Annotated in this window: 217 protein-coding genes, 1 tRNA gene, 1 pseudogene and 2 riboswitches (1 of these 221 cut by a window edge); of the genes and pseudogenes, 108 read left to right on the forward strand and 111 right to left on the reverse strand. The window is 68.5% G+C overall.

Translation table 11 applies throughout. The features are described from left to right. Together F3H57_RS03095 and F3H57_RS03100 are read right to left on the reverse strand one after the other, a co-directional pair. The coding region (locus F3H57_RS03095) for a PQQ-dependent catabolism-associated beta-propeller protein (protein WP_149754429.1) at positions 1–666 on the reverse strand (666 nt) is incomplete at its 3' end. 17 nt (positions 667–683) lie between these two features. After that, positions 684–1,871, reverse strand: coding sequence for an ABC transporter substrate-binding protein (locus F3H57_RS03100; protein WP_223162930.1), 1,188 nt, complete (start codon positions 1,869–1,871; stop codon positions 684–686). 119 nt (positions 1,872–1,990) lie between these two features. On the opposite strand from F3H57_RS03100, the gene F3H57_RS03105 reads away from it, so the two are divergent. From F3H57_RS03105 to F3H57_RS03120, 4 genes are read left to right on the forward strand one after another with little or no spacing between them, the layout of a single operon-like run. Continuing rightward, positions 1,991–2,515 carry a DUF3280 domain-containing protein gene (locus F3H57_RS03105; protein ID WP_149754431.1) on the forward strand — a complete coding sequence of 175 codons (525 nt, stop codon included), beginning with the start codon at positions 1,991–1,993 and terminating at the stop codon, positions 2,513–2,515. Next, entirely contained in the window at positions 2,512–3,027 is a 516-nt protein-coding gene (locus F3H57_RS03110; protein WP_149754432.1) for an SRPBCC family protein, read from the forward strand. Before F3H57_RS03105 ends, F3H57_RS03110 begins: the two co-directional genes overlap by 4 nt. Further along, positions 3,011–3,952 (forward strand): YVTN family beta-propeller repeat protein, encoded by a 942-nt coding sequence (locus tag F3H57_RS03115; protein ID WP_223162931.1) that lies wholly within the window; start codon positions 3,011–3,013, stop codon positions 3,950–3,952. The genes F3H57_RS03110 and F3H57_RS03115 overlap by 17 nt, the downstream gene beginning before the upstream one ends. After that, complete coding sequence (locus F3H57_RS03120; RefSeq protein WP_149754433.1) at positions 3,949–4,758, forward strand: quinoprotein dehydrogenase-associated SoxYZ-like carrier; 810 nt, start codon at positions 3,949–3,951, stop codon at positions 4,756–4,758. Before F3H57_RS03115 ends, F3H57_RS03120 begins: the two co-directional genes overlap by 4 nt. A 3-nt stretch (positions 4,759–4,761) precedes the next feature. Here the strand turns inward: F3H57_RS03120 and F3H57_RS03125 are convergent, their stop codons facing one another. The 6 genes from F3H57_RS03125 to F3H57_RS03150 form a co-directional block, all read right to left on the reverse strand. After that, a complete protein-coding gene (locus F3H57_RS03125; RefSeq protein ID WP_149754434.1) occupies positions 4,762–5,307 on the reverse strand; it encodes a PQQ-dependent catabolism-associated CXXCW motif protein in 546 nt (181 codons plus the stop codon). Beyond that, positions 5,304–6,146, reverse strand: a complete 843-nt coding sequence (locus tag F3H57_RS03130; RefSeq protein WP_149754435.1) for a substrate-binding domain-containing protein — start codon at positions 6,144–6,146, stop codon at positions 5,304–5,306. The genes F3H57_RS03125 and F3H57_RS03130 overlap by 4 nt, the downstream gene beginning before the upstream one ends. Then, positions 6,127–6,663: a c-type cytochrome, methanol metabolism-related gene (locus tag F3H57_RS03135; protein WP_149754877.1), complete on the reverse strand. Its 537-nt coding sequence runs from the start codon at positions 6,661–6,663 to the stop codon at positions 6,127–6,129. Before F3H57_RS03135 ends, F3H57_RS03130 begins: the two co-directional genes overlap by 20 nt. 489 nt (positions 6,664–7,152) lie before the next feature. Next, the gene (locus tag F3H57_RS03140) at positions 7,153–8,955 is read right to left on the reverse strand and encodes a methanol/ethanol family PQQ-dependent dehydrogenase (protein ID WP_149754436.1); all 1,803 of its coding nucleotides are present in this window, start codon (positions 8,953–8,955) and stop codon (positions 7,153–7,155) included. 307 nt (positions 8,956–9,262) lie between these two features. Then, a complete protein-coding gene (gene fghA / locus F3H57_RS03145) occupies positions 9,263–10,087 on the reverse strand; it encodes an S-formylglutathione hydrolase (protein WP_149754437.1) in 825 nt (274 codons plus the stop codon). A gap of 12 nt (positions 10,088–10,099) precedes the next feature. Beyond that, a complete protein-coding gene (locus F3H57_RS03150; protein ID WP_149754438.1) occupies positions 10,100–11,212 on the reverse strand; it encodes an S-(hydroxymethyl)glutathione dehydrogenase/class III alcohol dehydrogenase in 1,113 nt (370 codons plus the stop codon). A gap of 160 nt (positions 11,213–11,372) precedes the next feature. Between F3H57_RS03150 and F3H57_RS03155 the strand changes: the two genes are divergently transcribed. Then, entirely contained in the window at positions 11,373–11,987 is a 615-nt protein-coding gene (locus F3H57_RS03155; RefSeq protein ID WP_149754439.1) for a hypothetical protein, read from the forward strand. Positions 11,988–11,993: 6 nt separating this feature from the next. Here F3H57_RS03155 and F3H57_RS03160 read toward each other — a convergent pair whose 3' ends face one another. Then, positions 11,994–13,037, reverse strand: coding sequence for a quinoprotein relay system zinc metallohydrolase 2 (locus F3H57_RS03160; RefSeq protein ID WP_149754440.1), 1,044 nt, complete (start codon positions 13,035–13,037; stop codon positions 11,994–11,996). Between the two features lie 129 nt (positions 13,038–13,166). Here F3H57_RS03160 and F3H57_RS03165 point away from each other — a divergent pair, with 129 nt between their 5' ends. Beyond that, complete coding sequence (locus tag F3H57_RS03165) at positions 13,167–13,973, forward strand: quinoprotein dehydrogenase-associated SoxYZ-like carrier (RefSeq protein ID WP_223162932.1); 807 nt, start codon at positions 13,167–13,169, stop codon at positions 13,971–13,973. 191 nt (positions 13,974–14,164) lie between these two features. Here F3H57_RS03165 and F3H57_RS03170 read toward each other — a convergent pair whose 3' ends face one another. From F3H57_RS03170 to F3H57_RS03230, 13 genes are all read right to left on the reverse strand, one after another. After that, complete coding sequence (locus F3H57_RS03170; RefSeq protein ID WP_149754442.1) at positions 14,165–14,512, reverse strand: hypothetical protein; 348 nt, start codon at positions 14,510–14,512, stop codon at positions 14,165–14,167. Further along, positions 14,509–15,180, reverse strand: a complete 672-nt coding sequence (locus F3H57_RS03175; protein WP_149754443.1) for a hypothetical protein — start codon at positions 15,178–15,180, stop codon at positions 14,509–14,511. The genes F3H57_RS03170 and F3H57_RS03175 overlap by 4 nt, the downstream gene beginning before the upstream one ends. Before the next feature lie 50 nt (positions 15,181–15,230). Continuing rightward, complete coding sequence (locus F3H57_RS03180; RefSeq protein WP_149754444.1) at positions 15,231–17,477, reverse strand: hybrid sensor histidine kinase/response regulator; 2,247 nt, start codon at positions 17,475–17,477, stop codon at positions 15,231–15,233. Then, entirely contained in the window at positions 17,474–18,631 is a 1,158-nt protein-coding gene (locus F3H57_RS03185) for an FIST N-terminal domain-containing protein (protein ID WP_149754445.1), read from the reverse strand. Before F3H57_RS03185 ends, F3H57_RS03180 begins: the two co-directional genes overlap by 4 nt. Before the next feature lie 3 nt (positions 18,632–18,634). Beyond that, positions 18,635–19,357, reverse strand: coding sequence for a response regulator (locus tag F3H57_RS03190; protein WP_149754446.1), 723 nt, complete (start codon positions 19,355–19,357; stop codon positions 18,635–18,637). An 88-nt stretch (positions 19,358–19,445) separates the two neighbouring features. Further along, a complete protein-coding gene (locus tag F3H57_RS03195) occupies positions 19,446–20,627 on the reverse strand; it encodes a BatD family protein (RefSeq protein WP_149754447.1) in 1,182 nt (393 codons plus the stop codon). Next, complete coding sequence (locus F3H57_RS03200) at positions 20,624–21,310, reverse strand: hypothetical protein (RefSeq protein WP_149754448.1); 687 nt, start codon at positions 21,308–21,310, stop codon at positions 20,624–20,626. Before F3H57_RS03200 ends, F3H57_RS03195 begins: the two co-directional genes overlap by 4 nt. Continuing rightward, on the reverse strand, positions 21,307–22,206 hold the full coding sequence (locus F3H57_RS03205) for a vWA domain-containing protein (protein WP_149754449.1): 900 nt from the start codon (positions 22,204–22,206) through the stop codon (positions 21,307–21,309). Before F3H57_RS03205 ends, F3H57_RS03200 begins: the two co-directional genes overlap by 4 nt. Beyond that, on the reverse strand, positions 22,203–23,156 hold the full coding sequence (locus tag F3H57_RS03210; RefSeq protein WP_149754450.1) for a VWA domain-containing protein: 954 nt from the start codon (positions 23,154–23,156) through the stop codon (positions 22,203–22,205). The genes F3H57_RS03205 and F3H57_RS03210 overlap by 4 nt, the downstream gene beginning before the upstream one ends. Continuing rightward, positions 23,149–23,505, reverse strand: a complete 357-nt coding sequence (locus F3H57_RS03215) for a hypothetical protein (protein WP_149754451.1) — start codon at positions 23,503–23,505, stop codon at positions 23,149–23,151. Before F3H57_RS03215 ends, F3H57_RS03210 begins: the two co-directional genes overlap by 8 nt. A gap of 3 nt (positions 23,506–23,508) precedes the next feature. After that, positions 23,509–24,408, reverse strand: a complete 900-nt coding sequence (locus F3H57_RS03220; RefSeq protein ID WP_149754452.1) for a DUF58 domain-containing protein — start codon at positions 24,406–24,408, stop codon at positions 23,509–23,511. After that, the gene (locus tag F3H57_RS03225) at positions 24,405–25,355 is read right to left on the reverse strand and encodes an AAA family ATPase (RefSeq protein WP_149754453.1); all 951 of its coding nucleotides are present in this window, start codon (positions 25,353–25,355) and stop codon (positions 24,405–24,407) included. The genes F3H57_RS03220 and F3H57_RS03225 overlap by 4 nt, the downstream gene beginning before the upstream one ends. Before the next feature lie 82 nt (positions 25,356–25,437). Continuing rightward, positions 25,438–26,355, reverse strand: coding sequence for a hypothetical protein (locus F3H57_RS03230; protein ID WP_149754454.1), 918 nt, complete (start codon positions 26,353–26,355; stop codon positions 25,438–25,440). Positions 26,356–26,592: 237 nt separating this feature from the next. On the opposite strand from F3H57_RS03230, the gene F3H57_RS03235 reads away from it, so the two are divergent. After that, the gene (locus tag F3H57_RS03235) at positions 26,593–26,796 is read left to right on the forward strand and encodes a hypothetical protein (protein ID WP_149754455.1); all 204 of its coding nucleotides are present in this window, start codon (positions 26,593–26,595) and stop codon (positions 26,794–26,796) included. A 79-nt stretch (positions 26,797–26,875) separates the two neighbouring features. Here the strand turns inward: F3H57_RS03235 and tspO are convergent, their stop codons facing one another. Then, positions 26,876–27,343 carry a tryptophan-rich sensory protein TspO gene (tspO, locus tag F3H57_RS03240; RefSeq protein ID WP_149754456.1) on the reverse strand — a complete coding sequence of 156 codons (468 nt, stop codon included), beginning with the start codon at positions 27,341–27,343 and terminating at the stop codon, positions 26,876–26,878. 191 nt (positions 27,344–27,534) lie between these two features. Here tspO and F3H57_RS03245 point away from each other — a divergent pair, with 191 nt between their 5' ends. Then, positions 27,535–28,776 (forward strand): MFS transporter, encoded by a 1,242-nt coding sequence (locus F3H57_RS03245; protein WP_149754457.1) that lies wholly within the window; start codon positions 27,535–27,537, stop codon positions 28,774–28,776. A 6-nt stretch (positions 28,777–28,782) separates the two neighbouring features. Here the strand turns inward: F3H57_RS03245 and F3H57_RS03250 are convergent, their stop codons facing one another. The 3 genes from F3H57_RS03250 to F3H57_RS03260 are packed head-to-tail and all read right to left on the reverse strand — an operon-like array spanning position 28,783 to position 31,105. Then, entirely contained in the window at positions 28,783–29,391 is a 609-nt protein-coding gene (locus F3H57_RS03250; protein ID WP_149754458.1) for a Smr/MutS family protein, read from the reverse strand. Next, on the reverse strand, positions 29,388–30,449 hold the full coding sequence (mltA, locus tag F3H57_RS03255; protein ID WP_149754459.1) for a murein transglycosylase A: 1,062 nt from the start codon (positions 30,447–30,449) through the stop codon (positions 29,388–29,390). The genes F3H57_RS03250 and mltA overlap by 4 nt, the downstream gene beginning before the upstream one ends. Further along, on the reverse strand, positions 30,446–31,105 hold the full coding sequence (locus F3H57_RS03260; RefSeq protein ID WP_149754460.1) for a Tim44/TimA family putative adaptor protein: 660 nt from the start codon (positions 31,103–31,105) through the stop codon (positions 30,446–30,448). The genes mltA and F3H57_RS03260 overlap by 4 nt, the downstream gene beginning before the upstream one ends. A 105-nt stretch (positions 31,106–31,210) precedes the next feature. Here F3H57_RS03260 and F3H57_RS03265 point away from each other — a divergent pair, with 105 nt between their 5' ends. Both F3H57_RS03265 and secB read left to right on the forward strand, forming a co-directional pair. After that, entirely contained in the window at positions 31,211–31,738 is a 528-nt protein-coding gene (locus F3H57_RS03265) for an FxsA family protein (protein WP_149754461.1), read from the forward strand. An 89-nt stretch (positions 31,739–31,827) separates the two neighbouring features. Continuing rightward, a complete protein-coding gene (gene secB / locus F3H57_RS03270; RefSeq protein ID WP_149754462.1) occupies positions 31,828–32,358 on the forward strand; it encodes a protein-export chaperone SecB in 531 nt (176 codons plus the stop codon). Between the two features lies 1 nt (position 32,359). On the opposite strand, the gene dnaQ is transcribed toward secB, so the two are convergent. The 4 genes from dnaQ to F3H57_RS03290 are packed head-to-tail and all read right to left on the reverse strand — an operon-like array spanning position 32,360 to position 35,064. Then, positions 32,360–33,046 carry a DNA polymerase III subunit epsilon gene (gene dnaQ, locus F3H57_RS03275; RefSeq protein ID WP_149754463.1) on the reverse strand — a complete coding sequence of 229 codons (687 nt, stop codon included), beginning with the start codon at positions 33,044–33,046 and terminating at the stop codon, positions 32,360–32,362. A gap of 1 nt (position 33,047) precedes the next feature. Further along, the gene (gene coaE, locus F3H57_RS03280; protein WP_149754464.1) at positions 33,048–33,629 is read right to left on the reverse strand and encodes a dephospho-CoA kinase; all 582 of its coding nucleotides are present in this window, start codon (positions 33,627–33,629) and stop codon (positions 33,048–33,050) included. Then, positions 33,626–34,468: a shikimate dehydrogenase gene (locus tag F3H57_RS03285; RefSeq protein WP_149754465.1), complete on the reverse strand. Its 843-nt coding sequence runs from the start codon at positions 34,466–34,468 to the stop codon at positions 33,626–33,628. The genes coaE and F3H57_RS03285 overlap by 4 nt, the downstream gene beginning before the upstream one ends. Further along, positions 34,465–35,064: a Maf family protein gene (locus F3H57_RS03290; RefSeq protein ID WP_149754466.1), complete on the reverse strand. Its 600-nt coding sequence runs from the start codon at positions 35,062–35,064 to the stop codon at positions 34,465–34,467. Before F3H57_RS03290 ends, F3H57_RS03285 begins: the two co-directional genes overlap by 4 nt. Positions 35,065–35,382: 318 nt before the next feature. Here F3H57_RS03290 and F3H57_RS22740 point away from each other — a divergent pair, with 318 nt between their 5' ends. The 7 genes from F3H57_RS22740 (at position 35,383) to F3H57_RS03320 (ending at position 42,421) form a co-directional block, all read left to right on the forward strand. Further along, positions 35,383–35,508, forward strand: coding sequence for a hypothetical protein (locus F3H57_RS22740; RefSeq protein WP_262504485.1), 126 nt, complete (start codon positions 35,383–35,385; stop codon positions 35,506–35,508). A gap of 115 nt (positions 35,509–35,623) precedes the next feature. Then, positions 35,624–36,895, forward strand: a complete 1,272-nt coding sequence (gene rho, locus F3H57_RS03295; protein ID WP_149754467.1) for a transcription termination factor Rho — start codon at positions 35,624–35,626, stop codon at positions 36,893–36,895. 10 nt (positions 36,896–36,905) lie between these two features. Then, positions 36,906–38,192 (forward strand): tRNA uridine-5-carboxymethylaminomethyl(34) synthesis GTPase MnmE, encoded by a 1,287-nt coding sequence (gene mnmE, locus F3H57_RS03300; RefSeq protein ID WP_149754468.1) that lies wholly within the window; start codon positions 36,906–36,908, stop codon positions 38,190–38,192. Between the two features lie 13 nt (positions 38,193–38,205). Then, complete coding sequence (mnmG, locus tag F3H57_RS03305; RefSeq protein ID WP_149754469.1) at positions 38,206–40,074, forward strand: tRNA uridine-5-carboxymethylaminomethyl(34) synthesis enzyme MnmG; 1,869 nt, start codon at positions 38,206–38,208, stop codon at positions 40,072–40,074. After that, the gene (rsmG, locus tag F3H57_RS03310; RefSeq protein ID WP_149754470.1) at positions 40,071–40,691 is read left to right on the forward strand and encodes a 16S rRNA (guanine(527)-N(7))-methyltransferase RsmG; all 621 of its coding nucleotides are present in this window, start codon (positions 40,071–40,073) and stop codon (positions 40,689–40,691) included. The genes mnmG and rsmG overlap by 4 nt, the downstream gene beginning before the upstream one ends. Beyond that, positions 40,684–41,493, forward strand: a complete 810-nt coding sequence (locus F3H57_RS03315; protein WP_149754471.1) for a ParA family protein — start codon at positions 40,684–40,686, stop codon at positions 41,491–41,493. Before rsmG ends, F3H57_RS03315 begins: the two co-directional genes overlap by 8 nt. 16 nt (positions 41,494–41,509) lie before the next feature. Beyond that, the gene (locus F3H57_RS03320) at positions 41,510–42,421 is read left to right on the forward strand and encodes a ParB/RepB/Spo0J family partition protein (RefSeq protein ID WP_149754472.1); all 912 of its coding nucleotides are present in this window, start codon (positions 41,510–41,512) and stop codon (positions 42,419–42,421) included. A gap of 3 nt (positions 42,422–42,424) precedes the next feature. On the opposite strand, the gene hemW is transcribed toward F3H57_RS03320, so the two are convergent. Genes hemW through rph form a run of 3 tightly spaced genes read right to left on the reverse strand, consistent with a single transcriptional unit; the run spans position 42,425 to position 44,893 of the window. Then, complete coding sequence (gene hemW, locus F3H57_RS03325; RefSeq protein ID WP_149754473.1) at positions 42,425–43,579, reverse strand: radical SAM family heme chaperone HemW; 1,155 nt, start codon at positions 43,577–43,579, stop codon at positions 42,425–42,427. Continuing rightward, positions 43,572–44,183, reverse strand: coding sequence for an RdgB/HAM1 family non-canonical purine NTP pyrophosphatase (gene rdgB / locus F3H57_RS03330; protein WP_149754474.1), 612 nt, complete (start codon positions 44,181–44,183; stop codon positions 43,572–43,574). Before rdgB ends, hemW begins: the two co-directional genes overlap by 8 nt. Next, positions 44,180–44,893, reverse strand: a complete 714-nt coding sequence (gene rph / locus F3H57_RS03335) for a ribonuclease PH (RefSeq protein ID WP_149754475.1) — start codon at positions 44,891–44,893, stop codon at positions 44,180–44,182. The genes rdgB and rph overlap by 4 nt, the downstream gene beginning before the upstream one ends. A 111-nt stretch (positions 44,894–45,004) precedes the next feature. On the opposite strand from rph, the gene hrcA reads away from it, so the two are divergent. Together hrcA and F3H57_RS03345 are read left to right on the forward strand one after the other, a co-directional pair. Then, positions 45,005–46,069, forward strand: coding sequence for a heat-inducible transcriptional repressor HrcA (gene hrcA, locus F3H57_RS03340; RefSeq protein WP_149754476.1), 1,065 nt, complete (start codon positions 45,005–45,007; stop codon positions 46,067–46,069). Positions 46,070–46,078: 9 nt separating this feature from the next. Next, on the forward strand, positions 46,079–46,651 hold the full coding sequence (locus F3H57_RS03345; protein WP_149754477.1) for a nucleotide exchange factor GrpE: 573 nt from the start codon (positions 46,079–46,081) through the stop codon (positions 46,649–46,651). Between the two features lie 120 nt (positions 46,652–46,771). Here the strand turns inward: F3H57_RS03345 and mutS are convergent, their stop codons facing one another. Beyond that, positions 46,772–49,405, reverse strand: a complete 2,634-nt coding sequence (gene mutS / locus F3H57_RS03350) for a DNA mismatch repair protein MutS (RefSeq protein WP_223162933.1) — start codon at positions 49,403–49,405, stop codon at positions 46,772–46,774. Between the two features lie 91 nt (positions 49,406–49,496). Next, on the reverse strand, positions 49,497–50,030 hold the full coding sequence (locus F3H57_RS03355; RefSeq protein WP_149754478.1) for an inorganic diphosphatase: 534 nt from the start codon (positions 50,028–50,030) through the stop codon (positions 49,497–49,499). Positions 50,031–50,158: 128 nt separating this feature from the next. Between F3H57_RS03355 and F3H57_RS03360 the strand changes: the two genes are divergently transcribed. Then, positions 50,159–51,034 (forward strand): ribokinase, encoded by an 876-nt coding sequence (locus tag F3H57_RS03360; protein ID WP_149754479.1) that lies wholly within the window; start codon positions 50,159–50,161, stop codon positions 51,032–51,034. Positions 51,035–51,037: 3 nt separating this feature from the next. Here the strand turns inward: F3H57_RS03360 and msrA are convergent, their stop codons facing one another. From msrA to cobU, 7 genes are all read right to left on the reverse strand, one after another. Continuing rightward, positions 51,038–51,676 (reverse strand): peptide-methionine (S)-S-oxide reductase MsrA, encoded by a 639-nt coding sequence (msrA, locus tag F3H57_RS03365; protein ID WP_149754480.1) that lies wholly within the window; start codon positions 51,674–51,676, stop codon positions 51,038–51,040. A gap of 98 nt (positions 51,677–51,774) precedes the next feature. Then, positions 51,775–52,065: a hypothetical protein gene (locus tag F3H57_RS03370; RefSeq protein WP_149754481.1), complete on the reverse strand. Its 291-nt coding sequence runs from the start codon at positions 52,063–52,065 to the stop codon at positions 51,775–51,777. Between the two features lie 354 nt (positions 52,066–52,419). Continuing rightward, positions 52,420–52,704 carry a hypothetical protein gene (locus tag F3H57_RS03375; RefSeq protein ID WP_149754482.1) on the reverse strand — a complete coding sequence of 95 codons (285 nt, stop codon included), beginning with the start codon at positions 52,702–52,704 and terminating at the stop codon, positions 52,420–52,422. A 192-nt stretch (positions 52,705–52,896) separates the two neighbouring features. Then, positions 52,897–53,775: a zinc metalloprotease HtpX gene (gene htpX, locus F3H57_RS03380; RefSeq protein ID WP_149754483.1), complete on the reverse strand. Its 879-nt coding sequence runs from the start codon at positions 53,773–53,775 to the stop codon at positions 52,897–52,899. A 60-nt stretch (positions 53,776–53,835) separates the two neighbouring features. After that, positions 53,836–54,576, reverse strand: a complete 741-nt coding sequence (locus F3H57_RS03385) for an adenosylcobinamide-GDP ribazoletransferase (RefSeq protein WP_149754484.1) — start codon at positions 54,574–54,576, stop codon at positions 53,836–53,838. Beyond that, positions 54,573–55,580: a nicotinate-nucleotide--dimethylbenzimidazole phosphoribosyltransferase gene (cobT, locus tag F3H57_RS03390; protein WP_149754485.1), complete on the reverse strand. Its 1,008-nt coding sequence runs from the start codon at positions 55,578–55,580 to the stop codon at positions 54,573–54,575. Before cobT ends, F3H57_RS03385 begins: the two co-directional genes overlap by 4 nt. Beyond that, positions 55,577–56,086: a bifunctional adenosylcobinamide kinase/adenosylcobinamide-phosphate guanylyltransferase gene (gene cobU / locus F3H57_RS03395; protein ID WP_149754879.1), complete on the reverse strand. Its 510-nt coding sequence runs from the start codon at positions 56,084–56,086 to the stop codon at positions 55,577–55,579. The genes cobT and cobU overlap by 4 nt, the downstream gene beginning before the upstream one ends. A 48-nt stretch (positions 56,087–56,134) precedes the next feature. On the opposite strand from cobU, the gene F3H57_RS03400 reads away from it, so the two are divergent. Genes F3H57_RS03400 through cobD form a run of 4 tightly spaced genes read left to right on the forward strand, consistent with a single transcriptional unit; the run spans position 56,135 to position 59,395 of the window. After that, on the forward strand, positions 56,135–56,692 hold the full coding sequence (locus tag F3H57_RS03400; RefSeq protein ID WP_149754486.1) for a histidine phosphatase family protein: 558 nt from the start codon (positions 56,135–56,137) through the stop codon (positions 56,690–56,692). Further along, entirely contained in the window at positions 56,692–57,471 is a 780-nt protein-coding gene (locus F3H57_RS03405; protein ID WP_188129583.1) for a propanediol utilization protein, read from the forward strand. The genes F3H57_RS03400 and F3H57_RS03405 overlap by 1 nt, the downstream gene beginning before the upstream one ends. Continuing rightward, positions 57,468–58,409 (forward strand): adenosylcobinamide-phosphate synthase CbiB, encoded by a 942-nt coding sequence (gene cbiB, locus F3H57_RS03410; RefSeq protein ID WP_149754487.1) that lies wholly within the window; start codon positions 57,468–57,470, stop codon positions 58,407–58,409. The genes F3H57_RS03405 and cbiB overlap by 4 nt, the downstream gene beginning before the upstream one ends. Continuing rightward, on the forward strand, positions 58,406–59,395 hold the full coding sequence (gene cobD, locus F3H57_RS03415) for a threonine-phosphate decarboxylase CobD (protein ID WP_223162934.1): 990 nt from the start codon (positions 58,406–58,408) through the stop codon (positions 59,393–59,395). The genes cbiB and cobD overlap by 4 nt, the downstream gene beginning before the upstream one ends. Here the strand turns inward: cobD and F3H57_RS03420 are convergent, their stop codons facing one another. From F3H57_RS03420 to cobO, 4 genes are read right to left on the reverse strand one after another with little or no spacing between them, the layout of a single operon-like run. Next, entirely contained in the window at positions 59,396–60,841 is a 1,446-nt protein-coding gene (locus F3H57_RS03420) for a cobyric acid synthase (protein ID WP_149754488.1), read from the reverse strand. A gap of 3 nt (positions 60,842–60,844) precedes the next feature. Further along, the gene (locus F3H57_RS03425; RefSeq protein ID WP_149754489.1) at positions 60,845–61,189 is read right to left on the reverse strand and encodes a Lin0512 family protein; all 345 of its coding nucleotides are present in this window, start codon (positions 61,187–61,189) and stop codon (positions 60,845–60,847) included. After that, positions 61,186–61,536, reverse strand: coding sequence for a Lin0512 family protein (locus F3H57_RS03430; protein WP_149754490.1), 351 nt, complete (start codon positions 61,534–61,536; stop codon positions 61,186–61,188). Before F3H57_RS03430 ends, F3H57_RS03425 begins: the two co-directional genes overlap by 4 nt. Beyond that, entirely contained in the window at positions 61,536–62,144 is a 609-nt protein-coding gene (gene cobO / locus F3H57_RS03435; protein WP_223162935.1) for a cob(I)yrinic acid a,c-diamide adenosyltransferase, read from the reverse strand. Before cobO ends, F3H57_RS03430 begins: the two co-directional genes overlap by 1 nt. Before the next feature lie 43 nt (positions 62,145–62,187). Next, a riboswitch (cobalamin riboswitch) is annotated at positions 62,188–62,397 on the forward strand. A 108-nt stretch (positions 62,398–62,505) separates the two neighbouring features. On the opposite strand from cobO, the gene F3H57_RS03440 reads away from it, so the two are divergent. From F3H57_RS03440 to cobJ, 7 genes are read left to right on the forward strand one after another with little or no spacing between them, the layout of a single operon-like run. Further along, the gene (locus F3H57_RS03440; RefSeq protein ID WP_149754492.1) at positions 62,506–62,901 is read left to right on the forward strand and encodes a DUF1636 family protein; all 396 of its coding nucleotides are present in this window, start codon (positions 62,506–62,508) and stop codon (positions 62,899–62,901) included. Further along, entirely contained in the window at positions 62,894–63,949 is a 1,056-nt protein-coding gene (gene cobW / locus F3H57_RS03445) for a cobalamin biosynthesis protein CobW (protein ID WP_149754493.1), read from the forward strand. The genes F3H57_RS03440 and cobW overlap by 8 nt, the downstream gene beginning before the upstream one ends. Position 63,950: 1 nt before the next feature. Then, positions 63,951–67,283, forward strand: a complete 3,333-nt coding sequence (cobN, locus tag F3H57_RS03450) for a cobaltochelatase subunit CobN (protein WP_149754494.1) — start codon at positions 63,951–63,953, stop codon at positions 67,281–67,283. Further along, the gene (locus tag F3H57_RS03455) at positions 67,280–68,413 is read left to right on the forward strand and encodes a hypothetical protein (RefSeq protein ID WP_149754495.1); all 1,134 of its coding nucleotides are present in this window, start codon (positions 67,280–67,282) and stop codon (positions 68,411–68,413) included. The genes cobN and F3H57_RS03455 overlap by 4 nt, the downstream gene beginning before the upstream one ends. A 1-nt stretch (position 68,414) precedes the next feature. Beyond that, positions 68,415–69,044, forward strand: coding sequence for a precorrin-8X methylmutase (locus F3H57_RS03460; protein WP_149754496.1), 630 nt, complete (start codon positions 68,415–68,417; stop codon positions 69,042–69,044). Next, the gene (locus F3H57_RS03465; protein WP_149754497.1) at positions 69,041–69,769 is read left to right on the forward strand and encodes a precorrin-2 C(20)-methyltransferase; all 729 of its coding nucleotides are present in this window, start codon (positions 69,041–69,043) and stop codon (positions 69,767–69,769) included. Before F3H57_RS03460 ends, F3H57_RS03465 begins: the two co-directional genes overlap by 4 nt. Next, positions 69,766–70,518 (forward strand): precorrin-3B C(17)-methyltransferase, encoded by a 753-nt coding sequence (gene cobJ / locus F3H57_RS03470; protein ID WP_149754498.1) that lies wholly within the window; start codon positions 69,766–69,768, stop codon positions 70,516–70,518. Before F3H57_RS03465 ends, cobJ begins: the two co-directional genes overlap by 4 nt. On the opposite strand, the gene F3H57_RS03475 is transcribed toward cobJ, so the two are convergent. Then, a complete protein-coding gene (locus F3H57_RS03475; RefSeq protein ID WP_149754499.1) occupies positions 70,491–71,246 on the reverse strand; it encodes a cobalt-precorrin-6A reductase in 756 nt (251 codons plus the stop codon). The two genes, cobJ and F3H57_RS03475, sit on opposite strands and share 28 nt — an antisense overlap. On the opposite strand from F3H57_RS03475, the gene cbiE reads away from it, so the two are divergent. The 7 genes from cbiE to F3H57_RS03510 are packed head-to-tail and all read left to right on the forward strand — an operon-like array spanning position 71,245 to position 76,666. After that, positions 71,245–72,441, forward strand: a complete 1,197-nt coding sequence (gene cbiE, locus F3H57_RS03480; RefSeq protein ID WP_149754500.1) for a precorrin-6y C5,15-methyltransferase (decarboxylating) subunit CbiE — start codon at positions 71,245–71,247, stop codon at positions 72,439–72,441. The genes F3H57_RS03475 and cbiE overlap by 2 nt on opposite strands. Continuing rightward, on the forward strand, positions 72,438–72,803 hold the full coding sequence (locus tag F3H57_RS03485) for a cobalamin biosynthesis protein (RefSeq protein WP_149754882.1): 366 nt from the start codon (positions 72,438–72,440) through the stop codon (positions 72,801–72,803). The genes cbiE and F3H57_RS03485 overlap by 4 nt, the downstream gene beginning before the upstream one ends. Next, positions 72,800–73,606: a precorrin-4 C(11)-methyltransferase gene (gene cobM / locus F3H57_RS03490; RefSeq protein ID WP_149754501.1), complete on the forward strand. Its 807-nt coding sequence runs from the start codon at positions 72,800–72,802 to the stop codon at positions 73,604–73,606. The genes F3H57_RS03485 and cobM overlap by 4 nt, the downstream gene beginning before the upstream one ends. After that, a complete protein-coding gene (locus F3H57_RS03495) occupies positions 73,599–74,915 on the forward strand; it encodes a cobyrinate a,c-diamide synthase (protein WP_149754502.1) in 1,317 nt (438 codons plus the stop codon). The genes cobM and F3H57_RS03495 overlap by 8 nt, the downstream gene beginning before the upstream one ends. Further along, positions 74,912–75,631, forward strand: coding sequence for a uroporphyrinogen-III C-methyltransferase (cobA, locus tag F3H57_RS03500; RefSeq protein WP_149754503.1), 720 nt, complete (start codon positions 74,912–74,914; stop codon positions 75,629–75,631). Before F3H57_RS03495 ends, cobA begins: the two co-directional genes overlap by 4 nt. Further along, a complete protein-coding gene (cobF, locus tag F3H57_RS03505; protein WP_149754504.1) occupies positions 75,624–76,355 on the forward strand; it encodes a precorrin-6A synthase (deacetylating) in 732 nt (243 codons plus the stop codon). The genes cobA and cobF overlap by 8 nt, the downstream gene beginning before the upstream one ends. After that, complete coding sequence (locus F3H57_RS03510) at positions 76,352–76,666, forward strand: DUF1636 family protein (RefSeq protein WP_149754505.1); 315 nt, start codon at positions 76,352–76,354, stop codon at positions 76,664–76,666. Before cobF ends, F3H57_RS03510 begins: the two co-directional genes overlap by 4 nt. Before the next feature lie 3 nt (positions 76,667–76,669). Here F3H57_RS03510 and F3H57_RS03515 read toward each other — a convergent pair whose 3' ends face one another. The 4 genes from F3H57_RS03515 to F3H57_RS03530 form a co-directional block, all read right to left on the reverse strand. Further along, positions 76,670–77,146 (reverse strand): hypothetical protein, encoded by a 477-nt coding sequence (locus tag F3H57_RS03515; RefSeq protein ID WP_149754506.1) that lies wholly within the window; start codon positions 77,144–77,146, stop codon positions 76,670–76,672. Between the two features lie 4 nt (positions 77,147–77,150). Beyond that, entirely contained in the window at positions 77,151–77,852 is a 702-nt protein-coding gene (locus F3H57_RS03520; protein WP_149754507.1) for a CbtA family protein, read from the reverse strand. 4 nt (positions 77,853–77,856) lie between these two features. Further along, positions 77,857–78,030 carry a CbtB domain-containing protein gene (locus F3H57_RS03525; RefSeq protein WP_149754508.1) on the reverse strand — a complete coding sequence of 58 codons (174 nt, stop codon included), beginning with the start codon at positions 78,028–78,030 and terminating at the stop codon, positions 77,857–77,859. Between the two features lie 35 nt (positions 78,031–78,065). Next, positions 78,066–78,270: riboswitch (cobalamin riboswitch) on the reverse strand. A gap of 101 nt (positions 78,271–78,371) precedes the next feature. Continuing rightward, positions 78,372–78,671 (reverse strand): hypothetical protein, encoded by a 300-nt coding sequence (locus tag F3H57_RS03530; protein WP_149754509.1) that lies wholly within the window; start codon positions 78,669–78,671, stop codon positions 78,372–78,374. Between the two features lie 454 nt (positions 78,672–79,125). On the opposite strand from F3H57_RS03530, the gene hisC reads away from it, so the two are divergent. From hisC to F3H57_RS03545, 3 genes are read left to right on the forward strand one after another with little or no spacing between them, the layout of a single operon-like run. After that, positions 79,126–80,211 (forward strand): histidinol-phosphate transaminase, encoded by a 1,086-nt coding sequence (gene hisC, locus F3H57_RS03535; RefSeq protein WP_149754510.1) that lies wholly within the window; start codon positions 79,126–79,128, stop codon positions 80,209–80,211. Continuing rightward, positions 80,208–81,134, forward strand: a complete 927-nt coding sequence (locus F3H57_RS03540) for a prephenate/arogenate dehydrogenase family protein (RefSeq protein ID WP_149754511.1) — start codon at positions 80,208–80,210, stop codon at positions 81,132–81,134. The genes hisC and F3H57_RS03540 overlap by 4 nt, the downstream gene beginning before the upstream one ends. Positions 81,135–81,160: 26 nt before the next feature. Further along, a complete protein-coding gene (locus tag F3H57_RS03545; RefSeq protein WP_394349817.1) occupies positions 81,161–82,126 on the forward strand; it encodes an extensin-like domain-containing protein in 966 nt (321 codons plus the stop codon). A gap of 94 nt (positions 82,127–82,220) precedes the next feature. Here F3H57_RS03545 and F3H57_RS03550 read toward each other — a convergent pair whose 3' ends face one another. Both F3H57_RS03550 and F3H57_RS03555 read right to left on the reverse strand, forming a co-directional pair. Beyond that, positions 82,221–82,937 carry a hypothetical protein gene (locus tag F3H57_RS03550; RefSeq protein ID WP_149754512.1) on the reverse strand — a complete coding sequence of 239 codons (717 nt, stop codon included), beginning with the start codon at positions 82,935–82,937 and terminating at the stop codon, positions 82,221–82,223. Positions 82,938–83,118: 181 nt separating this feature from the next. Beyond that, positions 83,119–83,679, reverse strand: a complete 561-nt coding sequence (locus F3H57_RS03555) for a TlpA disulfide reductase family protein (RefSeq protein WP_149754513.1) — start codon at positions 83,677–83,679, stop codon at positions 83,119–83,121. A gap of 21 nt (positions 83,680–83,700) precedes the next feature. On the opposite strand from F3H57_RS03555, the gene argH reads away from it, so the two are divergent. The 10 genes from argH (at position 83,701) to F3H57_RS03605 (ending at position 93,849) form a co-directional block, all read left to right on the forward strand. After that, positions 83,701–85,092, forward strand: coding sequence for an argininosuccinate lyase (gene argH / locus F3H57_RS03560; protein WP_149754514.1), 1,392 nt, complete (start codon positions 83,701–83,703; stop codon positions 85,090–85,092). Next, on the forward strand, positions 85,089–85,235 hold the full coding sequence (locus F3H57_RS03565) for an argininosuccinate lyase (RefSeq protein ID WP_149754515.1): 147 nt from the start codon (positions 85,089–85,091) through the stop codon (positions 85,233–85,235). The genes argH and F3H57_RS03565 overlap by 4 nt, the downstream gene beginning before the upstream one ends. Further along, on the forward strand, positions 85,232–85,516 hold the full coding sequence (locus F3H57_RS03570; RefSeq protein WP_149754516.1) for a hypothetical protein: 285 nt from the start codon (positions 85,232–85,234) through the stop codon (positions 85,514–85,516). Before F3H57_RS03565 ends, F3H57_RS03570 begins: the two co-directional genes overlap by 4 nt. Beyond that, positions 85,513–85,827, forward strand: coding sequence for a DUF2834 domain-containing protein (locus tag F3H57_RS03575; RefSeq protein ID WP_149754517.1), 315 nt, complete (start codon positions 85,513–85,515; stop codon positions 85,825–85,827). Before F3H57_RS03570 ends, F3H57_RS03575 begins: the two co-directional genes overlap by 4 nt. A 120-nt stretch (positions 85,828–85,947) precedes the next feature. After that, positions 85,948–87,222 carry a diaminopimelate decarboxylase gene (lysA, locus tag F3H57_RS03580; RefSeq protein WP_149754518.1) on the forward strand — a complete coding sequence of 425 codons (1,275 nt, stop codon included), beginning with the start codon at positions 85,948–85,950 and terminating at the stop codon, positions 87,220–87,222. A 55-nt stretch (positions 87,223–87,277) separates the two neighbouring features. Continuing rightward, positions 87,278–89,938 carry a TIGR02302 family protein gene (locus F3H57_RS03585; RefSeq protein ID WP_149754519.1) on the forward strand — a complete coding sequence of 887 codons (2,661 nt, stop codon included), beginning with the start codon at positions 87,278–87,280 and terminating at the stop codon, positions 89,936–89,938. A gap of 183 nt (positions 89,939–90,121) precedes the next feature. Next, complete coding sequence (locus tag F3H57_RS03590; RefSeq protein ID WP_149754520.1) at positions 90,122–91,153, forward strand: TRAP transporter substrate-binding protein; 1,032 nt, start codon at positions 90,122–90,124, stop codon at positions 91,151–91,153. Between the two features lie 49 nt (positions 91,154–91,202). Then, complete coding sequence (locus F3H57_RS03595) at positions 91,203–91,787, forward strand: TRAP transporter small permease (RefSeq protein ID WP_149754521.1); 585 nt, start codon at positions 91,203–91,205, stop codon at positions 91,785–91,787. Then, a complete protein-coding gene (locus F3H57_RS03600) occupies positions 91,784–93,097 on the forward strand; it encodes a TRAP transporter large permease (protein WP_149754522.1) in 1,314 nt (437 codons plus the stop codon). The genes F3H57_RS03595 and F3H57_RS03600 overlap by 4 nt, the downstream gene beginning before the upstream one ends. 260 nt (positions 93,098–93,357) lie before the next feature. Next, positions 93,358–93,849, forward strand: coding sequence for a MarR family winged helix-turn-helix transcriptional regulator (locus F3H57_RS03605; RefSeq protein ID WP_223162937.1), 492 nt, complete (start codon positions 93,358–93,360; stop codon positions 93,847–93,849). A 9-nt stretch (positions 93,850–93,858) separates the two neighbouring features. Here F3H57_RS03605 and arfB read toward each other — a convergent pair whose 3' ends face one another. The 6 genes from arfB to F3H57_RS03635 all read right to left on the reverse strand — a co-directional run bounded on the left by arfB (position 93,859) and on the right by F3H57_RS03635 (position 99,171). Beyond that, complete coding sequence (gene arfB, locus F3H57_RS03610) at positions 93,859–94,278, reverse strand: alternative ribosome rescue aminoacyl-tRNA hydrolase ArfB (protein WP_149754523.1); 420 nt, start codon at positions 94,276–94,278, stop codon at positions 93,859–93,861. A gap of 309 nt (positions 94,279–94,587) precedes the next feature. Further along, positions 94,588–95,217 (reverse strand): queuosine precursor transporter, encoded by a 630-nt coding sequence (locus F3H57_RS03615; protein WP_149754524.1) that lies wholly within the window; start codon positions 95,215–95,217, stop codon positions 94,588–94,590. Positions 95,218–95,311: 94 nt separating this feature from the next. Next, positions 95,312–96,199, reverse strand: a complete 888-nt coding sequence (locus F3H57_RS03620) for an esterase-like activity of phytase family protein (RefSeq protein WP_149754525.1) — start codon at positions 96,197–96,199, stop codon at positions 95,312–95,314. Beyond that, positions 96,172–97,107 (reverse strand): penicillin-insensitive murein endopeptidase, encoded by a 936-nt coding sequence (gene mepA, locus F3H57_RS03625; RefSeq protein ID WP_149754526.1) that lies wholly within the window; start codon positions 97,105–97,107, stop codon positions 96,172–96,174. Before mepA ends, F3H57_RS03620 begins: the two co-directional genes overlap by 28 nt. Beyond that, positions 97,104–98,438, reverse strand: coding sequence for an MFS transporter (locus F3H57_RS03630; RefSeq protein ID WP_149754527.1), 1,335 nt, complete (start codon positions 98,436–98,438; stop codon positions 97,104–97,106). The genes mepA and F3H57_RS03630 overlap by 4 nt, the downstream gene beginning before the upstream one ends. A gap of 196 nt (positions 98,439–98,634) precedes the next feature. After that, the gene (locus F3H57_RS03635) at positions 98,635–99,171 is read right to left on the reverse strand and encodes an acyl-CoA thioesterase (RefSeq protein ID WP_149754528.1); all 537 of its coding nucleotides are present in this window, start codon (positions 99,169–99,171) and stop codon (positions 98,635–98,637) included. Positions 99,172–99,301: 130 nt separating this feature from the next. Between F3H57_RS03635 and F3H57_RS03640 the strand changes: the two genes are divergently transcribed. Next, a complete protein-coding gene (locus F3H57_RS03640) occupies positions 99,302–99,598 on the forward strand; it encodes a YggT family protein (RefSeq protein WP_149754529.1) in 297 nt (98 codons plus the stop codon). On the opposite strand, the gene F3H57_RS03645 is transcribed toward F3H57_RS03640, so the two are convergent. Beyond that, the gene (locus tag F3H57_RS03645; protein ID WP_149754530.1) at positions 99,592–100,464 is read right to left on the reverse strand and encodes an NAD(P)-dependent oxidoreductase; all 873 of its coding nucleotides are present in this window, start codon (positions 100,462–100,464) and stop codon (positions 99,592–99,594) included. The genes F3H57_RS03640 and F3H57_RS03645 overlap by 7 nt on opposite strands. Before the next feature lie 130 nt (positions 100,465–100,594). Here F3H57_RS03645 and recQ point away from each other — a divergent pair, with 130 nt between their 5' ends. The 6 genes from recQ (at position 100,595) to F3H57_RS03675 (ending at position 107,409) form a co-directional block, all read left to right on the forward strand. Then, on the forward strand, positions 100,595–102,682 hold the full coding sequence (recQ, locus tag F3H57_RS03650; protein ID WP_149754531.1) for a DNA helicase RecQ: 2,088 nt from the start codon (positions 100,595–100,597) through the stop codon (positions 102,680–102,682). Positions 102,683–102,758: 76 nt separating this feature from the next. Then, positions 102,759–104,522 carry a dihydroxy-acid dehydratase gene (ilvD, locus tag F3H57_RS03655; RefSeq protein ID WP_149754532.1) on the forward strand — a complete coding sequence of 588 codons (1,764 nt, stop codon included), beginning with the start codon at positions 102,759–102,761 and terminating at the stop codon, positions 104,520–104,522. Continuing rightward, complete coding sequence (locus F3H57_RS03660; protein ID WP_223162938.1) at positions 104,522–105,172, forward strand: dihydroxy-acid dehydratase; 651 nt, start codon at positions 104,522–104,524, stop codon at positions 105,170–105,172. Before ilvD ends, F3H57_RS03660 begins: the two co-directional genes overlap by 1 nt. 82 nt (positions 105,173–105,254) lie before the next feature. Beyond that, positions 105,255–106,028 carry a DUF6478 family protein gene (locus F3H57_RS03665; RefSeq protein WP_149754533.1) on the forward strand — a complete coding sequence of 258 codons (774 nt, stop codon included), beginning with the start codon at positions 105,255–105,257 and terminating at the stop codon, positions 106,026–106,028. Between the two features lie 16 nt (positions 106,029–106,044). Next, complete coding sequence (locus F3H57_RS03670; RefSeq protein ID WP_149754534.1) at positions 106,045–106,422, forward strand: hypothetical protein; 378 nt, start codon at positions 106,045–106,047, stop codon at positions 106,420–106,422. A 75-nt stretch (positions 106,423–106,497) separates the two neighbouring features. Then, positions 106,498–107,409 carry a DMT family transporter gene (locus F3H57_RS03675; protein WP_149754535.1) on the forward strand — a complete coding sequence of 304 codons (912 nt, stop codon included), beginning with the start codon at positions 106,498–106,500 and terminating at the stop codon, positions 107,407–107,409. A 114-nt stretch (positions 107,410–107,523) separates the two neighbouring features. Here F3H57_RS03675 and F3H57_RS03680 read toward each other — a convergent pair whose 3' ends face one another. From F3H57_RS03680 to F3H57_RS03690, 3 genes are all read right to left on the reverse strand, one after another. Then, positions 107,524–109,179, reverse strand: a complete 1,656-nt coding sequence (locus F3H57_RS03680) for a Y-family DNA polymerase (RefSeq protein ID WP_149754536.1) — start codon at positions 109,177–109,179, stop codon at positions 107,524–107,526. A 141-nt stretch (positions 109,180–109,320) separates the two neighbouring features. Beyond that, entirely contained in the window at positions 109,321–111,603 is a 2,283-nt protein-coding gene (locus F3H57_RS03685) for a glycosyl hydrolase family 28-related protein (protein WP_149754537.1), read from the reverse strand. A gap of 332 nt (positions 111,604–111,935) precedes the next feature. Beyond that, positions 111,936–112,343 carry a DUF4864 domain-containing protein gene (locus tag F3H57_RS03690; RefSeq protein ID WP_223162939.1) on the reverse strand — a complete coding sequence of 136 codons (408 nt, stop codon included), beginning with the start codon at positions 112,341–112,343 and terminating at the stop codon, positions 111,936–111,938. A gap of 101 nt (positions 112,344–112,444) precedes the next feature. Between F3H57_RS03690 and F3H57_RS03695 the strand changes: the two genes are divergently transcribed. Beyond that, a complete protein-coding gene (locus F3H57_RS03695) occupies positions 112,445–113,338 on the forward strand; it encodes a CHAD domain-containing protein (RefSeq protein WP_188129584.1) in 894 nt (297 codons plus the stop codon). 16 nt (positions 113,339–113,354) lie between these two features. Here the strand turns inward: F3H57_RS03695 and F3H57_RS03700 are convergent, their stop codons facing one another. Beyond that, positions 113,355–114,932, reverse strand: a complete 1,578-nt coding sequence (locus F3H57_RS03700; RefSeq protein ID WP_149754887.1) for a lysine--tRNA ligase — start codon at positions 114,930–114,932, stop codon at positions 113,355–113,357. Positions 114,933–115,085: 153 nt separating this feature from the next. Here F3H57_RS03700 and F3H57_RS03705 point away from each other — a divergent pair, with 153 nt between their 5' ends. Together F3H57_RS03705 and F3H57_RS03710 are read left to right on the forward strand one after the other, a co-directional pair. After that, on the forward strand, positions 115,086–115,511 hold the full coding sequence (locus F3H57_RS03705; protein ID WP_149754539.1) for a tellurite resistance TerB family protein: 426 nt from the start codon (positions 115,086–115,088) through the stop codon (positions 115,509–115,511). A gap of 106 nt (positions 115,512–115,617) precedes the next feature. Further along, positions 115,618–116,859 carry an MFS transporter gene (locus F3H57_RS03710; protein ID WP_149754540.1) on the forward strand — a complete coding sequence of 414 codons (1,242 nt, stop codon included), beginning with the start codon at positions 115,618–115,620 and terminating at the stop codon, positions 116,857–116,859. A gap of 79 nt (positions 116,860–116,938) precedes the next feature. Here the strand turns inward: F3H57_RS03710 and F3H57_RS03715 are convergent, their stop codons facing one another. The 4 genes from F3H57_RS03715 to F3H57_RS03730 form a co-directional block, all read right to left on the reverse strand. After that, positions 116,939–117,559, reverse strand: a complete 621-nt coding sequence (locus F3H57_RS03715) for an HAD family hydrolase (RefSeq protein WP_149754541.1) — start codon at positions 117,557–117,559, stop codon at positions 116,939–116,941. Further along, positions 117,556–118,020: a YaiI/YqxD family protein gene (locus F3H57_RS03720; protein WP_149754542.1), complete on the reverse strand. Its 465-nt coding sequence runs from the start codon at positions 118,018–118,020 to the stop codon at positions 117,556–117,558. The genes F3H57_RS03715 and F3H57_RS03720 overlap by 4 nt, the downstream gene beginning before the upstream one ends. After that, a complete protein-coding gene (gene fghA, locus F3H57_RS03725; RefSeq protein ID WP_149754543.1) occupies positions 118,017–118,847 on the reverse strand; it encodes an S-formylglutathione hydrolase in 831 nt (276 codons plus the stop codon). Before fghA (F3H57_RS03725) ends, F3H57_RS03720 begins: the two co-directional genes overlap by 4 nt. A gap of 76 nt (positions 118,848–118,923) precedes the next feature. Further along, complete coding sequence (locus F3H57_RS03730) at positions 118,924–119,850, reverse strand: AEC family transporter (protein ID WP_149754544.1); 927 nt, start codon at positions 119,848–119,850, stop codon at positions 118,924–118,926. Between the two features lie 265 nt (positions 119,851–120,115). Here F3H57_RS03730 and F3H57_RS22070 point away from each other — a divergent pair, with 265 nt between their 5' ends. After that, positions 120,116–120,283, forward strand: a complete 168-nt coding sequence (locus F3H57_RS22070) for a hypothetical protein (protein ID WP_188129585.1) — start codon at positions 120,116–120,118, stop codon at positions 120,281–120,283. A gap of 65 nt (positions 120,284–120,348) precedes the next feature. Continuing rightward, positions 120,349–120,966, forward strand: coding sequence for a TetR/AcrR family transcriptional regulator (locus F3H57_RS03735; RefSeq protein ID WP_149754545.1), 618 nt, complete (start codon positions 120,349–120,351; stop codon positions 120,964–120,966). Here the strand turns inward: F3H57_RS03735 and F3H57_RS03740 are convergent. From F3H57_RS03740 to F3H57_RS03760, 5 genes are all read right to left on the reverse strand, one after another. Next, positions 120,963–121,676, reverse strand: a complete 714-nt coding sequence (locus F3H57_RS03740) for an NYN domain-containing protein (RefSeq protein ID WP_149754546.1) — start codon at positions 121,674–121,676, stop codon at positions 120,963–120,965. The genes F3H57_RS03735 and F3H57_RS03740 overlap by 4 nt on opposite strands. Before the next feature lie 18 nt (positions 121,677–121,694). After that, on the reverse strand, positions 121,695–122,186 hold the full coding sequence (locus F3H57_RS03745; protein WP_149754547.1) for a GNAT family N-acetyltransferase: 492 nt from the start codon (positions 122,184–122,186) through the stop codon (positions 121,695–121,697). Continuing rightward, entirely contained in the window at positions 122,179–122,541 is a 363-nt protein-coding gene (locus tag F3H57_RS03750; protein ID WP_149754548.1) for an ACT domain-containing protein, read from the reverse strand. Before F3H57_RS03750 ends, F3H57_RS03745 begins: the two co-directional genes overlap by 8 nt. Before the next feature lie 31 nt (positions 122,542–122,572). Continuing rightward, positions 122,573–123,685 carry an S-(hydroxymethyl)glutathione dehydrogenase/class III alcohol dehydrogenase gene (locus tag F3H57_RS03755; RefSeq protein ID WP_149754549.1) on the reverse strand — a complete coding sequence of 371 codons (1,113 nt, stop codon included), beginning with the start codon at positions 123,683–123,685 and terminating at the stop codon, positions 122,573–122,575. A gap of 81 nt (positions 123,686–123,766) precedes the next feature. After that, positions 123,767–124,435 carry a hypothetical protein gene (locus tag F3H57_RS03760; protein ID WP_149754550.1) on the reverse strand — a complete coding sequence of 223 codons (669 nt, stop codon included), beginning with the start codon at positions 124,433–124,435 and terminating at the stop codon, positions 123,767–123,769. 136 nt (positions 124,436–124,571) lie between these two features. Between F3H57_RS03760 and parA the strand changes: the two genes are divergently transcribed. The 3 genes from parA to zapE are packed head-to-tail and all read left to right on the forward strand — an operon-like array spanning position 124,572 to position 127,135. After that, positions 124,572–125,210, forward strand: coding sequence for a ParA family partition ATPase (parA, locus tag F3H57_RS03765; protein WP_149754551.1), 639 nt, complete (start codon positions 124,572–124,574; stop codon positions 125,208–125,210). Between the two features lie 25 nt (positions 125,211–125,235). Next, the gene (locus tag F3H57_RS03770) at positions 125,236–126,078 is read left to right on the forward strand and encodes a DUF6206 family protein (RefSeq protein ID WP_149754552.1); all 843 of its coding nucleotides are present in this window, start codon (positions 125,236–125,238) and stop codon (positions 126,076–126,078) included. Beyond that, a complete protein-coding gene (gene zapE, locus F3H57_RS03775; RefSeq protein WP_149754553.1) occupies positions 126,071–127,135 on the forward strand; it encodes a cell division protein ZapE in 1,065 nt (354 codons plus the stop codon). The genes F3H57_RS03770 and zapE overlap by 8 nt, the downstream gene beginning before the upstream one ends. A 373-nt stretch (positions 127,136–127,508) precedes the next feature. Here the strand turns inward: zapE and F3H57_RS03780 are convergent, their stop codons facing one another. From F3H57_RS03780 to F3H57_RS03790, 3 genes are all read right to left on the reverse strand, one after another. Then, positions 127,509–128,783 (reverse strand): bifunctional folylpolyglutamate synthase/dihydrofolate synthase, encoded by a 1,275-nt coding sequence (locus F3H57_RS03780; protein WP_149754554.1) that lies wholly within the window; start codon positions 128,781–128,783, stop codon positions 127,509–127,511. Continuing rightward, positions 128,780–129,736 carry an acetyl-CoA carboxylase, carboxyltransferase subunit beta gene (gene accD, locus F3H57_RS03785; RefSeq protein ID WP_149754555.1) on the reverse strand — a complete coding sequence of 319 codons (957 nt, stop codon included), beginning with the start codon at positions 129,734–129,736 and terminating at the stop codon, positions 128,780–128,782. The genes F3H57_RS03780 and accD overlap by 4 nt, the downstream gene beginning before the upstream one ends. 61 nt (positions 129,737–129,797) lie before the next feature. After that, complete coding sequence (locus F3H57_RS03790) at positions 129,798–130,757, reverse strand: fatty acid desaturase family protein (RefSeq protein ID WP_149754556.1); 960 nt, start codon at positions 130,755–130,757, stop codon at positions 129,798–129,800. Positions 130,758–130,919: 162 nt separating this feature from the next. Here F3H57_RS03790 and yaaA point away from each other — a divergent pair, with 162 nt between their 5' ends. Continuing rightward, complete coding sequence (gene yaaA / locus F3H57_RS03795; RefSeq protein WP_149754557.1) at positions 130,920–131,681, forward strand: peroxide stress protein YaaA; 762 nt, start codon at positions 130,920–130,922, stop codon at positions 131,679–131,681. Between the two features lie 3 nt (positions 131,682–131,684). On the opposite strand, the gene F3H57_RS03800 is transcribed toward yaaA, so the two are convergent. Next, positions 131,685–134,174, reverse strand: coding sequence for a PAS-domain containing protein (locus tag F3H57_RS03800; RefSeq protein ID WP_149754558.1), 2,490 nt, complete (start codon positions 134,172–134,174; stop codon positions 131,685–131,687). Between the two features lie 141 nt (positions 134,175–134,315). On the opposite strand from F3H57_RS03800, the gene F3H57_RS03805 reads away from it, so the two are divergent. The 3 genes from F3H57_RS03805 to pbpC are packed head-to-tail and all read left to right on the forward strand — an operon-like array spanning position 134,316 to position 142,289. Further along, positions 134,316–139,739 carry an alpha-2-macroglobulin family protein gene (locus tag F3H57_RS03805; protein ID WP_149754559.1) on the forward strand — a complete coding sequence of 1,808 codons (5,424 nt, stop codon included), beginning with the start codon at positions 134,316–134,318 and terminating at the stop codon, positions 139,737–139,739. Then, positions 139,736–140,287 (forward strand): putative glycolipid-binding domain-containing protein, encoded by a 552-nt coding sequence (locus tag F3H57_RS03810; protein WP_149754560.1) that lies wholly within the window; start codon positions 139,736–139,738, stop codon positions 140,285–140,287. Before F3H57_RS03805 ends, F3H57_RS03810 begins: the two co-directional genes overlap by 4 nt. Before the next feature lie 22 nt (positions 140,288–140,309). Beyond that, the gene (gene pbpC / locus F3H57_RS03815) at positions 140,310–142,289 is read left to right on the forward strand and encodes a penicillin-binding protein 1C (protein ID WP_149754888.1); all 1,980 of its coding nucleotides are present in this window, start codon (positions 140,310–140,312) and stop codon (positions 142,287–142,289) included. A 63-nt stretch (positions 142,290–142,352) separates the two neighbouring features. Here pbpC and F3H57_RS03820 read toward each other — a convergent pair whose 3' ends face one another. The 4 genes from F3H57_RS03820 to F3H57_RS22745 form a co-directional block, all read right to left on the reverse strand. After that, positions 142,353–143,531: an acetyl-CoA C-acyltransferase family protein gene (locus F3H57_RS03820; RefSeq protein ID WP_149754561.1), complete on the reverse strand. Its 1,179-nt coding sequence runs from the start codon at positions 143,529–143,531 to the stop codon at positions 142,353–142,355. An 88-nt stretch (positions 143,532–143,619) separates the two neighbouring features. Further along, positions 143,620–144,150 (reverse strand): cupin domain-containing protein, encoded by a 531-nt coding sequence (locus F3H57_RS03825; protein ID WP_149754562.1) that lies wholly within the window; start codon positions 144,148–144,150, stop codon positions 143,620–143,622. Positions 144,151–144,216: 66 nt separating this feature from the next. Further along, on the reverse strand, positions 144,217–145,548 hold the full coding sequence (locus tag F3H57_RS03830; protein WP_149754563.1) for a mechanosensitive ion channel family protein: 1,332 nt from the start codon (positions 145,546–145,548) through the stop codon (positions 144,217–144,219). 65 nt (positions 145,549–145,613) lie between these two features. Beyond that, complete coding sequence (locus F3H57_RS22745; RefSeq protein ID WP_262504486.1) at positions 145,614–145,748, reverse strand: hypothetical protein; 135 nt, start codon at positions 145,746–145,748, stop codon at positions 145,614–145,616. Positions 145,749–146,056: 308 nt separating this feature from the next. On the opposite strand from F3H57_RS22745, the gene leuC reads away from it, so the two are divergent. The 7 genes from leuC (at position 146,057) to F3H57_RS03865 (ending at position 152,647) form a co-directional block, all read left to right on the forward strand. Further along, a complete protein-coding gene (gene leuC / locus F3H57_RS03835; protein WP_149754564.1) occupies positions 146,057–147,478 on the forward strand; it encodes a 3-isopropylmalate dehydratase large subunit in 1,422 nt (473 codons plus the stop codon). Positions 147,479–147,491: 13 nt separating this feature from the next. Beyond that, the gene (leuD, locus tag F3H57_RS03840; protein WP_149754565.1) at positions 147,492–148,097 is read left to right on the forward strand and encodes a 3-isopropylmalate dehydratase small subunit; all 606 of its coding nucleotides are present in this window, start codon (positions 147,492–147,494) and stop codon (positions 148,095–148,097) included. A gap of 316 nt (positions 148,098–148,413) precedes the next feature. Continuing rightward, the gene (locus tag F3H57_RS22455) at positions 148,414–149,247 is read left to right on the forward strand and encodes a hypothetical protein (RefSeq protein ID WP_149754566.1); all 834 of its coding nucleotides are present in this window, start codon (positions 148,414–148,416) and stop codon (positions 149,245–149,247) included. Between the two features lie 53 nt (positions 149,248–149,300). Beyond that, positions 149,301–150,227, forward strand: a complete 927-nt coding sequence (locus F3H57_RS03850; RefSeq protein ID WP_316632704.1) for an endonuclease/exonuclease/phosphatase family protein — start codon at positions 149,301–149,303, stop codon at positions 150,225–150,227. 103 nt (positions 150,228–150,330) lie between these two features. Then, positions 150,331–151,434 carry a 3-isopropylmalate dehydrogenase gene (leuB, locus tag F3H57_RS03855; RefSeq protein ID WP_149754567.1) on the forward strand — a complete coding sequence of 368 codons (1,104 nt, stop codon included), beginning with the start codon at positions 150,331–150,333 and terminating at the stop codon, positions 151,432–151,434. A gap of 125 nt (positions 151,435–151,559) precedes the next feature. After that, entirely contained in the window at positions 151,560–152,525 is a 966-nt protein-coding gene (locus F3H57_RS03860; protein ID WP_149754568.1) for a DMT family transporter, read from the forward strand. 45 nt (positions 152,526–152,570) lie between these two features. Then, a tRNA-Pro gene (locus tag F3H57_RS03865) sits at positions 152,571–152,647 on the forward strand. A gap of 121 nt (positions 152,648–152,768) precedes the next feature. Here F3H57_RS03865 and F3H57_RS03870 read toward each other — a convergent pair. The 3 genes from F3H57_RS03870 to F3H57_RS03880 form a co-directional block, all read right to left on the reverse strand. Further along, a complete protein-coding gene (locus tag F3H57_RS03870; RefSeq protein ID WP_149754569.1) occupies positions 152,769–153,824 on the reverse strand; it encodes an ABC transporter substrate-binding protein in 1,056 nt (351 codons plus the stop codon). Beyond that, the gene (locus tag F3H57_RS03875) at positions 153,821–155,104 is read right to left on the reverse strand and encodes a sensor histidine kinase (RefSeq protein ID WP_262504487.1); all 1,284 of its coding nucleotides are present in this window, start codon (positions 155,102–155,104) and stop codon (positions 153,821–153,823) included. The genes F3H57_RS03870 and F3H57_RS03875 overlap by 4 nt, the downstream gene beginning before the upstream one ends. 85 nt (positions 155,105–155,189) lie before the next feature. After that, the gene (locus F3H57_RS03880; RefSeq protein ID WP_149754570.1) at positions 155,190–155,867 is read right to left on the reverse strand and encodes a response regulator; all 678 of its coding nucleotides are present in this window, start codon (positions 155,865–155,867) and stop codon (positions 155,190–155,192) included. A gap of 145 nt (positions 155,868–156,012) precedes the next feature. Between F3H57_RS03880 and F3H57_RS03885 the strand changes: the two genes are divergently transcribed. The 3 genes from F3H57_RS03885 (at position 156,013) to F3H57_RS03895 (ending at position 159,092) form a co-directional block, all read left to right on the forward strand. Continuing rightward, positions 156,013–157,005, forward strand: coding sequence for a Bug family tripartite tricarboxylate transporter substrate binding protein (locus F3H57_RS03885; protein ID WP_149754571.1), 993 nt, complete (start codon positions 156,013–156,015; stop codon positions 157,003–157,005). A 99-nt stretch (positions 157,006–157,104) separates the two neighbouring features. After that, on the forward strand, positions 157,105–157,539 hold the full coding sequence (locus F3H57_RS03890; RefSeq protein WP_316632555.1) for a tripartite tricarboxylate transporter TctB family protein: 435 nt from the start codon (positions 157,105–157,107) through the stop codon (positions 157,537–157,539). Between the two features lie 11 nt (positions 157,540–157,550). Beyond that, positions 157,551–159,092, forward strand: coding sequence for a tripartite tricarboxylate transporter permease (locus tag F3H57_RS03895; RefSeq protein WP_149754572.1), 1,542 nt, complete (start codon positions 157,551–157,553; stop codon positions 159,090–159,092). Positions 159,093–159,362: 270 nt separating this feature from the next. Here the strand turns inward: F3H57_RS03895 and ileS are convergent, their stop codons facing one another. Next, positions 159,363–162,380, reverse strand: coding sequence for an isoleucine--tRNA ligase (gene ileS / locus F3H57_RS03900; protein ID WP_149754573.1), 3,018 nt, complete (start codon positions 162,378–162,380; stop codon positions 159,363–159,365). A gap of 490 nt (positions 162,381–162,870) precedes the next feature. Between ileS and F3H57_RS03905 the strand changes: the two genes are divergently transcribed. The 4 genes from F3H57_RS03905 (at position 162,871) to F3H57_RS03920 (ending at position 165,721) form a co-directional block, all read left to right on the forward strand. Beyond that, positions 162,871–163,143: a hypothetical protein gene (locus F3H57_RS03905; protein ID WP_149754574.1), complete on the forward strand. Its 273-nt coding sequence runs from the start codon at positions 162,871–162,873 to the stop codon at positions 163,141–163,143. 109 nt (positions 163,144–163,252) lie between these two features. Then, positions 163,253–164,188 (forward strand): bifunctional riboflavin kinase/FAD synthetase, encoded by a 936-nt coding sequence (locus tag F3H57_RS03910; protein ID WP_149754575.1) that lies wholly within the window; start codon positions 163,253–163,255, stop codon positions 164,186–164,188. Next, the gene (locus F3H57_RS03915) at positions 164,185–164,655 is read left to right on the forward strand and encodes a YcgN family cysteine cluster protein (RefSeq protein WP_149754576.1); all 471 of its coding nucleotides are present in this window, start codon (positions 164,185–164,187) and stop codon (positions 164,653–164,655) included. The genes F3H57_RS03910 and F3H57_RS03915 overlap by 4 nt, the downstream gene beginning before the upstream one ends. Before the next feature lie 31 nt (positions 164,656–164,686). After that, the gene (locus tag F3H57_RS03920; protein WP_149754577.1) at positions 164,687–165,721 is read left to right on the forward strand and encodes a threonine aldolase family protein; all 1,035 of its coding nucleotides are present in this window, start codon (positions 164,687–164,689) and stop codon (positions 165,719–165,721) included. A 124-nt stretch (positions 165,722–165,845) separates the two neighbouring features. On the opposite strand, the gene hspQ is transcribed toward F3H57_RS03920, so the two are convergent. Next, the gene (gene hspQ, locus F3H57_RS03925) at positions 165,846–166,172 is read right to left on the reverse strand and encodes a heat shock protein HspQ (RefSeq protein ID WP_149754578.1); all 327 of its coding nucleotides are present in this window, start codon (positions 166,170–166,172) and stop codon (positions 165,846–165,848) included. 363 nt (positions 166,173–166,535) lie between these two features. On the opposite strand from hspQ, the gene F3H57_RS03930 reads away from it, so the two are divergent. Beyond that, positions 166,536–167,114 carry a transglycosylase SLT domain-containing protein gene (locus tag F3H57_RS03930; protein WP_149754579.1) on the forward strand — a complete coding sequence of 193 codons (579 nt, stop codon included), beginning with the start codon at positions 166,536–166,538 and terminating at the stop codon, positions 167,112–167,114. A gap of 98 nt (positions 167,115–167,212) precedes the next feature. Here the strand turns inward: F3H57_RS03930 and F3H57_RS03935 are convergent, their stop codons facing one another. The 6 genes from F3H57_RS03935 to F3H57_RS03960 all read right to left on the reverse strand — a co-directional run bounded on the left by F3H57_RS03935 (position 167,213) and on the right by F3H57_RS03960 (position 174,818). Beyond that, complete coding sequence (locus F3H57_RS03935; RefSeq protein ID WP_149754580.1) at positions 167,213–167,809, reverse strand: LolA family protein; 597 nt, start codon at positions 167,807–167,809, stop codon at positions 167,213–167,215. Positions 167,810–167,870: 61 nt separating this feature from the next. Then, positions 167,871–168,440, reverse strand: a complete 570-nt coding sequence (locus F3H57_RS03940; protein ID WP_188129587.1) for an exopolysaccharide biosynthesis protein — start codon at positions 168,438–168,440, stop codon at positions 167,871–167,873. Positions 168,441–168,596: 156 nt separating this feature from the next. Further along, positions 168,597–171,929, reverse strand: coding sequence for a DNA translocase FtsK (locus F3H57_RS03945; RefSeq protein ID WP_149754582.1), 3,333 nt, complete (start codon positions 171,927–171,929; stop codon positions 168,597–168,599). Between the two features lie 42 nt (positions 171,930–171,971). Then, a complete protein-coding gene (locus F3H57_RS03950) occupies positions 171,972–173,150 on the reverse strand; it encodes an aminotransferase class I/II-fold pyridoxal phosphate-dependent enzyme (RefSeq protein ID WP_149754583.1) in 1,179 nt (392 codons plus the stop codon). Between the two features lie 433 nt (positions 173,151–173,583). Further along, positions 173,584–174,267: a DsbA family protein gene (locus F3H57_RS03955; RefSeq protein WP_149754584.1), complete on the reverse strand. Its 684-nt coding sequence runs from the start codon at positions 174,265–174,267 to the stop codon at positions 173,584–173,586. A gap of 41 nt (positions 174,268–174,308) precedes the next feature. Then, positions 174,309–174,818, reverse strand: coding sequence for a DUF721 domain-containing protein (locus tag F3H57_RS03960; RefSeq protein WP_149754585.1), 510 nt, complete (start codon positions 174,816–174,818; stop codon positions 174,309–174,311). An 85-nt stretch (positions 174,819–174,903) separates the two neighbouring features. Between F3H57_RS03960 and mutY the strand changes: the two genes are divergently transcribed. Next, positions 174,904–175,971: an A/G-specific adenine glycosylase gene (mutY, locus tag F3H57_RS03965; protein WP_149754586.1), complete on the forward strand. Its 1,068-nt coding sequence runs from the start codon at positions 174,904–174,906 to the stop codon at positions 175,969–175,971. A 125-nt stretch (positions 175,972–176,096) separates the two neighbouring features. Here mutY and F3H57_RS03970 read toward each other — a convergent pair whose 3' ends face one another. From F3H57_RS03970 to secA, 4 genes are all read right to left on the reverse strand, one after another. Then, on the reverse strand, positions 176,097–177,659 hold the full coding sequence (locus F3H57_RS03970; RefSeq protein ID WP_149754587.1) for a substrate-binding domain-containing protein: 1,563 nt from the start codon (positions 177,657–177,659) through the stop codon (positions 176,097–176,099). 24 nt (positions 177,660–177,683) lie between these two features. After that, positions 177,684–178,718, reverse strand: a complete 1,035-nt coding sequence (locus tag F3H57_RS03975; protein ID WP_149754588.1) for a translocase — start codon at positions 178,716–178,718, stop codon at positions 177,684–177,686. A gap of 190 nt (positions 178,719–178,908) precedes the next feature. Next, complete coding sequence (locus F3H57_RS03980; RefSeq protein ID WP_149754589.1) at positions 178,909–180,126, reverse strand: hypothetical protein; 1,218 nt, start codon at positions 180,124–180,126, stop codon at positions 178,909–178,911. A 24-nt stretch (positions 180,127–180,150) separates the two neighbouring features. Further along, the gene (secA, locus tag F3H57_RS03985; RefSeq protein WP_149754590.1) at positions 180,151–182,943 is read right to left on the reverse strand and encodes a preprotein translocase subunit SecA; all 2,793 of its coding nucleotides are present in this window, start codon (positions 182,941–182,943) and stop codon (positions 180,151–180,153) included. Positions 182,944–183,115: 172 nt separating this feature from the next. Here secA and F3H57_RS03990 point away from each other — a divergent pair, with 172 nt between their 5' ends. From F3H57_RS03990 to F3H57_RS22750, 4 genes are all read left to right on the forward strand, one after another. Further along, positions 183,116–184,012 (forward strand): peptidylprolyl isomerase, encoded by an 897-nt coding sequence (locus F3H57_RS03990; protein WP_149754591.1) that lies wholly within the window; start codon positions 183,116–183,118, stop codon positions 184,010–184,012. A gap of 2 nt (positions 184,013–184,014) precedes the next feature. Next, entirely contained in the window at positions 184,015–185,244 is a 1,230-nt protein-coding gene (gene argJ, locus F3H57_RS03995; protein ID WP_149754592.1) for a bifunctional glutamate N-acetyltransferase/amino-acid acetyltransferase ArgJ, read from the forward strand. Positions 185,245–185,350: 106 nt separating this feature from the next. Then, the gene (locus F3H57_RS04000; protein ID WP_149754593.1) at positions 185,351–185,749 is read left to right on the forward strand and encodes a (deoxy)nucleoside triphosphate pyrophosphohydrolase; all 399 of its coding nucleotides are present in this window, start codon (positions 185,351–185,353) and stop codon (positions 185,747–185,749) included. Between the two features lie 115 nt (positions 185,750–185,864). After that, positions 185,865–185,999, forward strand: coding sequence for a hypothetical protein (locus tag F3H57_RS22750; protein ID WP_262504488.1), 135 nt, complete (start codon positions 185,865–185,867; stop codon positions 185,997–185,999). A 79-nt stretch (positions 186,000–186,078) separates the two neighbouring features. Here F3H57_RS22750 and infB read toward each other — a convergent pair whose 3' ends face one another. The 6 genes from infB to F3H57_RS04030 all read right to left on the reverse strand — a co-directional run bounded on the left by infB (position 186,079) and on the right by F3H57_RS04030 (position 193,404). Continuing rightward, positions 186,079–188,604, reverse strand: coding sequence for a translation initiation factor IF-2 (gene infB, locus F3H57_RS04005; protein WP_149754594.1), 2,526 nt, complete (start codon positions 188,602–188,604; stop codon positions 186,079–186,081). Positions 188,605–188,612: 8 nt separating this feature from the next. Then, positions 188,613–189,260: an RNA-binding protein gene (locus F3H57_RS04010; RefSeq protein WP_149754595.1), complete on the reverse strand. Its 648-nt coding sequence runs from the start codon at positions 189,258–189,260 to the stop codon at positions 188,613–188,615. A 10-nt stretch (positions 189,261–189,270) separates the two neighbouring features. Next, positions 189,271–190,884 carry a transcription termination factor NusA gene (gene nusA / locus F3H57_RS04015; RefSeq protein ID WP_149754596.1) on the reverse strand — a complete coding sequence of 538 codons (1,614 nt, stop codon included), beginning with the start codon at positions 190,882–190,884 and terminating at the stop codon, positions 189,271–189,273. Between the two features lie 5 nt (positions 190,885–190,889). Next, positions 190,890–191,474: a ribosome maturation factor RimP gene (rimP, locus tag F3H57_RS04020; protein WP_149754597.1), complete on the reverse strand. Its 585-nt coding sequence runs from the start codon at positions 191,472–191,474 to the stop codon at positions 190,890–190,892. A 551-nt stretch (positions 191,475–192,025) separates the two neighbouring features. After that, entirely contained in the window at positions 192,026–192,655 is a 630-nt protein-coding gene (locus F3H57_RS04025) for an enoyl-CoA hydratase/isomerase family protein (RefSeq protein ID WP_188129588.1), read from the reverse strand. Continuing rightward, on the reverse strand, positions 192,652–193,404 hold the full coding sequence (locus tag F3H57_RS04030; protein WP_149754599.1) for an SDR family oxidoreductase: 753 nt from the start codon (positions 193,402–193,404) through the stop codon (positions 192,652–192,654). The genes F3H57_RS04025 and F3H57_RS04030 overlap by 4 nt, the downstream gene beginning before the upstream one ends. A 137-nt stretch (positions 193,405–193,541) precedes the next feature. On the opposite strand from F3H57_RS04030, the gene F3H57_RS04035 reads away from it, so the two are divergent. Next, a complete protein-coding gene (locus F3H57_RS04035) occupies positions 193,542–195,098 on the forward strand; it encodes a DUF2125 domain-containing protein (RefSeq protein WP_149754600.1) in 1,557 nt (518 codons plus the stop codon). A 376-nt stretch (positions 195,099–195,474) separates the two neighbouring features. Here the strand turns inward: F3H57_RS04035 and F3H57_RS04040 are convergent, their stop codons facing one another. Beyond that, positions 195,475–196,593 carry a polysaccharide biosynthesis/export family protein gene (locus tag F3H57_RS04040; RefSeq protein WP_223162940.1) on the reverse strand — a complete coding sequence of 373 codons (1,119 nt, stop codon included), beginning with the start codon at positions 196,591–196,593 and terminating at the stop codon, positions 195,475–195,477. A gap of 139 nt (positions 196,594–196,732) precedes the next feature. Here F3H57_RS04040 and F3H57_RS04045 point away from each other — a divergent pair, with 139 nt between their 5' ends. Next, positions 196,733–197,557 carry an NAD-dependent epimerase/dehydratase family protein gene (locus tag F3H57_RS04045; protein ID WP_188129589.1) on the forward strand — a complete coding sequence of 275 codons (825 nt, stop codon included), beginning with the start codon at positions 196,733–196,735 and terminating at the stop codon, positions 197,555–197,557. Continuing rightward, positions 197,554–198,165 (forward strand): sugar transferase, encoded by a 612-nt coding sequence (locus tag F3H57_RS04050; protein ID WP_149754602.1) that lies wholly within the window; start codon positions 197,554–197,556, stop codon positions 198,163–198,165. Before F3H57_RS04045 ends, F3H57_RS04050 begins: the two co-directional genes overlap by 4 nt. Positions 198,166–198,268: 103 nt before the next feature. Here F3H57_RS04050 and F3H57_RS04055 read toward each other — a convergent pair whose 3' ends face one another. Then, positions 198,269–198,946 carry a YjbF family lipoprotein gene (locus tag F3H57_RS04055; protein WP_188129590.1) on the reverse strand — a complete coding sequence of 226 codons (678 nt, stop codon included), beginning with the start codon at positions 198,944–198,946 and terminating at the stop codon, positions 198,269–198,271. A 2-nt stretch (positions 198,947–198,948) separates the two neighbouring features. After that, a complete protein-coding gene (locus tag F3H57_RS04060; protein WP_223162941.1) occupies positions 198,949–201,144 on the reverse strand; it encodes a YjbH domain-containing protein in 2,196 nt (731 codons plus the stop codon). 233 nt (positions 201,145–201,377) lie between these two features. Here F3H57_RS04060 and F3H57_RS22460 point away from each other — a divergent pair. Further along, positions 201,378–201,503: pseudogene (locus tag F3H57_RS22460) on the forward strand (chemotaxis protein MotB); the annotation flags it as partial. A gap of 167 nt (positions 201,504–201,670) precedes the next feature. On the opposite strand, the gene F3H57_RS04070 reads toward F3H57_RS22460, so the two are convergent. Beyond that, complete coding sequence (locus F3H57_RS04070; RefSeq protein ID WP_149754604.1) at positions 201,671–202,027, reverse strand: flagellar protein FlgN; 357 nt, start codon at positions 202,025–202,027, stop codon at positions 201,671–201,673. Next, a complete protein-coding gene (locus F3H57_RS04075) occupies positions 202,020–202,328 on the reverse strand; it encodes a rod-binding protein (RefSeq protein ID WP_223162942.1) in 309 nt (102 codons plus the stop codon). The genes F3H57_RS04070 and F3H57_RS04075 overlap by 8 nt, the downstream gene beginning before the upstream one ends. Positions 202,329–204,705: 2,377 nt before the next feature. On the opposite strand from F3H57_RS04075, the gene fliK reads away from it, so the two are divergent. Both fliK and F3H57_RS04085 read left to right on the forward strand, forming a co-directional pair. Continuing rightward, complete coding sequence (gene fliK / locus F3H57_RS22075; RefSeq protein WP_188129591.1) at positions 204,706–205,266, forward strand: flagellar hook-length control protein FliK; 561 nt, start codon at positions 204,706–204,708, stop codon at positions 205,264–205,266. An 11-nt stretch (positions 205,267–205,277) separates the two neighbouring features. Next, positions 205,278–205,946, forward strand: a complete 669-nt coding sequence (locus F3H57_RS04085) for a flagellar hook capping FlgD N-terminal domain-containing protein (RefSeq protein WP_149754607.1) — start codon at positions 205,278–205,280, stop codon at positions 205,944–205,946. 47 nt (positions 205,947–205,993) lie between these two features. On the opposite strand, the gene ubiB is transcribed toward F3H57_RS04085, so the two are convergent. Beyond that, on the reverse strand, positions 205,994–207,526 hold the full coding sequence (gene ubiB / locus F3H57_RS04090; protein WP_149754608.1) for a 2-polyprenylphenol 6-hydroxylase: 1,533 nt from the start codon (positions 207,524–207,526) through the stop codon (positions 205,994–205,996). A 3-nt stretch (positions 207,527–207,529) separates the two neighbouring features. Then, positions 207,530–208,282: a bifunctional demethylmenaquinone methyltransferase/2-methoxy-6-polyprenyl-1,4-benzoquinol methylase UbiE gene (gene ubiE, locus F3H57_RS04095; protein ID WP_149754609.1), complete on the reverse strand. Its 753-nt coding sequence runs from the start codon at positions 208,280–208,282 to the stop codon at positions 207,530–207,532. Positions 208,283–208,358: 76 nt separating this feature from the next. Here ubiE and mutM point away from each other — a divergent pair, with 76 nt between their 5' ends. The 8 genes from mutM (at position 208,359) to gyrB (ending at position 218,163) form a co-directional block, all read left to right on the forward strand. Continuing rightward, positions 208,359–209,210 carry a bifunctional DNA-formamidopyrimidine glycosylase/DNA-(apurinic or apyrimidinic site) lyase gene (gene mutM / locus F3H57_RS04100; protein ID WP_149754610.1) on the forward strand — a complete coding sequence of 284 codons (852 nt, stop codon included), beginning with the start codon at positions 208,359–208,361 and terminating at the stop codon, positions 209,208–209,210. Between the two features lie 61 nt (positions 209,211–209,271). Continuing rightward, complete coding sequence (locus F3H57_RS04105) at positions 209,272–210,048, forward strand: enoyl-CoA hydratase (RefSeq protein WP_149754611.1); 777 nt, start codon at positions 209,272–209,274, stop codon at positions 210,046–210,048. A gap of 159 nt (positions 210,049–210,207) precedes the next feature. Next, entirely contained in the window at positions 210,208–210,474 is a 267-nt protein-coding gene (rpsT, locus tag F3H57_RS04110; protein WP_149754612.1) for a 30S ribosomal protein S20, read from the forward strand. A 489-nt stretch (positions 210,475–210,963) separates the two neighbouring features. After that, positions 210,964–212,343, forward strand: a complete 1,380-nt coding sequence (gene dnaA, locus F3H57_RS04115; RefSeq protein WP_223162943.1) for a chromosomal replication initiator protein DnaA — start codon at positions 210,964–210,966, stop codon at positions 212,341–212,343. A 174-nt stretch (positions 212,344–212,517) separates the two neighbouring features. Next, positions 212,518–213,636 (forward strand): DNA polymerase III subunit beta, encoded by a 1,119-nt coding sequence (gene dnaN, locus F3H57_RS04120; protein ID WP_149754614.1) that lies wholly within the window; start codon positions 212,518–212,520, stop codon positions 213,634–213,636. Between the two features lie 289 nt (positions 213,637–213,925). Next, a complete protein-coding gene (gene recF / locus F3H57_RS04125) occupies positions 213,926–215,026 on the forward strand; it encodes a DNA replication/repair protein RecF (RefSeq protein ID WP_149754615.1) in 1,101 nt (366 codons plus the stop codon). Continuing rightward, positions 215,023–215,643, forward strand: coding sequence for a LysE family translocator (locus F3H57_RS04130; protein ID WP_149754616.1), 621 nt, complete (start codon positions 215,023–215,025; stop codon positions 215,641–215,643). The genes recF and F3H57_RS04130 overlap by 4 nt, the downstream gene beginning before the upstream one ends. A gap of 102 nt (positions 215,644–215,745) precedes the next feature. Beyond that, entirely contained in the window at positions 215,746–218,163 is a 2,418-nt protein-coding gene (gene gyrB / locus F3H57_RS04135) for a DNA topoisomerase (ATP-hydrolyzing) subunit B (protein ID WP_149754617.1), read from the forward strand. A gap of 384 nt (positions 218,164–218,547) precedes the next feature. Here gyrB and F3H57_RS04140 read toward each other — a convergent pair whose 3' ends face one another. Next, positions 218,548–218,943 carry a DUF983 domain-containing protein gene (locus F3H57_RS04140; protein ID WP_149754618.1) on the reverse strand — a complete coding sequence of 132 codons (396 nt, stop codon included), beginning with the start codon at positions 218,941–218,943 and terminating at the stop codon, positions 218,548–218,550. 94 nt (positions 218,944–219,037) lie between these two features. After that, on the reverse strand, positions 219,038–219,217 hold the full coding sequence (locus F3H57_RS04145; RefSeq protein ID WP_149754619.1) for an NAD(P)-dependent oxidoreductase: 180 nt from the start codon (positions 219,215–219,217) through the stop codon (positions 219,038–219,040). Positions 219,218–219,464: 247 nt separating this feature from the next. Here F3H57_RS04145 and F3H57_RS22755 point away from each other — a divergent pair, with 247 nt between their 5' ends. The 4 genes from F3H57_RS22755 to F3H57_RS04160 all read left to right on the forward strand — a co-directional run. Then, positions 219,465–219,590: a hypothetical protein gene (locus tag F3H57_RS22755; RefSeq protein WP_262504489.1), complete on the forward strand. Its 126-nt coding sequence runs from the start codon at positions 219,465–219,467 to the stop codon at positions 219,588–219,590. Positions 219,591–220,207: 617 nt separating this feature from the next. Next, the gene (locus F3H57_RS04150) at positions 220,208–221,416 is read left to right on the forward strand and encodes a tyrosine-type recombinase/integrase (RefSeq protein WP_149754620.1); all 1,209 of its coding nucleotides are present in this window, start codon (positions 220,208–220,210) and stop codon (positions 221,414–221,416) included. A gap of 54 nt (positions 221,417–221,470) precedes the next feature. Continuing rightward, entirely contained in the window at positions 221,471–221,641 is a 171-nt protein-coding gene (locus tag F3H57_RS04155) for a helix-turn-helix transcriptional regulator (RefSeq protein WP_316632705.1), read from the forward strand. Continuing rightward, on the forward strand, positions 221,638–222,004 hold the 5' portion of the coding sequence (locus F3H57_RS04160; RefSeq protein WP_149754622.1) for a hypothetical protein. The gene runs 227 nt beyond the window's last position; 367 of the gene's 594 nt are visible here — the first part of the coding sequence; its start codon is at positions 221,638–221,640; the stop codon falls past the right edge of the window. The genes F3H57_RS04155 and F3H57_RS04160 overlap by 4 nt, the downstream gene beginning before the upstream one ends.

Genomic DNA, 222,004 nt, shown 5'->3' on the forward strand with positions numbered 1-222,004 from the left:
CACCTCGAACTCGATCTTCTGGGTCAGCGTCGGGGTGCCGTCCTCGGCGATGTCCATCACCGACACCGTGCCGCCGATCTCGGACGAGACGTAAAGCCGGGTGCCGTCCGCGGTGTACTGCGCGTAGCGCGGGCGCTGGTCGACGAGGATGTTGTGGTCGATCTCGTAGGTCTCGGTGTTGATGAAATGCGCCATGTTCGTGGTCTCGGACGTGTTGACCACGTATTTCTGGTCGGCGCTGATCCCCATGCCCTCGGGCTCCACGCCCACCGGCACCTCGGCCAGAACCTGCCGCGTCTCGGTGTCGGTCACGGTGACGAGGTTGTCGTCCTCGTTCGCGATGTAGAGCGGGTTGCCCGAGGGGTGGATCACGAACAGCTCCGGGTCCGGGCCCGAGGGGAGGGTGTAGAGTTCCTCGTAGGTCTCGGTGTCGAAGACGCGCACGGTGTCGTCGTCCGAGGCGCAGACATAGAGCTTCGTGCCGTCGGGCGAGATGGTGATCCCGCGCGGGCGGTTGCCGGCGGGAAATTCCTCGATCACCTCCCAGGTGTCGCTGTCGATCACGGTCACGGTGTTGCCGCGCTCGTTCGACACGAAGACCTTGTTGGCGAGCGCAGGGCTCGCGGTCAGCGCGGCGAGCGCGGTGGTCAGGATCAGATGTTTCATATGTCTTTGTCCTTGCCTCACTCGAAGGCGCTGCAGTCGGATTCGGGCGCGTCGAGGCCCATCGAGTCGAGCGGGGAGCGCTGGTGCAGGAACCCGTCCTGCGGGCTCACGCTGACGGTAATGCGCCCGTCGTAAAGCAGGATCGGCTGGCGCATCTGGCCGTTCCAGGTGCGGAAGGTGACGGGCTGGCCCTTGAACGCCGCGAGCTCGAAATCATCCGACAGCGCGTAGTCGCGGATCGCGTCCGGCTCCGCGCTCGAGATCCGCGTGACCGCCTCTCCGACGACACGCAGGGCAAGCCAGGTGTCGTAATCCTCCTCCCTCATATAGCGCTGACCGAGATCGTCGAACCGCGACTGGAGCTGCATCGCGCCCCAGAACTCGTGCGCCCCGTGCATCGTGACCGGTACGAGGCCGCCCGATCCCATCACCGGGCGCGGCGTCCACTGATGATACGGCAGGTACTCGGCGAAGACGTCGGAGCGGTCGGCGGCCATCACCACGTCATGTTCTTCCGTGTCCTGCATGAAGGTGGGCAACTGGCGCTGTACCTGCACGATGCCGGAATCGGTTCGCCGCGCCCCGCCGGTATCCTCGAACTCGCGCTCTTCCACGATCTCGGCCCCGAATTTGGTGGCGGCGTTGCGCAGGGCGTCCGCGAACTGCCGGTCCTCGGGGTTGGAGCCGGAGACGAGCAGCCACTCTTCCCACTGCTTCCAGATCGCGAACTGCGCCACCGCGTCGGCCATCATGTTGTGCGACGGCGCGGTGTGCAGAAGGTTCGCGCGACATTCGCCGCTGCGCAGCGCCGCATCGCGCGCCAGCGCGTTGAACACCAGCGCGCCGTCCTCCGATGCGCGGTCGGTGAGGCGCAGCAGGTCTTCCGCTTCAGCCAGGATCACGAAAAGCCGGACACCGTCCGCGATCAGCCGGTCGAGCGCCGCGTCGGCATCTTCCGGCGTCGTGGCGACGGTCTCGGTCTCGAAGGTGTGGCCGAGGAACTGGCCGGTGGTGCCGTTATCCTCGTCCGCGAGCCGGGCGCCGGCAAAGCCGACATCCTCGGACGGGTGCTCATAGCGCGAGATGGGCAGCAATTCGTCGTAGTCGATGCGCAGCACCGCCGCGCGCACATCGACCGCCGCGGCCGGGCCTGCAAGTGCAAGGCCGCCGAACGCGAAAGCGCAGATCGCGAGAAATCGTTTCAAGATGTCCTCCCATGTCGGTTTTCCCGACCTCTGAAAAAGGTGCCAGATACGGCCTCCGCCCGGTAACCGATACCTTCGGATCATTGCCGATCGCCGCCGCCGCGCCGACGATGCCGGCCATGCGATACTTAATTACAATGCTGGCTGCCCTGCTCGGCCTTGCCGCCCCGGCCCTGGCCCAGCAGGACTGGCCCGAGCTCGACCGCTCCGCAGAGGTGGCTTTCTTCGGGATCACCTATCTTGACGATTCGATCCAGACCGAGATGCAGGGCGCCGACCCCGCCGAGGCCGCACGGATCGGGATGCTCGAGGAGCTGGTGGCCGACCGCTTCGCCGAAGAAGGCTGGACCCTCGCCGACACCGCCCCGGTGCAGGACCAGATCGACCGCGTGGTGAACCCGGCCAAGTGCTACGGCTGCGACACCCGCGCGGCGGCGGATCTGGGCGCCGGCTACAGCCTCGTGGGCGAGGTGCAGAAGGTGTCGAACCTGATCCTGTCGATGAACCTGCAGATGCGCGACGCCGAGACCGGCGACATGGTGCGCGGGCGCGTCGTCGACATCCGCTCCAACACCGACGAGTCGTGGCAGCGGGGCATGAATTACATTCTGGACAACACGTTCTTCGAAGAGGAGGGAGAATGAAACGACGCATCTTCATGGGGCTGGCGCTCGCGGCGACGCTGCCGGGGCTGGCGCTCGCCCATGGACCGACCCGCCAGAAGATCACCGTGACGACGGAAGTCGCGGCGGAGCCGGCCGAGGTCTGGGAGGCCATCGGCGACTTCCAGGACCTGACCTGGCACCCCGCGGTGATCAGCCAGACCGGCGAGGGCGGCAACGAGATCGATGCGACCCGCGTTCTGCACCTGAGCGATCAGGGCGCGGACGGGCCGACGATCTCCGAGATCCTCTACAAGTACGACGCCGACAAGATGACCTATTCCTACCGCATCACCGATGTGGCGGTAGAGGTGCTGCCGGTGACGAACTATTCCTCGCACCTCACGGTCAAGCCGCTCGACGGGGGCGGATCGCTGGTCGAATGGCGCGGCGCGTTCTATCGCGGCTATCCGAACAACGATCCCCCCGAAGAGCTGAACGACGAGGCGGGCATGACCGCGCTGGTCGAGCGGTTCGGTGCGCCGGGCTCGTGATCTTGCGCTGATCCTGACCCTCGCCGCGTGGCCCGCGGCGGGGGACATGGCCTTCGTGACCAACCAGAACGGCGACAGCCTGAGCGTTCTGGACCTCGAGACCCGGCAGGAGGTCTCGCGCATCGACGTGCCGGGCAAACCGGCGGGTGTGGCCGCGCATCCAGGCCTCGGCATCTACACTGTGTCCCCCGACAGCAAGACCGTTCGGCGCTTCGACGCTGCGACCCGGGAAGTCGTGGCCGAGACGGTGCTGGACGGCGGGCCGACGGGCATCGCGGTCGACGCAGGGCGCGGCCGCGTTTTCGTGTCCGACTGGTACAATGCCCGGATCTGGGTGCTGGACGCGGCCGATCTGTCGGTAATCCGGGACCTTGCAACCGGTGCCGCGCCGGCGGGGCTGGATTTCTCGCCGGACGGGCGCTGGCTCGCCTCTGCCGACCGCGACGCTGATGCTGTGTCGATCGTCGACGCCGAGACACTTGAACGGCACGCGGACGTCGCCGTGGGCACCCGCCCCTTCGGGCTGCGCTTCGCTCCGGACGGGCGGCTCTTCGCGGCCAACGTCGGGAGCAACGACGTCAGCGTGGTCGATCCGGTCGCGGGCGAGGTTCTGGCAACCTTCGGCGTGGGCGACCGGCCCTATGGCGTCGCCTTCGCAGCGTGGCACGCCTTCGTCACCAACCAGTATGCCGGCACGGTCAGCGTCGTCGCGCTCGATACCCTCGAGGAGGTCGCGGTGGTGAGTGTCGGGGAATATCCCGAAGGGATCGACGTGACGGAGGACGGCGGCACCCTCATTGTGGCAAACTGGTTCGATAACAGCGTGACGCTGATCGACGCGAAGACGCGCGAGGTGACGGGCGAGATCGCGGTCGGCGACGGGCCGCGCGCCTTCGGGGCGTTCGTGATGGGAGGACCGGAATGAGACATCTTCTGATCGCCGCCGCGCTTGCCGCCGCGCCCGCAGTCGCCGCCGCGACCCCGACGGCCTGGGACAACGTGGCGGTGCAGCTTTACGGCGACCGGGCGCTGCTGGACGGCGCCGACGTCATCGCCATCGACGCGCCCTATCGCTCGGACATGGATGCGCGCACGCGGATCGCGGCCGAGGTGGCGGCGCCCGAGGGCCTGCGGATCGGGAAGGTGACACTGGTGCTCGACGAGAACCCGATGCCGGTCTCGGCGGTGTTCGAGCTCGACGCGCCGCAGGAGCGGTTCTTCTTCGACGTGACAATGCGGGTGAACGGCCCGACGCCGGTGCACGTGGTGGCCGAGACCACCGATGGCCGGCTTTTCGTGGCGGGCACCTACGTCAAGACTTCGGGCCAGGGCGCCTGCGCCGCGCCGCCGGGGACCGATCCGGATAAGGCGCTGGCGACGCTCGGCGACATGGTCCTCACGGTGGAGGCCGGGGCCGGAGGGACGGCAGCGGGGCGGCTTGCCGCGCTCGGCGCGCGGCAGAGCCGGCTCGACGTGGATATCTCTCATCCCTCGCATTCGGGGATGCAGAAGGACCAGATCTCGCTCCTGTTCATCCCGCTGCGCTACGTGCAGGACGTGGCCATCGACCTCGACGGGGCGGGATACGTCGACATCACCGGCTCAATCTCCCTCTCGGAAAACCCGCGCGTCAGCCTGTCGATCCCCGGCGGCGCGCAGAGCGTCGATGTCACCATGACCGACACCGACGGCACGGTGAGCCATGCCTCCACCCGCCTGCCGGGGTTCTGAGCCTCAGGGCTCCCCCGCCATCGGCTCGATCACTTCGAGCGGATAATCCCAGAGCGCCCAGCCGTCGGTGCCCTCGGGCAGCCAGTAAACCTCGCTGTAACCGTATTCGAGCGCGCGTTTGGCGGCGTTCCAGGACATCCAGCAAGCCTCCAGACAGAAGAACAGGACCGGGTGATCCTTGTCGCCCCCCGTCGCCACATCGAGCCCGGCGCGGAAGTAATCGGCCGTCTCTTCCGCGATGGCGCCGTAGCCGACATTCGGAAGCCAGGTCGCGCCGGGGACGGACTGTCGGGGCGTGTCGCGCCAGATCGTGCCCTCGGGCAGGTTCTTCGGCTTCGGGGCGCGGGGCAAGACGTCGATGAACGCCGTCTCTCCCGCCTTCCAGAGCTCGTGCGCGCCTTCCGGTCCGACCACGCGCGCGCCGTCCAGCGTTGCCGGAACCGGGGCGCGGTAGTCATCCATCCGGTAGCCGGCCGGCTCCTCGGCCGCCTGGGCAAGCGCGAAGGCCGGCAGCGCTGCAATTAGCAGCGCCGCCGGCCAGCGCATCATTGCGAGACCTCGACGATCTCCGTCCCCATGTCGTTGACCAGCGGCACGCCCGCTTCGGACAGGATGGCGTTGATCTCGTCCTGGTGGCGGCGGATCAGCGAATTCAGCTCGCGTTTCCACACCTCCTCGCCACGGCGCACACCCATCGTGATCCGGAAGAACAGCCGCGGCGGGCCGTCCTCCGCGATCAACGGCACGACTTTCATGTCGGGATGCTCGTCTTTCACCAGCGGCCCGCCGATCGGCCCCCAGAGCACCGCGGCGTCGAGCTCTCCTGCATCGAGATCGGCCAGCATGTCCTGCGCAGGGCTTTCGTAACGGCGGTCGACGAAGAGCCTGTAGGCCTCCGCGTCACCCATCAGGCCGTTGCGCGCCATGTGATTTCCCGGCGGAGAGCCCGCGATGACGCCGATCCGCTTGCCCTCGAGTGCGGGGTCGGACAGTGCCGTGACCTCCGACAGCTCCCCGTCTTCGGGGACGATAAGGGTGTAGACCGACGTGAAGTAGTGGTTGGTGTTCTGCACCAGCTCGTGGCCCTGGGCGTAACCGATCACCACGTCGCAGCGGTTCGCCGCCAGCGTGTTGCGGATGAAGCCGGTGGCCATCGGGAACCATTCGTAGGTGAGCGGGCGATCCAGCTTCTCCGCCAACAGCGCCGCGATCTTGTTCTCGAAACCCTCCCCGGCTTCGTTCGACATCGGATAGTTGGCCGGATCGGCGCAAACCCTGAACGCGTTCTGGGACACGAGATCAGAGGTTTGCGCCGTGACCGGCCCTGCCTGGGAGGCCAGCAGGGCCAGTACGAGAAGTCCGGAAGGCTTAGCCGCCCATGCAGGCATTTTCCATCTCTCGAATCATGTCGGATTTCGGTTCCTTGTTGGCCGGACGGCCACGCGCGACTTCCCCGGCACCACGTGCCTTGAGGTAGACGTAGATATCGTCAAGGTAGCACATGACGTTGGCGTTGTCGCCGAACGACGGCATGACGGAATTGCCGTTCTTGCGGCCGTTCACCACGACGTCGTAGAAGTCGTAGTAATCCATGTTCACGGCGGAATTCTTGATCGCCGGCGCGTAGGTCGAGCCTTCGCCGTCCGGGCCGTGGCAGACATGGCATTCGGAATGATAGCGGCGGAAGCCGGAATAGGTCAGCCAGTCGATCGTGCCGTCCTCGGCCACGTGAAAGGTCGGAATGTCGTCCTCGGTGTAGTAGCGGCCGCCGTCCTCGTAGGCGACGACGATGTTCGGATCGCCCTGGACGTCGGCCTCGGTGACTTCGGCGTCCGAATTCTCGGCCGAGGCTTCGTCCGCGCCACCCTCGGGGTCTGAGTCCGGATCCGCATCTGGTTCGGACATGCTGTTCTCGCCCTCGCCATCACCCTCGGGCGTCGGCGCGGTTTCCGCACCGCCGGTCACAGCGCCGCCGGTCTCGGCATTCTCGCCGGTCTCTTCGGCCGTGCTGCCGCCTTCCGGCGTCTCTTCGGGGGCGCCGCCGTCACCTTCGGTGTCTGGGCCGGTCATCGTGGTGGTGCCCTCGCCGCCGTCGGCGGGCTCCACCGGCGCGGTGGCCGCGCCCTCCACCGGCTGATCCTCGGAGGTCGAGGTGTCCGGCAGGCTCATGTCGCAGCCGGGCTCGGTGTCGAAATCTTCGGGGCAGTCGGGTTCTTCCGAGCCGTCCTGGGCCCAGGCGCTGGCGCCCAGCGAAACCGTCAGGGCGGCCGCGGCTATCAGGGTGAAACCGTACCGGGTCGTCGCGTGCATCGCGCGTGTCCTTTGGTCTTTCGGGGGAAAGTAGAACGGGCCGACACGGTGTTGGCGTGCCGGCCCGCGGGGATCATGCCGATATCAGTCCGGCAGTGCGAAGACGGTCAGTTGCCCGCCGAGCGCGGTGTAGTCGCTCAGCGCCGAGTAGCCGCCCACGGCGCCGAGGCCGTCGTTGGGGTTGGTCAGACCGGCCGCGAGACCGATGCCGGCCCAGCCGCCGACGCCCGACAGGATGCCCACGTACTGCTTGTCGTCGTGGGTGTAGGTCATCACGTTGCCGATGATGCCCGACGGAGTCTTGAAACGGTAGAGTTCGTCACCCGTCTCGGCGTCCACGGCCTTCAGGTAGCCCTCGAGCGTGCCGTAGAAGACGATATCCCCTGCCGTGGCCAGAGCGCCCGACCAGACCGAGAACTGCTCCGGGATGGACCACTTGATCTCGCCGTTGATGTTGTCCCAGGCGATGAAGTTACCCATGCCGCCGTGGCTGTCCGGCGCGGGATACATCGACAGGGTCGCACCCACGTAGGGCTGACCGGCCGTGTAGCTCACCCGGAACGGCTCGTAGTCCATGCAGACGTGGTTCGTCGGCACGTAGAACGTTTCCGTCTTGGGCGAGTAGGACGCCGGCTGCTGGTCCTTGGTGCCGAGCGCGGCCGGGCAGATGCCGGTCGAGTTCACGTCCTCGCCGTTCTGCTCGGTCGAGTACTGCGCCACCACTTCGGGACGGCCGTAGGTGTCGGATTCGGGGTCCATGTCGACACCCGTGGTCCAGTTCACCACCGGATCGAACTTCTCGGCCAGGAGGAGTTCACCCGAGACGCGGTCCATCGTGTAGGCGAGACCGTTCCGGTCGAAGTGGGTCAGAAGCTTGCGCTCTTCGCCTTCCCACTCCTGCTCGGTCAGGATCATCTCGTTGACGCCGTCGTAGTCCCACTCGTCGTGCGGGGTCATCTGGTAGACCCACTTGGCCTCGCCGGTGTCGATGTCGCGGGCGAAAACGGTCATCGACCACTTGTTGTCACCCGGGCGCTGCGCCGGGTTCCAGGTCGAGGGGTTGCCCGAGCCGTAATAGAAGAGGTTCTCCTCCATGTCGGCCGCGTACCAGCCCCAGGTGGTGCCGCCGCCGATCTTCCACTGGTCGCCTTCCCACGAGTTGAGCGAGCTGTCGGCGCCCACGGGCTCTCCGTGCTCCATGGTGTTCTCGGGGTCGAAGAGGATCTGATCGTCCGGGCCCACCGAATAGGCGCGCCATTCCTGCTCGCCGCTCTCGATGTTGTAGGCGGTGACGTGCCCCTGCACACCGAATTCGCCGCCCGAGATGCCGACGATGATCTTGTCCTTGACCGGCAGCACCGTCGCGGTGTTGGTCTCGCCGACCGACGGATCGCCGTTCACCTGCTCCCACGCAACCTCGCCGGTTTCGGCATCGAGCGCGACGACCTTGGTGTCGGCCTGGTGCAGGAAGACCTTGCCGTCGGCATAGGCGACCCCGCGGTTGACGGTGTCACAGCACATCACCGGAATGACGTCCGGATCCTGCTGCGGCTCGTACTTCCACTTGATCCGGCCCTCGTTCGCGAGGTCGAGCGCGTAGACGATGTTCGGGAACGGCGTGTGCACGAACATCGTGTCGCCGACCACCAGCGGGGAGCCTTCATGCCCGCGCAGAACGCCGGTCGAGAAGGTCCACGCCACCTGCAGATCGCCGACGTTCTCGGCGTTGATCTGGTCGAGCTCGGAATAGCGCTGGTTCTTGTAGTCCCCGGTCTGGATGGCCCACTGGTTCGGGTCATCCATCAGGTTGATGAGATCGTCGTTGGCGACCGCCATCGAGGCGGTGGCGAGCGCGATCCCGGATGTCAAAAGCGTGAGCTTTTTCATTTCCAACTCCCTTGTTGACGTTCTTCGTCCTTGATGCGGAGCGCCGATGCGGGGAGTGCTCCCGCGCCGCCGCGTCCGTTGGTCCGGCGCTTGCCGGAGCGCATCGTGGGTCTCTCCTCCCTTGCGCCCTGGCGGTGCGGACATGCCGCGCTCTTACGTCCCTCCTTGATCTCCGGTCCCGAGGCGCGCACGTTTCGCGGCGAATCTCGCGCGGCCCCTGTCTTGTTCGGCGCTGCGGTGCGCGCCGCGGCGGTGGAATCGGGCGCGACGCGCGCTGTCGCGGTATCTGCCGCCCTCTTCCATCGACTCAGTGCAACCTCTCTGCGTGCCACACCACGTGATCACGGGCGAAGCTGCTCACGAAACGTAGCGAATGGTCGTATCCCTTCTGCACCCGGAACGTGCCGGGCTGCCGGCGCTTGGCCATCATCGTCGCGAAGGCCTCCGGACGCAGGAGGTCGAGGTACTGATCTTCCGCGCCCTGATCGACCAGGATGTCCGTCTTCCAGCCCAGATCGTCCAGAAGCAGCGTCGAATCGTGCTCCGACCAGGCTGTCTCGTCATCGCCGAGATAGGCCGAGAGCTGCTTGCGCCCCCATTCCGAACAGGTCGGGTTGGCGATCGGCGCGAAGGCCGACAGGGACGAGAACATCTCCGAATTGCGCAGCGCCATGGTCAGCGCCCCGTGCCCGCCCATGGCGTGACCGGTGATGCCGTGCCGGTCCTCGACCGGCAGATGATCGAGCACCAGGTCGCGGAGCTCGTTCAGGATGTAGTCGTACATCCGGTAGTGGGTCCGCCACGGATCTCGCGTGGCGTTGAGGTAGAACCCCGCGCCCTGGCCGAGATCCGCATCCGCGTCATCGGCGACCGTATCGCCCCGCGGCGAAGTGTCTGGAAAGACGACGGCCAGTCCGTGTTCGGCCGCGTGCTTCTGGAACCCACCGGCTTCGACCGCCGCCTCGGGCGTGCCGCTCAGGCCGGACAGGTACCACAGGACCGGCACCGGACCGTCCGCAGCCTGGGGCGGCAGGTAGGCCGCGAAGGTCATCTCGCAGCCGCAGGTGTTCGAGGGGTGGCGGTAGACCGTCTGGATCCCCCCGAAGCTGCGGTTCTGCGAGACGATGTCCATTTCCCATGTCCCTCAGAAGGTGACGACGGCGCGGATGGACTTGCCCTCGTGCATGAGGTCGAAGCCGTGGTTGATCTCGTCGAGGGTGAGGGTGTGGGTGATCATCGGGTCGATCTCGATCTTGCCCTGCATGTACCAGTCGACGATCTTCGGCACGTCCGTCCGGCCCTTGGCGCCGCCGAAGGCCGTGCCCTTCCAGACCCGCCCGGTGACGAGCTGGAACGGCCGGGTGGAGATCTCCGCCCCCGCCGGCGCGACGCCGATGATGATCGATTCGCCCCAGCCCTTGTGCGCCGATTCCAGCGCCGTGCGCATCACGCCCACGTTGCCCGTGGCGTCGAACGTGTAGTCGCCGCCGCCGCCGGTCAGTTCGACCAGATGCGCCACGAGATCGCCTTCAACCTCTTTCGGATTGACGAAATCGGTCATCCCGAAGCGCGTCGCCATCTCTTTCTTGTCGGGGTTGAGGTCGACGCCGACGATCTGGTCCGCGCCAGCGAGCCGCAGGCCCTGGATCACGTTCAGACCGATCCCGCCGAGGCCGAAGACGATCGCCCGGCAGCCGATCTCGGCCTTGGCGGTGTTGATCACCGCGCCGATGCCGGTGGTCACGCCGCAGCCGATATAGCAGATTTTATCGAACGGAGCGTCCTTGTTAACCTTTGCCAGCGCAATCTCCGGCAGGACCGTGTGATTGGCGAAGGTGGAACAGCCCATGTAGTGATGCAGCACCGTGCCGTCGTCGAGGCTGAAGCGCGACGTGCCGTCGGGCATCAGGCCCTTGCCCTGCGTGCCCCGGATCGCCTGGCAGAGGTTGGTCTTGCCCGAGAGGCAATATTCGCATTCCCGGCATTCGGGGGTGTAGAGCGGGATGACATGGTCGCCCGGCTCTACGCTGGTGACGCCCTCGCCGCATTCCACCACGACGCCGGCGCCCTCGTGCCCGAGAATGCTCGGGAACAGACCCTCGGGGTCAGCGCCCGAGCGGGTGAATTCATCGGTATGGCACAGCCCCGTCGCCTTGATCTCCACCAGAACCTCGCCCGCCTTCGGGCCCTCCAGGTTCACGTCCATGATCTCCAGCGGCTTGCCCGCTTCCATCGCCACCGCAGCACGCGTTTTCATGTGCTGACTCCTTCCCTCGGCTATGTTCCGTGCGCACTTCGACGCTTGACCGGAGTATGGCGGCCGCCGGCTTGGCCGAACAACGCAGACCTTGGTGGGTATTCGTCCGAGTGGACTCCGGCACGCGCCAAAACCATAATGGATTCAGGGAGTGAGACACATGCTGAGATCCATGAACATCGCCGCCGCACTGGCCCTCGTGCTGGTCGGCGGCACCGCGACCGCCAACACCTACGAAGACCCCACCTGGCCCTGCGTACAGCGCAAGGTTGAGAGCCTTTCACAGGGCCTCATGTGGCCGCCGAGCGAAGAGCCGACGCCGGAATTGGACGAGGCGCTTGAGGCAGCGGTCGACGACCTCGCCGCCGTGCTCTCGCTGCGGCGGGTGTCGCTCGAAGAGGCCGAGACGCGGGTGTCGGAGTTCGTGGCGGAGCATGGCGCCAACCGCGCGGTCCTGAGCGAGGTCTTCACCCGCGTCTTCGAGGAGTTGTCCGGGCGCCGCGGGCAGATCATCGACGGGATCGCGGATTTCTCCCTCGGCCAGATCGAGCTTTCGAAGAAGATCGATGCCGCTCGGTCCGAGATGGACGAGGCGATGCAGGCCGAAGATCCCGATTTCGACCGGGTCGATGCGCTGGAGGAGCAGATCGACTGGGACGAACGGATCTACACCGACCGCCAGCGGTCCCTGCGCTATGTCTGCGAGACGCCGGTGTTGCTGGAACAGCGGCTCTATTCGCTGTCGCAGATCCTGCAACGGGCGGCCCAGGGCTAGGGAGCCTCACTCCCATTCGAGTTCTGTGAAGGCGACCGTCGCGTTGCGCGGGTTGTAGGCGTCGAAAAGCGCCCAGCTGCCGGCCTCTTCCTGCGCGATGTGCGTCACCGCCTCGCCCAGCCGTTCGCCCGCGTCGATGGCCGCGCGCGTGTCGGCGGCGAGCGTGTCGAGGTACCGGCCGAGCGGCGCTGCCCCGTCAGGCCAGTCGAGCACCGGACCGCCATGGCCGGGCACGACCCGTACCGCGTCCTGCCGCGAGAGCTCCGCCAGCACCTCCTGCCAACCGCGCAGCGAGCCGTCGAGCGCCGGAACATGGTCGTCGAAGACGAGGTCCCCGGCGATGAGCGTGCGTGTCATGGGATCGAAGACCGAAAGATCGGTTTCGGTATGGGCCAGCGGCCAGGCTTTCAGTGCCAGTGCCCGCCCGCCGAGGTCGATCTCGCCCCCCTCCGCGATCGTCCGGTCGACCTCGACGATCCGGGAGCCGATGAAGGCGCCGGGGCCGATCAGCTCCGCAAAGCTTTCGCCATAGTTCGCCGCGCGGTCCGACAGAGCGCGGGGCAGCTTGGCATGGCCGACGATCTCGGCCCCGGCCTCCGCGAAGACGGAGGCACCGAAGACGTGGTCGGGGTGCATGTGGGTGAGGATCGCATGGCTCAGCGGCTTGTCCGTGCGCGCCCGGATCGCGCGCCACGTCGCCTCGCCCACGGCGCGGGAGCCGCCGCTGTCGATCACGGCGACGCTGTCCTCCCCGATGACGAATGCGATGTTGGACACGTCCCCAAGGTTCGCCGCGTCCGGCTCTGCCACCGTGCCGCGATGCACGAAGAGGCCGGGCGCCACCTGTGTCACGTCGAGCGCCGGACCGGCCGGGGCACAGGACGGGGCGCCGCGCGCCACGAGCGGGTCGAACAGGCCGGGATCGGGCGGGCGCGCGGCGAGCGCCTCGGCGCAGGCGGCCCGCGTCTCCGCCTCGTAGCCGGGCAGGAGCGTTGGTCTGCAGACCTCGGCCGACAGGGTCAGGCACAGCGTCAGGGCGGCTTCGAACATCGGCGCTCCTTTCACGGTCAGGGTCGCGCGCGCACGGGGCCGTGATCCAGTCCGACGAAGGGCGCAATGGGCGCAGGCGCGGTTTTATGTCATGCTAGTAATCATCCATGCCATTCGAGGAGGAGGAGCGTGACCCGACTGACCGCTTGCGCCGCCGCGCTGACCGCGCTTCTGGCCGCACCCGCCGTCGCAGAGGAGGTTCGCAACCCGCTCACCGACAGCGCCGCCTGGGAGGATCTGCGCTACGACGTGGTGGGCGATGCCGCGCTCGCCGACGGCGCTGACTTGTTTACCGTGGACGCGCCCTACCGGGCTCACGATGCCGCGACGGTCCCGATCGCGATCACCCAGACCGACCCGGACACGCCGATCAATGCGGCGACCGTGGTGATCGACGAGAACCCCGCCCCGGTCGCCGCGAACTTCGAATTCGGCGCCGCGATGGCCCCGCTGGATTTCGAGCTGCGGGTGCGGGTGAACCAGTATTCCAACGTGCGCGTGATCGCCGAGACGCCCGAAGGACTGGCCATGGGGGGGCGCTTCGTGAAGGCGTCGGGCGGATGTTCGGCGCCGGCCTCGCGTGATCCGGAAGTGGCGCTCGCCTCCATGGGGCAGATGAAGCTGCGCCAGTTCGACACGCCGGCGATGTCGACCGCCCGGCGCGAGGCGCAGATCATGATCAGGCACCCGAACTATTCGGGGCTTCAGCGCGACCAGATAACGCAGCTCTTCATCCCGGCGCATTTCATCGACGAAATGGAAGTCTGGCAGGGTGATGAGAAGCTCTTTTCGATGACCGGCGGCATCTCGATCAGCGAGAACCCGGTCTTCCGCTTCTCCTATGCCGACAACGGGTCGACGGATCTGCGGGTGCGGGCGACGGACACCGAGGGCAACGTCTTCGAGCGCAAGTTGCCGAAGGATGCACAAGGATAAGGTGATAACCTGCCGGTGGAGCAGCGTTCTGACCGCCCGAATGGCACCGGACGTGCCGGGCGCGCGGGCGCGCTGTCACCCGCGTGCGACGTTCATGTTGCAGAGGGGCTTGGCTGGCACAAAAGAACGAAACTCGGAGGCTGTAGCGCCAGACCCCGGTCCGGCGCGCGCCCGGTTTCTGCACTGAGCCCTCAGAAACAGATGATCTCCGCCTCCGCCTGCGCGCGCCGAAGTTCGGCCACCAATTCGTTCATCGAGGCCGCGCTCTTGAAGATTGACGTGCGCTCGCCGCCTACCAGCTGCATCGACAGGACCGTCTCCGCCTGAACGTATTCCTCGTAGGGCAGGATCTTGGCGATCTCGTCGATGGAGCAGGAGCATTGCTCCAGCACCCGCCGGTTCTGGCCGTTCGACGCCATGCAACCGAAGATGTAATCCGCCCGCGCCGCGGTTGGATAGTCGTTCAGCCGCTCCGCCGCGCTTTGCGCGTGAAGCGCCCCGGCCGCGAGCATGAAGACGAGCGACAGGACGTGTCTCATTGCTCTGCCTCCGCCGCCCGGTCGATTTCTTGGAGCCGCATCTGCGAGGCATAGAGCGGTGCCTCCCCCTCGCCCGGCGCCTCGGCGCTGAGCGACAGGTACCAGCCCGGCACCTCTTCGGACATCGTGACGGTCAGCGCGAGATCGGCGAAGCCGGCCATCTCGGACCTGTTGGGATCCTCGGTGAACGGGGTCAGCGTGACTGTGGTCGCGGCAACCTCGTCGCCCTGCCACTCGGCGGTGCCCTCGGTCACGTTGCCGGGGCGGGCCATCGCCTCCTTCACGCGGTTGCGGATGTAGAAGGGGCTGCCGCCGGCGGTCTCGGCCATGTCGCGCACGACGGTTTCGTAGAAATACATGATCATCGGGTTGCCGACGCTGGCCGGAAAGCGGCCGAGCGTGCGGTACTTGTCGCCCTGCCGGAATTCCAGCGTGGCGATCTCGACGCCCTGATCCTCTCCGAAGGTCAGGGCGATGCGCCCGGTGTCGCGCAGCGCGGCGTCGGCCTTGGCGCTGTTTTCGACATGGCGGTCGTAGACCAGCGTCGCCTCGCGCGAGATTTCGTCGAGCGTGCCGTTCTTGAACAGAAGATCGTAGCTCGCCGCCGGCTCCGCCCCGGCGGCGGACGCCGCGGCGAGAAACCCGATGAGCGCCAGAATGCGTGGCATGTCGTCCTCCCTTTCGTCTCTGCCCAGCCTGTGCGGTGGCGCGCGCGCTGTCAGGGCAGACTTTTGTCGGGGCCCGGTCCCTCCGGCGCCTGCCAGCGCGTCTTCCAGTCGATCAGCGGCCGCAGCCTGCCAAGCTGCACCGGCTTCGTCAGCACCGCGAATCCGATCTCGGCGCCCTTGCGGATCAGCTCCGGGCTGCGGTCGGCGGTGATCATGATCGCTGGAACCTTCACGCCGGTCTCGGCCCGGATTGCCTTGATCGCCTCGATCCCGGTGTCGCCGCGGTCGAGTTGGTAGTCGGCCAGCACGATGTCCGGCGCCATGCCGATATCGCGCACCATCTGGAGCGCTTCCTCGGTCGAGGCGGCGGCCAGCACGCTCGCCCCCCAGGATTCGAGCTTCTGGGTCGTGGCGAACAGCACATCCGGATCGTTCTCCACGATCAGCACGATCCGGTCCATGGTCTCGGACGGGGGTGGCTGGTCGGGCGCGTCCGCGGCCGGCATCCGCCGCCCCGGCACCACCTGCATCTCGATGGAAAAGACCGACCCGACGCCCGGCTTGGAGCGCACGCGCACCTTGTGGCCCATGTGACGGCAGGTGCGTTCGACGATGGACAGGCCCAGTCCCATGCCCGACCCGAACGGCACGTTCTCGGCCCGCGCGAATTCGTCGAAGATGCGGGTCTGATCGTGCGCACTGATCCCGAGGCCGGTATCCCAGACCTCCAGCACCACCGAGCCCGGCCGCCGCCGGCAGCCGACAAGGACGCGCCCGCCCGCGCCCGTATACTGAATCGCGTTGACCACGAGGTTCTGGATGGACCGCATCAGATAGCGCTGGTCCGACCGGACCACCGCCGAACAGGGCACGGCGTCGAGCCGCACGCCCTTCTTGGCCGCAACCGGCGTCTGATCCTCGATCACGCTCTGCATCAGGGTGCCAAGACAGACATCGGCAGGCGTCAGCGCCCCGTCGGTCGAATCGAGCCGCGAGATGTCGAGCAGGGCGTGCAGGATCTCCTCGATCGACTGGAAGGACCCGTCGAGCCGTTCGAGCGAGGGCGAAAGCGGCGTGCCTTCCGCACTTTCGCGCAAGGTGGAGATCAGCAGCTTCGCCGCGTTGATCGGCTGCAGAAGGTCATGGCTCGCCGCGGCGAGAAAGCGGGTCTTGGACGACACCGCGGCCTCCGCCGCTTCCTTGGCGACACGCAGTTCCTCTTCCACGCGGGCCTGCGCCTCGTATTGGGCCGTCAGGCGGCGGTTGGCGCGGGTCAGTTCCGCCGTGCGCTCGCCGACGCGCTTTTCCAGCATCTCGGTCGCGCGGCTTTCCAGCGTCACATCCTTCACGTCGACGAGGAAGCCACCGTCGGGGAGCGGGTGGACGTGCAGGTCCAGCACCCGGCCGCCCGAATGGCGCAGACGCCGCCGCAGACGGCCGTGCCGCGCGAGCCGGTCGCGCCAGCCGTCGACCTCTGCCAGATCGGCCGTCTGGAACAGCCCGTTGGCGCGGATGAAGCCGAGGATCTGCGTCAGGCTGGTGCCCTTCTGCAAAAGCGTGAAGGGCAGGCCCAGAAGCTCGCGGAAGCCGGTGTTGTGCAGGATCACCTCGCCGTCGCGGCTGAAGGTGCAGATGCCCGATCCCATGTGCTCGAACGCGGCTTGCAGGTACTGGGCCTGCTCGTCGATCAGGTTTTCCTTCTCGGACCGGTTCTTGCGGACGATCCCGGTGATCTCGGTCTGCAGAATCACCAGCGTGTCGGCCGAGGTGCGCTGCAGGTTGATCTGGTACCAGCGATCCTGCGCCAGTTCGATCACGAAGGACAGGACCGACGTGCCCACCGGCCCGTGCCGCGCGCGGGTGAGAGAGCTGTGGATGCGCCGGTCGGTAGACACGAGGTGCCGGCTTTCGGCCATCGCCTCGAAGTAATCCTCAAGGCTCAGGCCCGGCCGCACCCGCGCGCCGATATCAGGCAAGAGATGCTGGAACAGCTCGTTGCAGACCTCGAGCCGCCCTTCGGAGAAGAGCGCAACACCCCCTTCAAGCGCGGCCAGCGCATCTGTCAGGGTGCGGCGCGTGCGTTCGCGGTCGCTGCGCACGACCTCGAGCTCGCTTTCGGTCCGCTCAAGATCGCGGGTCTTGGCCCAGACCTGGCCCTGCAGGGCGACGGCCGACTGGAAGGCGCTGTAGGCCGAGCCCGACAGGTCGTGTTCGCGGTTGGCCCGGCGGATCAGCGCGTCGATGATCTTGGCCTGCCGCGCCACCTGCGTTTCGAGCGGGACGTCGGGGTCGATCAATGCAGGTCCCTCCGCACCGGGTCGAAGAAGGACACGCCCACGAAGGTCTGGTTCACGTGCACGCCCCGGTGCTGTTCGCCGTAGGTGTTAAAGCCGAAGACCCGCGCCGCCGACAGGATCTTCGACACCGGGTCGGTCAGCTGCTTCTGCTCGATCTCCAGCTTGCGCAAGACGCAGTCGAAACCGAGGATGAAGTCGGGCGCCTCGCCCCGCGGGCCGCGCACGTCGAGGCCGGCTTCCAGCGTCTCGATGATCTCCTTGCCGCGGCCGAGCGTCATCAGGAGCCCGTCGTCGATCGCAGACAGGAAGGACAGCGCCTGCCCCCCGCGCGCGCCCTGGATCGCGCGGACGTGGTACGCTTCGTTCTGCCGCACCAGGATCGGGTTCTCCGCGAAGATCTCGGGTGACAGGTGATCAACCGGGCAGCCGACGATGCGCGCGTATTCCGCCGCCGCCGGGGCGCCGTTGATCTCGAGCACCAGCCGTTCCTCGGGCAGCGCATCGGTGACGACCATGCGCGTATCGGTCGGCAGGAAATGGTCGAAGCCGAGCCCCTCGAACACCAGGTCGGTCTCGATCAGCAGCAGCAGCGCGGCATTGGTGTGGAAGCGCCCGCGATGCAGCACGAAGGTCTCGCGGAAGTCGAGCCCGTTGCCGGCCGAGCCGCCGAAGATCGGCAGATCCTCCAGCGCCGTGACCAGCGTCGAGACGAGCAGATCCTCCTGTTTCGACAACCCGTCGGCAAAGACCAGCGCCAGCCGGCTCCAGCCCGCCGTGTGCTGGAACTGGGTGTCCTGGCGCCGCGCCTCGGACGCGATGGCCTTGATCGAGAGCGGGTTCAACGGTTCGATCAGGGCGGATGAGCAGCGGAAATGCTTCTTCGGGAAGGCCACCGCCATCAGCGCGTCGGTCTCGTAGCCCTCGGGCGTGATCTGCCCGGCCGTGGTGCAGCCGAAGACCGGCACGCCTCCCATCTGGCGGTCGAGTTCGGCTGCGAGAACGTCGCGCGGCAGATGCTCGGGCACGAAGATCAGCACGAAACAGGTGGCCGGCAGCGGCAGCGCCGCCGTCACCTCCTCGACCGCCGCCGCGGCATCGCGCTCGTGCGAGACCGCAACGCTGACATAGACGGGGCGTCCGGTTCCGTCCGGCATCGCCTACTGGCTCAGGAACGCGCGGGAATCCGGGTCGAGCCCGCCGGCGCCGTCGACCTCGGCCGCCTCCACCAGCACTGCCGCCTGCGTGCGGTTCTGGACGCCGAGCCGGCGCAGGAGCGCGGTGATGTGCGCCTTCACCGTCGCCTCGGCGAGGTTGAGGTCGTAGGCGATCTGCTTGTTCGGCTTGCCGGCTCGGATCAGCTGCATGATGCGGGCCTGCTGCGGCGTCAGTTCCGCCAGCTTTGGGTGCGCGCTTTCGCACAACGCGTCCGCCGGCGCCCCGTTCGCGCTGCGCTGATACCCGGCGGGGACGAACTTGCGCCCGGTGCTAACATCGGCCAGCGCGCTGCGCAGCACCTGGGCCGAGGCGTCCTTGGGCAGGAAGCCGGCGGCCCCGGCCTGCATCAGCGCATCGACCACCGGAACCGACGTCAGCGAGGAGATCACCAGGATTGGCGTGTCGGGAATGCTCTCGCGCAGCGACTGGAAGCCCGAGATGCCGCTCACGTCCGGCAGCTTGAGATCGAACATGGCCAGGTCCGGTGCGAAACCATCGGCCACAAGGTCGAGCCCGGCGCGCAGGGTCTGCGCGGTCTCGATTCGACAACCTTCGAACACCAGGCTGATGGCCGCAGAGAGCGCGTCTCCGTAAAGTGGATGATCGTCAACGATGAGAACGGATGCGATCCGTCCGGGCGCGCGCGCGCACGTCGCATGTGTCATGACAAAGTCCTCCCGGGTAGAAGGATAAACCCCGAAATCGCTAACGCGCAACAAAATGACTCGATCCGCTCACGCCGATGCGAGAGCATCAGCCGGTCGCCGCGTCGCCCCGCAGGAAGGCGCGAGCCAGGGCCCGCAGATCGCGCGGTCGCTCCGCTCCGCCGAACAGCGTTGAATCGAGCCGGTGCAGGATCGCCCGGCGCGCCGGATCGGGACCGTCCCGCCGGATCAGGGCCGCCCCCGCCCGCCGCAGCGCGGCAAGATCGCCCGCCCGAGCCGCACGCCGCACTTGCCGGCCCAGCGGGTCGAACGGACCGGAGCGCCACACCGCTTCCCCGGACAGCCGCCGCCCCGCCAGCATCGCGACGAGTCCGGCCAGAAGCCCCAGCGCGGCGACCAGCGCCAGGGGACCGCGCCGGAGGTTTCCCGCCGGGACGGTCCCGTCCTCGGCGGTCTCGACCAGCGTCGCATCCTCGTAGGCGATCCGTTGCGCCGAGATCGTCACGCGGTGCGCCTTCTCCTGCTCGGTGTCGAAATAGTCGAAGGAGATCGGCTCCAGGATCGCGGAGGTCGCGTTGGTGGGCCGCACCGTCCAGCGCCAGAAGGCGTAGGTCACCGGCCCCTGCGGCGAAAGCTCCACCAGCCGCTTCTCGGGATGCGCAAAGATCATTGCAGACGGAGAGGTCAGCTCCGGCATCGGCGGGATCATCTCGGGCGTGGCGCCCACCGCCTCGATGCGGATGATGCGCAGCACACCCTCGCCTGGCCGCAACTGGTCGGGCGCATTCGACCAATCGTCCGATATCCGCAAGCTGCGAACGGGGAACCACCAGTCGACATCGGTGGGGGCCGGGCGCACCGTGAACGTCACAGGCTCCGACCGGATATCGTGATCGAACCAGTCGTCGCCCTCGTCCGTCAGGGTCAGGTGGTGGACGAACGGCCCGATCGTCACCTCGCCCGCCTCGTCCGGAAAAAGCGCCATGCGCCGCTCGAAATTCTTCACCTTCTGGCCGTTCTCGTAGCTGTCGTACCAACGGTCCTCGCCCAGCTGACTCCAGTTGAACCCTTCCAGCGCCGGCTGTTCCAGCGTCTCGCGGGTGACGTGGCGCCGGTATACCCCGTGTATCCGGATCATCACCATCTGCTGCGTGTAGGGCTTACCTTCGGATTCTATCGTGACGGTCAATTCCGCATCGCGCGGGGCGACGTGCCGCGTCTGCGCCTGAGCCACCCCGGTCCAGAGCAGCACGATCAACAGCCATCTCATCGCGGGTCCTCCGGCTCCGGCGGGGCAAGGCCCGCCTCGAAGCGCCGCTTTCGTTCGTGCGAAATGCGTGCGGCGAGGTAGTCGCCCGGCACGTCCGAAAGCTGTTCCAGCCAGCGGCGATTGGCGACCATGAACTTGTCGTCGAAGACGCGGCGGACGCCGGCCTGTTCACGGCTCGTCAACTCCGGCAGGCCCAGGAGCATCCCGGCATTCGTCGTCTCCGAACCCGTGCCGGCGGCACGTCCCGAGCCTTCGCCGATCGGAGCCGCCATCTCCGGGCCGGTCTCGTCCCGGCCCGAGAACCACTCGACAACAGATTCGGGATCGAGAGCGAGACCCGCGTAATAGGCAGCGACCAGATCGAAATTCGCCGAGGCGTCCGCGTCTCCGGCTGCCCGCGCGATGTCGTAGGCTTCCAGCGCGGCGGAATACCGGCCGGCCTGCGCCTCGGCGTTGCCGAGATTGTATTGGCTGTCGGCAGCGCGGAACGCGTCCGCAGCCTCGTCCCAGCGTCCGGCCCGGTACTCCGCCACGCCGCGCCAGGCCGGATCGGTCAGGAATGGCGCGGCGGCGCGCGGCATTCCGGCGGCCAGCAGCACGCGGCCGAAACCCGACGCGCCGTCCAGCACGAGGGCGAGAAGCGCCGACAGGACCGTGGCGGTCAGAAGGATCCGCGCGCTCATGCCGCCACCCTGCGGAACAGCAACAGCGCCGGGATCAACGCCAGCGCGAGGACGAGCCGGCCGAGGTCCGCCCAGAACAGCAGCGGGTAGTCCTGGCGTTCGAGCCGCTCGCGGCCGCTCTGACCCATGAAGACGGCGAAAGCGTCGGTCTGATCGAGCGTGAAGACCTGCCCGCCGCCGACCTCGGCCAGTGTTTCCAGCGCCGCGTCGGGGGCCTCCATGCTCACCACCGACAACCGCGCGCCCTGCCCCGCGATCCCCGCCGCTTCTTCGAGCGGCACCGGCCCCTGCCCGCCGCCATCGGTGAACAGCACCACATCGCCGGCGAGCACATCGGCCTCCGACAGCATGCGCGCGGCAAGGGCGAGGCCGCGTTCCGGGCGGCTGCCGGGGTCGGGCACCGTGCCGTCGTCGATCAGCGACAGCGTCTGGCCGAGCTGTCGGATGTCGCCGGTGATGTCGGTCGCGACATAGGCGTCCCCGGCAAAAACCACGAGTCCGCCGGGGCGCGCGCCCAGCGCGGCGATCCCGAAGCGGCCCATCGCCTGCATCTGCGGCCAGCGCGGGCTCTCCATCACCGAGGGCGAGGCGTCGATGACGAAGACCGCGCCATCGAGGTTGCGGAAGGCGGCGGCGTCGCGCCGTTCGACCGCCGGACCCGCCAGCGCGACCACCGTGATCGCCGCGACCAGCAGGGCCGCCCGGCCGAAGATCCGGGCGCTCCCGCCGTCCACGCGGCCAAGCGCGGAGAGCGCCGCCATCAGCTCGGGCTCGATCACACGGCCCCAATCGCCGGGGCTCTGAGCGCGCCGGTGCAGCCACCAGGCGGCAAACGCCAGCAAGGGTAGTGCCAATAGCCACCACGGGCGCAGGAGCGTGACGTCGAACCCCGTCATGCCGCCTCCCGCCATGCGAGGCCGAGGCCGAAGAGCGCGGCGAGCGCGGCGGGCCAGACCCAGAAGGCGCGGTAGACCTCTGCGGCGAGCCCGTCGCTGTCCGTCGCCTCCAGCCGGTCGAGCGCCTCGGTCACGGCGAGCAGATCCTCGGTCGTTCTCACGCGGAAGCTCTCACCCCCCGAAATCTCGGAGATCGCGCGCAGGGTCGCGGCGTCGACGACGCCGCGCTCGCCTTCGTCCGCGCTCTCCAGATCCTTCGGGCCGAGCGCGATCGTGTGCACCCGCACCCCCATGTCGGCGGCCAGCGCGGCGACCCCACGCGGCGCGGTTGCGCCGGCATTGTTCACCCCGTCCGACAGGAGGATCACCACCCGGGAAGCGGCCTCCGATTCCTCCATTCGCTTCAGCGCGAGACCCAGCGCGTCCGAGATATTGGTCGCGCGGCCCGAGATGCCGATGGTCGCCTCCTCGATCCGGCGCGCGACGGCCTCCGTGTCGAAGGAGAACGGCGCGGCGTAATAGGCGTCGGACCCGAAGACGATGAGCGCAACGCGGTCCCCCGCCCGGCGACGGGCGAAATCCGCGCCGACGCGCTGCACCGCCTCCAAGCGGGCAATCTGCGCGCCGTCGAGGAAGAAATCGTCGCGCACCATGCTGCCCGACAGGTCGAGCGCGATGGCCAGATCGCGGCCCGAGACCTTGAGCGCCGGCACCGGCGAGAGCTGGCGAGGTCCGGCGAGCGCAAGCAGGATCAGCACCCAGATAACCCAGGGCACCGCGCGCTGCATCTGCGCGCCCGCCCCCGTGCTACCGCCCGACAAGAGCGCTTCGCCCACTCGCTCCGGCACGGCGAGCGCGGCCCCCGCGTCGCGCCGCGGCGGCAACAGGCGCGCGGCAAGAAGCGGCAGGGGAAGCAGTAGTAGCGCCAGCGGCTGGGCAAGTTCAAGCATGGCGGTCGAGCTCCGCCTGAAGTTCCGCCGCCTCCGGCAAACCGCCTGGGCGATAGAGGCTCGCCGCGATCTCGGCATAGCGCTCCGGCGCGCGCTCCCGCAGCAGGCGCAGGAGCGCGAGGCGCCGCGCCTCGTCCGGCAGCGCGTCGAGGGGTGCTTCGGCAGGCATACCGGCCCGCCGCGCGGTCAGGGTGCGCAGGAGCAGTCCGAGGATCAGCGCCAGCGCAAGGCCGAGCGCGAGCGCGGCGAACAGTTCTGCAACGAGGCCGCCGGGCGCATTCAGCGGCAGGTGGATATCGCGCAGACCGGCGTGCAGGGCCTCTTCGGTGATCGCGCGCGCGGGCTCCATCGTTCAGACCCGCTCCGGCGGAAAGGCGGTGGCGATCAGGCGGGCGATGTCCTCGGGCGAGGCGCCGGCGTCGATGGGAAGCGCCGGCGCGCCGGCGATCGTCGCGGTGTCCGTGGACCCGACCGAAGCCGCAATGCGCGCGCGGTGGCGGGTGCCGTCCGGCAGGCGGATCGGGTAGCTGCCGCGCGGCAGGTCCCGCGTCGCGCCGTCGCCGACGGACAGAAGGCGCGGCACCCGGTACCGCGACAGCGCCGCGAGCCGGTCGGCAAGACCCTCTCCGCCGCTGTCGAAGCCCGAGGCGATCACCACCTCGGCCCCGCGCGGCGCGATCCGCTCGAGCCGCGAGAGCCCCGCGACCAGCGGCGGATCGTCTTGCGCGCCGGCCAGCGCCAGGGCCAGCGCCGCCTCGTGCGCGCGCACGAGCCCGCCGATTACCTCCAGCATTCCCCGTGTGCGCCCCCGCGCGGGGACCGCCACCGGATCCCCGGCCGACAGCGCCAGAAGGCCGACGCGGCCGCCCTCCTCCACCACCCGCCAGCCGATGAGCGTCAGCGCCTCGGCGGCGGCGACGGAGCGGAAGGCGCGGCGCGTGCCCCAGAGCATCGCCGGCCGCATGTCGGCGACCAGCAACGTGACGCGATCGCGCTCCTCCTGGAAGCGGCGCACATGCAGCCGCCCGCTGCGCGCGGTGGCCCCCCGGTCGAGGTGGCGCACGTCGTCGCCGGGCACGTAGACCCGGACGTCCGCGACCTCCTGCCCGTGGCCGCGCCGCTTCGTCACGAAGCCCCCCGGCAGCGCCGACAGCGGCACCGTCCCGCCGGGCCGGAGCGCCAGCCGCCGCAGGGCGATCAGCGCTTCGGCCCGCAGCGCCACGCCCGGCGCGTCGAGCGCGGCGGCACTCACAGCGGCTCCACCGAGTCGAGGATGTCGGCAACCAGCGCGCGCGGCGTGCGCCCCTCCGCTACCGCGCGCCAGGTCAGCACGAGCCGATGCGCGAGCGCGTCGCCCGCCACGTCGGCCACGTCCTCGGGCAGCGCGTGGTCGCGGCCGTGAAGGTAGGCCCGCGCCTTGGCCGCCGCGGCAAGGGCGAGCGACCCTCGCGGGCTGACCGCGTGCTCGATCTCAATCGCGAAGGGCGCAGAGCGCGTCGCGGTGACGAGCCGGACGATGTAGTCGCGCAAGGGCGGCGCAAGGTGCACCGCCATCGCCGCCGCCTTCGCCGCGTTCAGATCGGACAGGCCGAGCCGCGCCGCGGGCACCGGATCGCCCTGCCCTTCGGCCTCCACCATGTCGAGGATGCGCCGCTCGGTCGCGGCGTCCGGCAGGTCCAGCAGCACGTGCATCAGGAAACGGTCGAGCTGCGCCTCGGGCAGCGGGAAGGTGCCGTCATGTTCGATCGGGTTCTGGGTGGCCACCACCAGGAACGGGTCGGGCAGCGGATGGGTCGTGTCGCCCGCCGTAACCTGCCGTTCGGCCATCGCCTCCAGCAGCGCGGACTGCACCTTGGGCGGGGCGCGGTTGATCTCGTCCACCAGGACGAGGTTGTGAAAGACCGGACCGGGCACGAATTCGAATCGCCCGTCCTCGGGCCGCCACACCGGCGTGCCGGTGAGGTCCGAGGGCATCAGGTCGGGCGTGCACTGGATCCGGGCGAACCCGCCATCGACCGCGCGCGCCAGCCACTTGACCGCGCGGGTCTTGGCAAGGCCGGGCGCACCCTCCACCAGCAGGTGCCCTCCGGCCAGAAGCCCGATCAGCAGTCGCTCGATCAGCACCTCGTGCCCGACGAGTCCCTGCCCCAGATACGCCGAGAGATCCGCCACACCGGGCGGCGCCGTCACCTGAACCATGTCTCCTCCCTCGGCCGCAGGACGGGCCCCTGATCTGCAGCCTAGACCGGCAAACTCGGTCCCACAAAGACAGCCCAAGGTCTCAGTCGAAGGGGATCACACATTCTGGATCGAACAACATCTCGAAATCGGCATTCGCCAGTGTGGTCCGCGTCCGGTCCGTCAGCGCCTCGTACCGCGCATCGATGAAGTCGAGGAAGGCGGCGTCGTTCGTTTCCTCCACCGGGGAGGACGCCACCGCGTGCAGCATGAACACGTCGAAGGCGCAGAGGCCCGTCGGGTTGGAGTTCAGGATCCCCTCCATGAACATCCGGCTTTCCCAGGGCAGATCCATCAGGTTGGTGGGATATTCCTCGAGCTTCGACAGGAAGGCGGCATCGCGGTCGAAATGCAGGATGTCCATACCGAAGGTGAAGGACTGGAACAGCTCCTCAATGAGGATGGAACGGTAGAACGCCCGTTCGGTCCGTGTGACCGCGTTTGACGCGGCCTGCTTGACCATCAGGTGCGTGCCGGAGCCACGTCGGCCGAAGAAGGTCTGCGCCATTGCCGGCGAGACCGCCATGTAGCTGCGTCCCGTGGGCAGGCCGAGTTTCAGGACCTCGTTCATCCAGTGCAGATCGTCGGTCAGGGCGGCATTCGGCGGCCGCCGGGAATAGAGCCGCAGGATCACCGTACGCCCGGTTCCGCAAGCCCGCGCGGAGGGCCCTGCATAGCGCATCGGCAGCGTCTTTCCCGAGGCGTCCCGCATCAGCGCGCGGAATTCGTCCAGCACGGCGCGCGTCTGCCGATTCGGCGCCTCACCGACGACGCAGATGGCCGCACCCGCCATGTCACGGCCGTTGATGCGCACCGGGATCGACATGTCGCGCCCGATCATCGTGGTCCGCAGCTCGTAGACCCAACCCTTGCGCGCCATCTGCAGGACGGTGTCGCGCCCGCTCGCGGCGTCGGAGGCCGTGGACATCAGAAAGACAAGGGCCAGCACGGATCGCAGCATCGGCTTCCTCCCTGTTCGACCAAGGATAGGGGGCGGAGGGTAGCCGTCCACTCGTGAGATCGGCGGCACGGTGCCGCACACGCACTGCGAACCTGCTGGGCAATGCGCCTCGGAACGATCAGATTCCGGGCGCTTCGCTGCGTTGCAGCATAGAGCGCCCGCCGGTCGGAAAGGGTCTTAAGACCTCTGGGCGTAGGGTGCGTTGACGTGACAGAGTATCAATCCTCGGAGGTTTGCATGATCGAACTCGTCTTCATCGCCTGTCTCGCCTCGGCTCCCGACGAATGTCGGGAACGCAGCTTGATGTTCACCGACGTGACACCGCGTCAATGCCTGATGGGCGCGCAGCCCGAACTGGCCCGCTGGGTCGGCGCGCATCCCGGTTACCGTATCGCCAGCTGGGCCTGCCGCGACGCCCGGACCGCGGAACGCAAGATCTGATCGCCGGCACGTTGGATCCCGGGGCTTGCCTTGCGAGGATTCGGGTGCCGGAGGGCAGCCGAAACAACCGCGGAAGCTGTCAGGCGGCGGTGCCGCCGCGTGGATTGCGGCGCAGGATGGAGGCGTTGAGCGCACAAGCGACGCTGACCCAGCCGAGATACGGCACGAACAGAATGCCGGCGATCGTGTCGAGCCGCCACAGCGCGATCATGCAGGCGGCTACCGCGAGCCAGAGCGCGCCGAGCACGACCATGCCGACGCGGATCCGGTGCAGTCCGAAGAAGATCGGTGTCCAGAGCGTGTTGAGCGCGATCTGAAGCGCCCACAGGGCCATCGCGACGGCGTTGTCGTCCAGCATCGCCACGCGCGCACCGGCCGCCGCCATGCAGATGTACAGCGTGGTCCATGCGACGGGAAACAGCCAGTCGGGCGGCGTCCAGGCCGGTTTCGACAACTGGCGATACCATTCCCCCGGCGGGAAGATCGCGCCGGTGGTGCCGGCGGCGACACAGGCCGCCAGGAAGATCACGAAAACGATCCATATCATGCAGTTGAGCTAGCCCGAACGACAAGAGCGATCAAGCCACGCCCGGTCCGGCAATCAACGTCCTGAATCCGCGACTTCGGGTGGCGCTCACGCGCCGCCGCACGCATCGGGGCAGGGGACACAGCCCGCATCAATCCCTGCAAAGGCGGTTTCCGCTTGAACCCGTCCGGGGACCGGCAGATTGGAAGATCATGCCGCTTCTGTCCTTCCTTCGCGACAATGCCCGGTGGCTGCTGGCCGGCGGATTGCTGACCTTCCTGTCGAGCTTCGGGCAGACCTTCTTCATCTCGGTCTTCGCCGGGGACATCCGCGCGGCCTTCGATCTCAGCCACGGCGCCTGGGGCGGGATCTATTCGCTCGGGACCACGGTCTCGGCGATGCTGATGATCGGGGCCGGGGGCCTGACCGACCGGTTCCGGTCGCGGGCGCTGGGGGGCATCGGGCTGGTGTGCCTGGCGCTGGCCTGTCTCGCGATGGCAGGCACCACGTCGGCCTGGATGCTGCCGGTGGCGATCCTTGCGCTGCGCTTCTTCGGGCAGGGGATGATGGGGCTCATCGCCATGGTGTCGATGTCGCGCTGGTTCGTCGCCGCGCGGGGGCGGGCGCTGTCGGTCGCGGGGCTGGGCGTGACGCTGGGGCAGGCGGTGCTGCCGGTGATCTTCGTGGCGCTGCTGCCGCTGATGGACTGGCGGATGCTGTGGGTGATCGCGGCAGGCATCACGATCCTCGGGGTACCGCTGCTGCTGGTGCTTCTGCGGACCGAGCGGACGCCGCAGAGCCACGCGGCCGAGAGCGACGCCACCGGCATGGAAGGGCGGCACTGGAAGCGCGGCGAGGTGCTCCGGCACCCGTTCTTCTGGCTGATGGGGCCGGCGCTACTGGGGCCGCCGGCCTTCGGGACCGCGCTCTTCTTCCAGCAGGTGCATTTCGTGGAGGTGAAGGGCTGGCACCTGATCGAGTTCGTCAGCTTCATGCCGCTCTTTACGCTGGTCACGGTCGGGTCGATGATGCTGTCGGGCGGCGCGATCGACCGGTTCGGCACGGCGCGGGTGCTGCCGGTCTATCTCGTGCCGTCGATCCTTGCCTTCCTGTTCTTCGGGGCCGGCGATGCGCTCTGGACGGCGGCCGCCGGACTGGTGTTGCTGGGCATGACGCAAGGAATGCAGGCGACGCTGCCGAACGCGCTCTGGGCGGAGTTCTTCGGCACGCGGCACCTCGGCGCGATCAAGTCGATGGGCACGGCCATCATGGTGTTCGGCACCGCCATCGGACCGGGGCTGACCGGGGTGCTGATCGACCTCGGCATCGGGATCGAGGCGCAGTACCTTGGCGTCGCCGTCTATTTCGCTTGCGCGGTGGCGGCGATCCTTGCAGGGCTCGCGCTGGTGCGCCGCCGTTCCGGCATCCCGCGCGTCGAGGAGCCGGCAGGCTAGGGCGCCTCAGCGCCGACGGCGAAGGTAAACGTAGTAGGCGCCCTGACCGCCGTGCTTGATATGCGCCTCGGAGACCTGGAGCACCATCGCGCCGAGGGGCGGCGCGCGCAGCCACATCGGCACCTGCGTCTTCAGCACCCCCCGCCGGCGCGGCATCGGATCGTAGGGATCCTCCCGCTGACCCTTGCCGGTGATCACCAGGACGAGCCGCAGTCCCTTGGCCTGCGCCGAGAGGATGAAGCCCATCAGCGCGGGATGGGCTTCGTCGAGCGTCATGCCATGCAGGTCGATGCGCGCCTCGGGCGCGAGCTTGCCGCGTTTGAGCCGCCCGTAGGCCTTGGAATCCATGTCGACCCGGCTTTCCGACAGCCGATCCGAGGTCGATTGCGGCAGTGATACCGAATTTGCCGACCGCGCCCGTTCCCCGATCCGGAAGCGGGGCGGCTCCTTCGGCGTCGGCGACGTGGAATCGTGGGTCAGGGGACGTTGCACCGTCTTCGGGCCGGGGACCTGGTTGCGCGTCGGGCTGCCGCTCTGGCCCGGCAGCCGCTTCGCCGTGCGGGCCACCTGATTCCAGAGCTCCACTTCGTCGCGGCGCGGGCGGCGCCCCTTCATTGCACCGCTTCCGGCAACAGGGCGTAGGCGCGCTGGATCGGCAGCAGAACCACCATCCGGCCGGGATCGCGGTAGGTTCCGGCCTGTGCCCCGGCGGCCGATCCCGTGCCGACGAAGATGTCGGCGCGCTGCGCGCCCTGGATGGCAGACCCGGTATCCTGCGCGACCATCAGGCGGTTCAGCGGTCCTCCGCCCTCCTTCTCGATCCACACAGGGGCGCCGAGCGGGACGTAATCGGGATCGACGGCGATACTGCGCATCGGCGTGATGGACCGGTTCATCGCCCCGAGCGGACCCTTGTCGGCCGGCACCTCGCTGACCTCGCGGAAGAACACGTAGGAGGGGTTGTGCATCAGAAGCTCCTCGCCCTCGCCGGGGTTGTCGCGGACCCAGTTGCCGATGACCTCGGCCGAGGCCTCGTGCGGCTCAAGCGTGCCGCGGCGGATAAGTTCCTGACCGATGGAGCGGTAATCGTGCCCGTTAAACCCGCCGTAGCCGACACGGACCACGCTTCCGTCGGGAAACCGGATGCGCCCCGAGCCCTGGATCTGCAGGAAGAACAGCTCCACCGGGTCGTCGACCCAGGCGATCTCGAGCTCGCGACCGACCATGACCGGGGAGGACAGGATGTCCCGTCGCGTCAGCCAGGGCGTGTCGTCCTGCACCTCGGGCGGCTTGCGATAGACCGGGTAGCGATAGGTCGGGGAGGCGTGCGGCGCGCCGTCGAGCTCGGGTTCGAAATAGCCGGTGAACAGCGCCTCCTCGGAGCCATGGGTGATGCGCACCGGGCGAAAGAAAAGCTCGAAGAACTGTCGCGCGTCGTCGCGGTGATCCGCCGCGGCGGAGCAGAGCGCCCGCCAGTCCGGATCTCGCAGATCCCGGCAGGTGTTCAGGAAGGTGTCGAGGGCGGCGGCGTGATCGTCCTCGGCCCACCCGTCCAGATCCGAGTAACCGAGGATCTCGTGATGCGGAGCCTCCGGCTCCCCGGGTTCGGAGCCGGGCGCGGGCGGGGCGGCCATTGCCCAGAGCCCCGCGAGGAGCGCCGCCCGAAGCCTCATTCCCCCGTGGCGACCAACTGCCAGTTGGGATCGTCGCTGCCCATGGTCCGGGCGAAGGTCCAGAGATCCTTCTGCCGTTTGATCTGACTGGAACTGCCTTCCACGATCGTACCGTCGCGATCCTTCACCACCTGCGTCAATTCGCCGACGAACCGCACGGTGATCTCCGCCAGCTGCGAATCAGGGTCGAGCGTCGCCTCGGTGAGCGTGGTCTCGCGCACACCCACGAACTCCGCCTCGATGGTCAGCCCCTGTTCCTCGCGCGCATGCACGACTTCCGCGAAGCTCTCGTAGACGTCGGGCGCGAGATAGGGCTGGATCTCTTCGAGCTTGCCGCGTTCGAACGCCATCAGGATCATCTCGTAGGCGCCGCGGGCGCCCGACAGGAAGTCGGCGACGCCGAAGGACGGCTCCAGTTGCTTCATCCTCGCCAGTGCCTTGGCGGACTCGCTGCCCTCGGGGACATGATCGACGATATCGCGATCCGGCCCGCCCTCAATCACCTCGAAGCCGCGGCGGTCGGCGGTCTTGCCGCTCGACGGCGGTGCGGGCGGCTTCTCGTAGCCTTCGCGGGTACCGAGCACGTTTTTCAAGCGCAGGATGAGGAAGACGGCGATCCCCGCCAGGACAAGTAACTGCAACATGGGGGAATTCATCAAGGCCTCACGTCGGGTGCATGGAAAGCGGCGAACTTCGGCCTTATGTAGGCGTTGGGCGCGGCCAAGTCTACCGGCCCGCCCATCGGAGTGGAGGTCGTCCCCATGTGGCTATTCGTAGCGTTTCTGGCGGTTCCCCTGGTGGAAATCGCGTTGTTCATCCAGATCGGCGGCCTGATCGGGCTTTGGCCGACGCTCGGGATCGTGATCCTGACGGCATTGATCGGCACCTGGCTGGTCCGGTCGCAGGGCGCGATGGCGATGAATGACATCCGCCGGTCGTTCAACGAACTTTCGGATCCGACGGAGCCCATCGCCCACGGTGCGATGATCCTGATCGCCGGGGCGCTGCTGCTCACGCCCGGTTTCTTCACCGACGCGGTCGGCTTTTCGCTGCTTATGCCGCCGGTGCGCAAGATGGTCATGCGCCATGCTTCGCGGCATGTGAAGATGCGCCGGTTCGAGATGGGCGGGGCAGGCGACCCGCGCCGCCGCCAGCCGCACCCAGGGCGCGACCCGAACCGCCCCGGAACGCCGCCCGGGGACGATATCATCGAGGCGGAATACGAGGACGTCTCTCCGCCGCCGAACAAGCAGCCGACGCATCCCGGATCGGGTTGGACAAAGCACTGAAAAGCGGCCCGCCGCGGGCCGCGGCCGGCTTGCTAATGTTCTGCCCGCCTTGCTAAGGCTCTTGCGAAGATGTCTCAGGGAGCCCCGTGATGAGCGATACCAGTACCAATCCGCCGGAAAACGGCGCCGCCGCGCCGGAACAGACGCCGCAGATCAAGATGAACGTCCTCGCGCAGTACATCCGCGACATGTCGTTCGAGAACATTCTCGCGCAGAAGGGCTCATCGGGAAATGCCCAACCGGATGTGCAGGTGCAGGTGAACCTTGACGCCAAGAAGCGTCAGACCGAGCACCAGTACGAAGTGGTGATGAAGCTGAAGGTCGACAGCAAGGCCAAGGAATCCGGCGACCAGCTGTTCCTGATGGAAATCGACTATGCCGGCATCTTCCACATCGAGAACGTGCCGGAAAACCAGCTGCATCCTTTCCTGCTGATCGAATGCCCGCGGATGCTCTTCCCGTTCGTGCGCCGCATCGTGGCGGACCTGTCGCGAGACGGCGGCTTCCCGCCACTGAACCTCGAGACGATCGACTTCGTCCAGCTCTACCGTTCGGAGATCCAGCGCCGTCAGCAGGCGCAGGCAGCCACTCAGCCGACCGAAACGCAGGGCCAGGCCTGACTCAGAGCCGTGACCAGAGGGCGTTTTCGCCCAGTGCATCGACAAAGGCGGCGTGAGCCGCCTTTTCCTTTTCCGTGATTCGCGGCGGCAAAGGCGTTGGACGCGGGCGCGGGCGCCAGTTGTCGGACTGGCCCGCCGCGGCGCCGGACGTGTCGGTCGACAGCGCGAAATCGGGCTGCTTGCCGCCGATCAGCTCCAGGTAGACCTCGGCCAAGATCTCGCTGTCGAGAAGCGCGCCATGCAGCGTGCGCGACGAATTGTCGATCGCAAACCGCCGGCAGAGTGCGTCGAGAGAGGCAGGCGAGCCGGGGAACTTCGCGCGGGCGATGGCCAGGGTGTCGACGGCCTGCTCCCACGGCAATTGAGGCTTTTTCAGCCAGCCCAGCTCCGCGTTCAGGAATTTCATGTCGAAGGCCGCGTTGTGGATGACGATCTTGGCGTCGCCCACAAAGGTCAGGAACTCGTCCGCGATCTGCGCGAAGACGGGCTTGTCGCGCAGGAAATCGTCGCCGAGGCCGTGCACCTCGAATGCCTCCTGCGGCATGCCGCGTTCGGGGTTGATGTACTTGTGGAATGTCTGGCCGGTGGCGACGTGGTTCCACAGCTCGACCGCGCCGATCTCCACGATCCGGTCGCCCTGTTCGGGATCGAAGCCGGTGGTTTCGGTGTCGAGAACGATTTCGCGCATCTCAGAACCTTCCGATCTGGTCGAGCACAGCTTGCACGTCCCGGGCGGCACTCTCAAGCGAGGTGGTGTCGATGACGAAATCCGCGCGGGCGCATTTCTCTTCGTTGGGCAACTGCTTGGCCCGGATCGCCTCAAACTGCGCGCGCGTCATCGTACCGCGGGCGAGCACCCGCTCGGCCTGCGTTTCACGTGAAACGTCGACGCAGGCGGTGGCGTCCATCTCGACGTCCGATCCGGTCTCGAAAAGAAGCGGGATGTCGAACACGGCGACAGGCGCCCCCGTCTCCTCGGCGAAGCGGGCGCGGTCGTTGCGGACGAGCGGATGCACGATGGACTCGATCTCGCTGAGGGCATCGGGATCGGCGTCGATGAGGCGGCGCAGCGCCGGGCGGGAGACGGCACCCTTCTCGATCGCGTTGGGAAACCGCGCGCCGAGCGGGGCAACGGCAGCACCGCCGGCCGCGTAGAGCCGATGAACGGCTTCATCCGCATCCCAGACGGCACAACCACGCTCCGCGAACATCGAGGCGGTGGTCGATTTTCCCATGCCGATGGAGCCGGTGAGACCGAGCTTGAAGGTCATCGCAACACCGCGTCGCGGGTCTCGTCGTCGACCTCGGGCCGGACTCCGAACCAGCGTTCGAAGCCGGGCACCGCCTGGTGCAGCAGCATGCCGAGCCCGTCGACCACCGTCGCCCCCCGGTCCGCCGCAACGCGCAGGAGCCGGGTTTCGAGCGGGGCATAGACGAGATCGTTGACCACCGTCCCCGGCCCGATCCCGTTCAGCGGCACGCTCAGCTCCGGATGGCCGACCATGCCGAGCGAGGTCGTGTTGACCACCAGCCGTGCCTCGCCGAGAGCGTTGCCGGCCTGGTCCCAATCGACCACGCGAACCCGCGACCCGAATAGGTCGGCCAACCGCTCGGCCCGGTCCCGGGTCCGGTTGGTGAGCCGGACCTCCGGCACGCCGGCATCCAGAAGCGCCGCCAGCACCGCACGCGCGGCACCACCAGCACCGAGCACCACGGCCGCGCCCGTATCGCCCCGCCAGTCCGGCACACAATGCTGCAGGTTGGCGATGAAGCCGTATCCGTCCGTATTGTCGGCCTCGATCGTGCCATCCTCATGAAAGACCAGCGTGTTCGCCGCCCCGACGAGCTTCGCGCGCTCCGTGACCGTGTCGGCGATCTCGCAGATCGCTTCCTTGTGGGGGATCGTCACGTTGGCGCCGACGAAGCCCATCTCGGGCAGGGTGCGCACGATCCGATCCAGCGCCTCCGGCGCGATATCGAGCGGGATGTAATGCCCCGGCAAGCCGTGCTTGCGCAGCCAGTAGCCGTGCAGGCGCGGAGACCGGGAATGGGCGATCGGATGCCCGATCACGGCCGCGAGCGGGATGCGGGCAGGGGCGCTGTCAGTCATCCCGGAAGATCTCCGCGCAGGACGAGGTGGTTCAGAAACTCCAAGAGCGGCAGCCCGAGGATGGTGAAGTGATCGCCGTCGACACGGGCGAAGAGACGAACGCCCTCGGCCTCCAGCTTGTAGCCACCGACCGAGCTGGCGACATCCGGCCAGGCGCGGTCGAGATAGCTGTCGAGGTAATCCTCAGAGAACGCCCTCATCGTCAGCGTGGCGGTGCCCACGTGACGCCAGGTCGGCGCACCGTCCTCGTAAAGCACCGCAGCCGAGAGCAGTTGGTGACGGCGGCCGCGCAGCTCCAGCAATTGCGCGCGTGCGTCCTCCCGACTCCCGGGCTTGCCCAGGACACGGCCGTCCAGCGCGAGCACCTGGTCGCATCCCAGGACGCTGGCCGACGGCTCCCGTCCGGCAACCTTCTGCGCCTTCATCTCCGCGAGCGCATCGGCAATGTCGCGCGGCGTGGCCTCTTCGGCCTCGAGCCCCGCACGCATCGCGGGTTCGTCGATTCGCGCAGGGGCGGTGCGGTGCGGCACATCAGCTGCCCTCAGCATCTCCGAGCGCGTGATCGAACCTGATGCGAGGACGAGATCGAACGACATCTTGGGGACAACCCGGTTGGTAAATCGCGGTAAGGTCTGGGCGCGGTTCTGGGGAAAGACGCGAGGCGATGCAAGTCGGGGGAGGACTCGCCCGGACGTGCACCGTGCCTCCCGCCGGCATCCCGACGTGGAGAGGATAAATCAGCGCCTGTGAACAACAGGGCTTCACTGTCGTCAGGCAAAAGAAATCCACAGGCCCCTGGATCACGGGCGGACACTCATCTTTCTGGATTAATTGGATAATATTGTCAGACGGCCGTGTTTGCATGAATTTCTCCAGAGACTTGTCCTCAGAAGCTCCGGGTTGGGGAGAAGCCGATGGGCGGTTTCGAAATCCACAAGGCGGGCGGCCCCTACTATCCAAATCATCCTTTCTTTAAAATGGTATTGAAGAAGGTGTTGCGGGTCGTTCGATTGACTCCGCTCGGCATTACGCCTATGTGACCTCAGCCTCTCGTCCGAGAGCGCACCATCCCGTTGAACGATGATCAGAGACGCCGCACACCCCTGCGGCAGACACCATGGCATGCCGCACCCGCGCCGGCATGGGAGTACCCGGATGAACCTCGAGAAGCTGAACCTGTCCGATCTGAAGGCGCAAAGCCCGAAGGCCCTCCTGGCGCTGGCCGAGGAGCTCGAGATCGAGAATGCCTCGACCATGCGGAAAGGCGAGATGATGTTCCAGATCCTGCGCGAGCGCGCGGACGAGGGATGGGACATCTACGGGGACGGAGTGCTGGAGGTGCTGCAGGACGGGTTCGGATTCCTGCGCTCGCCCGAAGCGAACTATCTTCCGGGACCGGACGACATTTACGTGTCGCCGGAGATGATCCGGAAATTCTCGCTGCGGACCGGCGATAGTGTCGAGGGTCAGATCCGCGCGCCGGAAGAGGCGGAGCGATACTTTGCCCTGATAGATGTCGGTCAGATCAATTTCGAGGATCCCGAGCGGGCGCGGCACAAGATTGCCTTCGACAACCTGACGCCGCTCTATCCCGATGAGCGGCTACAGATGGAGCTCGACGATCCCACGGTGAAGGATCGTTCCGCGCGGATCATCGACCTGGTCGCGCCGATCGGGAAGGGCCAGAGGTCGCTGATCGTGGCGCCGCCGCGGACCGGTAAAACGGTGCTGCTGCAGAACATCGCGACGTCGATCGAGCGCAACCATCCCGAATGCTACCTGATCGTGCTGCTCATCGACGAGCGGCCCGAGGAGGTCACCGACATGCAGCGCTCCGTGAAGGGGGAGGTGATTTCCTCCACCTTCGACGAGCCGGCGACGCGTCACGTGGCGGTGAGCGAGATGGTGATCGAGAAGGCCAAGCGGCTCGTGGAGCACAAGCGAGATGTTGTGATCCTTTTGGATTCGATCACAAGACTTGGACGTGCGTACAACACGGTGGTGCCGTCGTCCGGGAAGGTCCTGACCGGGGGTGTCGATGCGAACGCCCTGCAGCGGCCGAAGCGGTTCTTCGGGGCCGCGCGGAACATCGAGGAAGGCGGATCGCTGACCATCATCTCCACCGCTCTGATCGACACCGGCAGCCGGATGGACGAGGTCATCTTCGAGGAATTCAAGGGCACGGGCAACTCCGAGATCGTGCTGGACCGCAAGGTCGCGGACAAGCGGGTGTTCCCGGCAATGGACATCCTCAAATCTGGCACGCGAAAGGAGGAGCTGCTCGTCGACAAGGGCGACCTGCAGAAGACCTTCGTGCTGCGGCGGATCCTCAACCCGATGGGGACCACGGATGCGATCGAGTTCCTGATCTCAAAGTTGAAACAGACGAAGACGAACTCCGAGTTCTTCGATTCGATGAACACCTGAGCGAGGCGCCATGGACACGATCTTTGCCCTGGCCAGCGCGCCGGGGAAGGCGGGCGTGGCTGTGGTTCGAATATCGGGACCGGCTGCCTGGTCTGCCGGGCGGGCGCTGGCGGGAACCCTGCCGGCGCCACGCCAGGCCGGTTTGAGGCGCTTGCACGATCATGGCGGCGGCTTTCTGGACGAAGCGCTGGTGCTGGCTTTTGAAGCAGGGCGCAGCTTTACCGGCGAGGAATCGGTGGAGCTGCATTTGCACGGCTCGGCAGCGATCGTGCAGGCGGTGCTGAAGGAGCTGGCCGCGGAGTCCGGATTGCGACCGGCAGAGCCCGGGGAGTTCACACGGCGCGCCATGGAAAACGGGCGCCTCGACCTGGCCCAGGTCGAGGCTCTGGCTGATCTGATCGAAGCCGAGACCGAGGCGCAACGACAGCAGGCATTGCGGGTTTTTGCCGGGGCCTTGGGTGACAAGGTGGCCAGGTGGCGCGCGGATCTCGTGCGGGCGGCATCCTTGCTGGAAGCCGTGATGGACTTTGCCGACGAGGAGGTTCCGACGGATGTTTCGCCGGAGGTGATCGAACTGATCGACCGCGTTCAGCACGCCCTCGAAACGGAGGTACGAGGATTCGAGAGCGCGGAGCGGGTACGGTCCGGGTTCGAGATCGCGATTGTCGGTGCACCGAACGTGGGCAAGTCGACCTTGCTGAATACGCTTGCGGGACGCGATGCAGCGATCACGTCCGAAGTGGCGGGAACGACGCGCGACGTGATCGAGGTCCGGATCGACCTTGGAGGCTTGGCCGTGACAATTCTGGACACGGCGGGGCTTCGGGAGACGGAGGACAGAGTCGAAGCACTGGGCGTGGCCCGCGCCCGGGATCGCGCGGAAAGAGCGGATTTGCGCGTATTCCTGTCTGAGCAGGACGAAGCGCCGGATGACATTGCAGCACGTCCCGGAGACCTGTCTTACAGGACGAAAGCCGACCTCACCGGCGACGGGAAAGGTATATCCGCGAGGACGGGGCAGGGGATTGAGCGCGTTGTCTCGGATATCCGTGCGGCACTCGTGGATCGAGCGGCTGGCGCCGGCCTTGTCACGCGAGAGCGTCACCGGCTGGCCATGACCCATGGCATCGAGCGGCTCCGGGCCGCCGCCGACGTGGTGAGGCAAGGGCCGGAGATGTATGATATCGGGGCGGAAGAGCTCCGATCCGCGATTCGGCGCCTGGATTCGGTGATAGGTCGTGTGGACGTGGACTCGGTGCTCGACGAAATCTTCTCGAGCTTCTGTCTCGGCAAGTGATGGAGTGTTTCACGTGAAACATGAAGCCTACGACGTGATCGTGATCGGCGGCGGACATGCCGGAGCGGATGCCGCGCACGCGTCCGCCCGGATGGGCGCACGAACGGCGCTCGTGACGATGTCCGAGAGCGGCATCGGCGTGATGTCTTGCAACCCGGCGATCGGAGGCCTCGGCAAGGGACATCTGGTCCGCGAGATCGATGCGCTCGACGGTGTCATGGGGCGAGTCGCGGATCGGGCCGGCATTCAGTTCAGGCTCCTCAATCGCCGAAAGGGCCCCGCCGTACAGGGACCACGAGCGCAGGCGGATCGAGAGTTGTATCGCGCGGCCATGCTGGCGGAGATGAAAGCGCAGCCGCTGCTCGATATCGTGTCGGGCGAGGTTGTCGACCTGGATATGGATAGCGGTCGTGTGACGGGTGTGATTCTTGCGGATGGGAGTCGGATCACGACGCGAGCGGTTGTCCTGACCACCGGGACGTTCCTGCGCGGGGTCATTCATGTCGGGGATGAGCGTCGATCCGGTGGGCGCATGGGCGATAAGGCATCGGAGCGCCTGGCAGCGCGGATCGATGCGCTCGGGCTGCCACTGGGTCGGTTGAAAACGGGCACGCCGCCTCGGATCGATGGCCGGACGATAGATTGGGACAGACTGGAGCGACAGCCGGGCGACGACAATCCGGTCCTCTTTTCCTTCCTGTCGGGCGCACCCGCCGCCCGCCAGGTCTCCTGCGCCATCACTCACACGAACGGGAGGACGCACGAGATCATCAAGGAGAACCTCCATCGTTCGGCGATGTATGGCGGTCGGATCGATGGCGTGGGGCCGCGTTACTGCCCATCCATAGAGGACAAGGTGGTGCGCTTTGCGGACAAGGAATCGCACCAGATCTTCCTCGAACCGGAAGGGCTCAACACGTATCTCGTTTATCCCAATGGGATTTCGACGTCGCTGCCTCCGAGCGTTCAGGAGGATTACGTGCATTCTGTGGTCGGTCTCGAAACTGCGAGGATCGAACAACCGGGCTACGCAATCGAGTATGACTACGTCGATCCGCGGGCGCTGGACCTGACCCTCAGGGTCAGGGATTGCGAGGGCCTGTTCCTGGCCGGTCAGATCAATGGCACGACGGGCTACGAAGAGGCCGCGGCGCAGGGTGTGGTTGCCGGACTCAACGCGGCGCAGGCCGCTCGGGGCGGCGATCCTGTGACGTTCAGTCGGGCCGACAGCTATATCGGTGTGATGATCGATGATTTGACCACTCGCGGCGTTGTCGAACCGTACCGGATGTTCACGTCTCGCGCTGAGTTCCGTCTTTCTCTGCGCGCGGATAACGCGGACCAGAGATTGACGCCTGTCGGGCTGAAGGCCGGATGTGTTGGCGAGACCCGGCGGACAGTGTTCGAGCGGAAGATGGAGGCGCTGGGTGCAGCGCGAGGACTCCTGGAATCGATGAACCTTACACCGAAAGAGGTGCGAGGGCTCGGGATCGAAGTTGCCCAGGATGGCAGTCGTCGCAACGGGATGGATCTTCTGGCTTTTCCGCAAACGACGTTCGACCAGTTGGTCGGTGCGGCGTCGGAGCTCGGGAATGTGACGCCCGAGATTCGAGCGCAGGTCAAGAACGATGCGATCTACGCAAATTACATTGAGCGGCAGAAACAGGACGTGGCCGTTCTCCGGCGTGAAGAGGAGACGCAAATTCCGCTGGATTTCGATTTTCAGGCCCTGAACGGGTTGTCGAACGAATTGAAGATGAAACTGACGGCGACGCGTCCGGTCAATCTGGCACAGGCCGGACGGATCGACGGCATGACTCCGGCGGCCATGACGCTGATCCTGTCGCGGCTCCGCCAGGTTGCTCAGTCGAAATCGGCATGAACGAGATCCGCACCGGGGCAGGGCGTCCCGTTGTTTCACGTGAAACATCGGAGCGGCTCGCCATCTACGCCAAGCTCGTCCGCAAGTGGTCTCCCCGCATCAATCTCGTTGCTCGCTCGACCCTCCCGGTTCTGGAGAGCCGGCACATCGCGGATTCCGCACAACTCTTCGCTCTCGCTCCTGCTGCGGCGAGTTGGGCGGATCTCGGAACCGGAGCGGGCTTTCCGGGGCTCGTTTGCGCCATCCTCGCGGCGGAGGATCGCCCCGCTACTACCTTCACTCTCGTCGAATCGGACCAACGAAAGTCCGCCTTCCTGCGTACGGCCATACGGGAAACGGGTCTTTCCGTTAGTGTCGTCACCGAGCGGGCGGAATCCTTGGCACCGCTGGCCAGCAGCGTACTGAGTGCGCGCGCCCTCGCGGATTTGTCCACCCTCCTGGATCTGACCGAACGCCACTTGGCCCCTAGCGGAACCGCTCTGTTCCCGAAGGGTGCGACGTGGGAAAAAGAGGTGGCGGAGGCGCGTGCCAGATGGTCTTTTTCGGTGACCGCGCATACAAGTGAAACACACCCTGATGCCGTAATCCTTCAGATTGGAGATGTCGCCCATGTCTGATCCGACCCGCCTGGAAGGTCCGAAGATCATCGCGATTGCCAACCAGAAGGGGGGCGTCGGGAAAACGACGACGACGATCAATCTCGGTGCCGCACTCGCCGAACAGGGGCTCAATGTCCTGATCGTCGATCTCGATCCGCAGGGTAATGCGTCGACCGGCCTCGGGATCGAACCCGATGAGCGGCAATACACGACATACGAACTCCTGCTCGATGACGTCGCTCTCGAGGATGTCATTCGCAAGACCGAAACGCCCGGTGTTGCCCTGATCCCGGCGACCATCGATCTCAGCAGTGCCGACATCGAACTGTATTCAAACGAGAAGCGCAGCTTTTTGCTGCATGATGCGCTGCGCCAGCCGGCCCTCGACAGCTTCGGCTACGATTACATCCTGATCGATTGTCCGCCTTCCCTGAACCTCCTGACGGTGAATGCCATGGTGGCGGCGCATTCCGTGCTCGTCCCGCTGCAGTCGGAGTTCTTCGCCCTCGAAGGTCTCTCCCAGCTCATGCTGACGATTCGGGAGGTCCGCCAATCGGCCAATCCCGACCTCCGGATCGAGGGCGTGGTCCTGACCATGTACGACGCCCGCAACAACCTGTCGCAACAGGTAGAGGCGGATGCCCGCGCAAACCTTGGTGATCTCGTGTTCGACACCGTGATCCCGCGGAATGTTCGCGTTAGCGAAGCCCCTTCCTACGCCATGCCGGTCCTCGCCTATGACAGCCAGTCGAAAGGCGCCTCCGCTTATCGGACACTGGCCGCGGAACTCCTCAAAAAGAACACAAAACTCGCGGCCTGAGAAGAGGAACGAGCAGATGGCAGACAAACGCGAAACTCGCCGCGGCCTGGGCCGCGGTCTCTCCGCGCTGATGGCGGATGTGGAGCCGGCGCCGCAGACGGAGGCGCCGCAGGAGGCGCCCCGACGCGCCGACCGGCTTATTCCGATCGAGAACATCGTTCCCAACCCGGACCAGCCGCGGCGCACTTTCACCGAGGAACAACTGACCGAGCTTGCCGCCTCGATCCGCGCCAAGGGCGTGATCCAGCCGATCATCGTCCGTCAGAAGCCCGACGCAGCGGATATGTTCGAAATCGTGGCCGGGGAACGGCGCTGGCGCGCGGCCCAACTGGCCAATCTCCACGAGATGCCGGCCTTGGTGCGCGAGTTCACCGACACCGAGGTTCTCGAGGTTGCGATCATCGAGAACATCCAACGCGCCGACCTCAACGCCATTGAGGAAGCGGCCGGTTACCGGCAACTGATGTTCAAGTTCGGGCACACGCAGGAAAAGCTGGCCGAAGCGCTCGGCAAGAGCCGCAGTCACATCGCAAATCTGCTGCGCTTGCTCAATCTTCCCGAGGATGTTCAGGCCTTGGTCAGCGGTGGGGATCTTTCCGCAGGCCATGCACGCGCCCTGATAACGGCGCAGGATCCCTCTGCGCTGGCCCGTCGCGTCGTCGACAAGAAACTATCGGTGCGGGACACGGAGAAACTCGCCAGGATCGGTGGCGAAGAGAGCCCGCAGCTGAAGAAACGCGGCCGCCATGATATGCGGCTCGAGAAGGATGCCGACACCAAGGCTCTGGAAGGGGATCTCTCGGCGGCGCTCGGGATGAAGGTCAGCCTGGAGCACAAGCCGGGGGATGAAGCGGGGCGGATGGTGATCGGCTACGATACGCTGGAACAGCTGGATGCCCTGTGCGCGATCCTCGGATCGGGGCGCTGACGGTCAGGGCAGGAGCTCGGTCACCACGGCGTTCAGCACAAGACGCCCCCTGGTGGTGGCGCGCAGCCGGGGCCCGCGACGCTCCAACACCCCCATTTCCTGCATGTCGATGATCCGGTCCTGGGGCACGCTTCCCGGCGCGAGGCCTTCCCAGCGATCCAGATCTATGCCTTCCAGAAGGCGCATGCCCATCATCAGGTATTCGCCGACCTGGTCAAGCGGCGCGACGGGATCGTCGACCCGGTCGCCGCAGCCTGTCTCTGCCTTCTCCAGCCAGGCGCCCGGATTGCGCCATCCGGCTGTGGCGCGCTTCTCACCCTCAAGAGTGAGCCGACCATGCGCGCCGGGGCCGATGCCGGCGTAATCTCCGTAGCGCCAATATACCAGGTTATGGCGGGATTCCGCCCCCGGCATGGCATGGTTCGACACTTCGTAGGCCGGGCGTCCCGCCGCATCGCAGATTTCCTGCGTCCTGTCGTAGAGATCCGCGGACAGGTCCTCGTCCGGCAGCCCGCGCAGCGTCCCGGTTCTGGCGCGGTCCCAGAATGCGGTGCCTTGTTCGATGGTCAGCTGGTAAAGCGAGAGATGATCGACCGCCATGGACAGCGCCTCGCGCAGTTCCGCCTCCCAGGCCGCAAGATCCTGGTCCTGCCGGGCGTAGATCAGATCGAAGCTCACCCGCGGAAAGATGTCGCGGGCCACGTCATAGGCGGCGCGGGCCTCCGCAACCGAATGCAGCCGGCCCAGGCGCCGCAGGTCGGAATCGTTCAGTGCCTGGAGGCCCATCGACAGCCGGTTCACTCCGGCACTTGCGAAGCCGCGAAATCGGCCGGCCTCGACGGAACGCGGGTTGGCTTCGAGCGTGATCTCGGCTTCCGGCGAAAGGTCCCAGCCCTGGCGCACCGCGGTCAGGATCCTGTCCACCAGTTCGGGCGACATCAGGCTCGGCGTGCCGCCCCCGAAGAAGACAGTATCCAGCCGACGTGGCCCAGTCCGCCGGGCTACACGCGCGATTTCCGCCTCGAAGGCGGCACCCCAGCGTGCCTCATCGATTTCACGAACGACGTGCGAGTTGAAGTCGCAATAGGGGCACTTGGCCTCGCAGAAAGGCCAATGCAGGTAGAGCCCGAAGCCGCCGGCTTGCCAATCCTCAGCCAAAGATCGCCGACACGAACTTGCGCATCGCGTCCGCGCGATGGCTGATCTCGTTCTTCTTCCAGCGATCCATCTCTGCGAAGGTCAGGTCGTAGCCCTCCGGCTGGAAGATAGGATCGTAGCCGTGCCCCTGGTCGCCGCGCATCGGCCAAACCACGCGCCCCTCCATGACGCCGGGAAAGACCGCGTCGCTGCCATCGGGCCAGGCGAGGACGAGGGTACAGCAGAAACGCGCGCTCCAGGGTTCCGTTGCGCCTATTTCGACGAGGCGGGCATGGGTTTTCTTCATCGCCATGACAAAATCGCGCCCCGACCCCGTCTCGGCCCAGTCGGCGGTGTAGACGCCGGGCGCTCCGTCCAGGGCGTCGATCTCGATCCCCGAATCGTCGGCGAGGGCCGGCAGGCCCGTCGCGCTGGCGGCGGCATGGGCCTTGATCCGGGCGTTCTCCACGAACGTGGTCCCGGTCTCTTCGGGCTCCGGCAGGTCCCGGTCCGCGGCCCCGACGACGTGCACCCCGTGCGGCGCGAGCAGCGCTTCCATCTCCTCGAGCTTGCCGCGATTGTGCGTCGCGATCAGGAGCGTGTCGCCGCCGATGCCCTTGCTCATGCCAGCGCCGCCTGCTGCGCCGCGACCAGCTCGCCGACTCCCTTTTCCGCCAATTCCACGAGCCGGTCGAGCTCGGAACGGGAGAAGGTCGCGCCTTCGGCCGACATCTGCACCTCGATCAGCCGTCCATCGCCGCGCAGGATGAAATTGCCGTCGACGCCGGCCTCGCTGTCTTCGGCGTAGTCGAGATCGAGCACCGGCTGACCGGCATACATCCCGCAACTCACCGCCGCGACCGGAGAGACCAGCGGATCGCTGATCACGTCGCCGGCCTTCATCAGCGCGTTCACGGCCATCCGCAGCGCGACCCATCCGCCGGTGATCGAGGCGCAGCGGGTGCCGCCGTCGGCCTGGATCACGTCGCAATCGACGGTGATCTGCCGTTCACCCAGGGCAACGCGGTCGACCCCGGCACGCAGCGAACGGCCGATCAGCCGCTGGATCTCGACCGTGCGGCCACCCTGCTTGCCGGCCGTCGCCTCGCGCCGCATGCGCGAGGTTGTGGAGCGCGGCAGCATGCCGTATTCCGCCGTCACCCAGCCAAGGCCCGAGCCCTTGATGAACGGCGGCACGCGATCCTCGATCGTCGCGGTGCACAGCACATGCGTGTCGCCCACGCGGATCATGCAGGACCCTTCGGCATGCTTGGTCACGCCGGTCTCGATGGACACGTCGCGCATCTCGTCTAGGTTCCGTCCCGAAGGCCGCATTGCACTCTCCCGCTTGTCTGTCGCTCGCGGACTTAACGAAGCGGAGCAGGGGTGCCAAGGGCGATTGACGCTGCCCGGACACTCGCCTTGAATGGCCGCCGGAGACGAAGGATGACCGACGGAAGCCGCCTCCTCGACCAGATGAACGACCGCTCGCGCGAGGTATTTCGCCGGGTTGTCGAAGGCTATCTGGAAACCGGGGAACCGATCGGATCTCGCAGCCTCACCCGGACCCTGTCCGAGAAGGTGTCGGCGGCGACGATCCGCAACGTCATGCAGGACCTCGAATATCTCGGCCTGCTGAATTCGCCGCATATCAGCGCCGGACGCATTCCGACGCAGCTAGGTCTCCGGCTTTTCGTCGACGGTCTGCTGGAGGTGCGCGATCTCGGCCATCACGACCGCGAGAAGCTGGACGCCACGCTCGGATCGAACACCGACGACGTCCCGGGGTTTCTGGAACGGGTGGGATCGGCGCTGTCGGGGGTGACGCAGGGCGCATCCCTGGTGCTAACTCCTAAACACGAGGCGCCAATCCGGCATATCGAGTTCGTCAGCCTCGCGCCCGACCGCGCGCTGGTGGTGCTGGTGTTCTCGGACGGGCACGTGGAGAACCGCGTGTTCACGCCTCCGCCCGGCCAGACCCCATCGTCGATGCGCGAGGCGGCGAACTTCCTCAACGCGTTGATCGAGGGCAAGACCCTGTCCGAGATCCGCCGCGAAATGGGGGAAGCGATCACCTCCCGCCGGCAGGAGATCGACGCGCTGGCGCGAGACCTGGTCGATTCGGGCCTCGCCGCATGGTCCGAGGACGGGCAGGCGCCCGAACGGTTGCTGGTGCGGGGCCGCGCCAATCTGCTGAGTCAGGAGGGTCAGGCCGAGGAACTCGATCGGATCAGGGAGCTTTTCGACGATCTCGAACGCAAGCGGGATATCGCCGAATTCCTCGATCTGACGCAGGAAGGCGACGGGGTGAGGATTTTTATCGGCTCGGAGAACAAACTTTTCTCGCTTTCCGGTTCCTCTCTGGTCGTGTCTCCATATATGAACGCGGACCGAAAGATCATCGGCGCGGTGGGGGTCATCGGCCCCACGCGGCTCAATTACGGGCGCATCGTGCCGATCGTGGACTATACGGCACAGCTGGTCGGCAAGCTCATATCCGACCGCAGCTAAAGGATGACCATGGCAGACCCGAAGAACGACGATTTTCTCGATGACGTGGAAGCCGCCGAAGCCGAGGCGCGCGCCCACGAGACCGAGGAGCCCGATGCCGCGGCGCTCGAAGCGGATGAACTCGAATCGCTGCGTGCGGAGCGCGACGAATTGCGTGACCGCTTCATGCGCGCGCTGGCCGACGCGGAGAATGCCCGCAAGCGCGCCGACAAGGAACGTCGCGACGCCGAGAATTACGGCGGCACGCGGCTCGCCCGCGACATGCTGCCCGTGTACGACAATCTCGGCCGGGCACTGGCTGCCGCCGGCGAGACCGAGGGCGAGTCCAACGCGGCGCTGATCGAAGGCGTGGAGCTGACGCTGAAAGAGCTCTCCAACGTCTTCCACAAGCACGGTATCGAAGAGATCGCGCCGGAAGTGGGCGATAGGTTCGATCCCAAGCTGCACGAGGCGATGTTCGAGGCGCCGGTGCCGGGCACGAAGGCGGGCGACATCATCCAGGTTTCCGTGGTCGGCTTCATGCTGCACGACCGGTTGCTGCGTCCGGCGCAGGTGGGCGTGAGTTCAACCCCGGCGTCGTGATCGTGATCCGTCCGGGCGCACCGGGGGGGCGCTGCCCCCGTCGCCTGCGGCGCCTCCCCCGGGATATTTTCGGGCAGATGAAACCAGGACCGCGCATGTTTCACGTGGAACGCGCGGGCCTCAGCCGGACAAGAGCGCCCGCAACTCGTAGAGAGCCTGCAGCGCGTCGCGCGGGCTGAGGTCGTCGGGCGACAGGTCGGCGAGGCGTGCCTCCACGGCGGAGGGTCGGTCCGGCGCCGGCGCATCGGCGACGGCGGCGAAGAGCGGCAGGTCGTCGATGAGGGCCTTGGGAGCGGTCCGGTCTCGCTCTCCCTGTTCCAGGGCTTCGAGCACGGATTTCGCCCGTGCCACCACGGCGGGCGGGAGACCTGCAAGTTGCGCTACCTGCACGCCGTAGGATCGGTCGGCGGCACCGGGGCGCACCTCGTGCAGGAAGATCACCTCGCCGTCCCATTCCTTGACTGCCACAGTGGCATTTCGCACGCCGGGCAGCTTGCCGGCCAGTACCGTCAGTTCGTGGTAATGCGTCGCGAAGAGCCCGCGCACGCGGTTGACCTCGTGCAGGTGCTCCAGCGTCGCCCAGGCGATGGAGAGCCCGTCATAGGTGGCCGTGCCGCGCCCGATCTCGTCGAGGATTACCAGCGCGCGGTCGTCGGCCTGGTTCAGGATCGCCGCCGTTTCCACCATCTCGACCATGAACGTGGACCGCCCGCGGGCGAGGTCGTCCGAAGCGCCGACGCGGCTGAAGATCTGGCTGACCACGCCGAGATGCGCGGCCCGGGCCGGCACGTAGGCGCCCATCTGCGCCAGTACCGCGATCAGCGCGTTCTGCCGAAGGTAGGTGGATTTGCCCGCCATGTTCGGGCCGGTGAGCAGCTCCAGCGCGGCGCCATCGGCCTCGGGTTCCAGAGTGCAGTCGTTGGCGATGAACGGATCGCCGCCCTGGTTTCGCAGCGCCCGTTCCACGACCGGGTGGCGCCCGCCCTCCACCGCGAAGACGCGGCTGTCGTCGACAACCGGCCGGGTCCAGTCCTCCGCGCGCGCGAGCTCCGCGAGCGCCGTGGCGAGGTCGAATTCCGCCAGCGCCGCCGCCAGCGCTCCGAGCGCGCCCGCCGCGTCGAGGGCCGCGGCACGCAATTCCGCGAACAGCCGCTTCTCGATCTCCAGCGCCTGCGCCCCGGCATTGAGGATGCGGGTCTCGAGTTCCGACAGCTCCACGGTGGTGAACCGCACCTGGTTTGCGGTGGTTTGGCGGTGGATGAAGGTCTCGGACAGGGGCGGCGACATCATCCGTTCGGCATGGGTTGCCGTGGTCTCGATGAAGTAGCCCAGCACGTTGTTATGCTTGATCTTCAGGGAAGTGACACCGGTATTCTCGCAGTATTCCTTCTGCATGCGGGCGATGACGCTCCGCCCCTCGTCCCGCAGCTCGCGCGCGGCATCGAGATCGGCGTCGAACCCCGCTGCGACGAAACCGCCGTCCCGCACGAGGAGCGGCGGTTCGGCCACCAGGGCCGCGTCCAGGTGCTCGAGCAGCGCCTCCTGTCCGGTAAGCGCCGCGCGCTCGGCGGCCAGATGCTCGGGCAGGTTTACGTCACCGAGCGTGCCCGAAAGCGCCTCTGCCTGGGCCAGTGCCCCCCTCAACGCGGCCAGATCGCGCGGGCCGGCCCGATCGAGCGACAAGCGCGACAGCGCGCGTTCGAGGTCGGGCACCGCCCGGAGCGCGCTGCGCACCGCCTCGGCGCACCCTGGTGCCCCGAGCGCCCAGTCCACCGCCGCCTGCCGCCCGTGGATCGTCGGCAGATCGCAGGACGGCGCCGAAAGCCGCCGCTCCAGCAGGCGCGCGCCACCCGCGGTCACCGTCCGGTCGATGACAGACAGGAGCGATCCGGCGCGGCCCCCGGCCATGCCGTGCGTCAGTTCAAGGTTGCGCCGCGTGGCCGCGTCGATCTGCAGAAGGCGCGAGACCGCGTCGCGCCGCGGCGGCCGCAGGAGCGGCAGCTTGCCCTTCTGCGTAATGTCCAGATAGTCGACCACGGCGCCCATCGCCGACAGTTCCGCGCGTCCGAAGCTGCCGAAGGGCTCCAGGCTCGCCACGTTGTAGAGCGTGCGCAGTCGCCCCTCCGCGCTGCCGGAATCGAAGGAGGCGCGCCCGAGCGACGTGGGCGTCAGCCCCAGATCGTCCAAGACCGGGCGCAGCGCGGCTTCGCCGGCCTCGGTCATCAGAACTTCGGAGGGGGCGAGCCGGGCCAGCTCCGCGCCGATACGGGCCTGCGCCAGGGGCATCGCGTGGAATGCGCCGGTGGAGATGTCGCACCAGGCAAGCGCCCAGTCGCCGCGCACATCGGCCAGCGCCACCAGGTAGTTGTGCCGCCGCGCCTCCAGCAGCGTCTCCTCGGTCAGGGTGCCGGGGGTGACGAGCCGCACGACCTCGCGCCGGACCACCGACTTGGCGCCGCGTTTCTTCGCCTCCGTGGGGCTTTCCATCTGCTCGCACACGGCGACGCGGAAGCCCTTGCGGATGAGCGTCAGAAGGTACCCCTCGGCGGCATGGACCGGAACGCCGCACATCGGGATGTCGTCGCCGGCATGCTTGCCACGCTTGGTCAGCGCGATGTCGAGCGCCTCGGCCGCCGCTGCCGCGTCGTCGAAGAACAGCTCGTAGAAATCGCCCATCCTGTAGAACAGCAGCGCATCGGGGTGCTCCGCCTTGATCTCCAGGTATTGCGCCATCATCGGCGTTGCCGCGGTCATGCCTGCCTCCGCTTCCTCGGGCGCGGACAGTAGACCGGCGCCGGATGCTGCGAAAGCGGGTATTGGCCGGGCCGAGCCCGCGCGGCCCGCGTCAGCGCCCGCGGTGACGCTCTTCGGCTGCTTCGAGCATCGCCATCGCCTCGTCCTTCTCGCCACGGCCGACCAGGCGGAAGGGCCGCTCGATCATGCGGTTGTACGTGTCGAAGAACTCCTCGATGTCCCAGGCAAAGCCGTGGCGCATCTCGGACATCGTCTCGACGCCTTCGTAGATCCGCGACATGTTGGCGATGGCCACGATGCGGTCGTTGCGGGCCATCGTGCCGTCCTCGTCGTTCTCCATCTTCAGGACGCCGATCAGCCGCGCGTCGATCAGCGCACCGGCGGGCAACCCGCCGGCGGTGACCAGCATGATGTCGAGCGCGTCGCCGTCCTCGGCCAGGGTGGCGGGCACGAAGCCGAAGGAAAACGGAAAGGTCACGCCCTCGGGAAGCTCCAGAGCGATGCGGAACAGGCCGCTGTCGTCGATGTCGAATTTGTGTCGGCTGCCCTTGGGTGTTTCGATGAAGACGTTGACGGCGCCGTCCCGGGTACGGGACGGAACGGATCGGATCGCGGTGCTGAACATCGGGCACTCCTTGGTGGCGGGTCCGGACCGCAGGTAGCGCGCCGCGCGTCTTTTTCAGCCGGTTCCGGCTGGTCGCACATGCCGTGCCTCGATAGAAGGATATGCCCGGATCTGAAAGGAGAGGCGTAATGACCATCTGGAACCTCGGGTCGATCAACGCCGACCTCGTCTATCATGTCCCGCACCTGCCCGGACCGGGTGAGACGCTGGAAGCGCGGTCGTTGTCGCACGGGCTGGGCGGCAAGGGCGCGAACATGTCGGTGGCTGCGGCGCGGGCTGCGGCGCGCGTGGTTCACCTGGGGGCCGTCGGGAAGGACGGGACCTGGATGGTCGATCGGCTGCTGGAATACGGTGTGGATACGCGGTGTATACGCAGCGTCGGACCGACCTCCGGCCATGCGATCATCGCCGTGGACGATGCAGGCGAGAACCTCATAGTCATTCATGGCGGCGCCAATCGCGCCATCGAGGCCGGCGCCCTCTTCGCCGACATGGATGGCGCGGCGCGCGGCGACTGGTTCCTGACCCAGAACGAGACCAGCGCCCAGGCGGAGGCGGCAGAGATCGCCAAGTCGCGCGGGCTGCGCGTCGCCTATGCGGCCGCGCCCTTCGACGCGGGTGCGGCGCGCGCGATGTTGCCGTTTCTCGACCTGCTCGTCCTGAACGCGGTCGAGGCGGCACAGCTCGAGGAGGCGACAGGGCAGGGGATCGACACGCTCGGCATCACGGACGTGGTCGTCACCCTCGGGGGCCGGGGGTGCCGCTGGATCGCGCACGGCGCCGACCCGATCGAGATCCCGGCGCTGCCGGTCACGCCGGTCGACACCACCGGGGCCGGCGACACGTTCACCGGGTACCTCGTAGCGGGGCTCGATCGCGGCCTGCCGATGGAGCAGGCGCTCACGCTTGCCACCCGGGCCGCGGCGCTGATGGTCACGCGCGCCGGCACCGCCGACGTGATCCCCGACCTCAAGGAGATCGAGGATGTCGCATTCGGGCCCTGAGCCTCAGACGAAGGGCGCGTTCGCCCCCCACAGCTCGCGCACCCGCTCATCGCGGCGACAGCCCTCGCGGTAGCGCTTGTAGGCGTCCGCGCGGTCGATCCAGCCGAAGCGGGTGAGCGTGCGCTCGTCGCTCTTGTAGTAGTCCTGGTGGTAGTCCTCGGCGTCGTAGAAGGTGCCGGCGTCCAGGATCGGTGTGACGATCTCCTGCCCGAGCTCCGATTGCGCGGCGCGCTTGGCGGCCTCGGCTTCGGCCCGCGCCTCCGGCCCGTCGACGAAGATCGCGGTGCGGTAGCTGTCGCCACGGTCGCAGAACTGCCCGCCCGCGTCCGTCGGGTCGATGGAGCGGAAGAACATGTCGTAGAGTTGCCGGCGCGAGATCTTGGCGGGATCGAAGGTGATCTCCGCCGCCTCGTAATGTCCGGTGCCCCCGGCCGTCACCTGTTTGTAGGTTGGGTCGGCCAGATCGCCGCCGGTATAGCCCGAGACGACCTCGCTTACCCCCTCGACGCGCTCGAAATCGGCCTCGACGCACCAGAAGCAGCCACCGGCGACGGTGATCTCGGCGGCGCCGGCGGCGCTGCCGAGGCCGAGGGCACAGACGGCGCCAAGGGCGCCGCGGCGCAGGATGTTCGGGATGTTCATGGTGACTCTCCTCTCCGGAACTTGCCGAAAAGGGTGGGGCGCGCCGGCCGACCCGGCAAGCGCGCGCCCCGCACGGTCACGCGAAGATGAAGCCCGTGTCAGTGCGTGTAGGCGCCACGGGGTTCGAGATCGTCGAGCAGGATCGCGGCAAGGTCCTGCAACCGGCCGGCTTCCTCTTCGCTCAGTCCGTTGCGTCCGGTGAGCTTCTTGCAGAGCGTTCGGAAGGTCGCCTGGTTGCCACGGCGCGGCGTAGGGTCCGCCTCGAACGGGCGCGACGAGGGCGGCAGCGACAGAAGCCGTTTCGCAGACTGGCGCACGCGGTTGCGGCACAGCGCGCTCTGCGGCACGGATGCGATAAGGGCGATATCCATGAGCAGGTTGTTGGTCATATTTTCAGGTCTCCGCAACGTGCCCGATCTGGTTCTGTCGGGCTTTGGTTGTTTTTTATTTTTCTTAAATCTGCGGAGAGTTGTATATACGGGGATCCCCTAGGTGCGGTTCCAATAAGGCAACGATGCCCGCTTTGGAGCGTTACAAGTGCGGGCATGGAAACGTGATTCTGACGCGCATCAGCACCAGTGGCCCGATTTTCGCGCCGCTCGGGGACGAACCGGGCGTCCGGGCATCTGGCGCAGGGCCACGCCGCGCTTCCTGCCGGGGGGTGAGTCGCGAGAGGGTTGTCGTGCCGATGCGCGCGGCGGCCGGGTCCGCCGCAACGCGACCGCCCACCGATGCAACGCCTGTCAGTCCTCTTTGGCAAGGCGGGGTTGCAGGTCCTCGAGCAGCGCCGCGGCCAGATCCTGAAGCCGGTCGGCCTCCGCGGGATCAAGTGCGTTTCGGCTGGCGACTTTCCTGCAAATTGTACGGAAGGACGGCTGGCCCGAGCGGCGCTCCGTCGTGTCGGCGTCGAAGGCGCGTGACGTTGGCGGCAAGGCCACCAGCCGCCTGGCCGATTGACGCACGCGGTTGCGGCACAGCGCAGTGGCCGGGACTGACGCGATGAGCGCGATGTCCATCAGCATGAGCATGTGGTTGGTCAAGGTGGTCGTCTCCGTAGCGAACCCGACCTGATCTTGTCGGGCTGCATGCATGCCCAACATTTCGTGAATCCGGGTCTGAAAGTCAGACACGGGGAACCCCTATACGGAGTTTCAGCTTTGTGACGTTTGTTTGAGCCCGAGCGCCATTCTTGGACGGCCGCGCCACTATTCAGGCGCTGATCAGCCCCAGGGCCCAGTTTTCGACGCTGTTTGGGGGTAGCCCGCCTGGCCCGCCATCTCGCGCAGTGCGGCGACGCGATTCTCGGTCGCGGGGTGAGTCGCGAAGAGGTTGTCGTGGCGATGCGCGTGGAGCGGATTCACGATGAACATGTGCGCTGTCGCCGGGTTGCGTTCTGCCGAGTCGTTGTCGATCCGCGCCGCCCCAGCCTGGATTCGCTGCAACGCGGACGCAAGCCAGAGCGGGTTGCCGCAGATCTCCGCGCCGGCCTTGTCCGCGGCGTATTCGCGCGTGCGGCTGATGGCCATCTGCACCAGCGCCGCCGCCAGCGGGGCGAGGATCATCATCAGGATCGCGCCGACGATACCGAGCCCACCCTCGCGCCGTCCGCCGAAGAACAGCGCGAAGTTGGCGAGCATGGAGATCGCCCCGGCGAAGGTGGCGGTGACGGTCATGATCGCCGTGTCGCGGTTGCGAATATGCGCCAGCTCGTGCGCCACGACGCCGGCCAGTTCCTCGCGACTGAGGGTCTGCATCAGGCCGGAGGTCACCGCGACGGCGGCGTTGTGCGGGTCGCGCCCGGTGGCAAACGCGTTCGGCTGCGGGGTGTCGATGATGTAGACCGCCGGCATCGGCAGGCCGGCATTCTTCGCCAAGTCGCGCACCATCTGGGGCAGGCCGGAGCGGTCGTTCGGCCCGACGGGCTGCGCGTTGTGCATCCGCAGGATCATCCGGTCGGAATTCCACCAGGAGAAGGCGTTCATCCCGGCGGCGACCACAAGCGCGATAAGCATGCCACCCGTCCCGGCCAGCAGGTAGCCGAGCCCGAGGAAAAGGGCCGTCATCGCGGCCATCAGCATTGCCGTCTTCACGTAGCCCATTGCGGCACTCCACCTGTCACGAGGGGGATATAGGGACGCCGGGCGCCCCCGCAATATCGCTCAGAATGCGACGAGCGAGAGCCAGCCGCCGACCTCTGCCACCCGCTGCACGGCGCCAAGCACGTCGCCCGTCTGCCCGCCGATCCGGCGCATCGCGCGGTGGGCGACGGCAGCGGCGGCAAGGGCCTGCACCAGCGCCGAGGCAAGCGCCGCCGGACCGAGTGCGAGGCCGAGACCCACGGCCAGCGCCGCGCCGGCGAGCCCCGCGCGGCCAAGCCCGCCGCCCGCCGACTGGCCGAGCCCGTCCGTCCGCGCCGCCGGCAGCCACGCCGACACGCCGAGCATGGCCAGCCGGCTCGTCACCGAGAGAAAGAGGAAAGCGAGGAGGGGGGCTCCCCGGTCGAAGCCTGCGAGCGCCGAGGCCTCCAGCCCCACGGCGAGGATCAGCGCGAGCACGCCGTAACTGCCGATCCGGCTGTCGCGCATGATCTCCAGGCAATGCGCCCGGTCCCGCCCGCCGCCTAGCCCGTCGGCCAGATCCGCCAGCCCGTCGTGGTGCAGCGCGCCAGTCGCCAGTGCCATCGCGCCTACCGCAAGCAGGGCCGCCGCCAGCGCCGGCAACCCGGCGGTGATCGCCAGCCCCTGCGCCGCCCAGCCGATCGCGCCGATGGGCAGGCCGGCCAAAGGGTAGGCCCAGCGCGCCTGCGCGAGCGTGGGCGCGGGGTCGGTCAGCCGCCCCGCCGGCAGGCGGGTCAGCAGCATGACGGCCAGCTGCAGCTCCGCGAGGCGGGTGCGGATCATGCGCCCGAGACGCCCGCTTCGGCGAAGGTCGCCATGCCGTTGTGGCACTCCAGCGCGCCGCGCAGCACCGACAGCGCCACCGCCGCACCGGTGCCTTCGCCAAGCGCCATGTCGAGCTCCAGGATAGGCCGCTGACCGAGCGCCTCGCAGAGCCGGCGGTGCCCGGGTTCGAGGCTCATGTGCCCGACCTGGCAATGGGCCAGAAAGGCGGGATCGGCGGCAAAGAGCGGTGCCGCTGCGGCGGTGCAGATGAACCCGTCGAGCAGGACGGGAATGCGCGCCGCCCGCGCCGCGAGGATCGCGCCGCAGATCGCCGCCTGTTCCCGCCCGCCGAGCGCGGCGAGGATCTGAAGACCGCTTGCCTCCGGGTGGCGCGCGATCCCGGCGGCCACCACCTCGGCCTTGCGCGCCATGCCCGCCGCGTCCGCCCCGGTGCCTCGCCCGATCCAGTCGGCCGCCGTGCCGCCGAAACAGGCATGGGCCAGCGCCGCCGAGACCGTCGAATTGCCGATCCCCATCTCGCCGAGGATCAGGATGTCGGGGCTCTCCACCGCGTCCGCCCCGCGGCGCATGGCGTCGAGGCACTCGTCCTCGGTCATCGCCGGGCCTTCGGTGAAGTCCGCGGTGGGCCGGTCCAAGTCCAGAGGCACCACGCTCAGCCGCGCGCCGGCATGGCGGCAAAGCTGGTTGATCGCCGCGCCGCCGCGTTCGAAGTTCGCGACCATCTGCGCGGTGACCTCGGGCGGGAAGGGGCTGACGCCTTGCGCGCAGATCCCGTGATTGCCGGCAAAGACCAGCGCCTGCGCGTCGAAGACATGGGGGCGCGGATCGCCGCGCCAGCCGGCCATGAAGATCGCCAGATCCTCCAGCCGGCCGAGCGAACCCGGCGGCTTGGTCAACTCCGCCTGCCGGGCTCGGGCGGCGGAGGCGGCCTCCTCGTCGAAGGCGGGCAGGGCCGGCGCCGAGGCCGCGACGCGATCGAGGGACGAAAAATCGAGGCTCATGGTTTCACTTTCATCGGGTAGCCGGAGACGCAGAACAGGACCTCGTCGGCCGCCTGCGCGACGCGCTGATTGACGAGCCCCGCCGCGTCCCGGAAGCGGCGGGCGAGCGCGTTCTCGGGCACGATCCCGGCGCCGACCTCGTTGGTGACGATTACGACCGGAGCGCTCTGGCGGGCCAGCGCGGTCGCGAAGGCCTCGGCCTCGGCCTCCCAGTCCCGCTCCGCGAAAAGGAGGTTGGACAGCCACAGCGTCAGGCAATCGACCAGACGCGGACCGCCGCCATCGGAGGCGTCGAGCGCCCCGGTCAGGTCGAGAGGGGCGGACACGGTGCGCCATTCGGCGCCACGCCGGGCCTGGTGGCGGGCAATGCGCTCGGCCATTTCGGGATCGTGCGCCTCGGCCGTGGCGATGTAGACGGCCGGCTGGCCGAGGGCGAGCGTGGTGCGCTCGGCCAGCGTGCTCTTGCCCGACCGGGCGCCGCCGGTGATGAGGATCGACTTTCCCATGGCGACGTGACAAAGCAGAAACCCGATCCGGGGAAAAGACCAGTCGTGATGCGCGCCGAGACCGTCGAGATCCTGCTTGTCCGACACGCCCCGGCCGACCATGGCGGACGGCTGACGGGGCGCCGCGACGTGCCGGCGATCCTGCCCGATGCGGCGGCGCTCGCCCCGCTGCGCGCCGCGCTGGACGGCTGCGCCGTGATGTCGAGCCCCGCGCGCCGCTGCCGCGAGACCGCCGCTGCGCTGTTTCCCGGCGCGGTCGAGACCGACGCGTGCCTGTGGGAGCAGGATTTCGGCGAGGCGGAGGGCACGCCCTTCGACGCCCTCCCGGACCTCGGCCCGATGAGCCGGGGCGACATCGCCCGCCACGCCTATCCCGGCGGCGAGAGTTTCCTCGACCTGTGCGCGCGCGTTCGCCCGGCGCTGGAGGCGGCAGAGGGCCGGCTGGCGGTGATCGCCCATGCCGGAACGGTGCGCGCCGCGCTGGCGCTCGCGCTGAGCGATCCGGCGGATGCGCTTGCCTTCGACATCGCGCCGCTGTCGCTGACGCGGGTCCTGCTGCTCCCGGGCGGGGTGTCGATCCTTGGCGTGAACCGGACATTTGCGTGATGCGGCGGATCGCGGGGCATTTCGGCGAATGGCTGCAGGGCCGGAGCGCGGAGGGGCCGCTCGCCCTTGTCACCGTGGCCTGCGACGCGCTCGCCGTCACGGCGGAGCGGCTGTCGGACGGCCCGCTGAGTCTCGATCAGGTGCCGCAGTTCCTGACCGACCCGCAGGCGGCGCGAATGCTGGAGGCACTGGGCAAGCCCTCCGGGCGGTACCGGCTGCGGGCCGACATGCCGCCGGGCGGCGGGGCCGGGGCGTCGACCGCCGCGCTGCTGGCGCTGGCCGGGGACGGGGCGCCCGATGCGCTCGCCCGCGCCTGCCTGTCGGTGGAGGAAGCGAGCGATCCGTTGATGCACGCGCGGCCCGACAGCCTGCTCTGGGCGCCGCGCGAGGCCCGCATCCTGCGCCGCCTGCCGCCGCCGCCCCGCGCCGAGATCGTCGGCGGCTTCTTCGGCCCGCCGGTGCGCACCGACGCGGCCGATTGCGCCTTCCCTGACGTCTCCGACCTGATCGCGGCGTGGGAGGCGGGGCCGGACCTTGCAACCGCCGCGGGGATCGCCGCGACTTCCGCTGCGCGCACCACGGCGCTGCGCGGGCCGCATGACGACCCCTCCGAAGCCCTTGCCCGCGAGACCGGCGCCCTCGGTCATCTGCGGGCGCATACCGGATCGGCGCGCGGTCTGATCTTCGCGCCGGGCACCGTGCCCGCCGGGGCCGAGGCGGCGCTCACGCGCGCCGGCTTCACCGGGGTGATCCGCTTCGAGACCGGGGGGGCGGCATGACCTTCGCCGCCGCGATGCTGATTGCCGGGCTGATCGACGCGCGCCTCGGCTGGCCGGACAAGCTCTATGCAAAAATCGGCCATCCGGTCGTCTGGATCGGTGGGCTCATCGACCGGCTCGACACGCGCCTGAACGATCCGGCGCTGCCCGCGGAGACGCGGCAGCGCAACGGCGCGCTGACGGTGGCCATCGTCCTCGCCTCGGTCGGCATCCCGGCGCTTATCGTGCAGGCGATGCTGCCCGGCGGTTGGATCGGCGCGCTGCTGACCGGCGCGCTGGCCTGGCCGTTCCTCGCCATGCGGTCGATGTACGACCACGTTGCCGCGGTCGCCGCCCCGCTCGCCGCCGGGGACCGGCCGGCAGCGCGGCGGGCGGTGGCGATGATCGTGGGGCGCGATCCGGCGCAGCTCGACGAGGCCGGCATCGCCCGCGCGGCGCTGGAGAGCCTCGCCGAGAACACGTCCGACGGGATCGTCGCGCCGCTCTTCTGGGGGGTGATCGGCGGGCTGCCGGGGATCGCGCTCTACAAGGCGGTGAACACGATGGATTCAATGATCGGGCACCGCACGGCGCGGCACGAGGCGTTCGGTCGGGCGGCGGCGCGGCTCGACGATCTGGTCAATCTCGCGCCGGCGCGCCTCTCCGGCGCGGTCTTCGCGATGGTCTCGGCCCGGCCGGGCGCGGCGCTGCGCACCATGCGGCGGGCCGCGCCGCAGCATCGGTCCCCGAATGCCGGCTGGCCGGAGGCGGCGATGGCCGGCGCGCTGGGCGTGCGCCTCTCCGGCCCGCGCGTCTACGCCGACCGGGTGGCGCCGGAGCCGTGGATCAACGACGGCGCGCCCGATCCGGGGCCGGAGGCGCTGGCCCGCGGGCTTGATCTCTACCGCCGGGCGATGCTCTGTCTCGCGGCGATCCTTGCGGCACTGGCGCTGGCATGACGGAGGCGAGGGGCGGCATGGCGCGCGATCACGGCGGCGATCTCGACAGGGCGGAGGCGCGATACGGCACCGGCCCGTGGATCGACTTGTCGACCGGCATCAACCCCGAGCCCTATCCGTTGCCGGAGATTCCGCCCGAGGCCTGGGCGACCCTGCCCACCGCGCGGGCGATTTCCGCGCTCGAAGACGCGGCCCGGGCGGCTTACGGAGGCGCGGTGCGGCCGGTGGCGCTCGCCGGGGCGCAGGCGGCGATCCAGCTCGTCCCGCGGTTGGCGCAGCCCGGTGAGGCGCGCGTGGTGGGGCCGACCTACAACGAACATCGCGGCGCGCTGGAGGCGCAGGGCTGGACGGTGACGGAGGTGCAGGCGCCGGAGGATCTGGCCGGCGCCGATCTCGGGGTGGTGGTAAACCCCAACAACCCGGACGGGCGGCGGTGGCGGCCCGAGCAATTGCTCGATCTGCGGTCGCGGGTGGGCCTCCTCGTGGTCGATGAAAGCTTCGCTGATCCGGAGCCGGTGCTGTCGCTGTGTCCGCACCTTGCCGGGGCGGAGAACCTCGTTGTCCTGCGCTCCTTCGGGAAGTTCTACGGGCTGGCCGGCCTGCGGCTCGGTTTCGCGCTGTCTTCCGAGCCTTTGGCAGACCGGTTGCGCGCGCTGGCCGGACCGTGGGCGGCGAACGGACCAGCGATCAGCGTGGGTTGCGCGGCCCTCGCGGATGCGCATTGGCGGGAGGCGACCTGCGCCCGGCTGGTCGAAGATTCTGCCCGACTCGACGCGCTGGCCGGTGCCGCGGGATGGGACGTGGTCGGCGGCACGACGCTCTTCCGCACCTACGCCGCGCCGGATGCGATCGCCGCGCAGGAGGCGCTCGCCCAGGGCCGGGTCTGGAGCCGGATTTTCCCCTATTCGCCGCACTGGATCCGCCTCGGTCTGCCGCCTACTTCTGGCTGGCTGACGCTCGAAGCCGCGTTTTCCGCCCTGCGCTGATCACCGCGCGGCGGCGAGGAGCGCGTCCACGTCGAGATGCGCCTCCATGTGCTTGGCGAGCGCGTCGAGGGTATCCTCCACCGTGCTGTCGTAGCTTGTAGCGGAGGCAGCGCCGAAGCCCGAGAGCCACGCCGCCCGGAAGCCATCGTGCCGGAACATGCCGTGCAGGTAGCTGCCGGTGACGCGGCCGTGCGCGCTCACCGCGCCTTCGGCCGCACCTTCCACATGGGCGAAGGGACGCGCCCGGTCCGGCCCGTCGCTGGCGCCGATATGGATCTCGTAGCCGCGGAAGGGCTGGCCGGTGGCGGCATGGACCGCCGCGACCTCCGTCAGGTGCTTGTCCGCCTGCATCCGCGTCGCGACGTCCAGAAGGCCGAGGCCGGGATCGCTGCCCGCCGGCCCTTCCAGCCCCTCGGGATCGTCGATCCGGGTGCCGAGCATCTGGTAGCCCCCGCAGATCCCCAGAACATGCCCGCCGCGGCGCAGATGCGCGGCGATGTCCACGTCCCAGCCCTGCGCGCGCAGGAAGGCGAGGTCCCCGCGCGTCGACTTGCTGCCGGGGACAATCACCACGTCGGTATCGCCGGGCAGCGCCTCGCCGGGGGCGAGCATGGTCAGGCGCACGCCGGGTTCCTGCGCCAGCGGGTCCAGATCGTCGAAATTGGCGATCCGGGACAGGCGCAGGCAGACGATGTGCAGCCCCTCGGCGCGCGCCTCCGCCCGGATGTCGAGCGCGTCCTCCGCGGGCAGGCGCGCGGCGTCGGCGAACCACGGCAGGACGCCGAAGCCGCGCCAGCCGGTGCGGTCCGCGATGAGCTTGTAGCCCTCGTCGAAGAGGCTCGGGTCGCCGCGGAAGCGGTTGACGAGGAAGCCCGCGATGCGCCCGGCATCCTCTTGCGCCATAACCGCCTGCGTGCCGACGATCTGCGCGATCACGCCGCCCCGGTCGATGTCGCCCGCAAGGATCACCGGCACCCCAGCCGCCTCGGCGAAGCCCATGTTGGCGATGTCGCCGGCGCGCAGGTTGACCTCGGCCGGGCTGCCGGCGCCCTCGACCAGCACCAGATCGTGCGCAGCGCGAAGCCGCCGGTAGCTCTCCAGCACCCGCTCCAGCAGTTGCGGCTTCAGCTTGGCGTAATCGCGCGCCCGCGCCGTGGTCAGCCGCCGGCCCTGCACGATCACCTGCGCGCCGGTGTCGGTTTCGGGCTTGAGGAGCACCGGGTTCATGTCGGTGTGCGGATCGAGGCCGGAGGCCATCGCCTGCAATGCCTGCGCGCGGCCGATCTCTCCGCCATCCGCGGTCACGGCAGCGTTGTTCGACATGTTCTGCGGCTTGAACGGCGCGACCGAAAGACCGCGCCGCCGCGCCGCCCGACAGAGCCCGGCGACCAGCAGCGATTTGCCGACATTGGAGCCGGTGCCCTGGATCATCAGCGCGCGGGGCATGGCCTAGCCGCGCTTCGGCAGGAAGGCTTCCACGGCGGCCTGGGCGATCACCACGACCTCGCCGGTCGCGGGATCGGTCGAATCGAGCCCGCCGAACACCGCGCGCACCTCGGCCCGGCCGCGCGGCAGCTCTTCGGCCAGCGCGGCGGTGTCGAGCGCATCGGGCGATTGCACGCCGATGGTCGCCACCACGCGCATGTCGCGGTGGTCGATCCCCTCGGCGTCGAGCAGCGGCAGGGACGAATGGCGCAGCGCGTCGGAAATCGCCCGGCGCGCGGCCTTCATGTAGTCGCGCCCGTGCACGTCGACGCCCATGCCCATCTCGAGGATCAGTCGCTGGTCGCTCATGCCGACGCCTCCCCGTTCATCGAAACGGAGACGATCGCGTTCGCCGTCACCGAAGGGGCGCCGCCCTCCGGGTGCGGCACGTCGAGCCCGCCGGGAACCGCGCGCACCGTGACCTCGCCGTAGGGGAAGACGGCGGCGACGGCGCCGATGTCCACCGCGTCCGGGTCGGCGACGCCGATCTCCGCCTCGATGCGCATCTCGGCGCGGTCCGTTCCGTAATACTCGGCCAGCGCGATGGAGTTGTGCCACAGTGCGTCGCGCACGGCGCGGACAGCGGCGGCGGTGTAGTCCTGCCGGCGGATCGAAGTGCCCATGCCGAACTCGAGGATCAGTCGACGCGGCGCCATCAGAATTCCACCCCTGCCTGCGCCTTAACCCCGTCGCGGAACGGGTGCTTGAGCAGATTCATCTCGGTCACGAGGTCGGCGGCCTCGATCAGCTCGGGCTTGGCGTTGCGGCCGGTGAGGACGACGTGGGTCATCTCAGGCTTCTCGTGCAGCAGGAAATCGACCACCTCGTCGATATCGAGGTAATCGTAGCGCAGCGCGATGTTGATCTCGTCCAGCAGCACGAACCGGATCTCGGGATCGAGGATCTGCTCCTTCGCGAGGGTCCAGCCGTGCTGCGCGGCGGCGATGTCGCGCTCGCGGTCCTGCGTCTCCCAGGTGAAGCCCTCGCCCGAGACGAAAAAGCGGCATTCGTCCTCGAATCGCTCGCGCAGGAAGGTCCGCTCCCCGGTCTCCCAGTTGCCCTTAATAAACTGCACCACAGCAGCGGGCATGCCGTGCGCGATGCAGCGCATGATCATTCCGAAGGCGGAGGAGGACTTGCCCTTGCCGGTGCCGGTATGGACGATGATCAGGCCCTTTTCCTCGGTCTTGGTCTGCATCATCCGGTCGCGGGCGGCCTTGATCCGCTTCATCTTTTCATTGTGCCGGGCGGCGTCGTGGTCCACGGGCGGCTCCTTTCGCGAGGCTTGACATCGGGTGCGTTGCGCGCGCATGTCAGCCCATGCTGGTGCCCGTGTAAACGGGTGAAAAGGGAATGCGAGGGCCGATCCATCGGTCAGGCGCAGCCGCCCCCGCGACCGTGACCGGAGGCGCCGCCCCGAATGCCACTGGCCCGAACGGGCCGGGAAGGCGGGGCGACGTGTCGGAGCCATCCGACCCTTCGCAAGCCGGGAGACCTGCCAGCAAGACAACGGACGACGAAACCGGACGGGGTGTTTCCGGGTGTCGGGCGGGCGCGCGGGCAGGGGCTCGCAGGCGCCCTTCCGGCCCATGGCCCCCGCACCCCGAGAAAGGGCCGCGACCTCAATGAACGCATCCCCCGCCGAGGCCGAGCTTCTGGTCTGCGTCAAATGCCGGCGCGGGCAGGACATGCCCGACGACGCGCGCCGTCCCGGCACGCACCTTTTCGAGGCGCTGGCGGCGCGTCCCGCGCCCGAGGGCGTGACCATCACGCCGGTCGAGTGCCTGCAGAACTGCGACGATGGCTGCACCGTCGCGCTGCGCGGTCCCGGCCGCTGGACCTATGTCTACGGCCGCCTGCACGAGGCCGAGCACGTGGACACCCTGCTCGACGGCGCGGAGCGCTACCGCGACACCGCCGACGGCCTGATCCCGTGGCGCCAGCGGCCCGAGCATTTCAAGCGCAACTGCATCGCCCGCGTGCCACCCCCCACATCTCAGGAGGAGCCCAAGAATGGCTGATCTGGAAAAACTGCCCGTCACCATCGTCACCGGCTTTCTCGGGTCCGGCAAGACGACCCTGATCTCGCAGCTCATGCAGAACCCGCAGGGCAAGCGGCTCGCGGTGGTCGTGAACGAATTCGGCGACGTCGGCGTCGACGGAGAGATCCTGAAGGGCTGCGCTATCCCCGATTGCCCGGCGGAGAACGTGCTCGAGCTGGCCAACGGCTGCATCTGCTGCACCGTGGCGGACGATTTCATCCCGACGATCCAGGCGCTGATGGCGCTCGATCCGCGGCCCGATCACATCCTGATCGAAACGAGCGGGCTGGCGCTGCCGAAGCCGCTTCTGAAGGCGTTCGACTGGCCCGATATCCGCTCGAAGATCACCGTGGACGGCGTGATCGCGCTCGCCGATGCCGAAGCCGTGGCGACGGGCCGTTTCGCGCCCGACGTCGAGCGCGTGAACGCGCAGCGCGAGGCGGATGACAGCCTCGACCACGAAACGCCGCTGTCGGAGGTCTTCGAGGACCAGATCGCCTGCGCCGACATCGTGCTGCTGACCAAGCCCGACCTCGCCGGGCCGGAGGGCGTGGCGAAGGCGCGCGAGGTGATCGCCGCCGAGGCGCCCCGTCCGCTGCCGGTGGTCGAGGTCGCCGAGGGCGCGGTCGATCCGCGGGTGATCCTCGGCCTCGGCGCGGCGGCGGAGGACGACATGGACGCGCGGCCGTCGCACCACGACGAGCCGCACGACCACGATCACGACGATTTCGAGAGCGTGGTGGTGGACATCCCCGAACTGTCGGACCCCGCCGAGCTGGTGACGCGGATCGAGCGGTTGGCCCGCGAGCGCAACATCCTGCGGGTGAAGGGCTACGGCGCCGTCGTCGGCAAGCCGATGCGCCTGCTGGTGCAGGCGGTCGGCGCGCGGGTTCGGCACCAGTACGACCGGCCCTGGGGGCCCGGCGAGGCGCGGGCCGGGCGGCTCGTGGTGATCGCCGAGCACGACGACGTGGACGAAGGCGCGATCCGGGCGGTGCTGGCGCCAGCGGCGGAGGCTGCCGAATAAGATGCACGTCGTCTTTCGCGAAAGCCATGGGCTCGAAGAGACCGAGACACCCACCGACCTGGGCCAGAGCCCGGCGGACCTGGTGGTGTTGTCCCTGTCGGATTCCGACCTCGGGGCCTTCGCGGCGGGCTGGCACCGCGGCGGCGGGAAGGCGGGCAGATTGCCCACCCTGCGGCTTGCCAATATCGCCGCGCTCAAGCACCCATTGTCGGTCGACACCTATGTCGAAGCGACGCTGTCGGAGGCGAAGGGCATCCTGATCCGGCTGATCGGCGGGGTGCCCTACTGGCCTTACGGCCTCAGCCAGATCGAGGCGCTGGCGCGGGAGCGCGGCATCGCGCTGGCGGTGCTGCCCGCGGACGGGCGGCCCGACCCGCGGCTCGACGCGATCTCCACGGTGCCGGTGTCGACGCTGCGGCGGCTGGCGCATCTGTGCGACACGGGCGGCGCGGTGGCCGCGCAGGCGGCGCTGGCGCAGATGGCGCTGGCGGCGGGACTTTATGCCGGGCCGGTGCGGGGGGCCAAGGTGCTGCCGCAGGTCGGGGCGTGGACGCCGGAGGACGGGGTGGCGTGCCCGGCGGCGGCGCGATGGGGCGAGGCCCGAGGGGGGCTTTCCGCCCCCCGCGCCTGCGGCGCCCCCCCGGAGAGTATTTGTGACGAGAAGAAGCCGGGGGCGCTGGTCGTGTTCTACCGGTCGTATCTGGTATCGGCGGACCTTGCGCCTGTTGAGGCATTGTTTTCGGCGCTGCGGGAGCGGGGGTTCGCGGTCACCGGGCTTTTCGTGCCGTCGCTGAAGGCGCCGGAAGCCTCAAGCTGGCTGGCGCGGCAGGTGGCGGCGCTGGCGCCGTCGGTGGTGGTGAACGCGACGGCGTTTTCCGGCAAGGGGGATGGCGGGACATCGCCGCTCGATGCCGGCGGGGTGCCGGTGTTCCAGGCGGCGCTTGCGACCTCCACGCGCGAGGCCTGGGCGGAGGCGGAGCGCGGGCTGTCGCCGGCGGATCTGGCGATGCACGTGGTGCTGCCGGAGGTGGACGGGCGTATCCTCGGCGGCGTGGCGTCGTTCAAGGAGCCGCAGGCGTGCGATCCCGATCTTCAGTTCGCGAGGGTCGCGCATGTGCCGGAGCCCGGGCGGATCGCGGCGCTGGCCGACCGGGTGGCGGCGTGGCACCGTCTGGCCGCGCAGGACGCGGCAGACCGGCGGGTGGCGCTGGTGCTGTCGACCTATCCTGGGCGCGCGTGGAACATGGCGCATGCGGTGGGGCTCGATCCCCTGGCCTCGGCGGCGGCGATCCTGTCGGATCTGCGCGGCGCGGGCTACGCGGTGCCCGAGGCGCCGGACCTCGCCGGCGCGCTGTCGGTGGAGCGGGTGCACTGGCCCTCGGAGGCCTATCGGGAGGCGCTGGGACGGCTGCCGGAGGGGCTGTGCACGGATCTTGATGCAGCCTGGGGCGCGCCGCCGGAGGAGGGCGTCTCCTTCGCCGCTTTGCGGGTCGGCAACGTAGTGGTGGCGCTGCAGCCCGAGCGTGGGTCGGTGCCGGAGCGGGACGCGGAGTATCACGACCTCTCGCGCGTGCCCTGCCACGCCTATGTCGCCTTCTACCTCTGGCTGCGGCAGGAGACGGACGCGATCGTCCATGTCGGTGCGCACGGGACGCTGGAATGGCTGCCGGGCAAGGCGGTGGCGCTGTCGGAGACCTGCTGGCCGGAGGCGCTGACCGGCGAGCTTCCCGTGATCTACCCGTTCATCGTCAACGATCCGGGCGAGGCCGCGCAGGCCAAGCGGCGCATCGGCGCGGTGACGCTGGGTCACGTGCCGCCGCCGCTGCGCCCTTCTGGCACGCCGGAGCGGCTGACGCGGCTGGAGGCGCTGCTCGACGAGTTTTCCAACGCCGACGGGCTCGACCCAAGGCGGCGCGGGCGGCTGATGGAGGATATCCGCGGCGAGGCGCAGGCGCTGGGCGTGGAGGGCGATCTGGGGATCGACGCGGCTTCGTGTCCGGCGGAGGCGGTCACGCGGATCGACCGCTTCGTCTGCGACGTGAAGGAGAGCCAGTTCGGCGACGGGCTGCATGTCTGGGGGCGTGCGCCGGAGGCGCAGGTGGTCTTCGATGCGCATGCCTCGGCGGCGGCGGAGCGGCAGGCGCTGCTGGATGCGCTGGGCGGGCGGCGGATCGCGGCCGGGCCCTCGGGGTCGCCCTATCGCGGGCGCAGCGACGTGCTGCCGACGGGGCGCAACCTTTTCACCACCGATCCGCGCAGCGTGCCGACGCGCAGCGCCTACGCGCAGGGTGAGGCGCTGGCCGACGAGTTGATCCGGCGGCACCTGCAGGAGGAAGGTGACTGGCCGAAGGGGCTGGTGGTCGACCTCTGGGGCTCGGCCACGATGCGGACGGCGGGCGAGGATTTCGCCATGGCGCTGGCGCTTCTGGGCGTGCGCCCGGTCTGGGACGACGGGTCGGAGCGGGTGTCGGGCATCGAGATCGTGCCGATCGCGGAGCTCGACCGGCCGCGGATCGACGTGACGCTGCGAGTGTCGGGGCTTTTCCGGGACGTGTTCCCGACACTGTCGGGGCTCTTCCAGCAGGCGGTGCGGGCGCTCGCCGCGCGGGACGAGGCAGCGGACTGGAACCCCTATGCCGGCGGCGTGGCCGAGGCGCGGGTCTACGGCCCGGCGCCGGGCAGCTTCGGGCTGAACATGGGGGACATGCTGGGCGACTATGGCGAGGCGGGCCGGCGCGCCGCCGGGGAGGCGTGGCTTGCCGCGTCGTCCTGGGCGCTTGACGGGCTGGAGGCCGCGCACGATCCGCAAGGACTCCGTGGGCGCGTGGCCGCCGCCGACGGGTTCGTGCACGCGCAGGACCTGCCAGAGACGGATCTGCTGCTGGCCGAGGATTATGCCTCTCACGAGGCGGGGTTCGCCGCGGCGCAGGCGGTGACCGGCGGGTCGGCGCAGCTTTATCACCTCGATAACACCGATCCGGGCCGCCCCCGCGCGCGCGGGCTGACCGAGGAGATCGCGCGCGTGGTGCAGGCGCGGGCGGCGCATCCGGGCTGGATCGCCGGGATGCGGCGGCACGGCTTCCGTGGCGCGGCCGAGATCGCCGCGACGCTGGAGAACATGGCCGCCTTCGCGCATCTGGCTGCCGCGGTGCCGTCTCACCTCTTCGACCTCTACTACGAGGCGACGCTGGGCGACGAGGCCGTGACCGACTTCATGGACGACGCCAACCCCGAGGCGCTGGAGGCGATGCGCGCGCGCTTTGCGGAGCTGCACGCGGCGGGCCTCTGGCAATCGCGGCGCAACTCCATACTCGCAGAACTGGAGGCGTCGTGAGCGCGCCCGAGATCCGCGGCTGGTGCCCCGGGGCGCACCGGCCGATGGCCTCGGGCGACGGGCTCGTGGTGCGCGTGCGCCCGCCGGTCAGGGGGCTGAGCGCGGCGCAGCTTGCCGGGCTCGCGGATCTCGCGCAGGCGCATGGAAGCGGCGCTGTCGAGGCGACGAACCGGGCGAACCTGCAGGTCCGGGGCGTGACGGAGGCCGGGTTTCCGGCGCTGCTGGCGGCGCTGGATACGCTCGGCCTGATCGACGCGGAGCCGGGAGCCGAGGCGCGGCGCAACATCATCTGGGGCGCGGCCGGGCCGGGGACTGAGGCGCGCATGTCAATGGCGGAGCGGCTGGCGGAGGCGCTGTCCGCGCCGGACTTCGCGGGCCTGCCGTCGAAATTCGGCTTCGTGGTCGACGGGGTGCCGCGGCAGCTCTCCGAGGTCAGCGGCGACATTCGCATCGAAGGGCAGGTTGTCCGGGCGGACGGGTGCGCGCTCGGTCGTGCCGTGGCGAACGGCGATGACGCGGTGGCCATGGCGCTCGATCTGGCGCGCTGGTTCCTTGCCTCGGGCGGGCTCGGCGCGGATGGGCGCGGTCGGATGGCGCGGCACCTTTCGGCCGGGGCGGCCTTGCCGCCGCACCTTGCGGGGGACAGCGCGCCGGGGCCGGCCGCGGACCCGCTGCGGCCCGGCGCCGTGGCCGGGGGGGTCTGTGTCGGTGCGCCGTTCGGACAGTTCGGGGCCGAGGATCTGCGGCAGATCGCGGCGGTGCTCGGCCCGGAAGAGGCGGCGCAGGTCACGCCCTTCCGGATGCTCCTCGTGCCGCGCGCGCCCGGCGACACGACGCTTGTCACCGACCCTGACGATCCCCGGCAGGACGTGCGGGCCTGCATCGGCGCGCCCGGCTGCGTGCAGGGGACGGTGCCGACCCGGCCGCTCGCGCGCGCGCTGGCGGAGGCCGGCCTTCGGGACGTCCACGTCTCGGGATGCGCCAAGGGCTGCGCGCATCCGCGGGCGGCGGCGCTGACCCTCGTCGGGCGGGACGGGCGCTTCGACCTTGTCCGCGAGGGAACCCCGTGGGAAGAGCCTGTGCGCCGCGGGCTGACCGCGGGCGAGGTACTGCAAGAGGTCCGATCCTGACATGCCCTACAGCTACGAGACCGACGGCGCGGCGATCTATGCCGAGAGCTTCGCGACCATCCGCGCGGAGGCGGACCTCGCGCGCTTCGCCCCCGACGAGGAGGCCGTCGCGGTGCGGATGATCCATGCCGCGGGCCTCGTGGGGCTGGAGCGGGACGTTCGGTTCTCGGAGGGCATGGTGGCGGCGGCGCGCACGGCGCTGGAGGCCGGCGCGCCGGTCCTGTGCGATGCGCGCATGGTCAGCGAGGGCGTGACCCGCAAGCGCCTGCCGGCGGACAACCCGGTGATCTGCACGCTGCACGACGCCGAGGTGCCGGAGCTTGCCAAGCGGCTCGGCACCACCCGGTCCGCCGCCGCGCTTGAGCTGTGGCGCCCGCATCTCGGCGGCGCGCTGGTGGCGATCGGCAACGCGCCGACCGCGCTCTTTCACCTCTTGGAGATGCTGGAGGACCCGGACTGCCCGCGCCCCGCGGCGATCATCGGCTGCCCGGTCGGCTTCGTCGGCGCGCGCGAATCCAAGGATGCGCTCTGGGCCGCCCAGCCGGTGCCGTCGCTGATCGTGGAGGGGCGGCTCGGCGGCAGCGCGATCACCGTCGCCGCGATCAACGCCATCGCGAGCCGCGCGGAATGAGCGCGGGAACGGTCCATGGCGTCGGGCTCGGCCCCGGCGATCCGGAGCTGATGAGCGTCCGCGCCGACCGGCTCATCCGGAATGCGAAGAACATCGCCTTCTTCCGCAAGGCCGGCCGGGCGGGACGCGCGCGCAAGATCGTCGACGGGATGCTGCACGGCAGCGCGCGGGAAATCCCGATGGAATACCCGGTGACGACCGAGATCCCGCTTAGCGATCCGCGCTACAACGAGATCCTGTCGCAGTTCTACCAGACCGTGACCGGCCAGCTTCGCGACATCGCTGAGGCGGGCGAGGACGTGGTGGTCCTGTGCGAGGGCGATCCGTTCTTCTACGGCTCGTTCATGCACCTCTACACCCGGCTTCGCGACCATGTGCCGGTCGAGGTGGTGCCCGCCATCACCGGCATGTCGGCGGCCTGGACGGCGACGGGCAGCCCGATCACCTGGGGCGACGACGTGATGACGGTGCTGATGGGCACGCTTCCCGAGGCCGAACTGGTTCGGGGCATGCTGAACGCCGACGCGCTGGTGGTGATGAAGGTCGGCCGTAACCTGCCGCGCATCCGTGCCGCGCTCGACAAGGCCGGCAAGCTGGATCGGGCCTATTACGTGGAATACGCGAGCATGGCCGAGGAACGCGCGATGCCGCTGGCCCAGGCGGACTTGGATGCCGCGCCGTATTTCTCCATCGTCGTGGTGCACGGGCAGGGGCGGCGGCCGTGAGCGGCTGGATTGCCATTGCGGGGATCGGGCCGGGGGACGAGACCCTCATCACGCCCGAGGTGACGACGGCGCTGGAGGCGGCGACCGATATCGTCGGCTACATCCCGTACGTCCGCCGCATCGCTCCGCGCGACGGCCTGACCCTGCACGAAAGCGACAACCGGGTGGAGCTCGACCGCGCGCGCCATGCGCTGTCGATGGCGGCCGAAGGCAAGCGCGTGGTCGTCGTCAGTTCGGGCGATCCCGGCGTCTTCGCCATGGCTTCGGCGGTGTTCGAGGCGCTGGAGGAGGGGCCGGAGGCCTGGCGCGCGCTCGACATCCGGGTGCTGCCGGGGATCACCGCGATGCTCGCGGCGGCGGCGCGGGCGGGCGCGCCGCTCGGCCACGATTTCTGCGCCATCAACCTCAGCGACAACCTCAAGCCCTGGGCGCTGATCGAGAAACGCCTGCGCCTCGCCGCGGAGGCCGATTTCGCCATGGCGTTCTACAATCCCCGGTCCAAGTCCCGGCCCGAGGGCTTCGAGCGTACGCTCGAGGTGCTGCGCGAGGTCTGCGCGCCGGAGCGTCCGATCCTCTTCGCCCGCGCCGTCAGCACGCCGGAGGAGGCGCTGCGCGTCGTCCCGCTGGGGCAGGCGACGGCGGATATGGCGGACATGCGCACGGTGGTCATCGTCGGATCGTCCACCACGCGGATCATCGAGCGCGTCGGCGCGCCGCTGGTCTACACGCCAAGGTCCGTGCCGGCATGATCCACCCAGGCCAGCGCGTCCGCGACCGAATGAACCTCGTCCCGCGCGGGCTGTGCAGGGCGGTCGATCATCACGACCGGCAGGCCGAGCGCGCGGGCGGCGTCGATCTTGGCAGAGGCGCCGGTGCCGCCGGAATTCTTCGACACGACGATGTCGATCCCGTGCGCCTCCATCAGCCTGCGGTCGCTGGCCGCGTCGAAGGGGCCCCGGTCGACGATCACGTGATGGTCGGGAAAGGGCGGCGGCGCATCCGGTGGGTCGACGAGGCGCAGAAGGTAATGGTGCTGCGGGTTCGGCGCGAACGCCTCGAGATGCATGCGCCCGACCGCCAGCATGACGCGCGCCGCCGGCCGGTCCAGTGCGGCGACGGCGCCGGCGATGTCCGGCACCCGGACCCAGTGGTCGCCCGCCACCGGCTGCCAGGCCGGCCGGGTGAGCGCGACCAGCGGCACGCCGGTTTCCGCGCAGGCGGCGGCGGCATTGTGGCTCATCTGTGCGGCGAAGGGGTGCGTGGCGTCGATGACGTGGCTCACGCCCTCTGCCCGCAGGTAGCGCGCCAGCCCGGAGGCGCCGCCGAAGCCGCCGACACGCTGCGGCAGCGGCTGGCGGCGCGGGCGGGCCACGCGTCCGGCGAAGGACACGATGCCCGAGAGCCCCGCCTCCGCGGCGGCTTGCGCGAAGGCCGTCGCCTCGGTCGTGCCGCCGAGGATCAGAAGGTTGGGGCGCATGGCTGAGGCTCCTTGGCTGACCATCGTCGGTCTGGGCGAGGATGGACCGGAGGGCCTGCCGCCTGCAAGCCGTGCCGCGCTGGAGGCGGCTGAGGTCGTCTACGGCGCACCGCGTCACCTGTCCCTGCTGCCCGATGTCGGCGCGGAGCGGATCGAGTGGCCCGTTCCCTTTTCGGATGGGTTGGAGACGCTCGACGCCTTGCGCGGGCGGCGGACTGTGGTGCTTGCCTCCGGCGATCCGTTCTGGTTCGGCGTCGGCCGGGTGATCGCGGCGCGGCTGACGCCGGGCGAATGGCGGGCGCTGCCGGGGCCGTCGACCTTCTCGCTCGCCGCCGCGCGGATGGGCTGGGCGTTGGAGACGACGGTTTGCATCGGCCTCCACGCCGCGCCGCTGTCGCGACTGCGGCCGCACCTGGCGAAGGGCCGGCGGATCGTCGTGCTCCTGCGCGACGGGGAGGCGGTGTTCGACCTGTGCGGCTGGCTCACGGCAAGCGGCTTTGCCGAGACGCGTGTCACGGTGCTGGAAGCGCTGGGCGGCCCGCGCGAGCGCCGCACCGAGGGGGCCGCCGGCAAACTGTGCGGGGACTTCGCCCACCCGGTCTGCGCCGCGCTGGAGATCGCGGGGACAGGCAGCGTGCTGCCGTCGTCGTCCGGGCTCAACGACGATGTCTTCGACCATGACGGGCAGATCACCAAGCGTCCGGTCCGGGCGCTGACCTTGTCGGCGCTCGCCCCGCGGGCGGGAGAACTGCTGTGGGATATCGGCGGCGGGTCTGGGTCCGTCGGGATCGAATGGCTGCTGTCGCATCCCCTGACCGAGGCGATCAGCATAGAGGCGCAGCCCGAGCGCGCCGCGCGTATCCGCGACAACGCAATGCAGCTCGGTGTCGACCGACTTCGGGTGGTCGAGGGGCGCGCGCCCGAGGCGCTGGGTGTGCTTCCAGCGCCCGATGCGGTCTTTGTCGGCGGTGGCCTGTCGGAGGCGCTGCTGACGGCGCTGGCAGAACGTCTCGCCCCCGGTACGCGGCTGGTCGCGAACGCCGTGACGCTGGAGAGCGAGGCGCTGCTGGCCGATTGGCACGCAAGGTGCGGCGGCGATCTGATGCGGATCGAACTGGCACAGGCGGCGCCGCTCGGCACAAAGCGCGGCTGGCAAGGCGCCTACCCGGTGGTGCAATGGCGGGGCACGCTGTGATCGTGGCGGGCTTCGGGTTCCGCAGCGGCGTGAGCGAAGGCAGCTTCGCGGATGCGCTGGCGAAGGCGGGTGGCCGGAGCCCTGCCTGCATTGCCACCGCCGCCGCGAAAGCGGACGATCCTGCCCTGCAAGCTTTCGCCGCGGCGCGCGGGCTTGCCGTCGAAGCGGTGGACAATGCCGCGCTGGCCCGGCAGGACACGCGCACAAGGTCGGAGGCGTCGCAGGCCGCCCACGGCACCGGCAGCGTCGCCGAGGCCGCGGCGCTGGCCGCCGCCGGACCGGGCGCGCGGCTTCTGGGTTCGCGCGTCGTCTCGACGGATCGCCGCGCCACCTGCGCGCTGGCAGAGGGAGGCACGACATGAAGGTGCATTTCATCGGTGCCGGTCCCGGCGCCCCGGATCTTCTGACCCTGCGCGGGCGCGACCTGATCGCCGCCGCGCCGGTCTGCCTCTATGCCGGCTCGCTGGTGCCGAAGGCGGTGCTGGGCCATTGCCCGGACGGCGCGCGCATCGTGAACACCGCGCCGATGGACCTCGATGCGATCATGGCGGAGATCCGCGCCGCACGCGACGCCGGCCACGACGTCGCCCGGCTCCATTCGGGTGACATGTCGGTCTGGTCGGCGATGGGCGAACAGATCCGGCGGCTCGAGGCCGAGGGCATCGCCTACACCGTCACGCCGGGTGTTCCCGCCTTCTCCGCCGCCGCCGCCGCGCTCGGGGCGGAACTGACGCTGCCCGGCATCGCGCAATCGGTGGTGCTGACGCGCACGCCGGGACGGGCAAGCTCCATGCCCGAAGGCGAGACGCTGGAGGCCTTCGCCGCCACCGGCGCGACGCTCGCCATCCACCTGTCGGTGCAGAACCTCGGCGCGGTGGTCGGGGACCTGGTGCCGCATTACGGCGCCGACTGCCCCGTCGCCGTCGTTTACCGGGCAAGCTGGCCGGACGAGCGTATCGTGCGCGCGACGCTCGGCACCATCGAGGACGAGATGGGCGAGGGCATCACCCGCACCGCGCTGATCCTCGTCGGGCCGGCGCTGGCGGCCGAGGATTTCACGGAAAGTCGGCTCTACGCCGCCGATTACGACCGCCGCTACCGCCCACAGGACGCGGCGAGCCCGTGGGCCGGCTGGCAGGACGACACCGGGGGCGCGCATGGCTGACTGGCCGACCGGGCTTCTCGTTTCCGCCCCGTCCTCGGGGACCGGCAAGACGACGGTGATGCTGGGCCTTCTGCGGGCGCTGGCCGATGACGGCGTGCGCGTGCAGCCGTTCAAGTCGGGGCCCGATTACATTGACCCGGCCTTTCACCGGGCCGCGTCGGGGCGCGATTCGTTCAACCTCGACACCTGGGCGATGGGCGACGGGCTCCTGTCCGCCATCGCCGCGCGGGCCGAGGGGGCGGATCTGTGCCTCGGCGAGGGGTCCATGGGGCTTTACGACGGGGTCGCCACACGGGGCCGCGTCGGTTTCGGGTCGAGCGCGGAGACCGCCGCGCGCATGGGCTGGCCGGTGATCCTCGTGCTCGATGTCGGCGGGCAGGCGCAATCGGCGGCGGCGACGGCGCTCGGCTTTGCCGCCTATGCGCCGGACCTGCCCTTCGCCGGCGTGATCCTCAACCGCGTGGCGAGCCCGCGGCACGAACGCCTGACCCGGCTGGGGATGGAGCGCGCCGGCCTGCCGGTCCTCGGCGTCCTGCCCCGGCGGGGCGATCTGACCCTGCCGGAGCGGCATCTCGGCCTGATCCAGGCGGTCGAACATCCCGATCTCGACGCCGCCATCGGCGGCTATGCCAGCTTCCTGCGCGAGCATGTGGATCTGCCGGCGATCAAGGCGGCGGCGCGCAGCGGCCCGGCGCCAAGCAGCGGCGCGCTGCCGCGTCCGCCGGCGCAGCGCATCGCGCTGGCGCAGGATGCCGCGTTCTCCTTCACCTATCCGCACCTCCTGCGCGGCTGGCGCGCGGCAGGGGCGGAGATTCTGCCGTTTTCTCCGCTTGCCAACGAGGCGCCCGATCCCTCGGCCGACCTTGTCTGGCTGCCCGGCGGCTACCCGGAACTGCACGCCGGCCGCATCGCCGCCGCCGAGCGGTTCCGCGAGGGTCTGCACAAGCACGCCCAGACCAGGCCGGTGCACGGCGAGTGCGGCGGTTACATGGCGCTCGGCGAGGCGCTGATCGACAAGGAGGGCGTGCGGCACCGGATGGCGGGCCTTCTCGGGCTCGTGACCTCCTACGAGAAGCGCAAGTTCCACCTCGGCTACCGCCGCGCGGTGCTCAAGGCGCCGATGCCGGGGCAGGCGGCGGGGACGGCGCTGCGCGGGCACGAATTCCACTACTCGACGATCCTCGAGCAGCCCGACGCGATCCTCGCCGCGGTGGCCGATGCCGACGGCGCTGCGGTGCCCGAAACCGGATCGCGCCGCGGCCACGTCACCGGGACCTTCTTCCATCTCATCTCGGCGGAGGCGGCATGACCGGGTTCGTCAGCTTCGTCGGCTCCGGCCCCGGCGATCCGGAGCTTCTGACCCTGAAGGCGGTGGACCGGCTGAAGCGCGCCGATGCGGTGCTGTTCGACGACCTCTCCTCCGGCCCGATCCTGAGCCATGCCGGGCCGGGCGCGGACCTCATCGGAGTCGGCAAGCGGGCCGGGCGACCGTCGCCCCGGCAGCACCATGTGTCGCGCCTTCTGGTCGACTATGCGGCGGATGGCGGGCGCGTGGTGCGGCTCAAGGGCGGCGACGGCGGCCTCTTCGGTCGGCTGGAGGAAGAGCTGGTGGCGCTGCGCGAGGCCGGCATCCCCTACGAGATCGTGCCGGGCGTGCCCTCGGCGGTCGCGGCGGCGGCGGCGGCGGGCATCCCGCTGACCCGGCGCCTGACGGCGCGGCGCGTTCAGTTCGTCACCGGCCACGACGTCACCGGCACGCTGCCGACCGACATCGACATCGGCGCGCTGGCCGATCCGGCGGCCTGTACCGTCGTCTACATGGGCAAGCGCACCTTCCCGGACCTTGCAGAGACGCTGATGGCGCGCGGCCTGCCGCCCGAGACGCCGGCGATGCTTGCCGAAGGCGTCAGCACGGAGCATCAGCGTATCACCCGCAGCACGGTGGGCGCGCTGGCCGATAGTCTGCGCGAGGCGCCGGGCGACCTGCCGGCGCTGATCTTCTACGGGCCGCTGGCCGATGCGTGATCTGTGGCTCATCGGCATCGGGACGGGCAATCCCGATCACCTCACCCGTGCCGGGGAACGCGCTCTGCGCGAGGCGTCGTGCATCCTCGTGCCGCGCAAGGGGACGGAGAAATCCGATCTCGCGGAGCTGCGCCACCACATCCTGCGCGCGGTCGGCGCCACGGCTACGGTCGCGGAGTTCGACATGCCGGTGCGGGACGAGTCGCTGCCCTACCACGAACGGGTGCGCCGCTGGCACGACGATATCGCCGGTCTCTGGCGCGCGGCGGCGGCGGGGGCCAAGGGTCCGGTGGCGATGCTGGTCTGGGGCGACCCGGCGCTCTACGACAGTACGCTGCGCATCGCCGAGCGGTTCGATCCCGCGCCGCGCCTGCGGGTGATCCCCGGGATCACCGCGCTACAGGCCCTGACCGCCGCGCACGCGATCCCGTTCAACACGGTCAACGGCTCGGTCCTTGTCACGACGGGGCGGCAGTTGCGCGACCACGGCTGGCCCGAGGGGGCGGACACGGTGGCGGTCATGCTCGACGGCGAGTGCAGTTTCCGGGGCGTTGACCCGCACGGCGTCTGGATCTGGTGGGGCGCGTTCCTCGGCATGGAGAACGAGGTGCTGGTGTCGGGGCCGCTGGGCGAGGCCGGCAACCGGATCGTCGAGGCCAGGCGCGAGGCCCGCGCCGCCCATGGCTGGCTGATGGACACCTACCTGATGCGGCGCGTGGAATGAGCGTCGTGCTGCGGCTCTGCCGAACCTGCGAGGGACCGGACTGGGCCATGTTGCGCACCGCGCTCGAGGATCTCGATGTCCGCATCGTGCCGCAGGACTGCATGAACGGCTGTGCCGATCCGGTGTCGATGGCGCTGCAGGCGCCGGGCCGGGCAACGTATTTCTTCACCGGTATCGACCCGGAGGCCGACGCGGCCGACATCGTCGCGACAATCCGTACCTATCTCGAAGCGCCGGACGGCTGGATCGGGGATGCGCGGCCCTGCGGCCGCCTGCGCCTGTGCCTCAGGGGGCGGGTGCCGGCCCTCTAGGATCTAGGACCCGGCACCGAGCGTGACGCTTTCCGACAGGGCCTCGCCGTCCGCCGCGAGCACGCGGTGGTCGTTGGCGTTGAGCGTCACGGTGACACGCGCACCCTCGGACGCGTCGAGATGGACCCAGGGCGAGTAGACGCGGGCGATCTTCACACCGTCCACGTAGACATGCGCGTGCCCCTCGCCGGGCACGTGGTCGCCGCTGGCACGTTCGGGCGCGAAGCTGAAGCCGTCCGTGGCGATGTGCAGGTTCCAGCCGCTGTCGGGGTCGCGGCTGGCCGACAGGGTCAGCGCGGTGCCATCCGGGGCGTCGAGCGTCTCGGAATGGTCGTGGCCGGCACCCTGCGTTCCCGCGTGGTGCGCGGGGTTACCGTGGTCGTGCCCGTCGAGCGTGATGCCCCCGGCGGCGGCGATCGTGAAGCCGATGCCACCGCCGAAGACAAGCCCGATCAGAAGAAGCGGGATGGATCTGTCCATGCGCTCAGGCCGGTTGCGCGGCGCCCTGGCCGGCGGTCTCGCGGGCCCAGAAGTAGCCGGCGAAACCGCCCAGCACGACCCACGCCGCCATGCCGATCCCCAGCGCCCTTGCAGCGAAGAGCGCGCCGATCTCGGTTGGCACGGGGCCGGTAAAGACCTCGGGCTCCGGCGCGCCGATGGCGTGGGGCGCTATCAGGAGAACCGCAGCTGCACCCCAGTGCAGCCAGCTCTTGCCGAAGCCGATCAGCCACATCGCCGCCGCCGCTGCGACGACCGTGAGCACCCACCAGACCTGCCGGGCGCCAACATCGGCGGCCGCGACGCCGGGCACTTCGGGCGCCAGCGTCAGACCGGGCGCGAAATGCACGGCGACGAAGCCGCAGACGCCCCAGATCAGGCCGGCCCGTGCGGTGATCCGCGCCCCGCGGCCTTGCGCCAGCGCCATCAACGGCACCAGGATCAGCGCGTAGCCGGAATAGATCAGCATGGTAAAGACGATGCTGAGCCCGTCTCGCACCGGGGAAAAGCCGCCGACGGCCTGCTCGGCCGGAACGGCCGACGCGGCGCCGAAATGCACCAGTTCGCCGCTCTCATAAAGCTCGGCATGCAGCAGGACCGGCTGCACGAAGACAAGCTGCAGAAGGGCGGCAATCAGCCCCGTTGCAGCACCAGCGAACAACGCGCTGGTCAAAATCCGGGTGAACATCGGCTCAGTGGCAGGGGAAGCCGGTGGCGTGACGCACGTCATGCGCCGCGTCGTGCAGTGCGGAGGCCTGCACATGGCCGGTCAGCGTCACGATACCGACGCCGATGAGCGCGGCGAAAATGCCCGCGCCCAGAAGGCCGGTTCGGGATCCGCTCGCGAGCGTCGAGGTTGCGTTCATGTCTGTCACTCCTTGCCATCTCACCCGAGGGCGTCTTGCGTCGCTCGTGGTCGGCAGGTCTCCTGGCTTGCGGGTCGTCGCCTCGGGCCGGCCTTCCCGGATCTCTCCAGTGGCATCGTCGGCCCGTGCTCGCCGCTCACAGTTGCGGGGGCAGCTGCCGGCTTGGCGCGGATGCGCCGCACGGCATTCCCTCTTGCGCCCGGCGCCTGGGACGCCGGAACCGATCACACACCCGTCATTGGCAGATGGACCCCGCGCCGGTCAATCGGAATCGCCCAGGCGGCGTCTGAGTTGCCCGCTGGGGGCGCTCATGGGGATACGGGCGCACCGCTCCGGTCACGTCACGCGGCGCCGCCAAATCGCTTGAGCAGGGTCATCAGGTCGAGATCGTCGTCCTCGTCGGTCTCGATCTGCAATCGCCCGTCGTGACCATGCAGCACGCCCGCGTCGCCATCCCAGGTGACCGTGTCGTCCCCGCGGAACATCTGATTGACGACAGGCGGCATCCTGTCCGCCGCGGCGGCGCCCGGCCCGTCGCAGCAGCCGGGCCTCTCGGCAGTCGCGGCCGCGCGATCGAGGTCGATCCTGTTATCCGGGTTTCCCACGAGCTCCGGTTGCACGACGTTCCCGCCAATCTTCATGTTTATTCCCTTCGGCCTCGAGGCCCCACGATTATGGACGATGTATCCCTCCGCCGCACCCGCCTGGGTCGCCCGTAAGGCGGTGCCGTGGGGAAACGGCGGCCCCTTCAGGCGACTTCCTCAGCTGCAAGCTATTGTTTTACAAAAAGATAAGAGGATGTGTCGGACGCCGGCGCGACGATCGAGCCGCCACCGCCGTCTGTTGCCCCGGACGCATCAAAGCCGGGCCACGCGGGCGTCCTTTTCCCGCCGGGAAATCGCCACATTTCGGAAAGCGAGAGTTCGGACCGAATCACGCGGTTTCACGGCCCCGTCGTCCCTGCCGCTTCTTTGGGCTCGAAATACGCCGGGAGCGCGAGGGCAGAGCCCTCGCCCCGCTCTCCGCCGATGCGCCGCTTTGGCGCTTTTCTCCGCCGGACCGCGCCGTTATGACGGCGCACGGGAGGCACGCGATATGGGCGAGATCAGGCCGCAGCCCGGCATTCTGGACATCGAGCTCTACCAGGGCGGCAAGGCCTCGGTGGAGGGCGTGTCCAATGTCGTCAAGCTGAGCTCCAACGAGAATCCGTTCGGGCCGAGCCCCGCGGCGCAGGAAGCCGTCCGACGCGTCCTGCACGAGATGCACCGTTATCCCTCCACTGACCACGCAGCCCTGCGCGCCGCCATAGCGGAGGTGCACGGGCTGGCTTTTTCGCGAATCGTCTGTGGCGTCGGCTCGGACGAGATCATCCATTTTCTCTGTCAGGCCTATGCCGGTCCGGGCGACGAGGTCGTTCATACCGAGCACGGCTTCGGCATGTACAAGATCAGCGCCCGTGCCGCCGGCGCCACCCCGGTCGAGGTGCGCGAGAAGGAGCGGGTGACTGACGTCGACGCACTTCTGGCCGCCTGCACGGAGCGCACGAAGCTGGTCTTCATCGCCAACCCGAACAATCCCACGGGCACGATGATCGGCCTCGCGGAGATAGAGCGGCTGGCCGAAGGGCTGCCGCCCCAGGCGATCCTGGTGCTCGACGGCGCCTATGCCGAATTCGTGGAAGGCTACGACGGCGGCGCGCGGTTGGTCGACGGGCGCGACAACGTCGTGATGACGCGCACCTTCTCCAAGCTCTACGGGCTCGGAGGGATGCGCGTCGGCTGGGGTTACGGCCCGCAAGAGATCATCGACGTGCTGAATCGCATCCGCGGACCGTTCAACCTGTCCATTCCGGCGCTCGCCGCCGCCGAGGCGTCGATCCGCGACATCGACTTCGTGGAGCGGTGCCGGTCCGAGAACACCCGCCTGCGCACCTGGCTCGCCGAGGCGCTGATGGAGCACGGGGTGCCCTCCGATACCTCCTGCGCCAATTTCATCCTCGCGCGGTTTGCGGACCGCGACGAGGCGGAGGCCTGCGATCTGTTCCTCCAGCGCGAGGGTCTGATCGTGCGGCGGGTGGCGGGCTACAACCTGCCCGCGGCCTTGCGTATCACCGTGGGGGACGAGGCGTCCTGCCGCCGGGTCGCCCATGTCATCGGCCGCTTCAAGGCGGGGGAGCGATGACGGACGCGCCGGTCTACGACAAGGTCGCGCTGATCGGCCTCGGCCTCATCGCGTCGTCGATGTTCTGGGCGACGCGTCGGGCGGGCCTTGCGCGGGTCGTGTCGGGCTACGCGCGGTCCGGCGAAACGCGCGAGACGGCGCGGAGGATCGGGCTGTGTCACGAGGTCTGCGATACCCTGGAAGAGGCGGTTGCGGACGCGGACCTCGTCGTTCTGGCCGTGCCGGTCGGGGTCATGGGCGCGGTGGCGATGGCGATGGCGCCGTATCTGAAACCCGGCGCGACGGTCACGGATGTGGGATCGGTCAAGCGCCGCGTGATCGAGGATGTCACCCCGCACATTCCCGAAGGCGTGCATTTCGTGCCCGGCCATCCGCTGGCGGGAACGGAGCATTCCGGACCGGAATCGGGCTTCTCCGCGCTATTCGAGAACCGCTGGTGCCTGCTGGTCCCGCCAGAGAGCACGGATCCGGCCGCCGTTGCCCGCCTGCGCCGCTACTGGGAGGGCATGGGCGCGCTGGTCGAGGAGATGGACCCCGATCACCACGATCTGGTTCTCGCCGTGACGAGTCACACCCCGCACCTCATCGCCTACACGATGGTCGGCGTCGCGGACGACCTGCGCCGGGTGACCGACAGCGAGGTCATCAAGTATTCGGCAGCCGGGTTTCGCGACTTCACGCGGATCGCGGCCTCCGACCCGACCATGTGGCGCGACGTGTTCCTGACCAACAAGGACGCGACGCTGGAGATCCTCGGGCGCTTCACCGAAGAGTTGTTCGCTTTGCAACGGGCGATCCGGACCGGCGACGGCGATGCGCTGCACGCCTACTTTACCCGCACGCGGGCGATCCGCCGCGGCATCATCGAGGCCGGGCAGGACACGGAGGCCCCTGATTTCGGCCGCGTGAAGGTGGAGCGGTGAGGCTGGCCGGTCTTTTTCTGGCGGCCGTGTTGGCCCTGCCCGTTCATGCTGGCGCGCCGGACACGTCACCAAGGCCCGTTGCGCGCACGCCCACCGATGCGGAGGGCTCCGCCTCGGCGCTGATCGGCGTGGTACGGCCCGAAGATGTGGAAAGCGACACCCCCGATTTTCGGCGAGAGACGGATCAGGCCGGGGCGGTGACGGGCGGCCATGTCCCCGGTTCGATCACCGCGCGGCTGTCTGACGCCAACCGCCCCGCAACTCGCCCCGCAAGCATCGTCGAGGCCGGGATCGCCGCGAAGATAATCACGCATTGGGAACGCCCCGCGGGCGATGGCGAGATGCCGGTTGCGGGCCGGCTGGCCTTCGCCGGTGCCAGCCAGCAGGCCGTGGCCGTCACCTTGCGGCCGGTGCGGCGCAGCCAGGCGCTGGTGCACGAGGCCATGGCGCGGCAGCGCGAGCGCCGGCGCGGGGCGATCTGCGGCGATCCGGCGATCCAGGGCGAGGCGGTGGGCTACGTGCCCGGGCGGATCCCGGCCTGCGGGATCGACGATGCGGTGCGCGTGCGCGCGGTCTCGGGCGTGGCGCTGTCGCAGCAGGCGCTGGTCGACTGCGGCACCGCGCGGGCGCTGAAGCGATGGGTCGACCGCGGGCTGAAGCCGGCGGTGGGCCGCGCCGGCGGCGGCGTGGCAGAGTTGCGCGTCGCGGCGCATTACATCTGCCGGACGCGCAACCATCAGCCCGGCGCCAAGGTCTCCGAGCACGGCAAGGGCCGGGCCATCGACATCTCGGCCATCCGGCTGCGCGACGGGACGAACATGACGGTGCTCGGCGGCTGGCGCTCGGCGAACCAGGGGCCGATCCTGAAACGCGCCTACCGCGCCGCCTGCGGAATCTTCGGCACGACGCTCGGCCCCGACTCCGACCGGTTCCACCAGGATCACTTCCACTTCGACACCGCGCGCTATCGAAGCGGCAGCTACTGCCGGTAAGCGCTGATCGAGCTGCCGCTCCAGGATATCTGACCGGCGCTCGACCGGGCGAGAGGCCGGCCCGCGCTGCGCTGCTCCGGGCTATCGGCGGCGATCATGCCTGCTTCCTGGCTGGCGCCGGATCGCCGTTGCTTCGGCGCATCGTGACACCTGGTCGCTCCTCAGCGCGCTTGTACCCCGGAGCCGAGAGCTTTTGGGATATCGCGTCAAGATCACCGGAAAGTTGAAGTGTGCGGGTCAGTTCTTCGAGAAACACGCGAGGGTCACGCCGCACTTCATCCATGTCGATGATGATCGCGGGCACGGTGTCGCTCTCCATGAGAAAATCCATGGCCGGCACCCATAACTTCGCGTTGCGGTAAGCCGCGTTGATGTCCCCCTGGACCGATGCGTCGCGCTTCACGACGGACCGGCAAATCGCGACCGGATTCCGCACGCAGAGCACGAAAACCGGGTTGCGGAGAAGATCGGGCATCTCATGAAAATACTGGGCTGCGCGCGGCAGCTTGAAGCCCCAGCGGGTATGCGATCCGTTCCGCTCCTCCACCAGTTTCCGGAAGGCCTTTCTCCGATGCAGGGGACGCTTGAAGAGCGTGCGGCTGGGGAGCGCGCGCATCATGTCCAGATCCTCGAGATTGTGCATCTGCAAGTTGGCGCCGATGAAGCAACCGAGTTCGTAGAGGGAGTAGGATACCACAGTCGTCATGCCGCGCGCCGGCCCGCCCACGACGAGCGTTTCCGTTCCAACGACGCTTGCGAGCAGCCCCGGGTTGGTCACCAGCATCGTCTGTTCAAGGTGAAACTCGGGCATCCTGCCTCCGGCGCAAAGTGTGTCGCCCCTGTCCGACGCCAGTGGCACGGTGTCAATTCGCAACGCGCCGCGGCATCAGCCTGTTCACCTGCATTAAACGGAATATGAACGGCGCCGATTTCGACGCCGTCCGCAGAGGTGACCCGCTCTTGTTCTGTGGCGCCTGGGAGCGCGGGCGGGATCAGCTATCGGGAGCGCCGCCGATCAGGGTGCGCAGCATATCTTTCGCGACGTCCGAGTCCCATTCGGCATCGCCCTGGAGGCGGGCGATCTCATCGCCCTCAGGGTTGAGGATGACCGTGATCGGCAGGCCGAGCACTGCCATTTCGCGCGCAAGCGCCGAATTGGGATCGCGCAGGGTCGGCAGGTTGTCGACGCCGATGTCCTCGAAGAACGATTGCATGGCCGGGCGCGGGCTGCGGCCGGTGGCGATGGTCACGACCTCGAAATCCTCGCCGCCAAGCTCGGTCTGAAGCTCGGAGAGCATCGGCATCTCCTTGCGGCAGGGCGCGCACCAGGTGGCCCAGAAGTTCACCAGCGCCCACTTGCCCTCGTAGTCCGAAAGGGAGGCAGGCTCCCCGTCGAAGGTCTCGAAATCCGCGGTGCCGGCGGGATTGGGCTCCGAATGGAAGGTGAGCTTCTTCATGTCGCCGTCCGCGAGCGCCTGCGCGGCCTCGATGTCGGCGGCGGCCGGAATTGCAAGCAGCGTGAGCGCGGTATAGAGCGCGAGGACCCGTTTCATTCTGCCTCCGAGAGGGTGACCATGGCCGAGACGACCTCGAACGCAATGTGGGGCGGCCGCTTTGCCGACGCGCCGGACGCGATCATGGAGGCGATCAACGCCTCGATCGGGTTCGACAAGCGGCTCGCGCCCCAGGATATCGCGGGCTCGAGGGCCCATGCGGCGATGCTGGCCGCCACGGGCATCATCGAGGCTAGCGATGCGGAGGCGATGAGGAAAGGCTTGCTCACCGTCTTGTCAGAGATCGAGGGCGGCACGTTCGAATTTTCCACCGCGCTCGAGGACATCCACATGAACGTGGAGGCGCGGCTGACCGAGATCATGGGCCCGGCGGCGGGACGGCTGCACACCGCGCGGTCGCGCAACGACCAGGTGGCGACGGATTTCCGGCTCTGGGTGCGCGATCAGCTCGATCTGGCGGAGGGGCAGCTCCTCGCGCTCTTGCGAGCGCTCCTCGCCCAGGCCGAGGCGGGCGCGGAGTGGGTGATGCCGGGTTTCACGCATCTGCAGACAGCGCAGCCGGTGACCTGGGGCCATCACATGATGGCCTATGTGGAGATGTTCGGGCGCGACCTCGGCCGGGTGCGCGACGCGCGGGCGCGGATGAACGAATGCCCGCTGGGCGCCGCGGCCCTGGCCGGCACGTCCTTCCCGATCGACCGGGAGATGACGGCGGAGGCGCTGGGCTTCGACCGGCCCGCGGCCAATTCGCTCGACGCGGTGTCGGACCGGGACTTCGCGCTGGAATACCTGTCGGTGGCGTCGATCTCGGCCATGCACCTGTCGCGCTTCGCCGAGGAGCTGGTGATCTGGTCCTCGGCGCAGTTCCGGTTCGTGACGCTGTCGGACCGGTTCTCCACCGGCTCGTCGATCATGCCGCAGAAGAAGAACCCCGATGCGGCGGAGCTGATCCGCGCCAAGATCGGCCGGATCTTCGGCGCACAGGTGGCGCTGATGACGGTGATGAAGGGTCTGCCCTTGGCCTATTCCAAGGACATGCAGGAGGACAAGGAGCAGGTCTTCGACGCCGCCGACAACTGGGCGCTGGCGCTGGCGGCGATGGAGGGCATGGTGCGCGACATGAGCGCCAACGTCGATGCGCTGGAGGCGGCGGCGTCGAGCGGGTTCTCGACCGCGACGGACCTGGCCGACTGGCTGGTGCGCGAGGCCGGGATGCCGTTCCGCGAGGCGCATCACGTCACCGGCACGCTGGTGGCGCTGGCCGAGACACGCGGCTGTGACTTGCCCGATCTGACCCTCGCGGACATGCAGGAGGTGCACGGAGACATCACGGAGGGTGTTTTCGACGTCCTCGGCGTGCATAATTCGGTGGCGAGCCGTACCAGCCTGGGCGGCACCGCGCCGGTGCGGGTGCGCGAGGAGGTCGCGCGGTGGAAGGAGATCGTGGGATGAGGCTTGCAGCCGTGTTTGCGTTTCTGGCCCTGGCCGCCTGCGGCGCCGACGGCGAGCCCGAGCGCCCCGAGCCGCGCGAGACCGGGCCCGGCGTCCGCTTCGACGTGTCCGGCAGCGCCGGCATCGGGGTCGCGTCGCGGTGAGGGCGCTTGCGGGGTTCGCACTCGCGCTGTTTGTCGCGGCGTGCGGCGCGCCGGATCCCGGTGCCAAGCCCCGGAAACCGGATGCCTCGGAATACTTCAAGGAAGATGCCCCCGCCTCCCGCCGGGCGAAGGAAAAGCGCGCCGCGATCCTGGCGGACGAGGACGGCGACGGCGTTGTGACGACCGGCTATGCGGGTGTCGGCGTGGGATCGGACGGGGTCATCGGCCGTGGCGGCTTCCTGATGCGCCGGGGCAACTTCACGCTCGGGATGGAGTTGTGACCGGCCTGCGGCCGCTCTGGCTGGCGCTCGCACTCTGGGGCGCGGTGCATCCGATGTACTGGTTCGTGACCTATCTGTCGCAGAATGACTGGAGCTTCGGCGCGCTGATCGACGCGTGGTACGTGAACGCCTCGACCACCGGGCTGACCTGGGATCTGACCATCGCGGCGGTGACGCTGACGCTGTGGATCCTGAGCGAGGTGGCGGTGCGGCGCAACTGGGCGGCGCTCTGGGCGATTCCGGCGACGTTCTGCATCGGGGTGAGCTGCGGGCTGCCGCTTTACCTGTGGCTGCGGTCGCGGCCGGTGTGACCGCCTTGCGGCGGTGCGAGAGCGCCGCTCTCGCGCTCTGGGGAGTATTTTCGACGAGAAGAAGGGTGGAGCGGGAGCGCGGGCTCCGGTAGAGCGCGCGCGGACCCATGTGAGGCGTGAATGGATCATTTTCTTTATCGTGACGGCGTGCTGCACGCCGAGGACGTGTCGCTGCACGAGATCGCGGCGGAGGTCGGCACGCCCGCCTATGTCTATTCGACCGCGACGCTGGAGCGGCATTTCCGGCTGTTCGACGAAGCGCTCGAAGGGCTGCCGCACCTTGTCTGTTTCGCCATGAAGGCGGCGTCGAACCAGGCGATCCTGAAGGTTCTGGCGCGGCTCGGCGCCGGGATGGACGTGGTGTCGGGCGGCGAATACGCGCGCGCCGTGGCCGCCGGCGTGCCGGGCGAGCGGATCGTGTTCTCGGGCGTCGGCAAGACCGAGGAGGAGATCCGCGCGGCGCTGACCGGCGGCGTGCGCCAGTTCAACGTGGAGAGCGAGCCGGAGCTCCTGGCGATCAGCCGGGTGGCGTCGTCGCTCGGCGTGTGGGCGCCGGTGACGCTGCGGGTGAATCCGGACGTCGACGCGAAGACCCATGCCAAGATCGCCACCGGCAAGTCGGAGAACAAGTTCGGCGTGCCGATCGCGCGGGCGCGCGAGGTCTATGCCGAGGCGGCGCGGCTGCCGGGGATCGAGGTCGTGGGGATCGACGTGCATATCGGCTCGCAACTGACCGAGCTGGCGCCGTTCGAGGACGCCTATCGCAAGGTGGCGGAGCTGACCGAGGCGCTGCGCGCCGACGGGCACGACATCCGCCGGCTGGATCTGGGCGGCGGCCTCGGCATTCCGTACCGCAACACCAACGAGGCGCCGCCGCTGCCGTTCGACTACGGCGCGCTGATCCGGCGCACGGTCGGGCATCTGGGATGCGAGATCGAGATCGAGCCGGGGCGGCTGATCGCCGGCAATGCGGGGCTGCTGCTCGCCCGGGTGATCTACGTGAAGGAGGGCGAGGGGCGGCGGTTCCTGATCCTCGACGCGGCGATGAACGACCTGATCCGGCCGGCGATGTACGACGCCTGGCACGACATCGTGCCGGTCATGGAGCCGGCGCCGGGGGCCGAGGGCAGTGTTTACGATATCGTAGGGCCGGTGTGCGAGTCGGGAGATACCTTCGCCAGGGCGCGCGAGATGCCGGAGCTTGCCGCCGGGGATCTGGTGGGGTTCCGGTCGGCCGGGGCTTACGGCGCCGTGATGGCGAGCGAATACAATACGCGCCCGCTGGTGCCGGAGGTGCTGGTGAAGGGCGATCACCATGCTGTCATCCGCGCGCGGCCGACCTTTGACGAGATCATTTCGCGCGATACCATCCCCGGATGGCTGCAGGAGGACTGATCCGGCGGCCCTGGCCCCGCGCATTGCCTGCCGCGCGCCCCCGAAGGGAGAGAGCATGGCCGAGACCGACCGTCCCGACACCCCCCGCGCGGAGACCTCTCGTTCCGCCGCCGACATCCTGTCCGCCGTTGCCCGGCCGCTGGCGCTGACGCGGCTCGGCATGGTGGCCGAGCGCATCGTGCGGGCGTTCTGGCCGCTCTGGTCGGTGCTGTTCGTGACGCTGGCGGCGCTGATGCTGGGGCTTCAGGACCTCGTCACGGTGGAGGTCGTCTGGGCGGCCGGTCTGGTCGTCCTCGTCGCCGCCGGCTGGACTCTGTGGCGCGGTATACGGCGATTCGTCTGGCCTACGCGGGCGGGCGCGCTGGCGCGGCTCGATGCGACGATGGTGGGCTACCCGATTCGCGGCGCGCTCGATAGGCAGGCGATCGGGGACGCGGATTCGGCATCGGCGGCGCTCTGGTCCGCCTACCAGGCGCGCATGCGGGCGCGGCTGAAGGAGGCGCGCGGGGTGCGCCCCGATCTGCGGGTCGCTGCGGCAGACCCCTTTGCGCTGCGCTACGTGGCTCTCCTGGCGCTGTGCACGGCGTTGCTCTTCGGGTCGGTGCTGCGAGTGGAATCCGTGACCGGCATGGGGCCGGGCGGTGGCAGCGAGCTTGCCTCCGGTCCGTCCTGGGAAGGCTGGATCGAACCGCCCGCCTATACCCGCAAGCCGGCGCTCTATCTCAACGACATTTCCGCGGCCGAGGTCGAGGTGCCCGAGGGCGCGCAGGTGACGCTGCGCATGTACGGCGCGCCGGGGAACCTGAGCGTGAGCGAGACCGTCTCGGGCCGACCCTTCGCGCAGAGCGTCGAAGAGGCCGAGGCCACCGCGCAGGAATTCGCGGTCGCGAAATCGGGCCAGCTGGCCGTCGACGGGCCGGGCGGACGCGCCTGGGACGTGGTGATGCTGGCCGATTCCGCACCGCAAGTGGAACGGGCCGGCGCGTTCGAGACGACGTGGGACGGTGAGGCGACGCTGCCCTTCCGCGCCACCGACGACCATGGCGTTGCCTCCGGGACAGCTAGGATCACGCTCGCGCTGTCCGAGGTCGACCGCCGCCACGGACTTGAGCGTTCTCCCGAGGATCGCCCCGCGATCGAGATCGCGCTGCCCATGCCCATCGCCGGCGACCGCGCCGCGTTCGAGGAGGCGATGGTCGACAACTTCTCGCAGCATCCCTGGGCGAACCTGCCGGTGGAGATCGCGCTGTCCGTGACCGATGACGCCGGCCAGACCGGCACGTCCGAACCGGAGGTGCTGACACTGCCGGGGCGTCGCTTCTTCGACCCGATGGCGGCCTCGGTGATCGAGGCGCGGCGCGATCTGCTGTGGAACCGCGAGAACGCGGACGACGTGGCGATGGTGCTGCGGGCCGTCAGCCACCGGCCCGACGATGTCTTTCGCAAGGCCAAGCATTTCCTGCGCATGCGAACGATCCGAACGAATCTCGAAGCCTATGCCGAGGACGGGCTGTCCGACGAGGAGCGGGGCGAACTCTCGACCGCCTTGTGGGATTTCGCCGTCCTCCTGGAGGATGGCGACCTAGACGATGCCCGCGAACGGCTGGCGCGCGCGCAGGAACGCCTGAACGAGGCGATGCGCAACGGCGCCTCCGAGCAGGAGATCGCGGAGTTGATGCAGGAGCTGCGGCAGGCGACCGACGATTACATGCGCCAGCTCGCCCAGCAGGCGCAGCGCGAGTCCGAGGAAAATCCGGACATGGCGCAGAACCCGGGCGAGAACATGATGCAGATGTCGCAGAACGACCTGCAGGAGATGATGGACCGCATCCAGGAGCTGATGGAGCAAGGCCGAATGGCCGAGGCGCAACAGGCGCTCGAAGAGCTTCAGCAGATGATGGAGAACATGCGCGTCACCCAGGGCCAGGGTCAGGGCCAGCAGAGCCCGGGCGACCAGGCGATGGACGATCTGGCCGAGACGCTGCGCGAGCAGCAGGACCTGTCCGACCAGGCGTTCCGCGATTTTCAGGAGCAGTTCAATCCCGGGCAGCAGCGCCAGGGGGAACAGGGTGAGCAGGGTCAGCAGCAAGGCCAGCCGGGCCAGCAACCCGGGCAGGGCCAGCAGCAGGGCCGTGGCCAGGGGCAGCAGCAGGGTCAGGGCCAAGGCCAGGGGCAGCAGCCCGGCCAGGGGCAGGGCGGCGAGCAATCGCTCGGCGACAGCCTGGCCGACCGGCAGGGGGCCTTGCGCGAGGAACTCAATCGCCAGCGTCAGAATCTGCCCGGCGGCGGATCGGAGGCCGGGGATCGCGCCGCGGAGGCGCTCGACCGGGCCGAGGGAGCTATGGACGGCGCGGAACGCGCGCTGCGCGAGGACGACCTTGCCGAGGCCATCGACCGGCAGTCGGAGGCGATGGAGGCGCTGCGCGAGGGCATGCGCAATCTCGGCGAGTCGATGGCCGAACAGCAGGACCAACAGCAGGGTCAGCCGGGCGAGCAGGGCACCGCGCAGGGGCAGGAGCCCGGCCAGCAACAGGATCCGCTGGGCCGCGACACCGGCTCCAACGGCCAGGTCGGTACGAACGAGACCATGCTGCAGGGCGAGGACGTGTACCGCCGCGCGCGTGAGCTTCTTGACGAGATCCGGCGCCGCTCGGGCGAAGGCGAACGCCCGGACGAGGAACTGGAATATCTCGAACGTCTGCTCGACCGGTTCTGATCGTCCGCTCCGCCATCTGGTGATTTCCTGACCGTTCGGTCGGGGAATTCATCTTGCATCGGCAGCCGTTATTTGCATCCATCTCTGGGAGCGGAGTGCGGCGCCGTCGGCGCCGGGCCGCGACCGTCCGGGCTCTGTCCGGGCGCTGGCAGGTCGCCGTGGAGGGCGACAGGGGAGGACGACATGACACTCGACAGACGCACGCTCGTGGGCGCGGCACTGACGCTCGGGCTGATCGGCACTGCCGCATCGGCGCAGGAGGTCACCCTGCGGATGCACCAGTTCCTGCCGCTGCAGGCCAACGTGCCGCAGCACATCCTCGAGGTCTGGAAGGATCGGATCGAGGAACAGTCCGACGGCCGCATCGCCGTGCAGCACTACCCGTCGATGCAGCTTGGCGGCACGCCGCCGCAGCTTGTCGACCAGGTGATCGACGGCGTCGCCGACGTGATCTGGACCGTCGCCGGTTACACCCCCGGCCGCTTCCCGCGCGTCGAGGTGTTCGAGCTGCCGTTCACCGTCACCGATGCCGAACCTGCGTCGAAAGCCTTTTGGGAACTCGCGCAGGAGACCATGATCGACGAGGATTTCAGCGACTTCAAGCTGCTGGCGACCTGGGTGCACGGCCCCGGCGTGATCCATTCCAGCGAGCCGATCGAGACGGTCGACGATCTTAACGGCGTGAAGCTGCGGGCGCCCACGCGGACCACGAACATGATGCTCGAACGGCTCGGCGCGACGCCGGTGGGCATGCCCGTCCCGGCGATCCCCGAGGCGCTGTCCAAGGGCGTCGTCGACGGCGCGGTGATCCCGTGGGAGGTGACCGGCGCCCTGCGCGTGCCCGAGCTGGTGCAGAACCACACCGAGTTCGGGCCGGAGATGCTCTACACGACGGCGTTCATCTTCGCGATGAACCAGAATACCTATGACTCGCTGCCCGACGATCTGAAGAAGGTCATCGACGACAATTCGGGGATGGAATTCTCCGCCTTCGCCGGCAAGACCCAGCAGGATTACGACGCGCCCGCGCGGGAAGAGGCGGTCGCGGCCGGCAACAACATCATCACACTGTCCGAAGAGCAGGTCGCCGAATGGCAGGAGGCCGCCGAGCCGACCATTGAAGCCTGGATCGAGGAGATGGATGAACGGGACCTCGATGGCCAGGGCCTCTATGACCGCGCCGTGGAGCTGATCGAGAAGCACTCGGCCGAATGACACTCTCGGGGCCGGCACGGCCGGCCCCGCCCACCGCCCCGGAGCGCGCATGCTGAATCTGGTGACCGGCCTTGCCCGGCTGATGGCCTATCTCGGCGGTCTGGTCCTGACCGGTCTCGTGGCGCTCACCTGTCTCAGCGTCATCGGCCGCGGGCTGAACACGCTGGGCCATTCCGATGCGCTGACCTCGGTCGCGCCGGCTTTGGGCGACGCGCTCATCGCGACCGGCGTCGGGCCGATCACCGGCGATTTCGAGTTGCTCGAGGCCGGCGTCGCCTTCGCGATCTTCGCCTTCCTGCCGGTGTGCCAGCTTTATTCGGCGCACGCGACGGTGGACATCTTCACCTCGTACCTGAGCGAGCGCGCCACCCGTTGGATCATGGCTTTCTGGGAAGTGGTGCTGACCGCCACGCTCGCGCTGATCGCCTACCGCCTTTACTTCGGCATGACCGACAAGATGCGCTACGGCGAGACGACGTTCCTGCTGCAATTCCCCGTCTGGTGGGCCTACGCGGCAAGCCTGATCGGCGCCGTCGTGGCTGTAGTGGTGGGGATCTACTGCGCCTATGCGCGGCTGCGCGGTGCCGTGACCGGCTCCACCCCATTGCCCGGCCACCTGGAGGCGGACCATTGAGCACGCTCGAACTGGGCTATGCCTCCTTCCCGGTCCTCCTGCTGATGATCTTCCTGCGGGCGCCGATCGGGCTGGCGATGCTGCTGTGCGGGATCGGCGGGTTGTGGCTGGCCATCGGCACGCCGTCGATGTTCCTGTCCAAGCTCAAGTCCGAGACCTACACGACGTTTTCCAGCTACTCGCTGACGATCATCCCGATGTTCCTGCTGATGGGCCAGTTCGCGACCCTGTCGGGCATGTCCACGTCGCTGTTCAAGGCGGCCGAGGCGTGGCTCGGGCACCGCAAGGGCGGGGTGGCGATGGCCGCCGTCGGGGCTTGCGCGGGGTTCGGGGCGATCTGCGGCTCCTCGCTTGCCACGGCGGCCACGATGAGCCGCGTGGCCCTGCCGGAGCTGCGCCGCTATGGCTATTCGGGAGGCTTTTCCACAGCCACGCTGGCAGCGGGCGGCACGCTCGGCATCCTGATCCCGCCCTCGGTGATCCTGGTGATCTACGCCATCCTGACCGAGCAGAACATCGCCAAGCTCTTCCTCGCGGCCTTCGTGCCGGGTGTGCTGGCGGCGCTCGGCTACATCATCGCGATCTCGATCTACGTGCGGCTCTACCCCGACCGCGCCGGCACGCGGGAGCCGCAGCCTTACGCCGAACGCTGGCGCGCGCTGGCCGACGTCTGGCCGGTGCTGATCGTGTTTCTGCTGGTGGTCGGCGGCATCTACCTGGGCTGGTTCACCCCGACCGAGGGCGCGGCGGTGGGTGCCGCCGGCACCGGTATCGCGGCGCTCTTGTCGGGCAACCTGACCTGGGCGGTGTTCAAGGACAGCATCGTCGCCACCGCCACGTCGACCGCGATGATCTTCTTCATCGTGCTCGGCGCAGGGTTCTACAATTCCTTCCTCGCACTCAGCCAGGTGCCGCAGGAACTGTCGGGCTGGGTGGTGGGGCAGGGGTTCTCGCCTTGGACGGTGCTGACGCTGATCCTGATCTTCTATCTCGCCTTCGGCTGCCTGATGGACAGCCTGTCGATGATCCTGCTGACGATCCCGATCTTCTTCCCGGTGATCTCGGCGCTCGATTTCGGCATGTCGACCGAGCACATGGCGATCTGGTTCGGCATCCTCGTGCTGATCGTGGTCGAGGTCGGGCTGATTACCCCGCCGGTGGGGATGAACCTCTTCATCATCAACTCGATGGACCGGACAACGCCGATGGCCGAAACCTACAAGGCCGTGCTGTGGTTCGTCGGCTCGGACATCCTGCGGGTGATCCTGCTGGTGACGTTTCCCGCGATCACCCTCTTTCTCATTCCGTAAGAGCGCCGTTGCGCGGGGGCGTGCTGCCAAGAGCAGATAATCAATGTTCGGTATAGTTTTTTCATGTAATGAGTGTTGCACGGAGTAAGTGTTATTCTTCTCGCGACAACATTGCGCTCACAACCAAATCCCGCGTCCGGACCGGCCTTGACGCGGTGCAGGCCGCTGGCATGCGTCCGCGTGATCGCCAAGGCTGCGGGATACGGCAGGACAACTTGAGTGGGTCGCGCCGCAGTCAAGTTCAATTTCGGTGATTAGGTATGGTACATATCAGTTCAGATAATCGTAACGCCGCACCAATGGTGGACGCGGCAACGGAGGATGCGGTCGACGACGCTATCCTGCGCCAGTTCGTGGGCTATCACATGCGCCGGGCTGCCAATATCCTGCAGGCAGATCTCGCGCGCACCCTGAAAGAGATCGACCTGCGCATGATCACCATGTCGGTGCTGGTGGTGATCGTTGACAACCCGGGTTTGCGGCAGTCGCAATTGGCCGACGCCTTGGCGATCGAGCGGCCCAACCTGGTGTCTATCCTCGACGAGCTGGAAGAGCGCGACCTGGTCAGCCGCACCCGCGTGCCCACGGATCGCCGGGCCTACGCGCTCACGCCCACCCAGGCGGGCGAGAAGCTGGCCGCGAAGGCCCTTGAACTGACGGCCGAACACGAAGACAGGATCCTGTCGCAGATCAATCTCGAGGAACGCGCGCAACTCGTTGCCCTGATGCAGCGGATCGTCGACGGCGCCTGATCGGGCGGCTCAGTCCGGATCGACCCGGCCGCGCATCGCCTTGACCTGACCGCGAGCCTTCTTTGCCTCGATGCGCTTGCGTTTCTGACCCTTTGACGGCTTCGTCGGGATGCGCCGCTTGGGCTTTTCCAGCGCCTTCGTCACCAGCTCGGCCAGCCGGGTGCGGGCGATTTCGCGGTTGCGCGCCTGGCTGCGGGTCTCATCGACCTGCACGATGAGGGCACCGTCCTTCGTCCAGCGCCGCCCGGCGATCCGGCGCAGCCGCGCTTTGACCGGGCCGGGCAGGTTGGGCGATCGCTCCGCCTCGAACCGCAGTTCCACAGCGGTCGCGACCTTGTTCACGTTCTGCCCGCCGGGACCGGAGGCGCGCACGAAATGCTCGGTCATCTCCCAGTCCTCAAGCGTGATCTGCGGGCTGATGCGTAGCATTGCGGGTCCTGTCCTGAGTCTGCGGACGGGGATACGCGGGCGCGGCGCGCAGGCCAACCTCCGGCGTGAAACGTAAAAGGGCCGCCCGGAGCGTGGGCGACCCTTCGAGAACTAGGAGGCGGGGTCGGTTAGACCGTTCGCCAATGCGGACCATCCTCCGCCAGGGGCTGCCCTAGGCGGCGATCCTCCACACTGTTCCGACACCTCTCTCCAATGCTTCTCTCGACACTGGATCACCTCCTTTCAGTTATGGAAAACGTGAATTGAGGGTGGCACGGAATTCGTTTCGGTCAAATGAAAATTAGCGCTTCAGACCGCTAGACGCTGCGATTGTGCCTTCGAAACGATCACCCGGAACGGGACCAGGGCAAGTACCGCCAGAGACAGCTTTACCAGCCAGTCCGCCACGGCAAGCGACACCCAGAGCGGCACCGCCGGCCCGGCGCCCAGAAGCGGCAGCGTGTCCCCGGCCCAGCTCACGTCGTTCGTGGGTTCGAGGAAGGTCAGCGCACCGGAAAAGGCGACGGTGAAGAAGATCGCGGTGTCCACCGAGGATCCCACAAGGGTGGAGGCCAGCGGCGCGCGCCACCAGCGCCCGCCGCGCAGGCGGTCGAAGATAGAAACGTCCAGAAGCTGCGCCGTCAGGAACGCAAGGCCCGAGCCGAGCGCGATGCGAAAGGTGACGAGCGGGCCGAACTCCCCCTGGATCTGCGTGCCGACGAAGGAGCACGCGACCCCGACGAGGAAGCCGACCAACACCACCTTGCGCGCGGGGCCCGCGCCGTAAAGGCGGTTCATCAGGTCGGTGACGAGGAAGGCGACCGGGTAGGTGAAGGCCCCCCAGGTCAGCCACTGGCCGAGGAGGAACTGCACGAGGATATTTGAGGCGACGACGACGGCCGCCATGGCAAGGATGCCGGGAATATGGGCGCGGGTCATTGGCTTTCCCGTTTTGAGCAAGGTTGCGGGGACTTGGCTCCGCCTTGTGCGGAACAGCGCGCGCAATAGCCGCCCGGTCCCGTTCCCGCAAGGGTCAATCCCGCACGAGGTACTCCACGAACTCCGTCCGCTGGAGCGGGTTGAAGTTGTCGTCGGATACCATCGTCAGCCGGATCGCCCCGTCCGCGTCCTGCCAGGCCGAGATCCCTTCGAGATTGTCGTGCACGCCCGTCCCGGTCTCCAGCAGGAGGGTTTCGGCCCGGGCGCCTTCGTCCGTCAACTCGAAGCGCCGGACGCGGCTGCGAAAGCCGATCACCGTGAACGACCGCTCCAGCACGTAGAGCCGGCCGTCCGGGCCGATATCGGCGCCGGTCACCAGGAAGCCGCCACTGCGCGGGATCCGGGCGACGACACGCCAGCTGCCGCCTTCCAGCCGCCAGACCGGGAAGGGCCGCGTCAGCCGGCCGGACCGTTCGGGCAGCGCCACGAGCCGGCCTTCCAGGTCGATGGCGAGGGCCTCCAGCCCGGAATTGCCCTCCAAGGCTTTCATCTCGGCGCTCAACTCTATCGGGGTGCCGCGATCCTTTTCATCGAGGCGCAGGATCCGGGGTATTCCCTCGAAGGAGACGAAGGTGCCGGCCGGCCCGATCGCCAGACCCTCGGAATCGAGCCTTGCACCGGTCACCGGTTGGCCGTCGGCCTCCCGGAGGCGGCGTAGTGGTCCGGTTTCAATGTCTTCGATCCGGCCGCTGTCGTCGCGGGCGATCGTCCCCGAGAGGATCAGCCCCCTGTCCCCGATGGCCGTGAACCGGCGGCCGTCCGCGCTCAGCTCGAGCCCCGAAAGACCTCCAAAGGCCGTCGCCTCCACGGTCCACGGAGTCTCGCCCACCAGCCGCGCGCCCTCCGGCGGCCCGGCCGAGGACGTGAGCGCGACGGAGGCGAGCAGCACCGCGCCTAGCGCGCGGTCAGGACGCCGGAGCATTGAGCGGGCAGATCGGCGAGCGTCAGCTCGGGCTTCGGCTTCGGTGGCGTGTAGTCGGGATCTGGCGGCGGCGGGTTGAGGATGTTGTTCACCCAATCCTGCGCGTCGGCGCAGCCGTCTCCGGCCGGAGGCGGATCCTGGTCGCGGCAATTGGTGGCGCCGTCCGGGCAATTCAGGCGGACGTGGAAATGGTAATGGTGGCCGTACCACGGCCGGATCTTGCGCAGCCAGGACCGGTCACCGGTCTCGTCGTTGCACATCTTCACCTTGGCGCCGGGAAAGACGAAGATCCGCGCCACGCGAGGGTCGGAGGCCGCACGTTTCATGATCTCGTGATGCGCCCGGGTCCAGCCCGAATTGGTGAACGCACCTTTCTGCCGCCGCATGGATATCGAGGAGATCGATTCGCGTTCGGCGCGCGTCAGGTCGAGCCGCTTCGGCGGCAACATCCAGATATCGGCATCGAGCCCGCTCTGGTGGCTGGCATGCCCGGTCAGCATCGGGCCGCCCTTGGGCTGGCTGAGATCGCCGATATAGAGCCCGGCCCAGCCCGGCTGCTGCGCCGCGAAGCGCGACAGGTCCTGCAGGTAATCGACGGTGATCGGCTGGGCCCAGTTGCGGTTGCGCGACAGGCGCATCGCCTGCCAGGTCGGGCCGGTTTCGGGAAGTTGCACGTTGCCGGCGGCGCATCCCTTGGAATAGAAGCCGATCGGCTCGGGCCGCTGGTTCGACGGACCCGGCTCGTGGCCGAAGAGTTGCTTGGCGCTCTTTGACGAGACCACCGCCGACACCGGCGTCGCCTCGGCCCGAGGCGCGCCGCCCGACCGGGCCGCGTTCAGGTTCTCGGATCGTCCGCCGCAGGCGGCGAGCGCCAGCGCCAGGGCGAGGATCGGAATGGTCCGGATCATGCTGCTCGATCTCCGTCGCTTTCGACCCAGACTAGCAGCACGAGCCCCACTCCGAAAAGCACAATGAGCGGAGAGACCCCCACCTGTTGCGACCCGCTCAACCAGGTGGTCAACGCGATGAGCGCGGGCGCCAGGAACGACGTCGCCTTGCCGGCCAGTGCATAAAGCCCGAATGCCTCGGTCATCCGTCCGGCGCGCGCCTGTCGCACCATCATCGTGCGCGAGGCCGATTGCAGTGCGCCGCCGGCCGCGCCGATGGTTGCACCGAAGACGTAAAAGGCGATGTCGGGCGCGGACGAACCCTCCTCCAGCGGGATCAGGAACAGGCTGTCGCGGTTGACCATGACGATGGATACCGCGACCGCCGTCAGGATCAGGATGCAGCCGGCGATCACCGGTTTCGGCCCGAAGCGCGCATCGGCCTTGCCGCCGAGCCAGGCGAACAGCGCGCCCGAGACGATGGCGAGGATGCCGAAGATCCCGGTATCGACCACCGACCAGCCCAGCACGCCGGCGGCGTAGATCCCGCCGAAGGCGTACATCCCGTTCAGCGCGTCGCGGTAGAACATCGACGAGGCGAGATAGGCAAACAGCGACGGCGTCCGCGGCAGGCCGATGACCGTCGTGCGCAGCTCGCGCAGCGCCTTCGGCACCGCGCCTTTCGGTGCGGGTTTCGCGCGCGGATCGCGCACCCACAGGAAGAACGGCACCATGAACACCGCGTACCAGATCGCCGCGAGCGGTCCGACCGCGCGCGTTCCTTCCCGCGCCTCGGGGTCGAGCCCGAAGGCCGGGTCGAGCCCGACGAAGGTGGTCCCGGTCGCGCCGCTCTCGGCCAGGAAGACCAGCATGATCAGCAGGCTCACCAGCCCGCCTAGATAGCCGAAGGCCCAGCCGTTGCCCGAGATCCGTCCGATCGCCTCGCGCGGGCCGAGATCGGGCAGCATCGCGTTGGTGAAGATCGTTGCGAACTCCATGCCGATGAGGCCGACGGCAAAAAAGAACAGCGTGCGCCAGAGGTCGAAATCCCCCGGCTCGGCAAACCACAGCATCCATGCGCCGACCACGTAGAGCGCCGAGAATCCCCAGATCCAGCGCAGCCGGTTGCCGCCGGTGTCGGCGAGCGCGCCGAGCACCGGCGCCAGCAGCGCGATCACCACTCCGGCAACCGCGATCCCCGCAGCCCAGACGGTCTGCGCGGCGCTGCCGTCCTGCAGAAGCTCCTTGACGTAGGGTGCGAAGATGAAGGTGAGCAGCAGCGTGTTGTATGGCTGGCTGGCCCAGTCGAAGAAGAACCAGCCCCAGATCCGCCGTCTCAACCCGTCCGCCATCCGCTCCGCGCCCCCGTTCCGCCGCGCGATCAAACAGCCGGGCGCCGCCTGCCGCAAGGCCGGATCGTCAAAGAAGGCGACGAAAGCGGGTGCGCTTCAGGTTTCATCTGCCCGAAAATATCCTGTCGGTGTGGGGGCTGGCCCCCACACCGCCAACGCAAGCGAGGACGGCCCGAAAGGGTCGGAGGAGCTCCCCTCAGCCGCCCATCGGCGGCCAGGGCCGCGTGTCTTCCGCCGCGATCCAGGCGCGCACCCAGTCGGGCAGATCGGGCGCCTCGATCCTGCGGCCGAGCGCGGCCAGCACCTCCTCGGGCGGCACGATGCCGGACGGGCTTGTCGCCGCGCTGCGCAGGAGCGCGTGGCTCGAACAGGCCCCGTCCGGCGTCCACATCGCCTGCTCGATATAGATGAACCGATGATCCCAGCCGATCACCCGCGAGCGCATCTCCAGCCGCTCGAACATCCGCACGCGTCGCCGGTAGCGCACCGAGGCGCCGGCGATCGCCATTCCCCAGCGCTTCTTGCGCAGGACGGTGTCGAGCCCCAGGCGCCGCGCCATCGGGATGCGGCCGAGATCGAACAGCGTCAGCGTCCGACCGTTGTTCAGTTCGCGCCATACGTCGAGGTCCCAGGGCCAGCAAAGGTGATGCGACACGTGCACCTCCCCGACCTCCAGCGGCGCGGCATCGCGGTGGACCCAAAGCTCCTTGAACATGCGCAGGAAGGGATACATTCGGGCGGCTCCTTTCGCCGCCCGCTTCGCCCCGGAGGATGGAACCGTCAACCCCGGACTTCGCGGCACTCTTGCCCTCGCCGCTGCCTTTGCCTACCTCTGGGGCGCCCGGCGCGCGACAGGAGCTTGCATGCAATCGCTTTTCCAGATCCTGATGCTGATCCTCGACATCATCTGGTTCTTCATCATCGCCCACGTCATCATGAGCTGGTTGATCAACTTCCAGGTCCTCAACCTGCGCCAGCCGCTCGTGGCGCAGATCTGGGACGGTCTGAACCGCCTGCTCGAACCGGTCTACAGCCAGATCCGCCGCGTATTGCCGCCGATGGGCGGGCTCGACCTCGCGCCGCTGGTGGCGCTGGTCGGCGTCTATGCCCTGCGCATCATCCTCGCCAACAACGCCGGGGCGTTCTACGGCGCCTACTGAGCCTTGCGCTCGTAGGCGCGCAGGATCGCGGACTGGTCGGCCGAGCCGAAGCCGGCGCCCTTGGCCAGTTTGAAGCCCGCGGTCGTGCCCTGCGTCACGGGCACGTCACGGCCCGCGCGGTCGGCCGCCGCGCTGATGATGCCGAGGTCCTTCAGGATTCCGTCCACCGGGAACTGCACCTCGTGCGCACCGTCGAGCATCCGGCGCCCGTAGGTGCGCATCATGTCGCTCGCCACCGGGGTTTCACAGAAGATCTCGAAGGCGCGCTCGCGGTCGTGACCCAGCGCCTCCACGAGCGACAGAAGTTCGGCGAAGGCCGCCTCCTGCGCGGCCAGCATCCCGTTCACCAGGAGCTTGGTCGCGATCCCGGCGCCAACGGGCCCGGCCCGGTGCGTCGCCTTGCCCATCGCATCGAGTGCGGCCTCCGCCCGCTCGATGGCAAGCTGATTGCCGCCGGCGAGGATCACCAAGTCACCCGCTTCCGCCGGGGCCAGCGTGCCGGCGACCGGTGCGTCGATGAAGGCGGTGCCGGCCGCGGATGCATGGCCGGACAGCTCCGCGATCCAGTCGGGCGAGAGGGTGGAGCATTCGACCGCCACCGTCTCCTCGCCCATGGCGGCCAGCGCGCCGGTCTCCTCGTCCGTCCAGACCGCGCGCGAGGCCGCGTCGTCCATCACCATGGCGACCACGATCTGCGCGCCTTTCGCCGCTTCGCGGGGGTTGCCGGCCTCGGTCGCGCCGGCGGCGACGAGGGCGTCGGCCTTGCCGGGGCTGCGATTCCAGACGGCGAGTTCGTGGCCCGCCTTGACGATGTTCATGGCCATGCGCGATCCCATCGCGCCGAGGCCCAGGAATGCGATCTTCATGTCTGTCGGTCCCTTGAAGTGACGTGCCGCGGGCGGAACGTCGCGGCGGCCAGCCTTGTTCACCGAATCTTAGTGTGCGACTGTCGAAATAAGAGCAGATCGACACAAATCCGGCGAAACGCGCCCCTCGATGTCTTCCGACACGGTCCTTTCCGACGACACTGGCACGGGCGCCCCGACCCGGGCCGCCGCGCTTTTGCGCGAGGTTTTCGGCTTCGACGCCTTCCGCCCCGGCCAGGGCGAGATCGTGGAGGCGGTGGCGGCCGGCGACAACGTGCTCGCCATCATGCCCACGGGCGGGGGCAAGTCGCTCTGCTACCAGCTTCCCGCCTTGATCGGGCACGGCGTCACGGTCGTCGTCTCGCCGCTCATCGCGCTCATGCGCGACCAGGTGCGCGCCCTGCGCGAGGCGGGGGTGGAGGCCGGGGCGCTCACCTCCGGCAACACGCCCGAGGAAACGGACGCGGTCTGGGACGCGCTGCATGACGGGCGGCTGAAGCTTCTTTACCTCGCGCCGGAACGGCTCGCCTCGGGCGGCACGCAGCGCATGCTGGCAGAGGCCGGCGTGACCCGCATCGCCGTGGACGAGGCGCATTGCGTCAGCCAGTGGGGTCACGATTTCCGCCCCGACTACCTGCGCATCGGGGAACTGCGCCGCGCGCTTGGCGTGCCGCTCGCCGCCTTCACCGCCACCGCGGACACCGAAACGCAGGGCGAGATCGTCACCCGGCTCTTCGACGGGGCGGCGCCGACCACCTTCCTGCGCGGCTTCGACCGGCCGAACCTGCACCTGGCGTTCCAGCCCAAGGACCAGCCGCGCCGGCAGATCCTCGCCTTCGCCGCCGCGCGGCGCGGCCAGTCGGGCATCGTCTATTGCGGCACGCGGGCAAAGACCGAAAGCCTCGCCCAGGCGCTGCGCGAGGAAGGGCATTCCGCTTTGGCCTATCACGGCGGGATGGAGCCGGATCAGCGACGGGACACCGAAGAGCGTTTCGCCACCGAGGACGGGCTGATCGTCGTCGCCACCGTGGCCTTCGGCATGGGCGTCGACAAGCCGGATATCCGCTGGGTCGCCCATGCCGATCTGCCGAAGTCGATCGAGGCCTATTACCAGGAAATCGGCCGCGCCGGCCGCGACGGCGCCCCGGCCGAGACGCTGACGCTCTTCGGCGCGGACGACATCCGCCTGCGCCGGTCGCAGATCGACGAGGGCAACGCCCCGCCCGAACGCCGCGCCGCCGATCACGGCCGGCTGAATGCGCTTCTCGGCCTCGCCGAGGCGATAGGCTGCCGCCGCCGCCAGCTGCTGAGCTATTTCGGCGAGGACCATCCCGGCAATTGCGGCGGCTGCGACCTGTGCGACCGCCCGCCCGAGACATTCGACGGCACCGAGGCGGTGCGCAAGGCGCTGTCCGCCGCGCTCCGCACCGGGGAAAGCTTCGGCGCGGGCCACCTCATCGACATCCTTCTGGGCAACGCGACCGACAAGGTCCGCCAGCGCGGTCACGAGAGCCTGCCGACCTTCGGCGTCGGCAAGGATCTGTCCCGCTCGCAATGGCAGGCGGTGTTCCGGCAGATGATGGGCCGCGATCTCATCCGCCCCGATCCCGACCGCCACGGCGCGCTGTGGATGACCGAGGCCGCCCGCCCGATCCTGCGCGGCGAGGCCGGCATCACACTGCGCCGCGACACCATAGACCGCGCCAAGGCTGCGCGCCCCGCCGTGAAGACGCTGGTGAGCGAGGAAGACGCGCCACTGATGTCCGCGCTCAAGGCCAAGCGCCGTGCGCTGGCCGAGGCCGCGCGCGTGCCGGCCTACGTGATCTTCCCCGACCGCACGCTGATCGAGATGGCAGAGCGGCGTCCCGCCAATCTCGACGAGATGGCCGGGATCTCGGGGATCGGCGCGAAGAAGCTCGAACGCTACGGCGCCGCCTTCCTTGAGGTGATCCGCGGCGAGGCCGAAGCGGTGCATCCGGCGCGGCGCAAGCTGGCGGGAGGCTCGTCCGGCGCGGTCTACGACCGCCTTCTGTCGGCGCAGGCGGACCTCGCCCGCGGGCCCGACGGCACCGACAAGCCGCTGTCCTGCTCGGCCTCCCAGCTTGCCAAGGTGGCGGAGGTGCGCCCGCGTGACGCCGATACGCTGACCCGCCTTCTGGGGGAGCGGCGAGCGGAACGGTTCGGGGCGGCCTTCCTCGATATCCTTCAGGACGGCTGAGACCGCTGCGATCCGCTTGTGCGGCCACCGCCCGGATTGTATGCCAAATCTCGACGATGCCCGAGGGAGACCCCAGATGCTCAAGCGCCCGTTCGACAAGACGAAGCTGCCCAGCCGCCACGTGACCGAAGGGCCGGCGCGCGCGCCGCACCGCTCCTACTACTACGCGATGGGCATGACCGAGGAGGAGATTCACCAGCCCCTCGTCGGTGTCGCGACCTGCTGGAACGAAGCCGCGCCGTGCAACATCTCCCTCTCGCGGCAGGCGCAGGCGGTGAAGATGGGCGTCAAGCAGGGCTTCGGCACCCCGCGGGAGTTCACCACGATCACCGTCACGGACGGCATCGCCATGGGCCACGAGGGCATGCGGTCGTCCCTCGCGTCGCGCGAGGCCATCGCGGACACGGTGGAGCTGACGATGCGCGGGCATTGCTACGACGCCATCGTCGGGCTTGCCGGCTGCGACAAGTCGCTGCCGGGCATGATGATGGCGATGGTGCGGCTGAATACCCCGTCGGTGTTCATCTACGGCGGGTCGATCCTGCCGGGCAAGGCGCCGCAGGTCGACGAGATTCCCGAGGATTTCCGCACCCGCGACCTGACCGTGCAGGACATGTTCGAGGCCGTCGGCCGCCACCAGAACAATGAGCTGTCGGATGCCGCGCTGGCGATGCTCGAACGCGTCGCCTGCCCGAGCGCGGGCGCCTGCGGCGGGCAGTTCACCGCCAACACCATGGCCTGCGTCTCCGAGGCGATCGGCCTCGCGCTGATGAACTCCTCGGGCATGCCCGCCCCCTACGAGAGCCGCGACAGCTATGGCGAAGCCTCGGGCCGCGCGGTCATGGACCTGATCGAGAGCAACATCCGCGCCCGCGACGTCGTCACCCGCAAGAGCCTCGAGAACGCCGCGCGCGTCGTCGCCTGCACCGGCGGGTCGACCAATGCCGGCCTGCACCTGCCGGCCATCGCGCACGAGGCGGGGATCGAGTTCTACCTCGACGACGTGTGCGAGATCTTCCGCGACACGCCGTATTTCGTCGACCTCAAGCCGGGCGGGTCGCACGTGGCCAAGGACCTCTTCGACGCCGGCGGCATCCCCGTCGTGATGAAAGAGCTGCGCAAGGCCGGCCTGATCCACGAAGATTGCATGACCGCCAGCGGCAATAGCATCGGCGAAGAGCTCGACCAGATCTCTCGCACCGCGGACGGCAAGGTCATCTACCCGATCGAGACGCCGATCACCAAGACCGGCGGCGTCGTCGGCCTCAAGGGCAACCTCGCGCCCGAGGGCGCCATCGTGAAGGTCGCCGGCATCCCCGCCGAGAACCAGGTCTTCACCGGCCCCGCGCGCGTCTTCGAATGCGAAGAGGAGGCGTTCGAGGCGGTGAAGTCCCGCGGCTACGAGGAAGGTGAGGTCATCGTCATCCGCAACGAAGGCCCCGCCGGCGGCCCCGGCATGCGCGAGATGCTGGCCACCACCGCGGCCCTCTCCGGGCAGGGCATGGGCAAGAAGGTCGCGCTGATCACCGACGGGCGCTTCTCGGGCGCGACGCGGGGCTTCTGCGTCGGCCATGTCGGCCCCGAGGCGGCGCATGGCGGGCCGATCGCGCTTCTGAAGACCGGGGACGTCATCACCATCGACGCGGTGAAGGGCGAGCTGTCGGTCGATCTGTCGCAAGAGGAACTCGATGCCCGCCGACAGGCGTGGACCGGCGCGCGGCCCACGGATTATGCCGCCGGGGCGCTGTGGAAATACGCGCAGCTCGTCGGGGCGACTTACAAGGGCGCGGTCACGCACCCCGGCGCGGCGGCGGAAACGCACGTCTACATGGACCAGTGATGGCCATGCGGGTCGCTCTTGCCGCCTGTCTCGCGCTGGCCCTCGCCGCCTGCGAGGTGCCCGAGGGCGGAGAGCTGCGCTTCGCCCCGGGCGCCGGGGCGGGAATCAGCGCCGGCCGCGACGCCCTCACCGGCGAGGAGGAGGCCGCGCCGATCCGCGCCGTGGAAATGGCCGGCGGCGCGGTGGTCGTGGCCGGCCCGCGCGGCTACTGCATCGACCCCGAAACCGTGTCCGCCCGCGGGGGCGGCGGCTTCGCGATGCTCGCCAGCTGCCGGATCCTCGCCGGGTCCGGCCCGGCCGTGGCGCCGGCGCTGATCACCGTGACCGTCGGCGCGCGGGAGCGTGCACCGGTCCTGCCCGATCCGGCGACGCTGGCGCGGCTCGTCGGCGGGCCGGCCGCCTCGGCGGAGACCAGCGAAGGGTTCGTCAGCCTGCAGATACAGGAAGGCGGCGACACGGTTCTGGCCGGCGGCGACGGACGCTATTGGCGCGGCGCGTTCCTGCAGGGGCCGCGGCTGGTGTCGCTCGCGCTCTACGCGCCCGAGGGCAGCCGCCTCGCCGGGGCGCCCGGCCGCGCCCTCCTGGCCGAGGTGCGCCGCGCCATCGCGGCCGCGAGCCCCGAGACCGGCACGTTGCCGGGCGGCGGCTGAGCGGGCGCCGTCCCGTGGTGGTAACCATCTGGCACGAGGCCGGGACGCACGGCAGAGTGACGCGGCGACGCGCGGGGTAACGATGGCAGGCGACGGGCAGGGCTTTCTGGACAGGATCGCGGAGCGCGGCGCGCTGCGGCGCTGGCGCCGATTGGCGACCGCGGCCCCCGAAACCGACCTTGCCCGGCTGCGGGGCCAACGCACCTCGGCCCGGCGGCTGAAACGGTATCTCGACGACTTCATGCATGTCGCCGACGGCCGGCTCGCCCTGCCGGCGAACGTCAATCACGCGATCCCCCGGCCGCATGACGCGGACTGGGCCTGGCGGCCCGAGCTTTGGTCCGGCCCGCTGCCTGTGCCCGGCCTCGCCTCGGTCCGGACCGCGTCGGCGCTGGGTTCGGAGGCCACGCTGTTTCACGATTGCCCCGCCTCGGAGCTGATCCTGCGCCAGATCCGCAACACGCGGGAGGCCGACCTCGCCGCATACGGCCTGCGGCTCGACGTGTTCCGCTTCGACGGCTCTTACCTGTCGCTTGCCGTCGATCTGCCGCAAGAGGCTGCTCAGGGCCTGAAGCGCCGCCACCTGATCCGGCTGGAGACTATCGTGGAAATGGAAACACCGCTGGAGATCTTCGTGCGGCTCAACGTCCAGCATGGCCCTAACGTCGAACAGATCGTGCGCGAGCTGCCGCTCCACCGGCACGGGACCCGGGTGGAGTTCGACCTCGCCTACACCAGGCTGAAGGATAAGCGCGTGGACAAGCTCTGGACCGACATCATCTTCGAGGGCTCGCAAATGAACCAGGTGGTGCTGCGCGATCTGACCTTCAGCCGCCGTCCGCGCGCGGAACTCTGAGCCGGGAGGGACAGCGATGAGCGTCTACACGGTCACCAAGACCCGCTTCACCGAAGGCGTCTGGGAGGGGCTGGTCGCCGCAAAGGAGGCCGATGCCGCGCCGCCCGAGATCGCGGTCACCCACCCGGAGCGCTCGCTCGGCGCGGTGTCGCTGAGCGATACCGGCACGCCCGGTCGCTGGGTCCTGCGGGTGCCGGTGCCGGCGGATCTGATCGGCGACGGGGTTCAGACCTTCGTGATCGCCGACGCCCGCAGCGGCGAGACGCTGGAGAGCTTCACGCTCATCGCCGGGGAGGCGCTCGGCGACGATATCCGCGCGGAAATGGCGCTGCTGCGGGCCGAGCTCGACCTGCTGAAGTGCGCCTTCCGCCGCCACTGCACGGAAACGCCCTGATCGGCCCCGCCTTGACCTTCGGCGCAGGGGGGTAGAGACGGTGCGGGTCTTTCCCGGTCAGGAACTCCCGCAGCCATGCACGCGCTCCGCGGCATCTCCCTCAAGCTCGGCTCCGTGGTGCTCTTCGTCATCATGTCGGCGATGATCAAGGCGACCGCGCCGCACGTGCCGGCCGGAGAGGCGGTGTTCTTCCGCTCGTTCTTCGCGATGCCGGTGATCCTGGTGTGGCTCGCCCGCCGGCGCGAGCTGCGCACCGGCCTCAAGACGTCGAACCCGCTGGGCCATCTCTGGCGCGGGCTGATCGGCGTGTCGGCGATGGGCTGCACCTTCGCCGGACTCGGGCTCCTGCCGCTGCCCGAGGTGACCGCCATAGGTTTCGCCGCGCCGATCCTCACGGTGCTGTTCGGCGCCCTGCTGCTGGGCGAACGGATCCGCGCCTTCCGGATGAGCGCGGTGGCCGCGGGCCTTGTCGGCGTGACGATCATCGTCTGGCCGCGCCTCACGCTCGACGCCGGCGAGGGCGCGGCGCTGGGCGTCGGGCTGGTGCTCCTGGCCTGCATCTTCCGGGCGCTGGCGCAGATCCAGATCCGCCGGCTCGTCGCGCACGAGGATACCGCCGCCATCGTCTTCTACTTCTCGCTCACCTCGACGCTGCTGGCCCTGTGCACGTCGCCCTTCGGCTGGGTTCTGCCGGACGGGCGCGAGACGGCGCTGCTGGTCGGCGCGGGGCTGATCGGCGGGGTGGCGCAGATCCTGATCACCTCGGCCTACCGCTTCGGCGAGGCGGGGCTGCTGGCGCCCTTCGACTATGCCGCCATGCTCTTCGCACTGGTCATCGGCTACACCGTGTTCGGCGAGGTGCCGACCCTGGCGATGCTGGCCGGCGCGGCCATTGTCATCGCCTCGGGCGTGGCGATCATCTGGCGCGAACGCCAGCTCGGACTCAGGCGCGGCAAGGGCCGGGCGGGGATGACCCCCCAGGGCTGAGGCGGGCGGGCGCCGCCAGCAGCCGCGCCCCTCTCTTCTTCTCGTTCCAAATACTCCGGGGGTGTGGGGGCTGGCCCCCACTCCCTCCCTCTCCACCGGCGCGGCCGTTCCCACTCAGGCGAAGGCGCCCTGGCAGAACCAGCCGGGGGACAGCGCGCCCCCATGGGCATAGTAGATCCACAGCCGGTCGCCGGCATCGGTGACCACCCGCCAGTAATCGCGCTGCCCGGTGCGCCAGTCGGGATCGTCGAGCCACCATTCCGGCGCGATCCGTTCGGCCCCCTCGGCGTGGACGATGGTCAGGTCGCGCCCGCGCCAGCGGATCTGCCGGGGCACGGTCGGCCCCTCCGGGCCATGAATCGGCTCGGGTCGCCAGAGCGTCAGCGGCCGCGGCCGGGGCGGGCGCGGCCAGGGGCCGGCGGGTGCCGACCAGGCGGCGGCGTAGGTCAGCGCGCCCTTCTCGGGGATGTGGCTGTCGGCCGGATGCACGCGGGTGATCGCCTCCAGACCCAGCCGCGCGCCGAGCCGCGCGATCAGGTCGTCGAGCCCGTCGCCCGCCTTCAGCCGCTCGGCCACCGCCTCTCCGGCGGCGTGGTGGCCGACAGGCTGTCGCGCCCGGATCGGTTCGTGCCGGATCGCCTCCAGCCGCAGCATGTCGATGCCGAAACCGGCGTCGATCTCGGCCGCCTTCATCGCCAGGAGAGGGTGTAGCCTGTCCGGCGCGTGCGAGGGGCGCGCGACGCTGACATGCCGCCATTCCATGCTTTGATCGGTGCGGTGCGCCTCCAGCCGCAGGGTGCGGGCGCCGCGCCCGGCGCGTTCGAGCCGTTGGCAGAGGCGCGGCAGCATCCGCTCCAGCGCGGCAGTCACGTCGGCCTCGAGCCCGATCGGGTCGGGCAGGGTGATGCGGACGGCAAAGCGCTCCGGCGCCGCGCGGGGCGAGATCGGTTCGGGCGCCGATCCCAGCGCCTGGTCGAGCCGGCGCACCAGCCCGGTGCCGAAGCGCCGCGCGAGGCTGGCGCGGGGCTGGCCGGTCAGATCGCCGATGCGGCGCAGGCCGAGACGGTGCAGCGCCTCCACGCTGTCTTCCGGCAGGCGCAGGGCGGCGACCGGCAGCGGCGCCAGAACGCCGTGGGTCTGGCCGGGCGGCGCGATGCGGGCGGCGTCCGGCGGCGGCGCGGCAGAGGCCGGCGCCACGCCGCCGCGTTCCCAGTGCCGCCGCTTGCCGGCGCGGGACCGCGTGGCGCGCGCCTCCTGGTCGATGGCGTCGCCGCTGCGATGCGCCGCCGCGCCGCCACCTGCATGCCGCGCCAGCGCCCAGGCCGCGCCCAGCGTGTCGGCGATGCCGGCGCGCACGGTCAGGCCGAGATCGGCGCAATCCTCCTCCACCTGGGCCAGCAGCGCCGCTTCTCCCCCAAAGAGGTGCGCGCAGCCGGTCAGGTCGATCACCAGCCCCTCGGGCGCCTCCTGCGCCACCCAGGGGGAGAACTTGCCGGCCCAGCGGTGCAGCGCGCCGAGGAACGCGGCCTCGCGATGGGGCACTTCGGGCCGGGTGAGCAGATCGGCGCACATCGCGTGCGCGTCGCGCAGGGGCTGCCCGCGGTGCAGCCCCGCCGCGGAGGCGCGGCGCGACAGCGAGGCGAGCGTCTGCGCGCTCCCGACCTCGCGCACAAGCGCGAAGGGCGCGCGGTCGAGACCGGGGTCGAGGCGGATCGCTCGCTCGGCCCCGAGGCGTGGAAACCAGAGCGACAGGATTCGGCGGTTGGGCATGGCGTGGCAGCGCTTTGTTCTTCTTTTGTTCTAACGCGCGCCTGATACGGAGTCGAGCCGGCGCGCAGCCACCCTGACGCCACGCAAGACGCACGCCCCGGCTCTCCGGGACGCGCGGCACGATTGAAAACCCCAACGGGATCAATCCATGCGGACCACCATGTCGAGATCGCCCCGCACCTGTTCGGGAAAGATCACGTGCACCTGGTTCTGCGCCCCGCCCTGCTTCGCGGCGGTGTAGGGCATGTACCATTCGCTGACATTGGCGCTGTTGCGCAGCCGGCTGGAGAACACCAGCGACTCGACGCTCCGGGCGAGCCCGCCGAAGGGCAGCTTGTTCCCCGTCCCGACCACCCAGGTGTCGGCCACGCTGTTCTGCGCGTGACTGACCCGCAGCGGATTCGCGGTGGCGAACTCCACGTTGTGATAGGTGTTGTTGGTCACCGTCACCTGCCGCGAGGCGTCGAGGTTCAGCGGCGCGAAGCTGCTATCAACCCGCTCGGCCCGGTTGATGGTCACGCCCGAGCCGCGGAACGTGTTGCCCGCGATGTTGATGCCGTTCAGCCGGTGGTTCGTCCCGTAGGGTTTCACAACGATGAACGAGAAGGCCGCCGAGACGTTCGAGCACAGGAAGACGTTGCCCTCGATCGACAGGCCCGCGAAGCCGAACCCGCCGGTATAATCCGGCTCGGGTTCGCGTTCGTTGGTCCATTCGATGAAGCAGTTGTCGACGTAGTTGCCGACGATCGTGGTGTTGCAGGCCCGGATCGCCACGACGATCCCGGCGGTGCGTACCCCGTTCGAGGACGCGTCGCCCTGGAAGAAGTGGTTGCCGCTGATCAGCCCCTGCGCCCCCGACGTCACCAGGAAATGCCGGAACTGCGAGGCGCGGTTGTCGCGGATCTTCACGTCGTTGTTGTTGACGTTGATGGCGATGGACTGGCGGTTCTGCGCCGCGACGTCGCCTTCATGGCTGATGAAGTTGCAGCGCTCGATCATCATGCCCTGGCAGCCGTCGCCGTGGCTGGTGATGGCGCGGCGGTGCGGCCGGTTGATGGTGCAGTCGCGGATCCGCATGACCGTGCCGACCGGCGCGAGCAGGATGCCGTTCGCGACCTCGTTGCACTGGAACTCGATACCGTCGATCTCGAACACGTCGAGCCGGTCGAAGCCCGAGAAATCCAGCAGGTACTTGTAGCGGGTGAAGGTGTAGGTCTGCGTCCCCTCCGCGTCCGACAGCGGTTCCGACAGGGTGATTTCCTGCGCGGACGTGTTCTTGGACTTCACGTAGATCTCGCGCCCGACGCCGGCGCCCTCCACGCGCGATCCGACGCGCACGTTGGCGACGTTGGTCACGTCGGTCAGCTTGTCCGGGGCGGAGGCGGAATAGCGCGCTTGGCTGGTCACCTGAATGGCGGTCCAGTTTCCGTCCGGGTTGGCGCGGATCTGGCCGTTGCGCAGGATCCGCCGCTGGGCATAGCTGTCGCGGTTGGGCACCGCGGCGGCGACATCGAGCGGTTCGTCCAGCGTCACCCGCCGCCCGCCGAGATCGAGGCTGTCGTGGTCGGCATTGTTCAGAAGCGCCTGGATCGCCTTCCTGAGCGCGGTGCCCTCGTCGCCGAACGCCTCGATGTAGGTCGGCAGGTCGAAGCTCTTGGTGAAGGACACGATCGCCCCGGTGGTGGCGCTGAGCGTACCTTCGAAGATCATCGGCGCGTCCAGGGTGATCGAACTGGCGATGCGGTAGCTGCCGGCGGAGACCAGCACCGCGCGGCCGTTCGCGTCGGCGTCGGCCAGTTCGAACGCGGCGGCGTCGTCGCCGGTGCCATCGCCGCGCGCGCCGTAATCGCGCACGTCGACCCAGGGCAGCAGGTCGCGGCCGAAGACGGAGGTCACGTCCTCGATCTCGATGTCGTCGACGCGCACGACGCCCCCCGTGGGGCCGGTCAGGTCGATCCCGAAATGCCCGTAATCGGCCTGCGTGCCCCAGACCATGTCGACACCCTGGCGATTGCCGGTGCCGACGATGGCGGAAACCTCCACGACCTCGCCATAGGTGGTGAGCGCAGTGGAGGGTCCGATTTCCGTCACGCCGTCCAGGTGGCTGCCGTTCGAACGCGCCGCCCAGCCGGCGATCCGCACGGCGGGCAGGTTGCCCGAGATCGCCTTCACCCGCGCGGTGACGCGCAGATAGCAGCCCGGCAGGATCCGGGTCTCGCCCATGTAGCGGATCCGCTGGGTGCCGTCGGTCTTCTGCAGCTCGAGCGCGCCGCCGAAATCGGCGTCGGAGGGCACGAAGGCCGCGGTGCCGATATTCTGGTAGGTGTCCGAGCCGGGCGTGCCGTTGCCGCTCGACCAGACGCCGAGCCCGGCCGCAAAGGCCGTGGGCTGGAACACAATGCCGTCGGTGATCGCCTTGTTCATCGCTGATGCCTTTCCCTCGCGCGGGGGGCAGGGACGCCCCTCAAGGATGGGAAGGCTTGTCGCATCCGCCCGGTTAGAGCCGGCCTTCGGCACCGTCACGGTCGCCGTTGCGCATGGGGTCGCTTTTCGCGCGAAGGGATGAACGGGATACCCCGCGCGGACTCAAGGCCGTCAGGCCGCCGCGCATCGCCGGGCCGCCCGCCGGACCGGCGATTTGTCGACGCTGGCGCGACGCTCGAACGTCTTGCAGACTTGGCAATCATGAAGCGCCGCCGCCCGGCCGTCAGGATCGCCGATCCGCGGCCCGTCGCTGCGCGGCTCGGTACCCCGGCTCAGGCCGACAGGCTCTCGTCCAGAACGATCACGCCGCCGATCCGCCAGGTCCCGGCGACGTCCTTCATCTCGTAGTCGAGCACGTGCAGCGCGCCCGCCCCGTCGCGCACATAGACCTTCTGCCAGAGCCCGCCGCGTTCCTCGCGGAGCGCGCCGAACGTGACCTCTCCGGGCTGCCAGACCATCGGATAGCCGCGTTCGACCATCATGCCGAAATTCTCGGCCGTGCCGAACATCCGCCGGATTACCGGCGCGGCATACTCGAAGGCCCCGGAGACATCCGCATCGCGGAAGGCCTGCATCTGGCCCGATATGACCGCCTCGATTTCGGGGTTCGCCGGCCGCTCCTGCGCCTGGCCGATGGTCGGCACCAGCAGGGACAGACAGAGGACGAGAGCGCGCATCATGGTAAGATCCTCCCTTGCCGCTACGTCATATACGGATCGAGATGCCCCGCGGTTTCAGCGCGGCAAGGGAACGCGGCATTCCGTCCCGTCGTTATGCGGCCATGAGCTACACCCTGAAAGCCTCCGAACCCGATCTGGCGCAGGGCCTGCGGCGGGTCGCCGCCGACCAGCTCGACCGTGCGCTGGCGTCGCTCGGGGCGGAGGGCGCGGACCCGCACGAGGCGGTGCATGACGCGCGCAAGCGCTGCAAGAAACTGCGCGGGCTCTTGCGGCTCTTCCGCGGGGCGCTCCCTGACTACGACACCGAGAATGCGGCGCTGCGCGATGCGGCGCGGCACCTGTCGGACCTGCGCGACAAGACGGCGATGATCGAATGTTACGACCGGCTCATGGACCGCTACGGCGAGACGCTGAACCGCAGCGCCTTCGGGCCGCTGCGGGCCGGGATGACCCGCGACCGCAACGCCGCGACCGAGGCGGGCGACCTGTCGGACCGCATGACCGCGATGGCCGAGGCGCTGCGCCTGGTGCGCGGCCGCGTCGATGGCTGGGAACTGACCGACGAGGGCTTCCCCGCGATCCGCAAGGGGCTGCTCAAGACCTACGGCCGCGCCCGCGATGCCATGGCCGAGGCACAGGCGACCCGCGATCCGGAGCTCATGCACGAATGGCGCAAGCGGGTGAAATACCACTGGTATCACATGCGCCTGTTGTCGGACGCGCAATCCGAACCGTTGGCGGCGCGTGAAACGGCGGCCGATCAGCTTTCGGACCTTCTGGGAGAGCATCACGACCTGGTGGAGCTCGCCCCCCGGCTGGAGGCCGCGCCGCTGGGCGACACCCCGACGCGGGTCTTGCGCGGCATCGCGCGGGAGGAGATGGCCCGCCTCGAGGAAGAGGTCTTCGCCATCGGTCACTCGCTCTTCGCACGCAAGCCGAAAAAGTTCGGCAAGGACGTCGAAGAGGCGGTGACCACCTGGTACGCGGCGGCCTGACGGCGCCGCAAACCTGTCAGCCCAGTTCCGCGTTCAGGCCTTTCTCGATCAGCGCGACGGTCTCGTCGATCCCGTAAAGCGCCACGAACCCGCCGAAGCGCGGCCCCTGGCTCGCGCCCAGCAGCACCTCGTAGAGCGCCTTGAACCAGTCGCGCAGCGGGTCGAACCCGTGGTCCTTGCCGACGGCGAAAACGATGGTCTGCAGCGTCTCGTCGTCCTGCGGGCCGTCATGCGCCTGCAGCCGCGCCGCGAGGTCGCGCATCGCCGCTTCCTCCTTCTCGTCGGGGGCGCGGAAGACCTTGTGCGGCTTCACGAAGTCCTCGTAGTAGCGCACCGCGTAGCCGGCGGCGGCGTCGAGGTCGGGGTTCTTTTCCGGCGAGGCATCGGGCGCGTAGCGGATGATGAAGCCCCACAGCGTCTCCTTGTCCTCGGCCCCCGAAACGCTCGCGAGGTTCAGCAGCATCGCGAAGGACACCACCATCGTCGAGGTCGGCACATCGTGTTCGTGCACGTGATAGACCGGGTTGGCGAGCTGCTTGTCCGCGTCCTGTCCGGCATAGGCGCGAAGCTGCTGGTGGTACTCGTCCACCGCCTTCGGGATCACGTCCCAGCTCAGCCGCTTGGCGGTCTTGGGCTTGAGGAACATGTAATAGCCGAGGCTCTCCGTCGAGGCGTAGGTGAGCCATTCGTCGATGGTCAGCCCGTTGCCCTTCGACTTGGAGATCTTCTCCCCCTTCTCGTCGAGGAAAAGCTCGTAGGTGAAGTGCTCGGGCTTCTTGCCGCCGAGGATCTCGCAGATCCGGTCGTAGATCGGCGTGTTGGTCGAATGGTCCTTGCCGTACATCTCGAAATCGACGTCCAGCGCGGCCCAGCGGGCGCCGAAATCGGGCTTCCACTGCAGCTTCACGTTGCCGCCGGTGACCGGCAGCGTCCACTCGCGCCCGTCCTCGTCGTCGAAGGTGACGGTGCCGTCTTTCGCGTCGACATGCTTGATCGGCACGTAGAGGACGCGGCCCGTCTCTGGGTGGATCGGCAGGAAGATCGAATAGGTCTGCTGGCGCTCCTCGCGGAGCGACTTGAGCATCACCTGCATGATGTCGTCGTAGCGTTCGGCGGCGCGCAGGAGCGTTTCGTCGAACTGGCCGGAGCGGTAATAGTCGGTGGCCGACACGAATTCGTACTCGAAGCCGAAGGCGTCGAGGAAGGCGCGCAAACGCGCGTTGTTGTGCGCCCCGAAGCTTTCATGCGTGCCGAACGGGTCGGGCACGTCGGTCAGCGGCTTTTGCAGGTGCGCCTTCAGCGCCTCGGGGTCGGGCACGTTGTCGGGCACCTTGCGCATGCCGTCCATGTCGTCTGAAAAGCAGACGAGCCGCGTCGGGATGTCCGAGATCACCTCGAAGGCGCGGCGGATCATCGTCGTGCGCGCGACCTCCCCGAAGGTGCCGATATGCGGCAGGCCCGAAGGGCCGTAGCCCGTCTCGAACAGGACGTGCCCCTTGGCCGGCGGGCCGCTCTCATAGCGTTTGAGCACCCGGCGCGCCTCTTCGAACGGCCAGGCCTTCGAATTCATCGCGGCATCGCGCAGGTTCGACATCTCGTCATGCTCCTCGGGTCGGGTGGGGCGCGGGCGCGCGCGTGCGCCCGTGCGGGCGGCATCGCGCCGCACGGCGCTCCCTATTGCGGGGCCGGTGCCGGGTCAATAACGTCGCGCTCGACAGATCGGCCCCTCTTACCCGGAGATGACGTGATGCCGGACAGCATCGAACACGCGATGACCCCCCAGGACTGCCTCGTCGCGGTGATGATCGCGATCTCCGCCTCGGACGAGACGATCCGCACGACGGAGCTTCTGAAAATCCAGTCGGCGGTATCCATCCTGCCGATCTTCCAGGACTACGATGGCGACCGCATCCAGCAGATCTCGCGGCTGGTCTTCGACCTCTTCGACCAGGAGGACGGGCTCGATGCGCTGTTCGGGCTCTTGCGCGACCACCTGCCCGAACGGCTGAACGAAACCGCCTACGCGCTGGCCTGCGACGTGGCGGCGGCCGACGGCTTCCTCGGCGAGCCGGAACTGCGACTGCTGGAAGAGATCCGCTACGAGCTCGACCTCGACCGGCTGCACGCGGCGGCGATCGAGCGCGGGGCGCGGGCGCGGCATCTCAGTCTCTGAAGACAGCGGCGCCATCAGCGCGCGTGATGGCCGGCCTCACCCATTCTGAATTGCGCCCGGCGCGGCCGTGGGTAGGCTCCGCCCTGCCTTGTCCGGAGAGCCGCCGATGGATCGTCCCGCCCCGCTGATCACGCCCGTCCTTGTCGCGGGCTGCCTCATCATCTGCGTGTCCTTCGCGATCCGCGCCAGTTTCGGCGTGTTCCAGATCCCCATCGCGGAAGAGTTCGGCTGGCTCAGGGCGGAGTTTTCGCTCGCCATCGCGATCCAGAACCTCGCCTGGGGGATCGGCCAGCCGATCTTCGGCGCCTTCGCCGAGAGGCTGGGCGACCGCCGCGCCATCATCCTCGGCGCGTTGATCTACGCGGCGGGGCTGGTGCTGTCGAGCTTCGCCACCTCGCCCGAGGCGCACCAGATGTACGAGGTGCTGGTGGGCTTCGGCATCGCCGGGACCGGCTTCGGCGTGATCCTCGCGGTGGTGGGGCGGGCGGCGTCGGACGACAACCGCTCCATGGCGCTGGCCATCGCCACGGCGGCGGGATCGGCCGGCCAGGTCTTCGGCGCGCCGCTGGCCGAATGGATGCTGGGGATGATGCCGTGGCAGAGCGTCTTCCTGGTCTTCGCCGCCGCGATCCTCGCCGTTCTCGCGGTCCTACCGATGATGCGCGCGCCCGAGCGGGCGAGCCGCGCCGAGCTCGAGGAGACGATGGGCGAGATCCTCGGCCGGGCGCTGCGCGATCCGTCCTTTTCGCTGATCTTCATCGGGTTCTTCTCCTGCGGCTACCAGCTCGGCTTCGTGACGGCGCATTTTCCGGCGCTGGTGACCGAGATGTGCGGGCCGATCCTGCAGGGGGGCGTCCTGCATTCGGTGGGGATCACCACGACCTCGGCGCTCGGGGCGGTGGCGATATCGCTGATCGGGCTGGCGAACATCGCCGGAACGCTGGCGGCCGGCTGGGCCGGGCGGCGCTGGCCGAAGAAGTACCTGCTGGCCGGGATCTATGTCGGCCGGACGCTGGCGGCGGGGCTGTTCATCAGCCTGCCGATCACGCCGCTGACGGTGCTGGCATTCAGTCTTGTGATGGGCGCGCTGTGGCTGGCGACGGTGCCGCTGACCTCGGGGCTGATCGCGCATATCTACGGGCTGCGCTACATGGGCACGCTCTACGGGATCGTGTTCTTTTCCCACCAGCTTGGCAGTTTCCTCGGCGTCTGGCTCGGCGGGCGGATGTACGATCTGACGGGCGGCTACACGCTGGTCTGGTGGGTCGGCGTCGGCGTGGGCGCGCTGTCGGCCATCGTGCATCTGCCGGTGCGGGAGGCGCGCTCGCCGGTGGTCGCGCCGGCCTGAGGGGCGGTGCGCGCGGCGCGGTCGGAGCCTCCGGCGGGAGTATTTGGGACGAGAAGAAGAGAGGGGCGCGGCGCCGGTTTCAGGCGGCGGCGCGGGTGTCGAGGAGGCCCTCGGCGACGAGGCGGTCGGCCCAGGCCTGCGGTGCGTCGAAGCGGTGGGTCTGCCAGCCGCGGGCGGCGGCGGTCTCGATGTTGTCGGCGCGGTCGTCGGTGAAGAGGAGGCGGGCGGGCGGGATGCCGCAATCGGCCTCCATTGCCGCGTAGATCTCCGCGTCCGGTTTGGCGAGGCCCATGTGGCCCGAGATGTAGTGCCGGTCGAACTCCGCGAGGAACGGGTATTCGGGTTCGGCGATGGCGAAGGTGCCGATGCCGAAATTGGACAGCGCGAAGACCGGCACGCCGGCCGTGCGCAGGGCCCTGAGGAGCCTTGTGGAATGCGGGATCTCGGGGCCGGCGAGCTTCAGCCAGTCGTCGTGCCACATGCGGATCTCGTCGGCCCATTCGGGGTGGGCTGCGGCGGTGTCCATGACGGTGGCGCGGAAATCGGCGCCACGGTCGATGCGGTCGTTCATGGTATGCAGGTCGACCTCTTCGAACAGCGCGCGGCGCCGGCCTGGGCCGATGGTGGCGTCGTAGTGGCGTTCGGGTCGCCATTCCAGCAGCACGTTGCCGATATCGAAGACCACCGCGTCCACGCTCATCCCGCGTTCCCTTGCCTGATGGCGGCGCGCATCTCGCGCTCCAGCGCGTCGAGAAAGCGCGCGCGGTCGGCCTTTGTAAACCCCTTGCCGCCGCCCTGGCGGAACGGATCGGCGGCGCGCAGGTCGGTCATCAGGTCGCGCATCGCCAGCGCCTGCCCGACATTGGCCGCGCCGAGCGCCTCGCCGTCGGGTTTCAGGACGCGCGCCCCGGCCTCCACGCAGCGGGCGGCGAGCGGGATGTCCTGGGTCACGACGACGTCGCCGGGGCCGGCCCGGTCGGCGATCCACTGGTCGGCCACGTCGGGGCCATCGGGCACCACGACGGTTTCCACCAGCGGATTGGCGGAGGGCCGGATGCCGCCGTTCGAGACGATGCGAACGGCGGCCTTGTGGCGGGTTGCGACGCGCTCGGCCTCCGCGCGGACGGGGCAGGCGTCGGCGTCGACGTAGAGGATGGTCACCCGTAGAGCGCCTCGGCGTGGAAGGTGACGTGGTCTTCCATGAACGTCGAGATGAAGAAGTAGCTGTGATCGTAGCCCTTCTGCATCCGGAACTGGCCCTCCTGCCGGCGCGCGGCCATCGCCTCGGCCAGCGCTTCGGGCTTCAGCAGCTCGAGGAAATTGTCGCTCGACCCCTGGTCGATGAGGACCGGGCCGTCGAAGCCCTTGTCGCGCATCAGCAGGGTGGAATCGTGCGGCGCCCATTTGGACGTGTCGTCGCCGAGATAGGCGCCAAACTGCTTCTTGCCCCAGTCCGACTGCGTCGGATGTGCGATCGGCGCGAAGGCCGACACGGAGCGGAAGCGGCCGGGATAGCTCATCGCCATGGTCAGCGCGCCATGCCCGCCCATGGAATGCCCGCAGATCGACTGCCGGTCGAGATCGACGGCGAAATGCTCGCCCACCGCTTTCGGCAGGTCCTTGGTGATGTAGTCCCACATCCTGAAGTTCTTCGCCCAGGGATCCTGCGTGGCGTTCACGTAGAAGCCCGCTCCCTTGCCGAGATCGTAGGCCTCGTCGTCTGCGACGTCGTCGCCGCGCGGCGAGGTGTCGGGAAAGCAGATGGCGATGCCCTGCTCGGCGCACCAGGCCTGTGCCCCGGCCTTGGTCATCGCGTTGTCGTGCGTACAGGTCAGTCCCGACAGGTACCACAGGATCGGCACCGGCGCGTCGGCGGCCTCTTCCGGCAGGAAGAGCGCGAAGGTCATGTCGCAGGCGCATGCGTCGGAGGCGTGGGTGTAGACACCCTGGGTGCCGCCATAGCTGCGCATTTCGGATACGGTTTGCATCGAAGGTCCCCCGGATTGGTTGGTTGTCCAAGGCCTGCCCGAAGGCGCCCGCCTGCGCAACCTAGACGAACAGGGGTCAGACGGAGACGAGCGCGATCACCACGGAGACCGTGACGATCGACACCGCCGTCGAGATCAGGATTGAGGCCGAGACCCGCTGCGGCGCGACGCCGTAGTGCTGCGCCAGGATGAAGACGTTGCCGGCCACGGGCAGCGCGGCCGCCGACACGATCACCGCGGCGTCGTACGGGGCGACCGGGAAGAACAGGTAGGCGCCCGCCGCGACGAGCGCGGGGTGCAGGATCAGCTTGCAGAAGGACAGCCAGCCGGCGACGCTCAGCCGTTCGGCGGATTTGGAGGCGAGCGAGGCGCCGATGGCGAACAGCGCGCCGGGCGTCGCGGCGTTGCCGAGGATGGTCAGGAACTCGTTCACCACCGCCGGGATCGGCAGCGCGGCGGCGGACACGAGCAGGCCGAGGACGATGGCGACGATCATCGGGTTCTTCACCAGTCCCAGCCCGACGGTGCGCAGCACCCCCGCCGACATCCGCCCGTCGCGTGATCCTGTCACCAGGATCACCAGCAGCGACGAGAACACGATGAGGTCGATCGACAGCACCAGGATGATCGGCCCCACCGCCTCCTGCCCCAGGAGGAGCGCCAGCATCGGCACGCCGAGGAACCCGGTATTGCCGATGGCGGCGCATTGCGCCTCGATCGCCGCCACCTCGACCGAGGCGGCGCGCCAGAACGCCACGCCGAGCGCGATGCCGTAAACGAAGGCCGTGCCCCACAGGTAGGCAGCCGCGAGACGTGCGTCGAAGATGTCGGAGAAGGACAGGTTCGCCGAGAACCGGAACAGCATCGCCGAGAGCGCGAAGTAGAAGACGAACTTAGTGAGGTAGGCGGTCGCTTCCGCGGTGAAGAACTTCGTGCGTCCGGCGCCGTAGCCAAGCCCGATCAGGCCGAAGAACGGCAGCGTCTTGAGGAAAATCTCCAACATGGCGGCCTTGTTAGCAGCGTCTCGTGGCCCGTCAATCGGGCCGTCTCGTGCGCCGTGCGGAGTGTGATCCGCCGTTCCGGGGCGATGCGGAAAAGTTTGAACCGATCCGGACGCGACGCCGGCCAATGGGCACAAGGACGGCGTTTTCGGTCCGGACGACATGACTGCAGCGCCGCGCCCTTGATAAAATGAACCGAACTGTTTAGTTCACTTTGTGATCCGGCAATGACCGGACCGATCACCCAACTCGCGTGGAGACACGATCATGCGCTTCCTGCTCGTTCTGACCCTTGCCGCCACGGCGGCCCTTTCCACGCCGGCCCTCGCCGGCGGTGCCTTCCCCGACCTGCCCTACATGGTCTTCCCGCCCGAGGACGGCCCGCTTGGCCCGGTCGATCCGACGCCGCAGCCCGGGCCGTCGCGTCAGGAATGAGGCCACGTATTGCTCGCGCCTCTTGCGGCATCATATAGTCCCCTGCCGGCAAGTGGGGGTGATGTATGACGGCCGAGGCCGCTAAGGTCCGCAAGGGGCGCAAGTTCGACCAGGTCGTATGCGGCGCCCGTGACATCTTCCTGCGTGACGGGTACGAAGGCGCCAGCGTCGACGACATCGCCCGCGCGGCGGGCGTGTCCAAGGCGACGCTCTACAACTACTTCCCCGACAAGCGCCTGCTGTTCCTCGAGGTCGCGACCGGCCAGTGCCAGTTCCAGACCGACGAGGTGCTCGGCAGCGTCGATCTTACCCGCCCCCCGCGCGAGGTGCTGCCGGTGGCGGCGCGCAGCTACATGCGTTTCGTTCTGTCGCCGCTGGGGCAGAGCATCTTCCGCGTCTGCGTCTCCGAGACGGAGCGCTTTCCCGAGATCGGCCGCGAGTTCTTCGAATGCGGGCCGAAGCTCGTGCACACCTACCTTGTCGCCTATCTGCAGGGGGCGGTGACGCGCGGCGAGGCGGCGATCGAGGATCTGGACCTCGCGGCCGACCAGTTCGCGCAGCTCTGCAAGGCGGGTCTGTGGGACAAGCTCGCCTTCGGGATCAAGGACAGCTACGACGAGGCCGAACTCGACCGCGTCGTCGACGGCGCGGTCGACATGTTCATGGCGCGTTACGGCACCTAGTCGACGCGCCGCACCAGGAGCTGGTTGCCGGGCGAGCGCTTGGTCTCGAACACCTTCAGATCGCTGACGAGGTCCGAGAGCTTGCGCTTGCCGTAGGTGCGGGTGTCGAAATCGGGGTTCGAGGCGGTGATGAACTGGCCGATCTGGCCCAGCGGGATCCATTCGTCGTCCTGCTCGATCCCGTCCATCGCCTTGAAGATCAGGTTGCGCGCCTCTTCCATGTTGCCGGTGGCGCGCGGCTGGCTCTGGCCCTTGCCCGACGTGTCGGGCGCGCCGTCCATGTTCTCCAGGAAGATGAAGCGCTTGCAGGCCTTGCGGAAGGCCTCGGGCGTCTTCTGCATGCCGATGCCGTAGACGTCGAGCCCCTGCTCGCGCAGCCGGCTGGCCAGCCGGGTGAAGTCGCTGTCCGAGGAGACCAGGCAGAACCCGTCGAAGCGGCCCGAGTGCATCAGGTCCATCGCGTCGATCACCAGCGCGATGTCACTGGCGTTCTTGCCCACCGTGTTCGCTGGCTGGTGCGTCGGCACGAGGCCGAACTCCGCCGTGACCTTCGACCAGCCCGCCATCTGGTTGGAGGAGAAATCGCCGTAGCAGCGCCGCACGCTCGCCTCGCCGAGGCTGGCGATCTCGTCGAACAGCGCCTTGGCGTATTTCGGAGAGGTGTTGTCGGCGTCGATCAGGACGGCGAGAAGCTTGGTGTCTTCGGGCAAGGCGGCCTCCCGGTGGGATCAGAGCGTGCGATACATGACCAGCGCGTCGACGTAGCCGGCGGTGGGGTGGCGGAAGGCGCCGGGCAGGCGGCCGACGATGTCGAAACCCGCGCGCTCCCACGTTGCGACGGCGCGGACATTGGTGGCCACGACAAAGTTGAACTGCATCGCGCGGTATCCCGCATCACGCGCGGTGTCCAGCGCATGCGCGAGCATCGCGCGGGCGACGCCGCGGCCCTGCGCCTCGGCCGCCGTCAGGAAGGCGGCGTTGCAGACATGATCGCCGCCTCCGGGCTGGTTGGGGCGCAGGATATAGGTGCCGAGCACCGCGCCTCCGGCCTCGGCGACGAACACGCGGTGCGCGGGGCTTTGCCAGTAGGCGAGAGCGTCGTCCCGCGCGATGTCGCGCGGGACGGTGTAGGTGTCGCCGGCGCGGAAGATCGGCTCCATGATCCGCCAGAGCGCGTCGTTGTCCGTCTCGGTCGCGGGGCGGAGGGAAAGCTCATCCATCGCTCAAGGCCTCCAGCGCGGCAAGTGCCCGTGTTGCGTCGGGCGCGGGCACGAAAACGTGGTCGTGATGGAGTGCCGCGACGACGTTGCAGGCGATCCCGGCCTCGGTCAGCGCCCCCGACACCGCTGCCGTCAGCCCGATCCCGTCGAGCGCCGAATGCACCCGCAGCGTGATGCGCCGCATCGGCAGGTCTGCCGGCAGCCCCGCCTCCCGCGCGACCTCTTCCGGCAGGATGAGGGACAGGCCCTCGTCCTCCCGGAACGTGGCGAGCGCCCGGGCCGCAAGCGCGGGATCGTCCGAGCCGGCGAAGACGTAGCGCCCGGGGCAAAGCTCCGGGCGCATGTGGCGGATCATCTCCGCTCTGTCGCGAACCGGGGGCACCGGCTCAGAAGGTGACGACGGCGCGGATGGACTTGCCCTCGTGCATGAGGTCGAAGCCGTGGTTGATCTCGTCGAGGGTGAGGGTGTGGGTGATCATCGGGTCGATCTCGATCTTGCCCTGCATGTACCAGTCGACGATCTTCGGCACGTCCGTGCGGCCCTTGGCGCCGCCGAAGGCCGTGCCCTTCCAGACCCGCCCCGTGACCAGCTGGAACGGCCGGGTGGAGATCTCCGCCCCCGCCGGCGCGACGCCGATGATGATCGATTCGCCCCAACCCTTGTGCGCCGATTCCAGCGCCGTGCGCATCACGCCCACGTTGCCCGTGGCGTCGAACGTGTAGTCGCCGCCGCCGCCGGTCAGTTCGACAAGATGCGCCACGAGATCGCCTTCGACCTCTTTCGGATTGACGAAATCGGTCATGCCGAATTGCGTCGCCATCTGCTTCTTCTCGGGGTTGAGGTCGACGCCGACGATCTGGTCCGCGCCCGCCATGCGCAGGCCCTGGATCACGTTCAGTCCGATCCCGCCGAGGCCGAAGACGATCGCCCGGCAGCCGATCTCGGCCTTGGCGGTGTTGATCACCGCGCCGATGCCGGTGGTCACGCCGCAGCCGATATAGCAGATTTTATCGAACGCAGCGTCCTTGTTAACCTTTGCCAGCGCAATCTCGGGCAGGACCGTGTGATTGGCGAAGGTGGAACAGCCCATGTAGTGATGCAGCACCGTGCCGTCGTCGAGCGAAAAGCGCGACGTGCCGTCGGGCATCAGGCCCTTGCCCTGCGTGCCCCGGATCTTCTGACAGAGGTTGGTCTTGCCCGAGAGGCAGTATTCGCATTCCCGGCATTCGGGCGTGTAGAGCGGGATCACGTGGTCGCCCGGCTTCACGCTGGTGACGCCCTCGCCGCATTCCACCACGACGCCCGCGCCCTCGTGGCCCAGGATCGACGGGAACAGCCCCTCGGGATCGGCGCCCGAGCGGGTGAATTCATCGGTATGGCACAGGCCCGTCGCCTTGATCTCCACCAGAACCTCGCCCGCCTTCGGGCCCTCCAGGTTCACTTCCATGATCTCAAGCGGCTTGCCCGCTTCCATCGCCACCGCAGCACGCGTTTTCATGACCCGTCCTTCCATTCTTTCTTGCCGGAATTTGCGCGGAGACTGGCCCAAAGCCATCGGTTCCGCAATCGGCGGCGGCGTTCAGAATTCGGCCCAAAGGCCGATTTTCAGCCCCATGCTGTTGTCGCCCGTCAGCCCCCAGGTGCCGCCCAGCTCCAGCGACAGGGGGCCACGCAGGGGAAACACGACGGAGGGCGCGAAGCGGGCGAAAGCCGGATCGCCCGCCTGCTGGCCGGTCTGCATCTGCAGGATCAGCTTGCGCTCCTTGGGCAGCTTGATCCCGTAGGTCATGTCGAGCTTCACGTCGAAGCGCGCGCCGTCGGTCGGCTGCTCCACCAGAGCGTCGGCAGCCAGCCAGCCGCCGTCCCAGCCGCGCCCGAGGCTGAGGCCCGGGCGGACCACCTGACGCCCCGCGATCCGCCCGAACCCGAGCTGAACGGCAGCCTTGATCGGCCAGTCCTGCGGCGTGATCGGGTATTGCAGGAAACCGATGGTCTTGATCTCGCCCGACACCGCCCGGCCGAGGTCGAGCCCGAGCGTCAGCTTCCGTGTCAGCCCGTATTCGAGGTAGAGCGCGTCGTACCGCCCGGTCGGCTCCGTCGAGGTCCAGGTCTCGATCGCTCGCGGCCAGGACAGGTGCACCGCACCCGAGGCGTACCAGGTGCCGCGTTCGCGCGGCCACGCCCCGGCTGCCGCCCCGGTCGCGGCGCAGATCAGCGCCACCATGCACGCCCATGCCAAGATCCGCATCGCACCTCTCCCGCGATGCCAGCTTCGCGGGCGCAAGGTTAACGCTCGGTTAAGTTTTCCGCCGCGCGCGCTGGTCAGGCCCCCCTGCCGCGTGCAACATGCGCGGTGGAGCGATGGAATGTCGGGGGCGGGACCCATGGCCGGATCGGTGATCACCGTGGCGCAGCAGAAGGGCGGGTCGGGCAAGACCACGCTCGCGGCCAATCTCGCCACGGGGTTCCTGCGGGCGGGCCGCTCCGTGGCGCTCATCGACACCGATCCGCAGGGGTCGCTCGGCCGCTGGTTCATGACGAGGCTGGATGCCGCCGGGGGCGATCCGGACATGGAATTCGCCACATCCTCGGCCTGGGGCATCACCTACGAGACCCGCAAGCTCGCCGGGTCGCACGACGTCGTCATCGTCGACACGCCGCCCAAGGCCGACAGTGACCTGCGCCCGGCGCTGCGCATCGCGGATCTCGTGATCGTGCCGGTCTCTATGAGCCATGTGGACCTCTGGGCGACCGAGGGGGTGCTCGACCTCGCGCGGCGCGAGGGCAAGGAGGCGCTGGTGGTGCTCAACCGCGCGCGGGCGAACACACGGCTCGGCGCCGACGTGACGGCGCGCGCGCAGGAGCTTATGGCCCGCGTGGCCGAAACCCAGATCGCCAACCGCGTGATCTATGCCGAGGCGCTGGGCCAGGGGCGCGGCGCCGCAGAGGGCGGCAAGACCCCCGCGCGCGAGGAGGTCGACGCGCTGACCGCGGAGGTGGCGGCGCTGCTCGCAAGCGGCTAGGTGGGGCGGCGAAGGAGCGTAAACGATGACCGATCTCGATGCCCTCGCCGGGCTGATCCGCGCCGACAGCGCTGCCCGCGGGCGCACGATTTCTCGCCTGGGCTATTTCTGCGCGCCGTTCCGCCCCGTCTCGGGCCCGTTCTCGGACCGCGTAATCAAGGTGTATCGCGGCCTCGATGACCGTGCCGAACTCGACCGGCTGGCCGAGGCGCACGACGCCTATGTCGCCGCGCTGAAAGGTGCGGGCGTGCCGATGCCCGACACCGAGTTTCATCTTGTCCCGGTGGACGGCGTCACCGTCCCGGTCGTGGTACAGGAGGCGCTGCCCGAGGACGCATTGATGCGCCCGCGGATGCAGGCCGGCACGCGTGAGGAGACGCTGGCGATGATGTCCGCGTCCGGGGAGGTGATCGCCCGCTTCTGGCTGAACACGCGCGGCAGCGAGACGCGCATCGGCTTCCACCCCTCGATCCGCAACTTCGCGATCGTGGAGGGAGAGGCGGTGTTCTTCGACACCTTCCCGCCGCTCATCGGCTATTCGCGCGAGGAGATGGGGCGCCTTCTTCTGGTGTTTTCCGACAGCCGCCTGATGCGCACTCTCGGCCCGCTGATGAAGCGCCGCGTGACCGGCATCCAGGACGAATGGTATTCGGCGCCCGAGACGCTGGTCGGGCTCGTCGGCTCCGCCTGCCGGCTCAGGCCCGAACATGCGGAGGCGTACCTCGCCTGGGGGCGCGACTTCGCCCGGGATCGCATGAGCCCCTGGGCCGAAGAGGCGCTTCCCGGGCTGCAAGAGCCGCCACGCCTGCCGGGCTACTGGACCGGGGTGCGCAGGCTGCTGGGCCTGCAGGGCGAGCCCAATGTCTGAGACGCTGCCCGCTTACTACGCGCGCCTCGTCGCCGAGGGCAGGCTTGAGGCCGACCCGGTGCAGGAATCCGCGCTGCCCGAGTTCGAGCGCATCCGCGCCGAGCTGGCGAAGCCGCGCAGGGGAGGCCTTTTCCGAAAGGCGCCGCCGCCGCCGAAGGGCCTCTATCTCTGGGGCGGAGTCGGGCGCGGCAAGTCGATGCTGATGGATCTGTTCGTGGAGACGCTGGAGGTGCCGGCGCGGCGCGTGCATTTCCATGCCTTCATGCAGGAGGTGCAGTCCGGCGTGCACATGGAGCGCCAGCGCGGCCGCGAGGACCCGATTGCGCCGGTGGCGCGGCGGGTGTCGGACCAGGTGAAGGTCTTCGCCTTCGACGAGATGCAGATCACAGATATCGCCGACGCGATGATCGTCGGGCGGCTCTTCGAGAAGCTGTTCGACGCGGGCTGCGTGGTGGTCACCACATCGAACCGGGTGCCTGACGATCTCTACAAGGACGGGCTCAACCGAGAGCTTTTCCTGCCGTTCATCGCCGTGCTCAAGGAGAACATGGAGGTGCGCGAGCTGAAGGCCGCGCGCGACTACCGGCAGGACCGGCTGGCGGGGCGGCAGGTCTACTTTTCCCCGAACGACGCGGCCGCGCGGGAACAGATCGAGGAGGTCTGGCAGAAACTCTCCGACGGCCGCGAGGAGACGCTGGAGCTGAACGTGAAGGGCAGGGTGCTGACGCTGCCGCGGTTCTCCAGCGGCGTGGCGCGGGCGTCGTTCTACGATCTCTGCGGGCGCATGCTCGGCCCGGCGGATTACCTCAAGCTGGCCGACACGGTGCGCGTTCTGATCCTTGAGGACGTCCCACGCCTTGGCCGGCAGAACTTCAACGAGGCCAAGCGCTTCGTGACGCTGGTCGATGCGCTTTACGAGGCGGGCACGCAATTGGTGATGTCGGCCGCGGCCGAGCCCGATTACCTCTACGTGGAGGGCGCCGGCGCGTTCGAGTTCGAGCGCACGGCGAGCCGGCTGATGGAGATGCGGTCGGCCGAATGGGCCGAAGAGGAGTAAGGTGCGACCTCACGGCAAAAAAAACGGGTCCCGAAGGACCCGCAGGAGACTGCCCGTGATCGTTTCTCTGCCTGTATGGCCGGTGACGGGTGCCTGACGCCCGTCGCCGTCCCGATACCTGGAATAGTGCAGCCGTGCCGCCCCGCGCCATCGCATCAGAGCGGGTCGAAACCCTTGCCGTCTTGATGATGTGCGTCCCTGCCGATGGTCGCCGTTCCGGACTGTTCCCATCGAAGTTGTACCAAATCTGCCATAATGGCGCGAATCGGTCAATATATAGTATTGCTCTACGCCCGATTGTTCTCCGGTCGGGCAGGTTACCAGATATTGGTGAGAAATTCCCGAATCGGTTCAATAAGTTGAATCGCGGCTTTCAGCCGTTCTCGCGCAGGATCGCCCCGGCAAGGTAGAGCGAGCCGCAGAGCAGGATGCGGGCCTGCGGTGCCTCGGTCGCGATCGCTTCCACCGCATCGAGGGCGGAAGACGCGGTGCTGGCGGGCAGGCCGGCGGCGCGCGCGGCCGTCGCTGTGTCCTCGGGCGAAAGCGTCGCCGCCTCGTCCGGGACCGGCACGGCGGTCAGGTGGGCGACGTGGCCCGCGAACGGTCGCAGGTAGCCGACGATGTCCTTGGTGTTCAGCATCCCGCAGACGAGGTAGGTCGGCCTTGGCGGCAGCGTCGCCAGATGCGCCGCGAGCGCGCGGCCCGCCGCCGGGTTGTGCCCGCCATCGAGCCAGAGCTGCGCGTTTGGCGCCGCCTCCACCAGCGGGCCATGGCTCAGCCGTTGCATCCGCGCGGGCCAGTCGGCGCGCGTGACGGCGGCCTCGAACGCGGCCTCGCCGCAGCCGAGCTGTCGCAGGACGGCCAGCGCCGCGCCCGCGTTGTCGATCTGGTAGGCGCCGGGCAGGTTCGGCAGGGGCAGATCCAGCAGGCCGGTTTCGTCCTGGTAGACCAACCGCCCTCGCTCCTCGAAGGCGTGCCAGTGCTGGCCGCGGGCGAAAAGCGGTGCGCCGACACGCTCCGCCCGCCGCTCGATCACCTCCAGCCCCGCGTCTTCCTGCGGGCCGACGATGCAGGGCGCGCCGCGCTTGAGGATACCGGCCTTCTCGCCGGCGATCTCTTCCAGCGTCTCGCCCAGGTATTGCTGGTGGTCGAGCGCCACCGGCGTGATCACCGTGGCGCGGGGTGCGTCGATCACGTTGGTCGCGTCGAGCCGCCCGCCCAGCCCGACCTCGAGAAGCGTGTAATCCGCCGGCGTCCGCGCAAAGGCGAGGATCGCGGCGCAGGTGGTGATCTCGAAATAGGTGATAGGATCGCTGCCGTTGGCAGCGTGTACCTCGTCCAGAAGCTCGGTCAGCGCGGCTTCGGAGATCAGCTCCCCGGCCAGCCGGATGCGTTCGTGGAACCGCGCGAGGTGCGGCGAGGTATAGGCATGGACGCGCTTGCCCTCCGCCTCCAGCCCGGCGCGGATCATCGCCTGGGTCGATCCCTTGCCGTTTGTCCCGGCGATATGGATCACCGGCGGCAGATGCCGTTCGGGATGGTCCAGCCGCTCCAGAAGGCGCCAGACACGGTCGAGCGTGAGGTCGATGATCTTGGGGTGCAGCGCCATCATCCGTTGCAGGATGTGGTCGGAGGTGAGACCGGTCATTTCCGCGCCGGTGCCTCGGTTCCGGGGGCGGCTTCGCCGCCCTCCTCCTCTGGAGCCTCGTCGGCAATGCTCTCGGGGGGCGGCAGTTCACCCCAGACGGCGGGGGGCATGTCCATCATCATGCGCAGCATCACGATCAGCTCTTCGCGCAGCTTCCGACGGTCGGTGACGCGGTCGAGCATCCCATGCTCAAGCAGGTATTCCGCGCGCTGGAAGCCCTCGGGCAGTTTTTCGCGGATCGTCTGTTCGATCACACGCGGTCCGGCAAAGCAGATGAGCGCGCCGGGCTCGGCAATCTGGACGTCGCCGAGCATCGCGTAGGAGGCCGTGACGCCGCCTGTGGTCGGATGCGTCAGCACGACGATATAGGGCAGGTTCGCCTCGCGCAGCATCTGGATCGCGACGGTGGTACGCGGCATCTGCATCAGCGACAGGATGCCCTCCTGCATCCGCGCGCCGCCGGCGGCGGAGAAGAGGACCAGCGGGCGGCGCATCTTCACCGCCTCCTCGGCGGCCTTGATGATCGCGTTGCCCACGAACATGCCCATCGATCCGGCCATGAAGGAAAAGTCCTGCGCCACCGCGACGATCGGCGTGCGCCCGATCTCGCCCTGCGCGATCAGCATCGCCTCCTTCTCACCGGTGCTCTTCTGGGCCGCCTTCAGGCGGTCGGGATAGCGCTTCTGGTCGCGGAACTGCAGCGGGTCGGGCACCGGGTCGGGCACAGCGATCTCCGCGAACATGCCGCCGTCGAACAGAGCCTTGAAGCGCTTGCGCGGCGTGATCCCCATGTGATGCCCGCAATTGGAGCAGACATGGAGGTTGTCCGTCAGGTCGCGGTGAAACAGCATGGTTCCGCAGCTGTCGCACTTCGTCCACAGGTTTTCCGGGACCTCCCGACGCGAAAAGATCGAGTTGATCCGGGGGCGGACGTAGTTCGAGATCCAGTTCATCGACGGGTCCTGCGGGCATTCGTTCCGCGCAGGACTTAAGCCGCGTGAGTGGGGATTGCAATCAAGCGGCGGAGCGGCCTGCGGGCTTGGACGATGCCGCGCGCAGCACGTCGAGGTAGTTGCCCGCCACCGTCATTCTGTCGCCGTGGCCCTTGTCGATCATCAGCCGGTGCAGCCTCGGCAGGTTGTGGGCCGGCACATGCATCACGAGGTGATGTTCGAGGTGGTAGTTCACCCAATAGGGCGCGACGAGCAGCCGTTCGAGCCAGTTGGCCCGTGTCGTGCGGGTGTTCCGCAGTGGGTCGTCCGAGAATTCCACAGCGCCGTGTTCGGCGATGTTGCGGATGCGCAGCACGGCCTGGAACCAGGTCAGAAGCGGCAGGACCCAGAAGGCGAGCCAGCCCCACCACGCGCCGGTGACCGCCCAGAAAAGCGCGAAAAGCACCGCGTTGGCGACGATCGCGCGGCCGAGCACGGGGCCCGAGAACGCCTGCGCGAGGTCCTGGCTCGACGGCTCGCCCTCCACCTCTCCGGCCATCTTGAAGGCGAACATGATCTGCTGGGCGCGCTGCTTGATCCCGGTCTGACCGGTGAGATCGCGGATCAGCTTGCGCCGGAGCGACGCGCGCGTGGTCGGGAAGGGTTTCGACAGCTTCAGGTCCGGGTCGCGGTCGGTCTGGGTGTAGCGGTGATGCGTCAGGTGGTAATGGCGGTATTCCGGCAGGTCGGCGATGATCGGACGCCCGCAGAGCCATTCGCCCGCGAATTCGTTGAGCCGCTTTGTCCTGAAGAGCGCGTTGTGCGCCGCCTCGTGCATCAGGATCGCAAGGCCGAGCTGGCGCGAGCCGATGACCAGCACCGCCAGGATGAAGGTCAGCGGGTTCGGCCAGAGCGCGAAAAGCGCCGCCGCCCCGAAGATCAGCCCCCAGCAATGCGCGATGAGCCAGTATCCCCACGCGTCCGAGCGGCCCGAGAGCGCGCGGATCTCCTCCGATGTCAGGAATGCCTTGCCAGGTGTCATCGCGTCCTCCCCGCGTCACGCCTGCGTTCGCGTGAAGAGTGTGGGCCCCGGCCTCCGCGCCTGTCAATTCACCTGCGCGCGGGACGCTGCGTCGCACCGGCTTTGAACCGGCGCGCGGCCGCGCTAGACCGTGGCCCCGATGCGGCAAACGAGGGGACGGGCATGCTGATCGTGATTTCGCCGGCCAAGCGGCTCGACTGGACGGAGCGGGCGGTGGAGACGACCGCGCCCGCCTTCGAGGCCGACGCGCTGCGGCTGGCCAAGACCGCGCGCAACCTGCCGCTGCGCGATCTGAAGGCGCTGATGGACCTGTCGAACGACCTCGCGCGGTTGAACCGGGACCGGTTCCGGGACTTCGCGGAGACGCCGACCGACACGCGGCCCGCCGCCTTCGCCTTTGCCGGGGACACCTATCAGGGGCTCGAGGCGGCCTCCCTCGATCCCGACGAACTGGACTGGGCGCAAGATCATCTGCGCATCCTGTCGGGTCTCTACGGGCTGTTGCGGCCGCGCGACGCGATCCAGCCCTACCGGCTGGAGATGGGCTCGCGCCTGCGCACGCGGCGGGGCAAGTCGCTCTACGATTACTGGCGCGACACGCTGGCCAAGGCGCTGCGGGCCGAGGCCGAGGCACTGGGCACGGACACGCTCATCAACTGCGCGAGCCAGGAATATTTCGGCGCGGTGCCGCTGAAGGCGCTGAACCTGCGGGTGGTCACGCCGCACTTCATGGAGGACAAGGGCGGCACGCCGAAGGTGGTCAGCTTCTACGCCAAGCGGGCGCGCGGGGCGATGGCGCGCTTCATCGTGCAGAACCGGCTGACCGATCCCGAAGCCCTGCGCGATTTCGACGCCGGCGGCTACGAATGGCGCCCCGACCTGTCGGAGCCGGATCGTCCGGTCTTCGTGCGTGACGCGGGCTAGGCGTCAGGCGCCCTCGGTCTCGCGCGCGCCGTATCGCTCCAGCATCTCCAGCAGCGCCGCTTTGCGCAGCGGTTTGGTGAGGTAATCGTCGAGCCCGTTGGCGAGGATGCCGTCGCGGTCGCCGTCGACGGCGTGCGCGGTCACTGCGACGATGGGCACGCGCGGGCCGCCGGCTTCGAGTTCGCGGATGCGGCGGGTCGCCTCCTTGCCGTCCATGTTCGGCATCGACACGTCCATGAAGATGATGTCCGGCCGCGCCTCCCGGTAGGCGGCGACGGCTTCGAGGCCGTCATTGGCCAGGCGCAGCCGCAGCCCGAGATCCTTGACCATCTTGGAAAAGACGAGCTGGTTGGTGCGGTTGTCCTCGGCGAGGAGCACGTCGAGCGGTGTGTCCGCCGGCGGCGGTTCCTCCGGTGCCACCGGTGCCGGGGTGTCGAGGACGAGCGATTGCAGCGCCTGCAACAACGCGCGGCGCGGTGTCGGGGTCTGCACTACCGCCTGAACCGGTGCGGTTTCGGGCGCCGGGGCCGCGCCGCAGCCGGTCAGCAGGATCACCGGACGGTCGATCCCGAGGGCGTGCAGGTCGCGGCAAAAGCCGGTCCCGCTCATGTCCGGAAGGTCCTGGGATACGATCGCCACGTCCCAGTCGGGCGCGGCCGCCAGCCCACCCGCCCCGTCGGCGCATTCGGTGACGGCGATCCGGAAGGCGCTCAACTGCTTGGCGAGGATAGCGCGGTTCATCTCGTTCGCCTCCACGATCAGGGCGCGTCGGAGGCCCGGCGGCGGCGTGTCGCGGGGCACGCCGTCGGGCTCGTCGGTCGGCATCTCGACGCGGAAGCCGAAGCACGATCCCAGGCCCTCGCGGCTGTCGACCCAGATTTCGCCATCCATCAGGTCGACCAGCCGCTTGGTGATCGCGAGGCCCAGCCCGGTGCCCTCGAACCTGCGGTTTTGCTCGTCCTCCACCTGGTTGAATTCTCCGAAGATGTGGGCAAGCTTGTCTTCGGAAATGCCGATGCCGGTATCCTCCACCGAGACGTGCACGGCGGTGCGGCCATGGTCGGCCACTCCGGTCACGCGCACCACGACCTGTCCCTCGAGCGTGAATTTCGCGGCGTTGCCGACGAGGTTGATCAGCACCTGGCGCAGCCGCGCGGCATCGCCGATGAAACGCGTCGGCAGGAACATGTCGTAGTCGATCAGGAGCGCGATGCCCTTGTCGCGCGCCGTCGGCTGGATCAGCATGAAGACGTCGTGCACGATCCGTTCGAGGTCGAAGCTCTCGCTCCGCAGGCTGAGCTTGTCGGCCTCGATCTTGGAATAATCGAGCACATCGTTGATGATCACCAGCAGCGCCTCGGCGGAATTGCGGATCGTCTCAGTGTAGGCGCGCTGCTCGGGGCGAAGCTCGGTCTCCATCAGCAGGTCCGCCATGCCGAGCACGCCGTTCATCGGGGTGCGGATCTCGTGGCTCATGTTGGCGAGGAAGGCGGATTTCGCGCGACTGGCCGCCTCCGCCCGCTCGGTCGCGCGTTCGAGTTCGAGCTGCACCGCCTTCATCTGGGTGATGTCGACGCGCAGCCCCACGCGCCCACCGTCCGACGTTTCCTTCTCGTAGATGCGCAGCCAGCGGCCGTCGCCGAGCGGCTGCTCGATCTCCACCTCGGAACGTCGGTGCAGGCGCAGCCGCTCTTCGAGCCATTCTTCCTCGCGGCCGATCGCCTCGTCGTACTGACCCTGCTCCAGGCCATAGCGCAGGATATCCTCGAACTGGACGCCGGGACGGATGGCCGGCGCGCTTTCGGCATAGATTTCGCGGTAGGGGGCGTTGCAGGTGACCAGCCGGTCCTCGTTGTCGAAGAGAACGAAGCCGTCGGGAAGCTCCTGCACCGCCGCCCACATGCGCATCAGGTCGGTCATGTCGACCACGAGGCTGACGATGCCGCCATCGGGCGTGCGCTGGTTGTGGATCTTGATGAACGTGCCGTTGAACAGGCGCAGGGTGAACGGCGCGGGGCGCGTGTTTTCCCACGCGCGATGCAGACGCCTGCGCCATGTCTCGGGATTCTCGTTCTGCAGATCGACGATGCCTTCGTCGAGCATCAGGTCGATGAGATGGGTGAAATGGGCCCCGACACCGGCGGTGACGATGCCGTCGAACACCGACAGATAGGCGCGGTTCGCAAGTTCCAGCCGCCCCTTGTGGTTCCACAGGCCGAACCCGTCGCGGATCGACCCGAGCGCCTGCCAGAGTTGCCCCTCGATGATGTGCAGCCGCTCCGTCGTCTGGCCGAGCTGGGATCGGACGCGGCTGTTCTCGCTCTCCATCGTGGCGGCGCGGGCGCGGGTTTCGGTGATCTCTTCGGTCAGGACGCGGGCGTGGAGGCCCAGCCTGCGGTTCGCCTCCGTCAGCTCCGCCCGCTTCTGTTCCAGCAGTTGTTCCGCGGCGAGCCGCGCCCGCCGTTCATCGGCGAGCTTCCGGGCAAGCGACATGTCCCACTCCGTCTGTCTTCGCGGAGTTGTGCCGCGGCGCGGTGAACATGTGCTTAACGCTGTTGGTGCGGAGGAGGAATCGTTGCGCCGGCGCCGGCTGGCGTGGCACTTTCGGATAGCGTATTGCCCAGGGAGGCCCGGATGCGCCGTATACTTTCCTTCGTTTTGTGTCTTATTGCCGCGACGCCCGCCCTTGCCCAAACGCAGGAGCCGGTGCCCGAGCGGCGCTCCGTCATTACCCGGGATGTCGATTTCTTCGGCGGCGATCTGCAGCCGCTCTTCGACACGACGCTGGAGGCCTGCGAGCGCGTCTGCCTGAACGATACCTCCTGTGCGGCCTTCACCTTCAATTCGCGCGCCGGGTCCTGCTTTCCCAAGACCGGCATCAGCGCGCGCCAGCCCTACGACGGCGCGCTGTCGGGTCTCGTCCTGCCGGCCGAGCCGGGCGTGCCCGAGCGTGCCGCGGCCCGGGCCGATGATCTGGACATGCTGCGGGCGGAGGATCTGTCGCAGGCCCGCGCGGAGGCGGCGGCGCTCGGCCGGCGGCATCCCGGAGGCGACTGGGCACCGCAGGAGCTTTTGCGCGCGGCCGCGGAAGCGCGGGAGCGGGGCGACACCGCAGAGGCGCGGGATTGGACCGGGGCGGCTCTGGCGCAGACCGACGCGGCCGACCTCTGGCTCGACTACGGCCGTCTGAACGGCGCGCTCGCAGAGCAGCACAGCCGAGACGCGCAGCTTCTGCGCGAACGGGCGGTTTCGGCGGCGATCAACGGCTATCTGCGCGCGCCGCAGGAGGCCGGGCGCATCGCGGCGCTGATCGATCTGGCCCGCGCGCTGGAAGCGGCAGACCGCGGCCGTGACATGGTCCCCGTGCTGCGACTGGCCGAGTCCATCGCCCCGCGGGAGGAGGTGACGCGCCTTCTGGACGACGCCATCGGCAAGTACGGCTTTCGCATCACCGACACCCGCGGCGAAAGCGACAGCGCCGCGCCGCGCATCTGCGTGGAGTTTTCCGAACCGCTGGTCCGCGCCGGGCAGGATTACGCTCCTTTCGTCGGCCGCCCCGACGCCCGCCTGACGGTGGAGCCGGGAGAGCGCGAGCTGTGCGTTGGCGGCGTGGCTCACGGGTCGCGCTACGCGCTCACCTTTCGCGAGGGACTGCCGGCCGAGAGCGGCGAGACGCTCAACCGCAGCGTGGAGATCACGCAATACGTGCGCGACCGTTCGCCCGCCGTACGCTTTCCGGGCCGCGCCTATGTGCTGCCGCCGACGCCGGACACCGCCCTGCCGGTGGAGACGGTGAACGCCGACACGCTTGAGCTGACACTGTTGCAGGTGAGCGACCGCAACGTCCTGCGCACGATCCAGGAGGACATGTTCGCGCGCCCGCTGTCGCAGTACGAGCTGACCTCGGGCGCCGGGGAGATCGCGGAGGAGGTCTGGACCGGCACGGCATCCGTGGACAGCGAGCTCAACGCGGACATGCGCACGCGCCTGCCGGTGGGCGATGCGCTGCGGGGGCCGGGGCTCTATGCGCTGGTGGCGGCGCTTCCGGGGGCCGACCCCTACGACGACAGCGGTGCGACGCAGTGGTTCCTGGTCTCCGACCTCGGGCTGACGACACTGTCGGGAAGCGACGGGCTCACCGCCATCGTGCGCGGGCTGTCGGACGCCCAACCGCGCGAGGGCGTGTCGCTGACGCTGCTGTCACGCTCCAACCGGCCTCTGGGGACGGCGGCTACGGATGCGCGCGGAGTGGCCACCTTCGCGCCGGGCCTCTTGCGCGGCACCGGGGGCGCGGCGCCGGCGCTGATCCTGGCGGAGGCGGGGGAGGACGATTCCACCTTCCTGTCGCTCGTGGACCCGGCCTTCGATCTGTCCGACCGCGGCGTCGCGGGCCGCGCGCCCGCCGGGCCGGTGGATGTCTTCCTCGCCACCGACCGCGGCGCCTACCGCGCCGGAGAGGCGATCCACGCCACCGCGCTCATGCGCGATGCCAAGGCCGCGGCGCTGCCCGGCGTGCCGGCGACGGCGATCCTCACGCGGCCCGACGGGGTGGAGCATGCGCGCAGCGTCTCGGCCGAAAGCGAGGCCGGCGGGCACGTCTTCGACTTCCCGCTCTCCCCAGCGGTGCCGCGCGGCACCTGGCGGCTGGCGATCCACGCCGATCCCGAGGCGCCGGCGCTCGCCGACACGACGCTGCTGGTCGAGGATTTCGTGCCCGAGCGCATCGACGTGACGCTGGATCTGCCCGAGGGGCCGATCCGCCCGCTCGCGCCGCCCGAACTGGGGATCGAGGCGCGCTACCTTTTCGGCGCGCCGGGCGGCGATCTGCCGGTCGAGGGCGAGCTGCGCCTTGCCCCGGTGACAACGCTTGAGGCGCTGCCCGGCTGGCGCTTCGGCCGCCACGACGAGCTGCCCGATCCGCGCACCGAGGCGCTGCCCGCCGACCTGCGCACCGACGCGGAGGGGCGCGCGGCGCTGCCCCTGCCGCTGCCGGACACGGAACTGTCCGTCCCGCACGAGGCCACCGCCATCGTCCGCGTCGCCGAAGGCTCCGGCCGCCCAGTGGAGCGGCGGGTGACGCGGCCGGTCCTGCCCGCGGGCCCGATGATCGGCCTGCGCCCCGGTTTCGACGACACGCTGCCCGAGGGCGAGGCGGCGCGCTTCGATCTTCAGGCCTTCGGCCCGGACCTCGCGCCGCAGCCGATGCAGGTGCGCTGGACCCTCAACCGCGTGACCACGCGCTACCAATGGTACGCGCTCTACGGCAACTGGTCGTGGGAGCCGGTGACCACGCGGGAGCAGATCGCCACGGGGGAGGCCGCGCTGGGCGAGGCGCCGTTCTCCATCGAGGAGCCGGTGGAGTGGGGCGAATACGAACTGGTGGTGGAACGTCTGGGCGGGCCCTACACCGCCACGTCGATGGCGTTCTCGTCGGGCTGGTACGCGCCGGCCGATGCCGGCCGCACGCCCGATTTCCTTGAGCTGTCGCTCGATGCGGAGCGGTATGCGCCGGGCGACACCGCGACCCTGCGGATGGTGCCGCGCAGCGCCGGGCAGGCGCTGGTGACGGTGCTGACCGACCGCGTGGTGTCGATGCAGGCGGTGGAGGTCGCGGAGGGCGAGAGCACCCTCACCCTCGATGTGACCGAGGAATGGGGCGCCGGCGCCTACGTCACCGCCGAGGTGCTGCGCCCGATGGACGCCGAAGCGGGCCGGATGCCGGCGCGCGCGCTGGGCCTTGCCCACGCGGCGGTGGCGCCGGGCGACAAGCGCCTGTCCGTCAGCATCGACGCGCCGGAGGAGGTCCGCCCGCGCGGCCCGCTTCGGGCCACCGTGCGGGTGGACGGCCTTCCGGACGGGCAGGCGGGATTCGTCACGCTCGCCGCCGTCGACCAGGGCGTGCTGAACCTCACCGGGTTCGAGCCGCCCGATCCGGCCAGGTACTATTTCGGCCAGCGGCGGCTGGGGGTGGAGATCCGCGACCTTTACGGCCGGCTGATCGACGGGATGTCGGGATCGCTCGGGCAAGTGCGCTCGGGCGGCGATGCCGGTGCGCAGATGCGCATGCAGAGCCCGCCGCCGACCGAAGAGGTGGTCGCTTTCTTCGAGGGTCCAATCGCGGTGGACGACAGCGGCGCGGCAAAGGTGTCCTTCGATCTGCCGGACTTCAACGGCACGGTGAAGCTCATGGCCGTCGCATGGACCTCCCGCGCGGTGGGCTCCGCCGCGCGCGATGTGCTCGTCCGCGATCCGGTCGTGGTCACGGCCTCGCTGCCGCGCTTCCTCGCCCCCGGCGACACGGCCGAACTGGCGCTGGAGCTGACTCATGCCGCCGGTCCGGCCGGGCGCGTCGGGCTCGACATCACCGCGGACGGTCTCGGGCTCGACCCCGGCGCCGTGCCCTCGGGCCTGAGCGTCGCGGAAGGCGCCACCGAGCGGCTGCGCGTGCCGATCTCTGCACGCGAGGTCGGCGATCACGAGATCCGCATCGCGATCACCACGCCGGAAGGCGAGGCGCTGACCAAGACGCTCACGCTTGGCGTGCGGCGCAACGATCCGGTCGTCTCCGAAACCCGGCGGCTGGTGCTGGAGCCGGGCCAGACCTTCACGCTCGACGACCAGATCCTTGCCGGTCTCGCGCCCGAAAGCGCCGAGGCGCTGGTCTCGGCCGGAACGCTGGCACGGTTCGACGTGCCGGGCATGCTCGCCTCGCTCGGCCGCTATCCCTATGGCTGTACGGAGCAGGTGACGAGCCAGGCGCTGCCGCTTCTGTCGCTGTCGTCGGTGTCCGACGCTCTGGGCCTCGGCGGCGAGGCGGCGATCGACCGGCAGATCGGCCAGGCGGTGGACCGGGTGCTGGCGCGGCAGGCGCCGAACGGGGCGTTCGGCATGTGGTCGGCGGGATCGGGCGAGGGCTGGCTCGACGCCTACGTCACCGATTTTCTGTCGCGCGCCCGCGCCGCCGGCCATGACGTTCCGGACCGTGCCTTCGGCTCCGCGCTCGACAACCTCGCGAACCGCATCGACTACGCCCCCGATTTCGACGAGGGCGGGGAGGATGTCGCCTACGCGCTCCTCATCCTCGCGCGCGAGGGGCGGGCGGCGATGGGCGATCTGCGCTACTACGCCGACGTGAAGGCCGACGCCTTCGGCACGCCGATGGCGCTGGCGCAGCTTGGCGCGGCGCTGGCGCAATACGGCGACCAGACGCGGGCCGACCGGCTGTTCCGCGCCGCCGCCGCGCGGCTCTCCGCGCCCGAGGGGCCGCGCGTCTACCGTGCCGATTTCGGCTCGCCCCAGCGCGACGCGGCGGGGCTCCTGTCGCTCGCCGTGGAAGCCGGCAGCGACGCGCTCGACCGCGGCAGCCTCCTCACCCGCATCGCCTCGGCGGACCGGCCGATGTCGACGCAGGATCAGGCCTGGTCGCTGCTGGCGGCGCAGGCGCTGGTGGGCGATGCGGGGGCCCCGGGCCTCAGCGTCGACGGGGCGGTGTCGGAGGGTCCTTATGTCCGCCGCCTGTCGGGCCGCGTCTCGACCCAGGAGCTGCGCAATGCCGGCACCGGCCCGTTCCCGCTGACCGTCACGACGCTCGGCGTGCCGGACGTGGCTCCGGGGCCGGGCGGCTACGGCTACGCGCTGGAGCGGCAGTATTTCACGCTGGAGGGCGCGCCGGTCTCCGTGGCCGATGGCCCGCTGCCGCAGGGCACGCGGCTCGTCGCGGTGCTGACGGTGCGCCCGGCCGACCCGACCCCGGCGCGGCTCATCCTCGACGATCCCTTGCCCGCGGGCTTCGAGATCGACAACCCGGCGCTCTTGCAGGGGGGCGACATCGCCGGGCTGGACTGGCTGGAGACCGCCGAGGCCGAGCATGCGGAGTTCCGCACCGACCGTTTCGTCGCGGCGGTGGACTGGCAGGGCACCGACCCCTTCCGCCTCGCCTATCTCGTCCGCGCCGTGTCGCCGGGCGGCTTCCACCACCCGGCGGCCAGTGTGGAGGACATGTACCGCCCCGAATACCGCGCCCGCACCGGCACCGGCCGGGTGTCCGTGAGCCGATGACCAGCACGACGGTCGCCGAAATCACCTGGCGCGCGCTCGACCGCGAAGGGCGCGACAGTTGCCGCCTCGTGCAGCACGACGACGGATGGATGCTGCTCGGCCACGCGCGCTTCCGCACCGAGGACGGGGCGAGCGAGCTCGATTACCTGGTGCGTTGCGACGCGGACTGGCACACGATCGGCGCCGATGTCACCGGGCTCTGGGCCGGGCAGCGGGTGGCGCTGCACATCACGCGCGAGCAGGGCGAGTGGCGGCTGAACCGCACCGCCCAACCGCAGGTGGCAGAGGCACGCGACATCGACTTCGCCTTCACGCCGGCCACCAACCTGATGCCGCTGCGCCGCCTGCCCGAGATCGGCAGCATCGAGGCGCAGGCCGCATGGCTGCGCGATCCAGGTACGCTCGAACCCATGGGCCAGCGCTATACGCGGGGGCGGGGCGGGCTCGTGCACTACCGCTCGCCGCAGCTCTCCTGCGATCTGCTCGTCGATCCGACGGGTTTCGTCACCCGCTATCCCGGCCTGTGGGAGGCGGTGCGTGCGCCCTGACGGTCTGCTCGTCGCGCTGGTTATGGCCGCGGGGCTCGCCGCGGGCGCGCGCGATGCGGCAACGGGCTGGATCGACGCGACGGTGCTGCCGACGCTGGCGCACGCGACCTCGGACGAAGTGCGCGCGCGAGACGGCACGCTCCTGCGCGCCTACACGGTCGAGGGCGGGCTATGGCGGATGCGCGTCGCGCCGGGCGCGGTCGACCCGGCCCTTGTCGCGATGTTGGTGGCCTACGAGGACAAGCGGTTCTTCGATCATGCCGGCGTCGATCCGCGCGCGGTGCTGCGCGCCGCGGGGCAGGCCGTGCGCGCCGGGCGGATCGTCTCGGGCGCCTCGACGCTGACCATGCAGGTGGCGCGGCTTCTGGAGGACAGCGGCACCGGCGCCTGGGCCGGAAAGCTGCGGCAGATGCGCGTGGCGCTGGCGCTGGAGCGGCGGCTGAGCAAGGACGAGATCGTGGCGCTCTACCTGCACCTCGCGCCTTACGGCGGCAATATCGAGGGGGTGCGCGCGGCGACGCTGGCCTGGTTCGGCAAGGAGCCACGGCGGCTCACCCCGGCCGAAGCGGCGCTGCTGGTCGCCCTGCCGCAGGCGCCGGAGGGGCGGCGCCCCGACCGCGCGCGAGAGGCAGCTCGATCCGCGCGATCGCGCGTCCTCGCCCGGGTCACGGCGGCGGGGGTGCTGGATGCGGAGGACGCGGTAGCAGCGCTGCGGGATCCCCTGCCGGAGATGCGCCGCCCGGTGCCGATGCTGGCGCCCCATCTCGCCGACCGGGCGCGCGCGGGTGGCGTGACGCAGACGACGCTCGACGCCTCCCTGCAGGCCCGGCTGGAGCGGCTGGCGGCAGCGCATCTGGCGGGCCGCGATCCCGCGCTCGGCATCGCCATCCTCGTCGCCGATCACCGCAGCGGCGAGATCCTCGCCTCCGTCGGCTCCCGCGGGCTCTCGGCAGAGGCAGCGGACGGCTTCGTCGACATGACGCGGGCCCGGCGCTCCCCCGGCTCGACGCTGAAGCCGCTGGTCTACGGCCTCGCCTTCGATCGCGGCCTCGCCCATCCCGAGACCATCGTGCGCGACACGCCGGTGCGCTTCGGCATCTACGCGCCGCAGAACTTCGACGGCCGCTTCCGCGGCGAGGTCACAATGCGCGCGGCGCTTCAGGCCTCGCTCAACATCCCCGTCGTGCGGATCGCCGAGGCGCTGGGCCCGGCGCACCTGGTCGACGCGCTGCGCCGGGCGGGCGCCGCGCGCGACCTTGCCGGCGGGGCGCCCGGCCTGGCGGTGAGCCTCGGCGGCGTCGGCCTGACGCTGGAGGAGCTGACCGGCCTCTACGCAATGCTTGCCCGCGGGGGGGAGGCGATTCCGCTGCGCTGGCACAGCGCCGCACCCGCACCCCCCGCACGCATCCTCTCGTCGCGCGCGGCCTGGCAGGTGGGCCATGTCCTGGCCGGGATCGTCCCGCCCGGCGGCGGCGCGGTGGGGCAGGTGGCCTACAAGACCGGCACCTCCTACGGCCACCGGGACGCCTGGGCACTCGGGTTCGACGGCGCGCATGTCGCGGGCGTCTGGATCGGCAGGCCGGACGGCACGCCGGTCCCCGGCGCCTTCGGCGGCGATCTGGCTGCGCCGCTTCTCTTCGAGGCGCTCGCCCTCGTGCGCGCCACGCCGGCGCCGCTGCCCCCGCCGCCACCGGACGCGCTGCTTCTGCCGAACGCGCAATTGCCGCAGGCGCTGCGCCGCTTCGGCCCCCAAGAGGCGCAGGCCCCGGCGCTCGACATCGCCTTCCCTCCGGACGGGGCGACGCTGGCGGCCGGCGAGGCGGTGCCTCTGAAACTGCGCGGCGGCACCCCGCCCTACACCGTGCTGACCGATTCGGGCGTCGCGGTCTCCGGCGCCCGCCGCTCCGAGATCGCCGTGCCGACGCCCGGCGCCGGCTTCACCACGCTCTCGGTGATCGACGCGGCCGGCCATGCCGCCCGCCTGCGCCTCCGGCTGGAATGAGAGCGAATCCCCTGCTTCTTTGGGCCCGCAAATACTCCCGCCGGAGGCTCCCGCCCCCCGCGTTCAGAGCCGCTCGAAGGCCAGCGCGATGCCCTGGCCGCCGCCGATGCACATGGTCACCAGCGCGCGCTTGCCCCCAATCCGCTCCAGCTCGTAAAGCGCCTTCACCGTCAGGATCGCGCCCGTGGCCCCGACCGGATGGCCAAGCGCGATGGCGCCGCCGTTCGGGTTCACCCGCGCCGGGTCGAGCCCCAGCCCGCGGTTCACCGCGACCGCCTGCGCCGCGAAGGCCTCGTTCGATTCGATCACGTCGAAATCGTCCACGCCAAGCCCGGTCTTCTCCAGCAGCGCCTGCACCGCCGGGATCGGGCCGATGCCCATGACCTCGGGCCGCACGCCCGCATGGGCGTAGCCGAGGATGCGGGCGCGGGGCGTTGCGCCGGCCTTCTCTGCCGCCGCCGCCGTGGCCAGCGTGATCGCCGCCGCGCCGTCGTTGATGCCCGATGCGTTGCCGGCGGTGACCGTGCCGTCCTTCCTGAAGACCGGCTTCAGCGCGCCGAGCTTCTCCATGGAGGTTTCCTTCATGTGCTCGTCCGTGTCGAAGGAGGCAATGTCGCGCTTCACCCGCACCTCGACCGGCACGATCTGGTCCTTGAAGTAGCCGGCATCGCGGGCGGCGGTCGCGCGGCGCTGGCTCTCCATGGCGAAGGCGTCCTGGTCCTCGCGGCTGATCTGGTGTTCGTCCGACACGTTCTCGGCGGTCACCCCCATGTGGCCGGTCCCGAACGGGCAGTTGAGCGCGCCGAGCATCATGTCGAGCGTCCTCACGTCGCCCATCTTCGCGCCGAAGCGCTGGTCCGGCACGATGTAGGGGGAGCGCGACATGCACTCCGCCCCGCCGGCGAGCGCGATCTCCGCGTCGCCCAGCGCCAGCGCCTGCACCGCCGAGACGATGGCCTGCGCGCCCGATCCGCACAGGCGGTTGACGTTCATCGCCGGCACGCTGTCGGGGATGCCGGCCTCCATCGCCGCGACGCGCGACAGGTACATGTCGCGCGGCTCTGTGTTGATGACGTGGCCGAAGAAGACCTGGCCGATGGCGCCGCCCTCGAGGCCCGCCCGCTCCAGCGCGGCCTTCGTCGCCGTGGCGCCGAGCGTTGTGGGCGGCGTGCCGGCGAGCGATCCGCCGAAGGTGCCGATGGCGGTGCGGGCGCCAGAAAGGATGACGATGTCGTCGCGCATGGGTGGATACCTCCTCCGTTGCCGCGACTATGACCGAGGCCCGCGCGCTTGTCAGCGCGGACGGGACGTCACCGCAGACGGGTTGTGGCTAACCCCAGAGCGTCACCAGCGGGCCGTCCTCGCCGAAGATCGGATCGGTCTTCGGGCGGCTCAGCGCCGCGATCTGCTCGCTATGCGCTTCGTCGCGCTCTTCGGGGGCGCGGACGATCGTGCCGGCGGGCTGGTCGCCGGGATAACCGCCGCAGATCCGGAAATCCTCGCTCTGGCCTATGAGGCAATGGCCGACGCCGGCGGGCAGGACCATCGCGTCGCCGGCGGACACGCGCAACGTCTCGCCACCCGGCCCGCCGATCTGCAGGTCCGCCCAGCCCGAGGCGGCGCAGAGCGCCTCGTGCGCGTCGGGGTGGTAGTGGTGGAAGTCGTAGACGGTCCAGGTCCAGGTCTTGTGCCAGCCGTTCGCCTCGTAGAGCGCGCAGATTGCCTCCGCGCCCGAGGCGGGATCGACGGCGCCGGGGGTCAGCAGCACCGGCAGGTCGGGGTTGTTGGGCACGATGCCGTCGTCCGCGAAGAACAGCGTTCGGGGTTCGGGATCGGATCGGGTACGGGCGAGGGACGTCATGGCGTCATTCTCCGGTTTGTTCGAACCCAAGACGCCCCGGACGCGCCCCGCGTTCCCCGCTCCGGATCAGTCGAGCGCTTTCGTGCCGAGCGTCGAGCCCTCCAGCACCCGCACCTCGCGCTGCGGGAAGGGGATGGAGATGTCGTTCGACTGGAATGCGTCCCAGAGCGCCAGATAGACATTTCCGCGGATGTTGGTCAGCCCGGCCGTGGGATCGCGGATCCAGAACCGCAGGATGTAGTCGACCGAGCTGTCGCCGAAGCCGACGATGTGGCAGACCGGGGGCCGTTCGCTAAGCACCCGCGGGGTGTTCGTGGCGGCCTCGATGGCGATGCGCCGGACCTTGTGGGGATCGTCGCCGTAGGCGGTGCCGAAATGGATGTCGAGCCGGACGAAATCGTTGGAATGGGACCAGTTGACCACCTGTCCGGTGATCAGGTCCTCGTTCGGGATGAGGTATTCCTTGCCGTCCCGCGTGGTGATCGACACGTAGCGCGCGCCGAGGCTGTTGATCCAGCCGAAGGTCTCGCCAAGGCTGATGACGTCCCCCGGCTTGATCGACTTGTCGAGCAGGATGATGATCCCTGACACGAGGTTAGACACCACCTTCTGCAGACCGAAGCCGAGGCCGACGCCGATGGCGCCCGAGAGGACCGCAAGCCCGGTGAGGTCAACGCCGACGAGCTTCAGCGCCAGGAAGAACGCGCCGCCGTAGAACAGCACCTGCAGCACCTTGACGGCGAGCACCTGCATCGACGGGGAGATATCCTCGTTGCGCCGGATCCGCGCGGCGCTCGACCCGGCGAGGAAGCGCGCCGCCGCGACCAGCACGATCAGCATCGCCGCCGCCTGCAGGACGACCCACAGCGACAGCCGCATCTCTCCGGCGGTGAGCGCGATGCTGTCGAGCGCCTCCTGCGCCTGCTGCGTGAGATTCAGGATCGACACCGTGACCCAGGCCCACGCGCCGTAGCGCACGACCGATTGCAGCAGCGGATTGCCGATCAGCCGGGTGGCGAAAGCGATGAAGAGCCACGCGGTCGCCAGCTGCGCGACGATGGCCAGCAGGTAGGATCGCGACGGCCACGTCACCTCGCGCATGATCCAGACAACGATCCATGCCAGCGCCACGAAGACCAGCATCCGCAGCCGCCGGTGGACGAGCACCAGCAGCCGCATGCGCCACTTCGCCCATCCTTCGCGCGTGCGCAGCCAGTCGTGCAGCCGGGGCCGGCCGGCCCACGCCACGATCTGTGCCAGAGCGAACAGCGCGCAGGCGATTCCGATCTGGTAGGCGTTCCACGGGCGCAGCAGTCCCTGAAGGACCACCTCCATCTGCATCAGGAGGTCGAGCGCGACCGAGCGAAGCTCGGCCAGGGTATCGGTGTCAGGTTCCATGGCGGGTCTTTCGGGGCACGCTCAGCGTGGCACCCCGGATGCCGCGTCGCAAGCGCCCTTGCCCGTCAGGGGCCGGCCGAGGCGGCCATGACCTCGCGGCCTTCCGAGGCCACGGGCACATCGGTCATCTGCAGCCACAGCAGGCAACTCAGGAGCGCCGCGATCATCGCCGCGGACAGTATGTTGAGGCGGCTGATCATGTTTCCTCGCCCGCGCGTCACGGGATATCAACGCATCTCGGCTGTGGAATGGTTCCCGCCCGATCCGGGTCGCGGCGGCCGATCCCGGCCCCGGGCCGGTGCGGGCGCTCTTGCGGGGCGGCGGCGGGGGATGTATTTCCTCCTGCATGACGCGGATCCTCGACATCGGCGACCGCTTCCGGCTGGAAGAGCGGTTCTTCGGCGCCACGCACACGGTGCGCGCGCGCCTATGACGCCTGCCTCGCGCCGCGATCCGTTTCCGCGCCGCGCCCGTCAGCCATGTCACGCAGCTATCCTGGAGAGGACCAATGTCCCCCAAGACCCTCTATGACAAGATCTGGGATGCCCATCTGGTGCACGAGGCCGAAGACGGCTCGTCCCTGATCTACATCGACCGCCACCTCGTGCACGAGGTCACCAGCCCGCAGGCCTTCGAGGGTCTGCGCATGGCCGGCCGCACCGTCCGCGCGCCGGATAAGACCATCGCGGTGCCCGACCACAACGTGCCCACCGACGTGGACCGGGCCAAGGGCATCGAGAACGAACAGAGCCGCATCCAGCTCGAGGCGCTCGACACCAACGCCAAGGATTTCGGCGTCCACTACTACCCGGTTTCCGATGTCCGCCAGGGCATCGTCCACATCATCGGCCCCGAGCAGGGCTGGACGCTGCCGGGCATGACCATCGTCTGCGGCGATTCGCACACCGCGACCCATGGCGCGTTCGGCGCGCTCGCGCACGGTATCGGCACGTCGGAGGTGGAGCATGTGCTCGCCACCCAGACGCTGATCCAGTCGAAGTCGAAGAACATGAAGGTGGAGATCACCGGATCGCTGCCGCCGGGCGTGACCGCCAAGGACATCACCATGGCGATCATCGGCCGCACCGGCACCGCCGGCGGCACCGGCTACGTGATCGAATATTGCGGCAGTGCCATCCGCGAGCTGTCCATGGAAGGCCGGATGACGGTCTGTAACATGGCGATCGAAGGCGGCGCCCGTGCCGGCCTGATCGCGCCCGACGAGACCACGTTCGATTACGTGAAGGGCCGGACGCACGCGCCGAAAGGCGCGCAATGGGAAGCCGCCATGGATTGGTGGAAGACGCTCTATTCCGACGACGACGCGCATTGGGACAAGGTGGTGACCTTCGACGCCTCCGAGATCGCGCCGCTCGTCACCTGGGGCACCTCGCCCGAGGACGTGCTGCCGATCGACGCCGAAGTGCCGGACCCGTCCAGCTTCGAGGGCGGCAAGGTCTCTGCGGCGACCCGGTCGCTCGACTACATGGGTCTGAAGCCGGGCACGAAGCTGTCGGAGATCGAGATCGACACGGTGTTCATCGGCTCCTGCACCAACGGCCGGATCGAGGATCTGCGCGAGGTCGCGAAGATCATGGAAGGCCGCCGCGTGAAGGACGGCATCCGCGCGATGATCGTTCCGGGCTCCGGCCTCGTGCGGGCGCAGGCCGAGGAAGAGGGCATCGCCGACAAGCTCAAGGCGGCGGGTTTCGAATGGCGCATGGCGGGCTGTTCGATGTGCCTCGGCATGAACCCGGACCAGCTTGCGCCGGGTGAGCGCTGCGCCTCGACCTCCAACCGCAACTTCGAGGGCCGGCAGGGCCGCGGCGGGCGCACGCACCTGATGAGCCCGGCGATGGCGGCAGCGGCGGCGGTGACTGGCCGTCTCACCGATGTGCGCGAGCTCGCGCAGAACGACGTTCCGGCGTAAGGAGACCCCGCACATGGACAAGTTCGACCAACTCACCGGGATCGCGGCGCCGCTGCCCATCGTCAATGTCGACACCGACATGATCATCCCCAAGCAGTTCCTGAAGACGATCAAGCGCACCGGGCTCGGCGTGAATCTTTTCGACGAGATGCGTTATGACGACGACGGAAACGAGATTCCCGATTTCGTGCTGAACCGGCCGCAATACCGCGAGGCGGAAATCCTCGTCGCGGGCGAGAATTTCGGCTGCGGCTCGTCGCGCGAACACGCGCCTTGGGCGATCAAGGATTTCGGCATCCGCTGCGTCATCGCGCCCAGCTTCGCCGATATCTTCTTCAACAACTGCTTCAAGAACGGCATCCTGCCGATCGCGCTGCCGCAACGCGAGGTCGACCTTCTGATGAAGGACGCAGAAAAGGGCCAGAACGCCCGCATGACCGTGGATCTCGAGGCGCAGACGGTCACGACGTCCGACGGCGAGGTGATCACCTTCGAGATCGACCCGTTCCGCAAGCACTGCCTCCTCAACGGTCTCGACGATATCGCCCTGACGCTGGAGAAGGCCGCCGCCATCGACAGCTTCGAGTCGCAGGCCACACAGGCCCGCCCCTGGGTCTGAGGCTTCCAGGAGACACCTGGAAACATGACAGGCCGCATCGCGAAATGGTCGCGATGCGGCCTTTTTCTTTCCCAATACAGGATATTGTTTCTTGCGGGGATAGGCCGTGTTGCCATGCTGGAAATGATGCATTCGCGCACCAATTCATGGTGGTGTCGCAGCCAATATGCAGACTCCGCCGACTGTCTCTTGAGATGATGTGGGAAAGGGGGCACGATTTGGGCAATAATGAGGCAGACCGCCGCGATCGGCGGGAATTGGCTGGAACAAGGAATCGGCGTCGTACCGGTTCCGTCCGGACCGAGAGGACGATGCAGTGATCCACCGCCTGGCCGGCGCCGCACTCCGTGCGTTTCTCGTGGCGTTCGTCGTCGCGTTGCCGGCAATGGCGCTGCCGGACATGCCCAGCGATGTCAGCCAGATGGTGCTTCTCGCCGCCCTGGTGGGCGCGCTGCTGACGGTCGTGGAATACACCGCCGTTTTTCCCAGCCTGATCGAGTTTCGCGCGGCGCCGCCCTACAACCGTCTGCGGTTCGCCACGCTTGCCGTGATCGTGGTGCTCCTGACCGTGATTGCCCGTCATTCGCTGCATCCCACGCTCGTCGGTTCCGCCCTCACCTCGCTCGGCTCGATGATTGGTGCGGCGATGGATTTCCCGTTCTCGCCGGTGCGGCTGATGCTGGTCGGCCTGCCGGTCGATGCCTCGAGCGGAACCGTGGCGCTGGTGCGCGCCGCTGCGGGCATCGCCTATTTCCTGTCGCTCGTGCTGGTCGTCGTGTTCGTGATCGTCGTGCGCATCCTTAACTGGCCGATCCGCAAGCACGCCTTCAACGTCTGGGTGAACCTGCCGCTGTTCGATCCGACGGCGGGGGGCGACGTGCTTCACCGGCTCAAGCGTGACGCGCATTTTAACGTCGCATTAGGATTTCTCCTCCCATTCTTGATCCCGGCGGCGATACGGGTCGCGGCCGATCTGGGATCGGCGTTGCCCTTCAGCGGACCGCTGACGATGGTATGGGTGATGACGGCATGGGCTTTTCTGCCGGCCAGCTTGATGATGCGGGGCGTGGCGCTGATGCGCATCGCCGACCTGATCGAGGAAAAGCGCCGCCGCGCCTACGCGCAATCCGAGCATTTGCAGCCGGCCTGACGCTTCTTGTCGTCGCGCTCTGGGTCGGCGTCGCGCGCGCCGACACGCTGCGCATCGCCACCTGGCACACCCCGCTAAGCCGTGATGGCCCCGGCCTTCTGCTCCGCGACATCGCGCGGGGGGAGGACCCGGGCATCGCGGCGGTCGAGGCGGCGCTCCTGTCGGTGCGGCCGGACATTCTGGTACTGACGGATATCGACTACGATCACGGCGGCGCGGCGCTTACCGCGCTGGCGGATCTGTTGCGCGGTGCGGGGCTGGATTATCCGCACGCCTATCAGACGCGGCCCAATACCGGCGTGCCCACGGGGATCGATATCGACGGGGACGGCCGGCGCAACCGCGCGCGGGATGCACAGGGCTGGGGCTACTACAACGGGCATGGCGGCTCCGCCGTGCTGTCGGCGCGGCCAATTCTTGCAGGCGAGGCGCAGGACCTCTCGCACCTGCTCTGGCGCGATCTGCCGGGCAGCCTGATCGAACAGGACGATCCCGCCCATGCCGTCCAGAGGTTGTCGAGCGACGTGCACTGGCTCCTGCCGGTGGAGGCGGCGCCGGGGCTGCGCGTGTCGCTCATGGTCTTCCATGCTACCCCGCCCGTTTTCGACGGTCCGAAGGACCGCAACGGACGGCGCAATGCCGACGAGATCCGGCTCTGGCAGGTGTTGCTGGACGGGCGGCTGGGCGTGCCGCCGCCGGACAGCTTCGTGATCGCGGGCAACGCCAATCTCGACCCTGAAGCGGGCGACGGGCGGCGCGAGGCGATCCGCGCGCTTCTGGCCGATCCGCGCCTGCGCGACCCCCTGCCGGGCGTGCCGAGCGTTGACTGGTCCCGGTTGGACCTCGGGCAGATGCGGGTGAGCTACCTGCTGCCCTCGCGGGATCTGGCGGTGCGGGACGCAGGCGTGCACGAGGCCGCTGCCGAGGCGGGCGAACATCGGCTTGTCTGGGTCGATCTGGAAGTGACCGAGGGCCGTTGATCCGGGGGCCCGGCGCCGCCCGCCCCGGCGGCTTTCTTGACGCGGCGTAGCGGTTCGCCTACGCGGAGGACCGTTCCGAAGTCCGCCCCAAGGAGGCCCGTCCGTGCCCAACCCCTCGCTTCTCATTCTGCCCGGTGACGGGATCGGCCCCGAAGTCATGACCGAGGTGCGCCGCGTCGTGTCCTGGTTCGGCGACAAGCGCGGCCTGAACTTCGACGTCAGCGAGGATCTCGTCGGCGGCGCGGCCTACGACGCCCACGGTACGCCCCTGACCGACGCCACGATGGACAAGGCGCAGGCGGTCGACGCGGTGCTGCTCGGCGCGGTCGGCGGAACCAAATACGACAACCTCGACTTCAGCGTGAAGCCCGAACGCGGCCTTCTGCGCCTGCGCAAGGAAATGGACCTGTTCGCCAACCTGCGCCCCGCGCAATGCTTCGACGCGCTTGCCGACTTCTCGTCGCTCAAGCGCGACGTGGTCGCGGGGCTCGACATCATGATCGTGCGCGAGCTGACCTCGGGGATCTATTTCGGCGAGCCGCGCGGCATCATCGAGGAAGGCAACGAACGCGTCGGCATCAACACGCAGCGCTATTCCGAGAGCGAGATCGAGCGTGTCGCCCGCTCCGCCTTCGAACTGGCGATGAAGCGGGACAAGAAACTCTGTTCCATGGAAAAAGCGAACGTCATGGAATCGGGGGTGCTCTGGCGCGAGGTCGTCACCCGCGTCGGCGCCGATTACCCGGAGGTGGAGCTGTCGCACATGTACGCCGATGCCGGCGCGATGCAGCTGACCCGCTGGCCCAAGCAGTTCGACGTGATCGTCACCGACAACCTCTTCGGCGACATGCTGTCGGACCTCGCGGCGATGCTGACCGGCTCGCTCGGCATGCTGCCGTCCGCCTCACTCGGCCTGCCGATGGCGAATGGCCGGCCCAAGGCGCTTTACGAGCCGGTGCACGGCTCCGCGCCCGATATCGCGGGGCAGGGCAAGGCCAACCCGATCGCCTGCATCCTCAGCTTCGCCATGGCGCTGCGCTACAGCTTCGATCAGGGCGAGGAGGCCGCGCGCCTCGAACGCGCCGTGGAGGCGGTGCTGGCGCAGGGCCTGCGCACCCCCGACCTCCTGGGGGAGGAAAACCGCGCGCCGGTCACCACGAGCGAGATGGGCGACGCGATCCTGGCAGCACTCGACGCCAGCCTCTGAGCGCAGCGCCTTGTGCGCCGGGTCCGCGGATTTCCGCGCCCGGCGCCGGGGGCATGCGCCGCGCGGCGGGTTGCCTGCGCCCGCCGGACGGGTCTAGCTGGGCGCGACCCGATGCAGGACACCCCATGGCACCCAATGCCCGGGCCGCGCTGATCGCGCTTCTGGCCTTCGCCCTCTTCGCCACTCACGACGCTATCGTGAAGGCGCTCGGCGCGGATTACGCGTCGTTTCAGATCGTGTTCTTCAGCGTGCTCTTCGGCTTCCCGCTGGTCACGCTGACGCTGATCAACGATCCCGCCCCGGGGCATCTTCGGCCGATCCACCCGTGGTGGGTTGCGCTGCGCACGATCGCCGCGGTGACCACCGCCGCCTCCGCCTTCTACGCCTTCTCGACGATCGAACTGGCGCAGGTCTACGCGATCATCTTCGCCGCGCCGATGCTGATCACCGTCCTGTCGATCCCGATCCTGGGCGAGCGCGTGGGCCCGCGCCGCTGGATCGCGGTGATCGTCGGGCTCGCCGGGGTGATGGTGGTGCTGCAGCCGGGGGCGACAGAGCTGTCGGCGGGCCACCTCGCGGCGCTCGCGGCCGCGGTGAGCAGTGCGCTTGCCTCCGTCATCTCGCGCAAGATCGGCCCGGAGGAACGCAGCGTCGTGCTGGTCCTCTACCCGATGCTGGCCAACTTCGCGATCATGGGCGCGCTGATGGGCGAGGTCTACACGCCGATGCCGATGGGCGACCTTGCGCTGAACGCGGCGATCGCGGCGCTCGGCTTCGGCGGTGCGATGCTGTTGGTCGTGGCCTACAAGACCGGCGAGGCGGCGGTCGTAGCCCCGATGCAGTATTCCCAGATCCTCTGGGCCACGCTCTACGGTGCGGTCTTCTTCGAGGAGGTTCCCGGCCTCGCCACGCTTCTGGGCGCCGGGATCATCATCGCCAGCGGTGTCTACATCGTCGCGCGCGAGAGCCTGTCTGGTCGGTCCCGCGCCCGCCCGGTGTCGAGCACGCGGACCCGCCATCTGATCGGTACCGCGCCACGGATCGGGGCACTGATGCGGCGGCCGCGAAAGGGGCCCGAGGACGCGTCGTGACCCCTTGTCAAACCCCGGCGCCTCGGCTATCCCGCCCGCCACGGTCGGAGTGTAGCTCAGCCTGGTAGAGCACCGTCTTCGGGAGGCGGGGGTCGTAGGTTCGAATCCTGCCACTCCGACCAATTCATCCAGACATCCTCGGTAGCAGGTTTCGGCCGATGAACCTTGTCGCTGCCATGCGCGCGCGATTGTCCGGGCGGGGGCATTGGCGCCCGGCGGCCTGTCTCCGGCGGTTCGGCGCGGTCAGTCTTGCGAGAACGCGTTTTGCCACACCTCCTTGAAGAGCAGGCGCTTGTGCCGGTCCAATGCGACCAGGAGCTTCGGAGACAGCTCGATCGCACGCAACTGAGATGCCCCAGTCCCGTCGGGGACAGCCCCCTTCTCGAGCAGCGCGTCCAGATCGATATGAAGGTTCGCGCGGCGGAGCGTGTCCTGTGTGCCCGTTGACACCAGAAAGTCGACCAGCTGGGTGGCCATCATGTAATTCCTGGCCCCGCGCGGCACGACCGCGCCCCGTGCCAGGATGAGGGTATAGTCCGACGGAGCCACGATGCCGAGGTCGGGATTCTCCTCGGCCAGGTCGAACGCGTACGATCCCAGGATGTTGTACGCGATGAGGTAGTCTCCGTTCAGAACCCCGGCCATGATCTCGGCCGAGCAGCACGTCGCCACCGCGCCCGTCCGGCCGAACGCCTCCAGGAGCCCTCCGAAGGTCGTCGCTTCGAGCGAATCGGCGTAGGCAAAGAGGAAGCCGAGGCCGGAGGCCTCGATGTCGTAGGTGGCGATGCGCCCGGCATATCTGTCCGGTGCGTTGCGCAGGATATCCAGAAGGTCGAAGCGCGAGCGCGGCACCTCTTCGGGCGGCACGAGGTCGCGATTGTAGACGATGACCGCCGGCTCGCGCGTGATGCCCCACAGCTCGTCGCGCCACGACAGCCTGGGCGGCAGCCTTGCCGTGGCCTCCGACACGTGCGAGGCGGCGCAGGCCCGGTTGACGAACTCGACGAGCTGATGAACCGCGGAGCTGATGACAAGATCGGCGCCGGGCGTCCCGGCCTCGCACTCGGTGACGCTTCGGCGATAAAGGTTATTGGATAGCCATTGTTCGTAGAGGATCGCGGTGCCCGGCCGGGTGTCGAGGAACCGCTCGAGCACCGGTCGCAGCACGTCGAGATCCGTTGTGCTGCGCACGCGCAATTCCTGCGCGGCTGTCGTGGCGCCGATCCTTTCGGTCAGTTCCTGCGCGCCGGCACAAGTGCCCGCGACGACAGTGAGCGCCAGGATCACCCGCCGGATCATGATGCGGCCGCGCACGGCAGAACGATGGAGATTTCGAAGCCGCCCCTGTCGCAGAACGGGACGAGCCGGCCGCCATGGTTAACAGCGACCGCGTGCGCGATGGCGAGCCCGAGGCCCCCGGCGCCGGCGGACGCGCCGTTGGAGAACCGGGTGTCCATGCGCGCGAGAATCGTCGCGTCCGGTCCATTGCCCGCATCCCGGACCCAGAGATGCGCCTCGCCGTTCGCCCGGGAAACGCCGAACGCGATCGGCGGGACGCCGTGCCGGATGCTATTGCCGAGGAGGTTCTTCCCGGCTTCGGTGACGGACAGCCTGTCCGCGCTGACCCAGAGCTCTGTGTCGGGAATGTCGAGCGACACCGAATGGCCGTTCATCGCGATCTCGAGTTCGCTCGCCTCGTAGATCTCCAGCGCGATGTCGCGCAGGTCGAGCAATTCCCTGCGCGCGGAATCACCCCGGTGGATCACGAGGCCCTGGCTCAGAAGCTGATCCAGCAGACGGCTGAGGGCCACCGTGCGGTTGCGCGCCCGGTCAAGCAGGGCGCGTTGCTGGCCCGGGTCCTTCTCTTCGGTGACCGCGTCGAGTTGCACGCGGATCGCGGCGAGGGGTGTGCGCAACTGGTGCGCCGTATCCGCGATGAGGTCCCGGTTGGCGTCGAGCTGACGCTGGAGCCGCGCGATGAAACTGTTCAGGGCGTCACGCAGCGCGGCGACTTCGCGCGGGGCGGGTTCGGACATGGGGCTGAGGTCGGTCGGCGTGCGGCGGGCCAGCGCATCGCCGATCCGGGCGAGCGGGCGCAGCGCCGACAGGACCGCGAGCCAGGCGAACACCGCGATCACCACGCCGGCCGCACCGAGCACGACCACTGCGTTCTGCGCGATGTCGAAGGCAAGGTCCCGGCGCGCATGCAGCGTGTGGCCGATGATGACTTCGACCGGGCCGGTATAGCCGCGCTCGGCGAACCGGCGGGTGACAGAGACGTAGCGCGCGGGCTCTCCGCCGAAAGTGGCGCCGTAGAAGACGGGCGTGCCGGTGTTTTCCGGTCTCGGCGTGACGTCGCTGCCGGTCAGGGTGTCGCCGTCGCGGCCGACGACCCGGTAATCGATTCGGTCCCGCGGGGCGAGGGCGAGGAGTTCGAACGCGGAGACCGGCATGTCGACGATGGGGGCGCCGTCGCGGATGGTGATCGATTCCGCGATATCGCTCGCAGCGCCGACCAGAAGGCGGTCGAACGCTTCCCGGGCGGCGTGGCGGCCATAGGCGAGCGCGGCGATCAGCACGAGGATGCCACCGACGGCCACCACCGATCCGATGGCGAGCGCAATGCGCGCCTGCAGCGAGAGGGTCGTGCGCGGGGCGGTCTCCTCACTCACGGTCGCTGCTCTCGAGCGAATATCCGAGATTCCGGTGCGTGAGGATCTTCACCTCCGATCCTCCGAGCTTCTTTCGGATGCGGGCCACGTAAAGCTCTATCGCGTTCAGCCCGACATCGGCGTCATCGAAGGTGAACAGACCCTCGAACAGTTTTTCCTTCGAGATGATGCGCCCGGTATTGTGCAAGAGGATGTTGAGCAGGGTGAGTTCCCGGCGCGTCATGGGAACCAGTTCTCCGCGCAGACGCACGGTCTGGGCGGAGGGATCGAGGGTGATGTCGCCCACCACGATATCGGGGGCCGCGTGATCGCTTCCCCGCCGGGTCAGCGCCCGCACGCGCGCGCCGAGCTCGCGCAGGTCGAAAGGTTTCACCAGGTAGTCGTCGGCGCCCTCGTCGAGCGATCCGACCCGCGTCTCGACCGAGAAATTCGCCGACAGCATGAGCACCGGTGTTGCGTCCTTGCGCTGCCGCATGGTGCGCAGGAGGTCGCGCCCGTCACCGTCCGCAAGCTGGATATCGAGGATGACGAGGTCGAAGTCCTGCACGATCAGGCAGGTCTCTGCCTCGGCTGTCGTGTCGACCACGTCGCAGGCAAAGCCTTCCCGCGCGAGATAGGCCGCAACCGTCGCGGCCACATCTTCAGCGTCTTCCACCAAAAGCACGCGCATGCCGTCCCTCCCCGGATCCGAAGCATAGGTGTCGGGGCGGGTGGTGAAAAGAAGGGCGTCGCGATGACAGCTTGATGACAGGCTTGCAGGCTAGGTTCCGGCAGCGCCCGGGGTCATGCCCCGGCGTCCAGTGGAGGAGACTGACATGATCAAGACGACCCTTGCCGGCGGCGCCATCGCGGCCGCCCTTGCCGTGACCGCGCCGTTCGCGGCATCCGCACAGGAATTCACCCCTGACCAGCCCGAGTGCATCGCCCCCGCCGCGGCCGGCGGCGGCTGGGACTTCACCTGCCGTCAAGTTGCACGCATCATGCGCGAGACCGATCTCATCGACGGGTCGATGCGCGTGCAGAACCTTTCGGGCGGTGGCGGCGGCGTCGCCTATGCCGAGGTGGTCAACAAGCGCAACGACGAGAACGACCTGATCGTGGCGGCGTCGACCGCGACGGCGACGCGTCTTGCCCAGGGCGCCTATCCGGGCAACACGATGGACCAGGTGCGCTGGCTCGGCACCATCGGCGCCGATTACGGCGTCATCGGCGTGCGCCCCGATTCCGAGATCGAGGACCTGCCGGGCCTGATGAGTGCGCTGGAAGAGGACCCGCGGTCGATCTCCATCGGTGGCGGCTCGGCCTCGGGCGGCTGGGATCACCTCAAGGTGCTGATCGCCGCGCAGGAGGCGGGGATCGAGGATCTGCGTGCCATCAAGTACGTCGCCTTCGCAGGTGGCGGCGAGGCGATCAGCCAGCTTCTGGCCGGATCGCTTCAGGCCTATTCGGGCGATCTGTCCGAAGCGATGGGCTTCGTCGAATCCGGTGACCTGCGCGTGCTCGCGGTACTCGCTCCGGAACGGCTCGAAGGCGACTTCTCGGAATTCCCGACCGCCGCCGAGCAGGGTCTCGACGTCGTTGGCGCCAACTGGCGCGGCTTCTACGGGCCGGGCGAGATGAGTGACGAGGCCTATGACTGGTGGGTCGGCCAGCTCGACACGATGTATGCGAGCGAAGAGTGGAAGGCCGTCATGGAGCAGAACGGCCTCGCCGATCTCGACCTGCATGGCGACGAGTTCAACGAGTTCGTCGCGGAATCCGTCAGCGACATCGAAGAGATCTCGCGCGAGATCGGCCTCGTCCAGTAACGGGAACAGCGGTCCGGCCGCACCCCCGCCTGCGGATCGTCGCAGGCGGGGCTCGTGCCGAATGCACCCTTCCCACAACCTGCATGCGGGAGACATACCATGATGAGTGATCGCGTTCTCGGCGGCGTCGGCCTCGCCCTCGCCGTGTTCTACGCCTGGGCGGCGACGATCATCCCCGAACCCTTCTCGTCCGATGCGATCGGGCCGGACGGGTTTCCGATGATCATCGCGCTCGTCCTCGGCCTCTCGTCCGTCTACTTCGTCCTGAAGCCCGACCCGGAGCCGCAATGGCCGTCGCTCAACCGTCTGGCGGAGATCGGTTTCGCGCTGCTCGTCATGTTCGGCTACGCACAAGTGCTGCCCGTGCTCGGCTTCGTCTTCGCCACGATCATCATCACGGCGTACCTGACCTGGCGCCTGGGCGCGCGGCCTTTGACGGCGATTCTCAACGGTGTCGGCACGTCGGTCGGCCTCTTCGTCCTGTTCGAGCTCATCTTCGGTCTGTCGCTTGCCGACGGTCCGCTCGGCTTCTGAAGGGATACCTCATGGACACGTTCGCTTCCCTCTATGAAGGTTTCGCCGTCGCGCTGACGTGGCAGAACCTTCTGCTCGCGCTTCTGGGCTGCTTTCTCGGCACCATGATGGGGGCCCTGCCCGGCCTCGGCCCTGCCAACGGCGTCGCGATCCTCATCCCGCTGGCGTTCACCTTCGGCCTCAGCGCCATCGCCGCGCTGATCCTGCTGACATCGGTCTATTACGGGGCGATGTATGGCGGGCGGATCTCTTCGATCCTGCTGAACATTCCCGGCGACGAACCGGCGATGATGACCTGCCTTGACGGCTATCCCATGGCACAGGCCGGCCGCGCTGGCGAAGCGCTCGCTCTGTCCGGTGTCGCCTCCTTCGTGGGCGCGTTCTTCGCGACCTGGGGTCTTGTCTTCCTCGCCCCGCTGCTGGTGCAGATCGCGCTGCTGTTCGGGCCGGGCGAATACTTCGTGCTCTATACGCTCGCCTTCGCGACGCTCGGGGGGATCGCCGCCACCAACCAGGCGAAATCGGCATTCGCCGCCGCGCTCGGCATCGGCATCGCGATGATCGGGGTGGACACGCAGACCGGCGTGCAGCGCTTCACCTTCGGGGAGGTGCACCTCTACGACGGTATCGATTTCCTGATCGCGATCGTCGGCCTCTTCGCGCTGTCCGAAGTCTTTGTGTTCCTCGAACATCGCGGCAGCCGCGAGCAGGGCAAGGACGAGGCCAAGATGAAGATCGGGCGGGTCACGCCCTCCCTGAGCGTGCTGCGCTACTGTACGCCCGCGATGATCCGTTCGACGGTCCTGGGCTTCATCTCGGGCGTTCTGCCCGGGGCGGGGGCCTCGCTCGGCTCGTTCCTCGCCTACTCGGTGGAAAAGCAGGTCTCCGACCCGCGGTCCGAGACCTTCGGCAAGGGAGATCCGCGCGGCGTCGCGGCACCCGAGGCGGGCAACAACGCGGCCTCCGGCGGCGCGCTGGTGCCGATGCTGGCGCTCGGGGTGCCGGGTTCGGGGACGACGGCTGTGCTTCTCGCCGTGCTTCTGACGCTCAACATCCAGCCGGGGCCGCTCCTGTTCCAGAACAATCCCGACGTCGTCTGGGGCCTGATCGCGGCGCTCTTCATCGGCAACTTCATGCTGCTGGCGCTGAACATCCCGATGGTGGGGCTGTTTACCCGGGTGCTGCTGGTGCCGACGCATATCCTGATGCCGATCGTCGCCATGATCGCCTTCATCGGGATCTACTCGATCACCGGCTCGACCTTCGAGCTGACGATGATGGTGCTCTTCGGAGCGCTGGGCTGGATCCTGCGAAAGCTCGACGTGCCGCTCGTGCCGATCATCCTTGGCATCCTTCTCGGCAACGAGATGGAGGTGAACCTGCGGCGCGCGATGACGATCTCGAACGGGGAATGGACGACGCTGTTCGACAGCTGGCTTGCCATCATCCTCTGGACCATCGCCATCGTCGGCTTCGTGCTGCCTATCTTCCTTGGCAAGCGCGTGAAGAGGAAGATGAAGGAGGCCGAGGAAGAAGGCCCCCTCAGCGACTGAAGACTTGCCCGGCCCCTTTCGCAGGGGGCCGGGCGCCCGTCCGGGCCGGGGCGCCTGTCTGCTCCGGCCCCAGGGCGGCACCAGGATGGCAATGAGCGTTGCCGACTTGGTGGCAAGGGCGTTCGCGGCCGGCGGTCCGGCTACCTCCGGTGCGGGAGGTGGCTCCGGCGGGTTCCGCGCCGGTCCCCCCTTGGATCTAGGGGGCGGACGAGATCCCGTTGCCGGTGCGTGCCGGGCCGGCCGCCTTGCGGCGCGGCGGCCCGGCCTGCCTCAGCCCAAGGCCGCGTCGCAGCGGCCGCAGACACCGGGGTGGGCGTGCGTGCCCACGTCCGGCAGGATCTTCCAGCAGCGCTGGCACTTCTCTCCCTCGGCGGTCTCGAACACCACGGCGATGCCCTCGACCTCCGGCAGGCGGTAGGCTTCGGCCGGCGCGGGATCATCCGTCAGCCGCACGCCCGAGGTGATGCAGATGTCGTCGAAGGCCACGCTCTTCAGCGCGGCCAATGTCTCGGCGCTGTCCACGTGCACGATCGGCGCGGCTTCCAGCGAGGCGCCGATGACCTTCTCGGTCCGCTTGACCTCGAGCGCCGCGGTCACCACGCGCCTTGCGCGCCGCACCTCGGCCCATTTCGCCGCGAGCGCGTCGTCGCGCCAGCCCTCGGGCGTCTGCGGCATGTCCTGCAGGTGCACCGAGGACGCGTCCCCGGGGAACCGCTCCAGCCACACCTCTTCCATGGTGAACACCAGGATCGGGGCGAGCCACGTGGTCAGCCGGTGGAACAGCAGGTCCATCACCGTGCGCGCCGCGCGCCGCCGGTCGGTGTCGCCGTCGCAGTAGAGCGCGTCCTTGCGGATGTCGAAGTAGTACGCCGACAGATCCCCGGTGCAGAAGTCGAAGAGCGCCCGGAACGTGCCCTGGAAGTCGAAGGCCCGGTAGCCCTCGCGCACCCGCGTGTCGAGCTCCGCCATCCGGTGCAGCACCCAGCGTTCGAGCTCCGGCATGTCCTCGGGGGCGACGCGGTCCTCCTCGCGGAAATGCGCCAGCGCGCCGAGCAGGAACCGCATCGTGTTGCGCAGCCGGCGGTAACTGTCGGCGGTGCCTTTGAGGATCTCCGGCCCGATGCGCTGGTCGGAGGTGTAATCCGCCTGCGCCACCCAGAGCCGCAGGATGTCGGCGCCGTACTGCTTGACCACATCCTCGGGACCGACCGTGTTCCCGAGCGACTTGGACATCTTGTTGCCCTTCTCGTCGAGCGTGAAGCCGTGCGTGACCACGTTGCGGTAGGGCGCGCGGCCCATCGTGCCGCAGGCCTGAAGCATCGAGGAATGGAACCAGCCGCGGTGCTGGTCGGTGCCCTCCATGTAGACGTCGGCGATGCCGTCCTTCGTGCCGTCCTCGCGGTCGCGCAGCACGAAGGCGTGGGTGGAGCCGGAATCGAACCACACATCGAGGATGTCGAAGACCTGGTCCCATTCGGCCGGGTTGTAGTCGCTGCCGAGGAACCGCTCCTTCGCGCCGTCCTTGTACCAGGCGTCGGCGCCCTCTTCCTCGAACGCCTCCAGGATGCGGGCGTTCACCGCCGGATCGCGCAACAGGTAGTCGGGATCGGTCGGCTTGCCCCCGGCCTTCGTGAAGCAGGTCAGCGGCACGCCCCAGGCGCGCTGGCGCGACAGCACCCAGTCGGGGCGCGCCTCCATCATCGAATGCAGCCGGTTGCGGCCCGACCTCGGCGTCCATTTCACCTGATCGATGCAGGTCAGGGCGCGCTGCCGGATGGTCTTGCCGTTCTCGTCCTGCCCGTCGCCGACGGGCCGGTCGATGGCGGCGAACCATTGCGGCGTGTTGCGGAAGATGACCGGCGCCTTGGACCGCCAGGAATGCGGGTAGGAGTGCTTGATCTTGCCCCGCGCGAGCAGCCCGCCGACCTCGGTGAGCTTTTCGATGACCGCCTTGTTGGCGTCGCCTTCCCAATCGCCCTTCTTGGCCTTGGCCGCGAGGATGCGCTTGCCCCCGAAGAACGGCAGATCCTCCCGGAAGGAGCCGTCGTCCATCACGTTGTAGGTGATGACCTGAGCCAGCATGCCGAGTTCGCGGTAGAGCTCGTATTCCTCCATCCCGTGCGAGGGCGCGCAATGGACGAAGCCGGTGCCTTCCTCGTCGGTGACGAAGTCGGCGGCGCGGAAGTCGCGCGGATCGTCCCATTCGCCGTTCGCGCCCGCGGCCCCGGCGAGCGGGTGCGCCAGCGTCATGCCGGAAAGCTGCGCCGGCGTGACGTCGCGTACGCGGCGCCACTGGTCGTCCGACAGGCGCGCCTTGGCAAAGGTCTGGGCGGCCAGCTTGTCGGCGAGGATGTAGCGCCCGCCGACCTCCGCCCAGCATTCCTCTGGCGTGTCCGTGACCTCGTAGAGCCCGTAGGAGAAATCCTCCCCGAACACGACGGCCTTGTTGGACGGGATGGTCCAGGGCGTCGTCGTCCAGATCACCACCTTGGCGCCGAGGAAGGCCTCGCGCGCCTCGGCCTTCGCCGCGGCGATGCCCTCGCGCTCGTCGTCCGACATCTCCTCGTCCGAGACGTCCGCCTCGGGCAGGGAGAAATCGGTGACCGGGAAGGTCACCCAGATCGTGAAGCTCTCCTTGTCGTGGTATTCGACCTCCGCCTCGGCCAGCGCGGTCTTCTCGACCGGCGACCACATCACGGGCTTGGAGCCCTGGTAGAGCGTGCCGGTCATCAGGAACTTCTGGAATTCCTCGGCGATGATCCGCTCCGCCCGGAAATCCATCGTCAGGTACGGCCGGTCCCAGCAGCCGGTGATGCCGAGGCGCTTGAACTCCGAGCGCTGCACGTCGATCCAGGAATCCGCGAACTTGCGGCATTCCTGGCGGAAATCGACGACGTCGACGGCGTCCTTGTCCATGCCCTTGGCGCGGTACTGCTCCTCGATCTTCCATTCGATCGGCAGTCCGTGGCAGTCCCAGCCGGGGATGTAGCGGCTGTCATGCCCCATCATCTGGTGGCTGCGCACGATGATGTCCTTGATCGTCTTGTTCAGCGCGTGACCGATATGCAGGTGCCCGTTCGCGTAGGGCGGGCCATCATGCAGCGTGAAGGGCGGGCGGTCCCCGGCGGTCTCGCGCAGGCGGTCGTAGATGCCGATCTCCTCCCAGCGCTGGAGCCAGCCGGGCTCTCGCTTGGGCAGGCCCGCGCGCATCGGAAAGTCCGTCTGCGGCAGGTTCAGCGTGTCCTTGTAGTCGGGGGCGGCGGTCGTGTCGGTGGTGTCGGCGCACATGGGTCTTGCGTCCTCAGCGAAGTCGTCTCGGCAATGTCGGCGAAGGGGGCGGCGCGGTGGTCCAGACGCCATTGGCCCGGCGGTGCGTGGGCCCTGTCGGGCTCACGGCGCCGGGCAGCTAATTCGAGCGAGGATCGCGCGGAGTGCCATCATGGCGCGGGTTATAGGCCCGCGCCGGCGCGGCGTAAAGCCGAAGGGGCGGGTGTGGCCCGAACCGAATCGGGCCGCCGGCTGTCCCGGCCTGCGCGGCGGGCGGGCCATCCTTTGCCGGCCGTCCCGCGGCATCGGCGGGCCTGCGCCGGTTCCCGGTTTTGCCGCACTGCGGCGCGGCCGATCCCGGCTCATCGCAGGTGCAGGAACGGGCGGCGGATCGCGCAAATTCGGGCGTTTGGCGCCGGTCCGTCGAATCCCGGCCTGAGCGCCCCAACATCAATTCCAGCGCCCGATCCTGTCCTTCGGGGCGCGTCGCTTGCGAGCAAGGAGATCCATCATGGCCTACAGCGACCGCACACATTACACACACGACCCCTATGCCCACAAACTGGGCGCCGACCCGACGCTGCATCCGCCCCGGTCCAGCGGCGGCGCCGTTGCCGGCCTCGGCGTCGCGGTGGGGCTGATCCTGCTGGTGATCGTCGGCACGTCGTTCCTTGGCGGCAATCCCGACAACGCCGCAACGGGCGAGGCGCCGGCCGCGGCCACCGCGCCTGCCGGTGACGTCGCGCCGACCGCGCCGGAAGGCACCGCGGCGCCGGCCGAATAATTCCTTCCCGGCGACCGACGGCGCGCCGCTGCCGCGGCGCGCCATTTCTTGATCCTGCCGGGCCCGCGGTGCCCTTGCACCCCTCGCGGGGCGGGGCTAACCCACGCCCATGCGGATCCTGCGCACACTCGATGAGGTTACGGACGAGGCCCGCGGCGCCACCGCCGCGATCGGCAATTTCGATGGCGTCCATCTCGGCCACCGCGCGGTGATCGACACCGCCCGCGCCGCCGCACCCTGCGCCCCTCTCGGCGTGGTGACCTTCGAGCCGCATCCGCGCGAGGTGTTCCAGCCGGAGGCGCCGCCCTTTCGCCTGACGGGGCCGGAGACGCGCGCCAACCGGCTCGCGAAGCTCGGCGTCGACTGGCTCTTCGAGCTGCCGTTCGACGAGACCCTTAGGGCGCTCTCGCCGAACGCGTTCTGCCGCGACATCCTCTCGCGCGGACTCGGCCTGTCGCACGCCACGACCGGCGCGGATTTCCGCTTCGGCAAGAACCGCGCAGGCCGCATTGAGGACCTGGTGCGCTGCGGTGGCGAGATGGGCTTCGGCGTCTCCACCGCGGAGCTGAAGGAGCTGGGCGGTCTGCGCGTCTCCTCCACCGCGATCCGCACCGCGCTGAGCGAGGGGCGCCCGCGCGATGCCGCCGCGCTTCTCGGGCACTGGCATCGCATCGACGGCCCCGTCCTGCACGGCGAGAAGCGCGGCCGCACCTTCGGCTTTCCCACCGCCAACATGTCGATGGACGGGCTGCACAAGCCCCGCTTCGGCGTCTACGCGGTGCGCGTCGACGTCCTGTCCGGCCCGCATGCGGGCACCTGGGACGGCGCCGCCTCGGTCGGTGTGCGCCCGATGTTCGGCGAGAATGTTGCCAATATCGAAACCTACCTCTTCGACTTCGCCGGCGATCTCTACGGCACGCACCTGTCCGTTGCTCTGGTCGACTTCCTGCGCCCCGAGGCACGGTATGAGGGGGTCGAGACGCTCGTCAGCCAGATGCACGCCGATTGCGCCCGCGCGCGCGAAATCCTGGGCAGCCTGACATGAGCGACCCGATCGACCGCAGCGGCGTCGCCCCCCGGTTCTGGGAAGACAAGCGCCTCGAGGACATGAGCCCGGCGGAATGGGAGGCGCTCTGCGACGGCTGCGGCAAGTGCTGCCTCAACAAGCTTGAGGACGAGGACACCGGCGAGGTGGCGCTGACCCGCGTGGCCTGCCGCCTGTTCGACGATTCCACCTGCCGCTGCGCACGCTACGCCACGCGCCACGCCTACGTGCCCGAATGCATCGTGCTGAGCCCCTCGACGATCGCCGATCACGCCTACTGGCTGCCCGCGACCTGCGCCTACCGCCTTCTGTGGGAGGGACGGCGGCTCGAACCCTGGCACCCGCTGATCTCCGGCACGGCCGAGAGCGTTCACCGCGCCGGTGTGTCGATGCGCCGTGCGACGGTCTCCGAGGCCGCGATCGACGACGAGGACTGGGAAGATCACATCATCGAGGAGCCGGTCTGAGCGCCGCCCGTTCCTTCCGAAAGAGACAGCCATGAACTTCACATCCGACAATGCCGGCCCGGCGCATCCTTCGGTGATCGAGGCGCTGGCCCGCGCCAATGACGGCCATGTCCCGGGCTACGGCGCGGACGACCTCTCGAACCGGGTGCGGGACCGGATCCGCGATCTCTTCGAGGCGCCCGATGCGGCGGTCGAGCTGGTGGCCACCGGAACGGCGGCCAACAGCCTCGCCCTCGCGACGCTCTGCCAGCCGGTCCAGACGGTGTTCTGCACGCCCGACGCGCATATCCACGAAGACGAATGCAACGCCCCGGAATTCTTCACCGGCGGCGCCAAGCTGACGCTCGTGCCCGGCGGCGATGTGATGGACCCCGCGGCATTGCGCACGGCAATCGAGGGCGAAGGCACCCGCGGCGTGCACGGCGCGCAGCGCGGCCCGGTCTCGATCACCCAGATCACCGAGCGCGGCAACCTCTACCCGCTGGAGACGGTGCGCGCCCTCTGCGACGTGGCGAAATCCTTCGGCCTGCCGGTCCATCTCGATGGCGCGCGCTTCGCAAACGCGGCAGTGGCGCTGAACGCCAGCCCGGCCGAGATGACCTGGCGCGCCGGCGTCGACGTCGCCGTCTTCGGCGGCACCAAGAACGGGCTCCTGGGCGTCGAGGCGGTGATCTTCTTCGACCCGGCGAAGCACTGGGAATTCCAGCTGCGCCGCAAGCGCGGCGGGCACCTCTTCTCCAAGTTCCGCTACCTCGCCGCGCAGATGGACGCCAATCTCGAGAACGGCCTCTGGCGCGAGCTCGCCGCCACCGCCAACGCCCGCGCCGCGGACCTCGCCGCAGGCCTTTCGGGCGTTGCGCGCGTGTCCGGCACGCCCCGCGGCAACATGCTGTTCGCGGAGCTTCCTCGCGGCGTTCACATCCGACTGCGCGCCGCCGGCGCTCAATACTACGTCTGGGACGGGGAGGAGCACGGCAACGGCCCGGTCACCGCCCGCCTCGTCTGTGGCTGGTCCACACCCGCGTCCGACGTCGCCCGGTTCATCGAGATCGCCGCCTCCGCCTGATCCTCCGGACCGCATGGCGCACGGCCTACACCGCGCCGGGCGTCCTTCTTCTTCTCGTTCCAAATACTCCGGGGAGCGAGGGGCTGGCCCCTCGCTCCCCTCGCCGGAACCGGCGCGATGACGCTCAGTTCATCTGGAAATGCAGCTCGTAGGCGCCATCGTGGAACGCGCCGAAGAGATCGGGGATGTCGGGATGGTCCACCGGCTCGCCGGAATAGTCGGCCACGAGGTTCTGCTCCGACACGTAGGCGACATAGAAGCTCTGATCGTTCTCGGCCAGCAGGTGGTAGAACGGCTGCTCCTTGGCCGGCCGGCTGTCCTCGGGAATGGATTCGTACCATTCGTCGGTGTTGGCGAATTCCGGGTCGACATCGAAGACGACCCCGCGAAACGGGTGCTTGCGGTGCCGCACCACCTGGCCGAGATTGTACTTGGCACGTTGTGTCTGCATGACTCGTCCTTGCTCATCCGAGACTAGCCCGGTTCTCGACGATTTGTCCAATTGGACGCCCAGATATTGCCGGAAACACTCTGTGCAACTGTTTCCGACAGTTCGGCGACTCGGCGCGATGGCGCGCGATGTCGGTCGTCAGGCCCGGAATTGCAAGTCGCCGCGCCGGAGGTGCCGCGAATTGTGATTTCAACATCCGGCGTGTTTCGCTACACTGGAGCCAATAATCGGCACAGAACCGAGCAGACGAGCAGTCGGAGCGAGAGGCAGATGAACACCTTCCTGCACGCCATCGGGCGCCGTGTACGCGTGCGCACCGGTAATGCATCGCGCACATCGGGGCGCGCCACGAGGCTCCGGGCAATGACGCCGCTCAGGGCCACCGTCATCGTCCTGCTGGCCGCGTCCTGCGGCGGGGGCGGATACAATTCGCCGCCGGACAACCTCGACGATGCCTGCCTGCTCCTGCGCGAGCGGCCGCAATATCACCGCGCCTTCAAGCGGACGGAACGCAAGTGGGGTGTGCCGGTGCACGTGCAGATGGCCACGATCCACCAGGAATCGAAGTTCGACGGCGACGCCCGCACGCCCTTCCGCTACGCGCTCGGCGTGATCCCGTTCGGGCGTCAAAGCTCCGCCTACGGCTATTCCCAGGCGCTCGACGGCACCTGGAAGGAATACCAGGACGGCCCCGGAGGCCGGCGCACCCGGCGCGACCGGATCAACGATGCCACCGACTTCATGGGCTGGTACATGAAACAGACCCGCGACAGCCTCGGCATCCCGCTCTGGGACGCGCGCAATCAGTACCTCGCCTACCACGAAGGCCGGACCGGCTATGCCCGCGGCTCCTACAACCAGAAGGCCTGGCTGGTCCGCGTCGCCGACAAGGTCGACGCCCGGTCCAAGATGTACCAGGCGCAGCTGACCCGCTGCCGCTGATCGGCCCACACCCTCGGCGCCCGGCTTTCATCTGCCCGAAAATATCCCGGGGAGCGCGAGGGGCTGGCCCCTCGCTCTCGCCCTCAGTTCGATGCCGCTCAGTCGCGCTGCTGCATCTCGCCGCGGATGTTGAACTTGCCCGACGCGATCTGCGTCTGCTGAAGGCCGCGCAGCACCACCGTGGTGGACGTGCCGTCCGAGTCGTTGATCACCCATTGACGCAGCTCGACCGGGTTGCCGGTGAACTTCATCTGGATGCTGCCGTATTCGGGATTGCGCGGGTCCTGCGCCGTCACGATGGTCGCGGTGCCGTCGTAGTCGTGCCGCGTGACCATGCCCGCCTGGCCGAGGTTCACGTTCTGCGCCAGGATGATCGACAGTGGCGTCTGGCGCAGCGGGTAGGTCTCGGGCGCGGCGTTCACCTTCTTGTCGAAAACCACGACGGTGCCGTTGTTGGCGATCACCAGCGCCTGTTCCGGCGGATCGTATTCGAACCGCACCTTGCCGGGGCGCTGGATGTAGATCGTCCCGGTGGAAATCGTCTCGTCCGCGTTCACCTGGGTGAACTGGCCGGAGGCCGAGCTGATCCCGTTGAGGTAATTCGAGATCGCCGAAAGCGACAGCTGCTGCGCCGAGGCCGGCAGGGCCGTGGCGACGGTCAGCAGCGCGGCGGCGGCAAGGGTGAGGATGCGCATGGACGTGGGTCTCCTGTCTGGTCCGCCGCCTGTCTGGCAGGTGCGCGGCGGATAAGCGATATCAACCGGATAAAAGCAGCACCGGCGCGCCGATCAAGCCGGCGCCGGCCAGCGCGAAGGCGGCGAGCATCACGATGCCGTCGCGGACCGTGAGCGCGATCCCGAAGAGCGCGATGGCGCTCATCGGCAGGATGGCGGCAAACGGCACCATCTCCAGCGGCGGCACCACGAGGCAGAGGGCGATGATGGCCAGCGCGGCCACCCGCCGCGCGGTGTCCGAGGTCAGCGCGATCAGCCGCCGGCCGAACCGCCGGTCCATCCACCGCGCCGCAGGCCGGATCCAGGCGATGCCCCGGGACAGGTGATCGCCGCGCAGCGATTTCCGGGTGAAGACCTCCGGAAGCCGCAGCTGCCGGCGGCCGATAAGCATCTGCACGGCTGTCACCGCCAGGATCGCGGCGGTGATCGTGGGCAGGGCCGGCACGCCTCCGATCGGACTTATGATAAGGAGAGACAGCGCGAGGAAGACCGGGCCGAAGCCACGTTCCCCGACCGCGGCAATGAGCGTTCCGAGGGTCACGCGCCGCTGCGGGTCGACCTTCGCGTCGAGACGGTCCAGCACCGCCTCCACGGCGCGCCGCCGGCGTGGCCCGGGGGCGTGAGAAGCTGTCTCGGCGCTCTGCATGTGCCGGCAACGCGAAAGGCGCGCGGAGGTTCCCCTGCCGCGCGCCCTCAGCTCGAATCCCCGGCGGCAGGGGAGGGGCCGTGGCCCCCACGCCACCGATCTCTACTGCTCCGGCACCAGGATCTCGCGCTTGCCGACATGGTTGGCGGGGGACACGACTCCCTCGTCCTCCATCTGCTCCACCAGCCGGGCGGCCTTGTTGTAGCCGATGCCGAGCTTGCGCTGGATGTAGGAGGTGGAGCACTTGCGATCCTTGATGACGATCGCCACCGCCTGATCGTAGAGCGCATCCTCCCCGCCGGTATTGCCGCCGGTGTTGAGTCCGAGAACGGCGTCGATGTCGCTGGCCTTCTCGTCCTCGGGGCCCTCGACGACGCCGCCGACATAGTCGGGCGGGCCGAAGGCCTTGAGGTGGTTGACGACTTCCTCGACCTCCTCGTCGGAGCAGAACGGCCCGTGGCAGCGGGTGATCTTCGCCCCGCCGGCCATGTAGAGCATGTCGCCCATGCCCAGGAGTTGTTCGGCCCCCATCTCTCCGAGGATGGTGCGGCTGTCGATCTTCGACGTCACCTGGAAGGAGATCCGGGTCGGGAAGTTCGCCTTGATCGTGCCGGTGATGACGTCCACCGACGGGCGCTGCGTCGCCATGATGAGGTGGATGCCGGACGCCCGCGCCATCTGCGCGAGGCGCTGGATGCAGGCCTCGATCTCCTTGCCGGCGACCATCATCAGGTCGGCCATCTCGTCGACGATGACGACGATATACGGCATCTTGACCGGCTGGATCTCCTCGGTCTCGAAGACAGGATCGCCGGTCTCGTCGTCGAAGCCGGTCTGGACGGTGCGCGAGAACATCTCGCCCTTCTTCAGCGCCTCGTCGACGCGGCCGTTGTAGCCGTCGATGTTGCGCACGCCCATCTTGGACATCTTGCGGTAGCGGTCCTCCATCTCGCCGACGACCCACTTGAGCGCGACCACAGCCTTCTTGGGGTCGGTCACGACGGGGGACAGAAGATGCGGGATGCCGTCATAGACCGACAGTTCGAGCATCTTGGGGTCGATCATCACCAGGCGCAGCTCGTCCGGCGACAGCTTGTAGAGCAGCGACAGGATCATCGTGTTGATCGCCACCGACTTGCCCGACCCGGTGGTGCCCGCGATCAGCAGGTGCGGCATCTTCGCGAGGTTCGCGACCAAAGGATCGCCGCCGATATCCTTGCCGAGCGCGAGCGGCAGCTTGGCGTTGCCGTCGCCGTATTCGCGGCTCGACAGGATCTCGCGGAAGGACACCATCTCGCGGTTGTCGTTGGGCAGTTCGATCCCGATGACGGAGCGTCCGGGCACCGTGGAGACGCGCGCCGACAGCGCCGACATCGACCGCGCGATGTCGTCGGCGAGGCCGATGACGCGGCTTGCCTTCAGGCCCGGCGCCGGCTCGAGCTCGTACATGGTCACGACCGGGCCGGGGCGGACCGACACGATCTCGCCCTTCACGCCGTAATCGTCGAGCACGCTCTCGAGCATCCGCGCGTTCTCTTCCAGCGCCTCGTCCGACAGGTGATGGCGCTGGATGCGATCGGGGCTCATCAGGAGCGACAGCGGCGGCAGCTCGAACTCGGTCTCCGGCTCGTCGAAGGCGAGACGCGGCTCGGCCTCTTCTTGCGCACGCTTCGAGCGCTCCACCGGCTTCGGCGGGGCGGACTGGACGACCTTTTTCGGCTGCGCGACCGGAATGGCCGGACGCTGCGCCGGAGAAGGGGAGGGGGCCTGTTCGGCGCCGTAGCCGTCCTCGTAGATGTTGCCGCCGTCGTCGTCTCCGTCGTCCGTGTCGTCGCGCGTTGCCGGAATTGCGGGCGTGGCCGGGCGCGGCGCGCCCGACTTGCGCGGGATCGCCGGCTGCGGCGCAGCCTCTGCCCCCGCATGTGTCTCCTGCGGGGCGGTATCTCCCGCCGCCCAGGCGTCGAAATCGGCCTCGGTGTCCGCGTCCGCCTCTTCGGCGACAAAGCTGGCGCGTTCTGCCCGCAGCGGCGGGCGGGTGTGGGCGCTATCGCGGTCCTCCCAGCGCTCCGTGGCGGGGGGCGCCGCGCGCTGGGCCGTCAGCACCGGTTCGCGCCGCTCGGGCTGCGCCTGGGCGGCAGTGAGGGGCGGTTCGGCCCGGACGCTGCGGTCGCGTGGCGCGAGATTCGCGATCAGCGGATCGGGCCGGCGGCCGCGGCCCCTGGTCAGCGGCGCTTCCTCGGCGATGCGGGCCTCGGGAGTCTGGCGCAGGCGGGCGCGGATCGCGTCCGAGATCTTCGCGCGCACGCGGTCCTCGGTCGGCGCGCCGATGCCGTCGTCCTCGTCCTGCTGCACATCGGTATCGACCAGCTCCGGCTCGGGCATCGGTTCGCCGCGGCGGATCAGCGACGGCATCCGGCCGAGTAGCCCGCCCCGCTCCGGTTCGGGCTGCGGCGCCGGTTCGGCGGCGGGAGCATCGCGGCGGGCGACCAGCGGCGCGCGGCGCTGCGGCTGGGCCGCCGGCTCCGCCTCTGCCGCCTCGCCGTGGGACAGGCGGCCGAGAAGAGCGGGCAGGCGGGCGAGGAATCCGCCGCGTGGCCGGGACGCTTCCTCTTCCTCGAACACCGCGTCGTCGTCGCCGTCGTCCTCGAACATCGGCTCGGAACGGCGCACGCGCTGGGGCGCCTGTGCGGCGGCCCAGGCGGCGGCCTCTTCGGCCTCCTGCTGACGGCGGGCGCGGCGTTCGGCGTGGGCGTCCTGCATCGCCTGCGCCCCGCGCACCGCGCCGCCGGCGCCGCGGCCGGCCATACGCACGACGGTGGCGTAACTCATCACCAGGCCGACAAGTCCCATGCGCGCGGCATTGGTCAGCTCGCGGCGGGTGAAGCCGATGACGAAGGCGCCCACCAGCAGCACAGCCGCGCCGCAGCCCACGGTCGCGACCTTGAGCGACAGCGCCGGGCCGAGCGGCAGCAATCCCATGACCGATCCCATCGCCACGTCACCGAAGAGCCCGCCGAGCCCGAAGGAATGGTTCCAGTCCGGACCGGCGTTCAGGCCGGCCGCGTAGACGGCGGCGAGCGCCCACCAGATCGGCGTGAAGATCAGCCGGCCGACAGCGCGCTCCTCCCCGCTATGGGTGACGAAGCGCAGGCCCCAGGCGATCAGAACGACCGGCAGCACCCAGTTGCCGGCTCCGAAGATCATGAACAGCGGCGCCGCGACCGCCGCACCGGCAGCGCCCATCCAGTTGCGGACCGGCGCGTCCGTCGCCGACATCCACGACGGATCGTCCGGCGTGTAGCTGGCAAAGGCGGCGGCGGCCATCAGGCCGACGGCGATCAGCGCAAGGCCCAGAAGCTCCTTGCCGCGCCGCTCCAGCGCGTTTGCCATGTCGGTGTCGAACAGGGGGTCGCGCCCCCGCGCCTGATATGCCATGCCTCGCCTCTTCGTCGGTCTTTTTACTTGCCTGTCGGCCATTTACGGATAGAGCGCCCTCGCCAGGCGCGTCAGCCCGTCGGCCGTTTCCTCGCGCGGGGCGACCAGCGCCACGCGAATGTATCCCTTGCCCGGATTGCCGTGTTCGGTGTCCCGCGACAGGTATGCGCCGGGCAGCACGCGCACCCCCGTCTGTTGCCACAGCTTCAGCGCCGCGTCTTCCCCGTCCGCGACCGGCAGCCACAGGAAGAACCCCGCCTCGGGCGCGCGGTAGCCCGGCACATGGCCAAGCGCGCGGTCCGCGACGGCGTATTTCTCCGCGTAGAGCCGGCGGTTCTCGACCACGTGATCCTCGTCCGCCCAGAGCGCGGCGGCCGCGTACTGCAGCGGCAGAGGAAGCGGCGCCCCGGCATAGGCCCGAAGCTGACGCAGCCGCGCGATGCACTCCGGCCCGCCGGCCACGAAGCCCGAGCGCAGCCCGGGCAGGTTCGACCGCTTGGACAGCGAATGAAAGACCACGACCCGCTCGGGGTCCGCGCCCATTTCCTGCGCGACCTCGAGCGCGCCGGGCGGCGGCGTGTCGCGGTAGATCTCGCTGTAGCATTCGTCCGCGAGGATGCGGAAATCGTAGCGTTCGGCCAGCGCGATCAGCCGGCGCCAGTAGTCGCGATCCGCCACCGCGCCCTGTGGATTGGCCGGAGAGCAGATATAGGCCAGCGTGGCGCGGTTCAGCACGTCCTCCGGCAGGCTCTCGTAATCGGGCAGATGGCCCGTCGCCTCCGTGGCGTTGGCAAAGACAGGCTCCGCGCCGACCGACAGAGCCGCGACGGCATAGACCTGGTAGAACGGATTGGGCGAGAGGATCACCGGGCGCTTGCCGTTCTTGGTCTCGGGGCAGAGCGCCATCGCCGCGTTGTAGAGCCCTTCGCGCGTGCCGTTCAGCGCCATCACCTGTCGCTCGGGGTCGAGCGTCACGCCGTAGCGCCGGGCGAACCAGTCGGTCGCGGCCGTCAGCAGTTCCGGCGCCCCCTCGTTGGTGGGGTAACGTCCGAATCCCTCGGCGTGCTCGGCGATGATATCGGTGATCCAGGCAGGAAAGCGGTGCTTCGGCTCGCCGATCGTCATGTGCACGACCGGGCCGCCCGCCGCATGCTCGTCGAGCAGCGCGCGCAGACGCGGGAACGCGTAAGCCGGGAGGGTTGAGAACCGCTCGGGAAACATGACTCGGACTGCCTCGGATCGCGGGGTCGTTGGCGCCCCGTCGTTGACGGCAGGATAGGGGACGACAGGCGCGGCCGTCCAGCGCCGCGTGGCTGCGCCGCCGCGATGTGACCGATAAGCCTCAGGGCAGAGAAAGAAAATTTCCCCGGCGGGAATTGGCCTGCGCGGTTCCGCGCCGCCCGGACGGCGCGAGTCGCGCGCGACTCGACACTGCGGCCGAAGGGCAGCGGTCCGGGCCGGAGCGCGACCCGTGCAGCGTCGGGCCGCGGCGCGGCGATCCGGATAGGCGAGCGGCGTTGCTTGATGGCTGAATTGGCCGAACAAGCTCCGAGCGAAGCGCCATCGTCAGCCAATCCCCGGGCCGGGGGGGCGGCCCGGCGGTGCGCGGCGGCCTGCGGCCTTGCTTCCGCGACCGCCGGACTCGGAGGTCCCGTTACTCCGGCAGCTTCTCGTCGAGGAGCGCCGAGAAATCCTCGTAGTTCATGTTCGAGTGCTTTTCGCCGTCGACGATGAAGGTCGGTGTCGCCTCGACCTCGTCGGCTTCGGCGTTCTCCTGGTACCACGCCACCAGCGAGCGCAGCTTGTCGCCGTCGGTCAGGCAGCTCTCCAGCTCCTCGTTCCCGAGGCCCGCCAGACGGCCGACCTTGCGAAGCTCGTCGGCGATCTCCGCCTCGGAGCCGGCGCGCGCCCATTCGTACTGCCCCTCGAACAGCATGTCGGTGATGCCGAAGAAGCGCTGCGGGTCCTCGCCGCAGCGGGCGATCAGCGATGCCCACATGCCGTACTTGTCGAAATAGACCTCCCGCATGGTGAACGAGATCTTGCCGGTGTCGATATAGTTCGCCTTGAGCTCGCCAAAGACCTGCTGATGGAAGCTGGCGCAGTGCGGGCAGGTGTAGGACGCGTATTCGATCACCTCGACCGGCGCATCGGCTTCGCCGAGCGTCATTTCGGTGATCTCGACTGTCTCGCTCTCTTCGCCGCTCTCCTGCGCAGCGGCGGCGCCCGGCAGCGCTATGCTCGGGGCCGAGGTGTTCACGCCAGCGCCGCTGAGGGCCCAGAACCCGCCGCCGAGAAGAACGGCGGCCAGCGCCGCGGGAAGGATGATCCGTGTCATGGGCAATCTCGTCTCCTTGAGTGGTCTCGGGCCGGCCCGCGCTAGGGGCGCCGCCGCCCCCCGTAGTGGTTCTGCGCCAGACGTTCCAGCGCCGCGCGGAGGCCGTCGTCCGTGACACCCTCTGCCGTGTCGCGCGCCGCCGCCTGCGTGGCCGGATCGGCGTCGGGCGCCTCGTCGCGTGCCCTTCGGTGCACGAAATCCGCCTGGCCTTCGGCAAAGCCGGTCGCGGCGGTCTGGGTGATGCGGATGCGCGAGATCGCGTTGTAGCCGTAGACGGCGTTCACCCGCTCGCGCAGCTTCTCGCGCTCCATGTTCAGCACCGGCGCGGACGCCCCGGTGGTCAGCAGCGTCAGCGTCGCGTCGATGCCGCCGCGACCGTAGCTGACCTCAACCGGCCGGCTGATCGCGGCGATCTTCTCTCCCGCGATCTCGGGCCAATGGGTCAGCAGCCGCGACTGCGCGAAGCCGCGGCTTTCAGACGCCTTGCGAATCCGGCCCTGAAGCAGTTTGCCGGTGCGGGCGAAGCCGTAGGTGGTGGAGGCGCGTGGCATGGTTGCATCCCTCTCGTCGGCGCTATTCTAGTGGCGCGCGCGCCGGGCACCAGTCCCGGCAACCGAAATCAAGGGATCGTCAGACTTGCGTGATACCGCCGCCGCACCCGCGCTCTCGGAGGCGCTTCTCGACTGGTACGACCGCCACGCGCGCCGGATGCCCTGGCGCGTCGGCCCGGCCGCGCGCGCCGCCGGCCTGCGACCCGACCCCTATGCCGTCTGGCTGTCCGAAATCATGCTCCAGCAGACCACGGTCGCGGCGGTCAAATCCTATTTCGAGGCGTTCACCCGCCGCTGGCCCACGGTCGAGGCCCTCGCCGCGGCCGAGGATGCCGATGTCATGGCCGCCTGGGCCGGACTCGGCTATTATGCGCGCGCCCGCAACCTGCTGAAATGCGCCCGCGTCGTGGTGTCCGACCATGGCGGCGCCTTTCCCGCCGATCACGACGCGCTGCTGAAACTGCCGGGCATCGGCCCCTACACGGCGGCGGCGATCTCCGCCATCGCATTCGACATCCCCGCCACGGTCGTCGACGGCAACGTGGAGCGGGTGATGGCGCGCCTTCACGACGAGCACACGCCGCTGCCGGCCGCCAAGCCGATCCTGACGGAGCACGCGCGCGCGCTCACCCCCGCCGCGCGCCCCGGCGATCACGCGCAGGCGGTGATGGATCTCGGCGCGACGATCTGCACCCCGAAGAACCCCGCCTGCGGCCTCTGCCCCTGGCGCCCCGTCTGCGCCGCCTGGGGCGCGGGCACCGCGGCCGAACTGCCCAAGAAGACCCCGAAAAAGGCCAAGCCGGTGCGCCACGGCATCGCCTACCTCGCCCGCCGGGTCGACGGCGCCTGGCTCCTCGAGACCCGGCCCGAGTCCGGCCTTTTGGGCGGTATGCTCGGCTGGCCCGGCAGCGACTGGGTCGGCCTGGAGGACACGCCCCGGCCCGCGCCGCCGATCCAAGCCGAATGGAAGACCCTCGGCGAAGAGGCCCGTCACACCTTCACACATTTCCACCTGCGCCTGGCCCTCTGCACCGCGCTCGTCCCGATGGACCGCACCCCGGGCCGCGGCACTTTCGTTCCGGCAGAGGAGTTCCGCCCGGCCGATCTGCCCACGCTCATGCGCAAGGCCTTCGACCTCGCCCGCCCGCGCTGAGACCGGCGCCGTCCGCGCGTCCCACCCCGGTCGCTGCGCGCGGTCCCGGCTTTCATCTGCCCGAAAATATCCCGGGGAGCGCGAGGGGCTGGCCCCTCGCCCCCGCCACCGGCGCGCCGCCTGGCTCAGCGCACCCAGACCTCCACCCGCCGGTTGGCCTCGCGTCCCCAGGAGGTGTCGTCGCAGGCCATGGGCATCGCCTCTCCGAAGGCGTCGGTGGCGATGGCGAGACGCGCGAAATCCGCCGTCTCCGCGGCGTTGACCACGGCCGCGCGGACCGCCTCGGCCCGTTCGCGGGCGATGTCGAGATTGGCGGCCGCCGGTCCCGCGCCGTCCGAGAAGCCGACGAACAACAACTGTCTCGTATCGTAGCGCCCCGCCTCGATCGACCGGGCGAGCTGATAAACGTTCGAGCGCGACTGCGCGTCGAGCCGCGCCGATCCCGGCTGGAACCGGAACGAGGTCGACAGCCGCTGCATGTCGCCCAGCGTGGAGACCATGCGCTTGAGTTCCGCCAAGCCCTCGCTCCCGCGCGCGACTGTGATGGCATTGGCAAAGCGGTCGCCCTGCAGGTCGACGGGCACCTCTTCGGGCGACTGGTCGACGAAACCGGTCCGCCGGATCACGATCTGCGCCGGCTCCGACCGGGTAAAGCCGAGAAACTCGCGCGCCAGAGCCGGAAGCCGCCGCGCCGGCAGGTAGAGGAACATCGGCGCAGTGAGCGGATAATCCTCGGTCTTGATATTGCGCCGCGTCGCCGCGAGGCCGAAGCCGCATCTTCCGGTCAAAGTCAGTGTCTTGGCGTTGCCCGTTTCCGAAAAGCTGGCAAGTCCCAAGGCGAACGGATCGGCGGCGACCGCCGCGACGAGCGCATCGCTGGTGGCGTGGCGGACGACGCCGTCGGGCAGGGACAGGCGCGCGGGCGCGAGAATCCGGTCGGCAATCCCCTGGCTGAGACCCGAGGCTGCCTCCGGCAGGTGCAGCGTGATGGGCGCGTCGGCGCCGCCGAGACGGTCCCAGCTGGTGACCTTGCCGCCCAGAACGCGGGACAGATCGGCCAGCGAGATGCCCGAGACCGGATTGCTCGGGCTCACCACCGGCACGATCGCGTCGAGCGCGACGATACGGCTGCGATTGGCCTCGTCAAGCACGCCGAGCCCGGCCTCGCGGGCGCGCTCCACTTCCTCGGGTCGGATCTCGCGCAGGGACATGACAATGTCGGCCTTGTCCGCCAGCAGGTCGGCGAAGCCGGTATCGGTGTTGCTGTTGCGGAAGGTGAAGCGCCCCACCGGGCGGTCCTCCTCGGGGTCCGACAGCACGTAGACGAAGCTGCCATCCGGCGTCCCTTCGCGCGTCGCGCCCAGCCCGCGCTTCAGCGCGAATGCCTCGATCAGCGCCGGCATCAGCACCGATCCCAGCGTCGCCGAACCCGAGATCGTCAGCTCGGCCACGTAGTCGGTCAGCGACGGGCAACCGACGCCTTCGCACAGCACGCCCGAACCGTCGACCGTCAGTTCGCCATAGCGCGTCTCGATCCGGTAGAATTCGCCGTCAAAGCCGAGGAGCGTGCCCGACAGCGCGATGGCGCCATCGCGCGAGCGCAGCGTGATATCCTCGGCCGCCGCTGGCCCACCCGCCGACAACGCAAGAAAAAGTGCGGCGAAGATCGCCGCACACGAGTGTCGCATGGAAGGTTCCCGTCAGCCCCGCCGTTAGTTGGACGCGATCTTCAGGTCTTCGATCAGGTTTTTCAACACCAGATAGTCACCCACCGCCTCGCAGTCCGGCATCGCAAGCGTGAGGTCGCGCACGGCGAGTTCCGCGCCGGCGCGGGTGTCGAGCGTCTGGGCCGCGATATCCGCGCCGCAGTTCATCTCGGTCACCTCTGCCTCGACGCTCACGGCGATCTCGCCGTCGCGGACGGAGGTGCCGGCCGGGTAGGAATAAACTTCGGCAAGCCGAGGATCGGGCAGCGAGGCATCGCCGAGTCGGAGCAGGAAGCCGCCCTGGCCGCGCACCGCCTCTTCCAGCGTGCCGGCCGCGTCGTGCCAGACATGGCCGTCGCCAAAATAGTCCGCGCCCCATTCCCGGGCGTGCAGTTCCAGCGCGCTGCGGTCCTGCCATTGCAGCACGACGCGGTCGTAGAAGGGCAGGGAAGAGACGCTCGCCTGCGCCACGGCTCCGCCGCCGTCATCGAAGGAGGCGATGAACACGGCATTTCCCGTCAGCGCCGGCATGTCGATCGTAAGCGCGCCGTCCTCGTCGGTGGTCTCGGTGATCATCAGGCCGCTGTGATGCAGGCTTACGCGGGTGCCGTTGCGGCAGGGCGAGGCCAGTTGCAGGCGCACCAGCGCGCCGGCGATGGGCGTCGCCTCGAGTGTCACCTCGCAATCGAAAGAGGGGCTTTCGGCCTCGCGCGGCAGCGCGTTCAGCTCCGGCGCCGCGTCCAGCGCCGCCAGGTGATGCGGCGTCTCGGGCAACGCCGGCGCGCGGGCCTCCGCGGGCAGATCGGCGATGGCCGCGGGGGCCGGATCCACGGTTGCCGGGCCCGGTGCTCCGGTCGGAGCGACGCCTGCACCGGGGCCGTCCGTGCGCGCAGCGGTATCGACGATCCCGGTGACAACGACGGGACCGCGCGGGGTCATGTCCTCGCCGGGCAGCGTCAGCCCGTATTGCATCACGTAGCCGGTGGCGAGCGCGCAGAACAGCGTGCCGGTCGCCAGGAGTGCCGTCTTACTGCGAATCATGTTCGCCTCCGAGGGGCAAAAGACCGTTTCGAGATCATGAGTGAAGGGGAAAAGGGGCGCCTATGCGGCGTGCGGCAGGACTCTTTCTGGCGTCGCCGCATTTTGTCGACACAATCCCGGCGCCATATTCGCGTCTGGGCGCAGTCGCGCCGCAAAGAGCGGAGCCTGGCGGCGGGTCGCCGAAGCGGCCTCAGCCCTTGTCGCGATCCCATGCGGCGCGGGTGCGCAGCAGGACCGGGCCGTTTGGCCGGATGCGCAGGGCGAGATCCAGCAGGTGCCGTGCCTCGCCGCGGTCGAGCGGCCGCGCCTCGTTGTGCGACAGCGCAGCGCTGCGCAGCGCCGGCAGATCGTCGATGCCGAGCCGCGGTGTCCGCAGGGTCCGGGTTTTCGGATCGTAGTGATCCTCCGACAGGCAGAGATAGTAGATCCGGTTGAGCATCCAGACCGGATCGGCGCCGTCCGGCGCCCGCAGGTCGTGCCGCGCCAGCACCTCGGCGAGCGCCTTTGTCGCGTCCTCGGGCACCTCGTCCAGCCAGCGCCGTGCATCTTCGGCCGTCGCGCCGGCACTGCGGTCGCGATAGGTGATTCCGTGAGTGTCGCGCAGCCAGCCGATGTCGTCGTAGTCGGCAAGCCCGGCGAAGGGTTCCAACGGGATCGGCGCCGCGTTCGCGAAGGTCTCGCGCAGGATGTGCTTGAGCCGCTCATGTGCGCGCAAGAGCTTGGGATCGCCCTGGAAGGCCGGGTTGCCGCAGTTGAACTGCCACAGAAGCCGCAGCGCCGTCGCGGACATCCGGGTGTTCGGCCGCTCCGTGCCGCAGCGCGCGCGGTCGAGGTCCAGAAGCGCGCAGACATCGGCCACCACGTCGGCCTGCGGGAAGCTGTCCGGCCGGTAGTCGCGCACGATGAGACGCGCGCCTGTGGCCTTGGCGGCGGTCAGCACGCCGCGCATGCGCTGCGTCACCCGGCGGGGCAGGTGCCGCGCGCCGCCCTGGATGATCTGCTGCAGGGCGCTGGCCGCATAGTCCGCGGGATCGCGCAGGTAGACGAGAAGGGTGACCGGCCCGGCTTCGGCCAGCCACGCGACCAGGGCCGCGAACTCCGCCCGCGGGAGGGAGGAGACGTCCTCGCCCGAGAAGATCGCGCGGCGCCGGTCGCGCCGCGCCAGCGCGGCGGCGATGTCGGCGCGGGCCTGGTCTCGGCGGGTGTCGATTTCCGCGGCGGTCAGGCCGGCCTTTCGCCAGACGTGGTAGTCCCGGTAGCCGGCCGACACGGCCGTGACCAGCGCGGCGCTCTGATTGGGGCGGCCGAGGGGAGCGTAGAACGTTTCACCGTCGTCATACTCGGACAGCCCGGCCTGGATCGCCGAGCTGCCGGTCTTGTGCATGCCGATATGAAGGACGCTCTCCACTGGGGCGGCACCGCGCCGGCCGCGTCAGGTCAGCCGGCCGTGGCAGTGTTTGAACTTCTTGCCCGATCCGCAAGGGCAGGCTTCGTTGCGGCCCGGATTGCCCCAGGTCGCGGGATCGTTCTCGTCGAAGCCTTCGACCAGCGGCTCGCGTTCGGCCACGGTGGCGCCGGGCTGGGTCGGTTCGGGATAGGGTGTACCCGACGCCGCGGCGGGCGCTTTGTCCGGCGGCGCGCCGGCGCCGGCGGGCTGCGGCGTTGCCGGCTTCTCGGCGGCTGCCGCGTCGGTCGCGCGCGCCTGCTGGCGTTGCAGTTCTTCCATCAACTCGCGGCGCTGTTCGTCGGTCATCGGGCGGATCTGCGCGAGCTTCTCGGTCACGTCCTCGCGCAGCCCGTCCAGCATGTTCTGGAAGAGCTGGAAGGACTCGGTCTTGTATTCGTTCAGCGGGTCGCGTTGCGCATAACCGCGGAAGCCCACGACCGACCGCAGGTGTTCCAGCGTCAGAAGGTGATCGCGCCACTTGCCGTCGATGGTCTGGAGCAGAACCTGCTTCTCGATCTGGCGCATGGTGTCGGGGCCGAAGGCCGCGGCCTTCTCTTCCATGTGCTTGTCGGAGGCTTCCTCGATCCGCTCCCGCACGATTTCCTGATCGACGCCGTCCTCTTCGCCCCAGCTCATCACCGGCACCTCGACGCCCAGCTTCTCGATGCAGGCGGCATAGAGCCCTTCGAGGTTCCACTGGTCGGCATAGGACTTGGGCGGGCAGTAGGTGTCGACGAGATCGTCGATCACCTGATGACGCATGTCCTGGGTGATCTCGGTGACGTCCTCGGCCTCCATGATCTCGCGCCGCTGGGAGAAGACGACCTTGCGCTGGTCGTTCATCACGTCGTCGAATTTCAGAAGCTGCTTGCGGATGTCGAAGTTGCGCCCCTCGACCTTCGCCTGCGCGCGTTCGAGCGACTTGTTCACCCAGGGGTGCACGATGGCCTCGCCTTCCTGCATCCCCAGCTTGCCCAGAACGTTGTCGAGCCGGTCGGACCCGAAGATCCGCATCAGGTCGTCTTCGAGCGACAAATAGAACACCGACCGCCCGGGATCGCCCTGCCGGCCGGAGCGGCCGCGCAACTGGTTGTCGATGCGGCGGCTTTCGTGCCGTTCGGTGGCCAGGACGAACAGGCCGCCGGCCTCGATCACCTTGTTCTCGGTGTCGGCGTGTTCCGCCTCGATCCGGGCGCGGATCTCGTCGGGGTTGCCGTCCGGGTCGGCGGCGAGCGCCTCCATCACCTTGAATTCGACATTGCCGCCCAGCTTGATGTCGGTGCCGCGGCCGGCCATGTTCGTGGCGATCGTCACCGCGCCGGGCAGGCCAGCGTCACCGACGATCTGCGCTTCCTTCTCGTGCTGGCGGGCGTTCAGCACGTTATGCGGCAGCCCCTCCTGCTGAAGGTGCTGCGACAGCATCTCGGATTTCTCGATGGAGGTGGTGCCGACGAGGACGGGCTGGCCCTTCTCGTGCGCCTTGCGAATCTCTTCGACGATGGCGGCGTATTTCTCGCGCGCGGTGCGGTAGACCTGATCGTCCTCGTCCATCCGGGCGATGGGCTTGTTGGTCGGCACCTCGACGACGCCGAGGCCGTAGATCTCCGCGAATTCCTCGGCCTCGGTGGTGGCGGTGCCGGTCATGCCGGAAAGCTTGTCGTAGAGGCGGAAATAATTCTGGAAGGTCACCGAGGCGAGAGTGACGTTCTCGGGCTGGATCTTCACACCTTCCTTGGCCTCGATGGCCTGGTGCAGACCGTCTGACAGCCGCCGGCCCGGCATCATCCGGCCGGTGAACTCGTCGATCAGGATCACCTCGCCGTCGCGGACGATGTAGTCCTTGTCCTTTTGGTAGAGCTTGTGCGCCCGCAGACCCTGGCTGAGATGGTGCACAATTGTCGTCGACTCGGGGTCGTAGAGGGTGCGCCCCTCTTCGATCAGGCCGAGCTGGGCCAGCCGTTCCTCAAGGAACTCGTTGCCCTCGTCGGTGAAGGTCACGTTCCGGGTCTTCTCGTCGAGGCTGTAGAACTCGTCCTTCAGCTCGGGGATCACGCGGTCGATGCTGTCGTAAAGCTGCGAGCGGTCCTGCGCCGGGCCCGAGATGATCAGCGGCGTGCGCGCCTCGTCGATGAGGATGGAGTCGACCTCGTCGACGATGGCGAAGACGTGGCCGCGCTGCGCCATCTGGTTCAGCTCGGACTTCATGTTGTCGCGCAGGTAGTCGAAGCCGAGCTCGTTGTTCGTCGCGTAGGTGATGTCGGCGGCGTAGGCGCTCTTCTTCTCCTCGTCGGGCTGGCGCGGATAGACGACGCCCGTCGTCAGGCCAAGCGCGCCGTAGACCTTGCCCATCCATTCCGCGTCGCGCCGCGCGAGGTAGTCGTTCACGGTGACGATGTGAACGGGCCCGGCCAGCGCGTTGAGATAGGCGGGGAAGGTCGCCACCAGCGTCTTGCCCTCGCCGGTCTTCATCTCGGCGATGTTGCCCTGGTGCAGGAAGATCCCGCCCATCAGCTGCACGTCGAAGGCGCGCAGGCCAAGCGCGCGGCGCGCCGCCTCGCGGCAATTGGCGAAAGCTTCGGGGAGGATGTCGTCGAGGCTCTCGCCGCCGGTCAGGCGGCTGCGGAACTCCTCGGTCTTGGCGATCAGGCCGGCATCGTCCAGCGCTTCGTATTCGGTTTCGAGCGCGTTGATCTTCTCGACCAGCGGGCGCGTCGCCTTGACCTTGCGGTCGTTCGGCGTGCCGAACACCTTGCGCGTGATAGTCCCGATCCCCAGCATGGGCCCACTCTGCCTCTTGACCGTTTCGTGTGCGGCACCGACTTGCCCGTCTCGCACACAGCCCATAGACACGGGGGGGAACGACCGGCTCGCGCCGCCACTTGCGGCATGTAAGGGCCGGGCCAGAAAGTGTCAACGCCGCCTCAGGGAGGGGCGGCAGAGGAGAAACCGGATGACCCTTCGCGCGATTCGCATCGCTGCCCCCCTGCTCGCCGCGACCCTGGCGACCCAGGCCGCCGCACAGGACGACTCTGCACAGGAAGACGCCGCCCCGACGGACGCCGCCACGACCGAGCCCGCGCTCGACACCGTGGTCGCCACGGTCAATGGCCGCGACATCGTGCTCGGGCACATGCTCCTGGTGCGCGCGGGCCTCTCCGAACAATACCAGCAGCTTCCGGACAACGTGCTGTGGGAAGGCATCCTCGACCAGCTTGTCCGGCAGGAGGTGCTGGCGCAATCCGACATGGCCGAGGAAACGCCGCGCGTGACGCTCGCGCTGGAGAACGAGCGCCGCGCGCTCGTCGCCTCCGAGGCAGTGAACAGCCTGAGCGCCGATCTCGTCAGCGAAGAGGAGATCGAGGCCGCCTACGAGGAACAGTTCGCGCAGGGCGCGCAGGGCACGGAATACAACGCCGCGCACATCCTCGTGGAGACCGAGGAAGAGGCGCAGACCCTGGTCAGCGACCTCGAGGGCGGCGCGGACTTTTCCGAACTCGCGCGCGAGCGCTCCACCGGCCCGTCGGGTCCGAACGGCGGATCGCTCGGCTGGTTCGCCGAAGGCGAGATGGTGGGTCCGTTCGAGGAAACCGTCGCCGGCATGGAAGCAGGCGAGATCTCGGACCCGGTCGAGACGCAGTTCGGATGGCATGTCATCCGCCTGAACGAGACCCGCGAGAAGGAAGCGCCGGCGCTGTCCGAGGTCCGTGACCAGATTGCCGAACAGCTCCAGACGCAGGCGGTGCAGGAACGGATCGTGGAACTCGTATCGCAGGCTGATGTCGATAAGGTCGATTCCGAGGCGCTTGGCCCGGCGGCGCTGTCTCAGTTCGACCTCCTGGAGAACTGATCTTGGCCAAGACGCTCGCGCGCTCGCCGCTCGCGCCGGAGGCCTTTCCCGATCTGCCCGTGGTCAAGGGGGTGCGCTTTGCCACCGTCGCGGCCGGGGTGCGCTATGCCGGCCGCCCCGACGTGATGCTCGCCCATCTCGCGCCGGGGTCGGTGGTGGCAGGGGTGTTCACCCGTTCCGCCACGCGCGCGGCGCCGGTTCTCGACTGCGAGGCGAAGATCGGCGCCGTCACGGATGACGGCGCCGCGATCCTCGTCAATTCCGGCAACGCCAACGCCTTCACCGGCCGCGCGGGCGACGAATCCGTCGCCGCCGTGACCGATGCGGTGGCGACCGCGCTGGACCTGCCGGCGGCGCGGGTCTTCACCTCCTCCACCGGGGTCATCGGGGAGCGTCTGCCGCACGGGCGCATCACCGCGAAGATCGCGGAGCTTGCGTCGGCGTTGTCGGAAGACGGCATCGCGGATGCCGCGCAAGCGATCATGACCACCGACACCTTCCCCAAGGGCGCGTCCGCCAAGGTCCACGTGAACGGCGGTGACGTGACCATCGCCGGCATCGCCAAGGGGTCGGGCATGGTCGCGCCCGACCTCGGCACCATGCTCGTCTACGTCTTCACCGACGCGGCGATGGACCGTGATGCGCTTCAGGCGCTCGTCGCCCGCGCTGCCGACCGGACGTTCAACTGCATCACCGTGGACAGCGACACGTCCACCTCCGATACTCTGCTCGTCGGCGCCACCGGCGCCTCTGGGGTGACCGTCGCGCCGGAGGATAGCGCTTTTGCCACCGCGCTGGAGGATGTCTTCCGCGACCTCGCGCAGCAGGTTGTCCGCGACGGAGAAGGCGCGACCAAGTTCGTCACCGTGGAGGTCACCGGTGCCGCCTCGGACACCGACGCGCGCACACACGCGATGGCGATCGCCAATTCGCCGCTGGTGAAGACCGCGGTCGCCGGGGAGGATCCGAACTGGGGCCGTATCGTCATGGCGATCGGCAAGTCCGGCGCTGCGGCAGACCGGGACCGCCTGTCGATCCGGTTCGGCGATGTCGCCGTGGCCGAACACGGCTGGGTCGCCGAAAGCTACCGCGAGGAGATGGGCGCCGCGCAGATGCAGCGCCCGGAGATCACCATCGGCGTGGACCTCGGGCTCGGCAGCGGCGCCGCCACTGTCTGGACCTGCGACCTCACGCACGGCTACATCTCCATCAACGCCGATTACCGATCGTGACCTTCCACTCTCTCTGCATCTGGTCGAGTGACTCCATGGGGGCGCGAACAGACGGAACCGGCGTGACCGGTAGGATTCGTAATCTGCCCACCCCCGGTTTGCACGCATGAAGACCGTTCTCGTCTCCGCCGTCGCGCTGATCGACGTGGACGGCCGGGTCCTGCTCGCGCAGCGGCCCGATGGCAAGTCCATGGCTGGCCTCTGGGAGTTTCCCGGCGGCAAGGTGGAACCGGGCGAGACACCCGAGGCCGCGCTGATCCGCGAGCTGCATGAAGAGCTGGGCATCGGCACCTGGGAAAGCTGCCTCGCGCCGCTCACCTTCGCCTCGCACAGTTACGAGGATTTCCACCTGCTGATGCCGCTCTTCGCCTGCCGCAAGTGGGAGGGCATTCCGCAGGCGCGCGAAGGCCAGACCCTTTCCTGGGCCGCCCCGCGCGAGCTGGCGCGCTATCCCATGCCCGCCGCAGACCTGCCGCTGGTGCCGATCCTGCGCGACTGGCTGTAGTCCGGAGGCGCCTGTCCCACCCGTCTCCGGCGGTGCTCCGAAGGTCGCGTTAACGGATTCTCAACCTATGTGATACAGATGCAACCATGCGGCAGTCACTCCGGGGGAATAGAAGATGTTACAGACGATCGTCTTGGGATCCTGCATTTCGGTGCAGGGCATGGTGGAGCGCAAGCTGCCGGACGGCCGGCTGGTCGTGCGGGTCGGACAACGCCTGTTCACAGGTCTGCCGGTCATCGGCAGCGCCTAAGCGCGCCGTCACCGTCATCCGAACGAAAAAGGGAGGCCCGGCGGCCTCCCTTTGAAGTTTCTTCCGATCGCACTGCCCGTCACTGGAGCGTGCGGACCACCTCTTCGCGAGTGAAGATTTCGATCACGTCGTCCTTGCGCACGTCGTCGTAGTTCTCGAACGCCATGCCGCATTCCTGGCCGGAGATGACCTCGGACACCTCGTCCTTGAAGCGCTTGAGCGTCTTCAGGGTACCTTCGTGGATCACCACGTCGTCGCGCAGGAGGCGCACGCCGGCCGAGCGGCGCGCCACGCCCTCGGTGACGAGGCAGCCCGCCACGGTGCCGACACCGGAGACGCGGAAGGTTTCCAGGATCTTGGCGTAGCCGATGAAGTTCTCGCGCACCTCGTTGGACAGAAGACCCGAAGCCGCCGCTTTCACGTCGTCAACGAGGTCGTAGATCACCGAGTAGTAGCGGATCTCCACGCCCTTCTGGTTGGCGCTGTTGCGGGCCGAGGCATTGGCCCGGACGTTGAAGCCCAGGATCGGCGCCCCGGACGCTTCGGCGAGGCCGACGTCGGTCTCGGTGATCGCGCCCACACCGTAGTGCAGCACGCGCACGCGAACCTCGTCGTTGCCCACCTTCTCGAGCGCCTGGACGATCGCCTCGGCAGAGCCCTGCACGTCGGCCTTCACGAGCACGGGCAGCTCGGCCACGTTCTCGTCTTCCTTGGCCTTCTGCATCAGCGCCTCGAGCGTCGTCGCCGCGCCGGCTGCCGCGCGCTTGTCCTTCGCGGCCTGCTGGCGGTACTCGGCGATCTCGCGCGCCTGCGCCTCGGTCTCGACCACGTTCAGCACGTCGCCGGCCTCGGGCGTGCCGTTGAGGCCCAGGACCTCCACGGGCACGGAGGGACCGGCCTCCTTCACGCGTTCGCCCTGATCGTTCTCCATGGCGCGGACCTTGCCCCACTGCTCGCCCACGACGAAGATGTCGCCCTGTTTGAGCGTGCCCTTCTGGACCAGCACGGTCGCGACGGGGCCGCGGCCCACGTCGAGTTGCGCCTCGATCACGGCGCCCTGCGCCGCGCGGTCGGGGTTGGCCTTGAGCTCGAGGATCTCGGCCTGCAGCGCGATCGCTTCCAGCAGGTCGTCGAGCCCCTTGCCGGAGATCGCGGAAACCTCGATGTCCTGCACGTCGCCGGACATCTCTTCGACGACCACTTCGTGTTGGAGAAGGTCGGTGCGCACCTTGGTCGGGTTCGCCTCGGGCTTGTCGCACTTGTTGATGGCGATGATCATCGGCACGCCGGCGGCCTTGGCGTGATTGATCGCCTCGATGGTCTGCGGCATCACCGCGTCGTCCGCGGCCACCACCAGTACCACGATATCCGTCACCTGCGCCCCGCGGGAGCGCATGGAGGTGAACGCCGCGTGGCCTGGCGTGTCGAGGAAGGTCAGCGTCGCACCGGTCGAGGGATCGGCCACCTGGTAGGCGCCGATATGCTGGGTGATGCCGCCGGCCTCGCCCGAGACCACCTTGGTCTTGCGGATCGCGTCGAGCAGAGAGGTCTTACCGTGGTCGACATGGCCCATGATCGTGATGATCGGGGCGCGCGGCTTCATGTCCTCGGACCGGTCCTCGACCGTCTCGATGACCTGTTCCACGTCGGCGTCGGACACGCGCGTGACGTGGTGGCCGAATTCCTCGATGATCAGTTCTGCGGTGTCGGCGTCGATGGTCTGGTTCTGCGTCGCCATAACGCCGTTCTGCATCAGCGCCTTCACCACGTCGCCGACGCGCTCGGCCATCCGGTTGGCCAGTTCGGCCACCGTGATCGCCTCGGGCAGCTGCACGTCGCGCGTTACCTTCTCGCGGCTCACCGGGCCGCCCATCGCCTTCTGGCGCGCACGCTCCTGCTTGCGCTTCATCGCGGCCATGGACTTCTGCCGGCCGCCTTCGCCGCCGCCGGTGAGCGCCTGGTTCACGGTCAGCTTGCCGGTGCGCCGGCCGCCGTCGCCACGGCCCTTTCCGCCGCGGCCGCGATCCTCGCGCTCGCGCTCGGCCTTGCGGGGCGCGTCGGCCGGTTTCGGCGCGCCGCCGGGGCCGCCGGCCGGGCGCGCCGCGCCACGGGCGGACGGCTGTTCTGCCGGCGCTGCGGGGGCCTCGGAGGCCTTCTTCGCGGCCTCGGCTTCCTCGCGCTTCTTGCGCTCTTCCTCTTCGGCCTTGGCCTTGGCACGTTCCTCGGCCTCGCGCTGTTCGCGCTCTTTTTGTTCCTTCTCGGCGCGCATGCGCTCGCGTTCGGCGGCGCGGGCCTTTTCCTCGGCCTCGCGCTGAGCGGCTTCGTCCGCCTCGCGCGCCTTGGCCGCCTGCAGCGCCTTCAGACGGCGCTCCATCTCCGCATCGGAGATGCCCGCAGGGCGCTTGCCGCCGCTGCCGCCCGGCGTGCCCTGACCGCCCGCACCGCCCTTGCCGGCGCCCGGCTTGGGCGCGCTGACATTGCGCTTGCGCTTGGTCTCCACCACGACGTTCTTGGTGCGTCCGTGGCTGAAGCTCTGCTTCACGTTCCCCGACCGAGGCCCGCCACCACGTACACCCAAAGTCTTCTTGCCGTCTTGGTCGCTCATAAAGTCTCTTATCCTTCCCGGCGGACCCTGCCGCCGACTGTCGCACCCTCGGTCGAGGCGACCGGTGCGATGCGCAGGCCCTTCAGACGCAGGGCCTCGTCTACAATACGATTCGTGAGTCCGCCAGCGCCGAGCGCTGCGTGTATCACAGTTTCGCGGCCAAAGGCCAATCCCAGCTCGTCTGCGGTGAGCCAACCGATATACGTTCCGAAATGCGGGGTCGAAAGCTTGGACTTGCCGCGGCTCGAGCCATCCTCTGCCTGGATCAGGACGCGCGCCTCTTCCTTCTGGAGCATGTCCTTGACCTTCTCGTAGCCCGCGACGGCATCCCCGGACTTGCGCGACAGCGAGATCAGGTTGATCAGCCGCGCCGCGACCTGCCGCTCGACCTCTTCGGCGAGGCCCTCGGGCACCGATACCTTCGCCTTGGCGGCGCGGGCGAAGAGGTTCTTCTTTGCCGCGCGTTCGATCGCGGTGCGGTCGGCGGCCACCCAGATCCCGCGGCCCGGCAGCTTGCCCGCGATGTCTGGTACGATGGCCGCGTCCGGGCCGACAACGAAGCGCACGAGACCGTGGCGCGGCTGCACCTCGCCGGTGGCGATGCACTTGCGCTCGGGGCCCTCGGGCCGCTCCTTGTCTTGTCCGCCACGGGTCATGCGGTCTGGCTCACGCCTCCTCGGTTTCGTCGGGTTCTTCGTCTTCCTCGGCTTCGGACTCAAGCTCGGTCGGATCGACCCAGCCCAGAAGCACGCGCGCGGTCATCACCATGGTCTGCGCCTCTTCGAGGCCGACATCGAAGGGTTCGAGAAGTCCGTCGTCCTTGACCCGTTGGCCGTCGACCGTGGTCCAGCCGCCCGCGAGTTCCCAGTCGGCGCAGGTCGCGAAATCCTCGAGCGTCTTGATGCCGTCCTTCGCGAGCGCTTCCACCATTTGGGGGGTGAGGCCCTCGAAGTCAATGAGGCTGTCCTCCGCGCCGAGCGCGCGGGCATTGTCGAGAGCGGCTTTCGCCTGCGCCTCCAGCACGTCGCGGGCGCGGGCCTGCAATTCCTCGGCGGTATCGTCGTCGACGCCGTCGATCACCGTCAGTTCGTCGATCTCCACGTAGGCGACCTCTTCGAGGTTGGTGAAGCCTTCGGCGACCAGAAGCTGGGCGAAGAACTCGTCGAGGTCGAGCGTGTCCATGAAGAGCTTGGTGCGCTCCTCGAACTCCGCCTGGCGGCGCTTCGACTCTTCTTCCTCGGTCATTATGTCGATGTCGAGGCCGGTGAGCTGCGAGGCGAGGCGCACGTTCTGGCCGCGGCGGCCGATGGCCAGCGACAGCTGCTCGTCCGGCACCACGACCTCGATCCGCTCGGCGTCCTCGTCGAGAACGACCTTGGAGACCTCGGCGGGTTGCAGCGCGTTTACGAGGAAGGTCGGCATGTCCTCGTTCCACGGGATGATGTCGATCTTCTCGCCCTGAAGCTCGTTTACCACAGCCTGAACGCGGCTGCCGCGCATACCGACGCAGGCGCCCACCGGGTCGATGGAGCCGTCATAGGAGATGACGCCGATCTTCGCGCGGCTGCCGGGGTCGCGGGCCACGGCCTTGATCTCGATGATGCCGTCGTAGATCTCGGGCACTTCCATCTTGAAGAGCTCGGCCATGAATTCCGGCGCGGTGCGCGACAGGAAGATCTGCGGGCCACGGGTCTCGCGGCGGACGTCCTTGATGTAGCAGCGGATGCGGTCGTTGGGGCGGTACGCCTCGCGGCCGATCTTCTCGTTGCGGCGCAGGATGCCTTCGCCACGGCCGATATCGACGATGACGTTGCCGTATTCCTCGCGCTTGACGACGCCGTTGATGATCGTGCCGGCGCGGTCCTTGAATTCCTCGAACTGGCGGTCGCGCTCGGCCTCGCGGACCTTCTGCAGGATAACCTGCTTGGCCGATTGCGCGGCGATGCGGCCCATCTCCACCGGGGGAACTTCCTCGATGTACTGGTCGCCAACCTTGGGATCGGCGAGGTACTGCTTGGCCTGCTCCACGGTCAGCTCGGCCTGGTAGTTCTCGAGCTCCTCGTCCTCGACCACGGTGCGCACGCGGGTGAAGGTCGCGCGGCCGGTCTTGCGGTCGATCGACACGCGGATGTCCATCTCGGAGCCGTAGCGGCTCTTGGCGGCGCGGGCGAGGCTCTCCTCCATGGCTTCGACCACCAGCGCGGGGTCGATCATCTTCTCGCGCGCGACCGCCTCGGCGGTCTGCAGAAGCTCCAGCTGGTTGGCGGAGGTGATGGCCATTCTTGTTACTCCTCTTGCGCGGCGTCGTCGGCCGCGATCTCGTCGAATTTCGTCTCGTCCAGGTCCTCGGGAACGGTGCCGGCGGCCTTGCGGGCCTTGAGCATCTCGCGGATGAGTTCGTCGGTCATCACCAGCTTGGCATCGGCGAGCCAGTCGAATTGCAGCCCGATGGTGCCTTCCTCCACGTTGACGAGCACCTCGCCGTCCTCGACCCCGGCGAGCACCCCCTTGAAGCGCTTGCGCCCGTCGATGAGCTCATGCGTCTCCAGCTTGGCCTCGTAGCCCTCGAACGTGTCGAAATCCTTCAGGCGGGTCAGCGGGCGGTCGATGCCGGGCGAGCCGACCTCGAGCGTGTAGGTGTCCAGGATCGGGTCCTCGACGTCGAGCACGGCCGAGAGCGCCGTGGAGATCTCGGCGCAATCGTCGACCTCGATCCCGCCGCCGGGGCGTTCGGCCATGATCTGCAAAAGCGGGCTCTTGCCGCCCTGGAGGCGGATGCGGACCAGCTCGAAGCCCATGTCCTCGATCGTGGGGGTCACGATCTCGGCCAGGCGTCGGTCCATGGCGGTCTTGGCGATCAGGTCTGACATGACGGTCTCGCGGCTTCGGGTTACGGGCGGCCCGGCGCACGGGCACAAAAAAACGGGCACGCGGCCCGCCTGACGTATCCGGTGGTGCTTCGGACCAGAGCCCGACGCGCCGCTGTTGAGCGGGATATACGGGGCGCGGGCCGAGTCTGCAAGGGGATTCCGTGCGCGGGGGTGGGCAGATTGCCCACGCTACGGGGGGGCGGTGCGGGTGAGGGGGCGTCCGCAGAGCCGCGCGGACCGGCTCGGGACACGCCGAAGGCTGCTGAGGGGAGAGGGCGATCGCCTTCCAGCCGGCGACAATTTCTCAGAGCCTCACGCTGATCGGCCCGGAACCAAGCCGAAGGCGCCGGGCCAGCGTCATGCGCGCATCGCATGCCCCCGGCATGACCCGTCCCGGCGGGTCGGCGCTTTGTCACTCGTTTGCGACGTTCGGAGGACGGAGGGGCGTGGCTGGCATAAAGCGCAGACTTCGAAGGTCAGGAAGCGCCGACCCACGGGCCGGCGCTGGCCCGGCGCCTTCTGGCCGGCGGCTGAAACCCGGCAAGATCTCCTCAGCCGATCATCGCCTTGATCGCCTGCGCGTGGCGTGGCTCCGCGGCGGCGACGTCGGCCGCCAGATCCCGTGCCGTGTCCATGAGGGCGTCCGGCGCCACGATCCGGTCGATCAGGCCCCAGCCCTGCGCCTCTTCCACTGTGATCTTCGCCCCGGCCATCAGCAGCAGCCGCGCCCGCGACGGGCCGACCAGCGCCTTCAGGCGGCCGGGATCGGAGGGCTGCGGCAGGAAACCCATCTTCATCACCGGGTAGAACAGCTTCGCCCCCGGCACCGCGATGCGCAGATCGCAAGCCAGCGCCATCCCCATGGCGCCGCCCGCCAGCGTGCCGTTCAGCGCCGCGATGGTCAGCCCCGGATGCGCCGCGACGGCGCCGGAGACCCGTTCCCAGAGCGGAGAGGTGGCAAGACCGGCCTTTGCCGCGTCGAGGTCCATGCCTGCGGAGAAAACGGTGCCCGCCCCGGTGATCACGAGCCCGCGCGCGCCGCGCCCGGCCAGCATATCTTCGCTCGCCATCTCTGCCGCCTCGGCCAGAGCGCGCAGCATCTCCGCGGTCACCGCATTCGCCTTCTCGGCGCGGTCGAGCGTCAGGATGCGGAGCGCGCCGTCGTCGGCGGTTCGGATCACGACAGGCCGACCTTGCCCCGGATTTCCGGATCGCGCAGCGAGATCTCGTCGCCGAGATAGCTGTCGGCGGCGTCCGAGCACATCCAGAGCAACGCCTCGGCCACCCATTCGGGCGGGATGTGGTCGGACCAGTCCAGGCGGCTGATCGGATTGACGCCCGAGGCCTTGATCTCGCGCTGCATCTGGGTGGCCACGGTGCCGGGCGACAACGAAAGCGCGCGGATGCCGCGCTCGCGGTTTTCCTTGTCGGCCATGCGGGTGAGCATCAGCGCCCCCGCCTTGGAGGCGCAGTAATGCGACCAGGCCTCCACCGGCCCGTGAGCGGCGCCCGATCCTATGGTCAGGACCGTGCCGCCGCCCTGTTCCAGCATCTCCGGCAGTACCGCGCGCATGCCGTGAAAGACACCCTTGAGGTTGATGTCGATGACCTGGCCCCAGCTTTCGGGATCGGCCTCGGCCATATGCGCGATGGGTTCGATCACGCCGGCGTTGTTGATCAGCACGTCGATCCGGCCGAAGGCGGTGACGCAGTTGCGGACCGCGTGCTCGACCTCCCAGTAGCGCGAGATGTCGCAGGGGATCGCGACGGCCTGGTCGCCGCCGATCTCTCCGGCGAGGTCGGCCACTGCCTCGGCGCTTCGTGCCACCAGAGCCACCTTCGCGCCCGCCTTGGCGAAGCGCCGCGCCGCCGCCGCGCCGATGCCCCGGCTCGCGCCCGTGATCATCGCCACCTTGCCCGTCATGTCCATGTCGTGGCGCTCCCTTGATATGTCGACACTTTTGTTAATGCCGCGACCCGGGGCGGTCCAGCCCCTTGACCGTGCCCGGCCCGCGTCGGAAGGTCCGCGCGACAAAACGTTCGAGTTGCAACCGAAAGGATCCGTCGATGCGCCGCCGTTCCGCCCTTCTTCGCGCGACCGCAGGGCTCGCGCTGACCGCGGCCGCCGGTCCGGCCGCCGCCGACGTCACTCCGGCCGAGGTCTGGGCCAACCTGTCGGACTACATGCAGAACGCCGGATACGAGGTCGAGGCGACGCAGGAGGAGACCGCGGACGGCCTGCGCGTCAGCGACATCGTGATGACCCTTCCGGTGGTTGCGGACGAGGCCGAGGGTGCGGAGGGCGAGGTGTCCATCCGCATCGACCAGATCGTGTTGACCGGCGAGGACGACGGCACCGTGACGGTGACGCTGCCCGACGCGATCCCGATCGAGCTGACGGGCGACGGCGACGACATGCCCGAGCGGATGCTGATCGAGACGTCGTCGCCGGATTTCGAGATGAGCGTCTCGGGCACGCCCGAGGATCTCGTCTACGACTACGCGGCCGGCAGCTACGAGCTCCGGCTGGCGGAGCTGGTGATCGACGGCGAGCCGGTCGGCCGCGACGATACCTCCGGGCAGATGCGGCTCGAAGCGATGTCGGGCCGCATGCGGGTCGCCTCCGAGGACGGCGGCCAGAGGGTCGAGCAGGAGACCAGCGCGGACACGCTGACCTACGATGTCGCCGCCGTGAGCCCCGAGTCCGAGCCGGGCGCGGAGGAGACATTCACGATGGCCGGCCGGGCGGCGGACGTGACGCTGGACGGAAGCTGGTGGGCGCCGGAGGGGTGGGACCCCAACGACATGGCCGCGATGCTGGAGGCCGGGTTCAGCGTCGATGCGGCGATGTCCTATCGCGATGGCTCCACCCAGTTTTCCTTTTCCGGTCCGGAGGGCGAGGGCTCGGGCCAGAGCGTCGCGGACCGTGGCGTGTTCAGCATGGCGCTGTCCGAGAGCGGCATGGCGATCGAACTCGACGCCGAGGGCGTGGCCTACGCGGCAACCGGCCCGGATCTGCCGTTCCCGGTGACCGCGGAAATGTCGCGCGCGGGCTTTCGCATGGAGATGCCCCTTGCCGAATCCGAGGAGCCGCGTCCCTTCGGCCTGGGGCTGCGGCTGACCGATGTCGCGGTATCGGATACGCTGTGGAGCCTTATGGACCCGTCGGGCGCGCTGCCGCGCGATCCGGCCAACCTGGTGCTGGATCTTAGCGGCACGGCGACGGCGTTCGCGAACCTGCTCGACCCCGAGGCGATGGCCCGGCTGGAGCGTTCCGGCGGCATGCCCGGGGAGATCAACTCGCTCGAGATCGAGGAGCTGCGCCTGAGCGCGGTCGGCGCGGAACTGACCGGCGAGGGGGCGTTCACCTTCGACAATTCGGACATGGAGAGCTTCGATGGCGTGCCGGCGCCCGAGGGCGAGGCGACGCTGCGGCTGAGCGGGGCGGACGGGCTGATCGACACGCTGGTGGAGCTCGGCTTCATCGGCCAGGAAGAGGCGATGGGCGCGCGCATGATGATGTCGATGTTCACCGTCCCGGGCGACGCGGAGGATACGCTCACCTCCACGATCGAGATCAATGACGAGGGCCAGATCCGCGCCAACGGCCAGCGTATCCGCTGAAGCGGGCCGTTCGGGGAGGAGGCCAATCGCCGTGTGGTTCGGTGCCTGCTTCGGACGGCGCACCCGCGCGGACTTCAAGCCCGCAGGCCGCTGCGGAGGTCGTGCCGAAGCAGTTGCCATAAAGCGCTGCTGCTCGTCGGTCTGGATCTCGGGCCCGCAGCCCGACGCTGCGCGGGTCGGTGCCCGGTACGACCGGAGGCCTTGCGCAGGTTAGCCGGACGGCTGCTCTTGGGGCGGCCCCCCTCACAGTGACCCAGCGTCCATTCCCGAAAATGAACTCGAGTCCCGCTCGACAACCAAGCGCCGGCCACCCCGGGCCGGCGCTTTCAGGACACGGTGATGTCCGCAGTTTGCGGCGGACCCGCCGCCGCCGATCCTACTGCGCGACGATCGAGGCCTGCCGGCCGACGCCGAGCGCGGTGCCGAACAGCCCGAAGATCGTTTGCGCCGCCGTCACAGGCGATTCGGTCGCCAGGACCGTGTCGTCCGGGTAGATGTTGAACTGCTTTGCGGCGAACAGCCCGTCGGCCGAGGTCAGGTCGAAGGAAAAGATCACCTGTTGCCGGTTCGGCCCCGTGCCATCGGCCCGCAGCGACGACGCGTTGTATTCGCGCAGCACCAGTACGCCCTTGGGGTCGGCGCGGCTGTCCTGAAGCCCCCGCATCAGGCCCATTGCCTCCAGCGCCGTCACGCGCGGCTTGGGGAAGGTGATGAGGTCCTCGGATCCCGTCGCGCCGAGCGCGGTGAAGGTCCGGTCGTCCTCGTCCACCACCACCACGTCGCGCGGTTGCAGCGTCGTGTTGCGGGCGCCGGACCTGAACAGATCCTCGGCGAAGATCTCGTAGGTGGTTCCGCCGCGCAGCAGCTTGACCACCGGGTTGTCGTAGGATGTCACGATGCCGCCGCCGGCGGACAGCAGGCTCATGATCGAGTAATTGCGCGATGGCATCGGGTAGGTGCCCGGCCGCGTCACTCCGCCGGCAAGGTCGACCGAGTTTCCCTGGCCCTCGGAGACCGTCAGCAGAACCTGCGCGGACGGCACGACGATTTCCATCTGGCGCTGGATCGTCTGTCGCGCGGCGGCCGGCGAGAGCCCGGCCACCCGAACGTTGTTGACGTAGGGCACGAAGATCATGCCGTTGTGGTCGACCTCAAGCTCGGTGAGCCGGGTCGAGGTCTCGGCCGCGTTGGTGAGCAGCGAATTCTCTTCGGCGTCGTAGATCGTCAGGTCGATCATGTCGCCCGGCGCGATCACCGTGGCATCCGTGGCGCCGGTATGGCCGACCCAGTTGAACGACCGGAAATTGCCTGTCGCCGGCCAGGTCGCGATGCCCTTCATGTTCTCGCGGGTCACCGGCACGACCTGGAAGGTCGGCGTCTGCGACCGCGACTCCGCGACGATCTCGGACTGGAGCGCCGCCCCGCGCGGCAGGCTGCACGCGGCCAGGAGCGTCAGCGATACGACGATGGCGACAAATCTGGCAAAGGTTGTCAAACCCCGGTCCCCCGTTCTTCCGCTCGTCTGTTCTCTTTATTCGACGCGCCGCTTGGTGATAAACAGGCTGACGGCAAATTCCAGAGGAAATGGACCAAAAATGTCTCAACGCGGGCCCCGAGGGGCCGGGAGGCCACCGGTGATTCTGCTGCTGGGCGCGACCGGGAAGGTCGGCCGGCTCCTGCGCGCGGCCTGGCCCGGCGCCGTCGGCGCGCGCGCGCGGCTCGAACCGGTCGGCCGGAGCGGGGCGGATCTGCACCTCTGGGCGCCCGGGGCACCGACCGATCGACTTCCGCGGCCCGACGCGATCGCCGCGCTCTGGGGCGTGACGCCGGGCCCGGGCCGCGATCTGGACGAAAATCTTCGGCTTGCTCTCGCGGCGCAGGCGCTGGGCGACGCACTCGGCGCGCGCATGGTGCTGCACGCCTCTTCGGCGGCGGTTTACCGGCCGGGCCCGGTCCCCCTGCGGGAGGATCCGGCGCCGGATCCGCAGACTGCCTATGGCGCGGCCAAGGCGGCGATGGAGGCCGCGCTCGCCGAGGCGCGGGGACCCCGCGCCGTGGCACTGCGCATCGGCAATGTCGCCGGGGCCGACAGCCTTTTCGCCGCGCTCTCGGACGATACGCCGCTGACGCTGGACCGCTTCGCCGACGGCGCCGGCCCGGCGCGCAGCTATATCGCGCCGTCCGACCTCGCGCGGGTTCTCGCCGCGCTGGCGATGGCCGAGCCGGGCACATTGCCGCCCGCGCTGAACGTCGCGGCGCCCGAGGCGACGGGCATGGACGACATCGCCCGCGCGGCCGGCCGCCCCATCACCTGGCGCCCGGCACCGCCCGGCGCCGCGGCGCGTGTCGCGCTCGAGACCGGGCGGCTCGCGCGGATCTGCCGGCTCGGTCCCGCGGCGGCGGAGCCCGATCACCTCGTGGCGGATTGGCGCCGCTGCGCGGAGGCGGCGCCCGCATGACCCCGTTCAAACGGCTCTTCGACATCTCGGCGGCGCTCTTTCTCGGAACGGTGCTGATGCCGCTGATCCTCGGCGTGGCGCTCACGGTTCTGGTCCGGGACGGCCGCCCGATCCTCTACCGCGCCGAGCGCATGAAGACTCCGACGAAAGGCTTCCCGCTGTGGAAGTTCCGCACCATGCGCGTCGCCGCGACAGACGGCGGTGTGTCCGGCGGCGACAAGTCCTCGCGGATCACGCCCACGGGCCGCGTGCTTCGACGCAAGCGCCTCGACGAGTTGCCGCAGCTGTGGAACATCCTGCGCGGCGACATCAGCTTCGTCGGACCGCGCCCGCCGCTGCGCCGCTACGTGGAGATGTTCCCCGGTCTCTATGCCGAGGTCCTGAAATCCCGCCCGGGGATCACGGGCCTTGCGACCCTCGCCTATCACCGGACGGAAGAACGGCTGCTCTCGTCGTGCCGCACTGCCGCCGAAACCGAGGCCGTCTATTGCCGCCGCTGCGTGCCGCGCAAGGCGCGGCTCGACATCGCCTATGCCCGGCGCCGGACGATCTGCTCGGACTTCAAGCTGATGCTCGCCACCGTCTTCCGGCGGATATCCCTGCACTGAAGCCGGCAGGCGCGGGCGGCCTGCTTCTTTGGGCCGGAAATACTCCGGGGGTGTGGGGGCTGGCCCCCACTCGGGCCCGCTCCGCCGGGCGTGCCGGCCGGCCCTAATCGCGCCGCAGCGTGCTGAACACGAGGTAGTCGGTCAGCCCGCCGAACCATTGCCGGCCCGCCAGGATCTCCCCGGTGCCGTCGACGGTGTATTCTGAGACGAAATCCGGCCCGGTCTCGCTGACGCAATGCACCTCGACCTCGGTGGCGTCGGCGCGGACCGCACCGGCCGCGTAGCCGGTCGCCCCCTGCGGCAGGACGTTGCAGGTGTAGACATAGGTGATCGTGTCGTTGTCGCCGGACAGGTACCGCATCACGTAATCCGCAGTCCCGCGCTGGCGCGCGCGCAGCAGCGCCAGAAGCGCATCCTCGTCCGAGGACATCAGATCGCCGCCGAAGCCCCGGCTCTGGACCGGCATGCCGTGGCGGAACACCACGTTCTGTCCGGCGCTGGAGCCGTAGGTCGTATATTCGCCGCTGCTCTGGATCGGCGCGACGATCGCCTGGCCGCCGCGCGAGGTGATCTCTATGAACTTCAGCGGACTTTCGACCTGTGACACCGTCTGACTGATCACTGTTTGCGACAGCGGTTCCGGGCGCTCGTTGCCCTGGCGCAACTGCTGGCTGATGCCGCGCAGGGTGTCGATGCCCTCGACCCCGTCGTCGGTGAGAGAACAGGAGGCCAGGGCCGCCAGCACGGCAAGAGCGCAGGATGCGCGCGTCAGGATCGCCATCGTCATCTCCAGAACCGCCCCCAGGATTTCGCGATTTCCGGGTCGTGGCTGTCGCGGACCCGGTCGTAGAGCCGGCCCGGCACCGACACGCGCGCGCCACCGTCGCGGGTGATGGGGCGGATGGTCTCGGTCCGGGTGCGCTGCGTCGCCTTGCCGCCGAGGACGTTGAAGGGGATCGTGATGGTGATGCCCTTGTCGAACGAGCCTTCGCCGAACTCTTCCGCGCTGACATCCGTCTTCGTGGCAAACGCGCCGATGCGCCAGCCGTTCTCGAACTCGCGCTCGACCGACAGGGTGGCGCCGTAATCGCCGGCGAGGTAGCGACCGACGTCGAGCTGGGTGTGGAGCCCGTAGCCGAGGTCGTAATACGCGGAGACGTGACCGGTCAGCTCGGGAAACGCACCGGAGGGCGTGACGTTTTCGCGGATGCCGAAGCCCTGGTCCGTCTCGCGCAGGCGCACGTAGTTGAGTTCGGCCCCGAGGCCGAGCCGGCTGTCCACCGGCTTCCACAGCAGTTCCGTCGAGAGGCCGGCATACATGCGTTCCAGATAGCCCGCGGTGATGCGACCGTAGAGGTCTTCCGCCGGACGCGTGTAGTAGCCGAGCGTCAGACTCTCCATGCGCGCCTGGCCATCTTCGACGTAGTTCGGGAAAGAGGTGCGAACCGCCGGAAGCTCCGAGCCGTTGTCGTCGCTCTCCTCGAGGTTCCCGCTCAGCGCGTAGGCGAGCGCCCCCGCCAGTTCGAAACCCGGTGCCAGCACGTAAGACCCGCTCAGTCGCAGACCCGTCTCCGTGCGGATCGGCTCGTCCGGGTCGAAAGCCGAATATTCGAGATAGGGCCGCAGCCGCCAGTTGAAACGCGGATAGGCGTCATCGAAGGTCGGCGGCAACCGGCCCCCTGCGGCGTCGCCGATGTCGGCCTTCGCATACATCGTCTGCGCGGCGTCGAATTCGTGCCGCTCCAGATCGCCGCGCTGCACAGTGACTGTGGATGTCGGCATCCCGTCCACGGTGGTGATGATGACGAACTCGGAGATCGAGTCCGGCACCGCCCGGGTCATGGTCCGCGCGGTGCGGCCGATCGCCTGGGAATGGGCGGTGTAGCGCAGGTTCTCGATCCGCACCGTCGCGCGGCCCGGCTCCAGCGACATGCCCTCGAGCCGAATGCCCTGGTCGAGCAGGGACTCGTTCAGGCCCGTGGCGATGCGATCCTGCCGCGCCGTGTCGGTCGTCCAGCCGAGGTCGGCAACGCGCGACGGGCGGCGCGGGCGCACGGGTAGCGGCGCGGTATCGTTCCCGCCCGGAACGATCGACGTGCGCGGGTTGATCGGAAAGGTCAGCTGCGCCCCGAACTCGGTACCGTAGGCATGGTAGAGCGACACCTGCGTGCCGTTGTCGAAGGTGTAGTCGAGCCCGACATTGACCGAGGATTCGCGCTCGAAGCTCGTGGTCCGGGTTTCCTCGATCGTGTAGTCGTCCGAGGAATATTCCAGCTTCACGCGGAACTTGTCGTTCACGTCCCAGCTGATGCCGGCGAAGGGCGCGACGTCGCCGCGGAAAAAGGTGTCGACGTTGGCCTCTCCCCCCGTGCCGATCACCTCGGGATCGAGCGCGCCGTTCACCGTGTTGGGGCGCGTGCCGACCATGCCTATGGGGTTGTTGGTGCCCAGCCGTCCCCATCCGAGGCCGCCGGTCACCCGCACACCGGGCAGGATCTCCTTGGTCGCCACCACGTATTCGCCGGCATAGACCCCGGTGCCGACAAAGTCCTGCAGGCCCACCGCCACAGATGGCAGGTAGTAGCTCTCCTTCAGGAGCTGGAAGCGCAGGTCGAAGCTGCGGTCGTAATAATCGCCGTCGCGGTTGCCGGGAATGTTCGAGTCGCTCAGACGGCTGTAACGGAACGTGCCGATCAGGCGCGGCAGCATCTGAAAGCTCAGCGTCGTGCGGGTGGAATTCCCGAAATGCGAAAGCGTCGCCCCGAGCGTGGCATCCGGCGCCATCTCGGCGGTCGGCATGTCGATCAGGCCTGGCAGGCCGTAGAGGTTGTAGCTCGGGATACGGTCGGTGACCTCGTCCATGTAGGGTCCCGAAAGCCGTTGCTGCTGCGCCCCGGCGCCGCTGCCGGCCAGGATCGTGCACGCCAGCAGCGCCGCGATGGTCGCGCCGCCCCGGCCCGTGGTCGTCCCTCTGGTCATCGAGACCTCCAGCCCCTCTTCTTCCTCGCCCTTCTATCGAGAAGCCGGCCGCAAAGTCCATGCGGACCAGCGTGGCAAAGCCGGAACTCGTGCGCGAAAGCCGCAACATGTGCGTTTTCGGCACTTCGTTGCCACGATGTTGCCGCCGCGCCGCCAGCCCTCATTAATGCTTGCAAAACACTTATGCCGCATACCTGTCCCCGGGTGAACGAAATAAGGTGGAGTGGGAGCTTATGGCAGCCGACGGGAATGGTGCGCCTATCATCATCAAGCGAAAGAAGGTGGTGGGCGGCGGCGGGCATCACGGTGGTGCCTGGAAGGTGGCCATTGTTATAGACCCTACAGTTTCGGTCGCTTTTGCGACGTTCCATTACCGCTTGCGCGGTTCGCTAGGCCGTTCTGACCGTCGCGGGAGGATCTAGCTTCGCCCCTCCCACCGCGTCCGTATCGAACGCAGCGCCACCATCGGGAAAATGTCTTAACGTGCGGCTAAGCGTCGACCGCACAACGCCGACACTTTTACCGATCAGGCGCGTTTCTCCATCCGGCCGCGAGGCGCCGCGTCGAGCGTCAGTTTCTGCCCCCGCCCGTCATAGGTGGCGCCGCCATTGCGGACTTCGCGCAGCGCCTCCAGCCGCTCGGACACACTCCGCAGCCCGTCCAGAGCCTGCTCGAACAGCTCGCGATTTCGCTTCAGTTTTATCTGCAGCGGGGCGATGCGGTCGGGCGCTTCGGACGCCTCGTTCCGGAGCGCGTCGATCAGCTGTGCCTTGCGCTCAAGCAGGGGTTCCAGCGCCGCGAGGCGTCCGCCGGTCAGGGCGTCGCGCTCCTCGTCGAGCAGGCGGTCGAGTTCCGTGACCGGGGAGAGATGGGTGTCAGTCATGGGACGAGTCCTTAAGCATGTTGAATATCTGTTCGGCGAGCCCGATTCCACCGGCTTCGGCCAATTGGCGGGCGTGCGAATCGCGCAGTAGAGATGCGAACTGGTCCTCGCCGGCCCCGCCGCCGAAGGCATCGGGCGCCTTGCCGAACCTTGCGGCCTTCAGCATCTCCGACAGGAATTGAGCCTCGAGGCCGACGGCGGCGTCACGAAGGGTTCGGCCGGCCTCTGTCAGGGGTTGGCCGGATTTGACGATCGTCGTTCCCGCCGCGGCTATCATGACTGTTTGCAGAGTTCTCTCCATCGATCGGTTTTTCCGCATGCTCCTTTGCGGCGGTAAATATTCAGTAACTCGGGTGCGCCTAAGTTCCGGAAGAGCCGCAAGAATCGGGGATTGCATGATTCAGAGACTGTTGAAGCTGGGTGCGAGCATGGCTCCGTCGATGCAGGCTTCCCCGTCCAGGGCACGTGAGGACCAGGCGCGGGAGGGATTGAGTTTCGCGGACCATTTCGAGCGGGACGAAGGCTCCAACCGGAACGGCAAAGCGCTCGGCGACGACGGCGTGACCGCGAATGCCAAGATGAGCGGGGACGGCCCGCCGGACGCGAACGGGACGCGATCCAGCGGACAAGACGGGGGGAAGTTGCCGCGGACGGCCGTCGAAGAGAATGACCGTCTTGGTGGTGAAACCGGATCTGGCGCTGAACGGCAAACTGCATCTCCAAGCGTTTCGGGCCCGGGTCTGGGGGAGAGAGCAACCGCGGGCGCTGCGCATACGGTCCCCCGGCGCACGCATTCTCGATCCGAGATGACCGGACCCAGGCCGCGGCCCACGGCGAGAACAGACGTTGACCGAAACGATGGACGTGCGGATCGTATGAAGGGAGGGCAAGGACTTGAGGGGCGGGCGAATACCGATGCCCTGCCGCCTGCCGCCCGCAAGGATCCTGCAGCGGTCGCGGCGCTTCGGCACGACGCGCAGAGCGGAAGGGTTCCCGTGTCCGACGGAACCGGGGTTGAAGGCTTCGAAAGAACCGATCCGTTCGCGACCGGCCGGAACGATCAGGGGCAAGTCGAGAGGGCGGATATTCAGATCCTGGCGGAACCATCGGCCGCGCGCCTGGGCGGGGCGGATATGCGGCAGGGGCTGACAAGCGCTCAGGCGGGGTGGTCCGCCGGTGTCGGGCGCATGCCCGGCGCCGCGCAAGAATTGCATGTGCAACCGGCTGCGGCCGCGGCGAGCGTCGAGCAAGGTGTACAGGCGGGCGGTGCGCCGCCGCCGGATCCGGTTCCAAGCGCTGCCAACGATGAATTGCCCCGGTCGACCGAGGCGGCTGCAGACGTGGCCACGGACGTCCGGACCGGCGGAATTGAATGGCGTATTGACGCTGTCGCCGTAAACAAGGGAACAAGCCCGCTAAGTCCGGAATCTCCGCCCGCGCAGATGCGCCGGCCCCAAGTCGGCCATCTGTCCGAGCAGACCGGCAAGACGCCAGGGGCGCAAGGCGACCCCCAGGGAACGCAGAGTTATCAGATCATGGCTGCGGATCCGGGTCAGCGCGGTAGAGCGGGCGCGCGAATGAGCGCTGCGGTGAGTTCCGCTGAAGCCGTCGGAGCGTCCGGGGTAAGCGCCGAAAGAATAACCTCCAGCTCTCGTACAGAGCGCTTGGCGGCATTGAGGCGTCCCGAACCGGGGCCCTTTTCCGCAACCCCGGGTTCGGATCAAGACGTCGCGGTTGCACGAGGCACTGAGCGTGCGGAAGGTTTGTCTCGTTCCTCCCTGGAAACGGCTCGCTCTCTCGCTCCGCAGTCCCTGGGGGAGACCTTTGCGAAGGCTGCGCCGACACCGCGAGGAAGGGCGTCTCCCGCATCTGCTAGTGCCAGCGGGAGCCACGGTGCAATACAAAGAGCGGCAGTAAGCGAACTGGCCGGCGCGTCCGGAGAGGCCAAGGAGGGCATCGCCGGTGGCGGCAGAGTCGAGCCATTTGCAGAAGCTCTGACGAGAATGGCCGTGGCAGCCGGTGCGGATGCGGCGGCTCGTTTCGATCCAACACAAGCCCGTGTCCTCTCGGCCGGTCACGACATGTCGCGGCAATCGGTAAGCCAGGGTTCCGCGACCGAGCCAGCGCCTGTGCTTCGTGGCGATCCGGCTCCCGGACGGTCTGACCCGCACGGGGCGGGCGCGAAGATCAATTCTGTTTCGTGGCGTCCTCGGGAACTCGAAGGCTCGGCCGATGGAGCAGGGAAGCGGCGGGATCAGGATGCGGCGCCGCCGAACCGGGGTGCGCCGCGGGCGGTTGGCACGGCGGCGCGGCGCGGCGCCGTATCCGTTGCCCCCAATGCCTCGGTGCAGCCTGCGTCGCGGGCAGGCGTGCGTGCCGAGACGCAATCGCGCAGCGCACACTCCTCTCGATCGGTTGCTTCAACCCCTTCTGCAGTCCGGATCGCAACACGCAACGACGCGGCGAACGGCACTCCTGTCGCCTCACCTCAAGGCCTGCGGGAGGGCGTTGGTGCGATGCCGCGCGACGGTGACTCGGGGTCTCCGCCCCCGCGGGAGGAGACCGCGCGGGATCAGGAGGCCCGACCTTCCCGACCGGGCGGTTCGGAGACCATCTCGACGACCGGCGCACGAGGGACGATCCCGACTGCCACTGCACACCCGGCCGGAGCAGGAATCATGCCGCCGGGCGGCGGGTTTCCGGCGCAGACGGAGCCGACAGAGCCGGGAGCCGGGCAGGAGGCAGGAGGCGACGGTGAGCCGCTCGAAGAACTGATGGCGCCGCGTGGCGATACGTCTTCTCCCCCGATGCCCGGGCTGTCCGCGCGGGCGGCGCCCGGGACGGCGGCGATCCAGGCCCCCTTGCGTCAGGTTGCAGAGGTCATCGGCCATCTGCGGGACGGCCCTGTCGAGGTGAAACTGCGGCCCGACGATCTGGGGCTCGTCCGGATGCAGTTGCATCAGACTGAGACGGCGATCGTCCTGCACGTCAGTGCCGAGCGGCCCGACACGCTGGATCTGATGCGGCGCCACGCCGATCTGCTTGCCCGCGAGCTTGCTGATGCCGGGTTCGGCTCGGTCGATTTCGATTTCGGCGGTGCGCGGGGCGGGGCCGCCGGGGAAGACCCGCCGAAGGGCGCGGCAATCGGCAGTTCTGATGCGATGCCTGCCGTCGATGAGGCCGAGACCGCGCAGGACAACGAACTGCCCCGGAATGCCGGGCTCGATATTCGGATTTGAGGAGCACCAACATGAATGAAGTCACTGCCCTCTCTGCCGGCGCCACGGGCGCTGCCACTGACACCGGCGGTCCGAGGCGCGCCGCGTTGGCATCGGACTTCGACACGTTCCTGCGCATGTTGACCGTGCAGGCCCGAAACCAGGATCCGTTGAACCCGCTCGACGCGACCGACTACGCTTCGCAGCTTGCCACGTTCTCCAACGTGGAGCAGCAGGTCGTCGCCAACGAACTGCTCACGCAGATCGCGTCCGCGGTCGGTGGATCGGCGCTCGATTCGCTCAGGGCGTGGGTCGGCGCGGACGTGCTCGCCAAGGTGCCGACGCGGGTCGATGGCGGTCCGGTGGTGGTTCATACGGAGGCCGAGGCTGGCGCGACTGCAGCCCGGCTGGTGGTGACCGATGCGTCCGGAACTGTCGTCTCGCATCAGTCATTCGATCCTGCGGCACGTAGGGTCACGTGGGACGCGACCGACAGCCTCGGACAGCCGGTCGTGCAGGGAACCTACAGCTTTTCGGTCGAAAGCTTCGAGGGCGACAAACGCATCGCCACCAGCGATGCCGCGGTCTACGCCCGCGTGATCGAAGCACGCTTTGGCGCGGACGGCGAGTCGGAGTTGGTTCTGGGCGACGGCACGGAATTGCCCGAAAGTGCGGTTCTCGGGATGCGGGTTGCGTCGTGACACCGGTCGCAAACCGGCGTGACCGGAACGGGCCGCGGTCTGCCGACTCAGCCGACCCCGATCGCGAGGCCGACAAGCGCCGCGCCGGCTGCGGCGCCAATGGCCCCCCAGAGCGCAGCGACGGGCCAGACCCGTCGCGGCTGCCTCTCGCCCATTTGGGACTGGAAGATCAGCATCTCCTCGACCAGGCCCGGCAGGCGCGGACCGAAGCGCGACAGCACCTTCACCGTCTCGCGGAGGTCGTGCACCACGGCCCGCGGCCCGATGGAGCGCTTGATGTAATCCTCCACCACCGGCTGGGCGACATGCCATATGTTCATGTGCGGATTGAGGGAGCGCGCAACGCCTTCCACGACCACCATCGTGCGCTGGAGCAGGATGAGTTCGGTGCGCGTCTCCATGCCAAATCGCTCGGTCACCTCGAAGAGGTAGGCGAGAAGCCGCGCCATGGAGATTCGCGTGGCGTCCATTCCGAAGATCGGCTCGCCCACGGCGCGCAGGGCGCGCGCGAATTCGTCCTTGTCGCGGTCGGCGGGCACGTAGCCGGCCTCGAAATGCACCTCTGCCACGCGCTGGTAATCGCGGCGGATGAACCCGTAGAGGATCTCCGCGTAAACCCGGCGGGTATATTCGTCGATATGGCCCATGATGCCGAAGTCGATGGCGATGATGTCGCCGTTCGGCGCGACCTTGAGATTGCCCTGGTGCATGTCGGCGTGGAAGAAGCCGTCGCGCAGGGCGTGCTGCAGAAAGAGCTGCAGCACCCGCTCGGACAGTTCCGTCCGGTCATGCCCCGCCGCATCGAGCGCGGCGTTGTCGCCCATAGAGACGCCATCGGCCCAGCCCAGCGTCATCATCCGCCGCCCCGACAGAAACCAGTGCACGCGCGGCACCTGGAACCCCGAATCCTCTCGTGTATTGGAAGCATATTGCGAGGCGGAGGCAGCCTCCAGCCGCAGGTCCAGCTCGCCCATCACCACGCCTTCGAAATGGCGGATCACGTCCATCGGCCGCAGCCGCCGGGAAGAGGGGGAGAGCATCTCCACGCAGCGGGCGGCGAGGTAGAAAGCGTCGATATCCTTGCGGAAGGCGCGTTCGATGCCCGGGCGCAGGACCTTGACCGCCACGGTCTCTCCGGTCTCGGCGACCACCGCGCGGTGCACCTGCGCGATGGAGGCGGCCGCGACGGGCGCGCTGAATTCCGAGAACAGGGTGTCGGCGGGCTCGCCGAGCTCGTAGGCGATGGAGGACTTGGCCTCTTCGATCGAGAAGGGCGGCAGCTTGTCCTGCAGCACTCGCATCTGTGCCGCCAGATCGTCGCCGACCACGTCGGGGCGCGTCGACAGGATCTGCCCGAACTTGATGTAGGCCGGCCCGAGCGCGGTGAGCGCGCGCGTGACCGGCGGCATTGCCACGTCGCCCTCGTCGCCGAGCCGCTTGAACGGCCAGCCGAGCACACGCGCCGCCAGGCGCAAGGGCCGCGGCGCATCGAACGCGTCCAGCACGACGCGCATCGCGCCCGTGCGCTCCAGCGTGGCGCCCGTGCGGACCAGCCGCCAGATGTTGTGGGGACCCCGCAAAACTCAGATCTTCCAGCCGGAATGCAGGCAGGCGATGCCCAAGGAGAGGTTGCGGTAGCGCGCCTGTTCAAAGCCGGCGGCCTCCACCATGGCCAGGAACGTGTCCTGATCGGGGAAACGGCGGATCGATTCGACGAGATACTGGTAGCTGTCGCGGTCGCCCGCCAGCACCTGGCCCATCGCGGGAATCAGGTTGAAGGAATAGCGGTCGTAGGCCCAGGCCAGTGCCGGCACCGGGACCTGGCTGAATTCGAGCACCATCAGCCGCCCGCCGGGGCGCAGCACGCGATAGGCTTCGGCCAGAGCGTCCTCGGGCCGGGTGACGTTCCGGATGCCGAAGCTGATCGTGTAGACGTCGAAGCTGCTGTCCGGAAAGGGCAGGGCCATCGCATCGCCCACCACCCAGTCGAGCTGATCCGACATCGCCTCGGCCTCCGCGCGGGCGCGGCCGGCCTCCAGCATCGGGGCGGTCAGGTCGAGCACGGTGGCGTGCCCGGCGCCGGCGCGCTTCAGGAACCGGAAGGAGATGTCGCCGGTGCCGCCCGCGACGTCGAGCAGCCGCTGGCCGCGCCGCGGCGCCAGCCAGTCCATCATCGCGTCCTTCCAGAGGCGGTGAATTCCGAGGCTCATCGCATCGTTCATCAGGTCGTAACGTTGCGCGACAGAGGTGAAGACACCCTGCACGCGGCCTGCCTTGTCGGATTCGGGGATGTCCTCGAATCCGAAATGCGTCGTTTTTCTGGTGTCTTCGCTCATGGCTCTTGTTCTATCCCCAGCCTCACCCTCCTTATAGGGCGCGCCGCCGCCCGTACAACGCGAAGGACCAGGCCGGATGCCCGAATTGCCGGAAGTCGAGACAGTGCGTCGCGGCCTCGTGCCGGTGATGGAGGGCGTGCAGATCGCGCACGCCCGCGTCAACCGCCCCGATTTGCGCTGGCCGTTTCCGGCGGACATGGCAGTACGGCTGACCGGCGCGCGCGTGGAGCGGCTGGAGCGGCGCTCGAAATACCTCCTGGCCGCGCTCGACACCGGGGAGACGCTGCTCATGCATCTGGGGATGTCGGGGCGGATTCTGGTGTCGGGCGATCCGTTGGGCCTGTTCGTCCACGACCATCCCGCGCCCGAAACGCACGATCACGTCGTCTTCGACATGGCCTCGGGCGCGCGGGTGACGTTCAACGATCCCCGCCGTTTCGGCGCGATGGACCTGATGGCGACCGAGGGGCGCGAGGCGCACCCCCTGCTTTCCGCGCTGGGGCCGGAGCCGTTGGGCAACAGCTTTCACGAGGCGCACCTGGTCGCCGCCTTCGAAGGGCGCAATACGCCGGTGAAGGCGGCGCTTCTCGATCAGAAGATCGTCGCGGGATTGGGCAACATCTACGTGTGCGAAGCGCTTTTCCGGGCGCGCATCCATCCCGGACGGCGCGCAGGGCGGATCTCTCACGCGCGGCGCGCGCGGCTCGTCCCGGCGATCCGCGAGACGCTGACCGAGGCCATCGCCGCCGGCGGATCGTCCCTGCGCGACTACCGCCAGGCGGACGGGGAGCTGGGTTATTTCCAGCACAGTTTCGACGTCTACGGCCGCGAAGGGCAGCCCTGCCAACGCGATGGATGCGGCGGCATCGTGCGCCGGATCGTGCAATCGGGGCGGTCGAGCTTCTACTGCGCGCGCTGCCAAAGATAGCTTGAACCGCGCCCCCGAGGTGTTAAGCGTTTCCAACCTGACACAATCGGAGCCGTGTTTCATGGCCTATGAGACGATCATCGTCGAAGTAGAAGACCACGTCGCCGTCATCAAGCTGAACCGCCCCGATGCGCTCAACGCGCTCAACTCCCAGCTTCTGGGCGAACTCGCCAAGGCTCTGAAAGAGGCGAACGCCAACGAAAAGGTGCGCTGCATCATTCTGACCGGCTCCTCCAAGGCGTTCGCCGCCGGGGCGGACATCAAGGAGATGTCCGAGAAGACCTTCGTCGACGTCTTCCTGGCTGATTATTTCGGCAATGAAGCGACGGCGATCCTGAACGTCCGCAAGCCGGTCATCGCGGCCGTCGCCGGCTACGCGCTGGGTGGCGGGTGCGAGCTGGCGATGATGTGCGACTTCGTCATTGCCGCCGACAACGCCAAGTTCGGCCAGCCCGAGATCAACCTTGGCGTCGTCGCGGGCATCGGCGGCACCCAGCGCCTGACCCGCGCCGTGGGCAAGTCCAAGAGCATGGACATGCACCTGACCGGCCGCTTCATGGACGCCGCGGAAGCCGAGCGCGCCGGATTGGTGAGCCGCGTCGTCCCCGCCAAGAGCCTGATGGAAGAGGCCAACGGAGCGGCGGCGAAGATCGCCGAGAAGTCGATGCTGACGACGATGGCGGTCAAGGAAGCGGTGAACCGGTCGTTCGAGACATCGCTCACCGAGGGGCTGCTGTTCGAACGCCGGCTGTTCCATTCGATGTTCGCCAGCGAAGATCAGACCGAGGGCATGAACGCGTTCCTCGAGAAACGCTCGGCCCAGTTCCGCGACAAGTAGCGGCGATTCCCGCTTGGCATCGCGCGGCGCGTGATGTATGCGCGCCGCTTACATGCGCGTGCAGCCCGCTCTGGCTAGAATCGATCCGGTCGACCGACGGCCCGGAGTCGTGGCTCGTTACGCGACGATACACGAATAGTGACGACAAGGATCGATCGCATGGCAAATACGCCCCAAGCCAAGAAACGCGCGCGTCAGAACGAAAAGCGCTACGCAGTCAACAAGGCGCGCCGGTCGCGCATCCGTACCTATCTGCGCAAGGTCGAAGAGGCCATCGCATCGGGCGATCAGGCCGCCGCTCAGGCCGCCCTGCGCGAGGCCCAACCGGAGTTGATGCGCGGTGTTACGAAAGGCGTTTTCCACAAGAATACCGCTGCGCGTAAAATGTCGCGACTCTCGTCCCGCGTGAAAGCACTCGCGCAATAAATATCTACATCTGGTACTTATTTGATGAGGCTCCGCTATTTGCGGGGCCTTTTCGCGTATGTGACTGATTTGCATACCCCAAAGGATTCGATTTCAGGGAATATCTGAGTCAAGGCTGAGTTTAAGTTGAAGCGGGCGCCGGCATTGGTAGTTTGATCCTCGCGAGTCACACTGAGGACAGACCGGGACGCCCGACACGCTGTTGCGCGGCGAGAGGGGGGAGCGGTTTCGCGGCTGGAGTTGCGCCTGGCCCGGAACGGTACGCTGCTGTGCCACTGTCCATTAGACAAGTAACGAGCCAGTGTTTCCGGCTTGAGCGGTTCGATTTCGGTTGAACCGTCAGGGTGGATTTTGGCCGGTCGTCCCCAGGTTCCGGGGAAGTCGCCTGCAATGCGGGCGGCCATGCGACCTGTTGTCCAGTGCGGCGACGCAAAATTCCACGGGGCAGCCGTGGAGATTGGGCAGAGCTTGGGCACGGATTCGGACGATATGACACAGGAACAGTGGGGCGCCTTGCGTCAGTCACTCTGCGACACACTCGGAGAGAACAACTACAAGGCGTGGATAGAACCGCTGCATTTCGACGGGCTGAAGGATGGCGTGGCCACCTTCGGCGCGCCGACGCACTTCGTCGGCAACTACGTGTCGCAGAACTTCGGCGACGCGATGCTGCACCACATCAACGCGCTAAACGGCAACGTGCGCCGTCTGAACTTCCGCGTGATGCAGGACGCCGGAGAGATGCGCGGCGCGAACGAGTCCGGCCGGCCCGCGGCCCCGGCCAAGGCCGCCGCGGCGGCGCAATCGGCCCCGGCGTCGTCGGACCTTCTGCCGAGCGGGGCGCTCGACCAGCGATTCACCTTCGACAGCTTCGTTGTCGGCAAGCCCAACGCGCTTGCCCATGCCGCCGCGCGCCGCGTCGCAGATGGCGGGGAGGTGACGTTCAATCCGCTGTTCCTGCATGGCGGTGTCGGCCTCGGCAAGACCCACCTGATGCACGCCATCGCGTGGGAGCTGCGCACCCGCAACCCGCATCTCAACGTGCTCTACCTCTCGGCCGAGCAGTTCATGTACCGGTTCGTCCAGGCGTTGCGCGATCGGCGCATGATGGACTTCAAGTCGATCTTCCGCTCGGTCGACGTGCTGATGGTGGACGACGTGCAGTTCATCTCGGGGAAGGATTCCACGCAGGAGGAGTTCTTCCACACGTTCAACGCGCTGGTGGACCAGAACAAGCAGATCGTGATCTCGGCCGACCGCGCCCCGGACGCGATCAAGGATCTCGAGAACCGCATTCGCAGCCGCCTGCAATCTGGCCTCGTGGTCGACCTGCACCCGACCGATTACGAGCTGCGCCTCGGCATCCTGCAGACCAAGGTGGAGCAGCAGCGCCAGCATTACCCGGACGTGGAGATCGCCGACGGCGTGCTGGAGTTCCTCGCGCACCGGATCTCATCGAACGTGCGGGTGCTCGAAGGGGCTCTGACCCGGCTGTTCGCCTTTGCCTCGCTCATCGGGCGCAAGATGGACATGGATCTCACCCATGAATGCCTGACCGACGTGCTGCGCGCGAACGAGCGCAAGGTCTCGGTCGAGGAGATCCAGCGCAAGGTGGCGGAGCACTACAACATCCGCCTGTCCGACATGATCGGCCCGCGCCGCACCCGCACCTTCGCGCGGCCGCGGCAGGTGGCGATGTTCCTGTCCAAGAAGCTCACGCAGCGGTCGCTGCCCGAGATCGGGCGCCGTTTCGGCGGACGCGATCACACCACCGTCATGCACGGCGTGAAACGGATCGAGGAGCTGGTGCGCGAGGACGGCCAGTTGGCCGAGGACATCGAGCTTCTGCGCCGCGCGCTGGAAGCCTGAGCAACGGGGCGGCGGGGCGAGTCCACGTCACCACACTTGCGGGCAGGGCGGCGCGGCTGCCGCCCCATGCCCTTGACGCCCCTGTGAAACCGTCGGACAAAACGGGAAACGCGCCGCAGCGCCGGGCCATGGCCGTCCGGCGCCCGAAGGCTGGCGCTTCCGGAGGGAGAGGCGATGAAATTCAGCATGGAGCGCGCGACGCTGCTCAAGGCGGTCAGCCAGGCGCAGTCGGTCGTCGAGCGGCGCAACACTATCCCGATCCTCGCCAACGTGCTGATCGAGGCCGATGGGGAGGGCGTGCAGTTCCGCGCCACCGACCTCGACATAGAGGTCGTCGACAAGGCGGTCGCGCAGGTCGAACGCGCCGGGGCGACCACAGTGTCGGCGGTCCTTCTGCACGAGATCGTCCGCAAGCTGCCGGACGGCGCGCTGGTCAGCCTGACCGAGGACGGCGCCGCGGGCCGCATGACGGTCGAGGCGGGGCGCTCCAACTTCTCGCTCGCGACGCTGCCTAAGGAAGATTTCCCGGTGATGGCGTCGTCGGAATACGCCGCGAATTTCTCGGCCAAGGCGTCCGTCCTGCGGCGGCTCTTCGACAAATCGAAATTCGCCATCTCGACGGAAGAGACGCGCTATTATCTCAACGGCGTCTACATGCACATCGCCGATGGCGAGGACGCTCGCGCGCTGCGCTGCGTGGCGACCGACGGCCACCGCCTCGCGCGGATCGATTCCGAAGTGCCGAGCGGGGCCGAGGAGATGCCGGGCGTGATCGTGCCGCGCAAGACGGTCGGCGAGATGCGCAAGCTCCTGGAGGACGACGACATGGACATCGCCGTGTCGGTCTCCGAGACCAAGGTGCGCTTCGCGACGCCCGACATCACGCTGACCTCCAAGGTCATCGACGGGACCTTCCCGGATTATTCGCGGGTGATCCCGCAGAACAACACCAAGCGGCTCGAGGTCGACGCCGGTGAATTCGCCAAGGCGGTGGACCGGGTCGCCACGGTCAGCTCGGAGCGCAGCCGCGCGGTGAAGATGCAGCTCGACGAGGACCGGCTGATCCTGTCGGTCAACGCCCCCGACAGCGGCGCGGCGGAGGAAGAGCTGGCCGTCGCCTATGGCGACGAGCGGCTGGAGATCGGTTTCAACGCCAAGTACCTCCTGGAGATCGCCAGCCAGGTGGACCGCGAGAACGCGGTGTTCCTGTTCAACTCCTCCGGCGATCCGACGCTGATGCGCGAGGGGAACGACACCTCGGCGGTCTATGTCGTGATGCCGATGCGGGTGTGATCTAAGGCCCTAGAAGGTGCCGGGCGCGCGCCGGACCGGGGGCTGGCGATGCGACCTCCGAGGTCTGCGCTTTATCCGGGCCAGGCTCCTCCGCAATATGAACGTCGCACGCGGGTGAAAACGCGCCAGACCGCCGGGCCGGTCCGGCGCGCGCCCGGCACCTTCGGTGTTGTTCGGGCGGATCGGCGCATCGCTCAGCTGTTGCGGGGCAGGACGGAGGCCGCGCGTTAGCCTAAGTCGCCCCCTTCCGCTTGCAAACCGCCCGCCCCCGCGCGTTAAGTCGCGCAGAATGTCGCTTTATCTCGCCCGCCTGACCCTGTCGCATTTCCGCTCTCACAGGCGGGTCGCGCTCGACCTCGATGCGCGGCCGGTGGCGCTTTACGGGCCGAACGGGGCGGGCAAGACCAACCTTCTTGAGGCGGTGTCGCTGTTCTCTCCGGGCCGCGGGATGCGCCGCGCCAGCGCGCAGGACATCGCCCGCCGGCCCGAGGCGCTCGGCTGGAAGGTGACCGGCGATCTCGTCACGCCCGGCACGCGCCACGACGTCGCCTTCACCTCGGAGGGCGGGGCCCCCCGCGCGGTGCGCATCGACGACAAGGTCGCGGCGCAGGTCGCGTTGGGGCGGCTGGCGCGGGTGCTCTGGCTGGTGCCGGCGATGGACCGGCTGTGGATCGAAGGCGCCGAAGGGCGCCGCCGCTTTCTCGACCGCATGGCGCTGTCCTTCTTCCCGGCGCATGGCGAGGCGTCGCTCGACTACGAAAAGGCGATGCGCGACCGCAACCGCCTGCTGAAGGACCAGGTGCGCGACCCGGGCTGGTATCGGGCCCTCGAGGCGCAGATGGCGCGCACCGGCACCGCCATCCACGTCTCCCGCCAGGCCACGCTCGTCCGGATAGAGGCCGCGCAGGCGGGGGCGGAAACCGCCTTTCCCACCGCCGGCCTGACCCTGACCCAGACCGAGGGAGAGATGCCCGCCACCGAGGAGGATCTGCGCGTCGCGCTGGAAGAGGGGCGCGCGAGAGACCTTGCTGCCGGGCGGACGCTGGTCGGGCCGCACCGCGCCGACCTATACGGTGTATTCGCCGCCAAGGGCGTGCCCGCCGCCGACAGTTCCACCGGAGAGCAGAAGGCGCTGCTGATCTCTCTCATCCTCGCCAATGCGCGCGCTCTGGCCGAAGAGATCGGCGCGGCGCCGATCCTGCTACTGGACGAGGTGGCGGCGCATCTCGACGCTGGGCGCCGCGCGAGCCTCTACGACGAGATCGCCGCGCTTGGCGCACAGGCGTGGATGACCGGCACCGGGCCGGAACTGTTCGAGGATCTGGGCGACCGCGCGCAGCGCGTGGCGGTGGCAGAGGAGGAGGGGGTGTCGAAGGTGGTGCCGCAATGACAGTGACCGTGTCGGCCCTCGCGCTTTATGCCGGCGCGCTCCTTATCCTGTTCCTCACGCCCGGACCCGTCTGGGTGGCGATGATCGCGCGCACGCTGACCGGCGGGTTAGCCGCTGCCTGGCCGCTGGCGCTGGGGGTCGTGGTGGGCGACGTCGTCTGGCCTTTCCTCGCGATCCTCGGCGTCGCCTGGATCGTGGAGCAATACGACGGCGCGATGACCGTGCTGCGCTGGGTCGCCGCCGCAACCTTCATCGCCATGGGCGTGATGATCCTGCGCAAGGCCGGCGACACGATCGGTGCAGACAGCCGGCTCACCCGGCCGGGCGCTGCGGCGGGGTTCGTCGCCGGGCTGGCGGCGATCCTCGGCAATCCCAAGGCGATCCTGTTCTACATGGGAATGCTGCCGGGCTTCTTCGATCTGGGGGCGCTCACGCGCGCCGACATCACCGCCATCGTCACGCTCTCGGCGATCATGCCGCTGGTCGGCAATCTCGTGCTCGCGGTGTCGGTCGACCGGGCGCGGAGACTTCTCGCCTCGCCACGGGCGGTGCGTCGCATGAACCGCGGGGCCGGGATCGCGCTGATCCTCGTGGGACTCGTCATCCCCTTGGCCTGACCTGCGTCGGGCCCATCGCGCGGACACAAAATCTTGTGCCCGTTGCGTGACATTCCCGCACCCGATCCGTATACTCGCGCCAACAGAAGGTTAAGGACAATAATGGCCGACAACGTGCAGGGCGCCGAGGAATACGGCGCCGGATCCATCAAGGTTCTCAAGGGCTTGGAGGCGGTTCGCAAACGCCCGGGCATGTATATCGGCGATACCGACGACGGCTCTGGCCTGCACCACATGGTCTACGAGGTCGTCGACAACGGTATCGACGAGGCGCTGGCCGGCCACGCCACCCATGTGCGCGTGAAGATCCATGCCGACAGCAGCGTGTCCGTCACCGACAACGGCCGCGGCATCCCCGTCGACATCCACGAGGAAGAGGGCGTCTCGGCGGCCGAGGTCATCATGACCCAGCTTCATGCCGGCGGGAAGTTCGACCAGAACTCCTACAAGGTGTCGGGGGGCCTGCACGGCGTCGGCGTGTCGGTGGTGAACGCGCTGTCCGACTGGCTTGAGCTGCGCGTCTGGCGCAACGGCAAGGAACATGTAGCCCGCTTCGAGCGTGGCGAGACGGTCGAACACCTGCGCGAGGTCGGCGATGCGAACGGCGAGCAGGGCACTCAGGTGCGGTTCCTCGCCTCGCTGAGCACCTTCTCGAACCTCGACTACGATTTCCATACGCTGGAAAAGCGCCTGCGCGAGCTGGCGTTCCTCAATTCCGGGGTGCGTATCCTTCTGGAGGACGAGCGCCCGGCCGAACCCCTGTCGAGCGAGCTTTTCTACGAGGGCGGGGTGAAGGAGTTCGTGAAGTACCTCGACCGCTCCAAGACGTCGATGATGCCGGAGCCGATTTACATGACCGGCGAACGTGACGGTATCGGCGTCGAGATCGCGATGTGGTGGAACGACACCTACCACGAGACGGTGCTGCCCTTTACCAACAATATCCCCCAGCGCGACGGCGGCACGCACATGGCCGGCTTCCGCGGCGCACTGACCCGGACCATCGGCCGCTATGCCACCGACAGCGGCATCGCCAAGCGCGAGAAGGTCAGTTTTACCGGCGACGACGCGCGTGAGGGACTGACCTGCGTGTTGTCGGTCAAGGTGCCGGACCCGAAATTCTCGTCCCAGACCAAGGACAAGCTGGTGTCGTCCGAGGTGCGTCCGGCGGTCGAGAGCATGATGAACGAAAAGCTCGCCGAGTGGTTCGAAGAGAATCCGAACGAGGCCAAGACCATCGTGAGCAAGATCGTCGAGGCCGCGCTCGCACGAGAGGCCGCGCGCAAGGCGCGCGAACTCACGCGCCGCAAGACGGCGATGGACGTCAACTACCTTGCCGGCAAGCTCAAGGACTGCTCCGAGAAGGACCCGTCGAAGACCGAACTCTTCCTGGTGGAGGGCGACAGCGCCGGCGGTTCGGCCCAGACCGGACGCGACCGGGGCACCCAGGCGGTGCTGCCGCTGCGGGGCAAGATCCTCAACGTCGAGCGCGCGCGCTTCGACCGGATGCTGAGCTCGCAGGAGATTGGCAACCTCGTCATGGCGCTCGGCACCGGCATCGGCCGCGACGAGTTCGACATATCCAAGCTGCGCTACCACAAGATCGTCATCATGACGGACGCCGATGTGGACGGCGCGCATATCCGCACGCTGTTGCTGACGTTCTTCTACCGGCAGATGCCGCAGCTGATCGAGGACGGATACCTCTACATAGCGCAGCCGCCGCTCTACAAGGTCGCGCGCGGCAAGTCCGAAGTCTACCTCAAGGACCAGGGTGCGCTCGACGATTACCTCATCCAGCAGGGGGTGGAGGGCGCGCTGCTCGTCCAGGGCAACGGCGAGGAAGTCACCGGTCAGGATCTCGTGCGCGTGGTCGACGAGGCGCGGCAGCTCAAGCGCGTGCTTGACGCCTTCCCGACGCATTACCCGCGCCACATCCTCGAACAGGCGGCGATCGCCGGGGCCTTCACCCCCGGCGCGGTGGACAGCGACCTGCAAGGAGTCGCGGATCGCGTGGCCGAGCGGCTCGACCTCATCGCGCTGGAATACGAGAAGGGCTGGCAGGGACGCATCACCCAGGACCGCGGCATCCGGCTGGCTCGCATCCTGCGGGGCGTCGAAGAGGTCCGTACGCTCGACGGCACCATGCTGCGCTCCGGCGAGGCCCGCAAGACCGGCAGCTTCACCGAGGCGCTCCGCGCGGTTTACGAAACCCCCGCCTTCCTCCAGCGCAAGGAACGTCGACAGCACATCTACGGCCCGCTGACACTGCTCGACGCGATCCTCGAGGAGGGCGTGAAGGGCAACCAGCTCCAGCGCTACAAGGGCCTTGGAGAGATGAACCCGAACCAGCTCTGGGAAACGACGCTCGACCCCGACGCCCGCACGCTTCTTCGGGTGGAGATCGACGACGTGGCCGAGGCCGACGACCTCTTCACCAAGCTGATGGGCGACGTGGTGGAGCCGCGCCGCGAGTTCATCCAGCAGAACGCGCTATCGGTGGAGAACCTCGATTTCTGAGGGAGTGTAGGATCGCGTACAATCGTGCGCGATACCCATGAACTTGCGCGATTTGCCCAATAGCTTGCGTGAAGGCGCGGGCTGTCGTGTGAACTATCGCAGGCCAGGCGTTCAGTCCGACATTGCGGGGCAGCAGGTCTGACCGCGACGGAGAGGGATGAACTATCGGTCTTCAGGTCTGCCGAGAAATGCTCGTAGGAGATGTCCGCGCGCCCCGCGATCTATCCGTCGAAATTGCAAGTCTTGTCCGTGACCCCGCGATGGTCGCCAGTCGCCTAATCGTCGACTGCGCTCCGACGCGCCACAGCCTGACGTTTCCGCCGTTGGCCGCGCCCGCGTCTTCCATATGCCGGGTCCGACTTCAGTCGCCGGGTTTTTCTGCCGCTATCCGCGTGGTCTGCCAAAGCCATGCATCTCCTTGGCCCATTGGTAGCCGACGATCATTCCCTTTATTCTGGGCAGCATCAGCAGGGAGAGCACTGTCGCGATCGTGCAGAGCAGAAGCGCGAGCATGAGCGGGTCATCGCGGAGGTAGCCGAACGTCGCGTGCAGGATGAAGGCCATGACGTGTCCCACGATCAGGATCGTGACGTAAGCCGGTCCGTCATCCGCCCGGTGGTGGTGAAGTTCTTCGCCGCATTCAGGGCAGCGATCCCGCACCTTGAGGTAGCCGGAGAACAGCTTGCCCTCTGCGCAATTCGGGCAGCGCTCTTTCAGCCCACGAAGGACGGCAGGCTTCACCTCGCGTTCAGGTTCGGCGTGGGTGGTCGTCGTTGTCATTGTCGATACTCCGCGACAGAGGTTTTGGCGGCCGCTGTTGGCAAACCTCGTGGAATGTGCTGCCAGGGCGGCCGCGTCGGCACCCCTGCTCGGGTCAGTATCCCGGGGTGAACCGGGTCCGTCTGTGCTTGGACTGTTCGATCTCGTCAACCACCGCAACCGCGAGATCCTCGTAAGAGATCATTCTGCCCTCGGTTCCGACGAGAAGCTGATCGGTGCCCTGACGGAACTGACCGGTCCGCTCTGCGGGGCCGAACATTCCCGAGCGTGACAAGGCGGCGCATCTCTGCCAGCGGCCCGGTCCAGTGCGTCCGAGAGCTAGCCGGGCGCGACGCGCAGCAGGCCATCCGGTCACCGACCCATCCTTCCGGGTAGAGATGATATCCCCAAACCCAATTCGCGTTGAGGCTTCGGAGGCGTATCTTCCTGGTACGCAGACAGGCCGCCCTGATCGACTGGCGCTCTGCCTGCTGACCGCAAAACTCGACGTTCCAGGTCGGGCCGACAGAAAGGGGACATCCATGTCGCGCAATGAAATCGAGAGCGAAGTGCAAGCGAAGCGACGTGCCCAGGTCCGGGGCTACGTCTTTGAAGGGCTCCTCGGCGCCGCGCTGCTCGTGTTCGTCGTGACGCAGCTCATGCACTAGTGCCGCGATCGCCGCAATTTACGGTCGCCGCCGATTGTGAAGCGGACTTGGGAACGGATCGTCCCGTGCACGGCTACGAGATGATGCAAGGGACCGGCAGCACCCCAATAGCCGATCTCCGAACCATCGCCTCCGCGCGAGATGGTATCTTTCCCAGGCGTAACGAGTTCCGGTCTGTCAGTTGGCGCTGGCAGACCGTTTTCTGTCCGCTGGCCACACGAAACGCCATTCGCGACACGAGCGCTACCGGGGCAACCCGGTCATGCCCTGGAAGGGGTACTGAGCGGTCATGGCCGCTGAGACAGAGCCTTCTCGTGCGCCGCCGTTGCTGGCTTGAAGCGCGAAGATTGAAACGCCGTCCCGACTCAAGGTGCTCGGTGGAGCCCGACATTTCCCGAAATGGCCAAAGGGCACCTACAGGCGTTGTCCGATAAGTCGATGGTATTTTCCGTAAAACTCTGGTGCCGGTGATAGGCATTGAACATCAATACCTAGACATTCCGAGTCGTTCCGGTGAGTGCCGACCACGAATGAATCCAGTCATTTAGTTGTTCCGGGCGGTTCCGGTCCGCTCCGAGGTATGCTAGATATTGGGGTGGACTGGAAGGTGGATCCGAATGCCCGCCCTGCACAAGCTCCTGCACTCCCGCATCCCCGGCCTGCCGCCGGGCAAGCACTCCGATGGCGGTGGCCTCTGGCTGCACAAGCGAGACGATGGCGGCGCGCAGTGGTTTATGCGTGTGACGGTCCACGGACGACGCCGGGAGATGGGACTTGGCCGGCTGTCCGATGTCTCGCTGAAGGAAGCGCGCCTCGCAGCAGAGAAGTGCCGCGCTCTGGTCCGTGAAGGCAAAGACCCGATCAAGGAACGCGAGCGCCAGCGCCGGGAAGCGGCCAGGGCCGACAACACGCTCCGCACCGTGGCCGAAGATGCCTTCGAGGCCCGCAAGGCTGAACTCCGCAAAGACGGCAAGGCCGGCCGCTGGTTCTCACCGCTTGAGCTTCACGTTCTTCCGAAGCTCGGCAAGGTGCCGGTCGAAGACGTGAACCAGCAAGACATCAAGGAAACGCTGGCGCCAATTTGGCATACGAAAGCCGACACGGCGCGAAAGGCGATGAACCGGCTGAACATCGTGTTCAAGCATGCGGCCGCGCTCGGGCTCGACGTGGATCTCCAGTCAACCGACAAGGCGCGCGCGCTTCTTGGAAAGAGCAGGCATCAGCCGACGAACATCGTGGCAATGGACTGGCGCGACGTGCCAGCGTTCTACGCCTCCTTGGCCGAGCCGACCATCACGCATCTGGCGCTGAAGTTGTTGATCCTGACCGGCACGCGCTCGAAGCCGCTCCGTTTCCTGCACGAGGACCACATCGACGGCGAAACCTGGATCATCCCGGGCGAGTTGATGAAAGGCCTCGAAGGCTCAACACAGGACTTCCGGGTACCGCTCTCCTCGGAGTCGCAGTCGGTGATCGAGCAGGTGCGGCCGCGCGCACGTGATGGCTACCTGTTCCCCAGCGTTCGGAAGGGCGTCATCTCGGACGCCACCATGGCGCGGCTGATGGAACGACGAGAGATGCCCGAGCGACCGCATGGTTTCAGGTCGAGCTTGCGGACGTGGTTGTCCGAGGCGACTGACGCGCCTCCGGATGTCGCTGAAACCGTTCTCGCTCACGCGACCGGCAGTGCGGTGGAGCGGGCGTACCGTCGAACAGACTTCCTTGAGCAACGGCGAGCACTGATGGAGCGGTGGGCGCAGCACGTCACCGGCAATTCCGGAAAGTTGGTTCAGTTCGCGCTTCCGTTAAACGTTGCCGAAACTTGAGTGCGATAGGTGTGGGTCATTCAAAGCAAGGACTTGGAGATGACCGATAGAATGATGCGCCGCCCCGAAGTCGAGGCAATGACCGGATTAAGTCGGTCCACGATTTACGAGCTGATGCCTCGCGGGCTGTTCCCCCAGCCGGTCAGGATTGGCCGCCGCGCTGTGGCTTGGCGGCTGTCAAGTATCCAGACCTGGATGGATGAGGCGGAAGGAGTGACGGCATGAGCAAGCCACGTCCCCCGATAGTAAACGCAGACGCATTGGCCGGTGGTCGTGATGATATATCCGCGTTGGCGGCTAGACTCCGTCAATACGAAGCACTCAGAAATCAGGGCGAGATCACAACGAGCTTCATCGCCTTCGAGGCCATTGCGGCCCTGATGGGCGGTATTGCCGAAGGGTATTCTGAGGATGAAATCGCGAAAGCTTGGCCTCGCGAGGTTTGGGGAACCGACACTGTCTCAGTTCCGGCCGCTCTTCTCCGCCAGATTGCGCAATGTTGGATCAAATACCGTGATCCTGAAAATGAATCGACGCTCGGTGAAGTGTTCCGCGTAGAGGGGCGTGGCGCTGGAAGCCATCGTGCTG

It is taken from the genome of Roseivivax sediminis (genome assembly GCF_900112685.1).
Classification (GTDB): domain Bacteria; phylum Pseudomonadota; class Alphaproteobacteria; order Rhodobacterales; family Rhodobacteraceae; genus Roseivivax; species Roseivivax sediminis.

Excerpts from the sequence above, each read along its gene's own strand:
- F3H57_RS03950 (WP_149754583.1), bottom strand. The coding sequence starts at position 173,150 with ATGTTTCCCGAGCGGTTCTCAACCCTCCCGGCTTACGCGTTCCCGCGT.
- F3H57_RS03810 (WP_149754560.1), top strand. The coding sequence starts at position 139,736 with ATGACCAGCACGACGGTCGCCGAAATCACCTGGCGCGCGCTCGACCGC.
- F3H57_RS03825 (WP_149754562.1), bottom strand. The coding sequence starts at position 144,150 with ATGACGTCCCTCGCCCGTACCCGATCCGATCCCGAACCCCGAACGCTG.
- F3H57_RS03215 (WP_149754451.1), bottom strand. The coding sequence starts at position 23,505 with ATGGAGCCCGCGCGCGCGATCACCGAAGAGGCCCTGCACGCCGGTCTG.
- nusA (WP_149754596.1), bottom strand. The coding sequence starts at position 190,884 with ATGGCCATCACCTCCGCCAACCAGCTGGAGCTTCTGCAGACCGCCGAG.
- F3H57_RS03605 (WP_223162937.1), top strand. The coding sequence starts at position 93,358 with ATGGTACATATCAGTTCAGATAATCGTAACGCCGCACCAATGGTGGAC.
- F3H57_RS22750 (WP_262504488.1), top strand. The coding sequence starts at position 185,865 with ATGTTACAGACGATCGTCTTGGGATCCTGCATTTCGGTGCAGGGCATG.
- F3H57_RS04105 (WP_149754611.1), top strand. The coding sequence starts at position 209,272 with ATGGCCTATGAGACGATCATCGTCGAAGTAGAAGACCACGTCGCCGTC.
- cbiE (WP_149754500.1), top strand. The coding sequence starts at position 71,245 with ATGGCTGAGGCTCCTTGGCTGACCATCGTCGGTCTGGGCGAGGATGGA.
- F3H57_RS04130 (WP_149754616.1), top strand. The coding sequence starts at position 215,023 with ATGACAGTGACCGTGTCGGCCCTCGCGCTTTATGCCGGCGCGCTCCTT.
- F3H57_RS03375 (WP_149754482.1), bottom strand. The coding sequence starts at position 52,704 with ATGCTCATGCTGATGGACATCGCGCTCATCGCGTCAGTCCCGGCCACT.
- F3H57_RS22745 (WP_262504486.1), bottom strand. The coding sequence starts at position 145,748 with ATGATCAGCCGCCTCAACATACTGTCCGCGGCGATGATCGCGGCGCTC.
- F3H57_RS03495 (WP_149754502.1), top strand. The coding sequence starts at position 73,599 with ATGGCTGACTGGCCGACCGGGCTTCTCGTTTCCGCCCCGTCCTCGGGG.
- F3H57_RS03660 (WP_223162938.1), top strand. The coding sequence starts at position 104,522 with ATGGCCATGCGGGTCGCTCTTGCCGCCTGTCTCGCGCTGGCCCTCGCC.
- F3H57_RS03550 (WP_149754512.1), bottom strand. The coding sequence starts at position 82,937 with ATGCCCGAGTTTCACCTTGAACAGACGATGCTGGTGACCAACCCGGGG.
- F3H57_RS03440 (WP_149754492.1), top strand. The coding sequence starts at position 62,506 with ATGAACGCATCCCCCGCCGAGGCCGAGCTTCTGGTCTGCGTCAAATGC.
- F3H57_RS03680 (WP_149754536.1), bottom strand. The coding sequence starts at position 109,179 with ATGCCCAACCGCCGAATCCTGTCGCTCTGGTTTCCACGCCTCGGGGCC.
- F3H57_RS03920 (WP_149754577.1), top strand. The coding sequence starts at position 164,687 with ATGAACTTCACATCCGACAATGCCGGCCCGGCGCATCCTTCGGTGATC.
- F3H57_RS03265 (WP_149754461.1), top strand. The coding sequence starts at position 31,211 with ATGTGGCTATTCGTAGCGTTTCTGGCGGTTCCCCTGGTGGAAATCGCG.
- F3H57_RS03520 (WP_149754507.1), bottom strand. The coding sequence starts at position 77,852 with ATGTTCACCCGGATTTTGACCAGCGCGTTGTTCGCTGGTGCTGCAACG.
- F3H57_RS03870 (WP_149754569.1), bottom strand. The coding sequence starts at position 153,824 with ATGATCCGGCGGGTGATCCTGGCGCTCACTGTCGTCGCGGGCACTTGT.
- F3H57_RS03955 (WP_149754584.1), bottom strand. The coding sequence starts at position 174,267 with ATGACACGGATCATCCTTCCCGCGGCGCTGGCCGCCGTTCTTCTCGGC.
- F3H57_RS03400 (WP_149754486.1), top strand. The coding sequence starts at position 56,135 with ATGCGCGCCGAGACCGTCGAGATCCTGCTTGTCCGACACGCCCCGGCC.
- recF (WP_149754615.1), top strand. The coding sequence starts at position 213,926 with ATGTCGCTTTATCTCGCCCGCCTGACCCTGTCGCATTTCCGCTCTCAC.
- F3H57_RS03150 (WP_149754438.1), bottom strand. The coding sequence starts at position 11,212 with ATGAAAACGCGTGCTGCGGTGGCGATGGAAGCGGGCAAGCCGCTGGAG.
- F3H57_RS04055 (WP_188129590.1), bottom strand. The coding sequence starts at position 198,946 with ATGGCGATCCTGACGCGCGCATCCTGCGCTCTTGCCGTGCTGGCGGCC.
- cobT (WP_149754485.1), bottom strand. The coding sequence starts at position 55,580 with ATGAGCCTCGATTTTTCGTCCCTCGATCGCGTCGCGGCCTCGGCGCCG.
- F3H57_RS03345 (WP_149754477.1), top strand. The coding sequence starts at position 46,079 with ATGGCAGACCCGAAGAACGACGATTTTCTCGATGACGTGGAAGCCGCC.
- recQ (WP_149754531.1), top strand. The coding sequence starts at position 100,595 with ATGTCTTCCGACACGGTCCTTTCCGACGACACTGGCACGGGCGCCCCG.
- leuC (WP_149754564.1), top strand. The coding sequence starts at position 146,057 with ATGTCCCCCAAGACCCTCTATGACAAGATCTGGGATGCCCATCTGGTG.
- F3H57_RS03210 (WP_149754450.1), bottom strand. The coding sequence starts at position 23,156 with ATGCTTGAACTTGCCCAGCCGCTGGCGCTACTACTGCTTCCCCTGCCG.
- F3H57_RS03780 (WP_149754554.1), bottom strand. The coding sequence starts at position 128,783 with ATGACCGGTCTCACCTCCGACCACATCCTGCAACGGATGATGGCGCTG.
- leuD (WP_149754565.1), top strand. The coding sequence starts at position 147,492 with ATGGACAAGTTCGACCAACTCACCGGGATCGCGGCGCCGCTGCCCATC.
- F3H57_RS03615 (WP_149754524.1), bottom strand. The coding sequence starts at position 95,217 with ATGACCCGCGCCCATATTCCCGGCATCCTTGCCATGGCGGCCGTCGTC.
- F3H57_RS03405 (WP_188129583.1), top strand. The coding sequence starts at position 56,692 with ATGCGGCGGATCGCGGGGCATTTCGGCGAATGGCTGCAGGGCCGGAGC.
- F3H57_RS03160 (WP_149754440.1), bottom strand. The coding sequence starts at position 13,037 with ATGTTCGAAGCCGCCCTGACGCTGTGCCTGACCCTGTCGGCCGAGGTC.
- mnmE (WP_149754468.1), top strand. The coding sequence starts at position 36,906 with ATGGACACGATCTTTGCCCTGGCCAGCGCGCCGGGGAAGGCGGGCGTG.
- dnaN (WP_149754614.1), top strand. The coding sequence starts at position 212,518 with ATGAAATTCAGCATGGAGCGCGCGACGCTGCTCAAGGCGGTCAGCCAG.
- arfB (WP_149754523.1), bottom strand. The coding sequence starts at position 94,278 with ATGCTACGCATCAGCCCGCAGATCACGCTTGAGGACTGGGAGATGACC.
- F3H57_RS04085 (WP_149754607.1), top strand. The coding sequence starts at position 205,278 with ATGAATGAAGTCACTGCCCTCTCTGCCGGCGCCACGGGCGCTGCCACT.
- secB (WP_149754462.1), top strand. The coding sequence starts at position 31,828 with ATGAGCGATACCAGTACCAATCCGCCGGAAAACGGCGCCGCCGCGCCG.
- F3H57_RS03945 (WP_149754582.1), bottom strand. The coding sequence starts at position 171,929 with ATGGCATATCAGGCGCGGGGGCGCGACCCCCTGTTCGACACCGACATG.
- F3H57_RS03790 (WP_149754556.1), bottom strand. The coding sequence starts at position 130,757 with ATGACACCTGGCAAGGCATTCCTGACATCGGAGGAGATCCGCGCGCTC.
- F3H57_RS03235 (WP_149754455.1), top strand. The coding sequence starts at position 26,593 with ATGATCGAACTCGTCTTCATCGCCTGTCTCGCCTCGGCTCCCGACGAA.
- cobF (WP_149754504.1), top strand. The coding sequence starts at position 75,624 with ATGCGTGATCTGTGGCTCATCGGCATCGGGACGGGCAATCCCGATCAC.
- F3H57_RS03130 (WP_149754435.1), bottom strand. The coding sequence starts at position 6,146 with ATGCCTGCATGGGCGGCTAAGCCTTCCGGACTTCTCGTACTGGCCCTG.
- F3H57_RS03105 (WP_149754431.1), top strand. The coding sequence starts at position 1,991 with ATGCGATACTTAATTACAATGCTGGCTGCCCTGCTCGGCCTTGCCGCC.
- accD (WP_149754555.1), bottom strand. The coding sequence starts at position 129,736 with ATGAACTGGATCTCGAACTACGTCCGCCCCCGGATCAACTCGATCTTT.
- F3H57_RS03690 (WP_223162939.1), bottom strand. The coding sequence starts at position 112,343 with ATGATGCGCGCTCTCGTCCTCTGTCTGTCCCTGCTGGTGCCGACCATC.
- F3H57_RS03155 (WP_149754439.1), top strand. The coding sequence starts at position 11,373 with ATGCTGAGATCCATGAACATCGCCGCCGCACTGGCCCTCGTGCTGGTC.
- F3H57_RS04060 (WP_223162941.1), bottom strand. The coding sequence starts at position 201,144 with ATGACCAGAGGGACGACCACGGGCCGGGGCGGCGCGACCATCGCGGCG.
- F3H57_RS03960 (WP_149754585.1), bottom strand. The coding sequence starts at position 174,818 with ATGCCACGCGCCTCCACCACCTACGGCTTCGCCCGCACCGGCAAACTG.
- F3H57_RS03880 (WP_149754570.1), bottom strand. The coding sequence starts at position 155,867 with ATGCGCGTGCTTTTGGTGGAAGACGCTGAAGATGTGGCCGCGACGGTT.
- zapE (WP_149754553.1), top strand. The coding sequence starts at position 126,071 with ATGTCTGAGACGCTGCCCGCTTACTACGCGCGCCTCGTCGCCGAGGGC.
- F3H57_RS03735 (WP_149754545.1), top strand. The coding sequence starts at position 120,349 with ATGACGGCCGAGGCCGCTAAGGTCCGCAAGGGGCGCAAGTTCGACCAG.
- F3H57_RS03745 (WP_149754547.1), bottom strand. The coding sequence starts at position 122,186 with ATGGATGAGCTTTCCCTCCGCCCCGCGACCGAGACGGACAACGACGCG.
- F3H57_RS03430 (WP_149754490.1), bottom strand. The coding sequence starts at position 61,536 with ATGGCGCCGCGTCGACTGATCCTCGAGTTCGGCATGGGCACTTCGATC.
- F3H57_RS03525 (WP_149754508.1), bottom strand. The coding sequence starts at position 78,030 with ATGAACGCAACCTCGACGCTCGCGAGCGGATCCCGAACCGGCCTTCTG.
- tspO (WP_149754456.1), bottom strand. The coding sequence starts at position 27,343 with ATGATATGGATCGTTTTCGTGATCTTCCTGGCGGCCTGTGTCGCCGCC.
- F3H57_RS03185 (WP_149754445.1), bottom strand. The coding sequence starts at position 18,631 with ATGCCGGACGGAACCGGACGCCCCGTCTATGTCAGCGTTGCGGTCTCG.
- F3H57_RS03750 (WP_149754548.1), bottom strand. The coding sequence starts at position 122,541 with ATGATCCGCCACATGCGCCCGGAGCTTTGCCCCGGGCGCTACGTCTTC.
- F3H57_RS22740 (WP_262504485.1), top strand. The coding sequence starts at position 35,383 with ATGGGCGGTTTCGAAATCCACAAGGCGGGCGGCCCCTACTATCCAAAT.
- coaE (WP_149754464.1), bottom strand. The coding sequence starts at position 33,629 with ATGACCTTCAAGCTCGGTCTCACCGGCTCCATCGGCATGGGAAAATCG.
- F3H57_RS03225 (WP_149754453.1), bottom strand. The coding sequence starts at position 25,355 with ATGGTTCAGGTGACGGCGCCGCCCGGTGTGGCGGATCTCTCGGCGTAT.
- cobA (WP_149754503.1), top strand. The coding sequence starts at position 74,912 with ATGACCGGGTTCGTCAGCTTCGTCGGCTCCGGCCCCGGCGATCCGGAG.
- F3H57_RS03125 (WP_149754434.1), bottom strand. The coding sequence starts at position 5,307 with ATGATGCGCTGGCCGGCGGCGCTGCTAATTGCAGCGCTGCCGGCCTTC.
- F3H57_RS03110 (WP_149754432.1), top strand. The coding sequence starts at position 2,512 with ATGAAACGACGCATCTTCATGGGGCTGGCGCTCGCGGCGACGCTGCCG.
- cobW (WP_149754493.1), top strand. The coding sequence starts at position 62,894 with ATGGCTGATCTGGAAAAACTGCCCGTCACCATCGTCACCGGCTTTCTC.
- F3H57_RS03315 (WP_149754471.1), top strand. The coding sequence starts at position 40,684 with ATGTCTGATCCGACCCGCCTGGAAGGTCCGAAGATCATCGCGATTGCC.
- F3H57_RS03120 (WP_149754433.1), top strand. The coding sequence starts at position 3,949 with ATGAGACATCTTCTGATCGCCGCCGCGCTTGCCGCCGCGCCCGCAGTC.
- F3H57_RS03320 (WP_149754472.1), top strand. The coding sequence starts at position 41,510 with ATGGCAGACAAACGCGAAACTCGCCGCGGCCTGGGCCGCGGTCTCTCC.
- F3H57_RS03685 (WP_149754537.1), bottom strand. The coding sequence starts at position 111,603 with ATGAACAAGGCGATCACCGACGGCATTGTGTTCCAGCCCACGGCCTTT.
- F3H57_RS03705 (WP_149754539.1), top strand. The coding sequence starts at position 115,086 with ATGCCGGACAGCATCGAACACGCGATGACCCCCCAGGACTGCCTCGTC.
- F3H57_RS03555 (WP_149754513.1), bottom strand. The coding sequence starts at position 83,679 with ATGAAACGGGTCCTCGCGCTCTATACCGCGCTCACGCTGCTTGCAATT.
- secA (WP_149754590.1), bottom strand. The coding sequence starts at position 182,943 with ATGCTGGGGATCGGGACTATCACGCGCAAGGTGTTCGGCACGCCGAAC.
- hspQ (WP_149754578.1), bottom strand. The coding sequence starts at position 166,172 with ATGCAGACACAACGTGCCAAGTACAATCTCGGCCAGGTGGTGCGGCAC.
- F3H57_RS03695 (WP_188129584.1), top strand. The coding sequence starts at position 112,445 with ATGAGCTACACCCTGAAAGCCTCCGAACCCGATCTGGCGCAGGGCCTG.
- parA (WP_149754551.1), top strand. The coding sequence starts at position 124,572 with ATGGCCGGATCGGTGATCACCGTGGCGCAGCAGAAGGGCGGGTCGGGC.
- F3H57_RS03805 (WP_149754559.1), top strand. The coding sequence starts at position 134,316 with ATGCGCCGTATACTTTCCTTCGTTTTGTGTCTTATTGCCGCGACGCCC.
- F3H57_RS03635 (WP_149754528.1), bottom strand. The coding sequence starts at position 99,171 with ATGTATCCCTTCCTGCGCATGTTCAAGGAGCTTTGGGTCCACCGCGAT.
- F3H57_RS03915 (WP_149754576.1), top strand. The coding sequence starts at position 164,185 with ATGAGCGACCCGATCGACCGCAGCGGCGTCGCCCCCCGGTTCTGGGAA.
- F3H57_RS03565 (WP_149754515.1), top strand. The coding sequence starts at position 85,089 with ATGAGGCTTGCAGCCGTGTTTGCGTTTCTGGCCCTGGCCGCCTGCGGC.
- F3H57_RS03820 (WP_149754561.1), bottom strand. The coding sequence starts at position 143,531 with ATGCGCGACGACATCGTCATCCTTTCTGGCGCCCGCACCGCCATCGGC.
- dnaA (WP_223162943.1), top strand. The coding sequence starts at position 210,964 with ATGACACAGGAACAGTGGGGCGCCTTGCGTCAGTCACTCTGCGACACA.
- fghA (WP_149754543.1), bottom strand. The coding sequence starts at position 118,847 with ATGCAAACCGTATCCGAAATGCGCAGCTATGGCGGCACCCAGGGTGTC.
- F3H57_RS03595 (WP_149754521.1), top strand. The coding sequence starts at position 91,203 with ATGCTGAATCTGGTGACCGGCCTTGCCCGGCTGATGGCCTATCTCGGC.
- F3H57_RS03895 (WP_149754572.1), top strand. The coding sequence starts at position 157,551 with ATGGACACGTTCGCTTCCCTCTATGAAGGTTTCGCCGTCGCGCTGACG.
- cobM (WP_149754501.1), top strand. The coding sequence starts at position 72,800 with ATGAAGGTGCATTTCATCGGTGCCGGTCCCGGCGCCCCGGATCTTCTG.
- F3H57_RS04140 (WP_149754618.1), bottom strand. The coding sequence starts at position 218,943 with ATGACAACGACGACCACCCACGCCGAACCTGAACGCGAGGTGAAGCCT.
- F3H57_RS03205 (WP_149754449.1), bottom strand. The coding sequence starts at position 22,206 with ATGACGGGGTTCGACGTCACGCTCCTGCGCCCGTGGTGGCTATTGGCA.
- F3H57_RS03620 (WP_149754525.1), bottom strand. The coding sequence starts at position 96,199 with ATGCTCCGGCGTCCTGACCGCGCGCTAGGCGCGGTGCTGCTCGCCTCC.
- F3H57_RS04050 (WP_149754602.1), top strand. The coding sequence starts at position 197,554 with ATGACCCCGTTCAAACGGCTCTTCGACATCTCGGCGGCGCTCTTTCTC.
- cobD (WP_223162934.1), top strand. The coding sequence starts at position 58,406 with ATGACGGAGGCGAGGGGCGGCATGGCGCGCGATCACGGCGGCGATCTC.
- F3H57_RS22755 (WP_262504489.1), top strand. The coding sequence starts at position 219,465 with ATGTCGCGCAATGAAATCGAGAGCGAAGTGCAAGCGAAGCGACGTGCC.
- F3H57_RS03905 (WP_149754574.1), top strand. The coding sequence starts at position 162,871 with ATGGCCTACAGCGACCGCACACATTACACACACGACCCCTATGCCCAC.
- F3H57_RS04075 (WP_223162942.1), bottom strand. The coding sequence starts at position 202,328 with ATGGAGAGAACTCTGCAAACAGTCATGATAGCCGCGGCGGGAACGACG.
- mutM (WP_149754610.1), top strand. The coding sequence starts at position 208,359 with ATGCCCGAATTGCCGGAAGTCGAGACAGTGCGTCGCGGCCTCGTGCCG.
- F3H57_RS04150 (WP_149754620.1), top strand. The coding sequence starts at position 220,208 with ATGCCCGCCCTGCACAAGCTCCTGCACTCCCGCATCCCCGGCCTGCCG.
- F3H57_RS03385 (WP_149754484.1), bottom strand. The coding sequence starts at position 54,576 with ATGATCCGCACCCGCCTCGCGGAGCTGCAGCTGGCCGTCATGCTGCTG.
- F3H57_RS03885 (WP_149754571.1), top strand. The coding sequence starts at position 156,013 with ATGATCAAGACGACCCTTGCCGGCGGCGCCATCGCGGCCGCCCTTGCC.
- rimP (WP_149754597.1), bottom strand. The coding sequence starts at position 191,474 with ATGTCAGACCTGATCGCCAAGACCGCCATGGACCGACGCCTGGCCGAG.
- F3H57_RS03425 (WP_149754489.1), bottom strand. The coding sequence starts at position 61,189 with ATGAGCGACCAGCGACTGATCCTCGAGATGGGCATGGGCGTCGACGTG.
- cbiB (WP_149754487.1), top strand. The coding sequence starts at position 57,468 with ATGACCTTCGCCGCCGCGATGCTGATTGCCGGGCTGATCGACGCGCGC.
- F3H57_RS04030 (WP_149754599.1), bottom strand. The coding sequence starts at position 193,404 with ATGGACATGACGGGCAAGGTGGCGATGATCACGGGCGCGAGCCGGGGC.
- F3H57_RS03630 (WP_149754527.1), bottom strand. The coding sequence starts at position 98,438 with ATGGCGGACGGGTTGAGACGGCGGATCTGGGGCTGGTTCTTCTTCGAC.
- F3H57_RS04035 (WP_149754600.1), top strand. The coding sequence starts at position 193,542 with ATGCGCCGCCGTTCCGCCCTTCTTCGCGCGACCGCAGGGCTCGCGCTG.
- F3H57_RS03260 (WP_149754460.1), bottom strand. The coding sequence starts at position 31,105 with ATGAATTCCCCCATGTTGCAGTTACTTGTCCTGGCGGGGATCGCCGTC.
- F3H57_RS22070 (WP_188129585.1), top strand. The coding sequence starts at position 120,116 with ATGCGCTTCCTGCTCGTTCTGACCCTTGCCGCCACGGCGGCCCTTTCC.
- F3H57_RS03935 (WP_149754580.1), bottom strand. The coding sequence starts at position 167,809 with ATGCGCATCCTCACCCTTGCCGCCGCCGCGCTGCTGACCGTCGCCACG.
- F3H57_RS03970 (WP_149754587.1), bottom strand. The coding sequence starts at position 177,659 with ATGCGACACTCGTGTGCGGCGATCTTCGCCGCACTTTTTCTTGCGTTG.
- F3H57_RS03420 (WP_149754488.1), bottom strand. The coding sequence starts at position 60,841 with ATGCCCCGCGCGCTGATGATCCAGGGCACCGGCTCCAATGTCGGCAAA.
- fliK (WP_188129591.1), top strand. The coding sequence starts at position 204,706 with ATGCCGCCGGGCGGCGGGTTTCCGGCGCAGACGGAGCCGACAGAGCCG.
- F3H57_RS03190 (WP_149754446.1), bottom strand. The coding sequence starts at position 19,357 with ATGACACATGCGACGTGCGCGCGCGCGCCCGGACGGATCGCATCCGTT.
- hisC (WP_149754510.1), top strand. The coding sequence starts at position 79,126 with ATGGGCGAGATCAGGCCGCAGCCCGGCATTCTGGACATCGAGCTCTAC.
- F3H57_RS03510 (WP_149754505.1), top strand. The coding sequence starts at position 76,352 with ATGAGCGTCGTGCTGCGGCTCTGCCGAACCTGCGAGGGACCGGACTGG.
- F3H57_RS03930 (WP_149754579.1), top strand. The coding sequence starts at position 166,536 with ATGACGCCGCTCAGGGCCACCGTCATCGTCCTGCTGGCCGCGTCCTGC.
- htpX (WP_149754483.1), bottom strand. The coding sequence starts at position 53,775 with ATGGGCTACGTGAAGACGGCAATGCTGATGGCCGCGATGACGGCCCTT.
- F3H57_RS03755 (WP_149754549.1), bottom strand. The coding sequence starts at position 123,685 with ATGAAAACGCGTGCTGCGGTGGCGATGGAAGCGGGCAAGCCGCTTGAG.
- F3H57_RS03355 (WP_149754478.1), bottom strand. The coding sequence starts at position 50,030 with ATGTTCAGCACCGCGATCCGATCCGTTCCGTCCCGTACCCGGGACGGC.
- F3H57_RS03700 (WP_149754887.1), bottom strand. The coding sequence starts at position 114,932 with ATGTCGAACCTGCGCGATGCCGCGATGAATTCGAAGGCCTGGCCGTTC.
- F3H57_RS03590 (WP_149754520.1), top strand. The coding sequence starts at position 90,122 with ATGACACTCGACAGACGCACGCTCGTGGGCGCGGCACTGACGCTCGGG.
- F3H57_RS03540 (WP_149754511.1), top strand. The coding sequence starts at position 80,208 with ATGACGGACGCGCCGGTCTACGACAAGGTCGCGCTGATCGGCCTCGGC.
- F3H57_RS03195 (WP_149754447.1), bottom strand. The coding sequence starts at position 20,627 with ATGAGATGGCTGTTGATCGTGCTGCTCTGGACCGGGGTGGCTCAGGCG.
- F3H57_RS03710 (WP_149754540.1), top strand. The coding sequence starts at position 115,618 with ATGGATCGTCCCGCCCCGCTGATCACGCCCGTCCTTGTCGCGGGCTGC.
- F3H57_RS03760 (WP_149754550.1), bottom strand. The coding sequence starts at position 124,435 with ATGCGGATCTTGGCATGGGCGTGCATGGTGGCGCTGATCTGCGCCGCG.
- cobU (WP_149754879.1), bottom strand. The coding sequence starts at position 56,086 with ATGGGAAAGTCGATCCTCATCACCGGCGGCGCCCGGTCGGGCAAGAGC.
- F3H57_RS03200 (WP_149754448.1), bottom strand. The coding sequence starts at position 21,310 with ATGAGCGCGCGGATCCTTCTGACCGCCACGGTCCTGTCGGCGCTTCTC.
- F3H57_RS03245 (WP_149754457.1), top strand. The coding sequence starts at position 27,535 with ATGCCGCTTCTGTCCTTCCTTCGCGACAATGCCCGGTGGCTGCTGGCC.
- mutS (WP_223162933.1), bottom strand. The coding sequence starts at position 49,405 with ATGACCGCGGCAACGCCGATGATGGCGCAATACCTGGAGATCAAGGCG.
- gyrB (WP_149754617.1), top strand. The coding sequence starts at position 215,746 with ATGGCCGACAACGTGCAGGGCGCCGAGGAATACGGCGCCGGATCCATC.
- mltA (WP_149754459.1), bottom strand. The coding sequence starts at position 30,449 with ATGAGGCTTCGGGCGGCGCTCCTCGCGGGGCTCTGGGCAATGGCCGCC.
- rsmG (WP_149754470.1), top strand. The coding sequence starts at position 40,071 with ATGAACGAGATCCGCACCGGGGCAGGGCGTCCCGTTGTTTCACGTGAA.
- F3H57_RS03890 (WP_316632555.1), top strand. The coding sequence starts at position 157,105 with ATGATGAGTGATCGCGTTCTCGGCGGCGTCGGCCTCGCCCTCGCCGTG.
- F3H57_RS03730 (WP_149754544.1), bottom strand. The coding sequence starts at position 119,850 with ATGTTGGAGATTTTCCTCAAGACGCTGCCGTTCTTCGGCCTGATCGGG.
- ilvD (WP_149754532.1), top strand. The coding sequence starts at position 102,759 with ATGCTCAAGCGCCCGTTCGACAAGACGAAGCTGCCCAGCCGCCACGTG.
- infB (WP_149754594.1), bottom strand. The coding sequence starts at position 188,604 with ATGAGCGACCAAGACGGCAAGAAGACTTTGGGTGTACGTGGTGGCGGG.
- F3H57_RS03665 (WP_149754533.1), top strand. The coding sequence starts at position 105,255 with ATGGCAGGCGACGGGCAGGGCTTTCTGGACAGGATCGCGGAGCGCGGC.
- msrA (WP_149754480.1), bottom strand. The coding sequence starts at position 51,676 with ATGAACATCCCGAACATCCTGCGCCGCGGCGCCCTTGGCGCCGTCTGT.
- F3H57_RS03370 (WP_149754481.1), bottom strand. The coding sequence starts at position 52,065 with ATGACCAACAACCTGCTCATGGATATCGCCCTTATCGCATCCGTGCCG.
- F3H57_RS03860 (WP_149754568.1), top strand. The coding sequence starts at position 151,560 with ATGGCACCCAATGCCCGGGCCGCGCTGATCGCGCTTCTGGCCTTCGCC.
- F3H57_RS03135 (WP_149754877.1), bottom strand. The coding sequence starts at position 6,663 with ATGTCCGAACCAGATGCGGATCCGGACTCAGACCCCGAGGGTGGCGCG.
- F3H57_RS03360 (WP_149754479.1), top strand. The coding sequence starts at position 50,159 with ATGACCATCTGGAACCTCGGGTCGATCAACGCCGACCTCGTCTATCAT.
- F3H57_RS03465 (WP_149754497.1), top strand. The coding sequence starts at position 69,041 with ATGAGCGCGGGAACGGTCCATGGCGTCGGGCTCGGCCCCGGCGATCCG.
- argH (WP_149754514.1), top strand. The coding sequence starts at position 83,701 with ATGGCCGAGACGACCTCGAACGCAATGTGGGGCGGCCGCTTTGCCGAC.
- F3H57_RS03770 (WP_149754552.1), top strand. The coding sequence starts at position 125,236 with ATGACCGATCTCGATGCCCTCGCCGGGCTGATCCGCGCCGACAGCGCT.
- F3H57_RS03175 (WP_149754443.1), bottom strand. The coding sequence starts at position 15,180 with ATGCCACGCATTCTGGCGCTCATCGGGTTTCTCGCCGCGGCGTCCGCC.
- F3H57_RS03990 (WP_149754591.1), top strand. The coding sequence starts at position 183,116 with ATGACCCTTCGCGCGATTCGCATCGCTGCCCCCCTGCTCGCCGCGACC.
- F3H57_RS03460 (WP_149754496.1), top strand. The coding sequence starts at position 68,415 with ATGCCCTACAGCTACGAGACCGACGGCGCGGCGATCTATGCCGAGAGC.
- cobN (WP_149754494.1), top strand. The coding sequence starts at position 63,951 with ATGCACGTCGTCTTTCGCGAAAGCCATGGGCTCGAAGAGACCGAGACA.
- F3H57_RS04070 (WP_149754604.1), bottom strand. The coding sequence starts at position 202,027 with ATGACTGACACCCATCTCTCCCCGGTCACGGAACTCGACCGCCTGCTC.
- F3H57_RS03475 (WP_149754499.1), bottom strand. The coding sequence starts at position 71,246 with ATGCGCCCCAACCTTCTGATCCTCGGCGGCACGACCGAGGCGACGGCC.
- rho (WP_149754467.1), top strand. The coding sequence starts at position 35,624 with ATGAACCTCGAGAAGCTGAACCTGTCCGATCTGAAGGCGCAAAGCCCG.
- F3H57_RS03290 (WP_149754466.1), bottom strand. The coding sequence starts at position 35,064 with ATGTCGTTCGATCTCGTCCTCGCATCAGGTTCGATCACGCGCTCGGAG.
- F3H57_RS04000 (WP_149754593.1), top strand. The coding sequence starts at position 185,351 with ATGAAGACCGTTCTCGTCTCCGCCGTCGCGCTGATCGACGTGGACGGC.
- fghA (WP_149754437.1), bottom strand. The coding sequence starts at position 10,087 with ATGGACATCGTCTCGCAGAACCGCAGCTTCGGGGGGATCCAGACGGTC.
- dnaQ (WP_149754463.1), bottom strand. The coding sequence starts at position 33,046 with ATGCGCGAAATCGTTCTCGACACCGAAACCACCGGCTTCGATCCCGAA.
- F3H57_RS03530 (WP_149754509.1), bottom strand. The coding sequence starts at position 78,671 with ATGAAGATTGGCGGGAACGTCGTGCAACCGGAGCTCGTGGGAAACCCG.
- F3H57_RS03800 (WP_149754558.1), bottom strand. The coding sequence starts at position 134,174 with ATGTCGCTTGCCCGGAAGCTCGCCGATGAACGGCGGGCGCGGCTCGCC.
- lysA (WP_149754518.1), top strand. The coding sequence starts at position 85,948 with ATGGATCATTTTCTTTATCGTGACGGCGTGCTGCACGCCGAGGACGTG.
- F3H57_RS04155 (WP_316632705.1), top strand. The coding sequence starts at position 221,471 with ATGCGCCGCCCCGAAGTCGAGGCAATGACCGGATTAAGTCGGTCCACG.
- pbpC (WP_149754888.1), top strand. The coding sequence starts at position 140,310 with ATGGCCGCGGGGCTCGCCGCGGGCGCGCGCGATGCGGCAACGGGCTGG.
- F3H57_RS03515 (WP_149754506.1), bottom strand. The coding sequence starts at position 77,146 with ATGGACAGATCCATCCCGCTTCTTCTGATCGGGCTTGTCTTCGGCGGT.
- F3H57_RS03830 (WP_149754563.1), bottom strand. The coding sequence starts at position 145,548 with ATGGAACCTGACACCGATACCCTGGCCGAGCTTCGCTCGGTCGCGCTC.
- F3H57_RS03645 (WP_149754530.1), bottom strand. The coding sequence starts at position 100,464 with ATGAAGATCGCATTCCTGGGCCTCGGCGCGATGGGATCGCGCATGGCC.
- F3H57_RS03670 (WP_149754534.1), top strand. The coding sequence starts at position 106,045 with ATGAGCGTCTACACGGTCACCAAGACCCGCTTCACCGAAGGCGTCTGG.
- F3H57_RS03140 (WP_149754436.1), bottom strand. The coding sequence starts at position 8,955 with ATGAAAAAGCTCACGCTTTTGACATCCGGGATCGCGCTCGCCACCGCC.
- F3H57_RS03715 (WP_149754541.1), bottom strand. The coding sequence starts at position 117,559 with ATGAGCGTGGACGCGGTGGTCTTCGATATCGGCAACGTGCTGCTGGAA.
- rph (WP_149754475.1), bottom strand. The coding sequence starts at position 44,893 with ATGCGGCCTTCGGGACGGAACCTAGACGAGATGCGCGACGTGTCCATC.
- F3H57_RS03585 (WP_149754519.1), top strand. The coding sequence starts at position 87,278 with ATGGCCGAGACCGACCGTCCCGACACCCCCCGCGCGGAGACCTCTCGT.
- ileS (WP_149754573.1), bottom strand. The coding sequence starts at position 162,380 with ATGTGCGCCGACACCACCGACACGACCGCCGCCCCCGACTACAAGGAC.
- F3H57_RS03230 (WP_149754454.1), bottom strand. The coding sequence starts at position 26,355 with ATGCTGCGATCCGTGCTGGCCCTTGTCTTTCTGATGTCCACGGCCTCC.
- hrcA (WP_149754476.1), top strand. The coding sequence starts at position 45,005 with ATGACCGACGGAAGCCGCCTCCTCGACCAGATGAACGACCGCTCGCGC.
- yaaA (WP_149754557.1), top strand. The coding sequence starts at position 130,920 with ATGCTGATCGTGATTTCGCCGGCCAAGCGGCTCGACTGGACGGAGCGG.
- F3H57_RS03250 (WP_149754458.1), bottom strand. The coding sequence starts at position 29,391 with ATGAAGGGGCGCCGCCCGCGCCGCGACGAAGTGGAGCTCTGGAATCAG.
- rdgB (WP_149754474.1), bottom strand. The coding sequence starts at position 44,183 with ATGAGCAAGGGCATCGGCGGCGACACGCTCCTGATCGCGACGCACAAT.
- F3H57_RS03975 (WP_149754588.1), bottom strand. The coding sequence starts at position 178,718 with ATGATTCGCAGTAAGACGGCACTCCTGGCGACCGGCACGCTGTTCTGC.
- F3H57_RS03640 (WP_149754529.1), top strand. The coding sequence starts at position 99,302 with ATGCAATCGCTTTTCCAGATCCTGATGCTGATCCTCGACATCATCTGG.
- F3H57_RS04010 (WP_149754595.1), bottom strand. The coding sequence starts at position 189,260 with ATGACCCGTGGCGGACAAGACAAGGAGCGGCCCGAGGGCCCCGAGCGC.
- F3H57_RS03910 (WP_149754575.1), top strand. The coding sequence starts at position 163,253 with ATGCGGATCCTGCGCACACTCGATGAGGTTACGGACGAGGCCCGCGGC.
- F3H57_RS03285 (WP_149754465.1), bottom strand. The coding sequence starts at position 34,468 with ATGACTGACAGCGCCCCTGCCCGCATCCCGCTCGCGGCCGTGATCGGG.
- ubiE (WP_149754609.1), bottom strand. The coding sequence starts at position 208,282 with ATGAGCGAAGACACCAGAAAAACGACGCATTTCGGATTCGAGGACATC.
- mepA (WP_149754526.1), bottom strand. The coding sequence starts at position 97,107 with ATGATCCGGACCATTCCGATCCTCGCCCTGGCGCTGGCGCTCGCCGCC.
- rpsT (WP_149754612.1), top strand. The coding sequence starts at position 210,208 with ATGGCAAATACGCCCCAAGCCAAGAAACGCGCGCGTCAGAACGAAAAG.
- F3H57_RS03675 (WP_149754535.1), top strand. The coding sequence starts at position 106,498 with ATGCACGCGCTCCGCGGCATCTCCCTCAAGCTCGGCTCCGTGGTGCTC.
- F3H57_RS03170 (WP_149754442.1), bottom strand. The coding sequence starts at position 14,512 with ATGAGACACGTCCTGTCGCTCGTCTTCATGCTCGCGGCCGGGGCGCTT.